Origin of the sequence: Chryseobacterium artocarpi, assembly GCF_001684975.1 — a bacterium.
Classification (GTDB): Bacteria; Bacteroidota; Bacteroidia; order Flavobacteriales; family Weeksellaceae; genus Chryseobacterium; species Chryseobacterium artocarpi.
The window spans coordinates 230,687-461,372 of record NZ_MAYH01000034.1 but is presented as its reverse complement, the minus strand read 5'-3'; the positions used below and the strand labels follow the sequence as shown (position 1 = coordinate 461,372).

The following is a 230,686-nucleotide window of genomic DNA, read 5'->3' as shown; positions in this document are numbered from 1 at the left end:
GATTTTTAGATTAATTTTTTCAAAACTCCGTCAAGGATCACATTGAATTCTTCAGGCTTCTCAAGCATTGGGTAATGTCCCACACCTTTGATTGTTACATAATCGTAGTCTTTTAAATACTTACGGTTATTTTCAAGGCTGGTGGGTGATGCGTCAGAATTAATAGCTATTACCGGGATCTGAACCTGTTCTGCAATTCTTTTAAAATCTGTTGCATATAAAGGTTTGAGTACATTGATCGCCTTTTCCGAATCATTTTGAAGAAACTCATGCTGCAATCTTTCCTTTACAGCGTTCGGTGTTTGCTCTGCAAAAAGATATTGAGGAAGAAAATTTTCTACAGCATATTTAAAATCCCTACGATAGTGAGTGAACATGATTTCTTCTGCCTGCTCTTCTGTAAAAGACTCATCAAGATCCTTTAATGTATCTACCAAAACAAGGGCTTTCATGTTTGGAATTTTCAATGATGCTTCAAGAACATAAGCTCCTGACATGGAATGTCCCACCAGAATATTTTTCGGAGCATCTACAGCTTCTGCAACTGCTTTAATATCATCTGCATACAAAGCACTTGTCCAGTCTTTTCGCGTGGAATCAGACTTTCCGTGTCCGGCAAGATCCATTTGTATCACACGATAATCATTTTTAAAATAATTTTGCTGGTCTGCCCACCATTCGGCATTGCCAAGCCAGCCATGTATCATTATGATTGCTGTATTTCCATTTCCGGATTCCTTATAATGAATCTTCTGTCCATCCGATGAGACTGCATATTTTTCCATAGAAATTTATTTTATGATGGGGTTGAATTGGGTTTAAAAGAAACTAAATTACAAAAAGCCTTTGGAAAACGGAGAATATCTTGCCGTAATCCTTGTTTTTATCAGAAAAAAAGAAGAATTAAATTATTCTAAAATGAAAATTATGTCTTTTTATATTCAGTAGAATGATATTAATTTTATTGAGTTTTGAATAATTCTATAGTATAATCAAGCAATCCTTTATTTCCATACTCTCCATGTCCCGGAACTACAATTTCTACATGCGGGTACTCTTTTCTTATTTTTTCCACAGTTGTAGACCACGCTGAAACGTTGGCATCACCAAGGTAACCTTTGGTAGCTTCAAGTTCTTTTAAAAGACATCCCCCGAAAAGAATATTCTCACTTGGGAAATAACCTATACTATTATCTTTTGTATGACCTTCCCCGAAAAATCTAGCGATAATTTTTTCATTGCCCACTTTTAAAACGATAGAATCATTAAAACTGTTCTCAGGAACCACGAAATTATTTTCTTTTGCTAAAGAAATAGTTTCAGAATAGGCGTAAGAAGGAATTTTTTTGTTGTGAAAAACCTGTAATCCTCCCAAGCTGTCATCATGAAAATGAGTGGGAATAACAGCATTTATTTTAGAATGAAGATTTTCAGTGATCCAATGAATTAGTTCTTCCGAGCTTTGATTATTGGTAGGAGTATCAAAAACAATGGTCTCGTGATTATTTTTAACAATAAGCCCGTTGCAGGGAACGTTCCCAAAATCATTGGTTTGTTTAAAAGAAGTATGAATATAAGAGTTCTCTGAAATCTGAGTAATAATTAAGGTTTCAGACTTGTAAATTTCTTTTGCCTTAAAATTTTCCTTACGCTGAGTACTGCAACTCATTATGCTAAGAGAAAATAAAATGATGAATATATTTTTAATGAATACGATCATTTGTAGATTGATAACTTTTTTTAATTGATTTTCAGTAGATTAAATTAATTAAATTCTACAAATAAAGATTGGTGTTTAATTATTTTTTTCAACCCAATTCATAAATTCTTTAAAAACATCCATCCATTTGTCCTGCGGTTCTTCATTAGGATCTTTGGGAACTGTTTCAAATCCGTGATCATAATCAGGGTATATTCTGAATGTAAGATTGTTTTTATGTTTTCGGATAAATTCAGACCGAATTACAAGTGATGATTCAATAGGTACTGCCTGATCTTTGGTTCCAATAACAACGAAAATAGGAACGTTTATTTTCAATAAATTCTCAACAGCTGGTTCCGAAAATTGGTGCCATCTTTTGTAAGTATTCCCCTGCCAGAATTTATGAATATCATTAGGATGAGCTTCTATATCACTCAATTTTTCATAAAGACTGTCTAATTTTTTGGCGGCAAGATTTTCATCAATCTTCCCTTCGCTTACTTCTTTCCTGATCATGAGTGCAAAATCATTGTATTGACTGTTCCCGCTTCCTGACCAAAACCCAATATGAGTAAGATTTTTGTTCACTGTTCCCAGTTTTGCAACGACATCACTTCCTTCTGAATGTCCAATTGCTACTGTATTTTTAGGAGTCTTTATTTTTTTATTGAGATCATTGATAACATTATCATATTGCCAAACTCTGTAATCAAGAGATTCGTTTTCATAAAAACATTTTGAGGGGTGATATTCTTGATTGATTGTTGCAAAGGGAACACATTTTTTGGATACAACAATGAAAACATAATCTTTTGGTAGCTTTTCGAGATCAAAAGGAATCGTGGAAACTACAGACACCGATTTATTTTCCTTGGTAATATTAAACATCGGGAAAGCTCCGGATCCATGTATGAATAAAAGTATTCCAGTTGTATTACTGATCTTTTCGGGCGAATAAACATAGTAATTAATGGTGTCGTTTTTTTTAAGAATTGAGTAATGCTTAAAATTTTCATAAGAAGGTAAGTTCTGTGAAAAACTCCATTGAAAAATAAATAATAAAACCCCGAATAATAATTTTTTCATCTCATTTTTATTAGCAGAAGAGTAGGAATGGTTAAACTTTTTTGTAGAACTAACTTACGAAAAAAACAAAATATACATTGTTAAAAGATTGTATTGGTGAGTAAGTATAAAAAAAATCGATTAAAAAAGTTATCCACAATCAATTATTCACATTGGTTTTTATTTGTTGAAAAACTACTGTGAATAAGTAAAAGTGTTTAATCTTTTGATTATTAGTTCTTTGATTGCTGTTTTTTGATATGCTTAAAAAGTTATCCACATTTTGTTGATAATAGTGAGAGCAGTGTGGAAAAGTTATCCACATACTTTTGAACAATTAGGAACGGATACCAATGAAAAACCCCTCCGGAAGAGGGGAATATAGGTTTTGATGACGATTTTATTTACTTTAGAAATTGTGGATAACTATAAACTGTCTATAAATTTTTCATAGTTGCTTTTTTCCAAAAGATCTCTCACGGATAATTGATAGACATCTTTCCAGGAATGGGGACCATTTTTTTCAACATACTTTTCGATGATTCTGAATCCTATCCAGTAATTAATGTTCTTCGGAGCATCAGGAAATAATTTTATCTTATCATTCTGAAGCAATGGATTTTTTCCTGAAGTATCAGAAAAGTAAGGTTTTAATTCAGTATAAAGTTTTTTTTCATTCTTGATGAACCAATCCCAATCGTGTTGAGAAATACTGACCGTTTCATATTTCGGAATTTTTCTGTCAAAGAATACATATGTAAAATAACATGCAAATCCTTCATCAATGGTTTGATTCAGAGCTGTATTTCTGTTGGGGTCAGCATTCCTGAAATGTTCATAAACCATATGATTCAGTTCATGAGGAAGTCCTTTTTCAATTGTATACAGGAGATCGGCACCTTTATAATTCAGTTCCAAAGCAAATTGTTCATTATTACATCCTCCGAAAATAATTCCTGTGATAGGGGTAAAGATCAGGCTTATTTTTGCTGTAGGCTTATAGGGAACCAGTTTGTTGAATTTAGTCAGGGTTTGTTTAAGCTGTTTTTTAAGATCAATACTTAAAATGGTATTCGCTTTATTTTCAAAATTCTGTTTATTTTTTTCATACAGACTTTTATTCCATGTGATCATACCTTTAGGATTGTTGAAAAGATGAGCATTTTCATCACCGAAAATTACCCCATAGCAGCTATCCCATAATTTTTTATGAGACAGATAAACATTTTTAACAATCCTTGTAGAGTCTTATTGCTTGTTTCTATTGGCAAGCAACTGATGCTTGAAAAGATTTTTAATAACAATATTTTCAACTTTCACACTGTCAGGAACCTTTTCTAGTCTGCTGTAATCAAAATTTTTATCAACAGAAGAATTGGTTTTTCTTGCTGAGCAGGAAAGAATGATCAGTGGTATTAAAAACGGAATAATTTTTTTTCATTAAAATATTATGCAAGTGTAAAATGACTATTGTATTGGTGTTAATGCCTTTGAATTCTTCAATAATACCATATATTGAAAATAATCCAGGGTGTTGGTTTTCTCTTGTGGTGTAAAACTTTCTCCAAACATTCTGGATTTAATAGAAATCAGTTTATCTGAATTTTGATACGGCGAATCTTTAGAATTTAACTTGAATAATGTCATGGAGTTCGGCTGTGCTAATTCTTTGAAATCATTAATTCCTTTTACCAGCATAAATGGTCCGTCAGCATTGATCCAGTCTATTTTCTGATCCTCAGGAGTAGGGAACTGTGGATTTTTCGGAAGATACATTTCACTGTCTAAAGTATAGCTTATAATACTTGAAGTTTTAAATCCTGAATTTTTAAGTCTTTCCGCAAAAGGTTTTCCATCTTTCTTTATAGTATGCTGAAGAACATGATAAAACCCGAAAAGTCCATAAAATTTTTCGTTTCCAATATTTAGTTTTTTTACTAAGTTTTTAAAATTAACAATCATTGCCGAATCTCTGGAGATCTTGCGGGAATTGTCATTGAAATCTGTGTCAACGCCAATCACTGATATTTTTAAAGAATCTTTTAATGTCTGATTGTAATCATAAATGTCATTCCATTTTTCCAATAATTCTTTACTGGACTGCTGAGGAATTCTTTTCTGAATAGCAACTACCACTTCTTTAAGCAGATTCTGATCCTTTGTGTTACCATGAAGAAAAAGATTAAGCTTACGGGAATTTATACTGTCCATTTCAGCAATATAATATCTGATTCCTGCCTTTTGATTTAAAAATTTCAGAAAATACTGATCCAGCTTTTGATTGTCGGCATATCCATGAACTTCACCTAAAAGTATAACCTGAGAATTGTAAAAATCACTATCAAATAATTTACCGTCAATTTTACCCTTGAGTTGTTCATTATTTTTACTTAGGTAATCTGCAAATGCGGCATCTTTACCTCCTATAAAAACTTTATTGCTGATGAATACGTAGAGGATTGAGAGTAAGATAGCAGTAACAACAAAAAGTACGAAGTACTTTAAGAACTTTAAGATTTTTTTCATGGTTGATTTTTGAACGAAAATATGCGAAAAAAAATAAATAGGGAAGGAAATAAATATTTTTTTCTAAGATATATTCAAAGTAATTTTAAGTAAAGCGATTGATAATATTTTTTGCAGCCTTAATGATCTATATTGAACGAAATTCTTTTTAGATCCTATTCTTTGTCCTTATAAATATTCCAATAGTTGAAATCTGTCATCGGTGCGTCGGTAATTCCTACATTTCTTCCCATCGTTACAATTTGTCCTCTGTGATAAGTTCCGTGAAGAATTACATGCTGGATGTATTCATATTTTGAGAAATCACATTGAAACCATTGTGATTCAATCTTGACGTTTTTTGAAAGTTCTTCTTCGGATAAACTTTCCACATAATCCACCAATTTTTGTGAATTGTTTTTGATGTTTCTGAAAACTTCTTCTTTACTTGTCTCTGCTGTTGTTTTTGCAAAATCAAAGTCATTATTTTCGGAAATATGACTCCACCAGTATTCTTGTGTCTGCCAGATATGATGCAGAGTGATTAAAATAGTCGGGAAACTGGAAATTGTTTCCTGATTGAGCTGTTCATCGGATTTTGTGGATAACCAGTCAATGTATTTGTTCACAACCCAGTTATTGTACTGAACAGTTTTAGTGATTAATGTTTTTAGGCTCATAATATTAATATGTATTGATTTCAATGGTGATTTTGGATTATATAAAAGTAAGAAAAATATTGACCCAATGTTTCAAATCAAAAAACCGTTCGAAAAGAACGGTTTTTAATTTTTTAGTATAAAATTTTATAGGACAGATTTTTTTATGCTGTATTGAGGGATCATTTTATTGGTCATGTCAAATATAATATCATACATACCATCTTCTTCTATCTGGAAATTGTAAGCTTCAATGGCAATGCTTTTACCATCATTATTTAAACCAAAATTGTAGCCCCAACGATTATCACATCTGAATTTGAACCCACCTTTTTTCATTTTATAATTTTTAAGAAAATAAATATTCGGTTTTTGGGAATCTGTCTGTAACGGAATATCGGTTTCTCCCCATCCGGCAGGAGTAGCATTCCCGATAATTCCCCACACAGGAGTCGCATTTGTTTTTTTACCTGTCTTTATACTGCCATCAAAGAAATGAATGGTAATATTTTCAATTTTTCCTGTTTTATCAGGCTGAAATGTAAAAGTGAACTTTTCACTAAACTGAAGTTTTGTATTCGTAATCGGAAGTAAAGGAAGTCTTGCATAATTTCCTCCATTTAAAATAATCTGTCCATCTATGATATTGATATAATATTTTGTGCCTTCAGCGATGTAAGCTCCTTCCAGCTTTTTCAGTTCTTTTAGATTAATATTTTTGGTGGTAGGAAGGCTATAAGGTCTGTTGTAGAGTATATCTTCGATTTGTGGAACAATCATCTCTGTGAATGATAAATTGTAGTTTGATTGTACAATGACACAAATATCATCCTCAGGAATTCTGTAATATCTGCTTCGGTAGCCAGGTCCGCCACCATCATGTCCAATTCTTTTTTTACCATTTATGATCGAAGTATCACAACCGAATCCATAATGATCATTAAGGTAAGGAGTAATCATTTTTTCAACAGTTTCTTTTTTCAGTATTTTATAGTTTTTAAAAGCTTCGTTAAATTTAAAAATATCGCCAACGGTAGAGTACATAGCTCCTGCCGCAAAAGGGTGATCTGTTTTGAAACGTAAAGCTTCGTTGGACATTTTATCGGATAAAAACTCATATCCCCAAGCTTTATTCTCATCAGTAACTTCATTGAAATGGAAACCGCTGTTATTCATCTGTAAAGGCTTGAGAATGTAATTTTCAATAGCCTTATCATAGTCTGTTCCCGTTACTTTTTTTATGATATGCCCAAGAATATAATATCCGGAATTGGAATAGCTCCATTGGGTTCCCGGTGAGAAATCTAATGGCTTTGAAGAAAGAAATTTCATCAGTATTTCTTCATTTACTGTATTTTCTGAGGAGGTTTCATCGGGAATTCCGGAGGTATGAGAAAGAAGATTGGCAATGGTAATGTTGTCTCCCTTAGGAAAATTAGGGTAATATTTGGACAGTTTATCATTTAAAGATAACTTTCCTTCTTCTTCCAGTTTCAGAATAACAGTTGCTGTAAACATTTTGGTGGTGGAGAAAACACGATAAAGACTGTTGTTTGTATTTTTCTCTTTTTTAGGACCGTTTCTGTAGCCGTAACTTTTCTCGAAGATAATTTTTCCTTTTTCTGCGACAAGAACAGATCCGCTGAAGCCGCCCATTTTGTCATAAGCATTGAATAATTGTTCCAGCTGTTTAGCTTTTTGTGAAAAGACAGGTTGCGCTGCCAGCAGTAAAATAAGGCATGCTAAAATAGATTTCATGTATTTTTTTATGATAAGACAGTTGTAAGAGAAGGTCTATTACATCTGTTTAATACAATTTAACCATTCAGCCGATCTTTTTTTATTCATTGGCTGTTGATTTAAGATAGATCATTATCTACTTTTTACATTTAAGCTGAAAAACATTTCCTTCCGGATCTATCCCGTCACATAACCAGAAATCATACCTCTCAAAAGTTTTGATTTCTCTCATCTGAACATTTTTTGAAAGTAATTCATTTCTTGCTGATTCAATATCTGTATCTATTTGAAAAACAAGCTTTGTATTGTTGTCAAACTGATGTCCTTCTGCCATTTTTTCAAGATATTGTTCTCCGATTTTATGAAGACCAATATTTATAGATCCTGTATTCATCAGAACCCATACATTATCTTCTTCAAGTACTTTTAAGTTAAAATTTTCAACATAAAAATGTTTCAATACATTGATATTTTGCACGTAGAGGATAATGGAATCAAATTTTATATTCATTTCTGGGGAATAATTGGTTGATAAATAAGTTGTACAACGCCGGATTTGAATACATTTGTTTCAACCAGTTTTAAATTTAACCTTTCTTTTAAATCTTCAAAAAGAGGTTTGCCACTTCCTAAGACAACCGGATGTACAGATATTCTGTAAACATCAATCAGATTATGATCTATAAAAGTTTTGATAAGACCTGCTCCGCCATACAACCAGATATCTTTTCCACCTTGCTTTTTGATTTCCGAAACTTTTTCCACAAGCTCGGAATGGATGAATGTTGCCTTCTCATCTTTCCGGTTTTGGCTTGAAAATACAAATTTCTTCTTTGCATGAATGGTTTTCCAGAATTCCACTTCTTCTGGAGCTGCATTTTCAGCAGGTTCATAATTTCCCCATGCATCATAGCTTACTCTTCCATAGAAAATAGTATCAATTTCGGATATAAAACCATCAAAATTCATATCATCATCCATAATACACCAATCAATTTCTCCGTTGGGTCCTTCAATAAATCCATCTAGGGTGGTTGCAAGATCTAATATGATTTTTTTCATGTTTAATAGTAAGTGATGAAGTTAATTTGTATCTAAAACTCTGAAGAAAGTTAAGAATATTTTATGGTGGAAAAAAGAATTTATTGAGGTGCTGCAATTCCTATGATCACAGCAAAGTTTCCATCTTTCTGAATCCATTTTTTTTCAGGAAGATAAGTTCTTGAAACAAATCCATCAAGATATAAAGCATTTTTACAGCCCATTTCTTTGAAGAGTTGAGCAAGACTGTAAAAATTAATTTCTTTTTTCGACATTGCGAAAATAACGTCTCCATTTTCTGAAATTCCGACACCGTTTCTGATATTCAGATTTTTAGACTCTTCTTTAAATATTGGATTTATTTTACCATTGATAAGCAGCATCGGACCGGATTGGGTAGCATATCTGATTATTGTATTTTGTCTGTATTTTGGGGTTTCTATAATTCCAGCCTGGTTGTCTTTGGTGATATAAAAAACTCCATTGGGAGGCAGATAGAAATTTCCAGAACCGTTGAGTGTATCTATTGATTTGAGGAGTTTAAAATTTTCAATATAAAGTCCTTTTGGGGAATTGTCCGGTTCAAACATTCCTCCGTTCATTGCAAATATTAATTTTTCATTGCCGGATTCTACTTCATTTTTTAAATGTTCGATACTTTTCAGAGTTTCATTTCTATTATTTTTCCAGTAGAATTTTATGTTTTGTGTTTTAGGATTTACCTGATAGACTACAAAATGATCATCATGTTTTATTTTTTCTTTACAGCCTGTGCAGAGAACGAGTAGGAGAGTGAGGAGAAAAGCATGTATTTTAAACATATGAAATAGAATATATATTTAGTAATCCACTATAATATCATCCAGGTTTTCAATTACGAAAAGAAAATTATCAATATATTCGTCATTGGGTGGCGTTTCATAACTTTTTTTCAGTTGAGCAATTTCTTTTTTCGACATTCCACGCGTGTTTTCTCTGGATAGATCCGATTTTTTACTGTCATTCCAGTCTTCAAGATATTTTTTAACATCGGCTTTATACTTTTCAGTCTTTTTATAGCCTTCAAACTGATCAACTTTAAATTTTATAAAACCATCCTGATCCAGCTCTTTATCCTTTACAATCTTATCGCGCTGAACGGTTATTACCTGATATTTATCATATAAAGATGAGTAACCGAAATCTGCAGATTGAATCAATTTTCCTTGTGGAATGATCAACACTCCAGAATAATTGAGTTCTATTTTTTTGTCACCGAATGTTTTTTTGAAAACAGAAATATATTCGTATTTATCTGAATTTACATCTAGAATCTTAATATCTACTACACTCAGGATATTATTTTCAATTTTAAATGTTGCGATATAGCCTCGGTGATTTGAGCTTGTACCTATCGTTGTTACTTCATTTATTCCTTCTTTTAAGTCTTTATTTCCATAAACGGGATGTTCATCCGGATGCTCATCAAAATATTTTTCGAGAGGATTATTTAATAATTTGTATTCCTTATTGTTGATAATGATTCTGTCCGGCACCTGCCCTGTAGCAAGGATTTTTATAATTGAAAAAGTAAAAGAAATAAAAAATAATCTGAGTTTCATCGTGGAAAATTGAATGATAAAAGTAAGTAAAATATGATCCAGAAATTATATATTTCCTTCGGAATTATAATTAAATATTTTTTTCTTTTATGTAGAATCAACATGATAATTAAAAATATCAGAATAATGATTGATGAATGAATTATAAATCATCCTCAGCTGCCCAGCTACTAAAAGCAACATCTGCTTCTCCGATTTCAATCACTTTATTTTTATGAGTCATTATTCCAAGCCCGTGTTCACCATCCCATGAGCATGAAAAGCTGATACCAATATACGGGTGATTATTTTTAATTACTGAAGTTATATAAAAACCGTTTGGAGATAAGAGATTAGCAAAACCTTGAATGTTATTTAAATCCGGCATAAAATCAACTTTGTCTTCTTCCGGATAATTATATATTTTTTGTAATTCAGTATATTTTTTTAACAGTTCAGATAAGATGTTTTCTAAGATCATCTTTTGATTTATTTGTAAATAATCAAATCCATTGTGTTGTTCCTGCGTTGGTTCATCTGTGTATTCATCATTTTCATCCCAAATTTCATAGTCAAATTCGTCGTCGTCTTCATTGAAAAAAGATTGCCAGTATTCTAATTTCAATGGAGTATAATCCGCGGATTCATATTCCTTAATTTCTTTATGGGATAAGTCTCTTGGATGTTCAATATGTCTGTTGAAAAACTCATAACAGAAGGAATCCTGAGAAAAAATATAATCTGCGTTTTCAGTATAACACAGATTGAAATATTCGAGCGCTTTTTCTTCATTACCACATTCCAGGCAACATTTTCCGGCATAGTAATGACGGAAATAGGAAGGATTATTTTTAGAAGCATTGTGAAGATTTAGAATTTCCATCCATCGCATCATATTTCCGAAATCTTTTTTCCACATATATTCGTGAATCATTCTGCTGCTGATTATATATGCCGAATAATTTTCATATTTTTCTTCATCAGCTTCAGCCCATTTTTTCTCAATAAAATCAATAATTTCCTCCTTGGTAATCTGAGAGGTTTTCAACATGGATTTTTCTAAAAATATATTGATCTCATTAATGATTTTTTCTGCGTCTGACATGATCGGTTTATTTTAATTATTGCTGAAATTTATCTGGATTTGTTTTCATACTTTTTAAATAAAGCATCATCATAAGGAATGTACATTGATAACTCTTTTGCTTCCCATTCTCCACCTTCAGAGGTCTGATAAAAATCATAAGAGTTATCAAGGAAATTCTCTCCGTCCGGAGCCTCCTGCCAATCATTTTTTTCTCTGTTATATAGAAGAATCATACAGCTTACACAACTATAGTTTTCTCCTTTATTAGGATTCTCGTAGCATTTTCCGATCTTGATGCTTAATTTTTGATTGATGATAACATCAGTCAGACGTCTTTGAGTCAATTTAATCAGAGCAATTTGAGCATCTTCATCATCCGGACTCTTTTTAGCAGAGACTAAATTTTCAAAATGAGCATTTTCAATTTTCTTTAATTCTTCTTTTTTCGTATTTCCTGTTAATAGATCAATATTATAAGGATGGAAATCTGGAACCGATTCTACTACAACTGTCTGGATTGTTCCGGAAGGATTTTCTGCCAGAATTTTTTGATTGGTCTCATAGTTTTTCCAGTCTTCTTCATTGTATGTAATGTACTGTTGTATTTTGTATAGAAGGTTTTCTCTGTCATTCAGCCAGATAAAGTTACTTGCGATAAGAAATATGATGATGATTCCAAGGGTAATACCTATGGTTTTTAGAATTTTTTTTGTGTTCATGGTCTTTAAATTTTAATGGTTTTGATGTGTCAATTTTAAGAATCTTGTGCAAAACCATACTGTATTGCAGTTTTGAGAACTTCAATATGAATATCTTTCAATGCCTTAAATTTAATACAATATCCTGTCACTTTTGCCTTACCTATTTTTTCTCCGAATGCTTGTGCTAAATAAGTTTTATCATCAATACCCATTATATACACAGAAATTCCCGTTGTATTGGCGCTTATTCCAATGCGATAAAATTCCTTAGTAGTGCCGTCAGTATATGAAATAGTATAAGCTCCGTATCCGATATTAGGGTTGGAAACAATCTTACCTTCACTGTCTTTCCCATCCAGAAACCAGAGTTTGCAGTTCGGCAGAAGTTCCAGAATATTATGATGAAGTACCATCATATCACTACGTTTTGGTTCTGGCTGGCTATTGATATATTCTTTGATTTGGTCTTGAATGGTCATAATTTTTAGAACAATATAACTGTTAAATGAATTACCCAATAAATTACTAATGAATATGTATTTGGTTTAATGAGATATTGAAAGTACTATTTTTTATTATTCAGAATGGTTTTAATGGCATCAGAAATTTCAAATAGTTTTCCATGATAATTATTTCCCAGCAGAATAATGGTGAGCTTTTCGTCCAGATCAGAAACCAAAAGAGCTTCATAGTTTCCGGCTCTTCCATCATGTATATGCTCAACCAGTTTTTTGTTTTTAAATTTTGCTTCTCCCATAGATGATTGAGTTTCCGGGAGATTAAATTGCTGCCCTAGTTCAAATAAAGAATTTTCATTCATTATTTTATTTGAATGAAGGCATTTTGTCCATTTTAATAAGTCTGTAGTGGTTAAATAAGTTCCTCCGGTAATAGGGAGATCAGCTTTGTCTGGCACTAAATCAATATTAAATCCTCTAGCTATATTTTTTTCATTTTCAAAAGGAGTCATAACAGAAGAAGTCATGTTGCAGGGTTTGAAAATAAATTTTTCAGCATATTGATTAAAGGGAATTCCTGTTAAGCGTTCAATGATAAAATGACGTAGAAATATATTATTGTTGTTATAACCGTAATCCGTTCCAGGTTTAAATTCCAGAGAATCTATAAGCAGTAAACCATCGAAAAGATCTTTATCATTTTTAATTTTTTTCCAGTTTACGTCGGGAATACCACTCGTGTATTGTAATAAATTTTTTATGGTAACATCATTTGCCCATTTGGGTAATTCCGGAATATATTTAGAAACAGGATCTTCTGTTTTCAACTTTCCCTGTTCCTGTAATTGTAATATAGCAGCGGCACTGAATTCTTTTGTGATAGAACCTATATTAAACCTGTCATCACCAGTTAGTCTCTTTGTTTTTGTAGCATCCCTAAAACCAAAAGAAGCATTATAAATGATCTTATTATCTTTTGAAACTAAAACATTTCCGTTGAAAGTGCCGCTTTGACTGAATTGTTTTATTAAAGAATCAATTTGTACAGCTTTTTTTGTTTGGGAAAATAGCAGATTAGAAAGAAGTAGGAAAGAGGTGAAAAGTAAAAACAGTTGTTTGCAATAATTCTGCATATTTATTTTGTGTCTGTGAGTTATAAGTTTATTGACTATCTGAATTCATTGATTTTTTATAAAAAACTTAATTGTTCATTATAAATTAACCCTGTTTTAGATGTTGTAAAAATAGAGTAAAATATCTTTGGATGTTAGGAAAAAATAAACCGCTCTGAAAGCAGAACGGTTTTGAGTAAAAGCTATTTTTCAGCCATTATTTTATCTTTCTCTTTTTGAAATTCCTCTTCAGATAAGACTCCTGAATCTTTGAGTTCCTTGATCTTTTTCAGTCGGTCATATTTTGTTTCTGAATTTATATGTTGAGATTTTTCTTTAGGCAAAAATTCATCGGGAACAATTACTTCACCTGATCTGATTGCATTTTCCAGATCAACTTCATAGTTCATGAGACCGCTTCCGATTTTAGCATAGTACACGAAACCATTTTTTTTGTTTCCTCTCGGCATTATTTTTTTTACTTTAAATGTCAGCCCGGAATTACTTCTTTTAAAAGAATTTGCCTGATTCGCAAGACCTTGATATCCCGTGTTTGAGGTATAATTGAATAAAGAAGAAGCATTGGTTCTGATAAATTTAAAATCTCCGTCATTCATAGAGCCTGTCCCGATTTTCAGATCCAAACCTTCATACACTTTAAAACCCGTTGAAGTAATCAGCGTATCATTTTCAAATATTGGTGCGGTTTGAGAATAAGAAATTCCAAAAATTAAAAGCGTAAAAATTAATAGTACTTGTTTCATTGTTTTATTTTTAATGATCAAAAATTGAAAACCAAAAGTAAAACGAATGATAGATGTTACCTTACGGGAACCCTTATCTGTAGGGAATTTATACTACTATCTTTAATAAATGAAAGCCGCTCTGTTTTCCAGAACGGCTTTTGTTTTTATAATTAATAGAATTTGTCTGGGATGAGAAAAATTAATCTAATAAATTGTTTTGATGTAAACTGTCAAAGATTATTTTATCAACTTCAGATACTTTGTCTTTGTCTGAATAGTTAAGCCATTTCATTTCTTCAATTTCAGAACTGGCTTTTAATTCTCCGGAATATTCTCCAGAATAGCAAGTCATTTTTACAATAATGCCTTCTGCATGTCCGTGAGCTTGAGCTTCAAAAGTTCCGATATAATGTAATGTTTTGCCGTCAATGGTTACATTTAATTCTTCCCATATTTCACGAACTAGAGCTTGTTCATCGGTTTCTCCAGCCTCTCTTTTACCTCCGGGAATATAATATTTTTCTTTTCCGTAGCTTTTTGTGGAGAGAATAGATTTATCTTTTAGTTCGATCCAGGCGAGTTTGTCAATGATTGTTTTGTTGTGCATTTTTAGCGATAATATTTGATATAGTTCTATAATAAATTTTAATATAAAGGTTCTCCATTGAGGTCAGTTGTCAGTACTTCACTCATATAATCGAAAAACGGACGCATAGCCAGGAGAGTTTGTAAAGCTTCCTTTTGAAAGCTGTCTGAGAAAACCTCTTTATCCGTAAATTTTCGCATGACTACGAATTGTTTTTTTCTGATTAAATCTATCGCAGGATGGTTTTTCTCAAAGCCTCGTGGAGCTGTTTTTACCGAATCACCCTGTAGCTCTCCGAAATATTTTACAAAAGTTTTATCAGAGATGATTTTTTCAATTTCCGTTGTACTGATTTCAAATTCTTTACGGATACGAAGTAAATCTTTTGCCTCAGGTCCCCAAAAACCACCGCCTACAAAGCTGTTGCCAGGTTCCAGCTGAATATAATATCCGCCTCTCAACATGGGTTTTGAACGGGAATATCCAACACCGAAGTTGGTTTTATAAGGTGTCTGATCTTTTGAGAAACGAACATCTCTGTAAATTCTGAAAATATGAATTCCTTTGAGTTGATCATATTCCTGAAGTTCATTATAGATCTGATTGAAAAGAGTTTTGTTTTCTTTTACAACCGAATCATATTCAGATTTGTGTTTAGAAAACCATTCCCGGTTGTTATTTTCTTTTAATTGGTTGAGGAATTCAAATGCTTTTTTCATGTGGGTAAGGAGTTTTGACGCTTTTATATGTGATCAGGTTGTTGTCCGAAGTCTGATCATTTTTTATTTGATAAGTAAAATGCTATTAAATCTGGATTTTCCTCATCAACAAAAGTTGTTTTCTCAAAATGGAATTTTTCAAGAAGCTGGGTTGAACTTAGATTGTCTTTATGGGTAAAAGCCTCAATTGTTTGAATTTCAAGAGTCTGAAAAGTAAAATCAAGAATTTTTTTTAATGCTTCATTCATGATTCCCTGTCGCTGATAATCGGGTAAAAGCTCGTATCCGATTTCACATGTTTTAAGGTCGTCTGAAAAATTAAAAATACAAATGGTTCCAACAAGTTTTTTATTATTAGAGTTTGTAATGCCCCAATAAAGCCCAGTATTATTTTTGAAACCCTCATTTACTTTTTGAATAAAGGCTAATGCTTCATCTGTAGTTCTGGTGAGTTGGCGACCAAGATATTTATTCACACTTATATCAGATCTGAGGGAGAGGATCTCTTGAACATCACTTTCTGACGGTTGACGAAGTGTCAATCTTTCGGTTGTCAATATGGGAAAAGTGGTTAAGATCTTATTGAACATTCTTATATTTTATTTTAATTGGTTGAGAAATTCAAATGCTTTTTTATGCGGGTAAGGGGGGACGATTTTATTTATAAACGAATTTGTTTTTTGAAGTGGGGTATATTAATAATATTTACTTCAAGATGATTGCAACAATTAACAGGGTTAATAAAATACCAATGTATAGAAGCTGAGTTCCTCCTTTTTTTGTTAAATATTTTTTTCTCTGTTCATACTCAGAGAATTTTTTTTCTGCTTTTTTAATTGTTCGTTTTGCTCTTTTAATGTATAAATAATTTCCGCTAAATCCTGCAACTATAAGTGATAGAATTGTAATGATAAAACTTACAAGTTTTGTTTGTTCTATACCAATTTTATCTGTTAAAAAAAAGTTTTCAAAAGCTGTTTCAGTATAAAGGATTAAAAAAATAACGATTGTTTCCAAATACATTTTTCTATAAAGAAACCAAAGTAATCCGAAGATAAAAGTAGCATAGTTAAAAGTAAATTTTTTCCCATTTTCATAGAGCTCTAGCTTTTCAAGGTAATATGAATTGCGTTTCTGGAAAAGATCTTCATATAGTTGATTCTGATTCACTGTTTGTAGGCTTTATTTTCTTGTTGTATAAAAAAATATGTATTACTATTTATTTGTAATCATTATATTTTTTAAGGGCTTTATCTTATAATCCTTACCTGTTGTAACACCCCTTTTTCATTTTTATAACTGAAAATGTAGGTTCCTTTTGGCACATTTGATAGATCTATGGTTTTATTATAATAGGCAACACCATTGATGATCTGTTTCCCGTCTGTTGGGTAAATTGTGTATTCAAATTGATTGCTGTTGTTTTTATTGCTGATAACAAAGCCGTTTCTATTGGCACTGGTGTAGACTCTTGTTTTACTTTCATGATCGTCATTGGTTGCTGTTGAAGAAAGTACACTTTCATTAATATCAGCTACTTGGGTGCTTTTAATGGATGATTTAAGTAGAGATGTTGTACTTCCGCCGATGATGTATAGTTTATCGTCATATACTTCTGCAGCAGCGTGTCTTCTGGGAATCATATTGGATGATAGCTGATGTACTTTATTGGTTGTTGTATCAAAATAGGCTAGAAAAGTTTGATTATTATACCCCCCTACAATAAAAATCTTATTACCGGATACAGCTAATGAGTGTCCGGATATCCCGGAAGGCATAATATACTTATCGGTCCAAAGATTCGTTTTGAGATCGAAAACATTGATCAGACGAGATGAAGTACCATTAAAACCACCAATTACATACAGCTTATCATTTACGATTTTACCCTTTGTTTCTCTGGCTGTAGGCATATCCGGTAAGGGATTCCATGTATTGGAAGCGATGTCGTAATACTGAAATTTATCAGAAAATACAGTGGTTGACGCACCGTTTAGTCCGCTGCCACCAAACACGTATATTTTGCCATTATAGATTGCAGAGCCAGCATTTCCTGTATAGGAACGATTAGTAGCGCCCTTCGTTATTTGATTGGTTGCAAGGTCCAGAATTTCAAGATGGCTATTTCCCCAACCGTTAAAAATATAGATTTTATTATCGTAAGTCTCAGAATTAGCAAATCTTTTGGGAAGGAGAGTAGAATTGAGAATACTCCAGCTGTTATCGGTAATATTATATTTTTCAATATATTTTGCATTACCGCTGTTTTCCAGATACCCGTTGTTCACATAGATATTATCATTCACAATTACACTGGTTGTGCCCCCTCTGCCTCCAGACATATTGGCGAGATTTTTAAACTGAAGGGTTTGTGCATGGGTGAATAATGAACCCAAAAATGAAAGGAATAATAATTTTGTTTTCACTGGTGTAGATTTTAGTTTAAATTGTGATGAGGAAATAGTGGTTTAAAGATAGGGAAAAAGTTAAAGAGAATTTTCTAAAATCGCTTTTAACCAGATGAGTATTTATACAAATAGACATATATGAGCAAATACATTTACTAGACTATTTTTTTATTCCAAAATGAATTTGTATCAATTTTTTTAATTGTCTTTTTTTTATCATTTTGTTTCGTATTGTAAAGCTATCAGCTTCCTGTTCTTCACTGTTTTTGTTTAATTTGCTTCTCCAGCATTTCCTCTATTTCTTTCAGCATTTTTTCTTTTACAATATACGTCTTAGCAAATTTGTTGTTGAGATACATATTAAAATTCATACTTATGCCCCAGACTCCAGCTCTGTCTTGCCCTTCTGTAAAAGTGGGAAAAAGATTAATTAAACAAAGAATATTTCGTTTTAAAGACGTTGATAATGATGGTGTGTTAGCAAAATCATCAATTACAATTAACTTAAATATTTTCTTACCTAAAGTTTTTCCAAATATTGCTTCGCTGATTGTACCATACATGATAACTAATGCAGTAGCGGAAAGTAAACTTTTAAGGATTGTAAGGTTGAAAAAATAAAGTAAGATTAAAATACACGGAAGTATATCTATAATTTTCGCAAATAATCTTTGTGTTTCACTATTTTTAAAATATGGATTGTATTTGAAGTCATACTCGTATTCTTCAAAAATTCTACGTCCATGTTTGTCAGTTATTCTTGATGGTCTATGGATGATTCTGTGAACTTTTAATTCTGATATTCTCAATGGTTATTATTTATAATGACGTTCAATAGTTATTATTTATTTTCGGCTAGTAATTTTAAGGAAAATAAATAGTCACTATCAAAATCAATGGTTCTTATTTTATCTTTTGTAAACTCTCTTTCTTCCCCCCAATTTGCGTTCAAATCAATCCAGGTTAGAATAATTTTTTCATCAGTAAGTTTTTTTAATTTCCCGGGATAAATAGCATCACCTCTTTTCTTAGCCAAACTGAAAATTCCAAAGTTTTTCTGTATACTCTCAACTATTGAATCAAAATTTTTAAGTGGTATTTTATGTATTTTCTTACCAACCGAAATGCCTTTTAATTCCATTGCTTTTTCTACAAATTCAGTATCATCATTTGTTGTAATATTTTTGATATTACAATTTTTTATAATAGAATATCCATCTAAAACAAAATCAACAGGATTGGATTTGATTAAAAACCAGTTTTTACTATAGTTAATTAAAATTCCTTTTTGTGGTTCTTTGTCTTCAAACTCAATGATAATAAGTTTATTTAATAATTTTTTCATGTTTTTTTATTTAATGCTAAGTACTGTATAGGTGCGTTCAGCTAGCTTCCTTTTACTGTTTCTTAATTCTTTATTGAGCTGAAAATTCAATGTGTAAGGATTGTTAACTTTCCACAAATAATTTAAATTTGATTATTTCGTCAGAAGTTTCAACAAGAATCCAGTAGAAATTATTTTCTTTATTGATAACTTGATAAATGTATCGATCTCCTTTTTTGCTGAAATTCTTTCTTCCATTGTTATTGCTTTCAATGAACTCCAGTTCAAATTTATTTTTACTGATCCATTTGTAGGATAATTTTGAATAGGTCCCGTCAGTAAAAGTTTCTACCCAGAAATTTTTGTCAGTTTTTACGATTGTTTTTTGATCACCATCATATTCTAAATAATAGAATTTACTACTATTCTTAAATTTTTTGATTTCACTTTCGGATACTGTAATGTCAGGAAGCGTATTCAATCTTGCCCAATTATCACTTTTTATAGGATCTATTCTTTGTAAATAATCTTTAAAACTTTGACATCTGTTCTGTAATCTGAAATATAAATGATTGAATTTCTCTTGACGTTCAGAATCTGAAAATTGAGCCAAATAAGGATGAATAAATTTTTGGGATATATTTTTGATTTTTAATGAATCGCTCATACTTTCATTTTGCTTGAGGTCCGAGCATATTTTATCAATCATTTGGTCGGTGGTATCTGAATGATTTTGTGCACGTAAAAATGCTGAGAGTAATAACGTAATTACTAAAATTGAGCTTCTCATGATAAATAGTTTTTAGTTTTTTGATGCCCAAATCTACGAATTATAAAGATCTTCTTAGCTATAAGAAATAAGGAGTATTTCTGTAAAATAGGAAGCTTTGGCGGAGTGGTATTTCCTTTTCTTCGGATGATGATCCTATGATGAATCTATCAATATTTATCTCACCTTGATCTGCTTTTTCAGGTAGGATTACCCCCTTACCTAAGGGGGTAGAGGGGGTTGCATAAGGGGGGATACCAGGTTGATGGACGGGGTATAGGCAGTTCCGAAGGGGGTACATCCCCTTAGGTAAGGGGCTCTAGGGGGTTATAGAAGGGGGTAGAGGGGGTTGTATAAGGGGGTATACCCAGTTATTCAACGGTCTGAAGGGAGTTTTGAAGGGTGTGTATCCCCTTAGGTAAGGGGTTCTAGGTGGTTATGAAAGTGTCTTTAGCCCCTTTGCGAAGGGGCTAAAGACGGGTATTAAAGTGGCTGGATGGGGTATAGAAGAGGATAAAAGCGGTTTTTTACCCTGATGTTTGAAATTTATGGCTGTGGATTTTATTTTTTTGCGGGTAAAATCTCCCGACTTTGCAGAGCGGGCTTTATATTTTTTCTTTCGATAATAAGATATGCGGCATCCAGCATTTTGGTGAGATGTATGTATGGGCTTATCATATTCCTTTCCGGTAGATTGTCATAGATGCCGAGTGAGAAATAAACCATTCCCGAAATGAAGTAATCAAATTCTTTGATGCTGTATTCCCTGAATGCTTTTTTAAATACCAGTAGAGGATTTTGGTATTCTTTCTCCGTAAGCAAGCCAAGAGCCAGAGGTGAAACATCTTCCAACTGAGTATTGACTTTACATTTCTTTTCTCTCAGTATTAGAAAGTAGCCTGCACGGACAAAGGAACGCATTGCCTGATGAAAATGATAAACGACGGAAGGATCTTCTTTTATCCAGCTATTTCTTTTTACAGCATAGTTCATAATGGTGTTTAGCAGCTCTTTGGTTGTTGCCAGATCATTGAACTCGAAAAAAGTTTCCATTAGCTGTACGCCGGAGTGCTTCTTGGGACTTTTTTCTAATGTAGATTGAAAGCCTGTTCTGTTTTTTTTCATGAGAGTGTATTTTTTTTTGCACGATTTTACTCGGCAGTAAAGAAGTAAGCCCTGCAATGCCTGAGCTTCCTGTCTATACAAGCCGAATGAATAAGATAGAATTTGTGTTTCTCTAAAAGCCCTAAAGCCGCAATGGATTGTACACCCCATTGTACCGTATCATGATACTTTATATGGTAAAGCTGGCTTAGAAAAAGATGATTGTAGAAAAGCAGAACAGCATGAAAATAAAAACGGCATGAGACTCTACAATATCTGTCATAGAGGTACTGGTATACCGTGCAACAGATAAGAGAGCCCACGCCTAGGTCGTGAGCTTCATACTTATCATCTTGTTGCTTTAAAAATTACCAGTTTTCTATGACAAGACTCTAAGCAATAGCTTCTATATTTCTTTGAAGTATCGCAAAATTACTCTAATGAGTAATCTTTTCCAAATATAATAATATTTTCAATATACAGGACTATAGTCCTTAGTTTTTTATTTTGTTTTTGGCTCACTTTGTCATTATGCATGATTCTTTAGACGAAATAGAACGATATATAATTTCAAAAGTGAAAGAAATAAGGGAACAGAGAGGTATTAGTCAAACTTCACTCTCTTTAGCTATTGGTAAGAGTACAAGTTATATTTCAGATATTGAAGCACATTCCAAAACGGCGAAGTATAATATTAAAAGCTTAAACTTAATATCAAAAGCTCTGGGATGCTCTCCAAAAGACTTCTGGCCAGAACAGCCAATTTTGGAAGAGAAATACGAATTTGTAAAAGAAATCGAAATAAAGAAAAAATCCTAGTGAAGATCAACATCCAAAGGCGGTATCTCATGAAAACGCTTGATCTTTCCTAATATACATTTCCGCTTGGCATATTTGTGTGCGCCATAGAAAGAAATAAAAGTAAAATTGGGAAATTTTAGTTAGGTTAAAAGATGATACGTATGAGATATGATAAAGATCCATAAAGCGGAAGTCTTTATTTTTCTAAAAAACTAAACTAGAAATTAACTATAGTAGTTTTTATTACCATGGTGAAAGATTTGAAAATATTGTATTCTATTCAAAAGTGTCATTAAGGATGAGAAATCATCATAACATATGTCTAGTTGAAAACTAAACATTCTAGCCAAATAAATTGTATTGTACATAGTTTTCATAAGACTTGGAAACATATATCCTAAATTTTTATTAAAGATAGATTTTAATTCATTTTTATCATTGATAGTTAATTCACTTGTGTTTAAAATATCGTTTAATGTTAAAAAACAATTATCAGTTGATATTATAAAAGATGATATTTTACTATTTGATTCTTTGATTAAATTTAGATTTTGTAAGATTGCTTCTTTGCTATTTAAAGCTATATTTAATCTTTGTTCTCTTGTTTCTGCAAATTCAATATAGATAGGTTTTAAATTTTCAAATAAATAAATTAGTGCTTCGTTATTACAGATTTTCACATCATTATTTACTATTTCTAATTTTTCTAAAATTTTTTCATATCTATCTAATTGAACATACATAAAACTTGTCATTCGATCATGAAGATATTGATATTTTGATTCATCGAAATCTTTTCTTTGGATTATTATTGAGATAACTACACCACAAAATGCTAACGCTGAAAAGAATGTATTTAATGCTCCAAAGCTGTCACCAAATACACCTCGTTCATTTGAACTATCTATAAAGAAGTTTAAACATATGGGATAGAGAATAATTATAACAAGGATAATTAAGATTATATATATCGGTTGTTTTAAAAATAACTGTTTCATTATATAAAGAAAATTGAAATTATGGCTAACTCTCAAATGTACAAAACTTTATTTTTGTGCAGGAATTTTTGATAAATCATCCTACAAAAGTAGAACAGTTTACATATTAAATTGTCTTAGTGATTTGCTATTACATCATTCCTGGCATTCCACCACCCATTGGCATAGCTGGTTCAGCACTCTTTACTTCAGTGATAACACAGACATTCTCTGAAGTCTCTGGACTTTGGAGAATATTTAAAAAGGGGAGTTTTTTAATTTTGAATAATAACTGCTTTTGTTGGTAAGTAATTATCTACTTTGCTTCTTTCAATAATTTCAATTTCAACTTTTTCGAAATCGTTTGTCTGCATTTGAATTTTAGCAGTTTCATCATGTTTGTATATTTTTGAATTTAGAATTTTTAGGATGTCCATAAATTCATTATTCATAAATGGCTCAATAAAGCAAAGACTATAAACTTTTCCGTTGGATTTATAAGAAATAAATCTTGGATTTCCTGCGAAATATTCATTCCTATTGAGTTGTTTTTGTTTGACAAAGGATTCAATATTTTTGCCTGATAATGAGTTTAATTGGTTAATTTCTTCTGAAGTTAATATGTATTGGAAATAATTTTTCCCATCCCAGCTATCTGAATAGACGGTTAAGTTTCCTTTCTTATCTAATGTAGCGTAAGATTTAATTTCAATTTTATTATTCGATATTAATTCATAATCAACAATTTTTAAATCTTGAATTATATTTTTTTGTGAAAACAGATTTATACATAAACATATAAAAATAAGTAATGCGAACTTTTTCATGATTGATTAATCGGTTTGAATGTACTTTTTGTTGTAATTACGGTTGATATTCAAATTTACACTTTAAACTCATATATGATATATAATTGCAAATAAAATTTTAAGTAAAAAGTTCTTTAGATTTTCTGTATAAAAAAAACCACCCTGCAAAAGCAGAGCGGTCTATATATTAAATTTGTCTTAGCGACTCGCTATTACATCATTCCTGGCATTCCACCACCCATTGGCATAGCTGGTTCAGCGCTCTTTACTTCAGTGATAACACATTCAGTAGTAAGAAGCATTCCTGATACAGAAGCTGCGTTTTCAAGGGCAACTCTTGTTACTTTAGTTGGGTCAATGATTCCTGCTTCAAGCATTTGAACATACTCGTCAGTTTTAGCATTGTATCCGAAGTCTCCAGAACCTTCTGCTACTTTAGCAACGATTACAGAACCTTCACCACCTGCGTTAGCAACGATTTGTCTTAATGGCTCCTCGATAGCTCTCTTCACGATTTTGATACCTGTAGTTTCGTCTGCGTTGTCTCCTTCAAGGTTGTGTAGTGAAGAGATTGCTCTTACTAAAGCAACACCACCACCTGCAACGATACCTTCTTCTACAGCAGCTCTAGTTGCGTGTAATGCATCATCTACTCTGTCTTTTTTCTCTTTCATTTCTACTTCAGAAGCAGCACCTACGTAAAGTACAGCAACACCACCAGCTAATTTAGCTAATCTTTCCTGAAGTTTCTCTCTGTCGTAGTCAGAAGTTGTAGTTTCCATCTGAGCTTTGATCTGAGCTACTCTTCCTTTGATTTTCGCTTCGTCACCACCACCGTTTACAACAGTTGTGTTGTCTTTGTCAATCGTTACTTTCTCAGCAGTTCCAAGCATATCTAAAGAGATGTTTTCCATAGTGAAACCTTGCTCTTCAGAGATCACCTGTCCACCTGTAAGGATCGCGATATCTTCTAACATTGCTTTTCTTCTGTCTCCGAATCCCGGAGCTTTTACAGCAGCAATTTTAAGAGAACCTCTTAGTTTGTTTACTACCAAAGTAGCTAAAGCTTCACCTTCCACTTCTTCGGAGATAATTAATAAAGACTTACCACCTTGTGCAATTGGCTCAAGAACCGGAAGTAATTCTTTCATTGAAGAGATTTTCTTCTCTACTAAAAGGATATATGGGTTTTCTAGTTCAGCTAACATTTTCTCAGGGTTAGTCACGAAGTAAGGTGACTGGTAACCTCTGTCGAACTGCATACCTTCTACAACATCTACCGTTGTATCAGTACCTTTAGCCTCTTCTACAGTGATTACTCCTTCTTTACCAACTTTTCCGAAAGCTTCAGCAATTAAAGTACCGATAGTATCGTCGTTGTTAGCAGAGATAGAAGCAACTTGCTTGATTTTTTCTGAAGAATCTCCAACCTCCTGAGATTGAGATTTAAGGTTCGCAACCACTGAAGTTACAGCTTTGTCGATCCCTCTTTTAAGATCCATTGGGTTAGCACCAGCAGCTACGTTCTTAAGACCTTCTCTTACGATAGCTTGTGCTAAAACAGTAGCGGTAGTAGTACCGTCTCCTGCGATATCATTAGTTTTGGAAGCAACTTCTTTTACCATTTGCGCTCCCATGTTTTCTACTTTATCTTCAAGTTCGATTTCTTTAGCTACAGAAACCCCGTCCTTAGTAACGTGTGGAGCACCGAAAGATTTTTCGATTACTACATTTCTCCCTTTAGGACCTAAAGTTACTTTCACTGCATTTGCTAATGCATCAACACCTCTTTTTAAAGCATCTCTTGCTTCGATATCGAATTTTATTTCTTTTGCCATTTTTGATTAGATATTAGATGTTAGATGTCAGATATAAGACAACTAACGATAGTTTTTAAATTTGATTTTTTAATCTGAAATCTGATGTCTGTGATCTGAAATCTTATCCGATGATTCCCAATAGATCAGCTTCTCTTACGATTAAGTAATCTTTCCCTTCCAACTTTAATTCAGCACCTGAATATTTTCCATAAAGTACTTTGTCACCTACCTGAACAGTTGTAGGCTCATCTTTTTTACCAGGACCTACTGCTACTACAGTACCTTCTTGCGGCTTTTCCTTTGCAGTATCCGGGATAATGATTCCTGAAGCTGTTTTAGTTTCTGCTGCGATTGGCTCTACCAAAACTCTGTCTGCCAATGGTTTAAAGTTTACTGACATAATATATTTATTTTTTAATTATTTCTGTGTTGTAATTCTCTAAATGTATGCCATGAAACCTAGATGGCTGAAATGGCAGATTTTTATTCCCGAATGTGAAAATTTGGCAGAAAAATATAAAACAGAAAGCCGGAAGATTCCGGCTTTAATTGTAAGTGTTTAGTTTTATAGATGCATTTTCTACGGGCAATATTGTCCCGGACCGATCCATAAAATACATTGTCCTTTGTAATTGTACTCACAGCAAAAACGTCCTGCCGCTCCGCCGTTGATTGTTTTCTGAGCATCTCTGCTTAGTAATTTGGCATTTTTCATAGTTAATAATATTGAGTTGGTTTACTTCCTGAACGTTTTACGTCAAGCAGGATTTTGACATTTGGTGTTTAAGTATTACTCAAAGTTAATTATTTTTTCCTTTCGTTGTGATATATTTGATTGCGATTTTTTGGTTATCAGTTTTTAAGCGGTGTTTTTGTTTGGGTAGTGTCCTTAAATAGAGGATTTCTGTAAAAAGAATAAAGTTTACCATATTGATAAACTTTATTGATTTTTTTATTTGATGACTTCCATACTCATTTTTGTTTCTCCCAGCTTTATATCCTGCCTGATGACTTTTCTTGTTTCAGCATCAATAAAATGAGTCACCCATGATTCAAGATCTGTAATATCATCGGTGGTTTTTACTACCCAGACTATCCTTCCTTCCAGTACTGTTTCCTGAACGTCTTTTATATAAGCTCTCTGTATTCCTTTCACAATATCTGAGGTATAATTAAAAATAACAAGCTCCGGAGTATATCCTTTTTTTAATTCAATAAATCTAATGAGGGCAGGGTAGATGCTGCTGTCGAAATAATTGGATGCTGCTATATTAATTTTTTTTTTTTTACCGCCCTGTGTGTCGGCATAGTATCCGGTAACATGAGTTTTTCCAAATTTAAGCTCAATAGATCTGTGCGGGTTAAAAGATGAATGATAGACCGGTTGGAAGTTGGCTATTTTTACCACACTGGAATCTACATATTTGGTATCACGCTCAGGTGTCATTTTTACATTAATTTTGATAAGAAGATCCGTAGAATTGAGCTTTCTGAGCTCAGTAATCACTCTGCCAAATTCTAATTTTTTCCCATCACGCTCCAGATACCATATAGATTCTGATACTTCGTTTTTTATCAGGTTCGGATCAATTTTGATATTTTTCGGAGTAAGAAGATTCTGTGAAAAAAGATTAGCAGTACATAATAGTAAAAGTAAAATAAATGTTCTCATGGTCTTTTTTTATGATAAGTAGTCTTATGGTTGTTAAAAGTTACATCTTTTTGATTTTTAATGCTTTTCTGTATCATTTGATGTTTGCTATAAAGAAAAAAGTTCACCGAATGGGTGAACTTTTATTTTAATTTTATTGACAGGTTTGTTTGTAATCGTCAATGAGCTTTCTGAACATTTTAGTGTATAGCTCGGTTTTGTAATGCATATTGATCTTTGCTGCTTCTGCTCCTTTTTTTCCTTTGATCACGGCTTTTCTTTCCGTGTCGGATTCTTTTTTATTTTCCTTAAAGGTTTTATTAGAGAAATATTCATTTTTTCTTGCTTCATCTACCTTTTTGAGAAACTCCGGGCAATCGGCACCTATAATTTCATAAGCTTTATAAAACTTTTTGTAAAGCGTTTTCATATTGAATAATGCCAGTGGGCTTAATGAACTGTAATCTACCGGAGCAATAGCAACCGTTTCATTAGGCTTACTAAGATAAGTCATGACATACATTAATTGACAGGTGTCTTCGTTTCCGTCAAATCCTGAAGAAAAACCATTCCCGAAATTGGCTCTGCACGTCATACTTCTGTATCCGTAAAGATTGATCGGTCCTTTTTCCATTAACGGAAGCATAAGTACTCTTCCTTCGGATTCCAATTCAAGATCATTATTGATTTCCTTTACAATTCGTTTATCCAGTTGAAATGTTTCCTGTGTATCTTCATTAGTATAAATAAGACTTTTAATGTCAGATACCTGAATAAGCTGAATGTTTTTGTCGTCTTTTGATGACTTAAACTTAACTTCTTTTCTATCTAAATGAGCGCTTTTCTCACTACTTTTTCCAATCATCTGAAATGTAGCTACGTCAGGAAGCATAAAGTCCTGAGCAAATCCTTTTTTTGTACTTCCGTCTTCCATAAGGATTTCAATGGGAAGGAAATCTCTTTTGCCCGTATAAAATTGCAGGGATTGGGCGCATAGAGTAGATGCTGTTGCAATGAACAGCAATAATGCATTGAGTTTTTTCATGGTTATAGTTAAAAAAATGTATTAGCTTTTTCCTGCCGCCTGCATTGGGTTTACCTTTCCGTTTGAGCTTCCTCTTGCGGAATTACCTTCCTGTTTTTGTTTGAAAAGTTGGAACTTTGAAGTTTCAGTTCCGGAACCGTTGTTGGTCCATAAGTTATTGTTTGTATCAATATCAGCAGTTTCTCTCATTGGATCCAGCTGAATAGATTTTAATTTTTTATCAAAATAATAGGTCTTGGAAACTTTCTGCTCGTTCAGTCTCCAGATCTGAGCAGATGACTTATCATATAATTTCGATCCGTCTTCAAATGTAAACTCAAGAATGATTGGCATAACCAATCCGCCTTTATTTGCAAAATCGATTTGGTACGCTGTAATATTTTTGAATTTTTCTTTATCCTTGGCATCTAAAGGAAGTCCAGCCTCTACTTTGGATGTATATTCCTTTGTGTTTACTTTTTCCTGTCCTCTGTCATATCTATAGTAGAAATCCTGAGCATCTTTATCCTGATCAACATAGAATGTAATATTCTTATCTTCTCTGTTTCTGATTTTTGAAAGATCTTCAAAACTGTTTACCAATGGTTTTTCAACCTGATATTTGATTTCCTGGGCAGCTTTTGGATCAGTATCTAAATTAGGAGTTGCAACTGTCACTTTATCGATGGCAATGTCTACCGGATCAGTTCCGTAGAACCATCCTCTCCAGAACCAGTCAAGGTCTTCACCGCTGGCATCTTCCATGGTACGGAAAAGATCCGCCGGTTCAGGGTGTTTGAATGCCCATCTTTTTGAATACGTTTTGAATGCTTTATCAAAAAGTTCTCTTCCCATGATGGTTTCACGAAGAATATTCAGCCCTGTTGCCGGTTTTGAATATGCATTGGGTCCGTATTGAATAATATTTTCAGAATTACTCATGATAGGCTCCAGCTGGTCTTTCGGAAGTTTCATATAATCTACGATCGTCCAAGCCGGTCCTCTTTTGGAAGGAAATTTATTATCCCATTTTTCTTCTGTAAGATATTCTGTGAAAGTGTTCAGACCTTCATCCATCCAAGCCCATTGTCTTTCATCGGAATTGATGATCATAGGGAAGAAGTTGTGTCCTACTTCATGGATGATTACTCCGATCATTCCGTTTTTGGTTCCTTCAGAATAAGTTCCGTCTTTTTCAGTTCTCCCGAAGTTGAAACAGATCATAGGATATTCCATACCATTGGCAGCTTCTACAGATTGAGCTACAGGATATGGATAAGGAATTGTGAATTCCGAATAAGTTTTGATTGTATGAGCAACTGCCTTTGTAGAAAACTTTCTGTATAGTCCGTAAGCTTCCTTAGGGTAAAAGCTCATTGCCATTACTTTATTGTTATTTTCAGGAATAGTAACGCGCATTCCGTCCCAGATGAATTTTCTGGAAGAAGTCCATGCGAAATCCCTTACATCATTCGCTTCGAAAACCCATGTTTTTCTTTGTTTTGAATGGTTTTTCTCTGCTTTTTTTGCTTCATCTAATGTTACGATTTCTATAGGTTCAGAAGCACTTTCAGCTTTTCTGTATCTAGAAAGCTGATCAGAAGTTAATACCTGATCGTAGTTTTTACATTCACCGGTTCCGCCTACAATATGATCAGCTGGAACATTCATAGAAACTTTAAAATTTCCAAAAACCAGTGCAAATTCACCTCTTCCGGTAAACTGATGATTCTGCCAGCCCTGGAAGTCACTGTAAACACACATTCTAGGATACCATTGTGCCATTGTGTAAAGATCGTTTCCATCTTCAGGGAAATTTTCATAACCGCCACGACCTCCCATCTTCATTCTGTTCCCGATATTGTAATTCCAGTCTACTTTGAAAACAAATTTTTCACCTTTTTTCAAAACTTTTGGAAGGTCAATACGCATCATAGTTTTGTTGACCGTATATTTTAAGGGATTTCCTGAAGCATCAGTAACTTTTTCAAGACTTACTCCATAGCCGTTGTCCTTTACCGGAAGTTCGGTTACTTTAAGCTGTTCCGTTGTTGAAGGACGAAGGATAGAAGATGTATCATATCCGGCATTCTTTACACTTGAATGTTCATTTTCATCAAGCTGAAGCCAGATGTAATCCAGTTCATCAGGTGAATTATTGTAATAAGTAACTGTTTCCGAGCCTTTCAGATTTCTTTTATCCTCATCAAGGTAAGCAGTGATATTGTAGTCCGCTCTGTTTTGCCAATACGCATGTCCGGGAGCTCCGGAAGCTGTTCTGTAAATATTGGGTGTTGGAAGAATGGTTCCCAGTTGCTCAAACTTGTTTCCATGGTTGCTGCCCGGGTTATTCTGTATATTTTGTGCGGTGAAACCTGTATATGCAAATACAGAAAGTGAAAGTATAACAACTTTTAGTTTCATAACCGAAATGATTTAATAATTGTCAAAGATAATAATAAGCTGTTGAAATAATAAAAATATTTCACGTTTAGAACGGAATTCTTTCCAATGTCATTTTTAAGGATAAAGCAAAGACTCCTGATGAAACAAAGAGGATCCAGTCTTTTTTGTTGACTTTAAAAATAGTAAGGAGAATAAACAATGCGATGAGAATACCAAAGACAATAACGATCTGTCCCAGTTCCAGCCCGATATTAAAACCAAGAAGAGGAAGAGCGATACTCTGGCTTTTGGCTATCATCACTCTTGCTGTATTGGCAAAACCCATTCCGTGAACAAGCCCGAAGATTAAAGCAAGGTAATAATTTGCACGCATCAGGGTTTGTTTTTGATTTTTCATGATAATATTGTCCAGAGAAGTCAGAACGATGGTCAATGGAATGAGAAATTCAACCCAGTCCGACGGAACTCTGAAGATATCAAGAATGCTTAACGCTAGTGTAATGGAATGTCCAATGGTGAATGCGGTAACCAGTATGAGTATTTTTTTCCAGTCACTATAAGAGTAAACAGCAATTAATGCCAATACAAACAGTTGATGATCCAAAGCATCAAGGGAAATAATATGTTCCCATCCAAGGTTTAAATAGAATAGAAAATCCTGCATTTTTAAGAGTAGATTATTGGTTTTGTGTGTTGTGTTAAAATGAGTTAATTAATTTGTTTTTATTTATTTTTTTAACATAAAAAATATAAATGATTTTGTTTATTATCTAATAGTATAAAAATTGTATAATTGTATTGCTAAAAAAATGAAAATGGATATTAAAAAATTATTTTTTACAAAAGTAAACATTTCACCTAGAGAAGCGAAGCTTCTTAGAAATGTTGCGGCTGCCTTTTTAGGGCTTTATTCTTACGGTTTTAATGCTCAGGTGCAGAAACTGGATTCTCGCTTCGATATGCTGTTGAAGAATAAGGAGAATATTTCAAGAGGTCAAAAGGTCAAAGAAATGGATCATGTGGATATGAAACTTGATCAGCATCTTGTAGTGACATCTAAAGGAGCTCAAACGATGTATTCTTGTATTGTTTATACAAAAGATCCGGAAAAACTAAAATCAGACGGATTTTTGGTTCAGACTCAATTACCGACTTTTTCCACAGCTTTAGTTACTATTGAAGATATTGAGAGATTGACAAAGCTTCCTTATGTGACATCTGTTATGGCTCCTACATTTGATGAGCTTCATAATGACGTAAGCAGGGCGCAGTCCGGCGCGAGTCTGTTACAAGACGGAGTTTTCAATAATACTGCTTATAACGGGACTGGTGTTTTAGTCGGGATTTATGATACAGGGATCGATTGGAAGCATCCGGATTTCAGAAAAGCAGATGATCAGACAAAAAGTAGAATTGTTTCTATCTGGGACCAGACATTAACCGCACAGACAGGAGAGACAACACCTGCCGGATTTTCTACAGGTGTGGAATATACAAGAGCTCAGATTGAAGATGAATTGGACGGAACTCCAGCAGGTTTTGTTCGTGAAAATGATACCAATGGACACGGAACGCACGTATCAGGAACTGCAGCAGGGAATGGTGCTGCTTTTGCGGACAAGAGGCATAAAGGATTTTCATCAGAGGCAGATATTGTTTTTGTAAAAGGTGGGAATGGGTCTTTTCCAACAACCAATACAATTAATGCATTAACATATTTTAAAAATGTAGCAACAGCGCTGAACAAGCCAATCGTTGTCAATATGAGTATTGGAGGGCAGTCTACTGCTCATGACGGAACATCTTCTCATGAAGTAGCGGTAAATAATTTTACGACTTCAGGTCCCGGAAGAGTTGTTGTGATCTCGGCTGGAAATGATTATGGTCCGAATATCCACAGAAAGGTCGATGTAGCTCCAAGTGCTTCTCAGACGTATAATTTTACTGTGTCAAGTAATACTACTGCAGCGTCGGTATTCTCGTTTGTCATGTATGCAAATGATGACAGCCCTGTTACAGCAAAGCTTACAACACCTGATGGTCAGCAGTATATTCAAAATATAAGTACAACTACTACTCATAATATATTAGGTGGAGCATTTACCGCTACAATGTACAATTATTGGAGTACAGATAATAACAAACGTTATGTACAGCTTGTTATAAGCAGAGTTTCTGGTTCTACGGCAAACTGCCAAGGAAATTATTCATTAGAAATTACGAATAACGGAGCTCAGCAAATAACAGCTCATAGCTGGCTTTATAGTCAGGGAGTATCTACTACAATGCAAAATGGGGATAACGAATATATTGTTGGAAGCCCTGGTAACGCATCCAATGCTATTACAGTTGCATCGTATATGGGAAGAGGAAGCTGGTATAGCAGCCTTGGTGGTTATTTAACAACAACTCCTCAGGAATCCATATCATCATTTAGTTCGCAGGGACCAAGAGTAGATGGTTTTGCAAAACCTGATATTACAGCTTCTGGTCAAAATGTGATTTCCTCAAGATCTAGTAATTCTTTACCGGCATCTACTGATATTATTGCAGGGACTAATTACTATGTGAAAAATCAAGGGACGAGTATGTCTTCTCCAGGTGTGGCAGGAGCTGTAGGGTTATTACTTCAGGCAAATCCTACTTTGACGGCAGCACAGGTAAAATCACGTCTGATGGCGAATGCAAGAATGGATGGTGCTACCGGTACAGTTCCTAATATGAGATGGGGAGCCGGAAAACTTGATATCTATAAAGCGGTTACGGATGAATTAGGTTGTGTAGAATCTAATTTTGAAGCATTAACTTATGATGAGCCTTATATCATTGTTAATACAGAAAGTAATAGTGCAAGTAGTAATTTTGATAATACCGCTTTAGCTGTTCGATATACTCCAACACTAACTGGGAAATTAGGCGGATTTTCATTTACGTCTGGATCAGGAGCTATTCCTACAGATCTTGCAGTTGATATTCAGATAAGAAAAATAAATGCTAACGGTGATCCTGGTGATATTATTGCTACAAAAACGGTTTCATCATGGATCAATGATGTTCAGAGATTTACATGGAATTATATAGATTTATCCAGCTTAAATATTCAGACAACTACCGGAAAAGATTTTTATATCGTAATCAATGGTCTGGCTGGAAGAATTGCTGTAAAATATGAAAATATCGCTGTAAGCGGAAGAAGTAAAACTTCAACAGACGGTACAAGCTGGATCGCCAGAAATTTTGACCTTAAAATGAGAGCTACGGTTTATGAAAATGTGGCTGAGGTAAAAAATCTAGCAACTGCTAATCAAACGAAAGCAAATGCAGTAGCTACAGGGTTAAATTACTTTACCAACTCGTGTCAGCTTATCGCAAGAGTGGAAAAAGAAATAGCCAGTACGGTTACAGGAAATATCACTTCTAAAGTTTGGGTTGATAATGTACAGCCAAATTATGTATCAAGAAGATATGAGATCAATCCGGATACTAATCCTACTACTGCAACAGGAAAAGTGACTTTATATTTTAAACAAGCTGATTTTGATGCTTATAATGCGATAAGCAGTGTTAAATTACCTACTTCGCCAACAGACATCGCCAACAAAGCAAACCTGGTTATTGAAAAATATAGCGGAACAAGTGCCGGAAATATAGGTACAGTAAGTTCTTTCGGAAGTGCAGCAACTTTCATTACTCCGGATATTAATGATATTGTATGGAATGATACCTATAAATATTGGGAAGTAAGTTTCCAGGCTACAGGTTTTGGAGGTTACTTTGTTAAAACAAACGGAACACTGGGAACAAAAGATATTAAGCTAAGTTCTGGTATTAATATTACTCCAAATCCAGCAAAAGATTTCGTAAATGTTTCATTAGGAAGATATTCTAAAGCTTCTGTGACAATTTATGATGCTTCCGGAAAATTGGTTAAAACAGCAAATATCAATTCAAATTCTGGAAGAATAGAGGTTTCAGAATTGGTGAAAGGAACCTATATGTTTACTATTGATGTAGATGATAACCAAAAGATCACTAAGAAAATAATTAAACAATAAAATATTAAAAATTAGGTAATGAAAAGCAGCAGTTTTTATAACTGCTGCTTTTTTTATATTTGCTGTAAAATAGAACGAATGTCCGGTAGATTTTTTTTTGGATTCCTTTTGTCCTTTATGATGATATTTCAAAGTTTTGTAAGCAATGAGGCATTGCATCCTTATCATGTAGGATCTGTGGAAATCAATTACAGTTCAAAGTCTAAAACATTTGAAGTTACAGGCAGGTTTTTTCTTGATGATCTGGAAAACGGTCTTGGAAAGAAATACGGTGGAACCTATCATTTCAATGATGGTAAATATAAAACTAAGCTTAATGATGCTTTACAGAAATATTGCCAGGAGTACTTTAAATTAAAAGCAGATAATAAATTTCTGAAGGTAAATTATGTGGGATACGAAGAAGATCAGGAATCTGTAAATGTCTACCTTGAATCAGAACCTGTCACTAATCCTAAAAAGGTGGAAGCTGCTGTAAGTTTTTTATACAACCTTTTTGATGATCAGATCAATATTATTCACATCATTGTAAACGGAGACAGAAAGAGCGAGAAAATGACTTATCCGAACCGCTATATGTTTAAAACATTTTAATATATTATATTCACAATAAATAAATGAAGCAGTAACCCGGGTTACTGCTTCATTTATTTTCAAAAAACCTTAAATGTTAATATCGTCTACATAAATCACTAATAATAGATTAATTATTTTTAAATACAAAATTGACAATATGTTAAATTTTAATTATTAACATATTTTTTAATTGTATTTTAAATATTTTTATTATTTTCATGTGAAATTTACGGTAATTATTAAATTTAGTATTTTATTTAACATTAATTATTTATTATTTTAATAATTATTTTTTGCCTAAAACGTTACTATTACTTCATACTTTTTTATCGGTTGAAGTCTTTAAAGTGTAGAATATCTTACCAAAGAAAATCGAAAATTATCCAAATTATTAAATAACTTATTATGAAAAGAAAGTACATTACACTGCCACTAGTTGTTATCAGTAGTTTTGCCTTTGCTCAGGTAGGGATTAATATAGCTAATCCAACAGCAACGTTGGATGTTACTGCAAAGAATCCAACAGGAACCTCTAATGCTGTAGATGGTCTTTTAGTAGCACGTGTAGATAGGTTGAGAGCCCAAAGTATGACAGGTATTCCAACTTCTACAATGATCTATGTAAATAGTGTGGCAAATGGCTCCTTAGGGGGGAATGCTGTTAATATTGATACCGTAGGTTATTATTATTATAATGGCTCAGTATGGGTTAAACTTCATAATCCGGGAAATACTGTTGAAACTAATATTTATAATGCTAATGGGACGTTAACGGGAAACCGTACGGTAACCCAAGGTAGTAATACTCTTGCTTTTACAGCGAATACTACTAATGCTTTTTCAGTAAATGGTAATAATTTTTCAGTAGATGCGCTTAACAGAAGAGTGGGAATAGGAACTACAGCCCCTTCCAGCTTTTTATCAATACTAACTCCAATAGCCGGAAATCTTACAGATATCCTGTCTGCCGGAATTGATAATTGTGGAGCCCCATGTGGTCAGGCAACGCCAAGAAACATTACATTATACAACAATAATGTAACTAATAGTTTATTCGGAGGAATTGAATTTATTCCCTCCACAAATCCTTCTGGAGTTACTGGGGCATCTATTATAGGAATAGACCGAGATGTTACAAACAATTACGCTGGATTACAGGTTTTTACAAGGAATGCTACTGATTATGCTGCAAGAATGACTATAAAGTCTTCAGGAAATGTAGGTATAGGAACAGTTCTTCCTGCTACAAAATTAGATGTTCAGTCAGCTGGAACACCCGCCGCTCCGGTAGCTGCTATCAAGATTGTGGATGGAAACCAAAATAACGGATATGTTCTTACCTCTGATGCTACAGGGCTAGGAACATGGAAAGCAATTCCTGCAACTAGTTCTGTTAATATTTATAATACCGATGGAGCTTTAACAGGCAACCGTGCTGTAACACAAGGAAGCAATACCCTTGCTTTTAGTGGAACAGCAGTAAATGCTTTTTCTGTAGATGGTACTACTTTATCTGTAGATGCTGCAAATGATAGAGTAGGAGTAGGAACTGCAGCTCCTACCAATAAACTTCATATTAATGGTACAGATCCTTTACGTTTGCAAGGAACTACGACCGGAAATACAACTACAGACCCGCTTATGGTATTGGATGGTAATGGTGTTGTGAAAACTATTGGTACACTTGGAGCATTATCTATTCCCAACCCTGCTCTTTTCAGATTGGAGACAGCTCAGGCAGATTTTCTTAATGGTGTTGCTGCTGGAAGTTTGTCAACTGTTCCAATGTCCGTAATAAAGAATTCAATCTCTGGGATGAGTTATAACGCAGGTACCAGTACAATTACATTTCCAGCAGGAACTTATCAGATAACTTTTGTATATGAAGCTCTTCATAACAATGATAACGGAACAACAGTAGAAGCTGATAAATGTAGAAACAGTTCATATATTGTTGATTTCCCTACTGGCGCTTCAAGTACTCAGAGAATTCACAGTACAGCATATCATAACTCCGGAATTTTATCTAATCATGGAGGTACTATTACCTATTCTACTACAGTTCCGGCTGGAAGAACCTGGCCTATTCGTTTGGGAAGAGGGCAATCAGGAAACTGTACAGGGACAGGAATGACTTTAGCTGCAGCTTCAACTCAGCTTTTAGTATTCAGAATTGGTGATTAATACTACTTTAGAGAATTCTTTAATAGAAAGATGTTCCCCAAAGATCCCCAAAGGAGAATTCAGGCATAAAAAATTCTAATAACACAAATTAAAAAACACTTATCTTCTATTAGGTAAGTGTTTTTTATGTTAAATTAATTTTCCAATTGCAAAAGAGCATTCATCCCCTTTGCATGAGCAAAAAGATCAGGAAAAAAATCATCATAACATTCCTGTAGAAATTTTTTATTATTTAAAAAAGCTTCAAAAACGGGAATATCTTTATCCAGATATTTCGCTTTGTTCAGCACATTTTGAATACTGAATTTAATTCCCCAATCTTCGCGGTAATTGTAAAGCCAGTCATCATGTTCCATTTTAACCAGCATTTTTTTGAAATTTTCAGGGAGCCATTCTTCATGAGTATTCAATACTTTATAAACACGTAGAGAATGTGCTTTCCAGTCCGAAAGAGAGTTTAAAGAAAGATCATTTGCTACAAAATAATCCATAGAAACATCTACGAAAGCACCGGCATAAAGTCTTACCAATGGCGCAAATACTTTTTTTGCTTCATGAATGGCAGGGTGAGAATCTGTAAATGTATCAATCGCTCTATGTAAGGTAATTCCGTCCTGAATATCTTTTGGGAAAGAAAAACGATCTCTGTTTTTAATAAAGTCTTCCAAAAACTGACCCACGATTTGTCCGTCAGTGAAAGTGAGATAAGAGTGAGCCAGATAATTCATAAATTAAAGGTATGAATTAAATGTGAAAAGTAAATGTAGTTATTAGCAGTGAATAGTGAATTTACTTTGCAGTGAATTTTTTAATCGATTTTCACATTGACAATTGATTTGCGAAACAAATTCACCATTCACAATAAAATTCTAAAAAAGTCTTTCATGAAAATCTTCAATCTTACTCACTTCCTCAATCTTGATACCAAATTTTTTCTTCGGAAGTTTATTAAGATTGGAAATGAAAATTTTCTCATAGCCCAACTTTTCGGCTTCGGTAATTCTTTGTTCCGCCTGTGCGACCGGACGAATTTCTCCACTTAAACCAATTTCTCCAGCAAAGCAATAATGTTCGGAGATAGCAATATCTTCGTTAGATGAAAGTACAGAAGCAATAACCGCCAGATCCAACGCCGGGTCGTCCGTTTTTATTCCCCCCGTAATGTTAAGGAAAACGTCTTTAGCTCCCAATTGAAATCCGGCTCTTTTTTCCAGGACAGCAAGAAGCATGTTTAGTCGTTTAGAATCAAATCCGGTAGAGCTTCTTTGAGGAGTACCATAAACAGCTGTACTTACCAAAGCCTGAATTTCCAGAAGCATTGGTCTGTTTCCTTCCAGAGTTACTGCTACAGAATTTCCGGAAAGTTCCTCAAATTTCTTGGTAATAAGAATTTCAGAAGGGTTTTTGATTTCTTTTAATCCCTGGGAGATCATTTCATAAATTCCGATCTCAGAAGTAGAACCGAAACGGTTTTTATTAGCTCTTAATAATCTGAAAAGGTGGTTTCTGTCTCCATCAAAGTTTAAAACGACATCCACCATGTGTTCCAATACCTTTGGTCCGGCAATCTGACCGTCTTTGGTAATATGACCCACAAGAAATACCGGAATACTGTTTTCCTTGGCATATTTAATAATTTCGTTGGAACATTCTCTGATTTGAGAAACAGTTCCCGGTGAACTTTCAATCAACTGAGACTGCAATGTCTGAATAGAGTCAATGATCATGAAATCCGGCTCTAGTTTTTTTGCCTCATGAAGAATTTTCTCCAGAGAGGTTTCAGTAAAAAGAAAACAGTTTGGGTTTTGAATATCTGTAAGCCTGTCGGCTCTCATTTTTATCTGAGAAGCACTTTCTTCCCCGGAAACATAGAAGATTTTTTTCTTCATTTTTAAGGCAAGCTGTAGCAAAAGAGTAGATTTTCCAATTCCTGGTTCACCTCCGATAAGAGTAACAGATCCTAAAACAATTCCGCCACCCAAAACACGGTTCAGTTCTTCGGAAGGAGTTTTTATTCTTGGTTCTTCACTTGTTTCAACCTCAATAATATTGATGACGTGTTGCTTCGTCTTTGAGAAAGGTACTGCTTTACTATTGGGTTTTTCCACCACTTCTTCCACTAATGTGTTCCATTGCCCACAATTCTTACATTGCCCCATCCATTGAGAATATTGAGTTCCGCAGTTTTGACAGAAATATGCTGTTTTCAGTTTTGCCATACTGCGAAGTTATAAAAAAAGCATTTTTATTCCGAACCTCAGAGATAATTTTTTAGTGATAAAAACTTAACATAGGATAATGGATTGAGTGAGCATAATGCTATAGCTTTGCTGAAAATATTTAAATAAATAAAACAATGAAAAAATTAATCTTATCCTTCGTGTTTACGATGTTAAGCATTTTTACTTTTGCTCAAAATAATTGGGAAATAGACCCGATGCACTCTTCTGTGAACTTTAATATCAAGCATATGGGGATCAGTTTTGTTCAGGGGAGATTTGATAAATTTGCCGGAACACTTACTACTAAAGGATCTAATTTAGATAATTCAACACTCAATGTAGCAGTTGCCACTGGAAGTATCAATACAGGAGTTGAAATGAGAGACAAACACCTTAAAAGTGATGATTTCTTCTCTGCAGATAAATACCCTGATATGAAATTTGAAGGAGCATCCGTTACAAAAGATAAAAACGGAGTGTATGTGTTTAAAGGAAAACTGACTATCAAAGGTGTTACAAAAGATGTTAGTGTACCAGTTACTTTAGGAGGTTTGACAAAGAATAAGGAAGGAAAAGAAATGATGGGATTACAGACTAAATTTTCTGTTAATCGTTTTGACTATGATTTAAAATATGATCCTACAGGAACAGCAATTGCAAAAGATGTTTCTATTGATGTATATCTTGAATTAATCAAAAAATAATCCTTTGGATAAATAAAAAAAGGTTTCTCAATATGCTTGAGAAACCTTTTTTATGAATTATAACACAATTGTTACGGGTTTAATTTTCCTGAAGAAACGGTGAAAATTCCAAAATCATCAATCAGCATTTTTTCCTTTTGAACGGTGTTGAAAGCCATGATTTTATCTAGTTCCTTCTGTGAACGTCTTCTCATAATCCAATCTTTATTCTGATGATTATTCAGAACGTAAGCAATCATTTTCAGCTGAGGATGCCAAGGTTGTCCTGTGTAAACAAGGTAAGAATCTTTTTCCGAGATAGATGTTATTCCCTGAATAGCTTTGCTGGCAATTTCATTATCACCAAAAAGTTCCAAAATACCGGAAACAATAGTAATATTAGGTTCAAAATTTAGCTTTTTATACGTTTCAGGATCAAAGCAATCGAAATTAGTGAAGCGGATATGTTGATAACTTTTTTCCCTGATCACCTTTTCCCCGATTTCAATATTTGATTTTACAAATTCATTGATGACAATTTCTGTTTCCGGATATTTTTCTTTAATATCAAATAAATAATTTCCTGTTCCACCTGCAATATCCAGAATCTTAACTGCTCTTCCTTGCTGCTTTAGTGTTTGAATATTTTGTTCCAAAAGTTGTAGCAAATGCTGTTTTCTGATACGGATTCCTTTCCAGCCAATAGCATTGAGGTAATTTTTATCCATCATTTTTCCAAAACCAAACTTTCCTTTTGGCTGATTTTGATACACATAATCCAGGGAAGCACCTGAGTCAAAGCCGTATTTTAATCCGATAGCCATTCCGTTACTTATCTTTCCGATTTTTCCGAGGGAAAATTTTTGAAGCTTGAAATTCAGATTATTTCCTACATTATTTTGAAGATCCTGATATTCCTTTACAGAAAACTGATCAGGAGAAAGATTGGTTTGTTTTGGAACTTTTTGAAAACATTGTTCACCAAAATCAACAATTTTATCATACACTTGCTCTCTTCCGGAATCAAATAAAATTCCATGGAAGAAATTAGGCAAAACTTCATAATTCTTCAGGGCTGTATCCAGTCTGTCATGAAATATTTTTTGATCTTTATTGAATACTACATGATCTTTCTCTGCTGCTAATATCAAAGTAGGAGTGTCTATTGCTTCGGCATCTTCTACCAACCGTTTTCCGGCATTTGCAAGATCAATCAGCAGCTCTGCATCAATAGATCGTGATATTAACGGATCTGTATCGTAAGCTTTCTGTTGTTCGGGATCGTGGGTGAGCATTGTGGATTTTACATAGCTTTTTATAATTAATCCTTTTTTCAGCCTGGTTCCCAATGTAATCATTTCATTAGCCAGAGGAACGATGAGGTTAATTCTGAAGGCGGGAGCAAGAAGTGCCATTCCAGCGATATTAGGAGCAAAATCATGTGCCCAGGCAGAAGCGATTACTCCACCAATACTATTTGCCACTACAAAAACATCCGAAATTTTCACTTCATATTTTGTAGAAATAAACTTGGAAAAAGAATCCAAATCCCGAACATAATCCATGAAGACAGATGAGGTCTTCGTTTTAGTAAGCCCGTGCCCGCGAAGATCAAATGCAAAGATGTTATACTTTGAAAATTGTGGAGACTGAGCAATATCATTGAGTCTTTCAGAGTGCTCATGCCCGCGGTGGATCATGATGATTGTTTTCTGATGTGGCAGGTAATTCCATTCATGGTAAAAAATCTCATTATTGTCAAAACTCGTAAAATGTCCGCTGTTCATAGGTTAAAATTTTTTCAGAAAATCCAGCAGATAAGGATGAATGATCATGTTTTTGTTGCTGGCTTTCATGATGGTTATTGCTTCGTCTAAAGGTAAAGATAAAATATTTTTGATTACTAAAATTCCAATAACAGAACTTCTGGTAAAACCCATAGTACAATGGATGAGAATTTTTCCGTTTTTAGGAAGGTGGCGGTACGTTCTGCTAATTTCCGTAATGAGAAAATGTGTTTTTTCAACATCAAATTTCCCTATGTCTAAAATAGGACGGAAATAATAGGCAGACTGTTCTTTTAGTATTGATATTTCCTCAATTTCAGGCGAAAGATCATAGACAAAAGTATCTTTGTCAATCTTAAAATTTTTTAAAGTTTCCTGATTGGGTTTTGATGAAATATAAATGCGGGAAACAGGTACAAAGGGTATTTTGTTTTTTCTTAAAAACCGCCAGAATATTTGGTACATCAGCAGATATGGGAAATAAAAGATTTTTTTGATCCAGTGAATATTTCCGTTTTTATCCTTTAAAAAGTAAATATCATTCTTTTGATAATGGTACCCAATGGCAAAACTCATCACAGAAATCCATATCAGAATAAGTCCTGCAAATTCTGATTTTAATAATAATGCTGCCAGAATAAGGATCCAGCCTGAAAAAAAATAAAAATTCGCAACATGAAAATTTCTGTATTGGAAATCTTTTTTTTGATACGGAAATAGGATGAAGGAAATATGAGCAAGCAAAGCTCCTGTGACAATATCAATAAAGTGATGCTGATAAGTTGTTAACGTTGAAACACCTAAAAGAATCAGCCAGATCATCAAGAATGTTCTTCCTTTTTTTAATGTTCGGATTACAGTCCAAAAAATAAATGCATAAGCAATATGTAATGAAGGAGCCTGATTAAATGGCGAATCAAATGTTTTTAAAAACTGAAATGAGTATTCGAAGACAAAATTTTCAGTTTCAGGTTTAGGAATTGAAAATTGTAAAGGAAATAAAAGAAAACAAATACCTGCAATAATGGTCACAAAAAGCATTCTTTGTGTTAACACTTTAAGTTGTTCCTTACTTTTACAAAGAAAAAATACCAGACAGAAAAATATTCCGCTTGTCATGTAAGGAATAATGGTCCATGGGATAAACGGTATGAATTTTTCGAAATTAAAAACAAATGAAGGGACAGTTTCCAGTTTTGAAATATACCACGCCGAATAGTTGTAAACCATCATGAAAACAACGGAACAAAGCAATAAGGCATAGAATTTTTGCTGTATTTTCAGTCGTTTTTCATCCATTTTGCTTTTCTGAACATAATTATATTTAATAATGAAGAAGGAAGAAGAGATAAAGATTTCATCATCCACCTCATTTTCGTTGGAAAAATAACTAATTTTCTTTTGTTTTCAATGGCTTCGGAAATAATGATTGTTGCGGTTTCCTCATTGACAAGAAAAGGTTTTTTACTTAAATCATTCTGATTGAGAGCTCTTAATTTTTCAGTATCCACATAACCGGGAGCAATGGTCGTAACAGAAATTCCAAATGGTTGAAGGGCTCTGTGATAAGCGTCAGCAATTTGTATAACAGATCTTTTGGTTTTGGTGTACAGGCTTGAATTTTCATATTCCAATATCCCGGAAACAGAAGCAATAACAGCAATTCTTCCATTTTTCTGACTTTTCATGATCTTTCTTGCTGCTTCAAAACAATTGACAGTTCCCAAAATATTTGTTTGCAACATTTCTTCTGCTTCTTCATAAGAAATATTTCCGGCAACATCTTCTGCATAGCTTCCTGCACAATTGATGAAAATATTTAAACCGTTTTTATCTGCAAGAAATTGTTGTAATGCTAATGAAATAGAGCTCAAATCACAGACATCAGTTTGAAATATTTGTAGCTTTTCAAAGTTGTTTTCAGGAACTTTTGCAGGATTTCTTCCACAGATTCCCACCCAATACCCTTTTGAAAGATAATGTTTAGCCAAAGAATAGCCGATACCTGTGGTTCCGCCTGCAATAAAAATATTCATGGATATTTTGTGATTTTCAATTGAATGTAAAAATAAGAGTATTTTGCTACAGATGAACGAATAAACTATTTTATATTCATATCATAAATCTATGTTCCTATTGTGGTAAAAAAGCATTAAACACATAGAATGATTTTTTTAGAAAAGAGTAAACTTATTATGGATAAAACTTGTTAATAATAAGAAGCTAAAGTGTTTAAAATTTTGTGATTGAAAAATTACCCTTTGATACATTTTATCGTCTGATCAAAGCCATATTGCCACTGCATTTCCATATCCTTTGCGAACTGTTGATATGTTTTTGGAAGTGAAATGTCAATCTCAAACTTTTTCCAATTGATGCTTTTTTCAGGATAATGTCCTTTAAGGTCTTCTTTTATAGAAGTTGTATCAATTTGAAAATCAGTGATGATTTTGTCTGTTTCATAAAGTCTTTCATTGGCACTAAAACCAAAAACAGAACGGATAAGCGACTCTTCGATTGTTGTGTAAGGCTGTTTTTTTTCTGTAATTACTTCTTGTGAAAGATGTTTTGCCAATTCAATTGGGACAAGATCAATGACTCCGCCCATAAAATGCCTGTTGTGAAGTGTTACCGGTTTTACATAAAACATATCCGAAACAGAAGCTCTGGTACTCTCAAGAAGAGAGAAATCAGCGATGATCTTTGAGTTTTTTTCAACAGCGCTGTCTTTAAAACTATCGAAATCTACCAGAATATGAGTTGAGTTTATTTTTTGTGCTGTTTCAGAATCTGTAAAAATTATTTTTCTGAATAGCTTTTTTTTATTCCTTTTTTGTTGAGACTCCTTTGGCGTAAAGAGAAGTTCAGAGCCAATAATGATCGTTGGTATTTCTTTTGAAAATTCAGCATTTTTTATGGATGGAAAAGATTCTTCAAGATTTTGAGGCATCTCAACAAGATATCGGTTGAAGACATCTTCAATGAATGGCGCTTTTCTTTTATCGAAAGATTTTTTTAATGAAAAAAGACCTATTTGTGAGAGTTTTTTATGTTTTGTCAATATTGTTTTTGATACAAACTGAAAATATTCTTCAGATTTCAGATATTCTTTTCTTGAAATATGATCTGGAAAAGCATTGATAACGGTTGCTGCAAAAGATCCTCCACAAGAAGCAATAAGGAGATCCGGTTTCATATTAAGTTCATCAAGAGCTGCAAAAATTCCGAGGTAGATCATTAATCTTGTTCCACCGCCTGAAAAAATAACTGCTCTTTTAAATTTTTCACTCATGATTTTTAGTGCTTTAGCAGGAATGGTATTAACCAGAAAAATATCGGTGCATTGAAAATAAGACTATCCATTCTATCAAGAAGACCTCCATGACCGGGAAGAAGATTTCCGGTGTCTTTTACATCCGTTTTTCTTTTGAGATAAGACATGAAAATATCTCCACAGAATCCTGAGATTCCCAAAATAATTCCTATAATGGAGTTGGTTGCCATATCAGTTTTAAGTAAAAAGAAGCCAAGAATATTACTTAAGATAACTGTAAGGAAAACACCACCAATAAATCCTTCCAATGTTTTATTCGGGCTGATCTGAGGAACGATTTTATGTTTTCCAAAGAATTTTCCCATTAAATATTGAAAGACATCATTCAGTTCCGTTACCACAACGATGAAGATGATTGAATTCAGCCCATTGACATTGTTTCTTATCCAGAATAAATGTGGGAAAGAAAAAAGACATACCAATAAAGCTATAAAAATTCCATACAATTGCTTGGAAGATGATTTTACAATTAAATGATAAAGTAAAATAACAATTCCTAAAATAATACTGTATAAAAAGTAATTTTCAATATTTAAAAAATAAAGTAAATAAAACTGTACAATCCCTATGAATACTGATGAAATGACAGGATTTGTATTGACCTTAAATATTTTTGAAAACTCAAAAAAAGATTGTAATCCCAGCCATGAAACAAAGACAGCCATAGCAAGAGGATGTGAAATTCCAAGGGCAAAAACAATAATGATATAGATCCATGTTTTTATTCTCAAAGGAACGTCTGCAAATTTATTTTCTTCAGGCTTCATTCAAAGATTTCTTAAGTCGGGTATAAGTACTGATAAGGAGAAGAAGAATGATGATTCCAAAAATATAGTTCGAGATTTCTGTAATAGTAACTCCGAAAACAAGAAGTAAACCATACAATCCTAAAATAAGAGCACGATCGCTTTTTCCCATAGGACCATCATAACGACGTTCTTTGCCAACAATTTTCCCCATCAGTCCTGCAAATTCATTAATAATACTCAAAACAATGAAAATAACAATCAGGTATAAACTTTCGGGCTGAAATTTCAGTAAAGGAAAAAATATAATAACATCAGAAACAATATCACCCACTTCATTCAATACTTCCCCTAACTTGCTCGTTTGATTAAATTTTCTCGCCATCATCCCGTCCAGTGCGTTCAATGCCATTCTCAAAAGTAATCCAATCGGAAGGCTCAGGAAAAACCATTTTGAAGTGTCTGCATACCAAAATAATATTCCGATAACGACAGATAAAAGGATGGAGCTGATCGTAATCTGGTTTGCCGTAATTTTATTCTTATTTAAAAATAATAAAACAGGAGTGAGCAGCTGCTGGAATTTTGGTTTTAGTTTATATACCGAAATCATGGTAGTTATAGCTTTTTGTCATTTGTCTATACCAAATATAGATAAAAAAATTAATCAGGTTTTATAATTGTTTGAAGCATGTTTTTGCATTTTCAAAATTTAAAAAATTGCTTTGTGTTTCTTTTTCCCATAACTTTGCACAAACCTAATCTAATGAGTAAAAAGAATACAAAATACATCTTTGTGACAGGAGGTGTTACTTCATCTTTGGGAAAAGGAATCGTTTCTGCTTCTCTGGGACTATTGCTAAAATCACGCGGTTTTAACGTAACGATCCAAAAACTTGATCCTTATATCAATATCGACCCGGGAACTTTGAATCCTTATGAACACGGAGAGTGTTATGTGACTGAAGATGGTGCGGAGACGGATCTGGATTTAGGTCACTACGAGCGTTACCTTGATGCTCCTACATCCCAAAACAACAACGTTACTACAGGAAAAATCTACCAGACTGTAATTGAAAAAGAAAGAAAAGGAGACTTCCTTGGAAAAACAGTTCAGGTAATTCCTCATATTACTAACGAAATTAAGCGTAGAATTAAAATCCTTTCAAAGCAAAACTACGATATCATCATTACTGAGATCGGTGGTACTGTAGGGGATATTGAATCTTTACCATACATTGAAACTGTACGTCAGTTGAAGTGGGAACTGGGAGAAAGCAATTCTATGGTGATCCATTTGACATTATTGCCTTACCTGGCTTCAAGTGGAGAATTAAAAACAAAACCATCACAGCACTCTGTACGCCAGTTAATGGAAAGCGGAATTATGGCTGATGTATTGGTTTGTAGAACAGAACACAAAATTCCGAAAGATCAGAGAGCGAAATTAGCTCAGTTCTGTAACGTTCCTTTAGATAATGTTATTGAATGTAAAGATCTTGAAACAATTTATGAAGTACCAATGTATCTTCAGAAGCAGAATTTTGATGATGTAGTATTGAAAGAACTTGATCTGAAAAGTGATAAAACAGCTGACCTTAAAGACTGGAAGAGTTTCCTTAAGAAATTCCAGAACCCTAAGAAAACAGTTGAGATTGCACTAGTTGGAAAATATGTATCTCTTCAGGATTCTTATATTTCAATTGCTGAAGCTTTCAAACACGCAGGTGCTGACCTTGAAACTGAAGTAAAAGTAAGATGGGTATACAGTGGAGATATTACAGAAGAAAATATTAAAGAAACTCTGAAAGGAGTGAATGGTATCCTTGTAGCTCCAGGTTTTGGAGACAGAGGTATTGAAGGAAAAGTTCTGACAGCAAAATATGCAAGAGAGAACAAAATTCCGATGTTGGGAATCTGTTTAGGAATGCAGATCATGACGATTGAATTTGCAAGAAATGTTTTAGGACATACAAAAGCGAATTCAATGGAATTTGATACAGCAACTCCGGATCCTGTAATTTCATTAATGGAAGAACAGAAAAATGTAATTGATAAAGGTGGAACAATGCGTCTTGGAGCATGGAAGTGTTCTTTGAAAAACGGTTCTAAATTATCTGACATCTACGGAAGCAAAAATATTTCCGAAAGACACCGTCACCGTTATGAATTCAACAGTGATTATCTTCAGGAATTTGAAAAGAACGGTTTCCTTGCTACAGGTACAAACCCTGAAACAGGATTGGTAGAAGCCCTTGAATTACCAGGACACCCATTCTATGTAGGAGTTCAGTACCACCCAGAATATAAGAGTACGGTAGCAACACCGCACCCGTTATTCAGAGCTTTCATTAAAGCTTGCGAAACATCGAAGTAAGATATTTCAGTATGGGAAAGAAGATGACAAAGACGTCGCTTTCTGTCCAATGAAAAATAAATAAGGTAATTTTTTACCATAAACGTCTATCAATAAACTCAGGCTGATTATTCTCAGCTTGAGTTTGTTATATAGTAACATGGTAAAGCATAGAGTTTTGATAAAAAAACAGTATTTTTGTCAGCTCAAAAAAGTAATACAATTATTACCTCTTAAAGTTTAAAATTTTAATATAAAAATAAAATGCAACAAAACAACGGAATCGATAAGAAGCAAATGATTAGTTTCGCGGTTTTATGCCTGATTCTCTTTGGTGTGATGTTCTATTTCCAGAACAAGCAGATGAAGGAGGAGGAGTTAAAAGCTCAGCAGCAGAAAACGGAACAGGTGAAAAATGCCGTAAAACAAACTCAGGCAAGTAATATCAATCCAGATGTAACTCCAAACGCAATTCAGACAGCTAATCTGTCAAATAAAGAATTGAATGTTGAATTCTCAAGCTTAGGAGGACAGGTTTCTAAAGTTCAGCTTTCAGAATACAAAGCATACAACCATAAAACAGACGAAGCAGATCTTCCGCTTTATCTGATCAACAAAAATAACTCAAACTACGGTTTCCAGTTTAAAGATAAAACAGGAAAAGTAATTAATACTAAAAACCTAGTTTTCTCACCTACAGTTAACGGAAACGCTGTAACAATGACGGCTAACTACAATGGTGCTGTTATTCAGTTTATCTATACATTACTTCCAAAATACACTCTTGATTTTAAAGTAAGAACTCAGGGATTAGCTAATATTACTTCTGATAATAAAGCTGATTTTATCTGGGATTATAATGTAAGAAACCTTGAAAAGGGTAGAGCTCAGGAGCAGTCTCACTCAGAATTCTCTTATGCTTTCAATAATTATAAAGATTATGATTATGATGGAAGAACAACAATGGAAGAGGAAAAAGAGACGCTTAACTGGATTGGAGTAAAGCAACAGTTTTTCTCTTCTGTAATTGAAGCTAAGAACGGATTTACTCAAAGCAAAGGAAATCAGGATAATGTAGAAGAAGGAGAATATCTTAAGAAATTCAACTATGAAGGTTTCGTTCAGATGACCGGAAGTGAATTGAATCAGGATTTTACTTGGTACTTCATGCCATTGGATCTTCCTTTATTGAAATCTTATGATAAAAACTTTGATGAAATTCTTCCATTAGGTTGGTCATTCATCGGAGCAATGAACCGTTATTTCTTCATGTGGTTATATGGTATTATTGCAGCGTGGGGACTATCAGCAGGTTGGGTGATTTTTGTAATGACTATCATTGTAAAGCTTATCTTATCACCAATTATGTATAAGCAGCACAAATTGAGTGCAATGATGAAAGTAATCCGTCCGGAAATTGATGAGGTAAATGCTAAATTTAAGGATGCAGATCCTATGAAGAAGCAGCAGGCTACAATGGAGGTTTACAGAAAAGCCGGAGTAAATCAGATGGCGGGATGTTTACCTGCATTGGTTCAGATTCCGATTTTCTATGCATTGTTCCGTTTCTTCCCGAACTTTATCGACTTGAGAGGACAAGGATTCTGGTTTGCAAAAGACTTAACGGCTTATGATGATTTGATTAAATTACCATTTAAAGTTCCGTTCCTTGGTGATCACTTAAGTGTTTTTGCAATTGCTTGTACTATTGTTATCTTAATTTATACAGTAATGACTTCAGGGAATATGCAACAACCACAGCAGGAAGGAATGCCAAATATGAAAGTATTAATGTATATCTTCCCGATTACATTCTTATTCTTCTTAAATACGTCAGCATCTGGTCTTTCATGGTATTATTTTGTATCCAATGCGATCAACATCTTAATTATACTTGTTATTAAGTATGTTATTTTGGATGAAAAGAAAATTCATGCTCAAATTCAGGCGAATAAAGAAAAACCTAAAACAGAAGGTAAATTCCAGAAGAGAATGAGAGAAATGATGGAACAGGCTCAACAGCAGCAGCAGTCGCAAGAGCAAAGAAATAAGAAGAAATAATAATCTTATATTTATCATACAAAAAGAGAAGCAATTTGCTTCTCTTTTTTATTTATATCTATCGCTTAACGGCTTTAGTTAGTCATATTTTAATCGGAAAGATTGCCTATGATGTTTTGTTGGTCCAAACTTGATTAATGCTTCCTGATGTTTTTTAGTAGCATATCCAAAATTGGTATTCCAGCCATATTCAGGATGTTTCTCATGAAGTTCAATCATTAGCTTATCTCTGTAGTTTTTAGCTAGAATAGATGCTGCTGCAATGGATAATACTTTTGAATCTCCTTTGATGATACATTGATGAGGAATATAATTATAAGGATGGAACTTATTACCGTCTATAAGAATTAATTCCGGTGTAATGGTAAGTTGATCTAATGCACGATGCATAGCATGAATACTAGCATTAAGAATATTATGTTCATCAATGAATGAAGGAGGTAACTCAGCAATAGCATACGTTTTTACATTATCTTTAATATAACTGTCCAGATCCATTCTCGTTTTAAATGTCAACTTCTTTGAATCATTAACAAGGTTCTGTTTAAAATTATCATCTAAAATAACGGCTGCAGCAACAACAGGTCCGCTTAAACAACCTCTTCCAACTTCATCGCATCCTGCTTCGATGTATGCATCTGTCCACTTTTGTAGTAACTCCATGATATTAATATGAAGGTGTAAAATTATAAAAAAAGAAATTGAATGAAGATTCCTTAGATTGTTTTTAAATCTGTCACTTGGTTAGTAAGATGATATTTTAATAAAAATTACAGTTTCTGAGAATGTGTAAATTTTATATATAAAATTGTTTTATTGACAAGGTTCTAAAGGTGTTTTTGGAAGGTTGATTTATTTTTATGATTTTGATTTTTTTATTATAAATTTTGCCTTTGATTAGACTGTTTTGTGCAAAGTATTCCCTTTTTTGTGAAAATAAAAAATTATGCCAAACATGGTATGTCTTTGTTTTTATATTGCTTTTTCTCTTTGTAGTGATATTTACTTGTTTGTATTACAGTTGTTTATGGTTGTTTTGAATGGGGTTAAGTATAAATTATGGTAACTTAATATTTTATTTAAATATTCAGAAAAAAAGTGATTAATTTTTTTTTAATATTTGTTAAAGAAAATTATTTTAACTTATTTTAATAAATTATTTGTGGTTAATTTTCTTGATTTTTGAATAATCGATATTTTTTTACATTTTTCTTTGTGTTTTTAATAAAGTTTTACAAATTTGTACGGATACAAAATTAATTTGATATGAAGAAACTAACAACAGGTCTTCTTGTTTTAGTATTGACCTCTTCTTTGGCTGTTGCAAACGCTCAGCAAAAGAAAGATACAATCAAAACAAAAGAAATTGAGGGGGTAGTAGTTACTGCACTCGGTATTAAAAGAGAGAAGAGATCTCTTGGTTATTCAACGACAGAGGTAAAGGGAGATCAGGTGGCGAATGCCCCTGTTGCTAACGTTACAGATGCTCTAGCAGGACAGGTGGCTGGATTAAATATTACACAGTCAGGAACAATGGGAGGGTCTGCAAATATGGTTATTAGAGGAACAAAATCTTTAGTAGGAAATAACCAGGCTTTAGTTGTTGTAGATGGTACACCGATCAATAACGATACGTTTAACCAAACAGATATAGCATCAGGAGTAGGAGCTTATGATTATTCTAATGGTATGGCAGATATCAATCCAAATGATATCGAGAGTGTAAACGTTCTTAAAGGCGCAGCAGCAAGTGCTCTGTATGGTTCTCGAGGGATGAACGGGGTTATCATGATTACTACAAAAAAAGGAAAGAAATCCAGAAAGGTTGGTGTTGAATTTAACAGCTCCACTACTCTAGGATTTGTTGATAAATCTACATTACCAAAATACCAAAAAGAATATGGTGGTGGATATTCAGGAGATTCATTTTATCCCGGAAGTATAGATATCAATGGAGATGGAGTTCCAGATCATGTTGTTTATACTTATGATGACGCTTCATTTGGAACAAGATTTGATCCAAAATTAATGGTATACAACTGGGATTCTCAATATCCTCAATTACCTGGTTATCTAAAACCTACACCATTTGTAGCAGGAAAAGATCCAAATTCAATTTGGGGAACTGCTACTACTTTTCAAAATTCAGTAGCGTTTTCTGCTGGAAATGAAAAAGGTAAATATAGACTTGGATATACGAACTTTTTGCAAGACGGATCTCTAGATAATAGTACTATAAAGAAAAATACTATTGATTTTTCTGCGGATTATAATTTTACAGAAAAATTAAATGTTTTCGGTAATATTTCTTACGTTAATACAAAAGGTAAAGGTAGAGTACTTACTGGATATGATTCTCGAAATCCAATGCAATCATTCAGACAATGGTGGAATATGTCTGTTGATATGGATAAGCAAAGACAAGCTTACAACCTTACAGGACAAAATATGACTTGGAATATCCAAGATTGGTCTGATCAATCTATGGGATATACTGATAATTACTTTTTCAATAGATATCAAAATTATCAAACAGATAACAGAAACCGTTACTATGGTAATTTTGGTCTAAATTATAAAATTACTGATTGGTTAAGTACAATGGTTCGTTATACATTTGATACATTTGACGAACTTAGAGAAGAAAGGGTAGCAAAAGGATCTTCAAGTGAGCAAGGTAGACTGCCACATGGAGGAAAAGGGGAATATTATTTCCTTAATCATAAAGTTTCGGAAAGTAACTATGATGTTATGCTTAACGTAAATAAGGACTTTGGTTCTGATTTTAATTTAACAGGAACTCTTGGTTGGAACTTAAGAACAATTTCTTCAGGTTCTGGTTTTACAGGGGCTTGGATGAACTCAGGAGATATCGAAAACAAAGGGGTTGAAGCAAGGTTAACTGTTGTTCCAATTAAAAATACAAACTTTAAGTGGGAAATGACAGCCAACTGGTCTAAAAATAAAAATACCGTAACAAGAATTAGCGGTGATAGTCAATTCTTACAATTGGCAAAAATGTGGAATGTAACTACTGGAGCTCAATTAGGCGAATCTACAGGTACAATTCGTGGTTATGATTTTGTTTACTTAAATGGAGAGAGGGTTGTAGGAGCAGATGGAAAATATTTACAAGGTGATAATCCTACCGCTATTATAGGAGATGCAGTACCTAAATGGAGAGGTGGATTACTAAATACAATTACCTATAAAAACTTTAGCTTAAGTTTCTTAATTGATGTGAAGAAAGGAGGAGATGTATACTCGAGAGATATGGCATATGGACTTTCTTCAGGATTGTATGAAGAAACAGCAGGATTGAATGATTTAGGTAATCCGATCAGAAATTCTTTAGCTGATGGAGGAGGTGTTATCTTACCTGGTGTAAAAGCAGATGGAACACCAAATGATATCAGAGCAGATTTTACGGACTCAGCTAACCCTTACGGGTACACAGGTGGAAGTGGTGGAACGGAAGCACCAGAAAAAATGCATGTTTATGATGGCTCTTTTGTGAAGCTTAGAAATGTTACAATTTCTTATAGATTACCTAAAGAAACATTTGGAAATTCATTTATTGAGAGCATGACTCTATCTTTAATTGGTAGAAACTTGTGGATTATTCATAAAAATACTCCGTATACAGATCCGGAAGCGGGAATGTCTGCAGGTAATGCGATGGGCTTCCAAAATGGAGCACACCCTGCCTTTAGAGAAATAGGAGCAAGCGTTAAAGTTGAATTTTAAAATTTAGATTAGAAATGAAAAAAATATTAATAGCATTTGCTGCTCTTTCATTAGCTTCTTGCTCGAATGAGGATTATGCAAATTTAAATACGGATCCTAAGAATCCAGAAAAAGTTCCCGGAAGTTTTCTTTTCACTGCCGGAACGAAGACATTATTCAATCAAATGGGATCTACAAGTGTAAATAATAATATTTTCAGGTTAGTAGCTCAACATTGGACAGAAACTCAATATATTACTGAGACTAACTATAATATAAGAAGTAGAGCTATTCCCGATACTTATTGGAATAATTTATATACAAATGTGCTTTACGATTTGAAAAAAGCAAGAGAATATGTAAATGCTGATGTAGAGATTCTTGATAATGATATAAAGAAGAATCAAAATGCTATGATTACGGTTATTGAGGTACTAACATGGCAGCAATTGGTGGATACTTTTGGAAATATTCCTTATTCACAGACTCTTCAGGGGATGGAAAATACAACTCCTAAATATGACGATGCTTTTACTATTTATAAGGACTTATTATTAAAAATAAACACAGCTTATAGTGACTTTAATGAGCTAAAACCGGGTTTTGAAAATGATTTTGTCTATAATAATAATATTGCAAGCTGGAAGACATTAGCAGCATCTATTAAATTTAGATTAGCAATGAGATTGGCAGATGTTGATCCTGCTTTATCTAAAACAGAAGCAGAAGATGCTTATAATAAAGGTATAATATCTTCAAATTCAGATAATTTTATTTTGAATTATGAAAATAACAATACGAATGCTAACCCTTTATATGCAGATTTAGTATTAAGTGGTAGAAAAGATTTTGTACCCTCAGATACATTTGTAAATTATTTAAATAATTTAGATGACCCGAGAAGAGCTGTTTATTTTGATAATAATAAGACACCTTATATAGGAGGGGTATACGGAGACTACAATAATTATTCTGCATATACACATATTGGTAAGATTTTCTATACGCCAACTTTAAAAGGAGACTTGCTAGATTTTTCTGAAATTTCTTTCTTATTAGCAGATGCAAAAGAAAGAGGTTATAATGTTCCTTTAACAGCTGATGCTTATTATACTCAGGCTATTAGAGCTAATATGGAATACTGGAATGTACCAGCAGCAGATATTACTACATATATAGCTAGACCTGATGTTAGTTATGCTACAGCACCTGGTACTTGGAAAGAAAAAATAGGGAAACAATTTTGGATTGCTATGTATAATAGAGGAATTGAAGCATGGACTGCATGGAGAATGTATGATGCTCCAGCATTGGGATTACCTGCAGCAACAAAAACTGCCGTTCCTAAAAGGTTTACCTATCCAGTTAGAGAAGTTACGCTTAATGGAGCGAATTATTCTCAGGCTGCCTCTGCTATTGGTGGAGACCAACAACAGACAAAACTGTTTTGGGATAAATTCTAAACACGCATTTAACAACATTCATATTATACCGCCTTCGGGCGGTTTTTTTATGCCATAATTTTACCATTTTTTGCTTTAAATAATTTGTATTTATTTGATCACTTATTTAATTCTATATCGGGAGTCTGGTATTTATTATGTTTTTTATTTGATAAACTTATGAATTTTGTTGAAAATGAATACCTTTTTTTATTCTGTAATACTTGCTTTTATTCTTGATTTATAAATTTTTAATTTATTTTTTTAATTATTTGATAATTAATATTGTGTTTTATTGGTTATTTGTTATTTTTCTTCGTTTTTCTCTTTGACTTGTTAAGATAGTTTGACAAATTTGTGCGGATATAAAAAATTATTTGATATGAAGAAACTAACAACTGGTCTTCTTGTTTTAGTATTGACTTCTTCTTTGGCTGTTGCGAATGCTCAACAAAAGAAAGATACAATTAAAACAAAAGAGATTGAAGGAGTGGTAGTAACTGCTCTCGGTATTAAAAGAGAAGAGAAGTCCCTGTCTTATGCTAATCAAACAGTAAAAGCTAAAGATCTGAATTTGACTCAAAATGTTGATGTTAAAAATTCTATAGTAGGTAAAGTGGCTGGTGTACAGTTAAATGGTCAGGCAGGATCTAAGCTTGGGGAAACAGGTAAGCTAAGATTGAGAGGAGCCGTAAGTTTGCTAAGTGATGCTGATCCTATCTATGTATTGGATGGAGTAATTGTTGATCCCAATACTATTGATATGGATATTGTGGAGTCAGTAAACGTATTGAAAGGTCCTAACGCAACGTCTTTGTATGGAGTAAGAGCTCAATATGGAGTTATAGTACTTACCTCCAAAAAAGGAAGTAAAAGTAAGGTTAATGTAGAATTGAACTCTACTGTAACTGTCGATATGGTTGCTAGAACCATGAAGTTTCAAAACTTATATGGGCAGGGAGCTGAAGGGGATGCATCCTTTAAAACTTTTCAATTTAATCCAGCAACTATGCCTGCAGAATGGGCGGTTTTTGACGGTAAAAGACATCTTGCTGATGATAATAATTATGCAGATGAATCTTGGGGACCGAGAATGGATGGTCAAGATTATATCCCTTGGTATGCATGGTGGAAAGATAGTCCATATTTTGGAAAAACAGCCAAGTATGAAGCACAGCCAAATAATGTAAAAGATTTCTATGATAAAGCACTTACATTAAAAAATTCAGTTTCTGTTTCAGGGGGTGGTGAATCATTTATGGCAAGATTGTCTTTTACTAATTTAGATCAAAACGGAATTACTCCATATACTTCACTAAAAAGAAATTATCTGAATTTTAGTGGTAATTATAAATTTAGTGATCGATTATCTGCTGATGCAATTGTAAATTTTTCTGATGGAAGAGTGACAGGAGATTTTGATGATGGTTACAGTAATCAGACCTCTGGGTCATTTAATCAGTGGTTTGGTAGGGATTTAGACATGAGTAAATTAAAATTACTGCAAGATTTAAAAACTCCGGAAGGATATTCTGCAAGTTGGAACTGGTGGGGACCTGATGCTTATTCACCAACTGGTTATGAGGCTAAACCTGCTTTTTGGATTAACCCATATACATGGATGAAAAATTTCAGAAATTATACAGATAGAAATACACTATTATTATCTGTAGCTCCGACATATAAGATTATAGATGGTTTGACAGCAAGGGTTGCTTTTTCAAGAACACAAAACAAATCTACAAACAGGTATTTTATGCCTAATTCCTTAGCTAAAAACGGTTCAGGAACAGGATCTTCAACACCTGGAGGTTATTTAACTCTACTTAATGGTTTTGGGATTAAAGATGATCAGTATACTGAAGATCAATATGATGGGCGTTTGACATATCAGAAGAAATTTGGTGAATTTGATCTTACAGCAATAGGAGGTGCTAATATTACCAATAGGCATTGGGAGGGAAATTCTCAGGTAATGGATGTTACAGGAACGAAACAGTGGCTTCTAACGCCTGATGTGTTTAATTTTAAAAATACAAATATTCCTATTATAGCAAAACCTTATGATTATAAGCAGCAGTATAAATCATTATATGCTTCCGCTTCAATCGGATTTAAAGATACCTATTTTGTTGATTCATCATTAAGAAATGATATCAATTCAGCATATCTAAATAGTGATAATTCATTTGTTAGTTACTCATTAGGAGCAAGTGTATTATTACATAATTTACTTCCGAAAAATAATATCGTAACTTACTTCAAACTTAGAGCAGGTATTGCTCAAATTCCAGCTGACTTGACAGCTAATCTTACTAACCCTCAATATAGAAATGGAGATCAGCCACTTTCCGCTGAAGGTAATTTATATCAGACAGCATGGTTTCCTACAAGAATTATCAGCAAAGATTTGAAGCCTGCTGTGAATAGTAATAAAGAAATAGGAGGAGATTTAAAGTTTTTTAAAAACAGATTGTCTTTTGGTGTTACTTATTATGATGAAACCAGAAAAGATGAGCCAATACCTGTAACACTAGCTTCCTCCAGTGGAAAAATAGACATTGTAATCAATTCAGCCAATGCTAAAAGAAAAGGTTTAGAATTAGCACTATCGGGAGATATATTGAGAAATGAAAATGGATTTAGCTGGACAACTTCAATGAACTGGGCAAAAAATAAATCAACCATTTCAAAAGTAAATGAAAATCTTGAATCTATTCAGTATGGTGATGCTAATACATTTAGTTATGTGTCAATCCTTCAAAAACAAGGAATGGAATGGGGGCAGCTTTATGGTACTGGGATCAAGAGAGATACAAATGGTAATGCTGTAATTAACGCAAATGGTCTTTATGAATATGAGCCTAATAAAGCTTTTGGAAGTATATTGCCTGAATTTACAGGTGGATTCTATAATACATTTAGTTATAAAGGATTGAGCTTAAGCTTTACGATTGATTTTCAAAAAGGAGGTAAATTTTTCTCTCTTTCTGAACAATGGGGTAATGCAGGAGGGTTGCTAGAAGAAACTGCCGCAATGAATGATAGAGGTCATAATGTTAGAGATGGAGTGGCAGATGGAGGAGGAGTTCGAGTGGTTGGAGTAAATAATAGCGGTGCACCAGTAGATATGTATGTAGAAGCAAGTACTTATTTTAAACAGTTTCATGCCAATAGAATAGCTGAACCATTTATTCATAGTGCCAGTTATATTAAACTTAGAGAGGTCGCATTAAATTATCAATTACCAAGAGCACTTTTTGCAAATACAGGAATTTCTAATATGTCTGTGGGGGTTACAGCAAGAAACCCATGGTTGATTTCTGTTTCAAAAGATAATAAACATCGATTTGACCCTTCAGAACTTTCTCAAAATTTTGGAGAAGATGGACAATTACCATCTACCAGAGGTTTTGGAGTTAATGTTAAAGTCAATTTTTAAAAAAACGAAAAAATGAAAAAACAATTTTTAAATAAAATAATCTGCTGTTCACTATTAATTGGAGTCGCTGTTTCTTGTAATAATGAAAATTATGGTGATGATTTTAATAAAGATCAATATGGAATATATTCAGCAAACTATAAATCATTATTAGCAGGTGCCATTATGAATTTTGGACAAAATTCAGGCGAGCGCAGTAATGCTTATCAAATGATGCCAATATTATTTTCTCAATATCAATCACAGGTTGTTTATACTACAGAGCAAACGTATGGCGATACTCCGGGAGCATGGGGAAGATTTTATGCCAACCAAATTACTAATTTAAATGAAATTATTTCTGCTTATTCTAACAACCCTTCTCCAGAAATATTACTTCAGGGAAGTGCAGAAAATATGGTGGGTGTATCTAAGATTTTTAGAGCAATCATTATGAAAAGACTTACAGATACTTATGGTGATGCTCCTTTTTCAGAAGCTACACAAGCAACATCAGGTATATTACTTCCAAAATATGATAATCAAAAAGCTATATATGAATCCATTATTTCGGATTTGAAAAGTGGGCGGGATATGCTAAGTTCTTCATCTACAAGTCCTACAGGTGATATTTTATATTATGGTGATATGAACAAATGGAAAAAACTAGCCAATTCTGTATTGCTTCAATCCGCGTTACAATTATCTAAAAAATATCCATCAGCAACAGGTTATGCAGCAACAGAGTTTAAATCAGCTTTATCTAATTCTGCAGGAGTAATTGAAATTGTATCTGATGAAGCATGGTTTACAATTTCTCCGGGAAATTCATACCCTAATCCTTTATCCGATTTTAGGTCAGCTGATTTTCGTATTTCCCGAGAATTAGTAGAATCTTTGAAAGGATCTGGGAATGCTTTTAATAAAACGTCTAATCATACCCCTGATACCCGTTTGACATTGTATGCTAATTCTGGAAGTATGTCTGCAGTAGGATTACCATATGGTTATAATTCTAATGATTTAACTGCTGCAAATTATTCAACAACAGGAACTTCTACTGTGAATGTGAAATTTAGAAGTAATAGCTCAGCTATTAATTTAATGACAGCAGGATATACCTTTTTAAATAGAGCAGAAGCTGCTGCAAAAGGCTGGACAAGTGAAGATGTTGCTGATTTGTTAACTAAAGGAATAGTTTTAAACTATAAAACTTTAGATGACCATTATGTCTTAAATACAAATACTTTTAATAGTGTTGAGAATCCTTTTGGTGGAACGAAAATTACTCCAAATGCGGCAGCCTATGCCAGTGCCAGAGTTGCTGATATTACAACATTTGGTGCTGAAAGAGTGATTGGAGAAGAAAAATGGATTGCTTTATTTATGAATGGATTTGATTCTTGGGCAGAGTTCAGAAGAACTGGCTATCCTGCATTATTACCAGCTCCAAGTGCGGTAAATGGTGGAGTAATTCCAAGAAGGTTAAGGTATCCTATAGAAGAGGTAAATTTCAACAACTCTAATTATTTAAAAGGAGTTCAGGGACTATTACCGGCTGAAGATAAAAATACATCAAAAGTTTGGTGGGATCAATAAATTACACTTTATAACATTCATATTATACCGCCTTCGGGCGGTTTTTTATTGGAATTAAATCATAAAAAAGAGGTCTTTAAGACCTCTTTTTTTATCCACCGCAATTAACGGACTTAGGAACACAAGCTCCCCATTCCTGACATTGTTTATAACCATCAGGACATCTTCCCCAGGGTTCGCAGCAAGGGGCATTTCCGGCAGTAATTTTTTTAAGATCTGTTTTCGTGATTTTTTTAAGATTTTTCATAATAAAGTTTTGTTTAATGAGTATAATAAATATATGGAAAATTTAGACAAATATTTGATTTTCAGAATAAATGTTTAAAAAACAATCAAATAATTGAATGTGTAGGATATCATTATAGACTTGTCTTTTTTATTTCACTAAATTTGTACTTTAAATTTTGACATGAATATTAAAGATATTATAGAAAAGAAACTTTCAGAAGTCATTTTAAATGTATATCAGTTAAAAGACATTAAGCTGGAAATTCAGGAAAATAAAACGGAATTTGAAGGTGATTTTACGATTGTTACTTTTCCGCTGGTGAAACAACTAAAGAAAAATCCTGAAAGTATTGGGGTTGAATTAGGTGAAGCATTAACTGAACAAACAGAATTATTTGAAAGCTTTAACGTAGTAAAAGGATTCCTTAATGTTAAAGTTAAAAATGAATTGTTTGTAGATAACTTCAGATCTGTACACGATGGTTTTTCAACAATAGATAAGAAAAATTCAACCGTAATGGTAGAGTATTCTTCACCGAATACTAATAAACCATTGCACCTAGGGCATATCAGAAATAACCTGTTAGGATTCTCTGTTGCTCAAATTTTAAAAGAGGCTGGATATGATGTGATCAAAACTCAGATTATTAATGATAGAGGGATTCATATCTGTAAATCAATGTTGGCATGGGAGAAATTCGGAAATGGACAGACTCCTGAAACTACTAATACAAAAGGAGATAAATTCGTTGGAAACTACTATGTAGAATTTGACAAAAATTATAAAAAAGAGATTTCAGAACTTGTAGCTCAAGGAGAAACGGAAGAGCAGGCTAAAAAAGATGCTCCGGTAATGAAGGAAGCACAAAAGATGCTTCTAGACTGGGAAAATGGTGATGAAACTGTAAGAAATCTTTGGGCAGAAATGAATTCATGGGTATACAAAGGATTCAATGAAACCTATAAAAGATTAGGCGTTGATTTTGACCAGGTTCAGTATGAAAGTAATACTTATATTTTAGGGAAAGACCTTATTCAGGCTGGATTAGATAAAGGTGTTTTATACCAGAAAGAGGATGGTTCCGTTTGGTGTGACCTTACTGATGAAGGACTTGATCAAAAATTATTATTACGTTCAGACGGTACATCAGTTTATATGACTCAGGATTTAGGAACAGCAGTGGAGCGTTTTAAGCAAAACGATATTCAGAAGCTGATCTATACGGTAGGAAATGAGCAGGATTATCACTTCCAGGTATTATTCAAAATCCTTAAAAAGTTAGGATACGAATGGGCTGATCAGTTATTCCACCTTTCTTACGGAATGGTTGAGTTACCGGAAGGAAAAATGAAATCCCGTGAAGGAACTGTAGTAGATGCTGATGACCTGATGCAGGAAATGTATGAAACGGCAAAATCTAAAGCTCAGGAGCTAGGTAAGCTTGAAACTCTTTCTGATGAAGAAAAAGAAGCTTCTTATGAAACGGTAGGGCTTGGTGCTTTAAAGTATTTCATGTTGAAAGTAGATCCAAAGAAAAAAATGCTTTTCAATCCGGCTGAAAGTATTGATTTTAATGGTAATACTGGACCATTTATTCAGTATACTTACGCTCGTATTCAATCATTGTTATCAAAGGCTGAATTCAATTATAAAGAAACGAATGATGTAACTTTGAATCAGTTTGAAAAGGAACTGATCATGCAATTGGCAAACTTTAAAACCGTGGTAGCAAGATCGGCGGAAACATTAAGCCCTGCTTTGGTGGCAAACTATGTTTATGATTTAGTGAAATCATATAACTCATTCTATCAGAACAATCCGATTCTGAATCAGGATGATGAAAATATTAAACAAATTCGTCTGAATTTATCAGACCTTACAGCGAAGACGATCAGAAAATCATTGAAATTGCTGGGAATAGGAACAGTAAACAGAATGTAAAAATAAGAAAGCCTCCTGAATTTTTCAGGAGGCTTTTTCTATATAAATTGTGAAAATTTCGTATCAGAAATAACCAAAATTTCAACCTTCGATTCACGTCTTATCACTATTTTCTCCATGCATTTGTTTCAGGCTATCCGCATAGAGTTTAGCGGCACTCCATCTGGCATGTTTGGAAAGAATAACCGGATATCCCTTTTTATAGGTGTATACCTTCGTAAACTTAGCTCCAAAAAATATCAACATACAGGAATAATTGATCCACATCATAATCAGAATCACAGTTCCGGCAGCTCCAAATGCTGAAGTAGGTTTTACCTGATTGAAATAAAGGCTCAGTAAAAATTTTCCCAGTGTAAATAAGGCAGTTGTCAAAAAAGCACCACGCCAAACGGATTTCCAGGTGATCTGTACATCAGGAAGAACTTTAAACATCAGAGCAAATAAGAGCATCACAAGCCCAAACCCGATTGAAAAATTGACAACCTCAACAAGAAGGTACGTTTCAAATCCAAAATATTGAGTGATAATTTTATTAAAAAGACTGATTAATGAGGATAAAATCATGGTAATCATGAGCAGGAATCCAAGAATCAGAATCATTCCGAGAGAATTGGCTCTATCCAGTAAAAATTTGAGTAAAGCTTTCTTAGGAGCTGACTCTACATCCCAAAGGGCATTTAACGAATGTTGAAGCTGAAAGAATAGAGTAGTAGAACCAAATACCAAGGCTCCTACTCCTACTGCTTTCATGAAAATATTCTTTTTATCAATTAAAGCTCCTGCAAGCATGCCTTCTATACTTTTGGCTACATCAGGTCCCATAATTCCACTGATTTGAGTACTGATCTGCCCCCTGATAGCTTCCTCACCAAAAAAATTACCAAGTACCCAGATGATAATGATCAATAATCCCGGGATGGAAAAGATCGCGTAATAGGCAAGACTTGCTGAATCTTTGGACGCAGAAGAGTTGTTCCATTCCGTAAATGTGTCCTTAAGGACTTCCCAGAAAAATTTTACATTATTGATCATATTAAAATGGATATCCGATGGCAATATTTAAAACAAGGTTATCTTTTCTCCAGCTAGGATCTCCGAAATTGATTTTATCGAAAGCCCATCTGTCTCCCTTTTCATAATAAGGTACTCTCAATGGCATTGCTAAGTCTAGCCTTAAAACTAGTATAGAAAAATCAAGTCTCAGACCAACTCCGGCTCCTACAGCAATTTCATTAAGAAAATCTTTTGTAAACTTTGCTCCCGGTCTTGCATCATCATTATGGAGTAGCCAGATGTTTCCGGCATCTACAAAAACGGCTGCATTTATGAATTTGTATAGGTTCGCACGGTATTCTGCATTTAATTCTAACTTAACATCCCCTGCTTGGTCGAAATAAGTTCCTGGTTCTATTGTTCTTGGATCAAAACTTCCCGGACCAAGTGTTCTTGCGCGGAATGCTCTGATACTATTACTTCCTCCTGAGAAAAACTGCTTGGAGAAAGGAACAAATTCTGAGTTTCCATAAGGATAAGCAATTCCTCCAATGAATCTTGTAGCCAATGAGGATTTTTCTGTAAACTTATGATAGAACCTGAAATCATTCTCAATTTTAGCATATTGACTGAAAGGAATACCGAAAATCTTTTTTTCTTTACCCTCTTTTACATTAGCCCCACTTACTAAGCCTGATATATTTCCTGCAAGATCCAGAGTCCCTTTATAATAAAAGGTATTTTTTTTCGGCAGCATAGTATTGGTGTAAGTATACGAGTAGGTAGGACCAAAAATTAATTGTCTGTCTACAATTCGCTGTAATGCTGGATTTGTTTCATATTTTTTTTTGTATTCATCAGTCACTTTCTGAGGAGAGACCAAAGTAATATCAATCACTTTCAGCTCATGTTCCTTTCTTGCATTTTCCTTCCATAAATACCCGAACGAAGCTGTGAAATTATTAAGTGTGTAATATTGCGTTCTGTTTTGGAATTCATAACCCAATGTAATATTAGTCCTCGGAACAAATTCACTGGAAGAGTGAAAACGGAATGGTGCTACAATTCTCGGAATCGAAAGCTGAACATTGGTTCCGGCACGGAAAATATTATTGGCATCCTGAGCACCTCCCATCTGGAAATCAAAAGCTCCGAAAATAGCAGCTTTAAACTGTTCCGCACCTCTGAAGAAATTCCTGTGTGTCCAGTTCAAGTTAAGCTCACTACCGGCATAATTTGCAGAGTTTGTTCTTCCCAAAGCTTCAAGCCTTAAAGACTGAATTTGTCTTGGTGTTAACAAATAATAAGCATCAAATTTATGATTTAAAGAATCTGAAGTCACAAATTCATTTTTTACGAATTTAAATACTCCCAGACTGATCAATCTGTTTAAGGAAAGATTATGATTGGAACGATTATAAAGATCTCCCTGTTTGAAATATAAAGCTCTGTCGAAAATTTTCGGTTTGAATTTATGCTGCGGATCAATAACGTAAATATCATCAAATGCATATTTACTCAGGGAATCTGCGTTCATCGGAATACTGTATTTTCCTTCTTTTACATCCTGAATATTATAATTCGGGAAGACAATAACCTTATCAATGCTGAACTGTTGAGTCGCTAAATCAGGTGTATTATCCTTAAGCTTTACATTCAGTTCTACCTTATGATTTTTATGGACCGTACTGTCTGCCTGTACAATGATATTATCAGGATGGAAATAATAAAACCCTCTTTCTTTTAAACCATTATCAATTCTTTCTCTTTCCGCTTTGATTACATCAAGATCAAATGGTTTTCCATTTTTAAGAAGAGTTTTTCCAGTTAAATTTTGAATTTCCTGATTAACAAGGGTAGAGTCTTTTTGAAATTTAACTCCATCTACCAGATATCTTGCTCCGGGTTTCACGGTATAAATTACCCTTGCTTTTTTATTTCTTGAAACAGTATCATAAGTAGCCTGTGCATTGAAATATCCTTTGTTTTCAGAATAATTTTGAATGATATCTTTATTGAATTCACGATCTACATCTCCTAATAATACAGGTTTTTCACCCATTTTATATTTAAGCCAGTAGTTAAATCCTTTATCCTTTTTAGGCTCTTTGGCAATATTGTAAAAATAAAGTTTGGGACGCATACCCAAAAATGTAGAATTCGGTTTTGGAGTAAGGTTAGCTTCAAGTGCAGCCTGAAGGTCCTTTTTTTCTTTCTTTGAAATAGTATCACTTTCAATCTTTACTTCAGCGCCGGTGTAAAGCATTTGGTTTTCCTTCAAAAACCTTGTATTGCTGCATGAAACCACTGCCGAAGTTAATCCGGAAACCAACAGATATTTACAGTATGTATGAAATGTATTACTCATTATTTAAATTCTACCACTTGATTGTTTTGATTCTTTTTAGGCTTCTTTTCTTTTTGTCTGGATTTCTGGAAAATCTCACGGAATTTGTCGTAATCCAATGTGATGATAAATCCAACACCAGTTTCAATGATCTGCCCCTGAAGAGCTACCTGATATTCATCTTTACGATAAGCACGAAGCATGTATCTTCCATCTTTGGAAAGACTGTAATCTACGGAAACATTTCCTGCAATATTGGTCATATTTTCATTCTGACGTGCTTGTCCTTCCAATCCGAAATTACTTCCCACCGTTACTTTCAGCCTGTCGTTTAATAATTTTTTACTGATATCCACATTCAGGTCAGTTCTTGTATTTTTCTGTCCTGTAGAATAATCTTCTGATGAATCAAGACCAAAATTAAGATCAACACCTTTGATTAATCCTGAAGCAAGGTTATTCAATTGCTGAGAAAGAATTTTACTCACACTCTGTCTTGCCATAGTTTCAGCGGACATTCCTGCGCCACTTTCAAATGGATTTTCCCCAATGAAACGGTTTAAAAGAAGTAAGGCGAATACCTGTTTATTCAATTCAGACTCTTGGGTTCTAAGCTGTGCCAGTTTCTGATCAATAACATCTTTTACATTGGTTGATATGGAGTTATTTTTCTCTTCCGTCGTAATATCAAAACTCAGTTGAGGCTTCAGTAGCTCACCTTTCATCTTTAATAACGTGTTGAAAGGTACCCTTTGTTTGTATTGATTCATCGTGGAAGCACTTTCATTGCTGATTTGTTGCTCTACAAGATCAATAGGAGCCGCTTCAGTTTTATAAACAGCAGTAATATCCATAATCGCTGTTGTCGGTTCACCCGTCCAGGTAATGGTGCTGCCTTCCTGAATATTAAATTTTCTTTTCAGGAAGCTTACCGAAAGATCATAGCTTCCTTTGTTCACTTCATAAACACCTACTAGCGTTGTTTTTCCTGAAGGATCAATTCCTCCTGTTAACTCAGCTTCTCCCTGTAGTTGAACAAAGTCACCATTGGCTTTATCAATAATGATCGATAGTTTTGCTTCCTTACTTACCTCAATATTTACGCTTACATCCATGCCTTTGATTCGACTTTGCGCATCAAGAGAATCTGTTTTGATGGTTTTATTTAAAACTACCTGATCCTGATCTACAAACTCTACAATACCATCTCTTTCCTGTAATGAAGGATTAGATTGTGGAAGGACAAAAGTGAAATCTGTATTGTCAGCAACACTTAATCTTCCGTCTACTTTTGGTAAATCAAGGTTTCCGCGAATATGAAGTCCAGCATCAATAGCAAGAATTCCGTACATCATGGCATCATTGGATTTTTGCGAGTTGACCACCTTGAAATCTTTGGCATTAACATTCAGGTTGAATGCAAAGTCTCTGTACGTTTGTGTAAGAACCTGCCCATCTACCACCAAAGCATTTCCGTCTTTGTCTTTGATTTTAAATTTATCAAATTCAATCCCACGATTTGTAAAGTCTATCTCATCATTCAGATTTCTGAAATCACTTCCGGTTTTTGCTATTTCCAGCCCTGCATCATTAAATTTTACTTTTCCCAGAATATTGGGTTTATCCGTAGTTCCAGTGATTTTAAGGTTTCCGGAAAGATAGCCTTCCGTATTGGTAATCGCATTCATAGAGAAGCCCTGGATGCTCTTCATCTGCAATTGATTGATTGCCATATTCAGATCAAAAGTGCTGGAAGAAGTATTGTAATCTCCAAGAATTCTTACATCATTGTTGTTACCGGAAAGAGCAATGTCAGCATTTAAAAGTTTCGGTGAAGAATTGTTCACTTTTACGGCAAGATTTCCAACAGGACTTCCGTATACAATAAGGTTGGATACATTCAGATCAGAAGTGAAGGTCATATCCTTCATCACATTTCTGAGCTGAGCCGTTCCGTTGATGGTTCCTCTCGCAAGTACCGTATCTTTTTTTATAAGTTCAGTAATCGTTTCGATTTTAAAATCCTTCAGGGCGATGTTCAGCGGACTACTTGGGCTATTGCTTTCCGATTGAATGGATATTTCACTTCCGCCATTGCTCAGAATAAAATTATCTGCTAAAATTCCTTTGTTGCTGATCTGTATTTTATTGTTTTCGGCAATATTCCAATCTGCATAGTTTAGTTTTAAACCATTCGGATTTAAAGAAATTTCAGTAATGTCATTCAAGGATTTTGCATTTCCGGCAATAAGGAAACGGGTGACATCTTTATCATCTTTTGTGGTTGCGTTATAATTGATTGTATTATCAGCAACATCACCATTAATATCAATTTTGTTGATTGAAAAACTTGAACTTTTTAAAGCAGCAACGTTCAGACTATACTGTAATGCCTGATTTTCATTGGTAACTTTTAATAGTCCTTTTTCGATGGTATTCTCACCATACAATAGTTGTGGAATTTGCCCGTCAATTTCAATTTTCTGAGAATCGGCATCATAATTTCCGTTTAAGTTAATCGTTTCAAAACTTTTCAGTTCCGGCACGAATTTTCTGATCAGGTCATCATTTTTAATCTTTGCATTAAAAGTAAAATGTTGTCCCGGATCAATTTTCTGGGTTTTATCAGGCTTTTGGAACTGATAATACTGATTAATAGTCTGCGTTAAAGCACCAAAGATCTGGGTAAGCTTATATTTACCTTTCAGTTCAACATCGGCAACCTGAGAATTGAAAATTATCTGCGTAGAATCTGTAGTGGAAGATGCTTTAAGATTCATTTCCTGTACAGGATATACTTCTTTGGTATCAGAAAAAGCAAAATCTTTAAGGTTTAAATAACCGTTCAGATTATTAGGGTCCAGGCTTGTAAAGTCTCCGTCTATTTTTCCCGCAAGGATCATAGGTTTCTCATAAAATCCAAGTTTGTTGACATCAAGCTTAATGACCTCACCATTCACTTTTACAGTAGGATTTTTCTCGTCATAAATACCGGAAGCCGTTAATAATAAATTAGCATTCGGATCTTTTGAATTCAAAATAACATGATAAGCTCCTTTATTGATTTTACCAGTTAAATTCATATTCTGATAACGATACCCTTTATAAACAGCGGAAGCAACATGACCTTTTAAGTCTGCATTGGCATTTTTAAAGTCAAAACTTTCTCCTTTTGCAGAAATCTGAGCAGTAATAGACCCTATATCTTTATTCTGAATGATTTTTCCAACCTGTACGCCTTGCAGATTGGCTTTTACATCATATAATTCATGATTTTTTCTGCGCATGTCCACATCAGCAACAATTGCTGCATTTCCAAGGGTAGAGTAGAGGTTGAGGTCGGTATTCACCATTTTAGTAGTCCCTTTTGCATTTCCTTTTACACTGAAGCTTGAAGGAAGGGTAATATTGGAAGGAATGGTGTTTTTCGGAACCAGATTGAAGATTGTTTTAGCGTTGGAAGAAAATTCACCAATCCTTACATCATAGTATAATTGATCAGGATTCATGGCATTCTTGATTTTTCCGGATGCAATGACTCTCAATTGATCCAAACCTGAAACTTTAAGATCCTGAATCAAAAGATCATTCACCGTACCTTTAACGTTTGCATTGACATTCAGAATGGCATTTGGATATTGATTGAAAGGAACTGTATTTCTTAAAGTAGGAACCAGATTTAAAATATCTGAAAACCCGATTTTTGAATCTTTGATATTGGCTGAAATCTTTACAGCTCCAAGATTATTAGTCAGTTGATCAATGGACGTATAGTTTAAAATAACCTCATCACGTAGCAATGTCTTGGGAGTTTGCAGATACAAATCTTTCAGATATGCTTCTTTTTCCGCATAAACAAAATCTGTATTGAATCTTTGAATATCCAAGCCTTTTGCTTCCTTAATCTCTGCTGAATTAACAGTTCCGGCAAAGGTATTATTCTCCATTTTGAAGCTTCTAATTTCCGTATTCAGTTTAGAAAAATTCAGATGATTGAAGTCTATTCCCTGTTTGGTAGGAGCAATGGCGGTATTGTTGTAAGTGGCTTTTACATCATTCAGGACAAGTTTTCCTAAAAGAAGTTTCATGGCTTTATCCTGATCGGATGCTTTTGAAATTTCAGGTTCTTTTTTATCTTTTGGATTGGCATTTTGAGCCGGAAGGTAAAGGTTTGCATTGATGTCTGCTCCGGAAAGAAAAACATTGGCAACATTGAAAGAATTATTTTCAAGATCAAGTTTGTTCACTTTTGTACTTAGTTCTTTGAACAAAACTTTTGCAAAAGTCTTGGTGTTTTCATCACCGTAATCAATATTGAAGTGAGTAAGCTTGATTCCTCTTAAACCAATATTCATCGGCTTTTTTTCGTTGAGTGAATCTACTTTTTTCTCAACCTTTTTTGAAACTTCTTCTACAATTCCCTGCTTTAACTTTAATGTTAATCCGTCAAGATTAATGTCGTTTACTGCGTAAGTATTTTTATTGAGATCGAATTTTTTTACTCTTGTATCAAAGGATTTGAAGTAAAGATTAATGTCATTTTTTGACTGTTGGTCATTGAAAGTGACTCCAATATCTTTTAAATTGATTTTATCCAGAGAAATAATGAATGGTTTGGAAGGGCTTTCTTCCTTATCATTTGTAGCAAAAGCATCGATGATATAATCGAAATTGAATTTACCATTTGGTTTTCTTACGACATTTGCACGAGCTCCTTCTAAATCTACAGAGGTAATATCTGCCGTAGAGTTGATCAGCTTTATCATGTCTAATCCTACATCCAGCTTTTTTACGGCTAAAAGAGTGTCAACGTCCTGTCCTTTGAGATAAAGGTTCTCCATGACAAGGCTGTTGGGAAATCCGATGTAAACTCTTTCCAGGCTTACTTTGGTGTTGATTTTTTTCTCAAGATAAACGACAAGTTTGTCTTTAATGAAATTTTGAACGGCGGGAAGTCTTAAGCTCAGTATCAATAGGGTAAGAAGAACCAATATTGAAATAAAGGTTATTGCAATACGCCTTAAGAGTTTTGAGGTGTTGATTTTTAGTTTCAAAAGCGATGTGGTTTCTAACAAAGATAATAATACTTATTTTATTCGGTCTTTGTTGTGGTACCATTTTCGAATGCAAAAATCCTGCCTTGGCTGCCTTATTATGGAATTTTTAGTTGTGTAGTTGTCAAGTGAATAGTTGAGTAAGACGAGCCAAGGTGCGGATTTTGTTTTTTAAAAAGCCCCCTTTAAATCATTTTTTAATGTTGAAAAGGTTAGTTAGCAAAAATGAAAATTCAAATGTTAATGTAGTTGTAAAGGGGGCTTGGCATGGTTTGTATTAATCAGATAATAATCTTCTAGTTGTTTCCGTTTTCCCATTTCACCTCTTCTCCCTGAGGAGCGGCACCACCCTGCGCAGGTGTAATAGGAGCGGTTTCCTGGTTGATATGGTAAATGTACGCTGCAATTTTTTCAGCATCTCTTCCTGTAATGGTTCCGTCTTTGATGAAAGGTCTCATGGTAGGGTTATTTGGAGAACCGTTTTCAAGCATCCAGAAAACATTTTTGAATAAGCTTTTTTCTTTGATGTTGATCCAGTGTGTATCGGTAAGATTAGGACCGATACCTCCTTTTCCGGCATCTCCGTGGCAGGTTACGCAGTTGGTTTTGAAAAGCTCCTGACCTTCTGCGATATTGTCTGCGCTATATTTTGCAGATTCGAGGTTGATCTGGGGTGCAGTTTTTTCATACTCTTCGATAGAGGCAAGCATTGTCTTTGTTTCTTTGGTGTATTCTGCATCCGGGTGAGCGTAGTCTGTAAAGGCATAAGCCGTCAAGTACACTGCGCAGAAGATACATCCGAACCAGAACAGACCGATCCACCATTTCGGAAGAGAGTTGTCAAGCTCCGTGATTCCGTCAAAACCATGATCAATAAGAATATCTTTTTCTTCCGTTGCCGACTGTTTTTTGAAGGCGGAGTTCCATAATTTCTGATAGTAAGGAACTTTCTTCTCCTCCAGATATTGTTTTTTCTCTTCTTCAGATAATCTGCTGAAGCTTTCACTCTCAATCATGTCTCCGATAGAATTCATGATCATCAGAAGGATAATGGCTATCAATATCAACGCCCAGAAAAATGGAGAAGAAAAGTATCCTGAATCACTGGCGAACATTTCAAACGCCATGATCGTTAAGCCTATCGTTGTTGCGATATATATTGAAATGGGTGTTCTCGTTTTCATTACATTAATTTTTTAATGATTACTCTGCACTTGCTGTTTGGATTTGTGTTGTCTTGATATCTGTACCTAATCTTTGCAGGTAAGCGATCATTGCCACAATTTCTCTTTGTTCAAGCGGAATATAAGCTGCTCCTTTTGCTATTTTTTCTTTAGCCATCTGATCTCTTACATCGGTAGCTTCGGAGTAAATTCTTTTTACAATAGCTTTGGACTGGTTGTCTGCCCATTGATCGGCTGAATCAATCTGTGCTTTTGTATACGGAACTGCAAATGAATTCTTCATTAATTTTATTTTGTCCACCATCTGTGAACGATCCAGTTTATTGGTAATTAACCATGGGAAACGTGGCATAATAGAACCAGCAGAAGTAATTCTTGGGTTGTACATGTGCTTAAAGTGCCATGAATCCGGGTTTCTGCCTCCTTCTCTGTGAAGATCCGGTCCTGTTCTCTTAGATCCCCATAAGAATGGTCTGTCATAGACGAATTCTCCTGCTTTAGAGTATTGTCCGTTCTTTCCTTCAAATCTTAATACTTCATCACGGAAAGGTCGGATCATCTGAGAGTGGCAAGAATTACATCCTTCTCTGACATACAGGTCTCTTCCCTCAAGCTCTAATGGTGTATAAGGCTTCACTGCGGTAATGGTAGGAACACTCTGTTTCAGTGATAATGTCGGTATGATTTCCACCAGTCCTCCGATTGCTATCGTAATAAAAGCTAATACAGCAAGCAGAGTAGGGGTTCTTTCTAACCAAAGGTGTACACCTTCGCCTTCTTTTCTTGTCCCTCCGATATTGGCTAATGCCGGAGCTTCTGCAGGTACTTCTTTCTGGAATGAACCCACCTTAATAGTCTTGATCACATTGACCACCATCAAAATAGCTCCTGAAAGATAAAGAACACCTCCTAAGAATCTCATTTTAAAGTATGGAATGATCGCTGTAACAGTATCTAACCAGTTTTTCCATAATAAGGTACCGTCCGGATTGAACTGCTTCCACATCAACCCCTGTGTGAATCCTGAAATATACATTGGTACTGCATAGAAAATGATTCCTAATGTTCCTAACCAGAAGTGCCAGTTGGCTAACTTTACAGACCAAAGCTTTGTTCTCCACATGATCGGAACCAGATAATATACTACTCCGAATGCCATGAAACCATTCCATCCAAGAGCTCCTAAGTGTACGTGTCCAATAACCCAGTCTGTATAGTGCCCGATTTTATTTAATGATTTTGTTGCTAATAAAGGTCCTTCAAAAGTTGCCATACCATAACAAGTAACAGCTACCACGAAGAATTTAAGAATAGGGTTTTCTCTTACTTTATCCCATGCTCCTCTTAAGGTAAGAAGACCATTCAACATACCACCCCATGATGGTGCAATCAGCATGATAGAGAAACCTGTTCCTACAGCCTGTGCCCAAGCCGGTAATGCTGTATATTGCAGGTGGTGAGGTCCTGCCCAAAGATAAACGAAGATTAATGACCAGAAGTGAATAATAGATAATTTGTATGAGAATACTGGTCGTTGGGCTGCTTTAGGCATAAAGTAATACATCAGACCTAATACAGGGGTGGTTAATACGAATGCAACCGCATTGTGACCATACCACCATTGTACTAATGCATCTTTTACACCTGCATATACAGAATAAGATTTCCAGCTTGTGAAAGATAAAGGAACTTCAAGGTTATTAAAAATGTGAAGCATTGCTACGGCAATCCATGTGGCAAGATAGAACCAGATAGCTACATATAAATGTCTTACCCTTCTTTTAGCAATAGTTCCGAACATGTTAATTCCGAATACTACCCATGAGAAAGTAATCAATATATCAATTGGCCATTCATGTTCAGCATATTCTTTAGAAGTATTGATTCCCATTAGAAATGTGATGACTACGGTAATAATCATAAACTGCCAAGACCAGAAGTGAATCCATGAAAGCGTATCACTATACATTCTTGTTTTCAGCAATCTCTGCATACTGTAATAAGCACCGCAGAAGAAGGAATTACAAACGAAAGCAAAAATTACAGCACTCGTATGAAGCATTCTGATCCTTCCGAATCCCATCGCTCCTTGTGTATTGATAAGTCCCTGAATATTTCCCGAAGCTAAACTTTTAATCGTTGTATCATCCGTACCGAATAAAAATTCAGGTAATTCAGGATAAAAAAGCATCAATGCGGCAGTAAGCCCCAGCAGAAATCCGACGAGTCCGAATACGATAGTTGCATAGAGGAATGCCCTGACAATATTATTGTCATAGTTAAATTTTTGCGTCTCCATAAATTCCAATAGTGTTTACCGAAGTGATATTTGCTCTGAAAATGGTTTATTTTTCGCCGTTTTCTATGTTAAAAGTAAATATCATGTAACGTGTATAATGTTTTGCCAAAGGTATTTATTAACTTTGTTGGAGGCTAATAGATAATCTTCTAAAATATACCGAAAACTACTAAAACAAAAACAATGAAAATATGTGGACAAAATATCAGGAAAATAAGAAGGAGTAGAGACCTTACTCAGGAATACATGGCTTTTGAAATGGGGATTTCCCAAAAAGCATATTCCGATATTGAAAACTCCAAAGTGAAAATTAACCTTGAGATCCTGACTAAGATTTCAGATATTTTAGACATCAAACCTTCCGATATCTGTAGTATTTCTCATAAATGTGGAACCGATGATGGGTATGAAGATAAATACCAGGAACTTTTGGAGTATATGAAAAAGAATAATATTCCCATTCCGGAGGGGCATTTGAAAAGATAGATTCATTCATATCTTATATAAAAATACAAAACCAGTCTTGACCGTTGCGTGAAGACTGGTTTATTATTTATTTTCTTATTACCCCTATTGAAAGATGGGGAACAATCTGTATTTTTTACTGTTTTTAATGATGATGATTTATCAATTTACCCCATGGAATATGAATTTCTGTGAAAAGTTTTTATATATTTAGCGACCGAATAATTGATTCAATGGACAACGAAAATAAAACAGGACAAAACGAGACTTTAGTTAGAGGATTAACAAATCGACATATACAATTAATTGCCCTTGGTGGTGCTATAGGAACAGGATTATTTCTGGGAATTGGACCCGCAGCCGTACTGGCAGGACCATCTGTGATCTTAGGGTATGCTTTAGCAGGTATTATCGCATTTTTTATCATGCGCCAGCTTGGTGAAATGGTTGTTCAGGAACCCGTATCGGGAAGTTTTAGCTACTTTGCATACAAATATTGGGGAAATTTTCCAGGATTTGCTTCCGGATGGAACTATTGGATCCTCTATATTCTCGTAAGTATGGCTGAGCTTACAGCAATAGGTCATTATATACATTTCTGGTGGCCCGAAATACCACTCTGGGTTTCCAGTTTATTCTTTTTCGTGGTCATTAATGCCCTGAATCTTGCTTCTGTAAAAGTGTATGGAGAAACAGAATTCTGGTTTTCCATTATCAAAGTTGTCGCGATTATTGCGATGATTATTTTTGGAGTTTATCTTTTAATAAGCGGTACCGGAGGAGAAAAAGCGACAATTACCAATTTATGGAATGACGGTGGACTTTTCCCGAAAGGATTATTCAATAGAACGACAGAAGGATATTCCGGATTATTTGCTGCTATGGCGATGATCATGTTCTCTTTTGGAGGTCTGGAATTGATCGGGATTACAGCTGCTGAAGCGAAAAACCCTGAAAAAACTATTCCACAGGCAACCAATCAGGTGATCTACAGAATTTTAATTTTCTATGTAGGAGCTTTGGTAATCTTATTCTCATTAAGCCCTTGGAGAGAAATTACAGAAGGTTCAAGCCCGTTTGTAATGGTTTTCCAAAATCTGAATGGTTTAGAATTCAGTCTTTTTGGTAAAGTAATCCAGTTCAATACCTTGATTGCAAATGTCCTTAATCTTATTGTACTTACAGCTGCTTTATCTGTATATAACAGTAGTGTTTACAGTAACAGCCGTATGCTTTTCGGACTGGCTCAGCAAGGAAATGCACCGAAATTCCTGAAAAAATTAAATAAAAACTCAGTTCCGACCAATGCGATCATTATATCTTCATGCTTCGCAGGAATCTGTATTATCATTAATAAACTGGTCCCGGAAAAAGCATTTCAGTATCTGATGGCTCTTGTGGTATCTACATTGATTATCAACTGGCTGATGATCTGCTATACTCACTTGAAATTTAAGCAATCGATAATAAAAGAAGGGATTCAATCCAAGTTTCCATCTATATTTTATCCTATTTCCAATTACATCTGTATTGCCTTTTTAGTTCTTATTTTAGGATTGATGACTATTACAGGAATGGAAATTCAGGTTATTCTGATCCCGATCTGGATAGGATTTTTGTTTGTCATGTATAAATTATACAAACCCAATTAATAGATTTTAAATACGATAAAAGATATGGTTTTTGGAAACTTTTTAGTAGTACAAAAACCATATTTTATTTTTAAAAGTGTCATCGATGAAGCATTTGTTTTTCTTTTTGTTTATATGTTTATTTCCCGTTTCTGGAGTTGCTCAGAAGCGTGATTTTAATATTTATATTGAAACTTCCGATATTAGAAATTTTTGGAAAGCCTATGATGAGGTTCAGAAGATAGAAAATACGGAATAAAAAATATCAACATTTCAAAAACTATATATTGATAAGTCTACAGCTGGTTTAAAAGATTTTATTTCTTCAAGAAATTTTACTTCAGAGCAATGGATAGAGTCATTGACATCTAAGCCTAAATTTTGGAATTCCATCAGAGGTAAAACTGAAAAAATTGGAAAGGATTTTAAAAATATTAATACTCTTTATCAGCGGTTCAGTCAATTATATATAGATTTTTCTCCTCCGAAGATCTACTTTACCATAGGAAACCTCAAAGGTGGAGGAACTGTTATTAATGGAAATCTAATTATAGGCTCTGAACTTGCAGCTTCTGATGCTACGGTGGATTATTCCGAATTGTCTAAAAACTATCAGGACCGAATGAAGATCAATTCAGGAATTATTTTTCTTACTGCTCATGAACTGGTTCACACTCAACAAAATTTAAAAGGGAATGAACAAACCAATTTATTGGGGCTTTGCCTGAAAGAAGGATCTGCTGATTTTATAGCTGAATTGTTGACAGGAAAAAAAGTGGAAGCACCTTATATTGATTACGGAATGGCTCATCAGGATATTATATGGCAAAACTTTACAAAAGAGAAAGATGGATTTGATTTTCGAAATTGGCTATCCAATACATCAACGATCAAAGACAGACCTGCAGACTTGGGATATTTTATAGGATATATTATTACAAAAAGATTCTATGAAAACGCGAAAGATAAGAAAGTAGCAATAGATCAAATAATGAAACTGGATTTCAATAATACTTCTCAAACAGAAAAATTTTTAAGGGATTCGGGATATCATACAGAGATGAAGTAAAATGATTAGTCAGCTTATTTTTCTTAATTTAGTATTGAATTTAAAATGAAGGCAAGGATGTCTATTTAAAATATTCCAGCTTGATATTTTCATGAAAATAAACTAGTGGTGATATAAGGAAAAAAAATTGAGCTATGCAGACTCATTTTAATGAGATACAGAAAATTGTTGACCATATTGAAGCAAATTTTGATAGGGAAGTGTCTGCTTATGAAATAGAGTCAATGTCTCATTATTCTTATCGTAACTTCCAGCGTATTTTTTTCAAAATTTTTAATGAAACAATTTCCGGGTTTCAAAAACGGTTGCGTCTTGAGAATGCCTATAAAAAACTTATCTATACAGAAGATAGTATTTCTGAGATTGCATGGCAGGTAGGGTATTTCAATATACAGTCATTTTCAAAAGCATTTAAACAACAATATTTTATTTCTCCTGCAGAAGCCAGAAAACAGAAGCAGGATATTTTTAAAAATTTCATAGAAAATCACAAAATTGATTTAAAGGTTGAGATCAAATACAAAGATGCAATATCAGTTTACTGTAAATTTATTAAAGCAAAAGACTACAATAATCCTGAAATAGATGCATTGTGGAAAGAAATAGAGCCGGAAGCTGAAATATTTGATACCGCTTATGGAATTATCCGTGATCAACCTTTGATAACCAACCATTCACACTGTAGATATGGTGCTGCTGTAACATCTGATGAAACAGTTGAAGGAATTATAAAAAGTGAAATTTTCGGTAAAAAATATGTTCGTTTTACGCATCACGGACCCTATGAACAAATTTTAGAAACGTACCGTTCATTTTATCACTTTTGGCTTGCCGAACCGCAGCTTTTGCTTGACAATTCTGACGTAATTGAAGAATACGTGGAATCAGAACTTACTCATATTTATTTTCCAATTTATTCTTAGAATGTCCTTTTAGGACAAAAATTCACTTTTTGAGCTTCTAATTTTGCATCAGTAAAACGTAAGAAGACAAACAATGAAAAAAAATATATTATTCCTGATCTTACTACTTCCTTTTTATGGTCAAGCACAGATTTCGGTGCAGGCATATACAGGAAATAAAGAGGCAGAGATACTGGGAATTTATAATAAAGATTTTAATTCCAGATGGAATTATTTTGCTTCAGGAACTATTGGCTACGATTATGATTCAAAAAAAGTAACCCCTGAAGTGTATCAGAATATTAATTATGGACTAGGGAAAAACTGGGGAATATCTGCAGGAGTTCATATCTCAAAAGAAGACATAATACCATCTGTAGGATTGGCTTACGGAAAAGAAAATGATGTTTTTGGAATTAGTGTTTTTCCTGTTTTTACTTATTCCACGGATGCAAAAGAATTTGGACTGGGATTATATACTCTATTGGAATATACACCAAGAATCAATGATCGTCTAAATTTATATAGTATGCTGATCGTTGAGTCTGATTTTGGTTTTAAAGAACATCAGCTGAGCAGTCAGGTAATCCGTTTGGGACTGGAAAATAAAAAGAAACTGCAATGGGGAATAGGAAGTAATATTTCTCAGACAGGAAGCAGTTTTGAAACAGATATTAATTTCGGAGTATTTATTGGGAAAAAATTTTAATTATATGAACAAATTATTCACACTCACTTTCGTATTGAGTTTTATAGGAGCTATGGCACAGACTTATCATTTTCCGGAAGAATCTTCACGTCATGAAGGAACATGGCTGCAATGGCCACATCATTATCAGCATGGTAAAACGTACCGTCAGCGGGTAGAACAAACCTGGATTGATATGACGAAAGCTTTACAGTCTGGTGAGAAAGTTCACATTATTGCATATAATGCAGATGAAAAAAGCAGAATTATCAAGCTTTTAGAGGAAAATAAAGTGTCCCTGAAGAATGTAGATTTTAAAATTTATCCTACAGATGATGTCTGGGTGAGAGATAACGGACCTATTTTCGTTAAAGACAACAAAGGAAATGTATTGATTGAAGATTGGGGATTCAATGGTTGGGGTGAAAAATTCGATTTTGAAAATTGTGATGAAATTCCTCAGCGTATAGGAGAAGATTTTGGAATAAAAGTCATTGATTTGAATGAAGAGATGGTGAACGAAGGCGGATCTGTAGAAACGGATGGAAATGGAGTCTTGATGGCATGTAAAAGCTCTGTGATCAGCCAGAAAAAAGGAGCTACGAGAAATAAAGGAATTACCCAGCAAGAGGCAGAAGAAATGTTCGAAACCTATTATGGGGTATCCAAAGTGATCTGGCTGGAGGGTGTCACCGGGTTGGATGTTACCGATATGCACATAGATGGTTTTATGAAATTTGTAAATCATAATACCATGATCACAATGAAAGAAGATGATCTTTTAGACTTGGGACTTTCTGATAAAGACATCAATACATTATATACAGCCTCTAATGTTAAAGGTAAAGAATATAAGAAAGTATATCTTCCGGCAACTAAAAATAAAGTGAAGACCGCTTATGGAAAACAGTTGGATGAAAAAGGTTCTTATGTGAATTATTATGTTGCTAATAATGTTGTTCTGGTCCCGAATTACGGAGATGCAAATGATGAAGTTGCCAATAAAATTATTCAGGAACAATATCCTGGTAGAAAAGTTATAGGAATCGATGTAAGAAACCTCTACGAAAACGGAGGAATGGTACATTGTGTAACACAGCAACAACCCGCAGGAAATTAGTAAGTAAAAACCTGACTTAAGAAAAGCATCATATTAAGAAAAGTAGAATTAACTTTTGTTTTAATATGATGCTTTTTCCTTTTACTTTTTGTAAATTAGTAGTAGAAAATTATTCAAAATCAGGTGAATTTATAATCTGTTTTTGATAAATTTCGACGGACGAGCCGAACACCGTAATACAAAGTAGGCACACGAAAAAACACTTCTATGGCTAATTTATTTCAAACTTTTACAAACACTGTTAAACATTGGTATATTCCATTGATATTTGGAATTTTATTTATTATTTGTGGTTTTTATGTATTTAGTGTACCGCTTGCAACGTATATTACTCTTTCCATTTTTTTCAGCGTTTCATTCCTGTTCTCCGGGATCACGGAAGTTTTCTTCTCTATTCAAAATAGTAAATCTTTACAAGGTTGGGGCTGGTTTCTGGTAAGTGGTTTATTGACTACCGCAATTGGGGTTTATTTAATAGCTTATCCACAAATTTCAATGTCTATTCTGCCTTTCGTAGTTGGGTTTACCTTGTTGTTCCGTTCTTTTCAGTTGCTAGGTTTCGCCTTTGATTTGAAAAGTATGAAAATAATGAGTTGGGGAAATGTAGCCCTTGCAAGTGCAGGTGGAATTATATTTTCTCTATTGTTAATATTTAACCCGATTTTTGCAGGAATTTCATTAGTCACCTTGACGGGTATTTCCTTTATTTTTATAGGAATAGCCTCTATTATGCTGGCTTTAGATTTGAGAAAAGTTAAAAAAATCCCTGGAAAAGTAAGTCAGGAACTGAGAGATAAAATAAAGTCAATACAGGAAGAAATTGACGATCTTAAAAAGTAATTTAATAATCAAATGATAGTAAAGACCTCTATTGGAGGTCTTTTTTTATTTTGTATTGATTTTTTATGGAAGTATATTGTATTTTTATCTCAATCATAAATAGGAAAATTGTAAATGCGTTTTCCACTAAAAAGCAATGAATTATGGAAGGTGAAGTGAACTTAAAGAATATTTTGAAAAATTTAAATCCGTTATTGAACGAAGGAAAGTACGTCTATTGTACGGTTGATAACATTAATGAGATTCCTTTTTTAAAAATTTTATTTCTGTTTAAAGAAACAGAAAGTATAACCGTTGTACTTAAAAAAGAAGATGCAGAAGCTATGAACTTAAGCTTTAGCTATGTAGCATCATGGATCACCCTTGAGGTTCATTCCTCTTTATCTGCCGTTGGTTTAACTGCAAAATTTTCACAAGCTTTAAGTGATGCGGGGATTAGTTGTAATGTTGTTGCTGCTTACTTTCATGACCATATTTTTGTGGATGAAAAGAATGCCGCAAAAGCTATTGAGATACTAAATGGACTTAAAGAGTTGAATTAAAGGATATCAATTCTTTAAAAAACAAAAACCATCCTTAAAAAGGATGGTTTGTACTCAAAAGCGAACAAATGGCGAACCAAATAGGTGAAGACTTTATAGTTCTATCAAAACTTGCATCATAAAAACATATTCGTAATTATAATATTATTCTAACTGATTCGCCACTATATTTGGTCGTATTTTGAGCATATTGTCAGGACTAGTTATAAATTTCCGTTCGGAAAATAAGTAATAAATTGATCATCTTTTAATCAATTTCTTCTGTTTGAACCTCAATATCAATTTCTTCAAAATCATCAGGTTTTTCCTGAATTGGAGTTTCGAGCTTAACGCCATTTAAATAATAGGTTAAACCAAGATATATCTCTTCACTAAATAGCATTCCATCTATTTTTCTTCTAAATACTTTACCTGCTTCAGCGGTAATTATGTTATCTTCTATATTCATTTTTATTCGATTGGGAAAATTCGTGCAGCATGATAGCTCCAGCTGGTTGCTGTCTTATAAGCATTTACACTACCTGCCGGCACATATATTTTTATTAAATCATTACTCGGATCACTACACAATGTTTTAGAAATAAGGGTTGGCGGAATTACGGCAAAAATTGTTAATTTCAAATACCTCCCATTTACATTTGAAACACCTGTAGCAAATGGTCTTGTTTCAATATATTCAACTGATGCAGGGAGTTTTACTTCAAAAAATGGTGTAACGATATTGGCAGGAACAGGAATAGAATCAGTTCTTATTATTGTAAGTGCAGTCCATTCTGAAAGATCATAAGAAGTCAATTGTACATTATTTTCATCCTTCATCGGAATATAAGCAGATTCAAACAACAAATTAGGTTTTATCTCTTTTAAATATTTAAAAGAGATCTTATTATTATCTTCAGATTTTACATAACATCTTGTAAGAACAAAAACACCTAATACTTTAACATTTTTGAACCAACTAAGATCCACTTTAATATTCTCCAAACCTTTATCTCCAATTTCTTCAAGATTTTCAAATGGATTGGTTGTATTGGCAATACTTGATGTGGTAGCATATAATTGAAATGCATTAGCTCCTATTTTTTTTATGTTAGGCGGGAAAATAATATTAGGTCCCCAGGTTAGGTTATAAAATGCTCTAAAGCCTATTTCTTCCAAGTTGGTAAAAAATCTAAACTCAGGAAAAGCACTAGCAAAATCAGTATTATAACTTGGATTGATTGAACCATTAAAAGCATTATCATCAATCTTAGTCACAAGTCGAGCTTCGGAAAAACTGAGTTCATTATCACCATTTTTATCATATTTCTCTAAAATTAAATTTTTTCTTGTTGCACTAGAAAATTGGATAAATTCAGTAACATTTTGGAATGTAAAATGAAAATCAGGCCAATTGTTCTCCATAAAAACTTTATCGTCAGCATAAATCGTTTTGAAATTCCATGTACCTTCTACCACTGAATGAGGGAGCGTATTTCCGCTATCATCTATTCCTTTTGCAACGATAAGCTTATAAAAAGAATCACTATTATCACTGCTTCCTACAAGATTATTGACACTGATTCTACTTATTTTTGTTAAATTATTGACAATAGTAGTTACATTTATTTTTGAACAGTTTTTAATATAAAGCGTTGTAATACTGGTTGGTGTGAAAAATAAATTTTGATTGGAAATAAAATTTTGATTGTCTAAAATAAGAGTGTTTGCCACTGTAGGAAGTACTAATAAATTTAGTAAACCACCTTTTGGCAGTAAAACAGCTGAAACACCTGTTCCTGCCGCGTACACGCTCTTTATCGCTGTACAGCCTGATAAATCAACAGCCTGCTTGAGATTAGGACAATTCGAAATATCCAACTCTTCCAACAACGTATTATTTCCCACAAAAAGGTTTCTCAAATTTTGATTAGAATACCCCACCACTTGACTTCCTATTCGAAGCCTCGATAAATTCATCGCTTTTGAAACATCTAAAGTACCTAGATACTTTCCTGACAAATCTCCAAGATCTTTAATTGCAGATGCACCATAGATAATAGTTTCTGTATCGTTAAAAGTAATAGCCGGAGCTTGAACTAAAGATGAAACATTTTTTCTAAGCCTGGCACGGTTGATATAGGAACCAAACTTAATTTTCGTATACCCGTCTTTCTGAGCCGTTAATAAAAAATTAGCATTTGGAGGAATTGCAGGTGTGCCCGAAGGTGTATAAAGTCTCATCGTGATATAATCAGATGAGAAAGTAGACGTGTCATACTTTCCGTCCATATATCTGAATCTATTTAATAGCCAATAATTCCTGTGCGATTTTCTTGAACCTTGTGCGGGGTATAGGTAACTTCCGTTCCCGGCAACAACCAAAGGATCTATGTATTTATATTTCGCATCTTCATTGAAAATACTTTCCGCCCATTTGTCAGATTCTAACGTGTTAAAGTAAGTGTTGCACTTATCATAAGTCAGAATTCCTGAAGTTCTCATTTGCTGATACAAAGCCGTAATTTCAGTATCAAAAGCAACTTCAACCAATTTCCACAGTTCTGAAAGGGCACCATTCCAGACAAATCCACTTCCTACTTGGTCGTGAGCTTCTACCCAATAATCATACACATTGTGACCTTCGTTATTAAGACCTAAAACCGTGTCATTATCATAAAATATAAGATACCAACGATTATTTCCTTGCGCATCCGGATACATCGCAAACATTTGATTTTTAGCGCGCTGATCTACCATTGCGAAAAACTCAGTAAATACATAATAAAACAGTAAAAACTGAATATTAAAATGATCTGGAGCCTCAGTTTTGAATTTTGCAGGATTGTTTTTGCAACTCACAATCCATGTATGCAAAGCTTCAAGATTCGAAGTATCTTCATTATCTTCCGGATATCTTGCCTCAAAATCATTTTTCCATAAATGCTTACCATTTCCGTCTACACTTTGAAAATCTGTAGCAATAAATAATGTATTATCTGACGTATTGTTTAAAAATTCCCAGCATTCCTGACCACCTGTAAAACCTGTCGTTGCTTCATTCGACTTATCATTATTAAAATTATATTTTCCTAAGAAAATACGCTCCGAATCCGGTGTAGCACGGTGGAAAATAAGCATCGGAAAACCATCCATTGTCGTCCGAACGTTAGGATCCACTAACTGAGGAGGCACTAAATAGCCTAACTGATTCAAAGAATCTTGTGCAAGCCTCGCCAAACCAATGTTGTGAGAACCTGAAGATTCCATGAAGTCAGCTTTAAAAGTAAATGTCTTTTCCGCCAATGAATTATCACGAAGCTTGTATTTTGAAGAATTTATTTCTCCATTTTTAAAACCTCCGTTAAATTTTATTTTAAAGTTTTTTCGGGGATAATATTGTGATGATGTACCCTGAACATCAATACTCGCATTTACATAAGAAAACGATTTTGTAGGATCTTGAGCATTTTCATACTCTCCAACAATTGTTTTTTTATCGCCTTTATAAGTTGGCAGATCTCCAACAATGGTTAAACATGGAATTGATTGTAAACATTTATCGTAGGACAAATTCCCGAATGCATCGTACAATTTATTTCTCTCGTATATGTTGACTTTTTCCACCAGGTTATCCATGTCAGCAATAAAATTCGACAACATCTGATCGGCGTTTAGATTATTATTATAAACCCTGATATTATATAGATTAATAGTACAATCACTGCTTCCAATGGTAATGTTTTGAGGAGCTTGTTGTAAAAAGCTGTCTAATGAATTATACTGATATAATGAAGATATAATTCCATTGATATACACAAATACCAATCTTTGATCTGCAACCTTTGTAACGACTACACTTACACGGATCCTTTCCTCTTCTTTAAAAAATATGGACGTACCTTCCTGCTCAGAACTGAACGAAAACGAATTTGAGGTAGCAACAAATCCAACATTTCCATTTTTACAAGAAAAAATAGTACTGTCACTGTTTTTTATATCTGAAGTTGAAAATTCAAATTCTAATGTTTTACCACCTGTTTTAAAATCATTTTCAAAAATCTTGAAAGGAATCTCAACCCTTGCATTTCCGCTCACTTTAAGTGCCACAGAACCCTTTGAATCTTGAATCCACCCATTGGTGCTGAAATCAAAATCAGTAAGAGTACATGACAGGTTTTTATATTTCCATTCGTTTTTATTAATCTCTGAATTGCTTCTGTTTCGACTGCTTAAAAATAATTCCAAGCCTAGCGTTTCGGCTTCTACCTGAATATCAAATGCTGATACAACTACTGAAGTATTTTTTGTGACACTGCCACATTTAAAAGTTACAGTGTGCGCACCTGAGTCCATAAATGTATAGGTGAACTTCTGCAAACTTCTATTTACTACCAGTTCTGAAACCTTCACTCCGTCGACCAAAATCTCAACATCACTATAATTTGATGATGGTGAATATACCAGATATTCAATCGAAGCTGGAGCATATTGATTAGCAACAACATTATTTGCCGAAGAAACCAGAGGCGTTAAATTTCCGGCAACCACACTGATAATGTCTGTAAATAAGTGATTGCTTTCAATGATCTCTCCTGACAAATCAGCGGTCATATATACCTCTAAAATATGAACTCCGTGCGGCTGTGCAGGAATTTCATAAAGAAGCTCTTTGTTATTAATTGAAGTAACTACCGGCGGAAGATCTGATCCATTTAATTTGAAATGAATCGTCTTCTCGACATTCCCGGTTGGAATATATCGGAAAATGATGGGTCCCGAATTAATAGTGGTCTTGTTGTATGTAGTACTTAAAGCAAGTGCTATTGTTTGAATATCATATTTTAATTTCCTATTATTTCCATAACTATCAGTGATACTAAGTGTTATTGTATTATCTCCTGCCAAAATATATGACGTGATATCTATCTCATTGGCTCCCTGATTAATGTTTTTATTAAATAGGATTGTGTTTCCTTTTAGAATACTCGCAGTTCCTCCGCCGGTCTCACTACCATCAACGCTGTCGATGGATGACCATGAAAAGACTAGTTTAACTTCGCTTCCAAATGATTTTACGAACGATGCAGGTATTTCAGATTTTGCGCGGAAAACAATTCCATTGCCTCCTCCGGTTCCTCCACCAGTTCCATATTCACTTTCTGACTTTTCTCCTAAAGCTGAATATGCAATCTGTTTAATGATTTTCCCTTCTTCATTTTTAATGAAGAACATCACGGGATAAATGAAGTTATCTGCAACTTCTTTATCTGATCTTTCATAATTTGTAAAATAAATTCTTCCTGTATATCTCATTTTAATCTTCTTGTGTTAAATCAATAAATCCATCTGCTCCACCTCCGGGCATATTCACCTCCAGAACAGACCACACCAAACCGTTAAAGGAAATTATTCCGAAATTTTCAATCGTAACTCCTGAAGCATTTTCGTAGACTCCACTCCCTGCCCAAAACCATTTTGCTGATCCAGGCTTAACAATAATATTATCAGTAGGTCTTAAAATTCCTCCAAAGGAAGAATTTGCTTCTGAACCTTTAAGTAGGTCTATCTGTTCCTGAAGTATATTTACAATTTCCTCGATTTGTTCCTTTGTATAGACATTTCCCGTCTCTTCACCATTGTCTATAGTGGCTGCTAGTTTTATCTTTAGTTTTTCTTTCCATTCTTCTACATTTCTAGCAGTAAGATTGGATGCATTAAGTCTTGCGAGCACTAAATTGTGTGCGCTTTCATCTTGCAGATGATTTGTAAAAGCTGTGCTGGATACCGTTTTTTGAAAAGTTTCATTTAAACCCGTTACCTCATCCATCTTGATATTTTCATCTAAATGACGGAATGAAGAAAAGGTCTGCTGAAACTGATTTTCCGTGGGCATGTCACCCTTTTCAAACCAGCTAAATATTGTTTTTAATGGTACTTTCATTATTATTGGAAATTAGTTTTTATAAAATTGATGATTTGAGGGAAAGTCTATTATTGATAGACTTATTGTAGTTAAATAGAATTCTATTTCTTTTGAGTAATTATTGATTTTTCCCCTCTTTTATCGTACTGTCAATTAGTGAATTATTAATATGATTACAACTTAGAAAACATATATTTTCGCAATGTTTTTTTGTAATTCATTTTAAATCAACTACATTCTTTAGAGTGCAAATTTCATTGTTTTTTGGTCCTTATAAAAGTTTTTTGACCTCGCTATTCTGTAATTGCAGTAACAAGTATTTTTAACAGAGATAAGACGGTGCGAATTAATAATCAATTATTTTATACTAGTACCATAAATGGACTCGTGAATATTGTAATCGCAGCGATATATTTTTATTGGGAAGTGATTTGAAATAAGGAACCAAATTTATAATGAAGATTATATTAAAGATTTCTTTAAAAAATATGAAGAAATTTTTTTAGTAACGAAAATGATGTTAGAAGAATGGTTTCAGGGAAATTATTTACAGGAATCTGATTTTTCAAAGAGACGATTGTCAAAATTGACGAGAGATATTGTAGAATCAAAACAAAAACTTTGCATTGAAAATCCATTTAAGCGACCCCTTACTTCGAATCTGTAAAGAACAGAACATTTTTTCTCTTTCCCTTTTTTATTTTTCAAAAGAGAACAAAAAACAAAAACCACCCTTAAAAAAGAGTGGTTTGTAGACTCACAGGGATTCGAACCCCAGATGACTGAACCAAAATCAGTAGTGTTACCGCTACACCATGAGTCTGTTTGTTTTAGTGGTGCAAATTTACAGCTTTTTTCTTTAGATGCAAGAACTTTTTGAATTTTTTTTTAAATTTACTGTAGATTTTATTTACTAAAAACATGCAGATAGATTTCAATAATCTCAATATTAATCAATTATCCTTCCATACGGAATTTGAAAAAAAAGTCGGAAATTTTTTAGTAGAATGGCTGTCTGACGACGAAACGGTAAAAGTTCAGACCTCAGGTTCTACAGGAATTCCCAAAATCTTTGGAATCAAAAAAAAGAAAATGATCAATTCAGCAGTGATGACCTGTAACTTTTTAGGATTAAAAGAAGGAAACAAAGCTTTATTGTGTCTGCCTGTAGAATATATTTCAGGAAAGATGATGGTCGTACGTTCTATGGAGAGGAAGTTAAAGTTAATCGTAGCAGAACCATCTTTACATCCTGTAGATCATTTAACGGAAGAAGTAGACTTTTGTGCAATGACTCCGCTTCAGGTAGAAAATTCATTGGATAAATTAAATCTTATCAAAAATCTCATTATTGGTGGAGCAGCTGTTTCAGAAAGTCTGAAAAATAAAATTCTTCAGATGAATCTTGACAGCTCAAACCGTATTTTTGAAACTTATGGTATGTCAGAAACGCTTTCCCATATTGCTTTGAAACAATTGATGCCGGAACCGGAAGATTATTTTACTGCTTTTGAAAATGTTTCCATTTCCCTCGATGAAAGAGGTTGTTTGGCAATATTTGCCCCTAATGTTAATGCTGAGGTATTGAAAACTAATGATTTGGTTGATATTAAAAATGATAAACAATTTAAATTTTTAGGAAGAATAGATAATGTTATCAATTCCGGAGGAGCCAAAATATTTCCTGAAACTTTAGAAACTTTGGTGAAAAAAGAAATACCAAACGAAGCTATATTTGTAGGTTTGCCGGACGAAAGTTTAGGACAAAAATTAATATTGATTGTTGAAGGAAACGAATCTGATGAGGTGATTCAACATATTGGACAATTACCTTTTGAGAAAAATTTTCACAAACCAAAGGAAATTATTTTTATTAATAAGATCCCGAGAACCCCCAACGGAAAAGTGAATAGAATAGAACTGCATAAAATGATTAGTAAAAATAGATAACCGGATTCCTGAACTCAGTATTCTAATCAAGAAATTAAAACAATGAAAGATTTTTCAAGAGAACTCAGTTTCAAAACCTCTCGTAGCAGTGGAGCAGGAGGGCAGAACGTTAATAAGGTGGAAACTGCTGTAACTGTACTCTGGAAAGTCGAAGCGTCCTATTTTTTAAATGATGATGAAAAAGCGTTAATTCAGGAGAAATTAAAAAACCGAATTAATGCAGAAGGGTATTTATTTCTGACAGTTTCAGAAAGCAGAACCCAGCTGATGAATAAAAATAAAGCGATCGAAAAAATAATAGATATTGTCAACAAATCTTTAATTGTACCCAAAAAAAGAACAGCTACAAAACCTTCGAAAGCCCAGAAACAAAAGCGCTTGGATACGAAAAAGAAACTTTCGGATAAAAAAGAAAACAGGCGGTTTAAATTTTAGAGGTATACTTTCACAGAAATTTTTATTTTTGCCGAAATTATTAACCAATGATAAAAAAACTCTTTCTATTAGGAGCTATTTCGATTTCACTCATTTCGTTTGCGCAACAGCAAAAAATTTCAATCGTTCCATCTGTAGGATATGCATGGAGAATTGCTGAAACAGCATCAGGACTTTCCAAAGCTGAAAAAGACTATGTAAAAGGACTTAAAAATGGACTTCACTTTGATATTTCTGCTTATTACAATTTAAGAAATATTGGGTTAGGGGTAAAATTCTCTCACTTCAATGCATCCAGTAATGGCTTTTTATTCGGCTATAATAACAATGGAATGCCTGTTTCTATTCCTGTGACTACTAAAGATAATATTACTTTTGTTGGTCCGTCATTGATGTATTCCAACTATAATGAACCTACAAAGCATAAATTATTCTTTGATGTAGCAATCGGGATTATTTCTTACACAACAAAAACAGCTGATATAAAAGGTACAGGTTCTAATCTTGGTTTAGATGCAGGAGTAGGATATCAGTATGAAGTTTCTAAAAACTTTTTAATAGGACCAAAACTTGGTGTTACAGCAGGAACATTAAACAAAATGACTTTCAATGGAAGAACTGTTGATTTTGGAAATGATCAAAAAGAAGGACTTACAAGAGTTTCCTTAAGTGCAGCCGCTACATTCCGTTTTTAAGTTCTATATTTGTAGAAATTATTAACAATTTATATAATGACAGCAACAATCTTTTTATCAGCAGAGCACAGACAAGCAGGATTGTTGCTGTCATTACTTTATCTACACACAGATTCTTTTCTGAAAAGTTCTAAGGACTTTATCAATTAAGCCCTGTCAGGATCCAAGACAGGGAGATTATTCCGGGTTTTATACACTATTATTTGTTTTGCGGTTTTCTATGGAAGAAGGCATATTTATGCTTTGATTCTACATTGGATCGTTCGGGAAATACTGCATCTTTAATCTTAAAAATTGAAAAAATGTCCAATCATATTACTGTAACCACTGGAATTTATGATGCCATAAAAGATACCCTTAGAAGAAAAAAGGTAAGCTTAGAAGAAGAAAAAAGACTTACTGAAGAATTGAGAAAAGCTAAGCAGGTCTTGAGAAGAGACTTGCCTACAGATACCGTCACTGTTAATAGAAAAGTAACGTTGAAAGATCATACGCTAGATTTTGAACACGAATATATTTTTGTACCCTCTACGAAGGTAAAACTTAAAAAGAATAAACATTCTATACTTTCTGATATTGCTCTTGCCGTAGTAGGATATAAAGTAGGTGATATTATCGACTGGCCTTTCAGAGACGGTGAAAGAAAAATTGAAATTGTAAAAGTGGAAGCCTGGGAAGGATAAAACTTTTGTTGAATATTATAGGATTGAATTTACGAAGAAAACGTAGTCCGCTTTGGGCTGCGTTTTCTATTTTCTAAAGAATAGGAGTAAAAGTTGCAAATTGCAAAAGTACAGGTCCTTTTAGATGCATAATATATTCACGTCAATAAAAGAAATTCATGCATTCGTGGCAAAAAAAAATGAATCTGTCTTTTGCTAAAGATCTTATATTGAGCGAAGTCGAAATTTGTGTTTATTCAACAAAAAAGCATATACACTCATCCAGCTCATTTAACAAATGATAAAAAAGCACTCCTGTATGAGACTTTCTTCAAGTGCTTGGGCTGCATTCCGTTTTTAAGTTTTATCTTTGCAAAAATTATAAAAATGAGCAAACCGATAACTGAATTCATAGAAAAGTACTACCTGCACTTCAACGCAGCTGCATTGGTGGATGCTTCTAAAGGATATGTTGCACATCTTAAAGATGGCGGAAAAATGATGATTACTTTGGCAGGAGCAATGTCTACTGCTGAGTTAGGAAAGATTCTTGCAGAAATGATCCGTCAGGGAAAAGTAGATTTTATTTCTTGTACAGGTGCCAACCTTGAAGAAGATTTGATGAACCTTGTAGCGCACTCTCACTATGAAAGAGTTCCTCATTATAGAGATTTGACTGCTCAGGACGAGTGGGATCTTTTAGAGAGAGGTCTGAACAGGGTTACTGATACTTGTATCCCTGAAGAAGAAGCTTTCAGAAGATTACAAAAACACATTGTGGAGATCTGGAAAAATGCTGAAGCTAAAGGAGAAAGATATTTCCCACACGAATTTATGTACAAAATGATCCTTTCAGGAGTATTGGAGCAGTATTATGAAATTCCTAGAGAAAACTCTTGGATGATCGCTGCTGCAGAAGCAAATTTACCAATCGTAGTTCCAGGATGGGAAGATTCTACAATGGGTAACATCTTCGCTTCTTACTGTATCAAAGGAGAGCTTAAGGCTACTACAATGAAATCAGGTATCGAATACATGACTTACCTTGCAGATTGGTATACTAAAAACTCAGCAGGAAAAGGAGTAGGATTCTTCCAAATCGGTGGAGGTATCGCAGGAGATTTCCCTATCTGTGTAGTACCAATGTTATATCAGGATATGGAAATGCATGACATTCCTTTCTGGTCTTATTTCTGCCAGATTTCTGATTCTACTACATCTTACGGTTCTTATTCTGGAGCAGTTCCAAATGAAAAAATCACTTGGGGTAAACTTGATATTACTACACCGAAATTTATCGTTGAAAGTGATGCTACCATCTGTGCACCATTGATGTTCTCATATATTCTTGAGAATGCTTAAGTAATAAACTCTTTATGAGATTATAATATAGCGCTTCCATTTTGGGAGCGCCTTTTTTATTTTATATTTTCGGATTTTTTGATATCTCGCAGATTTAGTTGATGACATAGATTCTGTGTAGAGAGTTGGAAATCGCAAAGGCGCAATTCTTTTTACATAGATGATGCTTTAAGGCGCAAAGATTTTATCTGCGATAAAATTGTATACTGCTGGATATTGCCACGAATTCACGAATGAGAAAGTGAATAGTCCTATGTACCTATGTGGTTTTAGAAAATATAAGCACATAGGTACATAGAATATGATATTTAATATATTAGTATCAATAAAATAAATTCGAGCATTTGTGGGCAAAAAATACGTGTAACACTTGCTTAAGATCTCTGATCTTCTTACGCCTTAAAAAATAGGTATAATGCTAATCCAAATGCTTTTGCGTCTTTGCGATTTCCAACAAATCTACGTTATCAACTAAATCTACGAGCTAATATTTAAGCATCATTGGAATCTGAGAAAATCTATACTATATGCGGGAAAATAAAATCAATCCAAAGAATTCACTAGTACAAAATAACGATACGCAAGAATTCCTTTTTCAATCTTTGTCAGCTTGGTTGGGTCCTTCTTACTCAGCTTTGGAAGAACCTTTTTATTGATCACATTCAGTAAACGGAAAAATGATTTTTTCATATCTTTATCTTTTAATGAAACATCATTGAGGCTTTGAGAGTTCAAAAATGATGCAAAAACTTAATATTCTTTTGCTAAGACTTTAGATATGGACGAAATTTTCAAACAACAGGTATACGAAGTAGCCAGGCTTATTCCAAAGGGAAGAGTTTCTACATATGGAGCCATAGCGAAAGCAGTGGGCTATCCCAATCATTCCCGCCATGTAGGAAAAGCAATGGGAGGCTGCCCTGAAGATGTTCCTGCACACCGCGTTATTTCCAGTTCAGGGACCTTATCTGTTCCGGAGTTCCAAAAGAAATTAGAAGCAGAAGGAATTACTGTGGAAAACTTAAGAATAAAGGGATTCAAAAAAATATTTTGGGATCCTATGGCGGAATTGTAGTTATCCCAATTTCATAAAATAATTATTGGATTTGTTTTAATAATATATCTGGTTAACTTTGTAAATAAATATATTATTTAAATATTTTATAACAAAACCATGAAAAAAACTCTACTATTACTCTTAATCACTGTAAAGTGTTGTCTTTTCTATGCCCAAACAGCTCCAACTATGGAATGGCAAAAAGTAACAGCAACAATAGGATTCCATACTCGAACCAATGATATTACCCAAACTTCTGATGGTGGATATATCTCAATAGGACAAACAAATACAGTACCCGGATCTAATTATGATTGTGTAATTAACAAGATTGATGCAAATGGGAACCCAGTCTGGAGTAAAATTATTGGCGGATCCAGTGTAGATTATGGTAGGAAAATTATCAAGCTAGCAGATGGTAATTTTATGATTATTGGTACTACAAAATCTACAGATGGCGATATGTCTGGTCATTATGATTCTGAAAAGATGTGGGTTTTTAAAATGGATGGGATGGGAAATTTTATTTGGAAAAAGTTTTATTTTGGAGAAGGTCTTTATGATATACTACCTGTTGCAGACGGATATATTTTGCTTGGAGGAATATTAAATGGTGGTTTTTCAGATATCAGAGTTAACAAAATTACTTTAAATGGAGATTTAGTTTGGTCTAAGACATATGGTGGTACTGCCGATGATTTGGGTGCCAGAATAGGTACAACTCCAGACAATAATTATATCATTTTTGCTGATACAAGATCTAATGATGGAACAGTTACTAATAATCATGGAGGACGAGATATATGGATGTTCAAGTTAGACCCTTCAGGAAATTTACTGTCTCAAAAAACGTATGGTGGCTCTGGATGGGAGTCTGCTACTGATTTTGTTAAAGATGTTGATGGTTATGTATTTTGGGGACAGGCAGGATCTATGGATGGAGATTTAGCTGGTATTGCTACTGATGCTGATAATGATTTTTGGCTTTTCAAAACTGACTTTGATGGCAATATTATATGGCAGAAAAAGATTGGAAGTGAATATGCAGAATATTATAATATGGGCAAAATTATAAAATCTACAGATAACAATTATATTACATTAGGAGTTGTATGGAATGGTAATAAAACGGTATATGAAAGTGGGTATCATGGTGCATCTGATATTTGGTTAGTGAAGTTTGACCGATTAGGAAATATTCTATGGAAGAGATGCTGGGGAGGATCCTTTTATGATGAGGCTATGAATTTTGTACAGAATACTGACGGAAGTATCGTTGTTGCAGGGAGTACACAATCTGTGAATGGAGATTTGGTAGGGTCAGGAAAAAATACAGAATGGGAGGATAGTTGGATTTTTAAATTATATCCCGAAGCTGTTTTATCAACCCATGAAATTGGAAGTAAGCAGGCAAATATTTATCCAAATCCAACTTCTAATTTTATAAACATTGAAACCAATACAAAAATAGAAAATATAGAAATCTTTACTTCAACTGGACAGTTTCTAAAAAGATCAAAAGAAAAGAAAATTGATATTTCATCTTTTACAAAAGGAGTTTATATCTTTAAATTACAGACTTCCGAAGGAATAAAAATCTATAAAATTATTAAGGAATAATATAAAAGAATCCAGCGACAAAGCCGCTGGATTCTTTTTACTTTTATGTGGATTTAAATCCAGGTTATTTCTTAGCCCTTGAAGGACTTGAAGAACTTTGAAACCCTTTTAATTCCTCTTTTAATCTTTCATTTTCCTCTTTTAATAAAGAAATATAGTTTTGTAGATGTTCAATGATGGTTCCTGGAATATTATCATAGTTATTCTGAGTAGTAATTACTCCCGCAGAAGAAGATCTATCATTAAATACAGGATGATCATTATTAACCACTACTGTAGCTTCCTCCTCTTCATAAATATCTTCAATAGGTACATTCAAAAAACGGGCAAGTTTGTCCCATTCATCTTTTACGATCCTTACATCACCGCTTTCTTTTCTGCTGTAATTGGATACATCTGTTGCAATAAAATCAGCTACCTGCTGTTGAGTATAGCCTTTTTGCTTTCTGATGACGCGTAATTTTTCTTTTTGCATGACCTACATTTTATACAAAAATGGCAAAAAAGGATAAGTTATACAATAGAAAATGAATAAAATATAGGATGATAGAATGAAGATTAATAGAAAAAGAAGGAACAGGTTTATAATATTCAGGTTATTTAAATGAGCTGTTGATGATTTTTAGATTATTAGAAAAGATAAGTGAGTGATGAGTTTTCCTGTGTAAGGATATTTTTAAGACTCAATAAGATCAAATATTTTCAGCATACACTCTCTTTTTTTGCCACGAATTCACGAATATTTTTATTAATACTAATATATATAACCATTATATTCTCTGTTCCTATATGGGTTACTTTTTACAACATAGGAGGGGGGTACATGTGGAAAAAATATTCGTGAATTCGTAGCAATATTTAGCATTATACAATTTTATCTGAGGTAAATTATTGTGTATTAAATTGTTATTTGTATACAAAAACTTGCGTCTTAGCATTTCCCAACTTCACTGTATAAAAAAAGACTGCTTCAAAATGAAACAGCCTTCGGTATATTATTTTTCAAGTTGCTTATAGCTTCTCTGTATAAAATCTGTAAGGTCTTTACCTTTCAGTAAGTTTTGAGATAACTTGGCAAGATCCAAAGCATATTTGATTAAGCTTTCTTTTTCCTCAGGATTCTCAGTTTTTAAAATCTGATTAGAAAGATCACTATTGGAATTCACAACCAGATTGTACATTTCCGGGAAACTTCCCATTCCGAACATCCCGCCACCGCCGGTAGCCTGCATTTCCTTCATTCTTCTCATAAACTCAGGTTGGGTAATGGTAAACGGAGCATCTTTGCTGTCAAGATCTTCAAGTTGTATAGTGAATTTAGTATCCTGAATAGCTTCTTCTACGTTTTTCTTTAAAGATTCCTTCTCAGTTTCAGTTAATTTTGAAATGACAGGTTCATCCTTCTTGATCAGATTATTAATGTGATCAGCATCTACCCTTGCAAATGAAATATTTTCTTTTGAAGTTTCCAGCTTCTGGATCACGTGTGGAATAATAGGAGAGTCTAGTAGTAGAACTTCATAACCTTTATCTTTTGCAGATTGAATATAACTGTGTTGTTCATCAGCATTGGTAGCATACAGAACTACGAGTTTACCATCTTTATCGGTTTGTGAAGGAGTGATTTTCTCAATCAATTCATTCCAAAGGAAATATTTTCCGTCTGTTGTTGGATATAATGTGAATTTATCTGCTTTTTCAGCAAATTTTTCTTCCGTAATGATTCCGTACTCAATTACTATTTTGATGTCGTTCCACTTTTGTTCATAATCTTCACGGTTTTCATTGATCAATGAAGACATTTTATCCGCAACTTTCTTCGTGATGTAAGAAGAAATTTTCTTTACGGCACCATCTGCCTGAAGGTAAGAACGGGAAACGTTCAACGGAATATCCGGAGAATCAATCACACCTCTTAAAAGCATTAGGAAATCTGGTACGATACCTTTTACCTCATCCGTTACGAATACCTGATTTTGGTACAACTGAATTTTATCCTTATCAATATTTAAATTATTACTCAGTTTAGGGAAGAATAAAACTCCGGTTAGGTTGAATGGATAATCTACATTCAGGTGAATGTGGAATAATGGTTCTTCAAACTGCATCGGATAAAGCTCGTGATAGAACTTCATATAATCCTCATTGGTAAGGTCGCTTGGTGCGATTGTCCATGCTGGTGTAGGATTATTGATAATATTGTCTACTTCTTCAGTTTCTGCAACAGCATCTTCTGGTGCATCTTCAGGTAAAGGAAGTGTATGGGTTTTGGTTCCAAATTTAATAGGAACAGGCATGAATTTATTATACTTTAATAACAATTCACGGATTTTTCCTTCCTCTAAAAACTCTACAGAATCTTCTGCAATGTGAAGGATAATTTCAGTTCCTCTATCTGTTTTATCAGTAGTTTCCTCAAGTGTGAATTCCGGGCTTCCGTCGCAGATCCATCTTACAGCTGGTTCATCTTTATAAGATTTTGTAAGAATTTCTACCTTTTCAGCTACCATAAATGCAGAGTAGAAACCAAGACCAAAATGTCCGATGATTCCTGAATCTTTCGCCGTATCCTTATATTTTTCAAGGAATTCTTCAGCTCCAGAAAAAGCAACCTGATTGATATATTTTTCTACCTCTTCACCTGTCATACCGATCCCCTGATCGATAATGCGTAAAGTTTTCTGTTCTTTATCAATTTTAACCTCAAGTTTTGGGTTTCCGTATTCAACTTTTGCTTCTCCGATGCCCGTTAAATGCTTTAATTTTAAAGTAGCATCAGTAGCGTTGGAGATCAGTTCTCTTAAGAATATTTCGTGGTCACTGTAAAGAAATTTTTTAATAAGTGGGAAAATGTTTTCCACTGATACATTAATATTTCCTTTAGTCATAATATTTTAGATTTTTTAATTTTCAAATATTTCTCAAAAAAAATACCACTTGAAGGAATGTGACAGAATGACATTTTTTTGATTAAGATTGAACCAAATTCGCGTAGGTTTATCAAAGAAATATCATACTTTTAATCCTTTAAAAAAAATAATAAAAATGAAGTTGAAGTGTACAGTTTTTATTCTGCTCATCATGACCTGTTGGATATATGGACAGAAAAAGCCTTTAGACCATTCTGTTTATGACAATTGGCAAAATATTGGCGCAAGAAAAATCTCTAATGACGGAAAATGGATAGCCTATTCTGTTGATGTTCAGGAAGGAAATCCTAATCTTATTTTATATTCCGTTAAAAATAAAACATCAAAGAATTTTGCAAGAGCCACAAAAATGGATTTCACTGAAGATTCCAGATTTGCTGTTTTTCAGATTCGCCCTGAGTATAAAGATATAAAAGCCGTAAAAGATAAGAAGCTTAAAAAAAATAAATTAACAAAAGACAGCCTTGCAATAGTTGATTTCTCAAATGATAAAACAGAGAAAATTCCTAATGTAAAATCATTTAAAACTCCTGAAAAAGCAGGTTCTTATATTGCTTATCTTCTCGAAAATATAAAAGACAAATCTTCTGATAGTGCTTCCGATAAAGAAGACGGTGACGAAAATAAAGAAGATGATAAGAATGCAAAACCATTACAATTAGTCGTTCGAAATCTTCTAGATGGGAAAAGTACTACGTATGATAATGTTGTTCGTTATGAGTTCAGTAAAAATGGGAAACAACTTGTTTTTGTGACTAAAAAGCCGGAAGAGAAAAAGGATAAAAAAGAAGGAAAGGATTCTAAAGATGACAAATCTGAAGATAAGAAAGATACCGATAAATCAAAGCCAAAGAAATATGCGCTTCAGTCCGTACAGGTAGTAGATCTTCAAAAAGGAACTGTCAATAAAATTTCTGAAATGGAAGGTGATTTTTCACAGTTGTCTTTTGATGAAATAGGAGATCAACTCGCTTTTGTGGGAACTTCTTCTGCACAGAATGATTTGGTAAAGCTGTATGAGCTGTATTACTTTAATTTTAAAACAAAGAAAAAGGAAATTGTAACCAATGAAAATGCTCAGATGAAAAAGAACTGGGTGATTTCTGAAAACCGTTTCCCAATATTTAGTAAAAACGGGAAACAGCTTTATTTTGGAGTTGCCCCGAGACCTGTTGCAAAAGATACAGCAATGATAGCGAATGATCATGCTGTGGTAGACATCTGGAATTATAAAGATGATTATTTGCAAACAGTACAGCTACAAAAGTTGAAAAATGATTTGAAAAAATCTTATGCTGCTGTAATGCAAACGGAAAAACCGGATTTCTTTAGAAATATTGATGGAGAAGATTTGGATACATTACGTTTGGCAAATGAAGGAAATGCTGAATTTGCGATTGGTATTACGAGCGTAAATAACCGTATCTCCTCACAATGGGAAGGTTCCACAAAGAAAACCTACTTCCTGATTGATAATAAGACAGGAGACAGAACCGAAATTACTAAAAATCTGGATGGAGCAGTTGCGGTATCTCCACTCGGAAAATTTGTTGTAATCTTTGACAGAGAAAAAGGACAATGGCTAAGTTATAATGTGAAAACAAAACAAACATCACCATTGAGTAATGGGTTGCCTGTTTCTTTTGTAGATGAAGAGTTTGATATGCCAGATTTGCCGGGTTCTTATGGAATTGCATCCTGGACGGATAATGATGAGTCTGTAATTATAAGAGATCGTTATGACCTTTGGGAGTTTTTCTTAAACGGTTCAAAAAAGCCAAGAAATATCACAAATGGATTCGGGCGTAAAAATAAAATAACGTTTGATACCTACATGCTTGATAAAGATATTAAAAGCTTAAACAGAAAATCTTCTATTTATTTATCAGCGTTTGACAATACAACCAAAGCAAATGGAATTTTCAAAACAGCTATTCAGTCGAATGGAGATCCTGTAAAAATTCAGATGGAAGATGTATGGGGCTATCGTACTCTTCAAAAGGCAAAAAATGCTGAGGAATATATTTTAGTAAAAGAATCTTACACAGCTTCTCCGAATATCTTTGCAACATCAGATTTCTTAAACCAACAAAAACTGAGTGATACAAATTCACAGCAAAAACTTTATAATTGGGGTACTGATGAATTAGTAAACTGGACAACACCAAAAGGAAATACATCCACAGGAATTTTATACAAACCGGAAGATTTCGACCCGAATAAAAAATACCCTATGATTGTTTATTTCTATGAAAAACTTTCGGATAATCTGAACCGTTATGTAGCACCTGCTCCAACACCCTCAAGATTAAATATTTCTTATTTTGTGAGTAATGGATATTTGGTTTTTACACCTGATATTTCTTATACAGATGGTTTCCCGGGAGAATCTGCAATGGAATATATTAATTCAGGAGTTGAAAAACTAAAGCAAAACTCATGGGTAGATGGTACTAAAATCGGAATTCAGGGACAAAGCTGGGGTGGTTATCAGGTGGCATATCTTATTGCTCATACAAATATGTATGCTGCTGCATGGAGTGGTGCACCTGTGGTAAACATGACCTCTGCCTACGGAGGAATTCGATGGACATCAGGAATGAACAGACAGTTTCAGTATGAAAAATCACAAAGTAGATTAGGGAAGAACTTATGGGAGGCACCTGAACTTTATATTAAGAACTCACCGCTCTTTACAATTAATCAGGTAAAAACTCCGGTAGTTATTATGAGTAATGATAAAGATGGAGCAGTGCCATGGTATCAGGGAATCGAAATGTTTACTGCATTACGCCGTCTTGGAAAACCTGCATGGCTTCTCAACTATAATGGGGATGATCATAACCTTGTAAAACGCCAGAACAGAAAAGATATCCAAATTCGCGAACAGCAGTTTTTTGATTATTATCTTAAAGGTGCTAAAGCTCCGCTATGGATGACTAAAGGTATTCCGGCAGTCCAGAAAGGAAAGGATTGGGGATTTGAATTAACAGATGATAAGCCTAATTAATAAAGAATCGGCGGAGCCAAAGGCTCCGCCGATTTTGCTTTATAATATTTCTTTAAAAATACAGCTGACACAATGGCATTTTTTTATGATGGGTCTATTGTGAGCTTTTATTATATTTACCGCCAATTTTAATAATACTATGGGAATCTTTGATTTTTTTAAGAAGAAAGACAACAGACAGGGAAATGTCAATACTCCGGTGCAGCAATATGAAATGCCTGAGGAGAAAGAAGTAGAAACAGTAGTGGAGGAAGTGGTAGAGACTATATCCGAAATCCCAGTACAATCTACCCAGGAAAATAAAGTGAGTGAGGCATATGAAAAGCTAAAGATTTATAACGAGTATATCGTACACTCCATTGCTCTTCAGCTAAGAGGTGAGTATACGCCTATTTCAGCTTTTGAGAAAGAAAACGGTGAAGTAGAAGGATTCGTGTATATGGTAACAGAAGATGCGTATGCACTACCGATCTACGAAGGAATCAGAAAAATGGAAGAGAAGTTTGAAAACGAACTTCAGGAAGGGAAAATAAAGTCTTATGTGATCTTATATCACTCTCAGTTTGATAATAACGGGAATCACAATCCTGCAACGAGAGAAGAAGAGTTTAAAGCGATTTCATTAGCTTATCACTTTAAAGGTGAGGATAAGGCACAGACAGGAATTCCTTATATTCTTGAAAACGGCAATATCAGCTATAAAGGATTTGCAGAATTTTCTCATGATGAAAATAATGAGATCATGAATACTCAATTAATTGACGGTAAAAATTATTTCCAGAATGTGGAAGGAATTAAAGCTCCTGAAATGACTAATGAAGCAGGAATTATCATCAGAAAATCGAATGTTCACAACCTTGTTAATACATGGAGTGGAATTTTCGGACATACAAACTTCCAGAGTAAAGATTATTCTAATTATTTACAAACTCTTTTATTGCAGTCTACGGTTAATGATCCGTCCATTGAAAATCCGACAAGTAAAACCGATTTCAAAGATGTGAAATTTAAAACTGTCTTAACCGAAGAACTTAGTACAATATATCCGGAAGTAAAAACAGAGTATACTTTGGATTTTGAAACCAGATCAATCAGAGAATGGGAGAATGCAGGTGATCTGGAAGCAATTGTTGCAGGACCAGCGAGAGAAACTTTTGGAGTTTGGTATTTTGCAACGGATTATGCAGAAAACAAAAATACGTATTTAACGCAGCCACATTTGAAGATTAATTTAAGTGGAATTGTTTTCATATTAGATGTTCAACAGAATTTTGATTTGGCTGATGGGACAAAAATGAGTGAAGATTTTACAACATATGCCCCAAGTAATGATCTTCCAAATTATGCATGTTTTGACTTCATTGGTACAGTAGTAGATTTCAAAGAAACAGAATTGCTTGAAGATGGAAGTCTTAAAGGATATATTCTGAAACTGAAACTGATCACTCACGAAATGGAGGATTTCTTTACCATTGATGCTTTTGTTAATAAAGAAAATATGAGATTTGAAACTTTAACCAAAGGAATGAAAGTTACCGGAGCGCTACAGCTACAAGGGAAAATTGCAGAATAAGGTTAAAAATATAATATTAAAACGAGATTGTTCATTAGAATAATCTCGTTTTTTGTTTTAAAGAAGTATAAATAGGTGTAAATAAAAAAAGACAATCCTAAGACTGCCTTTTCTATATTTTATTGGAAAAACTATTTATTTTTCAACTCTTCCTTGATCTTGTTTTCCAATTCCTCAGAAAGATCAGGATTATCTCTTAAAACATCTTTTACAGCATCACGTCCCTGACCAAGTTTAGTTTCTTCGTAGCTGAACCAAGAACCACTTTTCTTCACGATTCCCATGTCAACAGCTGCATCTAGAATTTCTCCTACTTTAGAAACCCCTTCACCATACATGATGTCGAATTCTGCCTGTTTGAACGGTGGAGCCACTTTGTTCTTCACAATTTTCACTTTCACACGGCTTCCGATAGCTTCGTCACCTTGTTTGATTGGTGCACTTGCCTTTCTGATATCAATTCTTACAGAAGCATAGAATTTAAGAGCGTTACCTCCGGTAGTCGTTTCTGGATTTCCGAACATTACCCCGATTTTTTCTCTCAACTGGTTAATGAAAATCACCGTACACTTCGTTCTTGAAATAGTAGCCGTAAGTTTTCTTAATGCCTGAGACATCAATCTTGCGTGAAGACCCATTTTAGAATCTCCCATTTCTCCTTCGATCTCAGCTTTCGGAGTAAGCGCTGCTACAGAGTCAATAACTACAATATCAATTGCTCCTGAACGGATAAGATTGTCAGCAATTTCTAGTGCCTGCTCACCGTTGTCTGGCTGAGAAATGATAAGGTTTTCCAAATCGATTCCTAATTTTGCAGCATATGTTCTGTCGAAAGCGTGCTCAGCATCAATGAATGCAGCAATACCTCCGGCTTTTTGAGCTTCAGCAATAGCGTGAAGAGTTAATGTTGTTTTACCAGAAGATTCAGGTCCATAGATTTCAATGATTCTTCCTTTTGGATATCCTCCTATACCTAATGCAATATCTAATCCTAAAGATCCGGAAGGAATTACTTCTATCGTATTGTCAATAGACTCATCGCCTAAAGTCATTACTGTTCCTTTTCCGTATGTTTTATCTAGCTTGTCAAGCACTAACGCGAGTGCTTTTTTCTTATCATCAATGTTACTCATCTTTATTAAAATAATTTCTCAAAAATACATAATTTAAAGATCAAAAACTAATATTATTTATCCCCGAAACTGCTTTTTAGAGTTAAAAAATGATAAAGTTTTAAGAGTCATATTATTCAAAACGAAGAAGATGCAGAATAGGATGTAGAAAGAGATTTAAAATATTTTTTTCTATTTCATGATTTGTAAACAAGTCAAATTTAAACTTATTGGTAATACAAAGGCATAAGATATTTTAAATAATATATGTGTTTAGTGCGCAATAATTTGAGCTTGAAAAAAATATTTTCAGCAGAATTTTTGCCACTAATTCACGAATTATATTATTTGCATATTAGAATATAGTATTAAAAAAATTAGTGTATTCGTGGCAAAAACAAGTGTATTAAACTTATTAAAAAGGTTTTCAATAAACGAACCTTAGTGGAAATTTGAATTTTTAGTAATGTTCAGATAATCTTTCAAAACCTTCATCTGATCTTTATTTCCTCTTTTTATTCTGGCATCACGACTTACCAGACGATCATAAATTTTATTGAAAAGAATCTTAGATTTTGGAAACAACATTCTGTTGGAAACTTGCGGAATCTGAAGTCTTTTACAAACTTCATCGTCAAGTAAAAACCAAGTACAGCAAATGTGCAGATATCTTAAGTTTGTTCTTTGAAATTTATATTTTAATATTGGATTTTCAAGTGACTCATCCAATAGAGAATGTGCCAAAAGAACGGAATCTTTATCTGAAGGCGGTTGAATAGATGTCCATAGATAAAAATATTCCGTTGCCTGTTTCTTGTCATCCGGAAGAAGCTGCTCTGGAATACCCAGTAAATATCCGACGTATTTCCAAAGATGAAAAATTCCCTGCTCTTCTTCGATAGAAAAAGAATTTCCCAGTTTTTTCAGACTGTGAAGAAAAACCAGACTAAAACCAATATAGGTTGCCATCATATCCCAGGAATTGATGGGTTCGCCCCAGTTTTCAGTATCCCAATCTTTATAATGTTTTTTGATAGAGAGTCTCGCGTAAGAATGAATTAATCTTGTTTTTATGGCAAACTCATAGCCTTTTGCGTGAATTTCAAGAGCGTTGTAGCGGGTAGCGTTTACCCAGAAATCCAATGTTTCCGAAAGACGTTTTACAGCTCCTTTTTTCAGAGCTTCAGTCACTATGAGCGGTTTATTGAGGTAAGCATAGTCGTATCCTCCGATCAGACAATAATCTCTTAAGGAAATTAAAGAATCCAGATTGCTCCTCATACAAAGTTCTGCACCGCTTTTTAGAAGGTTGTAATCAAGCCATTTGGGAATATTTTGTGTTTGTGAAAAAAGTTTTTTTACACTTTCAGGAACGTTATCTTTTTCGGAAACCCCATTTCGGATGTAATGTTCAATTTCTCTGGATGCTTCATGGAATTTTTTAGTAAAATAAACATCTTTCACCACTTCATCACCGGTTTCATCCACATGATAGAAGAAAGGAGCATATTTTTCAAAGTTTTTAAAGCTTACTTCAGCACCGGAAAATTCAATTAATTGTTTTCCGTTACCACTTTCCCAAAAATGTTTGAAATGTTGAGAATCCTTAAATCGGGGTTTTATCATTATTCATTCCTTAGATATATAAAAGTACAAGTTTTACACCGAAATAATATCGTGAGATTTATCAGGATTGAATGTAAACTTTTATAAATACCCCCATTCAAAAGCCATTTTTATAAGTTCTGAGCAGTTTTTACAATTAGCTTTTCTTAAAATATTTTTTCGGTGAGTTCGTACAGTTTCTTCAGAAATATTTAACCGCTCAGAAATTTTTCCGGCAGAATAGCCTTTTGCGATGTAAGTGATGATTTCAACTTCTCTTTTGGTAAATTTTACGGGAATAGGCTCGGCTATTTTATCATCCTTTTTCCATTGCATCTGATGGAAATCTTCTCTGCCGTTGATTCCGGAGATTAAAACTGTGTAAGAATTCTGATGGGTAATATGTTCAATATTGGTGTGAATATTAATTGCCTGTAAAACCCTGCCACTTTCATCCCTGAAGGTATGTAAAGATTGATGATGGAAAAGTTCATAATTTCCTTTGAAGGTTTTCATCCGAAAGCAATAGCTGAACTTTAGTTCTGAAAGACTGTCGGAAGCATCTATTTCGATCATTTTTGCCATGCACATCCTTTCTGCTTCCATTACAAATTCGATATCATCAGGATGAATAAGGTCTATGATTTCCTTGAGATGTACCGGATACTTACTCAATCCATGTATTTTCAGAATATCTTCATGATGGTTGTAAATGGTACTGTCAGCAAAATTGATAATGTAGTGATAAAACCTTCCCGGCGCAAAGACTTCTCCGATAATACGTTCAATAGAGGGAATAGACAACATTGTATTTTCATTCTTGAGAAGTTCTGGGTAATTGTTCCAGACTTTGATGAGGGGATGTTGTTTTTTGGGAGTTAGGAATTTTTTATCCATGGTTAATGTTTTCATAAAATTAATAAAATTATGTTAAAAAATCCCCCTTTTGAGGTATTTCATTTGGTCTCAAAGTATTGTAGTTTTATATGAAACTAACAACCATGGAAGCTCAACTTTTAAACTCCTTTGTTTTACGGTTGAAGCATTCCATTCTTCTTATTTCCAATCAAAAAAACTTTAACCTGAAAAACAAATAATCATGAAAACAAAAATTTTATTGCTGTTCTTGTTCTGTTGGATAGGGATAATACTTGGGCAAGAGAAAAATACATCAACCTCAAAAGAAGAAGGGAAATTGATGAAACAACCAGAGCATTTGAATAAAAAACAAGATCAAGGTAGGAATAAAAAAGGACAAGAAATAGTCTATAATTTTTCAACAGGTGAATTTGAAAAATTTGTAATAAAACCTCGTTATAAAGTTCCTACAATATTAAAAATTAAAAATATCAATACTTACTTTTATGATGTTCAGATTCAAGCTAAAGATATTAATATCAATTCAGAAGGTCTATATGAAACTTCATTAAATATAAATAAGACTGCTATTATTAAAATTGATACTACTGCAGTATTAGGTATTTTAGATACGAGATCTATTAATTCTGTACCAGGAATTCCAACTTCTTCCAATACTAAGACAAGTGGACTAGATGAGATAAAAAAGAAAGAGGAAGCTTTGATATTGGACAAAGCTGCTTTGGAAAAATCTAAAAAAGAGTTAACTGAATCTGAATTTGAGAAAAAAGAAATAGAGAGTATTGGGATTTTAAAGAAAGAAATTGATGTTATTCAAAGCCTTCCTGACTCTTTAAAAATTAAGAACCCTAATTTATTAAGCACTAAACAAAATGAACTTTCAATTTTAGAAAAAAAGTACAGAAATAAGAGTATTGATTTAATTAATAAAGAAATTGCTGAAAAGAGATCTGATATAGAAATCAAAAAATCTAATATTTCTATAGCTGAAAGCTTATTAGATAGAGATCTTTTAAATTTGAAAAATAAAAATGAGATTTTGGTAAAGGTAAATGAGGGAATTTCTAAATTAAATATTAAATATTTTGAACTTGATGAAGAATTTATAGATGTATTAAAAATAGCAGGAGCTTACAATAATTTTATTTATAAAATTTATCGTCCTGGAATAAATAAAGAAGAGTACGAAAAAATTAAAAATCCTAAAGAAAAATTTGAGACAGTTGCAATTCTTAACTCCGAAAGATTATCTGAATACTATGCCCAAATAAAAAAATTCAATAAAGTTTACTCAGAGTTTCAGAGTTTATATAATCAAATTATACATCATAATATCCTTTTGATTCAAAGCCAAAATGAAGAATTGATTATGGTGAAATTAACTTTGCAAAATGAGTTTGATAGAATCAAAAAAGCAACTGATCAAATGCTGAAGAAAGTAGAAGATATGAATCTATCTTCCAAGTTAAGTTCTGTCGAAGTATATAATAGAGAACTTCAAAATGATCAAACATTTGAATATGTTTCAGATCCCATTCAAGGCTTGGGAGACTATATCGAATTTGATGTTATAATAAAACCTAAGACTGAGTTTAAAGAGGTTTTTGCTAAAAATCAGAACCGTAGATTTAAATATTCAGAATATTTACGGGGTGGAATTCGGTATGATTTCAGTGTAGGGACAGTATTTGATTTTGTAAATAAAGACGAATCGTATGAAAATAGAAATAATACTATTGCAAAAACCTCCAATAACAAGTATTATCCTACACTTGCTGGAATATTTCATGTAAGTTTACGTACAAGTTCTCTCTGTTCACCAGGTTTTAGTTTAGGAGCTTCACTCAATATTACAGAGTTTGATATTAACTCACTTTTTATTGGTCCCAGTTTATTAGTTGGAAAAAAAGAAAAAATCATTTTGACTTCGGGTATGTCTTTTCGAAAAACAAAACAATTGAAAAATGGATATATTGATGGACAACAGATAGTTGGGGAAAGTAATATAGAAAACTATTTGACCAATAATTTTAGATTAGGCTTTTTTGTGGGAATCAGTTATAATCTAACGAAAAAACAAAAATCAAGTTTAAAAATTGCTGGTAATGAACAATAATTTTTAAACTAATTATTAAATTTTTCTTTGGGAATAAAATATATTAAATTCATGGAATAATGCTTTCGAATCCAATTGGATGTAAAAAAACCTTCCCATCGGGAAGGTTTTATATTACTTATAGCTTATTACTTATTATAAAGAAGCAGCGTGTACAAGCATATCAACTAACTTGTTTGAGTAACCCATTTCGTTGTCATACCAAGAAACAAGTTTTACAAAGTTAGGAGAAAGCATGATACCAGCGTCTTTATCGAAGATAGAAGTTCTCTTATCTCCTACGAAGTCCTGAGATACTTGAGCCTCTTCAGTATATCCTAAGATACCTTTCAATTCACCTTCAGAAGCAGCTTTGATTACTGCACAGATTTCCTCATAAGAAGCAGCTTTTTCAATTCTCACTGTTAAATCTACTACAGAAACGTCAACAGTTGGTACTCTGAAAGACATACCTGTTAATTTTCCGTTTAATGAAGGGATTACTTTTCCTACCGCTTTAGCAGCACCTGTAGAAGAAGGGATGATGTTGTTTAGAGCAGCTCTACCACCTCTCCAGTCTTTCATTGAAGGACCGTCAACAGTTTTCTGAGTAGCTGTTGTAGCGTGTACAGTTGTCATTAAACCTTCTACGATTCCGAAGTTATCGTGGATTACTTTAGCTAATGGAGCTAAACAGTTTGTAGTACAAGAAGCGTTTGATAAAATTTTGATATCATCAGTAAGTTCCTTGTGGTTTACACCCATTACGAACATTGGAGTATCATCTTTAGAAGGAGCAGAAAGGATTACTTTCTTAGCACCAGCAGTAATGTGTTTTGCAGCGCTTTCTTTATCTAAGAATAAACCAGTAGATTCTACTACGTAATCTGCACCAATTTCATCCCACTTTAGGTTGCTTGGATCTTTTTCAGCAGTTACTCTGATTTTTTTCCCGTTTACAACAAGATCATTTCCTTCTACAGAAACTTCACCTGGGAAAATACCGTGTACAGAGTCATATTTTAACATGTAAGCCATGTATTCTGCATTGATTAGGTCATTGATTCCTACAACTTCAATGTTGTCTCTTTCAGTCATTGCTCTGAAAACAAGACGTCCAATTCTACCAAAACCGTTGATACCTACTTTAATTGTTGACATAATAGTTTGTTTTTATTAGATTTATAAAAATAATTAGATTGCTAAAATTTCCGAAATCAACATTAAGTCTTTATTGATTTCATTATGTTTTTTAATGGCTTCTTCAATTGGCGTATACACCACATCGTTGGAACGCATTCCTGCCATTACATTGTTTTGTCCATCCATTAATCCTACTACTGCACCATATCCAAGTCTGCTGGCAAGTACTCTGTCTGCACAACTAGGAGATCCTCCTCTTTGCATGTGTCCCAAAACTGCTACACGAATGTCATAGTCAGGGAATATTTGTTTTGTTTTTTCAGCAAGGTCATAAACATTGGCTAGTTTTTCTCCTTCTGCAACTACAACAATGCTGGATGCTTTTCCTGTTTTTTCAGCTTTTCTGAATTTTTCAAAAAGATCATCCGTGCTGTCTTTTTTCTCAGGAATTAAAATATCCAAAGCACCAGTTGCCAATCCACTGTTCAAAGCAATAAATCCAGCATCACGTCCCATCACTTCCACAAAGAAAACTCTGTTGTGAGATGTTGCCGTATCACGGATTTTGTCAATGGCATCCATTGCCGTATTCAAGGCTGTATCATAACCAATGGTATTATCTGTACCGAAAATATCATTGTCGATTGTTCCCGGAATACCAATCACTCTGATTCCGAATTCCTCACTGAAGATCTTTGCTCCGGTAAAAGTTCCGTCTCCCCCGATACACACCAATCCGTCGATACCCAGCTTTACACAGTTATCATAGGCTCTCTGGCGTCCTTCTTTAGTTCTGAATTCAGTAGATCTGGCAGACTTTAGAATTGTTCCACCCTGGTTGATTATATTTTTTACGGAACGGGCTCCCATTTTAAGGAAATCATTGCTGATAAGACCATTGTAGCCTTCCCTTACACCGTAGCATTCGATATTATAGTAATTGGCGGTTCTTACCACCGCTCTTAATGCAGCATTCATACCTGGAGAATCTCCTCCTGAAGTAAGAACTGCAATCTTTTTTACAGCACTCTCTTTCATCTAGTAAAAAATTTCGAACACAAATTTACAAAAACAAGTTCAGATTATCGTAGTAACTTTTCAATAGTTTTGAATATAAATAATTAAAAGCTTCTGAAATTTGTAGGTTTGAAAATATACCGCGCAGTTTTGGTTTCCGAAGCATCAACATCCAGATCGTACCATGGCGAAATATTTTTATTGAAAGGATTGGAAAGCAGATGGATAGATTGCGCAGGAGTGAACCCTTCACCCAACAAAAATAATTTTTCACCTTTCTTATTTTGAGAAACTCCCGCAATAAATACAATATGACCTGGACTTCCCGGAGTAATTAAAATGTCTCCGGTTTTTAAATCAGAAGTTTTTAATACCTGTTTTGTTTCTTTATGAAGTGAAATAGTTCCCGCATAATTAAAGATAAGGTCAAGATAATTTCTGAAAGACTGATAAGAATCATCAAAAACTGCTGTTTTTCTAAAATTCACAGAATTTCCGTTCACAAATGCTCGTGTTCCGTTTTTATAATCATTCCAGCTTAGCAAATCTCCGCTGGTAAAATGAAACTTAATTTCGTCAAATCTTTTTTGCTTATATAAATATTCAGCTCTTAATCGGATTGCAGCATCAGCACATTGTTGAAGATCTTTATTTCCAGTATCAATATCAAAAATAGCTTCATGAAGATGCTGTGTGGAAATAGGAACCCCATCATATCTTAAAATCTCACTTCCGTAGGGGTTAAGCTTAAAATTTTCAATAAAATATCCAAAAGAATCAGGTTTTTCATTCAGCCATTCATAGCGTTTTGGAGGAGAAAACCTCTCTCTGATTGTATTTTTTTCTTTATTGATCTGTACTGAACTTACAGGCATCAAATCTTCTGTTTTCTGAGAAGGAAGTTTTGAAGGTTTCTTATCCTGTGTACATCCCAATAAAAGCATGGTAATTACAGCTCCTGAAATAACTTTTTTCATATTCATTTGATTCGGTTACAAATATGGGATTTTTTGTGAAATATTGAAACTGTGTTTCTTGGGCATATATTCTCTGTGGTTTTTTTTGGAAAAGGCAAAGGGTTTTTATTAGCGTTGTGTATATTTTAAATCATAAGGATTTCAATTTTGCTTGAAATTTTTTAAACCATATAGGCACATAGATTTACAGTATTTTTATTCGTGCATTCGTGGCATTTATGAGCAATATAAAATTTTATCATAGATAAAACCCTTACGCTTTAAATACTCCTTTTTATTGAGAATAATCTTGCGTCTGTGGGCTCTCCAGCAAGTCTTCTTCAGGAATCAATAATTTTCCCCAATCATTCAGCTGCCAAAGAATCTGAACAAGCTTTTCCCCAAGCTCAGTAAGTGTATATTCAACCCTTGGAGGCAATTCATTAAAAGACTCTTTCACTAAAATACCGTCTTCCACCATTTCAGAAAGCTGTTGATTGAGAACTCTACGGTCTACCTTAGCTATTCCACGTAAAAATTCACTGGGACGTTTTTTCCCTTCATTGATCTGCCAAACAATTGGAATTTTCCATTTTCCACTGATGGTATTCACTGCAACTTCCAACGGACAGATTTTATTTTCTTCAGCTCTTCCCTTTATTTCCATAAAATTGACTTTTTTATCCCTATGGGTGAAAAATATGCGTTATTGCCTATTTATAACGGCTTTTGGACCTTTGTAAAAATAAGAAAATTTAAAAAATGAATACACTGGCAAAAAATATAGAACAATTAAATCAGGATTTAGTCTCTCAACTTCCACAGGAAATATTGGAAGCGTTTGGAAAGTCTATTGAAGATTTAAAAACAAAAAATATGGAGAAGAATAGTATTCAGATCGGAGAAAGAATACCTGCGTTTTCATTACCGAATGCATTAGGGAAAATGATTAACTCCGATGAGGTTCTTAAAAACAATAAAATGATTTTAGCTTTTTACAGAGGAAATTGGTGTCCTTACTGTAATTTGGAATTAAAATTTTTGCAGGAAAACTTGTCAAGGATAAAAGCAAAAAATGCTGTATTAATAGCTGTTTCTCCACAGAGTCCAGATCATTCTCTGACTATGATTGAAAAAAATAATTTAGAGTTTGAAGTATTGACTGATATTAATAATGATTTTGCTAAAAAATTAGGAATTACTTTTCAACTGCAGGATTTTGTACTTCCATATTACCAGAGTTTAGGAATACATCTTGCCGATTTCAATGCAAATAAGGAAAATACCTTACCTGTGCCAGCTGTCTTTGTAATCGATGAAAATAGAACAGTTTTATATAAATTTTTAGATGTAAATTACATGAGCAGAGTAGATGTTGAAGATTTAATACAGGTATTATGACAGAAAAAAGAAAAGGAGCACGTTCTATTAAAGATATTCCCCCTGATATTTTAATACAATTGAATAATGGTGAAATTGAAACAGCTAATCTTACAGAGTGGCTGGCGGTTGATCAAAGGCTTTTACTGGAGAATTTATTACAACAAAATAATCGTTCGGAATATCTTAAGTCTATTTTAAAAAAGGTGGATGAATTGAAAAAGCCAACCGTTAATTCAATCAATGAAGCGATAGGGCTGGGAATTCTTGATCTCACGGCTAATAATAAGGATGAAGAATTTCTATTAAAATTATCGATGCATAAGGCGGATCTGGTGCGTTGTTGGTCTGCTTATACCATTGGGCGAAATAAAATTTATACGACTAAAGAAAAATTAAAAAAGATACAGCAGTTTGCCGCTGATACCCACTTTGGAGTAAGAGAAATCTGTTGGATGACAGTACGTTCGGATATCTCAAAAAATCTTACAGAAAGCTTATCAATTCTAATTGAATGGACAAAGAATGAAAATGAAAATATCCGACGTTTTGCAAGTGAATCTACCAGACCAAGAGGCGTTTGGTGCGAACATATTCAGGAATTGAAACAAAATCCAGGTCTTGGACTGGAAATTCTAGAGTCATTACGATCAGATCCTTCAAGGTATGTACAGGATAGTGTAGGAAACTGGTTAAATGATGCCAGTAAATCTCAACCGGAATTTGTTATAGAAATCTGTGACGAATGGCTTCGGGAAAGTGATACTAAAGAAACGAAATACATCGTTAAAAAGGCACTCCGTACAATCCATAAGTAAATGTTAGTTATCAACATTAGAATTTTCTCAAAATTTTTCTGAGCAAAATATTAATTTATCCTTGAGCTTATCCTTGTCAAGGTTATAAACCTTGACAAGGATAAAAATACAGTACTCTAGATTGAACGAGATTCTCTGATGTATTTGCATCAGAAAGAAAAAGGATTCAAAAAAGTTATTTACAATATACAATTGTAGATTCTATCTTTTATAAATGTAATAAGTTACGTGAACCTTCTGTCATAAAGCATTTCAGTTTTTTGGGTTTGCTTTTTCATCTAAAAAAGTTATCCACAATATGGAAATATGGAGTAATTTAATTTTTATCTGCCATGAAACTAGTTAGTTGTGAAAATCTTTTGATAGAAGTGATCTTCAAAGGTTATCTGAAATATAAAATCAAAAAAAGTTATCCACAATATCATATTTCAGATAGAATCCTATATCAATTATTGATCATCTATTAAAGTTACAAGCCAAATTAAAATCAAAAAAGATAAAGGATAAATATCCGCGTAAATCTGTACAATCTGCGAGAGAATAAAAATTATCTTAAAAGTTATCCACAATATTGAATTATGGATTATATCTATCATATAACGAATGTGTTACGAAAATTCCTTGAGAGAAAGCGTTTCGGCTCATCTAATTTGCTTTTTCATCCAAAAAAGTTATCCACAATATCGGATTATGGATTAATCATTATCATATCTACCATATAATTAATAACTTACTTAAAATGTCTGATAGAAAGGGTTTTGATTAATTGCTGATTAAATTAAGATCAAAAAGTTATCCACAATATGAGTTTTGGGCTAAAATTCCAGAGCAAGCCTGAATTTGATTTTAAATTTCAAAAAACAAAAGCATCATTGAAAAAGTAAACCCATTTATTTATTTCAAGTAGTTGTAAGCTGTGAAAATATAAATGGTTAAAAAAAAGTTATCCACAATGTCAGATCGTAGATTATATCTTTCATCTAGTGAATAGGTTACGTAAACTGTCTGATGAAAGGAGTTTAGGTTTACTTAACTGGTTTTTCATCTAAAAAAGTTATCCACAATATGGAAGCATGGATTAATTTAATTTATATCTGGCATGAAACTAGTAAGTTGTGGAAATCTTTTAATAGAAAGGATCTTCAAATATTATCAGAAAAATAAAATCAAAAAAGTTATCCACAATGTCATGTTTTGAGCTAATCCCTACCATTTTTCCGTCAAATACTTCCAATATCGCTTTGGTACATGCTGAATATGTAATTTCAGATTCTTTCTTTCAACAATATTTGTCTTTGTAAAATATCTTTGCCAAAGTGTTTGGTAGTTTTTTTCCTCATCATGGAACTTGTCCTGATAGTTTTTTACGTCCAATTTTTCATCAGGATAAAAGAATTCACAATTGTTCAGGTCATAAAGAATCCCATAGTTTCTTCGTAAGTCATAAATCATCCACTTTTGGTCCTGATAACGATCATTGAAATGTTTTCTGATTAAAGGAAGCACATTGAAATCTGGATCTATTTTTGAAAAGAAAATATCATCCTGCATTTTTTCAAATCGGACAAAAGCTGTCATTCGGTGGCTTTCCCGGTCTATCGATTTACAAATTTTGGATATTTTCATGATATCGGCATCCGCAAAATTCTCAAGAATATTTTCCTCAGAATGTTTAATAGATTGCTTTACGGCTGATAATATCAGTTTTTCCAATTCAGGATCTTCGGACAAAAAAACTTTTAATAATTTATGTATCCCTTGCTTCCCCAGATTTTGCTCTAGTTTTTTTAATACTCTGTCAGATTTTTCAGTTTGGGTAATGACCTCATGAATTTCTGCAAAGATATTTTCCTGTTGAAATTTCTCTCTGTTGATAATTTCCGCATCATGATAACGATATTCAAAAACTTCAAATATTGCTGTGAAAAGTCCGTCAAAACTGGCATCGTAGAGTAGGGTGGTCATCATTTAATTTAAAAACTGTATAATTGATCATTGTCATTATGAAGAGGAACTTCGAGGATGGCAGATATTTCTATTTTTTATAACAGATTAATCTCAGCTCATTTTCATCAGTTTCGAGATGAAATTGTCCGATAGTTTGTATAACTGCTGAAATTTTTTCCAGATTTTGTTCTGTATTTCGATCAATTAATTTAGGAAAAGAAAGGTATTCAATTTCTTTATATTGAAGCCATCCACCGAAAGAATTAATCCCTTCAAAAGCAGTATTCCAGTAATCAAATTCAAAGCTGCTATTTTCATCCAGATATAGCTCTCCAATGGTGTCGTCTTGAATTCTTTTGAATTGGATTTTCTTTATTTCATCCATATTATCAACAAGATGATCAATCAATTTGATCCATTTAGCATTAGACATAAAGTGTTGAGAGAATTTTGAAACTTCCTTCTCAATACTTTTCATCAGACGATCGTTAGAGTGCATAGATTTTTTATTTTCCATATTTAAAATAAACTCAGTTGTTGAGAAAACTGATTGTGAAATTTTGAAGAGCTACCTCCCACCAACAGTTTTCTAAAATTTTTATCTGTTAAATATTTAAGATAAGCATTACCTGCGTTGAAATCTATAAAATATTTTGCTCTGTTAACAGCTGCTCCCAATTGTTTTAAATGATCCATATTCAATACCTGAAAACGTCTTGCACTTACAATCTTTTGTGCAGATTTTACACCAATACCCGGAATTCTTAAGATCATCTGGTAATCTGCAGTTTGAATATTTACAGGAAACTGATCCAGATGCCGTAATGCCCAACTGAGTTTTGGGTCTACCTCAAGATCAAGGAAAGGAACACTTGGATCTAAAATTTCATCAGCCTTAAAACCATAAAATCTCATCAGCCAGTCAGACTGATATAATCTGTTTTCGCGAAGCATTGGAACTTCTGTTGTTAAAGATGGAAGTCTTTTATCCTCCAAAACCGGAACATACCCTGAATAATAAACCCTTTTTAAATTAAAATTTTTATAAAAATGATCGGCAACTTTGATGATCTGTAAATCGTTTTCATTTGTGGCACCTACAATCATTTGAGTAGACTGCCCTGCCGGAGCAAACTTGGGAACCTTCTTTAAAATCTTTTTTTCATCTTCATATTGCGTAATTCCTTTCTGAATATAGCGCATCGGACTGATCATGTCCTGTCTGTTTTTCTCAGGAGCCAATAATTTTAAGCCACTTTCTGTAGGGATTTCAAGATTTACAGATAATCTGTCTGCATACAGAGCCGCTTCCTCCATCAGTTCATCACTTGCTCCCGGAATTGATTTTAGATGAATATAACCATTGAAATTTTCTTCAAGACGCAGTTTTTTAGCAACACGAACTAATCGTTCCATAGTGGTATCTGCATTTTTGAAAATCCCGGAACTTAAAAATAAACCTTCAATATAATTTCTACGATAAAAATTAATAGTAAGATCCACCACTTCTTCTACTGTAAAAGCGGCTCTTTTAATATCATTTGAACTTCTGGATACACAGTAAGCGCAATCGTAAATACAGTGATTGGTCAATAAGATCTTTAATAAAGAAACACATCGCCCATCTTCTGTATAAGTATGACAAATTCCACTTACAGAACTATCTCCTAAAGCTCCTTTTTTATTCTTTCTGGTTCCACCACTTGATGAACAAGAAACATCATACTTTGCAGCATCAGCTAGTATCTCAAGTTTTTCTTTAAGGCGGTCAAAATTCATACTCTAAATGGTTTGATATTATTTGTATCTAAATTTAATTTAAATTTTGTTCAAATTTAGTTCCAAAATTGATAAATGTCAACCTTTTTTCATAGAAGTTATCAACAAAAAAGAGTCTCAAAATCATTATATTTACGGCTCATTAAAGTTTATATTATGAAATTGCTATGATTTGTGGCACAAATACAAATGAAAATGGCGCGATTGCATATAACCTTTAAAAAACAATAAAGCATCTATTATGAATCATAAACCAATCGAAGGTTTTTCCAAGCTTCCAAAGCAGGGGAAAATCGACTGGCTCGTAAACGAATATCTTGAAGGAAATCAGGAATACCAAAATATATTAAAACAATATTGGAACGAAAACGCAGATCTTCAGAAGCTTCACGAAGAATTTTCTGAAAATACGATTTCCAATTTTTATATGCCTTACGGAATCGCTCCGAACTTTTTAATTGACGGAAAACTATTGGCTCTTCCAATGGCTGTAGAAGAAAGTTCAGTAGTAGCAGCAGCTTCCAAGGCAGCCAAATTCTGGATTGATAAAGGTGGTTTTAAAACAACAATTATCAACACAGAAAAACTGGGGCATACACACTTTATGTTCAGCGTAGAACCTCACAAATTATTACATTTCTTTAATTTCAGTTTAAAGAAAAAATTGCTGGAATCTACAGAAGAGATCACTGCTAACATGAGAAAACGTGGCGGTGGAATCCTGAACATAAGCCTTGTGGATAAAACTGCAGAAATGCCAAATTATTACCAGTTGAAAGCAAGTTTTGATACGGTAGATTCAATGGGTGCTAATTTTATCAATTCATGTCTTGAGCAGTTTGGAAAAACATTGAGACAGGAAGTAGCAACCAGCGAAGATTTCACTCAAGAAGAGAAAAACTCATTGCAAATTGTAATGAATATTCTTTCCAATTTTACCCCGGATTGTATCGTAAGAGCTGAGGTTTCATGCAAAATGGAAGATTTAAAGGATGATAGCGGAATTTCTCCTGAAGAATTTGCCTCTAAATTTAAACAAGCCGTTACCATTGCTGAAATTGAACCTTACCGTGCGACCACTCACAATAAAGGAGTAATGAACGGAGTAGATGCTGTGGTGATTGCTACCGGAAATGACTTTAGAGCAACAGAAGCTTGTGCCCATGCTTATGCAGCAAGAGACGGACAATACAGATCATTGACACACTGTACAACAGATAACGGAGTTTTCAGATTCTGGATAGATCTTCCGATTTCTGTAGGAGTTGTAGGAGGCTTAACGAATCTTCACCCATTGGTAAAATTCTCTCTTGCATTACTTGGAAAACCTTCAGCACAGGAATTAATGAGTATTCTTGCGGTTTCCGGACTGGCTCAAAACTTTGCAGCATTACGATCATTGGTAACAACCGGAATTCAAAAAGGTCACATGAAAATGCACTTGTTGAATATCCTGAACCAATTGGGAGCAACAGAGGAAGAAAAGCAACATTTTGTTACTTATTTCAAAGATAAAACAGTGAGCCACCATGAGGTGATCAATGAGTTTAACAGAATGAGAGAAAAATAATGTTACAGATTATCCTGCCTATAGTATTTCTTATCTTTGGATTCTTTTTGAAGAAGACAACATCTCCTGGTTTTCAAAGCTCTAAGAAATTTGCCAATATGTTTATCATCCTTGGAATTTCTACATTGGTGGCAAAATTTATTTTAATGTATTTAAAATCAAAATAGTGAAAAAAAATATTTTGTTTTTTCTATTGGTATCAGGTTTAGGTTTTTCCCAGCAGAAAAATGTAAAGATTACGGATTTAAAACCGAAAACTGAAGATTCTAATTTTCCTTTGATCACTTATACTGAAAATCCTTTAGTAGAAAACAAAATAAATACTTTTTTACAGGTAAATGAATTGGAGTATGTTCCCAATTCGGAAGCTAATCCTTTTAAACGGGTGTCTACAGGAACAACTTCTTACTCCAACTATATTTATTTTTATAGCTGGGAAAAAATTGAAACTCCGAAAAACATTTTGTCTATCGGAATGGAAGGAGAGGCTTCAGGTGCTTATCCTGAAAACTTTGCCCAATGGAAGAATTTTGATCTGAGAACTGGAAATTTCATCAATGCTGAAGATCTTTTTCACCCGAATTACGTTAAAATAATTGAGGGCTTAATTCAAAAAGGAATCAAAAAAGAGGTCAATGATTTCCTTACTCAGTTAAAAGCTGAAAAAAATCCTTCAGAAGAAGTTCAGGAACAAATTGGCATGTATGAAGGATGCTTCATGGATTATACTTTGGATGGTTTACAGTACTATTTTGCTAAAGATAAAATCAGATTTATTGCAGGAAGATGTGCCAATCATGCTATGAGAGCTTTGGACGAGCTGGATAGCCATGTAATTGAATTCTCTTATAAAGAACTTGAAAAATACTGGAGTCCTTATACCAGAAGCTTGTTAAGTGGCTCCGATAAAGTAGAAAAAACAAGTTTCAGAAATAAGCTATACAAAGGAAAAATCGATGGGAAGTATCCCGTTACAGTTCTTGTAAGCCGTCTTTATTCTGATAATAATTCCTCAGATACGAAATCTTTTAATGCAGAATATTGGTATGATAAAAGTAAGAAGCTGATCAAATGGGATGGACAGTTGAAAGGAAATCATATTTCTATTGTTGAGAATGATTATTATAATGAAGAAACCCGTCAATGGATTCCGAGAGCGCATGTAGAAGCAGATATGAAAGCAAACAAAATTTCCGGAACCTGGCAGGATTATAAAACAAAAAAATATTTAACCCTAGAATTAGAAGAGTTATAAAATGAAAACAATTACTTTAGTTTTTGGAGCGGTGTATGGGATGCTTTCAGTAATCCTTGGAGCATTTGGAGCGCACGCCTTAAAGAAAATACTATCGGTAGAAAGACTTGAAAGCTTTGAAACCGGAGTAAGATATCAGATGTATGCAGCTTTTTTCCTGCTGATCATCGGATATATTTTAAAATTTGAAACTTCCACAGAAAAATGGACCTCAATTTTAATGATTGCCGGGACAATTTTATTCTCTGTAAGTATTTATTTGCTGAGTATGCAGGACTATTTGGGTGTTAATCTTAAATTTTTAGGACCAATCACTCCACTTGGAGGATTATTCATGATCCTGAGCTGGGGAATGCTGATTCTTTATTTTGCTAAAAACAAAATTTAAGGATGAAAATTAACAGAAGAAGACGGCTTATAAGAACGTTCAACCTTTTGGATCAACCGATTAAATTCAATCCATTTGTGTTTAGCCGTACTTTTTTCATGTGGGCAATTACCGGTCTTGTAGGTGGAATCATTGCCGGTGGATATTGGATCGTACTTGAGCACTTCACTGAGTTTCTAGCACACTTTCAAGGCTGGCAGGTCATTCCAACGATGGCGATTTGTGGATTGCTGGCTGGGCTGGTTATTCACTTTATTGGTGATCCCGGAGAAATTCACCTGATTGTAAATAATATCAGGTTTAATAAAGGAAAACTGGAACCGAAAAATAATCCTTCCATGATTCTTTCATCACTTTTTTGTGTAGCATCTGGAGGAAGTTTAGGACCGGAAGCTCCTTTGGTACAAGTTACCGGATCTACCGGAACCTGGTTGGGGAAAATTTTCAGACTAAAAGGTGAAGAATTACGCTCTTTAAGTATTGCCGGGATGGCATCCGGATTTACAGCGTTATTTGGCGCACCACTTGGAGGAAGTCTTTTTTCTTTAGAAATTTTGCATCATAAACATGCTGTAGAATATTATAAAGCCATTATTCCTGCGTTGGTGGCAAGCTGCTTTAGTTATCTGATGTTTGCTTTAATCATTCATTTAGGTATAGGAGCAACATGGGATTTGAGGGCTTATCATTACAACGGAGTATACGATTTTTTATACGCAACTTTATTTGGAATCGTAGGAACTTTCTTTGGATGGATCTTCATTTTCGTGGTAAAATTCTTCAAAAAAGTTTTTGAATACAGAAAGTTTCCAATCTATATCAAAACATTCGTAGGAGGAATCATTCTGGGGATTATAGCTTATAATTTCCCGATCACAAGGTACTTTGGACATAACGAGATCAATCAGTTAATCGGAGGGAACTTTGGATTGAATTTCCTGATCTTAGTTTTGGTTTTTAAAATGTTAGCCATTGCTATTACTGTAACTTCAGGATGGAGAGGAGGTTTTATCATCCCGCTTTTCTTTGTGGGAACAACATTGGGATTAATTATTCACAATTTATTTCCAAGTGTGGATACAACGTTAGCAATTGTAAGTTGTATGGCAGCAATAAACGCCTGCGTTACAAGAACTCCGATGAGTACAACGATCATTTTAGGAACCCTTACAGGTTTTACATACTTTGTTCCGATATTATTTGCCAGTCTTACCGGATATTTTCTGGCACCAAAAATTCCGTTTATAGGATCGCAGTCAGAAAAACTGTCTGAAGAATAAAATAAATAACATTATCATAAAGCTTTTCTTAATTGAAGAGCTTTTTTATTTGAATTAATAATTACTCAAGGTTTTGGAAAGAATAATAAATCTTCTCATATTTGAAAGTTATCCACAATTAAAAAAATGAAACTAAAAACCATTGTCTTATCAATACTTCTAACCTTATCTGTAGCATTGAATGCACAAACCATTCATTTTAAATGGGAAAAAGATTCTATTGGGAATAAATTAATTGAAAATATTGCCATGAGCGTTCCTTTTACCATCAAAAATAAAACCTACCCCTTTCATTTTGATCTCGGAGCCAATTATACATTGATCTATGATAAATGTTTTGAGAATGCGGAGTTTATGAAAGCTAAAAAGATAGACCCAACTTCTGAAGCAGCCGGTCATAAAATGTTTTTTATTGAAAACCAGAATTTTAAAATCAACGAATATGCTGTGAAAAATTATAAGTTACAGGGGATTTTAAATTTTGATCAGGGAGAAGTGTGTGGTGTCGTAGGAGCAGATATCTTTCAGAACAAATATCTGGTGATTGATTTTCCCAATAAAAAAATAACAGTAAGCGATAAATTAGATCAAATGTCGAAATCACGGGCTGACTTTGTAAATATTGAAATCAAAAATCATAAACCTATCCTTCCGTTGAAAATTGATGGCAAAGAATATAGGTTTCAATATGACAGTGGAGCAAGTATATTTCCGATTATCAGTTATAAACAGAACTTTGCAGATCTGATCAGTCAATCTAAATTCAAGGAAGAATTAAATATTCGAAATTTTAATAACCCTTTGGTTGTAAAAGCTGTTGAGACAGATAAGGAAATTCAGATTGGAAATAAGAATTTTAGAACAAATGAATTTTGGTACACAGATGAAGATTATTTTTCCTTGAAACAGGATGGTATCGATGGAATCATTGGGAATGTATTTTTCATGGATAAGATAATCATCATTGATTTTGTAAATAAAAGATTTGGAATTATAGGATAAAAAAAGAAAGATCGTTTAAGTTTAGTTTTTTCTTTTTAAAACATGATTTTTATCTCCTTTAAATTTCTCTGAACGGTATTGCTTTCTTTAAAATAAAAATTGATATTTCATCTGTTTTTAGTAAATTTGTCAACCTTTAAATATTAAAATAAAATAATAAAAATAATATGAATCTTCACGAGTATCAATCAAAAGAGATTTTATCAAAGTACGGAGTAGCTATCCAACGTGGTTTCGTTGCAAACAACGTAGACGAAGCTGTAGCTGCTGCTGAAAAACTAACTGCTGAAACTGGCGCTCAAGGGTGGGTAGTAAAAGCTCAGATCCACGCAGGTGGTCGTGGTAAAGGTGGTGGTGTAAAGTTCTCTCCAAACATGGATAAACTTAAAGAAAACGCTCAGAACATCATCGGAATGCAGTTGATCACTCCACAAACTTCTGCTGAGGGTAAAAAAGTAAATTCGGTTTTGGTTGCAGAGGATGTATATTATCCAGGTGAAACAGAAACTAAAGAATTTTATGTTTCTATTCTTTTAGACAGAGCTGAAGGTAAAAATACAATCGTATATTCTACTGAAGGTGGTATGGATATTGAGCACGTTGCTGAAGTAACTCCTCACTTAATCCACAAAGAAATCATTGATCCTGCTTTAGGTCTTCAAGGTTTCCAGGCTAGAAAAATTGCTTTCAACTTAGGTCTTGAAGGAAATGCTTTCAAAGAATTCGTGAAATTCATCGGTTCTCTTTACAATGCTTATACAGGTATTGATGCATCTCTTTTCGAAATCAACCCAGTGTTGAAAACTTCTGATAACAAAATTATCGCTGTAGATGCTAAAGTAACTTTAGATGACAACTCATTGTTCCGTCACAAAGACTTAGCTGAATTAAGAGATACAAGAGAAGAAGATCCAATGGATGTAGAAGCTGGTGAAGCTGGTCTTAACTTCGTAAAACTGGATGGTAACGTTGCTTGTATGGTAAACGGTGCTGGTCTTGCAATGGCAACTATGGATATCATCAAATTATCTGGTGGTAACCCAGCTAACTTCCTTGACGTAGGTGGTACTGCTGATGCTCAGAGAGTTCAGACTGCTTTCGGAATCATCTTAAGAGATCCAAACGTAAAAGCTATCTTAATTAACATCTTCGGAGGTATCGTAAGATGTGACAGAGTTGCTCAAGGAGTTGTAGATGCTTACAAAGCTATGGGTAGCCTTCCGGTTCCATTGATCGTAAGATTACAAGGAACTAACGCTGTAGAAGCTAAAAAATTAATTGATGAGTCTGGTCTTCCAGTTCACTCTGCAATTACTTTAGAAGAAGCTGCAAACAAAGTAAAAGAAGTTTTAGCTTAATCTAAAATTTTTAAATAAAATAAAAAACCGTTCCAACTTTGGAACGGTTTTTTAATATGTATGAGAAACAATATCCATGAAAAACTTATACATCCCAGAACCCTGTTCTGAAAACTGGGAATCTATGTCTCCACAGGAAAAAGGAAGATTTTGCTCTGTCTGCAGTAAATGTGTGGTTGATTTTACTCAAAAGAATCCTGAAGAAATTCTACAAATCCTCACTGAAAAAGAAAAAGTGAATGAAAAGGTTTGTGGAACATTTTATAATCATCAGTTAAATATTGAAGATAAAAAATCACAGAAAGTAAAAAATCAATTCTTCAGATTGATTCCCGATATTTTTCAAAACAGTAAAGTTACCCTTGCCGTACTTTCTTTAATTCTTTTCTTAGCCGGATGCTCAAAAAATAAACCTCTCACAACAGGAGAGGTTGCTGTAGAACTAAATGAAGACAGTGTGAATAATGATAATACTATAGGAACGGCTATTGTTGTAGACAATGACAGTATTGTTAAAGTTCCTAAAAATGACAGTACTATCATTTCTAAAAAGCATAATAAAAAATAGCTTGTCGCGGATATTCGAGAACGTAAAGTTTTTTAAAAGATACATTCTATGTGAAGCCTATGTGGTTCGAAATTTTTAACAACATAGGCTTTACTTATAATTAAAAATTATTCGTGCATTCGTGGCTATTATCAACAGTATAAAATTTTATCGCAGAATCTTGCGCCTTAAAAACATTCGTATAAATATAAAACTTAGCACCTTTGCGTTTACGAACAAAAAAGCCACTCCAATCATTTGAAGCAGCTTTTTATTAGGCGAATATATTCACAAACATCTGTGAAATCAGTGAGATCTGTGGGAAAATCTATTATTTATCTTGACTTTGATTTTCAGACAAATTATTTTCTCCGCTTGTAATACTGATGCTCGTAGGAGTAACCAGCTGGATTTTATCCGCATCAAAGCGTTCTTTAATATTTAAATAAGCTTTACTTCTTACCTGTGCCAGATTCGCTCCAACTTTGATCCAGAATTTAACCTGCAAATTAAATGAGCCCTGCTTCAAATCTGTAAAAATAACTTCTGCAGTATCCAACTTATCCACATTATCAAGATTTTTAATTACCTCCAAAATTCCTGTTTGAGCTTTACTGATGTCTTCATCTGCTGGAATTTCAAAATTTAAAATGATACGGCGTTGTGGTGATGCCGTGATATTATAAAACGGCGCATTAAAAACCACCTGATTCGGAATATAAGCTTTCTTACCATCATCTGTAAGGATTTTGGTCGTTAAAAATCCAATTTCCTGTACCGTTCCAGAGTGATTCCCGATGGTAATATAATCACCTACCTTAAAAGCTTTATCAATACCAATTAGCATTCCTGAAAATATACTTGATACCAAATCTTTCAGAGCAACCCCGGCAATTACCCCGGCAACTCCCAAACTTCCGATAAACTTCCAAAGAAACCCACTGAAGCCCATTATCTCAAGGGATATGAATGTGCCAAGCAACATGATCAGGAACCTAAAAATACTGATTAAAGTGACTAATGAACTTTCCTTCTGGCTTTTAGGAAAGAATTTATGAAATAATTTTACAGCAACCTGACTTAAATATTTACTGGTAATAAGAAAAAATGTAAAGACTAAAATTCCGACAATAAGCTTCGGGGTAAGCTTTGCAAATGTTACATACCAACTTTCCAATACCTTATAAACAAGATCTACATAGGTGAGACCGGTTTTCTCCATGAATAAAATTTTACATTAAAGATATAAATTTTTAAAGAAAAGTTTTGCTTATATCAAAAAGTCTACTAAATTTGTAGACTAACAAATGCAAAATATTATGTCAATCAAACTAGGAGATATAGCACCGAACTTTCAGGCAGAGTCATCTTTGGGTGACATCAATTTTTATAATTATTTAGGGAATTCTTGGGGGATTTTATTTTCTCATCCTGCAGATTATACACCGGTTTGCACTACGGAACTTGGATTTACGGCAAAATTGAAGACTAAATTTGAGAAGAGGAATACTAAAGCCATTGCATTAAGTGTAGATGGAGTAGAAGACCATCAGAACTGGATCAAGGACATTAATGAAACTCAGAATACAGAAGTTCTGTTTCCTATAATTGCTGATAAAGATCGAAAAATATCAGAATTATATGACTTTATTCATCCTAATGCTTCTGCTACTGCTACTGTTCGCTCTTTACTGATTATAGATCCTGAAAAAAAAGTAAGATTGATTATTACCTATCCGGCTTCTACAGGAAGAAATTTTAATGAGATCCTAAGAGTTCTGGATTCATTACAACTTGTAGATAATTACCAGGTAGCAACTCCTGTTAACTGGGAAAGTGGTGATGAGGTGATTATTCCGCCAACAATTTCTACTGAAGATGCCATAAAGAAATTTCCCAAGGGCATTATTGAGATAAAACCGTATCTGAGATATACGCCCCAACCCAATATATGATTTATTTGATTTTTTATAGTTTAGTTTTAATTTGTACGAAAATCGCCCCGAAAATAAAATTTCGGGGCGATTTCAATTTTTTATAAGTGTATTAGTAATTGATTACTTAACGTCGTTGATGATTTGTTTACCTTTAGAAGTTGGTAAATAAATATTGAATCCTACATTGAATGTTAAAGTAGAAGTTAATCCCTCACTACCAAATCCTGCAACACCATTATATTTAACTATACCTTCAACACCAATGTTTGGTGTAATGAAATATGAATAACCTGGACCTGCCCCAAAATCTAAACCTGTTGTAGAATTAGATCCTTCAGTAGAAGTTCCCCCAACACCTACATTACCTTCTAAGAACCATCTTCCGTGGTGTAATAAGTTATCAACTCCTTTTTCTCCTGGAGAAACATAGTATCTACCTAAAGCACCAACTTTATAAACAAAATTGGTTGGTGATCCATTTGTTACTTTATTAAATCCTAAATCCACATATCCTCCAACAGCTACATTATCTTGAATAAAGTAAGCCGCTTTTGGCTGTAATGAAATATTATATCCACCACCTGTATTTAAACCAAAATTACTGGCTACGATGCTACTTCCTACCATCCAATTACCTTTCTGAATCTGAGCGTTTGCAGTTGCTGTTAATCCTGCTACGGCTAATACTCCTGTTAAAATAAGTTTTTTCATAATTTATTATTTTAATAATTAAATGTTTATTATTCACGAATTATAGAAAAAACAATAAATGTGCCAGACTCTTAATTTTAGGTAATTTTTCTAAATTAATGTTAATAATATCAATGAGATACATTTGCTTATTTTAACATATTTATTGCGTATTTCACAATTATAATCGTTATGAAGTAAGAGGTGAAAGGTATAAATTATTGAATTTTAAAGAATTTTCATTCCTTTTTTCTGTGTTATTATATTTAAATGCACAGAAGGATAATAGAAATGATTAATCCGGCAATCGTAAACTTGATTCCACGTTTGAATGCTTTTGTTTTAGGATTAAACATCCAGAAACTGGAAATAACAAAGAAGAAAAGAGCAACTCCAAAGAATACGCTTAAAGGAGCTATTGCATCTTTAGACTGTGATTTGTGAAGAGAAACCATTTTATCCAGTACAAAAGGAAGTTCCATTTTTGAATATTTAGCGACACCTGTTGCTGAGTCATAAGTTCCTTTTTTAAAATGAAGAACAGTTCCTTCCGTTTTTTCTACTTCAAGACCTTTCATCTTCAGTTCTTTTTTCAGTTCCTTTTCTGAAAGATTGGCAGATAAAGTCTTCTCATACTTTTTTTCGCTCTTTAGAAAGTCTGTGTCTCTGTAGACCAAAATGATTCCACTTACTGCATACACCGCCATAATACCGGCAAGAAAATACCCCAGATATCGGTGTGTAATTCTCATGAAACTTCTTGTGTCTTTAATCTTATCCATATCGTTTTTGTTTTGTTTTTAAATTTCAAAAGTGGAAGCTGCAAAACTGCAATTTCCACTTTTAATAAAGAACTAATTATGTATTTAATTTTACAGTTTGTAGGTCAATGTAAAATAATAGTTTCTCGGCATGATTGGGTTTACTGAGTAATTCTCATGTACGTTGTAGTTGACAACATCAAATAGGTTACCCACTCTTCCTTGGATAGAGAATTTTTTCCATTCGTAGCCAACGGAAAGTGAAACAGTAGTGTAGTCTTTCAGATCAAACATTCTTGTCACATTGTTTCTACTTGTGTTGGTAGATTTTGTATCATTCCATCCAGCGATTCTGTCTCCAATGTAATAAACTCCAGCTCCGATTTTTAACCCTTTCACATAGTTTGTAAATTTATAAAAAACGGAAGCATTTGCTGTTGTAGCAGGTGTTCTTACCAATCTTTGGTTTTCAACATATCCTTTTTCAGGGGTATCAAGATAAACAGAATTGTTATAAGAGAAACCACCGATGATCGATAAGTTTTCTGTAGGATTTCCTGTAATATCTAATTCTACACCACGGCTTCTCATATTTCCTGCAAATTCTTTAAGATTGGTATCTGTTGAATTTACCGGTGCTCCATTTGTATTAGAAGGGAACCAATATGTTTGATAATAATTGTTGTACATAATCTGGTATGCTGTTAAATTAACCGCTAAAGCATTGTTCCAGAAATTCTTTTTAACACCAATTTCGTATTGATCAACTGTTGATGGTTTTATGCTTTGTTTTGATAAATTAGTTAGTTGATCTTGAACTTGAGTAGCAGGTTGATTAGTATTTACTGTACCAAATTGATCTGAAGTATATCCTGAGTTTGAAGCAAACGAATTAGTATACGTTGCAAATACAGAAAGGTTTTCATTAGGAGCATAAACCAAACCTACCTTTGGAGAAAATGCATTGTCAGACGTTGAAGAATTTGCTACTTCAAACTTCTCATTGGATGCAAAACGGGTAGTCAATGTTGGCATATTTTCTACATAAGACCATCTTAATCCAGCAATTACCTTTAATTGTTTTGTTAAGCTGATAAAATCTTGTGCATAAATTCCGATTCTTCTTGTATTGATTCTGTTTCTTGTAGTAAGAGTAGAATTGGGCATGCCAATATTTCCCCATGTTGAAGGGTCATCTAAATAAAGAAGGTTTTTTGGGTCTGTAACGGTATATGCGTAAGCATCTGCCTGGCTATAATCTGCATCAGAACCAATTAAAATTTTATGATTGATTTTTCCTGTATTGAACTCACCATTGATGTTTACTTGTGCAGAAGTATAATTCTGTTCGTTGTAAGTTTTACCAAAAGGTCTTTTCCAAGATAATCTGTTAGGATCTACAGTTTTATCTTTAGTATCATATATCCATTGTACTCTTTCAGAAGAAAAATAGTCTTTAGTATAGTTTTGATAAGATGCAGTAGCATTCAAAGACCATCTTTCGTTAAATTGATGATTGAATGTTACATTCGTTGAAGCTTGCTGTACATTCTGATATTGCCAGTCGGTTCCAAAGAAAACGTTTCTGGAAACACCATCATTAAGTCTATAGCTTTGATCTTTTTCCGTAATAGATCCAAGTCCGAAATCAGGAGTGAAGTTATTTTTAAGGTAATCTGCCTCCACAATTAATTGAGATTTTTCACTTAAATTAAATAAAAATGATGGATTGAAGTAATACTTTTCAGATTGTACAACATCTCTGAAACTTTCAGCGTATTCGTAAGTTCCGTTTACTCTGAAAGCAACATTTTTAGATAAAGGTCCATAAACATCTATTGTTGGTTTATAAGTATTCCAGCTTCCGCCATTCAATCCTATACTTCCGCCAAAATTAAACTTAGGCTTTTTGGTAATCATATTGATAACTCCTCCGGCAGCAGTATTTCCATAAAGCATTGCGTTTGCTCCTTTTAAAACTTCTACTCTTTCAAGACCACTTACTTCAGGGAAAACTCCACTATTTATTCTTGATCCGTTCTTGAAAATATTGTCATTTCCTAAGATAAAACCTCGTCCACCAAAACTGTCCTGTGAGTTTCCTCTTGAAGAAGTCACATACATTCCGTTTACGTTTTGTAGAACATCACTCAATTGTTTTGCCTGCTGCTGCTCAATGATTTCATGAGTAACAATAGCAATAGGCTGTGGAGTTTCCATTATCGTAAGTTTCGACTTTGTAGAAAGTGGTCTAGCCTGATTTGGATTTCCTGTTTTGTGAAGATTGATGTCCTCAATAGTTTGGGTTCTGATAGTATCTGCCTCAACATTTTTAAGCTGTGCGCTTAATGAAACAGCGGTAAATAGAAGACCTAAAGATAGTAGTTGTCTTTTCATTTTATTTTTATGTAGAACAGTTTTAAATAAGGCGCAAATGTAAGTATTTGTTTAGAATGAATAAAAATTAATACGTGATTTTTATCATGTTTTTTTACGGTAAAGTAGATGGATTATTTCTATCATTGTGGTAGCTGGGGATTTCAGCGTTTTTTTATGAATATATTTGTCTAAAATTTATTAATATGCAATTGGTAAAAGCTGGGCTTTGTGCCTTTGGAATGAGCGGAAAGGTGTTTCATGCACCGTTTTTAAAAGAACATCCGGGATTTTTTATTTCTGCCATAGTAGAAAGAAATAAAGAGGAGTCTAAAGAAAAATATCCCGAGGCAACCATCTATCGTTCGGTGGACGAAATGCTTGCAAACGCAGACATAGAACTTGTGATTGTCAATACTCCAGTCCAAACTCATTATGAGTACGCCAAAAAAGCACTGGAAGCCGGAAAAAATATTATTGTTGAAAAACCATTTACAGTAGATGTCGCAGAGGCAGAAGAACTGGTGAAGCTTGCTGAAGAGAAAGGATTATTTCTGAGCGTATACCAAAACCGAAGATTTGACAGAGATTTTTTACAGGTACAAAAAGTTTTAAATGAAGGAAAACTTGGAAATATCAAAGAAGCTGAAATTCGTTTTGACAGATTCCGAACTACTCCAAGTGGAAAACAGCATAAAGAAAGTCCGGATCAGATAGGCTCAGGTTCATTACATGATTTGGGAGCGCATCTTGTAGATCAGGCTGTGCAATATTTTGGTTATCCTGAGAAATTGTTTGCAGATGTATTTTCTATGAAAGGATCTGCTTTTGCAAATGATTATTTTGAGATTCTGTTATTCTATAAAAACGACTTGAGAGTAAGATTAAAATCATCAGTGTTTGCGAAAGAAGATCATTATGCCTATAAAATTTTTGGTGATAAAGGAAGCTTTTTACAAGAGAGAACCGATAATCAGGAAACTGAATTAGTTGCAGGAGCTATTCCTGTTTATGGCAATGAATGGATGCAGCCTTTGAAGGAAGCAGATGGAATTTTAAACTATTTGAATGAAGATTCAGAAACAGAAAGATTGTTCACTTCAAGCGAGGCTGGAAATTATATGAATTATTATCAGCAGATTTATGAACATATTGTCTTCGGATATCCTTTGCCATCTCCGGGAAAAGAAATTATTCAGAATATGAAGATCATAGATGCTTCTTTAGAAAGTACAAAAGAAGAAAAGGTAATTGTATTATAGATGAATAATGAGTTATGAATTAGGTCAAAGTTTAACGCTCTGACCTAATTCATAATTCATGTTTTTTATAGTAATTCCTGAAGTTCCAGCCATCTCATCTCGTGGTTCTCCAGTTTTTCAGAAACGCTTTCCAGCTCTGATGACAGTTTTGCTATTTTTTCATAATCAGTTTCATTGTTAAGCTGATCTAAAATTTTAGCACGCTGTTCTTCCAGTTCTGGCATTTCCTTGTCAATCGTTTCTAATTCTCTTTGTTCCTTAAAGGTTAATTTTCTTTTTTGAGAATTGGTAGCTGAAGTATTGGTAGGGACAGCAACGGTTTCTTTTACAGGTTCAGGTTTTGATGCAGAATTTTTTTCCAAAGCTTCCTCGCGGCTTCTTGCCTCACGATATTCTGAGAAATTTCCTACAAAATCTCTTATTTTTCCATCTCCTTCAAAAGCAAGAACATGGTCTACAATTCTATCCATGAAATATCTGTCGTGGGAAACGATAATCAAAGACCCCTGAAATTGTTGCAGGAAGTTTTCAAGAACCGTTAATGTAGGAAGGTCCAGATCATTTGTAGGTTCATCAAAAATCAGGAAGTTAGGATTTTGATAAAGAATATACATCAGGTGTAATCTTCTCTTTTCTCCTCCTGAAAGCTTCGAAATTGGTGAATATTGTGTTTGGTCGTCAAATAAGAATAATCTCAGGAACTGTGATGCAGAAAGACTTCTTCCGTTAGCCAAAGGATAAAATTCAGCAATTTCTTTAATGAAATCGATTACGCGCTCATCTTCTTTATAAGTAAGACCTTTCTGAGCAAAATATCCGAAAGAAATAGTTTCTCCCGTTTCAATTTCCCCTTTATCAATTGTTTCCAATCCCTGAATGATATTCAGTAATGTAGATTTTCCGGCACCATTTTTTCCGATGATTCCTACTTTCTCTCCACGCTGGAATTGATAGCTGAAGTCTTTTAATAAAACTTTGTTACCAAAACTTTTGTCAATATTTTTAAGCTCAAGAATTTTATTTCCCAGACGTTTCATTTCAAAATCCAATTCAAGACCTTGTTTTCTGGTGTCAGTTTTAGCTACTTTTTCTGTTTCGTAGAAAGCATCAATTCTGCTTTTTGATTTTGTAGTTCTCGCCTTAGGTTGTCTTCGCATCCATTCAAGTTCCTTTCTGTAAAGGTTGTTGGCTTTATCGATCGTTGCGTTCGTGTTTTCCTCACGAATCATTTTATTCTCAAGATACGTAGCATAAGAACCGTTATGAACATAAAGATTTCTGTCCTCCATTTCCCAGATAATATCACAAACACTGTCAAGGAAATATCTGTCGTGGGTAACGAGTAATAATGTGATTTTTGCTTTATTCAGGTAATTTTCAAGCCATTCTACCATGTCCACATCAAGGTGGTTGGTAGGTTCGTCCATGATCAGTAAAGTGTGTCTGTGCTCTGCTCTGGTTTCTGTTAATAGTTTTGCCAAAGCTACACGTTTGATCTGCCCTCCTGAAAGCGTTCCCATTTTAGCTTCAAGATCGGTAATCTTCAGCTGGGAAAGAATTTGCTTCATTTCATTTTCAAGATCCCAGGCTTTGTGAGCTTCCATATCGGCAAGTGCTTTTTCAATAAAAGCATGATCTGTAGAATGAAGAGACTTGTGGTAGTTCTTTAAGGCGAGAATAGGTTCAGAGTCTAAAGTCATCATAAACTCGTCAATAGTCAGTTTTGGATCAAAATCAATTTCCTGATCAAACAGAACCACCTGAATATCCTTATTAATAATCGCAGTACCACTATCTGCAATTTCTTTACCCATTAAAATTTTCAGAAGGGTAGATTTTCCACTTCCGTTTTTGGCAACAATAGCAATTTTGTCTCCTTCATTAATGTGAAAAGTAATGTTTTCAAACAAAACTTTGATGCCGTAGGACTTGGTGAGATTTTCTGCAGAAACGTAATTCATTGGAAATTAATAGTTTGATTTTAATTTTAAACTGAATCGCAAAAATACGAAAAATGTAGCCATAAAACTTTCCGGCGTATCCTCTATAAGAACGAATATTTATAATTTTTTAATAAACTGTGTTCATTGTCTGCAAAAACTATTCGGTAAATTTGATGGTATAAATAAGAAGCTGGAAACTGGAGATGAGAAGTTAAAAATTTAATAATCTTAAAAAAATCGGGTTGTATTTTAAACTCAAGAATGTCTAGCACCAGGCTCTCAGCTTTATAACATAATAAATATTAAATCTGATTTGAAACAAATGAAAAAAGTAATCGTTGACATGGATGGAGTAATGGCAGATGTTTATCATCAGCTGGCACAGTTTGAAAAAAGAGATACAGGAAAAGAGATTGAAATCAGTGAAACAGCAGGGAAACCTGAACTGGAAGTTTTCCCCAATGGAAAAAAACACGTGAATGAAATAGGTTTTTTCAGAACATTACCTGTAATGGAAGGCAGTCGCGAAGCAATGGAATACCTGAATAATAAATATGAATTGTATATTGTTTCTGCAGGGATGGAATTTCCAAACAGTCTAAGAGAGAAATATGACTGGCTTGCTGAGCATTTTCCATTCATTACATGGGAGCAGATTGTATTGTGTGGAAGTAAAAAAGTAGTGTCAGGAGATGTAATGATTGATGATTATCCAAAGAATTTAGATCATTTTTCCGGACAGAGACTGATTTTTACGCAACCTCATAATGAACTGATTGAAAATGAAACTTACGAGCGAGTAAATTCATGGGAAGAAATTATGAATATTCTATAAGCTTTTCAGATTTTTAAATAATTACCCTAAAATCTTGAAGATTTAAAATAACTTTAACTAAAACAAGATTTATTTTAATAAGGTGTTATGAGTGTTGGTGTTTTAAAATAAATAAGTTTGCATCAAACTTTTAACATGAGAAAACTTAAAGCTCTATTCTTTATTTGTACAGCTTCTATTGTGAATGCGCAAGTCATTTCAGGAACTATTATTTCTAAAAATGAGAACCAACCTATTCCTTATGTGAAAATAGGAATAGAAAAGAAAACTACCGGAACTATTTCTGACGGTAAAGGAAACTTTTCAATCGATCTTTCTCAATTTGATCCACAGCAAAAAATAAAAATTGAAGTTCCGGGATACGATTCGTATGTAGAAACAATAGAAAATTTTAAAAAGCACGACCAGCAGAAAATATTTTTAAATGAGAAAACTAAAAATATTAAAGAAGTTACTATTAAAGCAAAAAAGCTTGTTGATAAAAACTGGGGAGTAAATACAAAAACGAAAAGTGTTACCTACTTTGTAAATCCGGCAACGGGTAGAAAAGATTTTCTGGGAGAAACAGCTCTGGAATTTAATACAAAGAAAAGATCAAAGATTAAAAATATCAACCTGAATATTGCCCGTTACAATTCTACCGAGCCAGTTTTGATGCGATACAGTATTTACAGTGAGAAAAACGGGCTTCCCGACAAAAATATTCTGGATGAAGAAATTACCATTGCCCTTACTGAAGATATGATAAAAGACGGAACCTTTACTTTAGATGTTAATGAACGTAATATCTGGGTTCAGGGAAAATTCTTTGTGGGAATTCAGTTCTTAAAAGAATTTGATGGAAATATTAAAATCAGTGCTGCATTGTTCAGAACAGGATTTATTAGAGAGTTTTATGGAGATTGGATGAAAATGTCTATTGCTGCACCCGCTATCAATATTGATGTAAAGGTGGATAAAAACAGTAAAGATACAGACAAGGACGATAATGTTTATGAGGCTGATGATCCAGCTCAGGAATGGGGTATTGATAATTCACAAAATATACTGGAAGCAGGAAAGTCTATTTATGGTAAGAATGAATCTGCAGCACAATATCTAAAATTAAAAGATTTGGATTTATATTATGAAGTGTATGGAGAAGGGGAGCCTTTGGTATTGCTTCATGGAAATTCCGGAAGTATAAAAGACTATTATCAGCAGATTCCGGTTTTATCTAAACAGTATAAAGTGATTGCTATAGATACGAGAGGTCATGGAAAGAGTAAAGATACCTCCAGAAAAGATTTTACCTATAAAATGTTTGCAGACGATGTAAAAGCAGTGGCAGATCATATGAAACTTGATAAAATTAATATCGTCGGCTGGAGTGATGGAGGAAATACAGGGCTTGAATTTGCCTTGAAATATCCTGACCGCCTTAATAAACTTGTTGCCATCGGCGCAAATGCTTTTCCTGAAGGGGTAGAACAAAGGCTGATGGATCATTTTACGAATCAGATGACTCAATTGAACCAATTAAATCTTCCTGAAATGTTCAATGAACGCAGAGTTATGAAAATCATGTTAACAGAACCTCATATCAGTAAAAATGATTTAAATACAATAAAAAATCCTGTATTGATTATTGCTGGAGACAAAGATGTAATAAAGCCGGACCACACAGAGTTTCTTTCAAAACAAATACCTAATGCAGAATTGAAAATTTATAAAGATACCAGCCATATGGTTCCTTATGAAAAACCTGATGAATTAAATAAAGATATTCTGAGTTTTCTTGAAAAGAAATAAATAGTAAGAAACAATATAGTGTATATTGGAAGTTAAAAAGGTCCTTTTCATTTCAACATTGAATGAAAAGGACCTTTTTGGGGTTTATAAAATAAATTTAAAATTGATATTTAAGGCTCTGTAGACTTTCCTCATTCAATATCCATCTTCCTGCTTTATTAAATTAATCTAATGTCAGTCTCTTCAAAGACCAGGAATTACCATTGTAAATATCAAGGTCTACTTTAGTATTGATCCCATGTACAATTCCATTTTCTGTAAACTGCCAGAAATCCCACTGATCATCAGGTGATGGGGTAGGAACATCATTATAATTGGCAAGCCACAACGGATATCCTTCGAACTCCCCCTTCAGTAAATCTTTATAGTAGTGATAATAGGTATATATAATTGGTTTGGTACCATACGTTTCTTCCACGATTTTACACCATACTTTTAAATCTTCTACCAATTTCTTATTTGTCTTACGTTTTGGGATTTTTTCAATATCCAGAATAGGAGGGAGATCTCCACTTTCTAATTTTACATTAGCAAGAAAATTATTGGCTTGAATCACCGGATCTTCATCTGCCCTGTAAAAATGATAAGCCCCACGAATCAGATCATGCTTCTTTGCCATTTCCCAAAACTCATCAAAATGCTTATCAGCGCTCCGGTTTCCCATTGTAGCACGCATCACTACAAATTCCAATGGAATTGTTTTGTTACCAATGCTGAGGCTATCCCATTTAATATCTTCCTTATTCTGATAATGAGAAACATCAAAACCATAGGTCTTGTCAAGGTTATTTGCTAAAATTCTTTGGATCCTGGAACTTTCCTTTTCACTGTTGTGAAGTTTTTTGTGAGTGAATTTATTAAAGTACAAAGCATAGTAATAACTGACAGATTGTTTAAGGTAAAATCCGGTCCCGATTAAAGCTACAATTAAGATTGCCAATATTACCCACCGGCGGAAAAAATAATTCTTTCGTCGGTTTTTGTGGATTCGTTTGGCAGTTTTTTTGGTGTACTTTTTTTGTGTCATAAAGTTTTGCAAAACTAACTTTTTTCACTACTAAATGCTAAATAAAATCAGTAAATTTGTGTATTATGGAAACACGCGAAAAAATCATCATTATTGGAGGAGGATTTGCGGGGCTGCAGCTTGCAAAAACATTGAATAACAAGAACAAAAAGGTCATTGTTCTGGATCGGGTAAATCATCATATGTTTCAGCCGCTTTTTTATCAGGTAGCCTCAGGGAGGATAGAACCTTCCAATATTTCTTTTCCTTTCAGAAAGATTTTTCAGCAATCCAGAAACACACAGTTCCGGATGACGGAAGTAAAAGAAATTGATGCAGCAAATAATAAGGTAATTACCGATGAAGCAGAATTTACTTACGATAAATTAATCATCGCGACGGGCTGTAAAACTAATTTTTTCGGTAACAAAGAACTTGAAGGAAAAGCATTCGGGATGAAAAATACCCAGGAAGCGATTAGTATCAGAAATCACGTTCTGATGACCTTCGAAAAACTAATTATTGAAAAAAGCCGAAGCGACGATGGCAACTGGAATATTGTTATCGTAGGAAGCGGACCTACCGGTGTAGAGCTGGCTGGAGCCTTTGCCGAAATGAAAAAAGATATTCTTCCGAGAGATTATCCTTATATGAATTTTGATCAGTTGAAAATCATTCTTGTGAGCTCTACAGAAAAGCCACTTGCGGTAATGAGTAGCGAGGCACAGGAAAAATCTGAAAAATACCTCAAAGATCTTGGTGTTACATTCATGAGCGGAGAGGTTGTTACAGACTATGACGGTGATAAAGTTCATTTAAGAAGTGGTAAGGAAATTTCATCCAATAATGTCATCTGGGCAGCAGGAGTTACCGGAAATGTGATTGACGGTTTTCCTGAAGAAAAATTAATAAGAAACAGATATATTGTAGATCGTTATAATAAAATAAAAGGGTACGATAATATTTATGCAATCGGAGACATCGCCTATATGGAAACTCCTAAGTATCCGCAAGGGCATCCACAGGTTGCTAACGTAGCCATTAATCAGGCAAAAAATTTAGGTAAAAATCTTTTAAAGAAGAGTGCCGGCGAATGGAAGGAGTATGAATATGATGACAAAGGTTCATTAGCTACTATAGGGAAGCACAGAGCCGTTGTAGATCTGCCATTTATAAAATTTCAAGGATTTTTGGCATGGTATTTCTGGATGTTTCTCCATTTAATGCTAATTTTGAGCGTTCGAAATAAGCTTGCCATATTCTTCAACTGGATGTGGAGCTATATCAACAAGGATTCTTCCTTAAGATTAATTATTATACCGACTAAGAAAAACGGAACATTACAATGAGAATTGATATCATAAGCGTACTTCCAGAATTGATGGAAAGTCCGTTTAAAACTTCTATTTTAAAGAGGGCAATGGATAAAGGATTGGTGGAAGTACACTTTCATCATCTGAGAGACTGGGCAATCAATAAGCACAGACAAATAGATGATGAACCCTATGGTGGCGGAGCAGGAATGGTAATGATGGTGGAACCACTGGATAAATGCATTTCAGAACTTAAATCTCAAAGAGAGTACGATGAGGTGATTTACCTTACTCCGGATGGAGTAACATTGAATCAGAAAATTGCAAATTCTCTTTCTATTAAAAATAATCTGATCTTTCTCTGCGGACACTATAAAGGAATAGATCAAAGAGTAAGAGATCTTCACATTACTAAGGAAATCTCAATAGGTGATTATGTCTTAACAGGTGGAGAGCTTGCAGCATGCGTTCTTGCAGACTCTATTATACGTTTGCTTCCGGGAGTTTTGAATGATGAACAGAGTGCATTGACAGACAGTTTTCAGGACGATCTTCTGTCACCTCCTATTTATACAAGACCGGAAAGCTATAAAGGTTTAGATGTTCCTAAGATACTGTTAAGTGGTAATTTTGGAAAAATTGAAGAATGGCGTCATGAAGAAGCTGTGAGAATTACCAAAGAAAAACGCCCGGATCTTCTCTAAAATATATTTGAATTCATTACAAATTAATTTTTAAGATGTTCAATTTGTAATTTTGTCAAATGGAATAATATTTGTTATTATTTAAAAATATAAGAAAAATATTAGTGTCTTTGGTTTGAAGTTGAATTTTTATTTTGATTATTTGGTGTTTTGTATATTGTTTTGGTTTTGATATCTTGAATAGATTTATTAAATAATTGAAAATATAATTCACTAAAAGTGATTTTATTGGTATTTTTTACTATATTTGAAATATTTCTTATTAGAAATTGATTTAATGGTGTTGTGAAAGATTCAATGGAATTTTGAGGAAAAATAAATAAATTTAACATTTACAAAAAGAACATATTAAAATTAAAGTATAGAAATTCATGTTGATGGAACTGTTCTCTTTTTATAATGTTGAAAATTTATTTTTACCTGACCCTAAACCTGTACATAAATTAGATCCTACAAAATCAGGTTTAAGGAACTGGGATGATAGAAGGTATAAAAACAAACTTTTTAAAATCTCTCATGTATTTCAACTCATGAAGGAGGAAAATGGTACACTACCATTTATAATAGGATTATCCGAAGTTTCCGGAAGGAAAGTTTTGGAAGATCTTGTGGAACTTGAACCTTTTAATTCAGAATATGGAATTGTACATTACAATTCAATGGATGAAAGAAAAGTGGATGTTGCCATGTTATATGACAAAAATAAAGTAGAAGTTATAGATTCTGAAACTATTACTTTCTTTTTTGAAATTATAAATAAAAACACAGGAAATTACGACACAACCAGAGACGTACTTTTTTCAAAAATTAAATATAAAGACGAAATTATTAATGTCTTTATTGCGCACCTTCCCTCTAAGCGCGAAAAAGATATCAATAAACCCAAAAGAGCCTTTATACTTAATGAAGTCCGGCAACGGATCATGAAAATAGTAGATGAAGATAAGGAACATGTAATATTGTGTGGTGATTTTAACGAAAACCCGGATGATGAAAATTTAGTTCAAATTCTCTATGACAATGATCATGAAAAGATCTTAATAAACCCTTTTCAAGAGTTGTTTTCTACAAGAAATTATTCTACTTTTCATTATAAATCTGGATTGTTGTATGATCAGATTATTATGTCAAAATCCCTTGTTGACAATAAAGTGCTGGCTTTTCAGGAAGCTCGTATATTTAATTCTGAGAAGATCAGCAGCAGAACCAGAAATTTTGAAGGTCGACCTTTCCGAACCTATGCCGGTACACGGTATTTAGGTGGTTACAGCGATCACTTTCCGGTCTTTGTAAAGTTTAAAAGCTTACAGTAAAAAAACATAAATAATAAAAAAGTAGAAAATGAAAAATTCGAGCAACACAAGCTATCACTTAGATTCAATCGACAAGGAAATTATTTACATGCTGATGGATAATGCTAAAACATCTTTAGCACATATCTCTAAGAATGTTGGAATTTCAACAACAGCAGTACACCAGAGAATCAAAAAACTTGAGCATGCAGGAGTAATTGAGAATTCAATTTCATTCCTTAATCCTAAAAAAATCGGATATAAAGTAATTTCATATATCGGTGTATTTTTAGATCAGCCAAGTCACTATCCTGAAGTGGTAAAATCTTTGCATGATATCAATGAAGTGGTAGAAGCGCACTATACAACGGGGAATTATACAATATTCCTTAAGGTTCTTTGTAAAGATAATGATCATTTGATGCAAATCCTTAGCAAACTTCAAAAATTGAAGGGAGTAACAAGAACAGAAACTTTTATATCTTTGGAACAAGGTATTTACAGACAATTGAAAGTATAACGATATGAACATAGCCCAATATTTGGATTCAACCTACCTGAAAACACCAGAACAATCAGGTATTTCTAATGAAGAGACGCTTCAAGTAAATAAAAAACTTACTCAGGAAGCTATTGATAATGGTATTTTTGCCGTAATGATCCGACCGGATTATGTAGCGGAGATTAAGAAATATATTCAGGAGAGAAATTCGAATGTTGTAGTAGGAACTGTAATAGGCTTTCACGAAGGAACGTATTCAATTGATGAAAAGCTTACAGAAGCTTCAAAAGCAATAGAAGACGGAGCTGATGAATTGGACTTTGTAATTAATTACAATGCGTATATTCAGGGAGAAACAGATTTGGTAAAAGAAGAATTTGTAAAATGTACAAAGCTAGCTTTAGAAAACCATAAAATTGCTAAATGGATCATCGAAATTGCAGCTTTAACTGATGCACAAATTGCTGATCTTACTAAAAAGATTTCTACCTGGGCAGAAGAGAATTTTTCTGAAAATGATTGGTCTAAGATCTTTGTAAAATCTTCAACAGGGTTTTATCAAACGACGGATGGGAAACCTAATGGAGCAACATTCGAAGGAGTAAAGATTATGCTTGACAATGCAGGGAAACTTCCTGTAAAAGCTGCCGGAGGAGTAAGAACTCCAGAAGATGCTGAAAAAATGATCAGTATGGGCGTAAAGCGAATCGGAACCTCTTCAGCATTGGCATTAATTAAAAACGAATCTTCATCAGAAGGATATTAAAATAGATTCAAAAGAATAAAAAAACCATCAAATTTATTTGATGGTTTTTACTTTTATACCTGTTCTTGATATTGTTCGTAGAAATGTTGGGTTTCTTTAATTAAAGCATCCATCTCTTCTAATGTGAATACTTCAAGGAATCTCTTTCTGAATTCTTTAAAGTGAGGAACTCCTCTGAAATAATTACTGTAATGTTGTCTCATTTCAACCAATCCTAATCTCTCTCCTTTCCATTCAGCGCTCCATTCAGCATGTTGACGTACAGCAAGAAGGCGGTCTGAAATAGTTGGAGCAGGTAAATGTTCACCTGTTTTAAAGAAATGCTTGATCTCATTGAATATCCAAGGATACCCAATAGCAGCACGCCCAATCATGATTCCGTCACAGGCGTATTTTTGTTTGTATTCCAACGCTTTTTCCGGAGAATCAATATCACCGTTTCCAAAAATTGGAATTTCAATATTAGGGTTTTGTTTAATTCTTGAAATATGTTCCCAGTCTGCTTCTCCCTTGTACATTTGTGCACGGGTTCTGGCATGTATAGTAAGAGCTTTAATTCCTGTTTCCTGAAGACGTTCTGCTACTTCATCAATATTGATACTTGTGCTATCCCATCCTAAACGGGTTTTTACGGTTACAGGAAGGTGGGTAGAGCTTACTACAGCTTTAGTAAGGCGAACCATAAGATCAATATCCTTCAATACTCCGGCTCCGGCTCCTTTGCATACTACTTTTTTTACCGGGCAACCAAAGTTAATATCAACAAGGTCGGGATTTACTGTCTCAACAATTCTAGCAGACATTGCCATAGCTTCTTCATCACCACCAAAGATCTGAATACCTACAGGTCTTTCATAATCGAAGATATCCAGCTTTTTACGGCTTTTAATTGCATCACGAATCAACCCTTCGGAAGAAATAAATTCCGAATACATTAAGTCTGCACCGTGCATTTTACACAAACGTCTGAACGGAGGATCACTTACGTCTTCCATTGGAGCCAGCAAAAGTGGAAATTCCGGCAGTTCTATGTTGCCTATTTTTATCATGGTGCAAATTTACGAAATTCTTAAAAAATGATTTTATGCTATTTTAATGATCTTCCGTGTTTTACATTTTTTACATCTGTTTATGATGGTTGTGTGTTTTTTGTTTAAGTAAATTGAATTTTATTTGATTGATTTTCAGTTATTTTTGAATTTTAATGAAAATGTTTTTATATATTTAATAATAAAATTAATAAGTATGAACAAAATTTTACTTTGCTTAGTAACATGTCTTGCAGCATCTGAATTGAATGCACAGGTTAGTTTATCAGCTACGGCAGGTACAACTACGGGAACTTATACTACATTAATGAGTGCTTTTGAAGCTATTAATGCAGGGACACATCAAGGGGCTATTACAATTGATATTACTGCTGACGTAACGGAGACCACTACAGCCGTTCTGAATGCCAGCAGCGGGACTTCAAATTATTCTTCTGTTCTTGTAAAACCTGCAACAGGGGTAAATGCTACTATTTCAGGAGCAAGCCCTGTAGGTATTATTAAAGTGAATGGAGGAGATAATTTAACGATTGAAGGAAGCAATAACGGAACTTCTTCAAGAAATTTAACCATTAGCAATACTTTTACGGCTATTACAGGAACATCACCCGCTGTTGTTGTAATAACAAGTACCGCAACAGACGGTTCTGATAATATTACTGTAAGAAATACAAATATTGCAGGATCTAGTTCTACAGGAACAATAGCTGGGATTATTGTAGCCGGATCTACATTAGGAGCAGCAGAGGTCTCCAATAATAACTTTACTGCTATTAATAATACTTTTGTAAGAGCCCAGAACGGCATATTTGCTATAGGTAATGCAACTGTTACAGCGGGTGGTTATATTATTAAAAATAATGTTATCGGATCTACAGTAGTAGCTGATAAAATGTTGTTCAGAGGAATTGCTTTGCAACATGCCCAGAACTTTGAGATTAGTGGAAATACGATTACTGGTGTTGTATTAGTACCTACTTCTATCGCTATTGCTTCTGGAATTTTGGTTGGTGCCAACGTTTTGAATGGAAATGTTTTCAATAATAAGATTTCCGAGGTAAGAAGTACAAATACAGCAGGATATGGAGCAGCCGGAATCTATTTGAATTCAAGCAATATAGCTTCAAATATTTCAGTATATAATAATATAGTAAGTGGAGTGGCGGGATATGGCTACAATGGTGGTGGTACCGTTGCTGATAATGGAAATGGGATAGCAATTAATAATGGTGGCGGCTATAAACTTTATTACAATACTGTAGTGATGAATGTTAACCAATCCGTGGCGGGAAGACCTGCGGCATTAAATATAAGTACGCCTATTACAGCTGCTGAAGCTTTAGATATAAAGAATAATATCTTTGTAAATTCCCAGACTCAAGCTGGAGAGAAATACGTACTTTATTCTGCTGCACCTAGTACTATATTTAGTATTAACAATAATAATTACTTCTCTTCAGGAACTAATTTAGGGTATATTGGAGGTGCGGCAAAAGCTACCCTCGCTGATATACAGACGGCATTCGGAGGAAATACTAATTCTTTGAACGTTTTACCTGTATTTGTATCTACAACAGATTTTCATATATCTAATTCAGGAAATGTAGCTTTAGACAATAAAGGAACTCCGATTGCCGGAATAACTTTAGATGCTGATGGAAATACAAGAAATGCAACAACACCAGATCTTGGAGCCTTTGAGTTTACAGTAGAATCTATGGCAGTGAATGATGTTTCTAAAAAGAAAATAAATCTTTATCCAAATCCTGTAGTTGATTATCTTTATATTAACAATGATGGAAAAATCAGAAATGTTGAAGTATATAATATTTCAGGGCAGAAAGTATTAAATGAAACTGTAAATGCTGAAAAAGCATCTGTAGATATGAGAAAAGTACCAGTAGGTGTCTATATTCTAAAAGTAAATACTGAACGAGGATCAGAGTCTACTAAGATCATTAAAAAATAAAAACTTATTTCATAAAGTAATCCCCGATATTCCAATATCGGGGATTTTTATATAATTAAAATAGATTGATGTCAGTTCTTTAGAAACTCGCTTTTACCTGCATACTTCCAATATGAATGGTTCTTTCTCCAGAATTTCTTCCCTCATAATTTAAATTCAACTGAATAAATGAATTAAGAGCTTGCTGAATAAACACACTCCAAACCTGGTTTTTTCCGGGCTTTAGTCCGTCAAGCATCTGGTTTCCTACGATACTGAAATTATTTCCGGTGAAATTATTATTGATAAACGAGAAGTTTCCACGGATAGACGTTTTTCTGTATTCCCATTGGATTGTTCCAGTAATATCAAATGCTTTTAATAATTCTTCACCATCCAGTCTTTGCTTCTGGCGATAAGCGGACGATAGTTCAGCCTGAAGTGCATCCGTAAATTTATAGGTAGCTTTAGGTTTGGTTTCAAAATTATTTAAATGAAAATCTCTTGTTGCAAAAAGCTGTGAAGAGTTTTTGATATCATGAACTGAGTTTTCCCAATCGACCCTGAATTCTTTATTGAACCAATATCCTATATTCAGGAAATGAGAAGTTTGTTCTCTTTCTTCATTACTGAAATTGGCATTAATAAGGTTATCATTGGTAATGAATCTATAATTTCCGTTCCAGCCGGATTTTTCCGTTGGGTTAAACTGTACAGACGCTAGAATATTTTGGTTTTTAAGAATCTGATCACTATTTTTTTCAAACGGATTAAGGACTAAAACCTTATCTTTTTTATAGAATGAATTTTGAGAATTCAAGGAAATATTAAAATTCCAACGTTTTAAAAATGCATTCTCAGAGTTAAGAATAATTGCCGGATTTACAAATAATGCAAGCTGTAATTTATTCTTATTAGAAGGAATATATCGTACAGAATTAGTATAAATCCTGATATATTGTGCTAGATCGGAATATTCTGCAATCTCAAACTCATCAAGCTGCTGAATACCATCACCGTTATAATCTGTCCATTTATAAACACCTTGTCCGTCAGTTACTTTAATATATTGGAATTCCCTCTGAGCTTCCTGTCCATTTCCAAGTTCGTAGAAAGCCTGAAGTCTCATCCCATTTTTGAAAAGCTGTTGGTTGTAAAGTAAATTTCCAACAACGAAATCATTATTTCTTGATACATCACCTTCCGCACTTTGATAGAAGAATTTTCTATAATGAATTAGAGCATTTAAACTGGTTCTTTCTGTTTTGATAATCTGACTTTCTGCCATGATTCCCAAAATATTATTCATACTTTGAAGTCTGTTATCTCGTACAGAGTCATTATCTCTCATGTAAACCTTTGCAAGTAATTTTGTACGGGTACTGTCTCCGATTTTCTTTTGCACAAAAAGTTCTCTCCAGCTGAAACTTGTAACATCCATCAGTTGAGTATCATTATACTTCTTTTCATTGTGTTCCATGCTTCCACCGATAGTCCAGCTGCCTTTTTTTCCAGTAAACTCTGTAGACACACCACCACGAATGAACTTGGTATCCTGCAGTATCGCATTTGAGCTCAGATAAGAAAGGTTTCCTTTTGTAAAGAAACGTCCTGTTATCCAGCCAAAGTCCAGATCATTTTTTAACCCCTTGTAAGAATCTTGTTCATCTAAATAATTGATACGATAATTTAAAGTAGATTTATTATTCCATTTATTTAAAAAGCTAAAAATAAATCTGTTTTGAGTTTTTTTATTAAATTCCTGTGCAAGGTTGAAATCTCTGGAAAACTCTACATCGTTGATACGATCCAGAATGTGAAACTGTTTATCTATATATTGATATTCAAAACTAGGAGTTCCTTTCCAGGAATTTTTGGTAAAGCTTTTATTCCCGAAGATACGCCATGCATATCCCGTGTTTTGATTAGAATCTTTCGATGAAAACAGATTGATATCATAATTACTCAAAGAAATATCTGCACCTATTTTACCCTCATTTAAAAGATATTCGGAATTAAGAGAGAATACCTGTGATTTTTGAGGAGAAGGCAGCTTTCTTACCGCTCTGTAATCTCCTGCATTAGGACCTACATATTCAAAGACACGTCCGTTATTAGTAGTCTGTGCAGTTTTATAATCCCCCAGATTTGCTCCAAAATAAGTAAAAGATACCTGATACAGTGTCTCATTAGAGTCTGTGGAAAATTCATAGAAATTTCCCGCTGGATTTAAACGGTATAAAATTTTATTAACATCATATTCCGTGACAACTCCCGAAGGGGCATACATCAGATTTGGATCATTTCCGGCATTAGCAAGAATTTGTTCATCTTCTTTAGATAAGCTTAAAGCAAGAGGTGCATTTTTGTTGTCGTTTTCCATGAACAAGTTCAAGCCGATTTTAAACTTTTCTCTCTGATGCTCAATCTTTCCGGTAAATAAATATCTGGAATAATTCCTGTTGGCGTAGTTATAGGAAATTGTGATGAAGTTCTGTTGGAAAATAGGACGGAAACTGGTAAAAGTTACTTCACCTGTGTTATAATTGATGATATAGTCCTGGTTTTCTCCTCGCTTCATTAAAATCCCGTCAATGAAAACCTGTTCTGAACCTGAAATCAATGTGATAAACTGCTCTCCGTTTTTTCCTGTCAGACGGTAAGGTCCCTGATTCCCTTCAATCCCCTGAAAACGAATTCTGTGAAATTCACTTCGTGCTACACCCGCAGAAATATCTAAAAAAGTTTTATTATCCTTGCCTATTTCTGTCTGAAACTGAATACCCATACTTCTTCTCTGGTATTTGGCAAAGTAATTTTTAGCCTCTACGAGATCAAGATGTCCAGCTCTAAGAATTGATTTATCCTTAATATTAAGCTGCATATAAATTTTATCAAACTCTTCAAGGGTTTGAGTATAGCCATCAGCCTGAATAGGTAAATTATGATCTGAAATACTGGCTAAAATAGTAACATCTTTAGAAAGTCGTCCGGAAATCTGAAGATCCATAGAACTTTGAACAGATTGCCCTTGGTTATTCCCAAAAGTGATTCCACGAATAATGGAACCTTTAGAGTTTAGCTCTCCTAAAAATCTTTTTTTATCATTTTTGGCAAGTACTGCTTCATCAATAATGACTCTGTTATTCGTACGGATAAAGTCTAGGGTGTCTTTAGCAAAAATATCCTGTTCCAGTTTTGCTGCGAGTATGCTGTCTTTTTTAATACTGTCTTCAGGAACGTTAGGGTTTTTCCACGAGAAGACCTGAGCATTTCCTGAAAATATGCCTAAAAAGAAGAATACGAATAGGATAATAAAATTCCGCAAGTCCTGAAAAATAATTCGTAAAAATAATTAAAAAATGTTAACAGTGACGGTCCAACTATTATTAACAGAAATTTAATTTAATTATTGTGATGCCAAAAAAAATAAATGTAATTTAGCCCTCGAAATTATTAATTATTAGAATTTTATAATCATGAAAAAACTTTATTCGTTATTGGCAACTACTATGCTTACAGGTGTAGTGTTTGCTCAAACTACTATTTATTCTGAAAACATGGGTACTACTACCAGTACAAAGACTATTGCAGCTAATACTTTTCAAAATGCAAGCCCAATAAGTTATCAAGGAAGTGGTGATGTCAGAGCTACTAATATTTCATCCGGTTATGCACAGTCTTCAGGTGGTGCTAACGTGATGATAAATACAACTGATGAAACTTTCATTATTTCAGGAATAAATACTTCAAATTATGAAGATATTCAACTTTTTTTAGGGCAAAGAAAAGGATCAACTTCTGCTAATAATGAGCTAAAAATAGAAGTGAGTGCAGATGGAACTAATTGGACATTACTTTCCTACACAAGACCTACAGGAAATGGTACTTCAAATTGGCTTTACATTAATCCTACAGGAACTATCCCTGCAACATCTAATCTAAGAGTTAAATTCACAGGGACAAACGATGTAGAATGGAGATTAGATGATGTTAGAATAACAGGAACTGCTGCATCATTAGCAACTTCTGATGTAACTAAATCTAAAAAAGTTTTTGTTAAAAATACTTCTGTAGACAATGAAATCTATTTTGGAATTAAATCTGATGTAAAGATTTTCAATGTAAACGGGCAGGTAGTAAAAACAGGATCAATTTCTGAAAATGGATCATTAAATGTTGCTGAATTACAAAAGGGAATTTATTTCGTTACTGGAACTGTAAACGGGAAAATTGTTTCAGAAAAAATTATTAAAAAGTAATAAATTAACTAATTGTTAAATATATACCGTTATTTTTTTAAGTAACGGTTTTTTTGTATTTTTATTCTATAAATTTTAAAAAAAAATTATTTTATGAAAAAGATCTTTACTATTTTAGGATTAATTTCCGTAGCAGCATCTATGAATGCTCAGATTGTGATTAATGAAGTGTATGGCGGTGGCGGAAATGCTGGGGCTACGTTAAAGAATGATTTTGTTGAGTTAATTAACAATGGATCTTCTGTGGTAACTCTTACAGGGGCTTACCTACAATATGCCTCCACAAATGGAGCATTTGGACCAAGTGGCAGTAATAATAATCCCCTTAACAATAAGTTAGCATTGCCATTAATTACGCTAAACCCAGGACAAAAATATTTGATACAATTAGCTGCAGGAAATGGAGGAACTCAAAATTTACCTACTCCTGATTTTGCACCTAGTGGTACAGCTTTTCCTAATCAACCTTTAGGACTGTCTGGATCAGGCGGGAAAATTGCTTTGACTTCTGATAGTGAAAATCCTACTGCTGCCAATGGTTCAAATGTTATTGACTTTGTCGGTTGGGGAGCGAGTGGAGTAAGTTTATTTGAAGGTGCCGGAGCAGCTCCTGCTACTAGTAATACTACATCTATTTCACGTACTAATGGTATTGATACTAATAATAATAATGCTGACTTTACTGCTGGAACTCCAACTCCTGAAAATTCAAATACAGGAAGTCTTGCTGTTACAGAAATCAGCAGAGGAAAGTCTTCAAACTTTGTAAAAAACACTTTCGTAAAAAACAACGAAATCACTTTCGGAGCTGATGTGAAAGATGTAAAAGTTTTCAACATGTTCGGACAGGTAGTAAAAGAAGCTTCTGTAAAACAAAACGGAACTGTAAACGTTGCTGAATTAGCTAAAGGAACTTATATCGTAACAGGTACTGTAAACAAAGAAGCAGTATCTCAAAAAATCTTAAAAGACTAATTCGTTTTTAGATAAAAATAGAATCCAGCCATTTCGAAGAAATGGCTGGATTTTTTTATTATAATTACTTCATTATTCCATGAATATATCCGGTATTTATTGTATATTTCCCAATCTTGTGGTATCGTTTTTGTTTTTTTACCACAATCACCTGTAAAAATATTGAGATGAAAAAAATCTTTACTATTGCCGGATTAGTACTGATAACAACGCTTACAAATGCACAGATTGTTATCAATGAAATTTACGGAGGTAATGAAAGCTCCGGATCGGTTTTTAAAAATAATTATATCGTTCTTAAAAATATAGGGACCACATTGATTTCCTTAACGGGAGCAAGCATACAATATGCACCGGCAATTGGTGCGTTTACCCAATATCATACATTACCGAATTTTACTTTAGGACCTAATGAAACTTATCTTATTCAGGAAGCTGCTATTGATGGTGGGGTAGAAAGTTTACCTACTCCCAATTTTATAGCAACAACTGTTACAAATTTTGACGGAACTCCTAATAAATCTGTTGGGATAAAAATTTCCAGTACATCAGGGAAAGTGGCTTTAGCTGGAAATATTATTCAGGTTGCAAATCCTGGTTCATCTAATGTTTTGGATTTTGTAGGTTATGGAGCTAATGCAGATCAGTTTAAGGGTGATGGTCCAGCTCCTTCTCCAACAGCATCAACGGCTATCAGAAGAACTTTTGATAATAATGGTGATAATAGAGCAGACTTTTCAGCGGAGGGAATGGCAAAATCTGGTTTTGTACAAAATCCTTTTGTAAAAGATGGAAAGGTTGTATTCGACATGGAAATAAAGGATGTAAAAGTATATGACTCATACAGGCAGGTGGTGAAAAAATCTCCTACGAAATTTGCTTTAAATATTGATATCACAGAGCTTCCGAAAGGTGCATATATTGTCACCGGAACTATTAATAATGCCCCTATTTCACAAAAAATTATTAAAGATTAGTTTTACACATATTGAAAAAGAAAGAACTGCTTATCGTAAGCAGTTCTTTTTTATATTAATACCATCCTCGTCTTGCCGCATTGATGATGGAACCGAGGTTAAGAACCAAAGTATACCTGATACGTTTCGCATAATCCTTAAATGACGGCTCAAATCCCAATGAAGACTGTATAGGGAAATACACTTCAAGAAAATCAGGAATGATTCTTACCTTGATGCCACTATCCCAAATGAATTTTGTTGGAAAATCTTTATTTTTATATACTCCTGCATCCGCATACACATGGAATATTTTCCAGATACTGGAATCTACATTCACAGACGTGATCCAGTGATTAACACTTCCAGGAAGAAAAGACTTAAATCCTCCGTCTGCAAGGATAAACTGTTGTGAAAGAAGTCCGCTGCTGGCACTTTCTCCTAAAAGATTATAGGAAAATGTATAGTTGGAAACCCTTGAAATTCCATAGTTAAATAAGTTATTTCGGGTATCGTTTCTTAAAAAGTATCCGGCAAATAAACGAACACTCAATTTCTGTTTTGGAGCAAATTCCCATCTGTAAAATCCTTCAGCAGTAATTTTATTGAAATCCTCCATACCCTGTGTACTCAAGCTTAAGCTTTTTTCATGAATCATCTGGCTGTCGCTGTAGCTATAACCAAGCCCCCAAAGATTGTATTTTTTGTAATCATCATTGGCTATCATTTTCGGACTCAGATCTCTTTCAAAATAATTGTAAGAAAACCCGATGCTTCTGCTTACGGTACTTCTTGGGTTCTTTCTAAAGCTTAATGTTGAAAATGCAGAAGCTTTTCTGTAAGCAAGATCATAATCATAATGAAAATAAGAGCCTGAAACCCCAAATGTAAGACTTCTTATAACACTTTCAGCCGGAAGGAAAGAGTAGGAGACTGCTCCGGAACCAGTAAGCTTTCCTGTTCCGGTACTATAGGTTGGAGTAAATGAATACAGAAATTTCTGGTCAAAGAATGACTGATTTTTTAAATTAACTCCAAGTAAAAATTTATCATACGTATTGTTAAAACGTACTCTTGGGCTGATGTAAATTTCGTTGTATTCAGGGTTAGGGATATCCTTGATTAGTTTAAGCTTAAGCTTTTTTGTATTCGAAAATATACCTTTCGCATAAAGGAAATTATCCCTGTAGCTGGATTCAGGGAAAATATAACCGCTGTTTAATGTGACTTTATAAATATTATCTGATGCGGGTAATGAAAAGTCTTTACTTCTTTCATTTTCCTCTGTTTCTATCCAATATGCTTTTTTTTCTCCGTTTCTGGTTTCAGTTTCAAGTTTTACAGGAATAGGAGCATCTGTATTTTTAGCAATTTTGATCTGCAGAGAATCATTTTCCTTTGTAATACGTTTCAACTTAAAATTGACTCTGTTTTTCTGTTTGAAAAACTGAGACAGATAATGGGTTGTTTTCTCCTTTTGAGCCAGGTCCTTCAGAAAATCATCGGGATCAATTCTCTTTCCTGTATTTTGTGAAACGTAGTTTTTTATAAGATCGTTGAATGTCTGATCTCCCATTTTATCCGCAGAGTAATTAAATAGACTTCCTGTTTCAAAGCTGCTTATCGCCATATCATTGAAATTACTCAGTACTCCAAAATCTTCATCTATTTTCTGATCCAGGTTTTGAAGCATAATGTATTGATAGGCAAGTCCATATCGATCCAGAAGTTTTACTTTTGAAGCATGAAAGAATTTTAAAGGCTTGATTCCGAATATCTTTGATTCTGGTAGCGTTCCCAAAAGTTTGGTGTCCTTATAGAATTTTTTCAGATATTGAATTTCAAGGTATGATTTCAAACCATTTTTAAACCAGTGATCTTTTTGTTTATCAGCAATAATGTTTTCATCAAGAATTTTTTTCGTGATGATTCCAAAATAATCGAGATCTGTTTTTTCAGCATCTGTAAACAATTGGAATCTGAATTTCCAAAAAGTAATATCATTATTCCCGAAAAAATCTTCCTTTGCTCTGAATTTATCTGAAATAAAGAGACTCTTAGGAAGAGAACCTATTTTCTCTTTTAAAAATTTTAAATGAAGAGGTAAGTAAAATTCAAGGTTCTGTTTTTCATCAGGTTTAAGATTATAACCGAATTTGATTTCTGTATCTGTACCGTCAACATTGACTTTTATAATAGGAGAAGTATATGAGGAAATTGTAAACTCCGGATCTGAATCAAGGTAGCCTTTAAAAGAATTCATCTGGATTTGTGGTAAGTTACCCTCAATGAAAGTATTCACAGGAATATCAAAATTTATAGTCCAGAATGTATTAAAGCTTACGGGTTCTTCAATATCATGGTAGTTTCTCTGGGAAATATTGTCCGGATCAAAACGATCCGGAACAATAAAGAAATATTTTAATGCAATATTCTGTGCAGATGTACCATATCCCGTAAATTTTTTATCAGGAAGCTGCATTCTGTACTGCAATTGCAAAGTAATGCTTTCGCCTGGTTTTAATGCGTTTTTCAGAGGAATAAATAGATTTTCATCTGTAATCATATTGACAGGAATTTCCTGATTTTCTGAATTCTTAATGTTCAGCTCAAGAAGTTTTCCCAGTTCATCATTTTTTGCAAAATGCAGATCATTATTCCTGTCTTCCAGTTTTCTGTAGACTAAAGAAGTTCCACGTCTGTTATATGTGGAAACCCAATTCAAAAGTTTTACAGTATTCAGGTCTTTGTCTGAATGATTGTAGTAAACTATTTCCTGATTGACCTCAAAGGTTTTCCTGTCAGGAGATAGTTTCGCTCCAATATAAATACTGTCATTCTGTGCGGAAATCTTAATAATTCCACAAAACAAAATAAGGCAAAGGCTGATCTTTTTCAAATATCCGTGATAAAGCTCAAATATAACTTATTTTGTATATACTTTCTAGAATTTTAATTCTGAATTGCTTTTTTTTCCAAAGAATTAATATAAGCATTCCAACCTTCAGTTTTATAAGTAACTGCAGCTGCGGCAGGATCTTCAGACTTGTAGATTCCTCTTCCTACGATGATGAAATCTGTATGTAAAGTTTTGAAAACATGCTCTGGAGTATTGTATTGCTGTCCTTTTCCGTCTCCTGAATCTGCAAGATTTACTCCTGGTGTGAATAATAAAAGATCTTCAGGGATTTTATTCTGAGATACTCCACCTATTACATTCGGGTGAGATGCTGCTACTTTTAAAGCTTCCTCACGATAGCTAGCTGTTGTTAATGCTCCTTTTGATGACATTCCAACAATTGCTACCACTCCTACATTTTTGAAACAGTCAAGTGATTCAAATCCTCCAATTACCTGAGAGGTTACGAAATCTGCCCAATCTGTGATTTTAAAAACTCCACTTGTGAATTGTAATTCCTGAGTGTTTCCAATATCTGCAAATTTTCTGTCCTCCATTAATAAGAACTGATGTTTTGCCGCAATGTCCTTTAGAGTAGTGATTGTCTTTTCATATTCAAAATCAGAAATAATATCGATATGCGTCTTTAATGCAATGATATGAGGACCTACTTTTTCAGCAAAATCAAGTAATTCCTGAGTGGTTGTAACATCAGCAGACGCAATAAGGTTCGATTTCTTTGCCAAAGCAGTCTCCAATAATTTCTTAGAAACAGAATGTTGAGCATTACTCAATTTTTGCTCATAAGATGCTCTGGTTTCCTCCTCAAACTGAATGTGATTCCCCAATAAGAAATCTTGAATTCTCTTCACTTCCTCATCAGACAGTTCACCAGTCTCCTGAAGAATTCCACATACCTCAGAAATATTGAAAAGAGTGTGTACTCTGTACCCTTTGCTTTCCAGTAATTGTTTTCCACCTTGCTCTCTGTCTAATACCACTACGATATCAGAAACTTTAAGGTCTTCCTGCTCTATTTCAGGAATAGTTTCCAGTAAAGATTTTCCGGAAGTAATCACGTCTTCTACCAATAGGCAGTTTTGCCCTTTCTGATAAATACCTTCAATCAATTTTTTGGTACCGTAGCTTTTCGCTTCTTTTCTTTTAATAATTAATGGAATATAGCTTTCCAGTGACATGGCAGTCGCCATAGGAAGAGCAGCGTAAGGAACTCCACAGATTAAATCAAAATTATCCAATGGAAGCATCTCCAATAAATAATTAGCAAGATTTTTTAAGATTTTAGGATCGGAAGCCAATGGTCTTAAGTCTACATAAAAAGGGCTTTCAATACCACTTTTTAAAGTAAACCTTCCAAATTTAATGATACCTAGCTTGTAGCACTCTAAGAAGAATTCTTTTTTACTTTCCATTATTTTTTATTAGATGTTGCAAATTTAAGGATTTGAAATAAGGCTTAAAAATTTATCGCCCATTTGCTTAATAAAAAACCATCCTGAAATACTCAGAATGGTCTTAAAAATATAATAAACTATTATTTTACGATTTCGGCATCAATGACTTGAGTGCCTTTATATTTTTGTTCAGCTTCCCAAAGTAAAAACTTGTCTACCTCTTTGATAAGTTTTGGAATCGTAAGGGATAAAACAGCAAGGTCATCCATTACTCCAAGTACAGGGATAGCAAATTCAGGAAGTAGGTCAATAGGGGAGATGACATATAAAATTCCTAAAAGCGGAAGAATAATGTCAATGGATTTCATTGGGTAAATACCTTTTCTCCACAATTTTACCATTCTGAAAATATCAGGGATCTTTTTGACAAAGCCCTTGTGATTGATGGCTTCTTTTGCAAGATTTAATTTTGAATATTTCATTTTGTGTTTGGATTTAAACAAATTTTTTAACGGTATAAATTTCACAAATCCTGTACCAACAAATTATAAAATTTAGTTAAAATTTATTTGATGATATTGTCAATAAACTGATGCACAGTTTCTGAGTCCCAATCTTTTGAAGCATCTTCCTTGATAAGGATTCTTCCTGTTTTATCTAAAAGAAAAGTGGTAGGAAATACTTTTGGAAGAATCTTTTCAGAAATAGGGCTTTGGGCGATATACACCGGAGCCGTATAATTATTTTCCTTTAAAAATTTTCTTACATCCTCTTCTTTATCATTCATAGCAATGAGTACAAAGTTTACATTTTCCTTTCTTGTCTCATATAATTTCTGAATGCTAGGCCATTCTTTTCTGCATGGCGGGCACCAGGTTCCCCAAAAATTCAGAAAAACAGCTTTATCCTTAAGGGTTTTAAGGTTGGTGCTTGGAACATTAATACCTTTAAGGTCTATGTCATAATCTTCTTCATTGATGTGTACTGCATTTTCAATAGTAGCAATAGGGAAAAACTGATTTTTCAGAAAATCCCTTACTCCTGGTATGAAAGCCACGATACCAATAACGGCAATTATTATTATATAAATGATACCTTTTTTCATATTCTGTTTTTTATAACAGATCTAAGATTTCCTGAACGGCATCTTTACCTCTGTTTTTAGCATAATAAATTTGCAGGTCATTATAGAAAGTATCTTTTGGATATCCTTCAGGATCTGCTTTGTATTTCATTAATAACTCATAACCATATTTAGGACGTGGTCCCCATGAATTTTTTACATTAAAATCCTTATCTAAAATAAGAACCTTAGGAATAGATTCCGTACCGTTGGTTAAAAATTGGTTGATCAGGCTTTTATCACTGTCTCTCAGAAAAACTCTGATGTCATTATGACCTTCAAAGAATTTAAAAAGCGCAGGAACCGTTGCACTGGCATCCCCACACCAAGCTTCAGAGATTACGAGAATTTTCCCATCAAAGTTTTTAGCTTCCAGTTCTTTTCTTTGGTCTTCATCCGGAACGTACTTTTTAACAGTTCTGTCCATTCTCTGAAGTCCAAGTTCGTAATATTGTTTAAAATCAGCTTCCTGTTCGTTAGCTGGATTTTCTAATCTTTCTTTTGCAATCTGAAGGTATTCTTCAAATGAAATTCCTTTATCCCAGTAATTTTTCATTACCAAAAATATTTATGTTAAAAATTATTGATATTTCTTGTTTTGTTGATCAAAAATAAATCAGCCAGTACAAATGCTGCAAGGCTTTCCACAACGGGAACAGCTCTTGGTACTACACATGGATCGTGACGTCCTTTTCCTTCTACAATTACAGGATTACCATCTTTATCAATGCTGTCCTGAGGTCTTAAAATAGTAGCCACCGGTTTGAATGCCACACGGAAATAGATATCCATTCCATTGGAAATACCACCTTGAATTCCTCCGGATAAATTTGACTTTGTAGTAAAGTCTGTGTTGAAAGCATCATTATGCTCCTTTCCTGTCATTTTTGCTCCACAGAAACCGCTTCCATATTCAAATCCCTTGCATGCATTGATATTCAGCATTGCTTTTGCCAATTCTGCCTGAAGTTTTGAAAATATTGGTTCACCAATTCCTACAGGAACATTTTTGATTACGCAGGTAATAGTTCCGCCAATCGTATTTCCTTCTTTTTTGATTTCCTTGATTCTGGCAATCATTTTTTCTGCTGTTTCAGCATCCGGACAACGAACATCATTACTTTCCGTTTGAGAAAAATCAAGAGCCTGATATGGTTTTTCACAGAAGATATCACCTACAGACGAAACATATGCATTGATCTCAATTTCAGGTAAAAGCTGTTTGGCAAGAGCTCCTGCCACTACCCAGTTCATGGTTTCCCTTGCAGAAGACTTCCCTCCGCCACGGTGATCTCTGAACCCAAATTTCTGATCATATGTAAAATCTGCATGACTAGGACGATATGCGCCAGCAATATGGTCATAATCCTTTGATTTCTGATTTTCATTTTCAATGATAAAACCGATGGGCGTACCTGTAGTTTTTCCATCAAAGATTCCTGAAAGAAACTTTACTGTGTCACTTTCTTTTCTTTGTGTAACAATAGCTGACTGTCCGGGTTTTCTTCGGTTCAGTTCATATTGAACTTTTTCAAGATCTACCGCTAAACCAGCCGGAAAATTATTAATGATACCGCCGTAAGCCACTCCGTGACTTTCTCCAAATGTTGTAAGACTAAGAAGATTACCTAATGTGTTGAACATAATACAAAATTACCTTTTTTTCTTCAGATAATAAAGTTTCTGGATTTGTTCTATTTATCAACGTTTTCGATAGTATTAATCACGGTTTCTGCTTCTCTTTTTTCCTCTGAAGTCATTCTTTTCCAGATAAATCCTTTGTTAATGTCATTTTTATCAATAAGCTGAGGAAAAATTCCGGCATTGATATCATCATAAATAAAGCTTTGAGAAATAGCGGGAAGGGGAGTATCAAAATTGTAAGGATAGTTTTTTGAAACATTGAATGGAAGATTCCCAACCTTCAAGTGATCAAATTTGCTGTATTGATAAACAGAAGGTTGATAAAGTTGTTTCTGTTTAAACCCGGTCATAAAGTTTCCAAGTTTAAAACTTGGGATAGCTTGTTGAATAAGGCTAGGAAAAGAAAGTAATGAAATAAATAATATACTGAGTGTTGAAAAAACTATGATTGATTTTTTTTTGTCAAAATACTCATAAAACAAAATAAAGAATATTACAAAGAATACATCAATGAAAAATCTGTATTGTGCAGAAAACATTAAAACGAGTATACTTTTTATCAGCAATGAAATACAGATCAATGTGATCAATTTTCTTTTTCGGATCCATGCAAAAAGAGAAAAAGAAATTAAACTAAGAATAAAAAGAATATTGATTATTGACTTTATACCCTTTAAAAAGAACCAGTTTTTAATATAATCAATTGCGGAAAACTTCTGGATTTCTTCATAAGAATATTGCATGTCATAGGTTTTCATAATGGCATATTGAGAAGATATTTTTAATACCTCAGGATTAGGTTTCCATGAAAAACCAAGATCAACTAATGCTACGGGGAATATAGGAAACCCAAATGTCCAGATATTTTTAAAGAAGTATAGCCCTAAAATTAAACCACCAAAAAGTAAATTTTTACTATTCGCTCTCAATATAAATATGTTATAAAGAAATATTACTATTGGTAGCCAGATCATCGTAGGTTTTATTGCAAAAACAAACATTGAGAAAGCAAAGAGTAGGGCAGCTTTTTTATTTCCTACAAGAATCTCATTTAAAATAATTAAAGAAAAAATCAGCACAGGCAGATCCGGACTTGGTGATTGAGAAAACAAGAGGAATATAGGTAAAGCACATAGCTGAATCCAGCTTTTTCTTTCAATAATATACAAGGTGTAAATGATCAGCAGGACAGAATTTATTCTTAGAAATGGATCTGAAAAATTTGAAAGTCCGGCTTGAAATATATGCCAGATCGACATTTGTCCTAAAATAAGATCGAGATTGGAAATTCCTTTAATTAGTCCATATTCCGTAATCCATTTGATCGTTGGAACGTAATACCCAAAATGATCTAAAATATAAGGATAAAACGAACCGGCAAATAAAATAATGAGAGAAGCAATTACCCCTAAAAAAAAATCTTTTCGTGTAAACTTATAAAATTCCAAATAAAGCTTTTCTTTGAAAAAATAGAATAATCCTAGAGAAATTGTAATGATCTCTACATAAATATTTAATGGAATAAAAAAAGAAATCAGAGTCCAAAGAATGCTTATTCCCATAATCCCGGATACTATTTTTCCAGAAATATCAGGAAATAAAGTTCCGAAAATATTTTCCATGACTTTTCCCAGTCCTGCTAGAGCTGGAATAATTAAAAGAGTGGAAAAAAGTAAAAGTATCATAAAAAAAGATTGCTTAAAAATAAGCAATCTTTATATGTTATTGTAAAAAATATTATCTGCGGGGTTGTACTCTTCCGTCCTTTCTATCCTGCGATCTACCGATTGTATATCCTGTAGCACCACCTACAACGCCACCGATCACGGCTCCGAGACCTCTGTTTTTCTTAGCAATGATAGCACCGGCAGCGGCGCCTCCTACAGTACCAATGATGGTTCCTTTAGCAGCTTTACTCATCCCTTTTTTCTGAGTTGTACCTTGTGAAGAACCATTTCCGTTATCTGCATATCCACCGTTACTGCCACCTCCGGAATTAGAATTAGAGCTTCTGTCTCTGTATACGGTTCTTGTTTCTCTGATTACTTTTGGTTTTGAATTATTTTCAGCAATAGCTTTAGCTTTTTTGCTTTCAGAGATACTGTCTGCTTTCTTCTGAGCTTCATACACTAGTTTTTCCTTTTCAATGGCTAGTTTTTGTCTTTCAATATCAAGCTGTCTTGCCTGGAATTCAAGTTTTTGTTGTTCCAGTGATTTCTCAGCAGTTCTGTCATCCTTCTTGCAGGCCGTTATCAAAAAAACAGATAAAAAACCTGCTGCTACTATCTTTTTCATAATTCAAATTTTAATAAGCTTAAGCCAAAACGGCTTTAGTTTTATTTTTATTTTCAATTATGGAGCCAAATTTTAGTTAAAGAAAGTTAAAGTTTATAATAAAAAAGAACCTATTCATTTAAAACCTTTATAAATTTCCTGTAAAGAAGGCATATTTTGAGGATTTGGTTATGAAGTTTGTGAGGGATATAAAAAATAATCTTTTTAGGATAGATTCATCATCGTTTTCTTTTTGGCTACGAAATTTTATTCATTGTATTTGTAATTTTTAGTTAATCAATAGTTTTTATTGAGTTCATTTAGATTGATTACTTTTGAACAACAAAATTACTTTTAATATGAGAAAATCAATTTTTACAGTTTCAGCTGTTCTTGGATTATTGGCTGTTACTACTTCGTTTTCTTCTACAGATGTAGTGGAAGGTCCAAAAGTTCGTTCAGAAGTATCAGATAAGAAAGTGGTAAAAACTTACCCTGTTCGTTATGGACTTCTTTCAAAGAGTGGAACAAAAATTCTTTCAGGTTCAGGATTTGATCTTGGAGGTTTTGTTGCAAAAAATACTGTTACAGGTGAAGAATATTTCAGTGACAGATATCATGACCGTGCACTTCCGCAGTTTTCTGAAGAGGATCTTCCTGAAGGAACTTATGAGTTTTCAGGAATTCAGGGACAAGGTGGCTGGGTAGGTTATGGAACGATAGTTGCTACAGTTTCTGATGAAAATTTAGATGCAGACGGATATATCACGATATATGTTCCGATTACATGGGAAGAATAACTTTGTGAAAACAAAAATATTTGTCTAAATTTACAATCCTCGAAAAGAGGATTTTTTTATCAAATCATGACTATAATAAATTATTCCGTTTATTGTATTTTGATATTTTATTAAAAAAAAATAACAAAATTTTTGAATTTGAATAATATTACAATATTCTGTTTGGATTTTTCTAAATAGATTTTTTTCATCATTTGTGTTTTTTGGGCCTCCTGAATGGGGGCCTTTTCTTTTGAAATTTTGCCCAATTAATGATCATATTTTTATTCCTCTTCACTTATCCTTGAGGATATATATTGGTTACAAATGAATTATAACCTAAAAAAATATTCTGTTATCCTTATAGTAAAAAACTCCTTAACGAGAGGAGTTTTTTTATTTAATGTTTTAAGGTAACTTTTATTTTATTAAACAGACGATGGATTTTATTAGTTTGATAATCTAGAAGCTGAAAGATTTCCTGAGGATTATCGTAGGTATCGGGAACTTTTTGATTATTTATCCTTGCAACTCCTCTTCTTTTCATGGTTTCGTGGATAACTTTTGCAAAGGAATCTTTCGCGCTTTGTTTTGCGCTTTGTTGGGAAATTCCTTTTGCGTGGAGTCTGTAGAAATATAAAGGTTCTTTAATGTATCTTACATCACCATGTTCGAGAATTTTTAAATATAAATCCTGATCTACAGCACTTTTTAATTCTGGATTGATCCCGGACGTTTTGAAATAAGTTTCTTTTTTAAAAGCAAAGAAATGGGCGAATTGAATAGGACAGTTGAAGAAGTAACGATCATTATATATCTGCTTGGTACTGGCGAAAATTTTATCGGGAATCAGTGTGTCATTGCATAGCATCATTTGAGAGTAAGAAGCAACAATATGATTCTTTAAAGTAAACTCATGAACTATTTTTTCCAGAGCTTCAGGATAGAGAGCATCGTCAGGATCTAGATAAGCACAAATTTCTCCATTTGCATATTTCATGCATTCCCTTTTGGTAAAGCCACATCCCTGATTTGTAGAGTTGTAGTAGGTCTTAAAGCGAGGATCGTTTTTTGTTAAGGATTCTATAATTTCCACAGAATTATCTGTAGAAGCGTCATCTACAATGATGGCTTCCCAATTTTGGAAGGTTTGACTAATTAAAGAGTTATAACAATCCTTAAAATACTTTCCATTATTATAGTGGGCTATAAGTATAGAAAATTTTATCACAGTTTTTTGAGTTAATTTTTGTAAATATATTAAATTTTGAGCATTAAATCCTTGTTTTTGGTCATAGGATATGTGCTTTTTTCTCTTATATTACAAGTATTACAAGGTGCTAAGGAATAATGTTAATACTTTATGAGTGTAGTCATAAATATGATAAAACGATTATATCTAATTTCGGGAAGGAATTAAAAAATTGATTTTATTTCTGATATAAAATTTTTTTTTCATCATTTGTGTTTTTTGAGGCCTCTTTCGGGAGGCTTTTTGGTTGTGATGCTCTCATATTTTATTCATCAAATAGAATTCTGCCATCAAAAGGATGGTCCCATGTTATAAATATGCTGTCATTGAGCCTATGTACCGGAGCTTGTATCATTTCGTATTCTCCTTTTTCATTTAATTTCTGTACAATAAGATTGATGCCTTCACCTATTTCATTTATTTTGAACTCAATCTGATATTGTTTTTCACTATTTTCTGTAAAATCTGTTGTGGTGAAATTTTTGTGTGACATGATTTTCGATTTAGAGGGTTTACTAAATAGAAGAATAAATTATGCCAATTAGTGAATTTTATAGGATGATTATATAAAGTGAAAGTTTTTGTTGAATTTATTTCATTTTACTAATTAATTAAATTTTTATTTTTTTTAAATTATATAATTTTCATGTATTTTTTTCTTAATGTATTTATTTGTTATTTAGATTCATTAAATATTGGTTATTTTTTTTTAATATATGTTAATTTATGTATTTGTCTGTAATAATAAAAAAGTGAATTTTTTAAAAAAAATGCATGTTTTTTCAAAATTTGTAAATCTTGGCACGATTTTTCAATATACAAACGCAACTCATGTTTAATTTGAGTTTTCATGGTTATTAGTTTTTATCCTCGGAATTTCCGAGGATTTTTTTTTGATTATATGACGGTACTCATAAAAAGTTAAGTATTCTTGTTATTACCTTTGAACAGATAATTTTCTATCCATCATTACTTTTTGTATTATTTATAGAGCTTCTCCAAGGAATAGAGAAGCTTTTTATATTGAAAAGATGTTGCTAATTGTTGAGAATGTTTTTTTATTTCGATTTTCTCATGGAAGGTAATGTTTTCTTTTTCCAGCTGAGAAATGTAAGCTTGCGTATTTTCTTTTCTGCTGTAAAGGAATACTTCGGTGGGAATAATGTCGCTACTTGCTGTTGGGATAGTCTCTTTATTTTCTTATGGTGTGTGGTTTTACTTTTTTCATGGGTAGGCTTTTTGCCAATTTGTAGAAAAAAGAATAATATGCTTTATGGATTTCCGTAAAACCCGAAACTTAAAGTATATACATAAAAAAACCTCTAAATAAAATTTAGAGGTTTTGTGAGGTACCTAGCGGATTCGAACCGCTGTAGATGGTGTTGCAGACCACTGCCTAGCCGCTCGGCCAAAGTACCATGTCTTACCATTTTTGAGGTGTGCAAATATAGTTAAATTTCTTTATGAACAAAAGTTTTTGTGAAATTTATTTGTTTTTTTTCCTCCTGTTTTTTGTTTGTATCTGTTTTTCAGTATTATAAATTTTATGACAGATTTTCCTTTATTATTCGCCTTATTTCAAATAGAGAGAAATATAGATGTGACAGAGAATTTTATAAAAAACAGAGCCTGGTTCTACAATAAAAAAAATGAGCAGCTGTTTCCTGGCTGCTCATATTATTAGCATTTAAAACCCGTTAACAAGAAGTTTTAATGTTGCATTAGTATCAATAACAGCAGTAATTCCTGTGCTGTTAAGAAGGATTTTGCTTGGTTTTAGGTTAAATACCTTTCCACTTATCTTTAAGCCTTTATAATATTCTTTATTGAAAGCTTCTTCAATACTTTTTCTAGAGGTTTCTTCGAGTTCCTGTGTAGGAATTCCATATTCTTCTTCAATCATTTTAATAATTTTCCCCTGAAACAGAACAGATGCCGTTTTTTGAAGAATATTCATTGTTTTCAGTTTGAATTTGGTGTCAGAAAGAACAATTTTCCTTTTGGCTTCATCATAAACAGGAATCCCTGAGATGACAGAGGTTCCTTTGATATAACCGTCAGTCTGGGCTTCAATGATAATTCTGTCATCTACTCCATATACTCTGATGTCTGTTACTTTTACCTTTGAGTCGCGAATGTCAAACTCTTTGTTTAGAAAAGTTTTTCGTGCCATATTACTGGCTTCGGTAAAAGGAATATTTGCAGTAGTTTGTAAAAGGAATTTATCTGCAACAGTAGGTGAGAAGTTAAAGTTTGCTGCTGAAGCCACAGGTAGAGATGCAGCTGGTTTATTTCCGGTAAAAGTTTCGGAATAAATATCAATACCAAGTGTTGCATTGATTTGATTTCCATAGAACTTTAAAGGGGTAATATTAACACCAACCGGGCTTATTTTTAACCATGTATTGTATTCTTCAGAAATATTGAATGGCTGTAAAAAAGTATTCCACGCCATTACGGCATATTGTTGGAAATTCAATTGAGTAGCCATTTGCTGATCTATAGTTTTACAGAATTTTTCCTGTTGTTCCTTAAGACTTTTCTCAACAATAGGTGTGATAGGGATCTGTATTCTTCCATAATCCAATACAGGTTTTGTTACCCATCGGAATCCATTCGGTCGGGTGCTGGTGGTAATTGTCCAGTTGTTTTTGAAAGTAACAGTTGTATTGAATGACATTACGGTTTCAAACGTTGTATTCTGGTAGGTATAAACACCAAGTGTCCCCAGCCCTTTTTCTGCCCATATTTTTAAGGGAACTTCAATCAAAAGATTCTGGCTTGTTCCTCCCACCAAACGAATTGGTCTTGTTTTCCAGACTTTTACTTTGAACTGATCATTATTGTTGTCTGTGTAAGAATCATCCTGATAGACAAGGTCTTTTACAGAAGCATTAATCATATTGCTGAGTTCCGACAATGGAATTGTCACAGGCATGGTAATGCTGGATTTTATCTTTGGAAAATTATAATTTGCCAATTGATTATCAACACCGGATTGACCAAAAATGTTGATAAATGTTACTAGAAATAATATTTTAAAGAGTCTCAATTTTGTATTTTTTTATAAAGCGAAAATAGTAATTTTAATTTTCCGGTTTGAATCCTTTTTCCAGTTCAATACTTGCGCCTTTCATTTCTCCCTGCATTGGCGGAGCTGTTTTGGTGATCTTAAGCTTGATATAATCGATTTGTGGAAAACGGGTATGAATTTTAGAAATAATTCTTCCTGCCACATGTTCCAGAAGTTTTGATTTGATCTTCATTTCCCCATGAAGAATACCATTGATGTCGGCATAACTTATAGTATCGTTCAGATCATCAGATTCTGAAGCCTTCCAAAGATCGGTATGAAGTTCTACATTTAAAATATAATAGGTACCAATAATGTTTTCTTCAGGTAAAACTCCGTGGTAGGCATATATTTTTACATCTTCAAGGTATATCTTGCTCATTGTTTCTAATTTTTATCAAGCAAAAATCGTCTTAATTCTTCAAAATCTGAATTTATTTCAATAGTTTTTTTCTCCTTTTTCATCAAATCATTAAGAGATGCAGGGATCTCAATTTTTGTTTTAACGGCTTTTTCTACTGCCTCAGGGAATTTCACTGGGTGAGCCGTTCCTAAAATGAATCCTTTTTTACCTGGATTTTCTTTGAGATATTGCTCTAATGAAGCAAATGCCACAGCGCTGTGCGGATCCAGAATATATTGGTGTTTTTCATAAACATCCGTAATTGTGTGTATGGTTTTTTGATCATCAATAGTGTATGCTGATACTTTATTTTTGAGAGTATCAAATTCATTATTAAAAAGTTCCAGAATTCTTACAAAATTACTGGGATCTCCTACATCCATAGCATTAGATAATGTGGCTAAGGCTTTTTTAGGAATAAAATTCCCTGTTTTGAAATATTGAGGGATAATATCATTAGAATTGCAGGCTGCAATAAAATGCTCTGTCGGAAGACCTCGTAAATGGGCAAGAAGTCCGGCACAGATGTTTCCGAAATTTCCACTTGGAACACATATTACAGGAGGTTCTTCTTCTGATTGTAGCCATTGTTTTAAAGCCAGTAGATAATAGATTTGCTGAGGAAGCCATCTCGCAATATTAATAGAATTGGCAGATGTTAAAAATAATTGACTATTGATTTCTTCGTTGGAAAAAGCCTGTTTTACTAAACTCTGACAATCATCAAAACTTCCGTTAACTTCTAATGCATAAATATTTTTTCCTAATGTAGTAAGTTGTTTTTCCTGTACGGGGCTTACTCTGTTTTTAGGATAGAGGATGACAACTTCAATTCCGGGAAGATCATAGAAACCATCAGCAACCGCACCACCTGTATCTCCTGAAGTAGCAACAAGAACAGTAACTTTTTTATCCTGATCTTTTAAAAAGTAAGATAAGCATCTACTCATAAATCGTGCCCCAACATCTTTAAAGGCTAGGGTAGGACCATGAAAAAGCTCCAGAATTGATATTTTATCATTTATTTTTTTCAACGGAATCTCAAAACTGACGGTTTCAGCAATAATATTTCTTAATACTTCAGAAGGAATTTCATCATTAATAAAAGCTTTCATACATTCATAAGTAATCTCCTCATCAGCATACTGTGAAAGATTTTGGATGAATTTTTCATCAAATTGCGGAATATTTTCGGGGAAGAATAATCCTTTTCTTTTCCCTTGTCCTTGTATGGTTGCAGTCTTGAAATTAACCTGTTCCTGACTGTCCTTTAAATTATAATATTTCATTTGTTTTTAATGTGATTGGGTTATTCAATGATTTCAATTCCGACTGGATTTATTTTTGAAACATATACAAAGCTTTCGATCTTCATTTCATCATATATTGATTTCATAAGTGCTGCAATTTTTTCAGCAGTTTCCTTTTGTTCTGCTAACATGAAGATAGAAGGTCCTGATCCTGAAATTCCACCACCAAGAGCTCCCATTTCAAGGCTTTTCTTTTTAACATCATCAAATCCGGGAATTAAAATACTTCGTACAGGTTCTATAATGATATCATTGAGACTTCTTCCGATCAGTGCAAAATCATTTTTCTGAATTCCGGCTACCAGCCCGGCAATATTTCCCCATTGTTCAACGGCATTTTTTAAAGTGATATTTTTTTTGAGTATCTGTCTTGAATCGGATGTTTTTACTTCCACCTGAGGATGTACTGCTGTTACAAACAAATCGGGGGAGTTCAAAGGAATAATATCTATAGGATCTGTTGACTTCACTAGCGTAATTCCTCCATAAATACAAGGTGCAATATTGTCGGCATGCCGTACTCCCGAGGCAAGTTCTTCTCCAAACATGGCGAAATGTATCATTTCATCTTTTGACATGATATTTCCTAATACAATATTGGCTCCCAGTGCGGCTCCGGCGGCGCTAGCCGCACTGGAGCCGAGCCCGCTTCCTGGTTTTATGTGTTTATGAATGATAACCTCAAAACCATTTTGTAAGTTAAAATGCTCCTGGATTTTTAAAAGTACAATTCCAGCAACGTTTTTAGATGGTTCTTCAGGAAGTCCGAACTGATCTTTATGTTTTATAATAACCTCAGGAGTTTCCAGTAATCGGATCTCCATTTCATCATAAGGTTCATGAATTGCCATCCCCAGAATATCAAACCCACAAACAAGATTAGCTACAGTAGCCGGGATTTTTAGTTTTACTTTTTTCATATTTATGTTTTTAAATTGAACGAATAATATCTGCAAAAATGCCGCTTGCGGTTACTTCCGCTCCGGCACCGGCTCCTTTTATAACCAATGGTTGTTCGGAATATCTTAATGTTTTAAAAATAACAATATTGTCTTTTCCGTAAAGATGGAATAGATCGCTTCCCGGAGCAACATGTTGTAAGCCTACTTTTGCTTTACCATCTTTAAATTCAGCGGTATATTTCAATATTTTTCCATCTTTCTTGGCATTTAAAAACAGTGTTTTAAAGTGATCTTCATAATCCGTAAGTTTTTCATAAAAATGTTCTACACTTCCTTGCATACAAGCTTCAGGTAAGAATCCAATGTTTTCAATTTCTTCAAACTGAAGGGGATAACCAGCTTCTCTGGCAAGAATCAGAATTTTACGAGCAACATCGGTTCCGGATAAATCCAGTCTTGGATCCGGTTCTGTATATCCTTCTTTTTGAGCTTGTGCTACCACTTCAGAAAAAGTTCTGTTTCCGTCATAATTATTGAAAACAAAATTTAATGTTCCACTTAGTACGGCTTCAATGGAAGTTACTTTGTCTCCACTTTTAATGAGGTCATTTATTGTTCCTATTACAGGAAGCCCTGCGCCTACATTGGTTTCAAAATGAAAGCTGCAGTTGTGATTCCTGGCAGTGTTCTTTAAAATTTTATACTGCTCAAAATCAGATGAGGCTGCAATTTTATTACAGGCAACAATATCGATGCTTCTTTTTAATAAACTTTCATACACTTCCGGGACTGCCGCGCTTGCTGTGATATCTACAAAAACAGAATTTCTCAGATTTCGGGATATGATCTCTTCTGCAAAACCTTTGGGTGAGGCTTCTTTTCCAATTTCAATCCAATTGGAATATTCATTTTTAGAAATTCCTGTATCTGCAAAAATCATTTTTCGGCTGTTGGAAAGCCCGGCAATTCTCAAATTGATGAGATGATTTTCCCTTAAATATTTATTTTGCTCATAAATCTGTTCAATAAGTTTGTTCCCTACATTTCCTGTTCCACAGATATAGAGATGGATTTGTTTGATTTCAGATTCAAAAAATTCTTCATGAAGCACATTTACGGCTTTTTTAGCATCTTTTTCAGATATAACAACACTGATGTTTCTTTCGGAAGAACCTTGTGCAATCGTTCTTATGTTGATTCCATTATTCCCTAAGCAGCTGAACATTTTAGCGCTCACGCCGCTTCGGCTTTTCATATTTTCTCCAACCAATGCAACAATGGAAAGACCTGTCTCAATAGTAACAGGAGCAACTCTTTTTAATTCAATATCGTCTGAAAAGGAAAAATTGATTGCATTTTCAGCAGCCAATACATCTTTTTCATGAATAGCAATCGTAATTGAATGTTCAGAAGATCCCTGTGTAATGAGAATAACGTTGATTCTTTCATTGCTTAAACATTGGAAAAGCTTAGCTGAAATCCCAGGAATTCCTATCATTCCACTGCCTTCAAGAGTAAGCAAAGCAATATTACCCATATTGGAAATCCCTACAACAAGCTGTTGCTTTTCTTTTTCGGAAATGTTCAAATTATGAGAAACTAATGTTCCCAATGCTTCAGGTTCGAAAGTATTTTTTATTGTAAGATCAATATTTTTGATCATCACCGGTTGAATGGATGGCGGATAAATAACTTTTGCTCCGAAATGGGAAAGCTCCATTGCTTCATGGTAGGAAATTTCTGCAATCGGTTTAGCATTAGAGGTTAGACGAGGATCTGCAGTCATCATTCCACTTACATCTGTCCAGATCTGGAGTTCTTCAGCGTTTACAGCCGCTGCAATAATTGCCGCAGTATAGTCTGAACCGCCTCGTCCCAGTGTTGTTATATGATTTTGATCATCCGACGCGATGAATCCCGGACCAATGATGATTTGGTTTTGATGTTGATCAAGATAGTTTTTGATGTTGTTTTCAGTAAGGTCAAAATTTACTTTTGCATTGGTAAAATTACTGTTGGTTTTGATGAGCTCGGAAGAATTCATCCATAAACAATCTGATTTCTGTTGCTGAAGCCTTGCTGCAATAATGCTGGAGGATAAGAATTCTCCATAAGAAGCAATTTTATCCTTTATTCTGTCTGTAAGTTCGCCAAGAACATAGATCCCGTTGTATAGATCTTCAATATCATTACAGTGCTTTTTAACAAAACTTAGTAAGGAGCTTTGTTCAGAAATAGGGATAAGCTCTTTAACAAGTTGTAAATGCTTTTCTTCAATGCTTTTAAGTTTTTGAAGATAGCTGTCATTTTTTTCGGAAGCATTTTCAGCACCTTGAATGAGGAGGTCTGTTACTCCATGAAGTGCTGATACAATGACTACAACTCTGTCTTTTGAAGACTCTTTTTTTATAATGTTCTCTACTAAAAGGATATTCTGAGAATTGGCGACTGATGTACCGCCGAATTTTAAAATTTTCATCAATTATTGATTTGAGGTTAGGAAAAATGAAATTGTTACTCTTTAAAAAAAGAGTACAGGATACCGGAAATAATATGTGAAAATTTACCCCTTTATGGGGTAGTCGTTGTAGTTGTGAATGTAGAAACAGAAGATATGCCTGAAATAGGTAATCTCAGGGCAGAAATATCAGATATGTTTCTTAAAGAATTCATTGTAACGAAACAAATGTACAAATTATTTCGGAATAGGCAACTTTTAACATAATAAAATAATAAGTCCTTTTTTGGGGAAATAGTTTGTGTAATTAATTAAAAATCTTACATTTATAAAGTTAAACTATATAATAATAATCATGAAAAATTCGAAAAAAATTAAAAGAGAGAACTTAAAAGCCATTAATGGAGGAGGAATTTGGGATTGTAATGAAAATTGTCCGGAAGGACCTTATGGACCAGGTCAGCCGAAATCATGTGCGGAATTTCACGGTTTACCAGAATGCTGTAAGCGTAGAGTATTGGCAAGCATGGAATGTTTCGAACCCTTTTAATCATATAAGAGCATTGTAAAACAGTGCTCTTTCTTATTTATAATAATCAAAATTAAAACATCATGAAAACAATTAAAAAATTATCAAGAGAACAACAAAAGAGTATCAGTGGTGGTTTTACACAGTTTCAGATTGATACTTGTGGTGGAGAGCAATACGTGTGTTTTATGAGAGGAGGCGGATCAACAGCATGGGGATGCTCATTAAAACCGGGAGGAAAATGTTATGATCCAATGCTGTAAGTAGAGATGAGATAGCTGTATCAAACTTAATTTTAAAAATAAGCATTATGAAAAAAATATCAAGAACAAAACTTAAAATGATCAAAGGTGCTCAAATGAATGGGTGCGGTAGATGTTCAACTTCAGGAAATTATGGTGATGGTCCTGAATATACCTACAGCTGTATGAGTTTTTGGGGATTATCACCAGAGTGCAGAAACTGTGTAGATGTAAGCGCAGATTGCTATGGTCCTGATTATTCTGACTTTTATAGCAGATAAAATACTAACATCAATAAATTTAAATTACTATGAAAAATTTAAAGAAATTAAACAGAAAAGAACTTGGAGAAGTAAACGGAGCAATAGGATCAAACTGTAATAGATGTCCAAGAAATACTACTTATGGAACCGGACCTAATGATGCTCCTTGCAGTGCATATCAGGCACTTCCTTTATACTGCAAAGCATGTGTAATTGTAAGTATTGAGTGTATGGATGGCGGAGTATCTTAAAAAATCCCTGTTTATCAGAAATAAAAAAGCACTGTAAAAACAGTGCTTTTTTATTTAACAGTCAGTAGGAAAGTATGGTCCTTTTGGAAGACATATTGGTTGTCCATAGCATCCTATGGCACAAATTTCACGTATTCCACAGTAGTTGCAACTTTCCGATCCACCGTTTACATTTTTAAGACTTTCTCTGTTTAATTTCTTTAAATTTCTCATATTTTTATTATTAGTTTGGATCCTAAATATAAAAAATATTTGAAAGCAAAAAGAAATTATTTTATGCTTTTAGAAAGATCAAGCATAGCCTCAATAGGTTTTAATGCTTTCAATCTTAATTCTTCCTCGATAAGAATTTCAGGAAGTTCATATTTCATACATAAGTACAATTTTTCCATTGTATTACGTTTCATATAGAAACATTCTGAGCAGTTGCAGCTTTCATCAAAAACTAAAGCAGGAATCAACTCCTTGTGTGGAGCACGTTTTCTCATTTCATGAAGGATCCCTTCTTCTGTAGCAATGATGAATTTCTGACAGTCATCTTTTTCTACAAAATTCAATAGAGCAGAAGTAGAACCAATAAAGTGAGCCAGCTTTAAAACGGCTTCTTCACTTTCTGGGTGTGCAATCAGTTTTGCATCCGGATTATCTGCTAACTGCTGAGCAATTCTTTCCATTGAAAAAGCTTCGTGTACTACGCAGCTTCCGTCCCAAAGAATCATATCGCGACCTGTCTTTTTAGATAAATATCTTCCAAGATTTTTATCCGGTGCGAAAATGATAGGTCTGTCTGTTGGTAGAGCTTCAATTACAGTTTCAGCGTTTGAACTTGTTACGATGATATCACTTTCTGCTTTTGTTTCAGCATTACAATTGATGTATGTTGCAATTAAAGCATTAGGGTGTTGTTCACGCATTTTTCTTAATCCTTCTCCTGAGCAACCGTCTGCCAGAGAGCATCCAGCCATGGTATCAGGTAAAACTACTTTTTTAGTTGGGTTCAGGATCTTTGCTGCTTCTGCCATGAAATGTACTCCGCAGAATACAATCATATCAGCGTTGGTTTCCTTTGCCTGTCTCGCCAATTGCAGAGAATCTCCAAGGAAATCTGCGATATCCTGAATTTCTCCCGGTTGGTAATAATGGGCAAGGATTACGGCGTTTTTCTCTTCCTTAAGTTTAAGAATTGCTTTTACCAATTCTTCTCCCTGAGGAATGGCTATATCTTTTATATCCAGAAATCCTTTTACAGGAATTGCAGATTTAGCTTTTTCTAATGTTTCGGTACTCATATCAACCTCAATGTTTTTTTATTATCAGAATAGAGGTTAGAAATTAGAAGTTAGATATTGATGAAAGTACATTACTTGCATCCTCTGACCTCCATCTTCCAGCCATTAATTATTGATAAAACTTTTTATTAAACTTTCTATTTCTTTTTTAGCTACATCCAGATCGGTGTTTATAACGATCTTGTCAAACTCGCTTGCATAGGTTAGTTCTTCTTCTGCTTTTGCTACGCGGGTTTTAATGGTTTCTGCATCATCTGTATTCCTTGAAATCAATCTTCGTTCCAATTCTTCAATGGAAGGCGGTTCTATAAAAATAGATAAAGCCTTTTCTCCGAAGTATTTTTTCAAGGAAATTCCTCCTTTTACATCCACATCAAAAATAACAACTTTTCCCTGATTCCAGATTTTTTCTACCTCAGATTTTAAAGTACCGTAATATTTGTCAGTATATACTTCTTCATATTCTACAAATGCATCTTCTGAAATTTTTTGTCTGAATTCATCAGGTGATAAAAAATGATAATCCACGGCATGAATTTCACTTCCTCTTGGCTGTCTTGTCGTACAGGAGATTGAAAATGAAAGTTCAGGAAATGTTTCCAGAGAATGTTTTACCAATGTAGTTTTTCCGCTTCCAGATGGTGCTGAAAATATAATTACTTTATCCATATTTTTGAGTTTCGAGCTTAGGGTTCGAGCTGGGAATTATCTTTACATGATAATGGTACCCAAGAATTTTGTTCCCTGAAACTATAACACGTTTAACGTTTGTTCTTTAATTTTTTCCAAATCATCCTTCATCTTCACTACCAGTTTCTGAATTTCGGCATGATTGGCTTTGGAACCTAATGTATTGATCTCTCTTCCGATTTCCTGAGAAATAAAACCTAGTTTTTTTCCGTTGAAAGATTCATTATCCATTACTTCCTTATAATATTTCAAATGCTGAGTAAGTCTCACTTTTTCTTCTGAAATATCCAGTTTTTCAGTAAAATAAGCCATTTCCTGATAGAAACGGGTTTCATCTACATTTTCGAATTCTTTCAGAGACTTCTGATAACGTTCTTTAACGCTTACGATTCTTTCTTCTTCAAAAGGAATCACTTCGCCAAGATATTTGTCTATATTCTGAATATTTCTGTTTAATTCTTCATGCAGAATACTTCCTTCTGTCTTTCTGAATTCTTCGAATCGGTCTACAGCTGCATTGACTATCTGTGCTAAAGATTCCCACTCACCTTCTGTCAGTTCATCAGGTCTTGAGGTAATAGCATCAGGCATTCTTACTGCCATTTTAAGATATTCAAAATCAGGTCCGTCCGATGCAATATTTTTAAGCTCATTGATGTAAGAATCAATTAAACTCTTATTAATTTTCACATCATTAGATTCTTCAAGGTTTTCCAGGTTTACGTAGCAGTCTACTTTTCCACGGATAATTCTATCATTAAGAATTTTTCTGATCTCAAATTCTTTTTCTTTGTAACGTAAAGGAATTTTAATATTTAAATCAAAGCTCTTGCTGTTCAGTGATTTAATATCTATTGTTATTTTTTTTCCTTCAAAAACACCTTCGGCTCTACCAAAGCCGGTCATTGATAAAATCATAGTTTTTTATTGTTCTACAAAGATAAACATTTAAGTGTATAATGTAATACAATGAAGTTTCAACATAAACGTTCTGGTTATTTAATTTTAAATTTATTTTGAATCATGAAGAATATTTAAGCCGTTAATTTTAATTAAGAAAAAAATCAGGTAGATTTTTATAAGCATTATGCTAAAAGGGAAGCTTATCTTAATATTCTCAACTTCTTCATTGAAATTTGAATGGCTCAAAACAATTCATAGTTTTTTTACATTTAAAAATAAAAATAGAAATGATCCCATTTTCGTAAATTAGCGGTGTGAAAAAGAAAAATTTAATTTCTGTAGTAGGACCCACCGGAATAGGAAAAACAAAACTGGCAATTGATCTGGCAAAACATTTCAATACCGAGATTGTTTCCTGTGATTCCAGACAGTTTTTTAAGGAAATGAAAATTGGAACAGCAGCACCTTCCGACGAGGAATTGGCTGAAGCACCTCATCATTTTATCGGAAATCTTTCTGTAGAAGAATACTATTCCATCGGGCAATATGAAGAAGATGCCCTAAGAAAACTTAATGAACTTTTCGAAAATCATGATACCGTCATTCTTGTTGGCGGAAGTATGATGTATGAAAAAGCAATGATTGAAGGGCTGAATGACCTGCCTGAAGCAGATATGGAAAATCAGGAGAAACTTCAGAAAATGATGGAAGAAAAAGGGATAGAAAAACTTCAGGAAATTTTAAAAGAATTGGATCCTGAGTATTTTGCTGTTGTAGATATTCACAACCATCGAAGGCTTTTACGTGCTATTGATGTCATCTGGCAAACGGATAAAAAATATTCTGAACAGATTGCTGTTTCCCAAGATTCCAGAGATTTTAATGTGATAAGAATAGGAATTGAAGCACCAAGAGAAGAATTGTATGACAGAATCAACCGAAGAGTTGATATTATGATGGAGAAAGGGCTTTTGGATGAGGTGAAAGGGTTGGAGAAATTCAAAGGTTTGACTGCTTTGAATACGGTTGGTTATGCAGAATTATTCAAATACTTTGATGGAGAATGGGATCTTGATTTTGCCGTTTCCGAGATTAAAAAGAACAGCCGCCGATATGCTAAACGTCAGCTGACCTGGTATAGAAAAGCGGATGATATTCATTATTTACCTTTGGGTTATTCTCAGGAGGATTACGATGCTTTGGTTCTTTGGATTGCGGAAAAGTTTTGATATTGGATCATCGCAAGGGCGCAAAATTTTAAAACAAACTATTATTAAGACGCAAGGATTTTATCTTTGATAAAATTGATATTTGTAAGTAATAGCCACTAATCCACGAATAATTTTTTTCTGGATAAAAATCCTATGTGGTTAAAGAAATTAAAAAGAAACTCGTGCATTCGTGGCATAAAAAATATTGAAAATCCTTTATCTTCTTTCTTGTATATTTACAATTGGGATATTCTCAGGAGGATTATGATGCTGTGATTCTTTGGATTGCGGAACAGTTTTAATATTGGATCATCGCAAGGGCGCAAACTTTTAAAACAAACTATTATTAAAACGCAAAGATTTTATATTTGATAAAATTGATATTTGCAAGTAATAGCCACTAATTCACGAATAATTTTTTTCTGGATAAAAATCCTATGTGGTTAAAGAAATTAAAAAGAAACTCGTGCATTCGTGGCATAAAAAATATTGAAAATCTTTTACCTTCTTTCTTGTATATTAATCCGTATTTTTGACAAGGTTCCCTATAAAAAATGCGGCTCTGAAAAGAACCGCATCTTAAAACAAATATAATTTAATTTACTACTTCCAACCGCCACCCAGCGCTCTGTATAGATCTACAATGCTGCTTAATCTCTGTCTTTTAATGGAAGCAAGGTTCAACTCTGCCTGAAGAGAATTTCCCTGTGCGGTAATCACTTCAAGATAATTGGCTGAACCTCCTCTGTAAAGAAGTTGTGCGCTTTTAATTCCATCTTTTAATGTAGTGGATTGCTCATTTGCTTTTTGCTCCTGAACTTTTAAGTTTTCATTAGAAACCAAGGCATCAGAAACTTCTCCCACAGCATTTAAAACTGATTGACGAAATGCCAATACATTTTTCTCCCTTTGAATTTTTGCTACTTCAAAATCCGTTTTCAATTGTCTTTTTTGAAAAATAGGTTGAGTAATTCCTCCTAATACAGACCCGAATAATGATGCCGGAATCTGAAACCAGTTATCAATTTTAAAAGAATTCACTCCGCCATTTGCTGTAATCTTTAATGCAGGATACATATTAGCCTGTGCAATTCCTACCATGGCATTTGATTCCAATAAAACCAATTCCTGCTGACGTACATCCGGTCTGCGGCTTACCATCGCTGCGGGAAGCCCAGCTATGATATTCTGAGGTAAGGAAGTGTCAGACATTTCGATTGTTCTGTTGATTTTATTAGGGGTTTCTCCAACAAGAATACTTAAAGCATTTTCCTGTATGGCAATATTTTGTTCCAATTGTGAGATCAGAAGTTCTGTTGCCTGCTTTTGAGCGTTAGCCTGTTGCACTCCCAAAGATGTTGTGTCTCCACTTTCCCACATTTTTTGTGTGATCATCAAGGTATTATTGCTCAATTCTAAATTAGATTTTGCAATACTTAATTGTTTGTCAAGCATCAAAAGGTTGTAATATCCTTGAGCAATTGCCGCTACTACTTGTGTCTGAATAGCTTTTGAACCTTCATAGGTCTGCAAATACTGTATTCTTGAAACTTCCTGCTGGTTTTTGATTTTCCCCCAGATGTCTGCTTCCCATGATAAGTTGAAAGCTGCGTTATAATCTTCAACATGACTTTGACCTAAAAATAAATTTAAGCTTTGTCCATTCATGCTATTTTTAGAAGGCTTTGAAATCTGAGCTGCTACTCCAAAACCAACATCGGGATATTGCATATATTTTGCCTGTTTCAGTTTTTCCTGTGATGATGCAACCTGTTTTAAAGCAATCTGAAGATCATAATTGTTTTTAATACCTTTTTCAATCAGTTCCTGTAAAATAGGATCGTTGAAAAACTGTTTCCATTCCAGATTGGCAATACTTGCTGTATCGGCAGTTGCTGTGTACTGAAATTTTTCCGGTAGCGGGAGATCCGGTTCCGCGTATGCCAGTTTTGACACACACGAAACAGATCCTAAAGCTATGGCGAATGTTAATATAATATTTTTTAGTCTTTTCATAATTTTGGTTTAATGACTTAAATAATGTTGAGGTTTATTGTTTTCCACAGATTTTTGTAGATAGGAAGATCAAATGTTTTTAAAAACTTACGTGTACTTCTTATACAGAATGCTTTTAACTTTAAAATTGCTTAAGTGTTATTCTAAAAATCTTTTTGACCTATAAACCTTTCTTCTTTTGCATTTAATTAATTGTTGAAGCTAAAAGTTCTTCCTCCATCTGCTTTTTCAGAAGTCTCTTTTTCTTTCTGCTCGGCATTTTTTCATGCAGATATTGGAAAACAACATACATTACCGGAATAATGAAAATCCCGAATACTACTCCTGTAAGCATTCCTCCTACAGTACTGTATCCGATGGAATGATTTCCTTTTGCAGAAGCACCTTGTGTCCAAACCAGAGGAAGCATTCCCACAATGAAGGCAAAAGAGGTCATTAAGATTGGTCTTAAACGTAATCTTGAAGCCTGAAGAGCAGATTCAATTAATGATCTTCCTGCTTTTCTTCGCTGTACAGCAAATTCTACAATAAGAATTGCATTTTTTGCTAATAGCCCAACGAGCATTATTAATCCGACCTGTACATAAATGTTATTATCAATTCCTGCAAGCCCTGTGAAGGCAAATACTCCAAAAATCCCTGTCGGAATCGTTAGAATAATAGCGAACGGAAGAATGTAACTTTCATATTGTGCTGCCAATAAGAAATAAACAAAAAGAATACTTAAAAGGAAGATAAAAGTGGTTTGCCCACCAGTTTTGATCTCTTCACGGGTAATTCCTGTCCACTCATATCCGTAACCTCTTGGTAAAGATTGTTGAGCTACTTCTTCAACAGCTTTGATGGCATCTCCGGTACTATATCCGGGTTTTGGGGTACCATTGATCGTTACAGCATTGAATAGGTTGTTTCTTGTTACTGTTTCAGGACCGAACGTTCTTTTTAAGGTCACTAAAGTCTTGGCAGGAACCATTTCTCCGGATTTATTTTTAACATAAATTCCTTCCAAAGAATTAATATCCGTACGATAGGGAATATCCGCCTGAGCCATTACTCTGTAGTATTTTCCGAATCTGTTGAAATCTGAAACGAAGCTACTTCCGTAATAAATCTGCATGGTCTGCATTAATTCTGTTACAGAAACCCCCAGCTGATTTGCTTTGTCCGTATCTACATCAATCGTATATTGTGGATTTCCGGCTGCATAGGTTGTAAAGGCAAATGCAATTTCCGGGCGTTTCATCAATTCACCAATGAACTGTTGGGTTGTTGTTCCCAATTGCTCAAAAGATCCGTTGGTTTTATCCTGAAGCATAAATTCAAAACCGGAAACGTTACCAAATCCCTGAATAGTTGGGAAGTTGAAGAAGAAAGCGTTGGCATCTTTTACCTGGCTTACTCTTCCTGTCAAAGTAGCAGCAATCTGATCAGGATCTTTCATTTCTCCACGCTTATCATAATCTTTAAGTTTGATAAAACCTGCAGAGTAAGGAGAAGCATTGGCATTACTGATGAAGTTCATTCCATCAGCTACCCAAAGGTGATTGGTTGCTTTTTCTCCGTTAATAATTTTATCAATCTGCGCCGTAGCATTGTGGGTTCTTTCCAGTGAACTTCCCGGAGGAGTATTTACTGCATACAGTACAAATCCTTGATCTTCCGTTGGAATAAATCCTGAAGGAGCTTTTTTAATCATGAAAATACTTGCCGCTGTTATCACTACAAGACCTCCGATGGCAACCCATTTATTTTTGATTAAAAACTTAAGGCTGTAAATATATTTTTTGGTCATGTTATTGAAGCTTGCATTAAATGCATTGAAAAATCTTGCTCCAAAACCTTTTTTATGACCATGTTCACCGTGTTCTCCCTGAGGATCGTTTAGGAAAAGAGCACATAACGCTGGGCTTAATGTTAATGCATTTACTGCGGAGATCATAATCGCAATAGCTAATGTAAAGGCAAACTGTCTGTAGAAAACTCCCGCAGGTCCTTGCATGAATCCAACAGGAATAAATACCGCACACATTACCAATGTAATGGAAATAATCGCTCCTGAGATTTCACTCATAGAGTTCATAGTTGCATGTTCTACAGGCATTCCCGTCTGTTCCATTTTGGAATGGACGGCTTCCACTACCACAATCGCGTCATCTACTACAATACCGATGGCAAGTACCAAAGCAAATAAAGTAAGCATATTGATACTGAAACCAAATAACTGAAGGAAGAAGAAAGTACCAATAATCGCTACAGGGACTGCAATGGCTGGAATTAAAGTAGATCTGAAATCCTGAAGGAAAATATAAACTACAATAAATACCAGAATGAATGCAATAACCAATGTTTCTACTACCTGATGGATAGAAGCATCAAGGAAATCCTTGGAATTATACATGATAATAGGCTTCACTCCTTTTGGAAGGGAGGTTTCCATTACTTTTACCTGCTTTTCAATCTCAGTAAGGATCTCATTTGCGTTTGAACCTGCCGTTTGGAGAATGGCAAATCCGGCAACCGGTTTTCCGTCTACTCTGTTGGTTGCGGTATAAGTATAAGAACCGAATTCTACCCTCGCAACATCTTTTAATCTTAAGAATGATCCATCACTATTTGCTTTAATGGCTATGCTTTCATAGTCTTCACCTTTATTCAGCTTACCTTTATATTTAAGGATATATTCATAAGTTTCCTTGCTTCCCTGTCCAAGGCGTCCTGGAGCAGCTTCAAGGTTGTGGTCTTTAATGGCATTCAAAACTTCCTGTGGGGAAAGATTGTTGGCAGCCAGTCTATCCGGTTTTAACCAGATTCTCATGGAATAATCTCTGGTTCCGAAAACCTGCGCCTGTGCAACTCCTGGAATACGTTGGATCTGTGGAATTACGTTGATCTTAAGATAATTCTGTAAGAAAAGCTCATCATATTGTTTAGGATCATCACTCGATAATCCCATGAACATAATCATACTATTCTGAACCTTCTGTGTAGAAATTCCTGCTTGTACCACTTCCTGAGGAAGCTGGCTCATTGCTTTGGATACACGGTTTTGTACGTTTACAGCAGCATTATCAGGATCAGATCCCTGCTTAAAGAAAACGCTTAAGGTCATAGTACCGTCATTACTTGAGTTGGAAGTCATGTACGTCATGTTTTCCACTCCGTTTACTGCTTCTTCAATAGGTGTTGCAACGGAACGTGCCACTACTTCAGCATTTGCTCCCGGATAAAAAGCCGTTACCTGAACACTTGGCGGAGCAATGTCCGGGAAGAGCGCGATAGGCAAATTAAAGAGAGACAGAGCTCCCAATAATAAGAGTATGATGGAGATGACCGTTGAAAGGACCGGTCTTTCTATAAATTGTTTTAACATAAGAAGTTTATTTTTTAATGTTGTCTAAACACGCCTTATTGCACTTAAGTTGATTGAGTTGAAAATAAAATCGATGTATTGATAATGATTTTCAAAACTTAAAGGCTAAAAAGATGAGGTTTAAACTGCTCTTAAATAGTTATTACAAAGGTTTTGCTCTCAATAAACTGTCTGAAGAGATGGCTTTCGGTTTGATGGAAGCGCCGTCTTTCAGGTTTCCGATTCCGGTGTAAACAATCTTTTCTCCAGGTGTAAGTCCTTCAGAAATAAAATAATAACTGTCTGTTTTTCCGGATATTTTGATTGGTTTTCCGGTTACTTTCTGGTCTTTACCCATTACATAGACATACGTTTTATCCTGAATTTCAAATGTTGACTCCTGAGGAATTACCACTGCATTTGAAATCAGTTGAGGCATACGAACTCTTCCTGTATTTCCTGTTCTTAACGCTCCGTTTACATTAGGAAAAACTGCACGTACACTGATTGCTCCGGTAGTTTTATCAAATTGCCCGTCTACAATACTTAATCTTCCTTTTTCAGGATAAGTACTGTTATCAGCGATTACCAGCTCTACCATCGGCATATTTTTAAGTTTTTCTTCTAAAGTAGCTCCCGCATATTTATTCTGGAAAGCAATAAAATCAAGTTCACTTAAAGAGAAATACGCATAAATTTCACTGATATCTGATAATAAAGTCAAAGGATTAGGATCTGTTCTTGAAATCAGACTTCCTTTTTTGAATGGGATTCTTCCAATATATCCACTTACAGGAGCAGTAATGGTGGTAAATCCTACATTGATTCTTGCGCTTCCTACAGATGCTCTAGCCTGTGAAGCTGCAGCTACAGCCGCTTCATAATTAGCTTTCGCCGTTTTAAGCTGTACATCGGAAACTACTTTTGCAGCAACCAAAGGCTGAAGTCTGTCAACTTCTACTTTAGCTTTTTGTATATTGGCATTTGCTGCCTGAAGATTTGCCTGAGCCATATTCATCTGCTCGCCATAACTTCTTGAATCTATTTTAAATAAAGGCTGTCCGGCTCTTACGTAAGCTCCTTCCTCTACATAAATTCTGTCAAGATATCCATCCACCTGAGATCTGATTTCCACATTGTTTTTTCCTTCCAAAGCAGTCGGAAATTCCTGATAAGTGGTAGCAGGAGAGGTGATAACGGTATAAACCGGAAGTTCTGGAGCTGGTGGTGCGGAATTAGATCCTTCTGCAGCCTTCGTGCAGCTCTGTAAAAGAATTATACTTGAAATAAGTACAATAAACCTTGTTTTTCCAGGTATTTTCATTTTGGTTTAATTTTTTTAATGAAGTGTTAGATTTAAGTAATGTTTCTTTCTAATAAATGCTGTTTTTTTTCCTAACAGTGTTAATGATTTGTTCAAAAAAAATTACAGAATTTTTAATGCTCGATCATGTCGATTGTTCCCATAATTGAAAATTGTTTTAATGTATTTAAGTATATGAAGATGTGAGGTGTAATGTGTGTTAATTTTACTAACAGTGTTAATTTGTGATGAAAAAAAAATTCTTTAACAATTAAATGGAGTAGAGTTTTGCATAGTTTATTTTTGTTTTTAAATTAAGATTTTAACAATTGAGCTTATTAATTCAATGTTAATTTTCCTAACGGTGTTAAATTTTGATTTAAAAAAATATTACAAGGACTTTATAAAAGATGAAACTGTTTCATCTAAAGTCGATTTATTCATAGTAGACGGAATATCTCCTGTACGCATCATCATGATGGAAATCATTCCATGTACTGCTGAAAATAAAGCATGAGACATATGACATGCATTATCTGTGTTTGATCCGTTCTTTTCAATGATGTTATAAGTACATTCGTAGATCAGCTCCTGGAAAGAAGAAAACTCTTTCTTCATCTGTCCTTTTCCACAACATTGCATTCCCAATCCAAACATCAGTTGGTAATATTCCTTATTATTAAAAGCAAAGTTCCAATAAGCATCAACAATAGCAAGAAGTTGCTCTTCTGGTGTACTGTGCTTCTGCTGTGCCTTTAATAATTCTATATGTAATTTGTGAAAGCCATCCAATGAAATTTCAAATAAAATAGCTTCCTTATTTTCGAAATAATCATACACCACCGGTGCGCTGTATTCAATAGCGTCTGCTATTTTACGCATGGAAAGTGATGCCCAGCCTTCAGATTTAGCCAAAGTGAATGCAGCCTGCAAGATACTTGCACGGATAGATTCTTTTTCTCTTTGACGACGTTCATGTAGACCCATGATATTCTTTTCTAACAGTGTTAGCAAAACTACAAACTTTTGAGGATATCTTCCAAACCATATTTTACATTTAATGAAAAAAGAAGATTTTAGAAATGAATTAAAAGATGGAAAAAGCGAGAACTGGAAGTAGATGAGATGCATTGATTTTAAATTATTGTAAAAATTAATAAAATATATAGCTTTACTCAATAAATATATTGGGAAGAATAAGTTCTGTTTTTCCAGCTCCTATCTTCCTTACCATATAACCAAAGAAATTTCTATCTTTGTGAAACTAAAGAAAAAGGATATGAATACTCCATCAAATATGTTGGCATTAGGTACAAAAGCTCCGTTTTTTGAGCTTCCAAACCCGTCAAAAACGAATGAACTTCAGTCTTTGGAAGAACTGAAAGGAGAAAATGGAACATTGGTAATCTTTATGTGTAACCATTGTCCGTTTGTTCTTCATGTGATTGATAAGATCAACGAATTATATGAAGATTACAATGATAAAGGAATTGAATTCATCGCGATCAATGCTAATGATATTGAAAAATATCCGGATGATTCTCCAGAAAAAATGATTGAATTCCAAATCGACAGAAGATTTGATTTTCCTTATTTATTCGACGAAAGTCAGGCAGTAGCAAAAGCTTATGATGCAGCTTGTACTCCCGATTTTTATTTCTTTGATGATAAATTAGATCTTGTCTACAGAGGTCAGATGGATGATTCAAGACCAGGAAATAATAAAGATGTTACCGGAGAAGATTTGATTATTGCTTTTGAAAACCTTTTAGCTGGAGAAGCTCAGGAAGAAATTCAAAGACCAAGCATGGGATGTAATATTAAATGGAAATAGTTTCGGTTACCGATTCTTATTTATTATAATATATAGCTGTTCTTTTTTAGGACAGCTTTTTTATTTCCTACAGATTGCGCAGCTTTTTATACCGTTTTTATTTGCCACTAATGCATGAATTCTTTTTTATTTGTGAATTAGTGGCTATTATAATATTCTTGTAGATTTAGGAGATTACGCAGATTTTTTGATGTTGTATAATTTCATTAGGATTTATAACGCAAACATTTGTGAAATCTGGGAAATCCGTGGGAAAATTACACGTTTACCTTATTATGAGAGTAATTCTTAATAAACTCAGAAGGCGTCTTCCCAGTATATTTTTTAAACATTCTGTTAAAGTAGGTTACATTATTGAAACCACAAGCATAGCTGCATTCTGAAATCGGTTTATCCTGTGCCATCAGTAAACAGGCTTTGTTGATTCGATAACGGTTCACAAATTCTGTGAAGGTGATCTGAGTTGCTTTTTTAAAGAAATTACAAAACGCAGGTAAAGTCAGATTAGCAAGTTTGGCAACCTCTTCAATATTAATTTCCTTATCATAATGATGTTCTACATAAGTGAAAATATTCTCAAGACGGGTTTTATTCTTTGAGATAATAGTGTAAGGCATGATTTCCTTATTCAAAAGTTCATAGTCTTCACATTGAGATAATTCGAAAAGAATTTCAAGAAGCAATAAGTATCTTTTATATCCTTCTGATTCAAGCATTAGCTTTAATTTCGGGAGCATTGCTTTTTTTACCTTATGATGAAAATGAATACCATATTTTGAAAGCTCCAATAAATTTTTAATTGATCTTGCTTCCACTTCCTGTTGGGGAAACTGAAGAATTTCTTCTTTGAACTGAAGAACAATTTCTTCATGCGGATCAATAGAATTTAATCCAAATCCAGAATGCGGAATATTGGAGCCAATCAGAACGAGATCTCCATTAGTATAGTTACTTTTATGATAACCTACATGTCGGGTTCCGCTCCCGGAAATCACACAAACCAATTCAATTTCGGGATGATAGTGATATTCCCATTTGAATTCTGAAATAGGGGAGTTGTTGTGAATCGTACGGAACGAACTTTTCTCATTGGGAATTACTCTTTCAAAAGTAACTTTCATTTAATTAATCATATTTAATCACTAAAAATACTAAATATATTAATATTGTTCAAATATTGATTTATTGTGTTAAATTATCGTTAACACAAATGCTTCTATCTTAGCCGTCAAGAAATGATCCGAATGAAAAATTTCAACATAAAGGCGGTTTTATTTTTAAACTATTTTGTTTTCGCAATTCTTTTGAATTCTGTGGGAACTGTTATTTTGCAGGTACAGCAAAACTTTGGAATTTCAAAATCATCTGCCAGTGTATTGGAAGGATTTAAGGATCTTCCTATTGCTATTTGTTCATTTATTCTGGCTTCATTTCTTCCTAAGATCGGGATCAAAAATTCAATGCTGATTGCTTTGTTTCTGGTAAGTGGGATGTGTTTTGTGATGCCGTTTACCAATGAATTTTGGTTCTTCAAGTTACTATTTGGAATTGTAGGGGTTTCCTTTGCGTTGATCAAAATATCGGTGTTTACTTCTATTGGCTTGGTAACGGATACAGATAAGGAACATTCCAGTTTCATGGGATTTCTAGAAGGATTTTTCATGATTGGAGTGTTGGCAGGAAATCTTTTATTCAGCTTATATATAGATGATCATAATCCGAAATCTACTCACTGGCTGAATGTTTATTGGGTATTGGGAGTTCTTTCAACATTGTCATTTTTATTCTTATTCTTTTCAAAACTGAATGAAAAAGATGCAAAGAGTGAGAAAACTGATCTATTGGGAGACTTACGAAACAGCGCAAGTTTGTTTAGTTATAAAAAAGTGTTATGCTTTTTGTTGTGTGCTTTCCTTTTTGTGTTGGTAGAACAAAGCTTTCAAACATGGACGCCTACATTTTATAAAGAAATTTTGAAGGTTCCTACTTCGATGAGTATTCAGGCAGGAGCTGTTTTGGCAGGAGCTTTTGCTTTAGGAAGGTTTTTGTCAGGATTCTTTTCTAAAAAATTCAGTTGGATTTATGTAGTTTCATTTTGTGTAATTGGGTTTGCTGTAAGCCTACTTTTAGTGCTTCCACTGACGCATAATATTCATATTGACACCACAACCAACTGGCTAAACGCTCCATTAGTAGTGTATTTGTTTCCATTAATGGGAGGTTTGCTGGCTCCGATTTATCCAAGTATAAATTCTGTTATCCTAGCTTCTATCCCTAAATATTTACATAGTGCAATGTCTGGATTGATCGTAGTTTTTTCTGCGATTGGGGGAACAATAGGTTCTATTATTACGGGCTTTGTCTTTCAGGAATTCAGTGGGCAGCAGGCTTTTTATCTGTCTTTGATTCCGCTTTCATTGTTGATTATTTCAGCAATTTTCATGAATAAATTAAAAATTAATCCTAAAAAATAATAATGAATAATCAGCTTTACATCCACGATATCCAAACTCTTTTTGATGATGTTCAGAGATCAGCCATTTTTGAAGATCAGAAAATGATGACTGATGCAGTTCCGTTATTTCCGGTTGCTGAAATCAATTCAAAATATGAACAGGGTAAAGGTTCAGAAGGTTTTAATCTGAAAGATTTTGTGATGACTCATTTTGATTTTTTGGGAGCAAAAGTTTCCATCCAAAGAGAAAATCATCTTCCAATTGAAGAACATATTGAAAAACTTTGGGATGAATTGACCCGTACTGCTTATGAAGAAAAAGGGACGCTTTTAAAATTACCAAAACCATATATCGTTCCGGGAGGTCGCTTCAATGAGTTTTTCTATTGGGACAGCTATTTTATTATGTTAGGGCTACAGGTTTCCGGAAGAGTGGAAATGATGGAGAATATTGTGGAAAACTGTTCTTACCTCATCCAGAATGTAGGTTTTGTTCCTAATGCAAGCAGGACTCACTTTTTAAGCCGATCTCAACCTCCTTATTTTTCATTAATGCTTGAGCTTCTTGCTGAAACTAAAAATGATGAAGCCGTTTATACTCAATATCATGATACTTTAGAAAAAGAGTATGAGTTTTGGATGAGAGGAAAAAAAGATGTAGAAAATGGTTCAGGAGTGAAAAGAATAGTGAAAACTGTTGAAGGAGATATTTTGAACAGATATTATGATGCAGAAAATGAGCCTCGTCCTGAAAGCTATTTAATTGATATTGAAGATCAGGAGAATGCTTCCGGTGATGGATTTTACAGAAATATAAGAAGCGCCTGTGAATCCGGCTGGGATTTTTCCAGCAGATGGTTTGCAGACGGACAACATATCCAGACGATTGAAACACTGAACCTCGCTGAAGTAGATCTGAACTGTCTTTTATGGCATTTGGAAACTACATTGGCAAAATCTTCAGCACTTCAGGGGTTGGAAGAAAAAGAAAGTTTTTTTACTGAAAGAGCAGCAAGCCGAAGACAGATGATCAACAAATACTTCTGGGATGAAAAAGCAAAGATGTACAAAGATTATCATATCAAAAAAAACACAAACACACCGTCTGAACATATTGCTGCTCTTTACCCTTTATTTCTGGGTATTGCAGATGAAGAACAGGCAAAGGCTTTGTCAAAATCTATTTCAGATAAATTTTTATATCAGGGCGGGCTTGTAACCACAACGAAAAATTCAGGGCAACAATGGGATTTGCCTAATGCCTGGGCACCTTACCAATGGCTTGGCTTTAAGGCAATGAAAAATTATGGTTACCATGATTTAGCAGAAAAAATAAAAAATAACTGGTGTTCTAATGTGGAGAGAGTCTACAAAAACACTGGGAAATTAATGGAAAAATACAATGCATTAGATACAGAAACGATAGCAGGAGGCGGGGAATATCCCAATCAGGATGGGTTCGGTTGGACGAATGGAGTGTATTTAAAACTACAACAAAACTGAAACTAACAATAAAAAATAGGGCTATGAAAAAAAAATCAATCTTTTTAATCGCCGCTACAGCTACATTGTACTTCAATAATGCTTATGCACAGGAGACTCCGCAAGATTCTGTAAAAGTTTCCTCCATTGATCAGATCGTTATTACAGGAAATTCAAATCCGAAGAAAAAAATAGAATCCAGTACTGCAATTTCAACATTCAGTTCAAAGGAAATACAAAAGCAAAATCCAATCAGTGCGGCAGCTTTATTGCAACGAGTTCCTGGTTTTGCTGTAGAAACTTCAGGTGGTGAAGTTGGAAATAACCTTTTCGCAAGAGGAATTCCTTCTGCCGGAGCTTATGAATTTGTACAGGTTCAGGAAGACGGGCTGCCGGTTTTTGAGGACGGGGCACTTCAATTCGCGAATGCAGATAACTTTTTTCGTGTAGATAATTCCGTGAGCAGATTGGAAGCTTTGAGAGGAGGCTCAGGTTCTATTTATGCCAATAATTCTCCTGGAGGTCTTATTAATTTTATAACTAAAGAAGGAACCAATGATTTCAAAGGTACAGCAAAACTTGAAACCAGTACTTATGGTTTAATGCGTACTGACCTTAATGTGGGTGGAGCTTTGGTAAAAGATAAATTATTTTTCAATGTCGGTGGTTTTTACAGAAGTGATGACGGGATCAGAAAGACAGGTTTCAAAGCCAATAATGGCGGGCAAATCAGAATGAATCTGAAATACGTTTTTGATAAAGGATATGCTAAGGTTTATTATAAAAAATTAGACGATAGAAATACATTCTTCCTTCCGATTCCTTTAACGCAGGATGGCGAAAAATTAAAAGGATTCCAAGGTTTTGATCCAAATTATGGAACCTACAGCTACAGAGCCATCAGCCAGTTGAATATTCCACAGGCAGGAGGTGGATTTTTCAGCAGAAATCTTGAAGACGGAATCCATCCGAAAGTAGATGTATTGGGAGCTGAGTTTAAATATGATCTGGGTGGTAATTTCAGTGTTTTAAATAAAACGAGATACACCAATATTAATATGAACTACACTGGAATCTTTCCTGCTGGAGCACCAAAAACGGCTTCTGATTTTGCAACTAAACCAATAGATGAAGGAGGAATGGGAATGACCAGCTATCAATATTCATTGGTAAGCAGTGGAGCGGTGGTTGATCCTCAATTTGTACAAAAACTTGGTTTTTGGGCTATCGATAAACAGATGAATAACTTTGTGAATGACTTACAGTTCAATTATAAATTCGATAAAGGAAATGTGACGGCTGGTTTTTATAAATCAAACTGGAAATCTCATCAATACTGGAACTGGAGTAATATTCTGACAACAGCTACGGATAGACCTGAACTCTTGAATTTAGTGGATCCTTCTCTCAGCCCAAGCAGTGTAGGCTATTCTAAAACGTATAACGGAGTTACTGATATGTCTACTTTACTTAGAGATTCGCAGATTCAGGGAAGTTTGAATGACCTTTATTTAAATCTGGATTATAATGTAACCGATGCTTTAAGTTTTAATGGAGGAATTCGTTACAGCCGCGATTTTTACAAAGGATATAAAGTGAATACCACAACAGCTAATCTTAATAATTCAGGATTAACAGTAGACGGAACTCATGGTTTTGATACCACAACAGCAGACGATCATATGAATGTGTTGGGAAATCAGTTTACGTATTGGTATTATGACATAAATAAAGTTTCCTATACTCTTGCTTCCAATTATAAGATCAATCGTGAAAACGCAGTATACGCCCGTTTCTCTCATGGCTTCAGATCTCCGAATGAAGAAGCGTACTATAATAATATAGGAAATCTGGATGCAGTAAAACCTGTACAGACTAATCAATTGGAAGTAGGATATAAATACTATTCCCGTACTTTTGATATTGCCGTGATCCCTTTTTATTCAGCACTTAAGAACCTTTCATTTACCGATGTTTATTCAGACGGAACTTCTGAGAATAAATTTGCTAATACAACCAATCTTGGGGTAGAAATTGAAGGTTTTGCAAGATTGTTCAATAATGTTTTCGAGATAACATTCAACGGAACTATTCAAAATCCGAAATATAAAGACTTTACAGGAAGAAATGCTGACGGTTCTACTTTTGATTATGATGGGAATGTTGTAAGAAGAATTCCTAAGTTCTATTTTAATATTTCTCCAGCTGTGAATATCACAAAAGACTGGAGAGCTTATGTAAGCATGAATTATTATGGCAAGCGTTTCCAGAATGAAGGAAATACAGAAGATAATATTCTGCCATCATTCACGGAATTTGGAGCAGGAATGTCTTATCAGCTTGGTAAAATACGTTTTGCTGTAGATGGAACCAATATTTTCAATACGATTGGAATTACAGAAGGTGATCCAAGATCTCAGACTGTATCAGGAACCAATATCAGAATGGCAAGACCTATCATGGGAGCAGCAGCCAGAGCTTCAATTACTTTGGACTTTTAAACTCTATTTTTTTATAAATGCAAAACCGCCAGAACTTAGTTCTGACGGTTTTTGTTTTTTATTGTTCTCGCTGATTAAGCTGGTAACGCCGATTTTTTTAAAAAACACAAATAACACTAATTTTCACACAAATAGCCACAAACATCCGTGCAAATCCGTGAGATCTGTGGGAGACAAAGCTCTCGCTGATTAAGCCGATCATGCAGATTTTCTTAAACACAAATTATACTAATATTTGTACAAGTAACCACAAACATCTGTGTAAATCCGTGAGATCTGTGGGAAATAAAACTCTTACAAATTTAGTTGATAACGTAGTTTTTGCCATTCCGTCAGGAATCTAACCTTAAATATTAATATACTGTGTTTAGATTCTTTCAGAATGATAAAAATGTGTAAAATGCTTACTATCAAACTCTACAATCTGCAAACCCGAACCTCGCATCCCGAATCTCTTATTTAAAAAAAGGATTATATTGCTTCTCAAACCCAATTGACGTCGGATTTCCATGACCGGAAAATACCTGTGTATCAGGATCAAGCACAAAAAGTTTTGTTTTAATACCATCAATCAATTGTTCATAATTTCCTTTATAAAGATCCGTTCTTCCGATACTCCCTTCAAAAAGAACATCACCGGAGATCATGAATTTCTGATTTTCATTGTGATATACAACGCTTCCCGGAGAATGTCCCGGAACATGATAAATATTGAACTTTTCACCATCCAGCGCAAGTTCTTCACCTTCATTGATATATATGGTATCTACTTTTACAGGCTCCACAGGAAAACCGAATCTCATTCCGCTAGCCTGAAGCATATCTAAAACTTCCTGATCTTCCTTATGCAGATAAACAGGTACTTTAAAAGTATCAAAAGCCCACTGAAGTCCTAAAACATGATCAATGTGTGCATGGGTTAAAAGAATTTTCTCAATTTTAAGCCCTTTTTCTTTGATGAATTGATCAATGGCATTCGTTTCCTGTTCACTCATATTTCCCGGATCAATTAACCAGGCATTTTTATTTTCATTGTAAAGAACATAGGTGTTTTCGCTTGCAAAGTTGAATACGAAACCTTGAATCTGAAGCATAAGCTGATTATTTTTTATTCAAAAATACGATATTATTAAGAAAATGGCTATTTTTCGTTATCTTCGTCATAATGAAAACTTTGCGAATACTCTTACTTTCCCTGGGTGGACTGGTTTATGGACAAAATATCCAAAGTATCCAGCTGTTCAACCCACAGACGAATGACGAAACTCCGGTAATTAAATTCGGTGAACAATTGGTTTTAAGTTTTGATGATCTTACCAATGGCAGCGAAATTTATAGATATACCATTAAACATTACGACAGAAACTGGAATGACGATAATCTCTTCTTCACAGAATTTGCCACCGGAAATCTGAATGGTCTTCTGGATAAGTTTCAGTATTCATTCAATACACTGCAGGCTTATACACATTATAAACTGACTTTCCCTAATGATAATATGAAACCTAAAATCTCAGGAAATTATGAACTGATTGTTTATAAAGATTCTGCAGACAGACCTCTTTTCAAAAGACGTTTTTACTTAGTAGAAGATATGGCATCTTTAGGGCTAAATATTTCAAGAATTGCAGATGCAAAGAGACCTAATATCAACCAAAGAGTAGAAGTAAAAGCTACCCCAAAAGCAGGTGATCTCTCTTCGAATGTAAATTCGATGAGTATGAATGTGATGCAGAATAATAATCCTAATATGGTTATTTCCAATCTTAAGCCGAGTACGGTTCTGGGAAACCAGTTGCTTTTCCAGCAGATGAATCTTGCTTTTCCGGGAGACAATGAATTTTATTATTTTGATAATAAAAATATGACGATTGCAGCAGATATGGTTCGCGCTGTAGAGGTAAAAGATGATATTAATCATACTTATCTGCATCCGGTTTGGGCATTTCCATTGAATTACCAATATCAACCTGACGTAAATGGTGCATGGTATTACAGAAGAAATGACCTGGGAAGAGAAAGAGATGCAGAAAGAGAAGCTGATTACTCATGGGTATATTTCTATCTGGAATCTGATCCTGTAGATAAGGATATTTATATCTTGGGAGGTTTCAACGGATTTCAGCCAAGCAAAGAAAATCAGATGCAATATGATGCAGCAGGCAAACAGTATGTTGCAAAAATATTTATGAAGCAAGGTTTTTATAACTATATATTAGCTACAAAGCAGGGAGATGGACCTCTTGACTTTGGTGAGGTGAATGGTAACTTCTGGCAGACGGAAAACCTTTATCAGGCATTTTTATATTATGCTCCTTTTGGCAGGAACTATGATGGGCTAATGGGATATGGAGAGTTCAGAACTCCTGTGAGAAGATAATAAAGTTAAAAGCTTAATGATACAATTTAAGGCTGTCTTTACTGAAGATAGCCTTTATTTTTTTACAAAAGATATAGAATTTCATTAATTATATTCACTGTAATGTGAAACATAACGAAAATAATAATTCACAAAAATTTGATTTTTATTAAATTTTTCAATTAAAAATATTCATAATAATAAAAATATTTTTAAATATTTCGCTTCTTTTTAAAATCATTATTGTGATTTGTTTATTGATTTATAATATCAATTAAATTTTAATCATTAGTATGGTATTTTTGTAGAGAAAAGTTTATACATTCGTCATCACACTTAACAAATATTTTTATGAAAACAAAATTTATCTTGGCAGTAAGCGTTGCTGCATGCTCATTTGTTTTTGGGCAAAACACACCATCAAAACTAATTCCAGGGAAAAGCGGATTACACGCAGAATTTATGAGATTTGATAAAAACGGACCTGAATTTAAAGGAAGCCCGGTTTTATTTGATGAAACATCACAAAGACTTTCACCAGGACAATCGCGTAAATTAGGTAATGAAGTTGATCAGCTAGGGTTTGAAACTCATAGGTTTCAACAAACCGTTAATGATATTCCGGTAGAGTATGGAATGATGGCTGTACAGACCAAAAACGGTAAAATTGTAGGGCAAACAGGAAAATGGATGCTGAATGTTCCCAAAGCTGTTGAGAGAAAAGCAAATCTTTCAGAAGAGATCGCTTTACAAAGTGCTCTATCATTTGTAGGAGCAGAATCTTATAAATGGCAAAACAAAGATGAAGAAGAGTTCATTAAAAAAGAAACCAATGATGCCAGCGCAAGTTTCGCTCCAAAAGGGGAATTGGTTTATTATTCAGATCCTACGGATGAAAAACTGAATGACCTGAGATTAGCTTATAAATTTGATATTTATTCAGAAAAGCCATTGAGCAGACAATATGTTTTTGTAGATGCAAAAAATGGAAAAGTGCTGGGGATAGATGCTATCATTCATGATGTGAATGCTCCGGGAACAGCTACAACGGCTTACAGTGGAAACAGAAATATCGTTGCTGATTCTTATAATGGAAGTTATAGATTACGAGAAACAGGAAGAAACGGAGGGACGTCCGTAGAAACTTATAATTTAAAGAAAGGGACTAGCTATTCGGCAGCTGTAGACTTTACAGATACAGATAATGTTTGGAATAATGTAAATACCAACAAAGATCAGTACGCTACTGATGCACATTGGGGAGCAGAAATGACCGTGGATTATCTTTACACAAAATTCGGAAGAAAGAGTATTGATAACAACCATTTTGCCATCAAGTCATATGTTCACTATTCTACCAATTACTTTAATGCATTCTGGGATGGCTCAAGAATGACCTATGGAGATGGAAGTTCTACAACGAACGGAGGAAAACCGTTGACAGCTATTGATGTTTGCGGACACGAAATTGCCCACGGAATGACTTCAAAAACCGCTAATCTTGTCTACCAAAGAGAACCAGGAGCATTGAATGAAGGTTTCTCCGATATCTTCGGAAACTCAATAGAACGTTGGGCAAGACCTACGCAGGCAAGCTGGACGTTAGGAGAAGATTTCAGTTATGTGATCAGAGATATGGCGAATCCTAATGCTTACGGACAACCGGATACTTATTTGGGAACCTATTGGAAAGCGACTACTACTTCTGGATGTGCAAGTCCTAGCCAGGCTAATGACTATTGTGGCGTTCATACCAATTCTGGAGTTTTAAACTTCTGGTATTACTTATTGGTAACAGGAGGATCCGGTACCAATGATAAAGGTTTCGCTTATAATGTTTCAGGAATCGGATTGGATAAGGCAGCAGCAGTTGCTTACAGAACATTAACAACTTATCTGATTTCAACATCTACTTACGCCAATGCAAGAACATACTCTTTACAAGCGGCTGCAGATCTTTACGGAGCAGGAAGTAATGAAGTAACACAGGTAACCAATGCCTGGAATGCCGTAGGTGTTGGCGGAGGTACTTCTCCATCAGGAATTGTTGCATCGGCAACGAATGCACCTTCATTCACCATCAGTCCAAATCCGGCAACAGATATGTTTACTATAGCATTTGAAAGTAAGGAAGGAAAAGGAACTGTAGAATTAACTAGTCTTACAGGAAAAAGAGAGGTTTCTGAAAAAGTAACGCTTACAGACGGTCTGAATAAACTGAATATAAAACTTCCATCTAATATGCTTCCGGGAGTTTACATTGTAACAGTAAACGGGCAGAAAGCAGGAAACTTAATCAAAAAATAACAATCTTAATATATTTCAAGAGAAAGCCCACAGAAAATTTTCTGTGGGCTTTTTATATTTTGTAAGTAAATGATTATACTAAATAGAAATCATTCAGTTTCTCTTCGCAAAGGGTTTTTACCACCTCTATCCATCGGTCTTCATCGTTCAGACAAGGAATATAATGGAAGTTTTCTCCCCCTCCATGCATGAATTGTTCTTTACCTTCCACAGAAATTTCTTCCAATGTTTCAAGACAGTCTGAAACGAATGCCGGACACACAATGGCTAAGTTTTTCACTCCTTTTTTTCCAATTGTTTCCAACGTTTCATCCGTATAAGGCTCAATCCATTTATCTTTTCCTAATCTTGACTGGAAAGAAATAATGGTTTTTTCCTTTGGAAGTCCCATTTTAGCAATGACAGCTTCAGTTGTTTTGTAACATTGGTGTCTGTAACAATATGCATTGTGAGTATCTACCTGGCTGTTGATACAGTTGGCATCATCAATTTTACAGGTTTTGGAAGGGTCTGTTTTATAGATATGTCTTTCCGGAACTCCATGATAAGAGAACTGTAAAGCATCAAAGTTCTCAGGAAGTTTTTCCTTAATACTTTCAGCCAGACAATTGATGTAAATATCCCTGTTATAAAACGGTTGAATATAATTGATCTTTATATTTGGAAACTTTTTCTTTCTTACTTCTTCTGCTTTTTCGATAACGGTTTCTGTAGTACTCATTGCATATTGAGGGTACAATGGAAAAAGAACGATTTCAGAAATTCCCTGATCTACCAATTTTTGAATTCCGTTTTCAATACTAGGTTCAGCGTATCTCATCCCGATTTCTACAGGCACATCCACTACTTTCTGAAGCTTTTTCTGAATTCTTTCCGTAATAAAAATCAAAGGAGAACCTTCATCCGTCCATACCGTTTTATAAGCTTCGGCAGATTTGGCAGGTCTTGTTTTTAAAATAACACCCTGAACAAGAAGAGCTCTGAAGATCCAACGGTAATCAATTACCCTTTCATCCATCAAAAATTCATCAAGATAATCTTTTACATCATTTACAGCCGTAGATTTTGGCGATCCAAGATTGACTAATAAAATTCCTTTTTTACTCAACATTTTTTATTTTAATGATGAAACAGACTTTTCAAAATCTGTTACCAATTGTAATACTTTAGCAAAGGTATTGTTTTCAACCGAGCCATCAGGCTCAATTTTACCCTTTATTCCTTTTATTAACAGCTGATGTTTATCATCTGTTTTGGCTCCGAGAGTCCTTAAAAGCAATAATAATTCTTCATGACCTTTTTCTCCGCTGGCAGAACCCGTGATACATGCAACTGGTTTATCTGAAAATACATTGGTGGAAACACACCACTCCAGTAAGTTTTTTAATCTGCTGGGAATACTGAAAATATATTCCGGGGTAGAAAATATAACTCCTGATGAATTCTCAATATATTCTCTGACCCTCACTATTTCGTCCGGTGTATCAACATCTGTTAGTGATGTATCAAAATGGGGAAGAACAGAAAGATCATCATATATCTGAAAAAGAATATCAGGATTTTTATCCAATACCTGTTCCATCAGTTTTTGATTGCTGGAATTCTTTGTTGCACTTCCGATAATGACCAGAATTTTTTTGCGAGCGGTCATGAAGTAAATGTTATCCGTTTACTGCTTCCACTCTTTCTACAAGATCCGGAACGAATTGTTTCAGGATATTTTCAATACCGTTTTTCAAAGTAGCAGTAGAGCTCGGACATCCTGAACATGCTCCCTGTAAAAGCATTTTAGCCGTTTTGCTGGATTGATCGTATTCCATTAAAGAAATTTTTCCACCATCATTTTCTACAGCAGGAGCTACATATTCATTTAAAATATCAGAAATCTTCTGCTCATCTTCAGTGTAATCTCTGTTAAGAATTTTTTCTACAGGATTTTCGTGTTTGTGAGGCTCGATTTTTGAAATTTCCCCACCGTTTTGAAGATAATCAGCAATAAGAGCACGAACTGTGATCATTACCTCATGCCATTCCACAGAATGATTTTTGGTAACAGCCACAAAATTATCCGAAATGAATACTTCAGTTGCAAAATCAAATTCATTAAAAATAGCCTCTGCCAAAGGAACATCAGCAGCTTCTTCTTTTGATTTTACTTCCACAAAACCATCCATAAGCAGTTTGCTGGAAACAAACTTCATTACATTTGGGTTAGGAGTCATTTCAGAATAAATCTGATACATTTCTTTTTTCTTCTGAAGATAAATTCTAGGATTTGCCAATAATTCATCCTCAATTACATTTTTCAGACTTTCAGCCACGTGTTCCCATTCGATGGTATCCTGTTTTGCAACAGCTACAAAATTAGCCGTAATGAAAATTCTTTCCACAAACGGATAATTGAAAAGCTCCTGTGCTAAAGGAATTTCTGAAATATCTGAACTTCTGTCCAGCTCCAAAGACCCCGGAATCAAGTTGTAGTCTGCTACAAATTTCATCACTTTTGGGTTTTCAGTTGGTTCTATAAGTACGGTACGCATTTTTTCGTTAAATTTGAGATACAAAAATACGCATTAGAAGTTAGAAGCTGGAAATTGAGAGTTAGATTTTTGCTATCGCTTTAATTTAGAAGTTATATACCGAAATTAAAATGGTAGTCAATCTTATTTTCAAATAGCTCATTTTCAAATTTTCAAATTAAAACTATGGCACTTATTAAAGAACTTTTAGGGAAAATACCACAGATCGGAGAGAATACGTTTTTAGCTGAAACAGCTACCATTATCGGAGATGTTACCATGGGAAAAGATTGTAGCGTTTGGTATAATGCAGTGATCAGAGGAGATGTTCACTATATTAAAATGGGAGACAAAGTGAATGTTCAGGATAATGCAATGCTGCACTGTACTTATCAGAAGCACCCGTTGAACATTGGAAATAATGTTTCTATCGGACACAACGCAATTGTGCATGGATGTACAATTAAAGATAATGTACTGATCGGAATGGGAGCAATTGTGATGGACGACTGCCTGGTTGAAGAAAATTCAATTGTAGGGGCAGGATCTGTTGTTACTCAGGGAACACACATTAAGTCCGGAGAAGTATGGGGTGGAGTTCCTGCCAAAAAAATTAAAGATATCAACGCTCAGTTATTGGAAGGCGAGGTGAACAGAATTGCAGATAACTATGTAAAATATTCTTCGTGGTATAAAGAAAATGTAAAAGATTACGAATTGTAATATTTCTATTAAACTATTATAAAACAACAAAAGCTCTGTCTTCCGACGGAGCTTTGTATATCAAGTCTTAGTGTTGATTTGATATAGAACCTTTGCTTTATTTTTTAATTATTATCCGGAGTGATCAGCCTTGCTTCTTCTTTGATACATTTAATAGAAGTAGGAGGCATTATCATCACACAGTCTGAGACAATATTATATTTTTCATTAAAAATTCTTACTTTATCAGTATATTCATTGATTCTGGGAAGAATAGAAGACTCTATTTTTTTAGGATAAGCAATATATTGCTGAGGTCCGCCACAGGATTTTACTCCCATTGCGGCAAAAGTCCATTCGCTGGCATTTGAACATTTTTCACCTGTAGCTTCGGACTCAATGGATGCTTTTAATCTATCTAGCTGAGCCTGATCATATTTCTGACTGTCTTCATCGGCTGGTCGGTTGGCAATATCAATAGGAAGATTAGTATTAAGATGCTTCGATGTATTACAGGAAACCAACGTTAAAGTAGTACATAATATTACTAGAGGAATAGGTAGGAAAAATTTTTTCACGATAGACTTTTTTCTTTTTAAGAATTTTCAAAACTTATGCCAAGGTAAGAAATTCAAATTCATTTCCGTATTTTTGACAACGATGAACAATCATTTTTTTGACTTAATAGAGTACACGAACAGAAGTGTTTTCTTAACCGGGAAAGCGGGAACAGGAAAAACTACATTTCTTAACGATTTTGTAAGACGAACAAAGAAAAAGCATATTGTAATTGCTCCTACAGGAATTGCAGCGATTAATGCAGGAGGAGTGACTATTCATTCCATGTTTGGATTACCACTGAGAACCTTTTTGCCAACAACAGAAAGGATAGATACCAGTTTGGCAAATAATATTGCCGATCTGATGCCTCATTTCAAATATAGAAAAGATAAACTCAAGCTTTTAAGAGAGGTTGAGATCATTATTATTGATGAGGTTTCCATGTTGAGAGCTGATGTTCTGGATATGATGGACTTTTCTTTGAGATTTATCAGAAGGAATAATCAAAGATTTGGAGGAGTACAGATGCTTTTCATTGGAGACTTGTTTCAGCTTCCGCCGGTGGTAAGAGATGAACATATCCTGAAAATGTATTATGACTCACCATTCTTCTTTGATAGTCATGCAATTAAAGATATTCCGATTGTTACCATCGAGCTGACGAAAGTTTACAGACAATCTGATCAGGAATTTTTGGAAATATTAAATGCAATTCGTGACGGTGATGTAGCCAATATTGATTTTGATCATCTGAATAAAAGATATGACCCCGATTTTGATATGGGGAAAGAATCTTACGTTTATCTGTGCTCCCACAATAAAATGGCGGATGAAATCAACCAGGAGAAATTGACAGAGATAAAAGTAGATGCTCAAACTTACGAAGCAAAACTGGTAGGAGATTTTAAAGAAAATCAATTTCCGAATGAGCAGTTTTTAGAATTGAAAATAGGCGCTCAGATCATGTTTATCCGAAATGATATTTCCGGGGAAAAGAAATATTTCAACGGAAAGCTGGGAGAGATCATTGGGCTGGATGAAAATGAAATTCGTGTTGTTCTGGACGAAAGTGAAAGAGAAATTACTGTAAAAAGAGAAACCTGGGAACAGAAAAAATATTTCCTTGATACCGATAAAACGATTAAAGAAGAAGTTTTAGGAAGTTTTGAACAGTTTCCAATTAAATTAGCCTGGGCAGTTACCATTCATAAAAGTCAGGGACTTACTTTTGATAAAGTGATCATTGATGCAGGGAAAAGTTTTACTGCGGGACAGGTTTATGTAGCATTATCACGTTGTAGAACACTGGAAGGTATTGTCTTAAAATCTAAAATTACACCTGAAGTTATTTTTAAAGATAACAGAATTCTGCATTTCCATAGTGATACGGTTGCTAATGATAATGTAGAAGCTATTCTGAATCAGGAAAAGTATGATTACAGTATCAGGAAAGTACTTCGTACTGTTGATTGTACCTGGTTTTTAAAAGAAGTAGAAGAGTGGAACAAGCTTTCCATTACTACCAAAAATATAGATCATGTTAAAGCTAATCAGCTTTATCTTCAATTGAAGCATGAAGCCACCAATCTTGGAAAAATCTTTGAGAAATTGGAACGGGTCATTTTCCAGAAGGTTAATAACTTTATCGCACAAAAAGAAGAATGGACAGAGATTGAAAGTAAATCTAAAGGAGCTGTAAATTTCTTTTTTACCGAAACAAGAAATAAAATTTTCGATCCTTTAAAAGAATTTTATGCCGAAATAAAAGGGGCAAAAGGGCTGAAACAATATAATGAAGAAGTTAAAAGCTGGCTGGAAGACATTGAAGAATATCTGAATAACTTAAAAGACATTCATCTTTTGGAAACCAGACTTCTGGATGAGAAGAATGATAAAGAAGTCAGTATGAAGATTGTTAAAGTACCATCACAAGTATTGACATTCCAGCTATTCGAGCAAGGAAAAACTATTGGTGAGATTGCATTGGAAAGAGGTTTGGTAAAAGAAACAGTAATCGGACATCTTGCCAAGTTTGCAGAGCAGGGATTGCTGGATATTTCAAGAGTCATTACTTCAGACAAGATCAAAGCTTTTGAGACGGAATTTTATAAAAATCCACATGAAACATTAACAGAGTGGAAGAATGCATTACCTAATGATTTTGAATTTAATGAGATCAGAATATTGATCAACCATTATAACTATAAAAAGGAAAAGAACTCATAAAGTTCTTTTCCTTTTGTTTTATATTGAACTTAAAAGCCTAAGGATACATTGCATTGATAGTGTTAATATCTCCCGTTGTAAAGCCAGTTCTGTTATAAGTGAAATTTGTATTGTCCGCTCTTTTAATAGTAGGTAATCCATTTTTAGAATAAGACGTTGGCCAGTACATCATCACAGAATTGATATTAAAAGGACCTATATCTGTTCCAGAACTGTACTTGTTGAAATTATATCCCTGTCCGTCCTGAATATTATTCCATTGGATACTTACATACTGATCTCTGTCTTGTCTGGAATGCTCATGATAAAGACCCACGGTGTGCCCCATTTCATGAATTACTGATCCCACAGAAATATATTGATCCAGAGAAATTGTTTGTTTTCCTCCCTGATATCCGATGTGAGCCCAGCCATCTGACCCGTTTGAACTTCCGAAAATAAATTCTACATAATTGGATTGATTAGTACGCTGAACCCAACGCGCATTCGTTTTAGAATTGTATTCACTAACTGCAGTATTGATCTTATTAACATTAATAGATCCCATATTACTTGCAATAGTGTAGTAAATTGTACGATTAGGCCATCTTGAATAGGTAGCACCTCCTCTGTTAGAAGCACCTCCTTCAGTCAATTGTTGGTCTGAAAGAACCATATCACCCTCGAAAAAATTCAGTCCGTTTTTTCTTTCGTAAGTGATTTCCTGACCTCCAAGCTGACCTTTTCTCAGGTTTTCAACATTTGCTGCTGTAGTTTGGGCTTCTGTTGCCAGCTCCTCACTGTTTTTATTACAGGATGTAAATGTTGCAGCAACAATAATACTCATAAGAATGGTTCTTTTTGTCAATAATTTTTGAAAAGACAAGTCGTAAGATTTTCTGTTCATAATAAAGATTTTTTCAAATTGTTATTACGAATATAAACAATATTTCTCTTAATATTGAATTATTTTTGTTAAAATGTTAATATTATTCATTGATAGATTGTAAAAGTACAAGCCTTGATGTTGATGTAAAATTTTAATTAAAAAATTATATAATCAAAATCAAATTAATAAAAATTCAATTCCAATAGTTTTTCCCTGAAGTCATCCATAGATCCTATTAATTACAAAAAGTAACTAATGCAGTTCAGATGTCTTACATTTGTATGGTTTTAAATCCAATTTTAAAAAAAGGAGATTCAATATCACCTTTAGAAAATTTACTCAATATGAAAAATTTTGAAATTTCTGTTTTAGACCTTGCCCCGGTAAAGCAGGGAAAAAGCATTCATGATACTTTTCAGGATAGCTTATCTTTAGCCAATCACACTGAAAATTTAGACTATAAAAGATTCTGGCTGGCTGAACATCATAATATGGAAAGCATTGCCAGTTCTGCAACATCAGTTTTGATAGGATTCATTGCTAACGGAACAAAAAAAATCAGAGTAGGGTCGGGAGGAATTATGCTTCCGAATCATAGCTCTCTGATTATTGCAGAACAATTCGGTACGCTGGAGTCACTTTTCCCAGGAAGAATTGATCTTGGGGTAGGGAGAGCTCCTGGAACTGATGGGCTGACGGCTCAGGCATTAGGAAGAAATCCGGCTATGATCAATGAACAGTTTCCAAGACAGATTCTTGAACTTCAAAGGTATTTTTCTAAAGAAAACTCCGATGCTATGGTTCGTGCTATTCCCGGAGAAGGATTAGATGTCCCGATTTATATCTTAGGATCAAGTACAGACAGTGCATGGCTTGCCGCTGAACTTGGTTTACCATACGCTTTTGCAGGACATTTTGCCCCTGAACAGATGGAGATGGCTTTTAAAATTTACAGAGAACATTTTGAACCTTCAAAATATCTGGACAAGCCTTATATTATTGCTTGTGTCAATGGAATTGCAGCAGATACATCTGAAGAAGCACATAAAATTTCAACCACATTATTTCAGGCATTCATCAATATTGTAAGAAACGACAGAAAACCTTTTGCACCACCTGTAGATGATATGGATGAAATCTGGTCGCCTATGGAGAAGTCAATGGTTTTACAGAAGCTGAGATATACTTTTATCGGAGATCAAACTGAGATTCAGGAGAAACTTAAAGATTTCCAAAACAGATTCAATGTGGATGAGCTGATGATTAATTCTCATATTTATGATCATCAGAAAAGATTAAGATCTTACGAGATTATCAGAGAAGCAGTGAACTCTTTATCCAAAGCGTAATAAACCATTCATATAAATTGGCAGATGCTTATTTTTATGAGTATCTTTGCACACAAATAAAAAGTAAAAATGTCTGATATTAAATTAAATACTATTCCAGAGGCAATTGAAGACCTTAGAAATGGGAAAATAATCATAGTAGTAGATGATGAGGACAGAGAGAATGAAGGAGATTTTCTTTGCGCAGCAGAACTTACAACACCAGAAATTATCAACTTTATGGCGCTTCACGGAAGAGGGCTTATTTGTATGCCGCTTCCAGAAAAAAGATGTGATGAGCTAGGACTTGAAGTGATGGTAAGCAGAAGCAGCGATCCTAAAGAAACTGCTTTTACAGTATCGGTTGACCTTTTAGGAAATGGAACTTCTACAGGTATTTCTGCCGGAGACAGAGCAAAAACAATTTTAGCTTTAATGGATGAAAAATCCAAGCCTACTGACTTCATGAGACCTGGACATATTTTCCCTCTTCGTGCAAGAAAAGGAGGAGTATTGAAAAGAGCAGGACATACGGAAGCAGCAATTGATCTTACTCATTTAGCAGGATTGAAAGAAGGTGGTGTTATTTGTGAAATTATGAACGAAGACGGAACAATGTCCCGTTTACCTGAGCTTCATGCTTTTGCTCAAAAACATGATATGAAGATCGTTTCTATTGAAGACCTGATCCACTATCAGCTTAAAAAAGGAAACCTTGTAGAAAGGCTTGAAGAGAAAAAAGTGAAAACGCATTACGGTGAGTTTGATTTTTATGCTTTCAGAGAGACTTCTAACGATCAGATCCACTTTGCATTGACAAAAGGAGCATGGACGGTAGATGAGCCTGTTTTAGTAAGAGTACAGTCTTCAGATTCATACTTCGATGTATTGACAAGATTGAATAACGGTGAAAAACCTTTATTGGAAAAAGTAACAGGAATGGTGAACGAAGCAGGAAAAGGAGCTATCATTTTCATCAATAACGTTTCAAATTCTGAAAATACATTAAGAAAACTTCAGCAGTTTCTGAATTATCAGGACGGGCAGGAGCAACATCCTACTTTAGCGTATAATTATAGAGATTATGGTATCGGAACGCAGATTTTAAAGAATTTAGGAATCAATAAGTTTAAAGTAATTACTCAAAATCCTAATATCAAACCTCAGGTTGGAGGATATGATGTAGAGGTTACTGAGCTGGTACAACTATAATAAAATGAAAGGTTAATAGTGAAATTGCTTAGCAATAAAGCATTATTATTGTTCATTATGATAAAAATGACTTGAAATATTTCAAGTCATTTTTTTTGTTTAATTAATATTTCTATAAATATCGAATATTTTATATTTAAAATATTGTGTGTTTTATTTTAATTAATTGATTTATAGTTGTTTTTGATTAAATTCTGTTTTTTATTTTAAATTAGGTAATAGTAATATTTAATAATAAATTAATATGAAAAAAGAAATTTTTCAGTGGGTAATGAGCTTTCTAGACAAATTATTTTTAATGTCTACCAATAAAAAAGAGAAAGAAACTGATTACAATAATAAGCTGTTTACGATGATTAAAGAACATGATCTTCCTGAACCATTTAAGAATCTAGTCGTCGAAGGTCAGCTAATGCTTGTAACAGGAAAGAATGTGACAGTAAACTTTGCGATGAAGATTCAGGAATTTAAAAATAGATTAGGTGGTAATGTAACAGATAAACAATTATATAGAATCATCAATTTTTTAAAAGAAGATGAAGAGGGGAAACTGTATGTTGCCGTTAGTAAAAGCCAAGAAATTTTTATTAAAAGCTATCTTATTTTCATGCTTGGAGTGATGTTTTTTGGACTTATATTATTTTCTTATTTTGCTGATTATATTAAAAATTTAAATGGATTTCTTTTGTACTTTTTACTCGTATGTATCTATTACGGAGGTTGTTTTCTATTTTTAAATATCATTGGAAATGAATTGATAGCCCTAGTCATAAAAAGAAAACAGAATAGATAGAATGAAATTAAAGAACAACATAGGGTTTGGATTTTTCTAAACCTTTTTTATTTTTAAACCAATGACTGAGTCTTTAAAAAAACACATAAGAGAATATATTGATATTTCGGATGAAAAGCTTGAGAAATATTGTAATACCTTTCAGTATCGGAAATTAAAGAAAAAAGAATTTCTTTTAAAGGAGGGAAATATCTGTGAATTTGAAGGGTTTGTAGTGAGTGGATGTTTTAAAATTTTCCATACTGATCGAAATGCTGGTGAGCAAATAGTTTATTTCGGTATCGAAAATTGGTGGATTTCTGATATTGACAGTTTTATTAATAAGATACCTTCAAAACTTAATATTCAAGCACTGGAAGACAGTGAAATTCTTTTGATTGCAAGAGAAGATAAGGAAAAAATCTATGATGAAATGCCGGAAATTGAAAGACTGATGAGAGTGAAGTTTCAATTGTGGATTATAGCATTACAGCGTAGACTTATTGATAATTTAAGCAAACTTTCGGAAGAACGTTATACAGAATTTTTAAAGGATTATCCGCAGATAGCACACCGTCTCAATAATATTCAGATTGCTGCTTATTTAGGAGTTACACCTGAGTTTATCAGCAGAATTCGTAGAAAAATCGTTAATAAAAACTAAGGATATTTGGGAATAAAAAATCCCAAAAGTATTTGAAAGCTTTTGGGATTAAAATATGTTGAGATATTAATCGTCTTTTAATGAAATATCCTCGAAGTTGCGAAAACCATTTAGGAAATCTTTGATCATCATTCTTTTTTTACCTTCTAATTGAAGTTCCAGAGGATAATAAATTCCGTCTTCTGTATAAATTTTGAATTCATGTTTTGAAATTTCAAGCGTTGATGAATATTGTCCGTGATCCACAAGTTCAAATCTACCATTGAATATTTTTAATCCTTTTTCTTCATCCTCGATCTTTAAAGTTGTGAAAGCAGCCGGATAAGGTGACATTCCCAAAATAAACTGATGAACTGTTTTTGAAGGGGCATCCCAATTGATTTTGGTATCTTCTTTAAAGATTTTATAAGCATTTTTAGGATGTTCAACCTGTGGCTGAGGTTTTTCTTCAATCGTATTTTCAGCTAAACCATTTAATGTTTTTACAACTAATTTTGAGCCCATTTCCATCAATCTGTCGTGAAGGCTTCCAGCATTTTCATCCTGTAAGATTGGCAGTTCTTCCTGAAGAAGAATATTTCCTTCATCTATTTTTTCATTAATAAAGAATGTTGTAGCTCCAGTTATTTCCTCTCCATTGATTACAGCGTAGTTAATAGGAGCAGCTCCTCGATAATCCGGAAGTAGAGAAGCATGAAGATTGAATGTTCCCATTTTTGGCATTTCAAAAAGAACTCTAGGCATCATTCTGAAAGCAACTACAACAAAGACATCAGCATCTAATTTTCTAAGTTCTTCTAAAAATTCAGGATTTCTAAGCTTTTCTGGTTGGAAAACCGGAAGATTATTTTCCGAAGCATATATTTTTACCGGAGACTGATTGATTTTTTGTCCACGTCCACTTGCTTTATCAGCAACAGTTACTACACCTACTACCTGGTGATGAGATTGATGAATAGCCTCCAAAGAAGTTTTTGCAAACTCAGGAGTACCTAAAAAAACGACTTTCAATGATTTCATACTGCAAAGATAAGGTTTTGTAGTTGATATGCGAGGTTTGAGATTTGTGATTCAAAGGGATAGATGTAAAGTTTATTACCCATTGTTCAACGCATAAGTTCTGAAATTCAGCATTCTTACTTTCCCGGAATCTAAAAGGAAAATAAGATTTTCCAGAATACTTTCTTTTGAATGGTAACTTAATTGTACTGAAAGTTCTTCGATAGTTGATGATTTTTTAGCCAGCAGATTGATGATCTGCTGAGAAATATTCTTCCCGAAAATGGACTGTTTATTTTTTTCACAAACAGAGCATTGTCCACAGTTTTTAGAATTTTTTTCACCAAAATAAGCAAGAATAAGTTTCATTTTACAATAGTCTTTGTCTTCTGTGTAAAATTTCATTTCTTCCCATTTCTGAATCTTATTTCGCTGAATATGCTCAAAGAGTTTCCAGTAAGCATTATTTATTGCTCTTTCATCGCGAGGTTTCAGAAACTTTATACTGGATAAAGCTCCATCAATATATTCAAGATAATTTTTTTGCTGTAGTTCTTTTAAGCGTTCTTTGATCAGAGGAATACTTACTCCAATTTTATTACTTACCTGCTGCTCGCTGAACATTACTTTATGAGTCGTAATTCCTGACATTGTACGAAGCAGGAGTTCTATAAAATAAGCGTCTTTCTGTGGTAGCTGCTCTATTTCATCAGCTTTGATAAATAACTCAAGAGAAGAAAGGCTTTTATTATCATTGTAGTAAATAATTTCCTGATTGTGTAGAAAATTAAGAACATTATTGATTTTTGCTTTTGATAGTCTTGTAAAGTTTTGTATTCCAACAGAATTCAATTGAAAGACTCTTTCGGGTAATTCAAATTCTGCAACCTGAAAAATAGAGTAGAGGTAGCTGATAATCTTTAAAAATTCAGCTTTATTTGGAGTCTGATTTTTTAAAACCTGATCAAAATTTAATAACTCCTGTTTATTCCAAAGCATGAAGGCAAAACTGTCTTTTCCATCTCTTCCTGCTCTACCGATTTCCTGATAATAGTTTTCAAGAGAAGCTGCGGGAGAGTAGTGAAGGACAAATCGTACATTATCTTTGTCGATTCCCATTCCAAAAGCATTGGTTGATATTAGGACATGATTGTCACTTGTATTCCATGTATTTTGTCGGGTATTTTTTTCCTTTGTAGTTAATCCTGCATGAAAGTAATCTACGTTTTTCAGCTGGTTTTTCTTCAGAAATTCAGCAAGTAATTCAGCTTCCTTTCGGGTTCTGACATATACAATTCCAGAATCTGTATTGTATCTTAGAATATCAAGAACACGTTGAAATTTATCTGAAACTTCTTCCGTAAAGATTTTAATATTATCTCTTTTGAAACTTTTCTGAAAAACAGATGGTTTTTTAAGTTCAAGTTTATTTTTGATTTCATCAAGAACTTTTGGAGTTGCCGTAGCAGTTAAGGCAAGACAGGGGATTTCAGGATTGTTGCTTCTGAAGCTTTTAATATTCTGATAGCTGGGACGGAAGTCCTGTCCCCATTCAGAAATACAGTGTGCTTCATCTACAGCGATGAATGATAATTCAATTTCCTCAATATTCTGAAGAAACTGTGTATTTGTTAACCTCTCGGGAGACACATAAAGTAATTTTGTCAATCCTTCCTTACAACGGTTATAAATAGCTTCAGCATCATATTCGTCTAATTCGGAAGATAAATATTCTGCTTCTATTCCACGGAATTTAAGCTGATTCACCTGATCTTTCATTAATGCAAGAAGAGGAGAGATGACAAGGCAAGTTCCTTCTTTCAATAAAGCAGGAAGCTGATAACACAGTGATTTTCCGGCACCCGTAGGTAAGAGTACCAATGTATCTTTTTCATTGACTACTGCATTGATAATTTCTTCCTGAGAATCCCTGAAGTCGGTATAACCCCAGAAATACTTAAGAGTATCATATTTTAGCTTTTGAAAATCCTGTGGAGAAATCATGCTGTAAAAATAAGAAAGTATTATGACAAAAAAAGCCACGCAATGCGTGACTTTTATATAATAAATAAATTTGCTTATTATTTAGCTTCGAAGTAAACTCTTCTGTTTGCTCTGTTTTTCCATTCAGGGCATTTAGTTGCTGGTTCACATTCTGGGTATTTAAGGTCTTTTTCACCTTTACCTACTGCATTTAATTTACCAGATTGAACACCGTTTTTAATCAGATAATTTTTAACGTTGTTCGCTCTTCTTTGAGATAGCTTTTGGTTATAAGCATCAGTACCTCTTGTATCAGTAGCACCAATTACGTTATAAGCTCCGTTTGAAGAGTTGATATAATTTACAGCATTGTTTAGGATTGGAGTGTTTGATGGTAAAATTCTGTCTGAATTAAGATCAAATTCAATTCCTTCTAATTTAGTTTCTGTTTCCACTACTGGTCCTGTAGTTGTAGTAGGGCATCCGTTGTTTTCAACAGGTCCCGGAACAGTTACACATTTGTCGTAAAGATCAATTACACCATCTAAGTCTGTATCAAGAGCAACTCCGGCACCATCCACTCGTGCCCCTGCAGGAGTATCAAGCTGTCTGTCCCAATCGTCACATACCCCGTCATTATCAGCATCACCTTTCTTACATACTTCAATATCCTGATTTTTGTTAGCCAGAACATCAAGTTTGTAATAGATCTCCTGAAGTGGATCATGCCACATTACATGAGACTCATGTTTTCCTAGTTTTAAGGAAAGACCTAAAGTTGCGTTGAAGAAGTTGTCAGAAACCTGCTCAGAACGTTTGTTGATAGCGCTGTATGCATCACCACCACCATCGAATTCATCATCACCTGTTACCACATACATTAATCTACCTTCAATATCGATTCTTCTGTTTACTTTAAATTTCAAACCGGCACCAGCCTGCATAAACATAGATCCTAATTGGAAAGGCTTAATTTCAGTCATTAGCCTCTGTCCTTTGATATCTTTCTGGTATGCTCTGTATGCAATTGTACCAACACCTGCATAACCGTGAAGAGCCCATCTGTAAGTAGAATGGTTATCCACTCTTCTTAAAAGGTTAGAGAAGTTAACATCTCCCAAAAGTGAGATTGCATCATACTGAGTTCTTGCTCCTACAGCGGTAGCATCAGGTGCAGCATCTTTAGTATTGAACCATCCTTGTCTGGTTTCACCTCTGTCATATTGTAAATTGATCCCAAATGCATGAGTGATCGCTTTATCAATACTTACATACGCTGAATATCCAAAAAGGTTTTTACCGTTACCATTCTTGATCGAGGTTAAATCTGATGATTGTAACAGTGGAACACCAACCCCAGCAGAAATCGACCAGTCATTAAATCTTTTAGACTGATTGGTAAACGGGGATACATTGGCAGACCCGGACGAGAACGTATTAGGATAAGTTCCATTTGAAACTGCCGTTGAGTCTTGTGCAAAGCTGGCAGTAGGGATAGCCAGAGCGAATGCAACAATTGCTAAACTTAATTTCATAGTGTTATTTTTTTTAGTTAAGTTATTTTAAATGATTTTTTACGTTAAAAAGTGATTTTGTATTAATTTTTTTCTGAAAAATAGTGTCTGTATGTTGCTCATTCAGTACATATTGTCCCGAAAATGATATAAAGGTAGGTAAAAAATATTGTAGTAGAAAAAAAATAAACCGAAAAGAAGAAATCTTTTCGGTTTAGATCTGTTATAATAAGAAATTACTTTTTCTTTTTCTTAGCTGGAGCTTTTTTTACGGGCTTTTTTACAGGAGCATCCTCATAGTCTTTCTTTTTAATAGAATCCCATTCTGAACTTTCTATAAATCTTACCGTTACTTTTCTGTCTGCTAATCTCTCAGCATCTGAAGCTGAAGCAGGAATTGTAGCTTCTGCAGAACCTACCCCTCTTGATTTCAGTACATTTTCACTGATACCTCTGGTTTCTAATGCTCCTACTACGGCAGCTGCTCTTTCTTTTGATAATTTAAGATTATATGCTGCATTTCCTTTGATGTCAGTATGCCCTGTCAGTAAATAATTACCTCCGTTTTCTTTAATAATTGAAGCTGCAAGATCAAGTTTGCTATTAGACTCAGGTCTGATTGTAGCTTTATTGAAGTTGAAGTAAATATCTTTAAGAGTTTTTTCTACTTCTACTGCAGTTTGATTATTGTCTTTTTTCACAGGACATCCGTTGTTTTCAACAGGTCCCGGAACAGTTACACATTTGTCGTAAAGATCAATTACACCATCTAAGTCTGTATCAAGAGCAACTCCGGCACCATCCACTCTTGCCCCTGCAGGAGTATCAAGCTGTCTGTCCCAATCGTCACATACCCCGTCATTATCAGCATCTCCTTTCTTACATACCTCGATATCCTGGTTTTTGTTAGCCAGAACATCAAGTTTGTAATAGATTTCCTGAAGTGGATCATGCCACATTACGTGAGAGTCATGTTTTCCTAATTTGAAAGACAAACCTAAAGTTGCATTGAAGAAGTTGTCAGAATTCTGTTCAGAACGTTTGTTGATAGCACTGTTTGCATCACCGCCACCATCAAATTCATCATCACCGGTTACCACATACATTAATCTACCTTCAAGATCAATTCTTTTGTTTACTTTAAATTTCAAACCGGCACCAGCCTGCATAAACATAGATCCTAACTGGAAAGGTTTAATTTCAGTCATTAATCTTTGTCCTTTGATATCTTTCTGGTATGCTCTGTAAGCGATAGTACCAACACCTGCATATCCGTGAATAGCCCATCTGTAAGTAGAGTGGTTGTCAACTCTTCTTAAAAGGTTAGAGAAGTTAACATCTCCCAAAAGTGAGATTGCATCATACTGAGTTCTTGCTCCTACAGCAGTAGCATCAGGTGCAGCATCTTTAGTATTGAACCATCCTTGTCTGGTTTCACCTCTGTCATATTGTAAATTGATCCCAAATGCATGAGTGATCGCTTTATCAATACTTACATATGCTGAATATCCAAAAAGGTTTTTACCATTACCATTCTTTATAGATGTTAAATCAGATGACTGCATTAGCGGAACACCGGCACCTACGGAAATAGACCAATCATTAAATCTTTTAGACTGGTTGGTAAATGGGGAAACATTGGCAGAACCTGAAGAAAATGTGTTAGGGTATTCTCCATTGGTAGCTGCAGTTGAGTCTTGTGCATAGCTGGCAGCAGGGATTGCTAGAGCAAATGCAACAATTGCTAAACTTAATTTCATCGTGTATTATTTATTTTGATTTTGTTTTTGAAAACAGTTTTCAAATTTTGATTATTTCACAGGACATCCGTTGTTTTCTACAGGTCCAGGAACGGTTACGCACTTATCATAAAGGTCAATAACTCCGTCAAGGTCCATATCTAAAGCAACACCAGCTCCGTCTACTCTTGCCCCTGCAGGAGTGTCAAGCTGTCTGTCCCAATCATCACATACTCCGTCATTATCAGCATCTCCTTTTTCGCAAACAACAAGGTCAGTCGTAGCATTTTCTAAAACATTTGTTCTGTAGTATGCTTCCTGAAGCGGATCATGCCAAGCAAGGTGAGAAAGTTGTTTACCTAATTTGAAAGAAACCCCTAAACTTACTGTCCATGCATTATCAGATCTTCTAGCGTTCAGCATATTGTATTTTGATCCTGGTGTAGAAGGTTCATAATCATTAGGATCAGCCCATCCACCGCCATCGAATTCATCATCACCACTGATGATGTACATTGTTCTGGCTTCAACATCAATAAGTTTTGAAACGTTATATTTCAAACCGATACCTCCCTGATAGAAAATCGAGTTAATGTCAATGTCTTGCTTAATGAATAAAGGAACTCTTTTTGGATTATTACTCCATCTGTTTTCATCATTGTCATGTAATGATGTTCTGTAACCTTGAACTCCAATTCCCATATATCCATGGAAAGCCCATCTGTAAGGGGAATGATTGTCTGTTCTTCTGAATAGGTTAGAGAAATTAATATCTCCTAACAAAGCAAATTGGTCAAACTGAGTTGTTGCGGTAGCTACTCCGGCTTTTACACCAGCAGCACCAGGCAGTTGACCTGTTTGTTTAGTTTCTCCTCTTGTATACATTAAGCTTACACCGAAAGCGTGAGAAATTTGCTTATCCACACTTACGTAGGCATTGTATCCCCAGTTAGCCTTATCACCGCGAAGAGATTTAAGATCCGAGTGAACCATAAATGCAGGACCTCCTCCAACTGAAATAGACCAGTCTCTGAAACGTCTGGCTTTATTGTCGAAAGGCTGTACATTTGCGGAACCTGAAGAGAATGTATTAGGATACTCAGTAGAAGAGTTTACTGTAGTACTGCTGTTCTGAGCGAAAGCTGCAATTGGCAAAGTTGTAGCCAATAATAATAAACCTAATTTCATATGTTTTATGTTTTAAATAAAATCCTTTAATAATATTCTCGAAAAATCCCTTTCAAAAAGATGTTTTTTATGAGGGATTTCTAATCTTTCTGATTTAAAAATTAATTCATTGTACTTAATGATATCAATATCTATAACTCTGTCTGTATAGCCACCTGTTACTTTTGAATCATTAATTCTTCCCATTTCAACTTCAATATCTTTAATGCAATCAAGCAGTTGAATTGGTGAAAGATGCGTTAATATTATTACTGCAATATTACAAAAAATATTAGAACTGGCAAACTCTACAGGATCGGACATTAAAAATTCGCTGATCTGTGAAATTTCGTTTCCGGTATCACTTAATTTCTGTAAAGCAAGCTCAATATTTTTTTTTTGCTCTCCAAGGTTACTTCCTAGTAACAAAACTACCTTATGCTGCGACATATTAGAAAATTGATTGATTTATGAGAAGTTTCTTTAAAAATGTTTTGGCAAATATAGTGGCAATAATTATACTTTTTGCCGTCTTTTTCGTCTTTTTCATTATGATGCTTGTGTTCAGTTCTATGGGAAGTGATAAGTCTGCTACGGTGAAAAAGAATTCGATTCTAACCATTAATTTAAAGACCAGCATAATTGATAGTCCTACAGAAGAGGAGATGGGATTATTTGGAATAAGCGGACAACAGAATAAAAATATTCTTTTATATGATGCATTGGAGGCGATCAATAAAGCTAAGACTGATGATAATATTAAAGGAATCAGTATTGAGGCAGATGAGCTTAATGCGGGTCTTACTCAGATTGATGATCTTAGGAATGCTATTGAAGATTTCAAGAAAAGCGGAAAGTTTGTGTACGCTTACGGAAATGCAGTTTCACAATCTGCTTATTATTTAGGATCTGTTGCTGATCAGTATTATCTTCACCCGGCGGGTGGGATAGAGCTAAAAGGACTTGCTACTGAGGTGACTTTCTTCAAAGATTTTGCAGATAAATATGGTATCGGTATTGAAGTGATTCGTCATGGTAAATTCAAATCTGCAGTAGAACCTTTTTTAAGAAACGATATTTCTCCGGAAAATAAAGAGCAGTTAAGTACTCTTCTGAATGACCTTTGGAAAAATACGTCTAATAAAATGGCTGCATCAAGAAAGATTGATACTGTTCAATTCAAAACAATTGTAGATAGTTTATACGGAATGATTCCTGAACAAGGGCTAAAATATAAACTGGCAGATAAACTGATTCAGAAATCAGAGTATGAAGATATGCTTAAAACAAAGCTGAGCATAAAAGATAATAAAGAAAAGCTGAATAAAATTTCTTTGGCTAATTACATCAGTTCTTATGCTGAAGAAGATACAACAGGAGAAAAAGTGGCTGTTTTATATGCGTCTGGATCTATCAATAATGGGGATCAGTATAATGATATTCATTCTGAAAAATATGTGAAGTACATTAAAAAACTTCAGGAAGATGATAAAGTAAAAGCGGTTGTTTTGAGAATTAATTCCCCTGGAGGAAGTGCCAATGCTTCAGATGAGATTTTATTTGAACTTCAACAATTGAAAAAGAAAAAACCTTTGGTAGTATCTTTTGGTGACTATGCTGCATCAGGAGGATATTATGTAGCTATGGCAGCGGATAAAATTTATTCTGAACCGAATACACTTACTGGTTCTATCGGGGTATTTGGTGTAATGCCTTATTATAAAGATATCGCGAACAAAAACGGAATCCGTGCAGATGTTGTGGCTACCAATGCAAATTCAATGTACTACTCAGGATTAAATGGTGTGACACCTTACGGAGTAAATATGATGACGAAAAGTGTGGAAGGTACCTATAAAAGATTTGTACACTTTGTTACGCAAAACAGAAAGAAAACATTTGAACAGATTGATAATGTAGGCGGAGGTAGAGTATGGAGTGGAGCTCGTGCTAAGCAAATAGGTCTTGTAGACGAGCTTGGAACATTAAATGATGCTGTGAAATTCGCTGCACAGAAAGCGGGAGTGAAATCTTACCACGTAGAATCTTTCCCTAAGAAAATGTCACCTTTTGAGCAGTTATTTAAAGACCTGAACGAAGAGGATATTTCAGCAAGAGTTATCAAAAATAAGATTGGTAAATCAAACTATGAAATCTTACAACAGATTACAGATAAGAAATTACAGTCTGAGGTAAAAATGGAAATGCCTTACCAGATTAGAATCAACAACTAACTAAATTATATTGTACAAAAATCCCGGATCTGAATTTCAGATCCGGGATTTTATTTTTTATGAATGTTACATCAACTTTTCTTTGTTGCCATTCCGTAAATCCAGAGAACAATTAAAGCTCCTCCGATAGCGAGAATCCAACTTCTCGGATTCCAGAATGATGTGACGTCTCCCCAATGTAAAATGTAAACTCCTATAGCTCCTCCTACAAATGCTCCTACAATCCCAAGGATAATGGTGATTAGCCAACCTCCTCCCTGAGTTCCAGGCATGATCAATTTAGCGATTGCACCTGCAATAAGACCGAATAAAATCCATGTTATAATTCCCATAGTTGCAAATTTTTTTAACTGTTAATATTTAAAATTGATTTGTTATACTAAGATAAGGGAAAACATGATATAAATCATCTTTTCTTGAAGAATGAGTCTACAAATTCCGTACCATTAAAAAGCTGTAGATCCTGCATTTTTTCACCTACGCCTATATATTTCACCGGAATCTGGAACTGATCTGAGATGCCAATTACAACACCTCCTTTTGCTGTTCCGTCAAGTTTTGTTACTGCTAAAGCATTTACTTCAGTAGCTGCTGTAAATTGTTTTGCCTGCTCAAATGCGTTCTGCCCTGTAGAACCGTCAAGAACCAATAAAATTTCATGAGGTGCATCAGGAATTACCTTTTGCATTACTCTTTTGATTTTTGAAAGCTCATTCATCAGGTTAATCTTATTATGAAGTCTTCCTGCAGTATCAATGATAACTACGTCTGCATTTTGAGCTACGGCACTTTGTACGGTATCAAAAGCTACAGAAGCAGGATCAGAGCCCATTCCTTGTTTTACGATAGGAACATCCACTCTTTCACTCCATATGGTAAGCTGATCAACAGCTGCTGCTCTAAAGGTATCAGCTGCTCCTAATACTACTTTTTTATCTTCAGATTTGAACTGGTGAGCAAGTTTTCCGATTGTTGTAGTTTTTCCAACTCCATTTACACCTACTACCATAATTACATATGGTTTTTTTGTCGTATCAATATTTCCTGTTCCGGCATGAGGGTTTTCCAGTAATAATCCTGAAATTTCCTCACGAAGAATTTTATCCAATTCCCCTACGCCAACATATTTGTCGCGGGCAACACGCTCTTCAATTCTTTCTATGATTTTGATAGTAGTAGAGGCCCCTACGTCAGATGCTATAAGTACTTCTTCCAGATCATCCAGAACTTCATCATCTACTTTGCTTTTACCGACTACGGCCTTCGTCATTTTTTCAAAGAATCCCTGGCTGGATTTTTCCAATCCTTTATCTAGGGTTTCTTTTTCTTCTTTTTTGAAAATATTTTTAAACCAACTCATAGTTTTAGTTTATTCTTATCTTTTATTTTTAATCACTGCTGTGGCTTCTACTTCTATCAATACATCATCTCTGAAAAGCCTGCTTACTTCTACAAGGCTGCTTACAGGTGGATTTTGAAGGTTGACATACATATCCCTCATTTTTCTGAAATCCGAGGTTTTTGATATGTCTGTGATGAAGATTCCGAGCTTGACGATGTCTTTGCCTGTCCCTCCATACTCCTTCAGAATATTTTCAATGTTTTTGAAAATCTGATGTGTTTGTTCCTCTACATTGTTTCCCACCAGATTTCCTTTTGAATCTAAGGGAACCTGACCAGATAATAAAATCATTCTGGAAGTACCGCAATCAATGCTTACTGATTGTGATAATCCGGGAATGTTGAAAACGTTTGGTGAATTTTTGTATTCTATAGGATCCATTGTTTTCTGACTGAATGAAAATTGGAAAATAACTGTACATATTAGAACAAGAATCTTCTTCATATTTCACTGATTAATAATCTGGTGAACAAAGATAACAAAAAAACTACCCAAAATATGAGTAGTTTTTTATATTGTAAATAAAGTATTGATTATTTTTTCAAAAAACCATCTACTTCATCAGCATTCATTACTTTTTCTTCGAAAACGTAAGCTCCTGATTTAGAAGACTTCACCATTTTCACCACTTTAGTCATTTTTTTTGACCCGGTTTGTAGGGTTGCTACTACTTTCTTTGCCATTGTAAATTATATTTATAAATTACTTGATTTCTTTGTGAAGGGTAGATCTCTTAAGAACTGGATTATACTTTTTAAGCTCTAATCTCTCTGTAGTGTTCTTCTTATTTTTCGTAGAAATGTATCTAGACATTCCTGGCATACCGCTTTCTTTGTGCTCTGTACATTCAAGGATTACTTGAACTCTATTTCCTTTTTTTGCCATGATCTATTAATTCTTTTTAATCAATCCGTTTCTAGTAGCTCTTTCAATAGCTTCCTCGATTCCAATCTTGTTAATCACTCTCAATCCATGAGCTGATACTTTCAGTGTAACGTGCTTATCTTGCTCCGGAAGGTAAAACTTCTTCTCTAATAAGTTAATTTCAAAACGACGCTTCGTTTTGTTATTAGCGTGAGAAACGTTGTTACCAACCATTGCACGCTTTCCTGTTATTTGGCAAATTCTTGACATATCTCGATGTTCTTATTTGTATAATATTTGAGAGTGCAAAATAACGAAGAATTTTTTAGATAGACAAATCTTTTGGAAAATATTTGTAAATAAGTGGCTGATTAATAATATTGATTTTTTAAAATACCCGAATTTCCGGGATATAGCAGAAAATCAGTGCTGATATATTTCATGCAGGCTTTTTTTCAAGCAGAGAATTTAATATTCTATCTTTGTTTTTAATTAATCTAAATAAAAACAATATGAAGAGAATTTATATTCTATTGTCTATGCTTCCAGTTGGTCTGTGTGCTCAGAGTTTTACTGAGGTACAAACCGGAATGAATAACTTTTATTTTTCTGCTGCTGATATTGCTGATGTTGATAATAACGGTACGCTGGATATTGTAGTCAATGGAGCCATAGATTCTGATGGAGACGGACAGCCGGATGCTACCTATAATGAGGTGTATCAGAATAATGGTACAACTTTACTGCCTTATACTGATTTTGGAGGGGATGTGACCCATTTGGGAGATGTAAAATTCATCGATTATAATAATGACGGATTGATGGATATTATTTCAGCAGGGCAGAGTTATATGGATATCGTGAATTATAAACAGTATCGATTTAAAAATACGGGAGTAGGTTTTATCAAAGAAGCGGAACTTCCCGGGAAAATTTATGGTTCTATAGAGGTTTTTGATTTTAATCATGATGGAAAATCTGATTATGCATTGAATGGAACTCAGTCTGCCCATGGAGGAGGATTTAGAAATACCATCGATTTTTATAAAAATACAGGACTTGGGTTTGATATGACTGAAAACTGGGTAGATGGTACTCAGAATGGGAATTTTAAGGTAGTAGATCTTAATAATGACCAGCTTCTGGATGTTGTTGTGATAGGTTCAGATATCAATGGAGATCCGGTGTCTAAAGTATATATGAACCAGGGCGGAACATTGGTTCATACTCAGAGTCTTGATTCTCTTATTTCCGGTAAACTGGAGGTAGCAGATTTTAATGCGGATGGTTTTCAGGATCTTGTTGTTGTAGGAAAAGACACTAATGATGATCCTTATATGGCTGTTTTAATGAATGATGGAACTGGAAATCTGATTACTCAGCAGATGAATTCATTTGATATTTCTGAAGCATCTGTAAGCGTAGGTGATTTAAACAATGATGGATATTATGATTTTATAATTTCAGGAGATGTTAATTTTAATGCGGTTGTAAAAACTTACTTATATAATGTTGCCAGCCAGACTTTTACTGAAGGAACAACATCAGGGTTGCATAGCCTTGGAGGTCCGGGAGTGGTACAACTATTTGATTTTAATAATGATCATCATCTGGATGTCTTACTGTCAGGGTTTGATTGGGCTCATCAGGATATGCCTTCCCTGACTAAGCTTTTTAAAAATGATGTTCAGACTACGAATGCAAAACCAACGGCTCCAACGCTGCTTAATGTGTCTAAAAACGGAAACCGATTTAATTTTACATGGAGTGGCGCAACGGATGATAAAACTCCAACAAATGCATTACGCTATGAAATAAAAGTAGGATCAACGCAAGGGGCGCAGGATATTGCTAAGTATGTAGTGACAACACCTTCATGGTTTCTGGATTTAGATCCGTCAGTTGAAAATGTATATTGGAGCGTAAGGTCTATTGATGCCTCAAAAGTATATTCTGATGTTTCTACATTAGGTACATTATCAACAAAAGAATCTACCGCAAATTTTGCAAAACAGCACCTTGTTATCTATCCGAATCCAACTTCTGATAAGGTTTACATCAAAGGTGATAAAATTTCGGAGGCTGAAATTTATTCAATAGATGGAAGGAAACTAAATGTGACATTAAACGGAGATCAGTCTATGAATGTCTCTCATTTACCAAAAGGAGTATATCTATTAAAACTGAAAATAAAAAATGAAATAATTACCAAAAAACTCACTATTAAATAACTGAATCATTTATTCTATCTTGAGAGAAGCCAGACGTCCAGCTGGCTTCTCTTTTTTTTTGTTTTAAAAATCTGTTATTATTATTATTATTATTATTATTATTATTATGAAATATTTTCTCGCAGATTTTACAGATTATGCAGATGTTTGTGCAATTAGTGTTTAAGAAAAAATCTGCGTTATCAGCTCAATCCGCGAGAAATTAATAGCTCTCAGATCTTGCAGATAACGCAGACATATTTATTAGTATAATCTACTTAAAGATTAAGCTTTCTTTGTTTTTGCCTGAAACCATTTAATCAGATAATAGAACAATAAGAACCCCAAAGCAAACATTGAAAATCTAGAAAGAAGATCTCCGGCTCTTGAGTAGAACGTCAAATTTTCATAGAGATTCACTTTTGCAAATAATGCCGTTTGATCACCATAGAAAGTATCAGCTACTACCTCACCTTTTGCATTGATGTGTGCTGAAATACCACTGTTTGCAGCACGGGCAATTTCTCTTCTGGTTTCAATAGCCCTTAATTTTGCATAGGATAAAAGCTGTTTATGCCCTTCTGTAACGCCCCACCATGAGTCGTTGGTCATAATTCCAAGGAAATTGGCACCTTTTTTTACATAATCAGTTACAAACTCTCCATAAATACTTTCGTAGCAGATAATAGGAGCTATTTTTCCTTTGTTGTAAGGGTTTGAAAATGCCACTCTTTCTTTGTCAGTTCCCAAAGAGGCTACTGTTCCTCCCAGATTAAGCATTGCATCTCCCAGAATAGGTTTTAATACGCTCATATAAGGGAAAATTTCAACTCCCGGAACCAGTTTGCCTTTATGATATACCTGAACTTTTTGCTGTGGTGCAATTTGGATTGCTGTATTATAACTTTCTGCCCACATGCCGGAATTGATCTGGTAAGCTTCCTTAGGCAATGCTGTAGGGTTAAAATACAAACGGTGTGAAGATATTCCTGTCGCGAAAACGGACCCCGGATGTTGGGATAAAAATTCTTTTACATTGTTGATCAGTAAACTTTTTTCAAAGCCTGTTTCAGAAATTGAACCTCTGCCCGGAAGTGCAGTTTCAGGAGCGATATAATAATCAATCTTTGTAGTAGAGTTCTTTCCTGCAAGGGTAAGAAGATCCTGCTCAATCGTTAAACTATCTTTGGAATACTTTTCAGCATAAGGATCGAGATCGGGCTGTAGCATCAGTATATTGACCTGTCCTATTGGTTGGTCATTAAAGCTATTGTATTTAATCACTGAAATGATCATCGGAATTGCAATTAAAGCAGCAATGATAGAAGAGTTTTTGATCAGATCTTTTTTCTTCCTTCCGGCTTCCCATGTTCTTACGGTGTAGAAAATTAAAACATTGATTAATAGAATCCAGAAGCTTCCACCAGTTGCTCCTAAAGTATCATACCATTGGATCAATTTAGGATAATCTGAAAATACGTTTCCTAAGTTCAGCCATGGCCATGTAAGTTCCCAATTCAGATGGAATTTTTCAAAACTCATCCAGATTGCTATAAAAAATCCAAGTCCCCAATAGGTTCCCTGTGCATTTTTATACCAATGATAACACTGGAAAACCAACGAGTACAAAAGGGAGTTTACAAGCACCGGAAAGACAACTGCCATCATAGAATGGCTTCCATCCGGGTTTTTGGAACCGTACAGCCATCCGGTAGTGACAATATTCCAGATGATAAAACAAAGGTAAGAGAGTCCGAAAACGACCCAGCCTTTTCTTTTATAACTTGAAAATTTTGAAATTCCATGTTCCATCATCAGAAGAGGAACAAGAGCGAAAAATATAAAAAACGGAACTCCATAAGTAGGCCAAGAGACCGACAGCAGCATTGCTGAAATAAGTGTAAGTAGAACGTATTTCATTAAATTATTTTAACATACAAATTTAATGTTTTTGAAATGAATATATTAGCATCTGATGTTAAAGAAAATATATAAAACTGTTATCCTTCCTTATACGTTGTTTTTGCTGTACCTGATGTTTCTCGGGATGGGCAGATTTCAGTATGATGATAACCTGATTACGGTAGAACCTATATTTTCCACCATCAATTTTATACAGGGAGTAAGAGACTGGAAGGAGATTGTAATGATTGTTCTTGGAAATATAGTGATGTTTATTCCCTTTGGTTTTCTTGGATGGATTTTTCCCAAACTGAGAGATTTAAAGACTCTTGTTCTTAATTTTATCCCAGCCATTACCATTGTAGAAGCACTTCAGTATTTTACAAGAATGGGAATATTTGAGATAGACGATATCATCCTGAATACTTTTGGGGTGTATTTAGGTTGGTTACTTTGCAGATTTATTGAAAAAAAGTTTAGGAATTTAGTTCTTTAGCTCGCTTTTCAGCATTTAGAATTCCTTGTTTTAAAATTTCTTTAAAATGATTTTCCTCGAAAGTTTTTAATGCCGCTTCTGTAGTTCCGCCTTTGGATGCCACATCTTTAATAAGCTCTTCAAGATTTTTCTCTGAATTATTGATCAGATGATAAGCGCCAAGCATCGTCTGCTTTACAAAAAGTTTAGAAAGGTTTTCTTCAATTCCCATCTCAATTCCTGCTTTGATCATTGCATCAATGATGTAGTAGAAATAGGCAGGACCACTTCCTGAAAGAGCGGTAACACCATCCAATAAATTTTCGTCCTCCAGATACACTGATCTTCCGGTACTGTTCAGTAACCGTTCAATATTAATAAGCTGGCTGAAAGAAATTCCTTCTGCTGCTGTATAACCCGTGATTCCCATTCCTAAAAGAGTAGGAGAGTTAGGCATAGCTCTTACGACTAAAGGATGGTTTAATGATTTTTGAATTTTTTCAATATTTATTCCAGCCATGATGGATAATACCATCTGATTTTCCTTTAATCTAAATTGAATATTTTGAACAACATTTTGAAAATCCTGAGGTTTTACAGCAATGATGATTAAATCGGCATCTAATTCTGTTACCTCATCAAAAGTGGATGTTTTTGATTTGGGGAATTCTTCCGCTATTTTGGAGATCTTAGATTGGCTTCTGGTAATAAGATGAAGATTTTCCGGTTTGATGAGCTCGTATTTCAAAAATGATTTTGAAAAGGACAGTCCCATATTTCCGGCTCCCAAAATAGCTATTGTCATGCTGTGTTGATTTGGTTTCAAAAGATATTTTTATGCTAAAATAAATAATTAATCTCGTTCTGTCGGAAAAGCAGACTGATTTTTCACTTTAGTTTTTGAGGGGCAATGAATTGAATTTTTATCATACAGGTAATTTTGTAGGTATTTATATAATTTACTGTAGTTAATGACGTGTATAATGGTAAGTATGTAATTTATTTTTATTTGTTTTAAATTAATTTAGCGGGATAAAATATAATAGTATGAAAAAATTAACAATCCGCCTGTTGGCTTGTCTATCATTAGCATTTTTTGTTGAATGTAGTGATTCAGACCAATTATCAAATCAAATAGAAATCTCTGTAAAAAATCAGACTGAAGATTTGGTTACAGTAAAAACTTTTAATTTTAATAAGAGCTCACGGAAAGAGCGTGCTGTATTTCTTAAGAAATGTTTAAAAGATCCTATTGGTATGGGAATGATAAAATTTGAAAGTAGTAAAATAAGAGAATATAATATAAAAAATAAATCTCTTGAAAGGCTACTTATGAAGGAAAGTGAAAGAAAAGATGTCTATTTTTTTGAGGAATTTTTTACTGTTCTGCCAAAAGAAAACACGTCAAATAAGAATATTGTTTCCAAATTAGATGGCTATTGTTATTATGGAGACAGTCAAATTAGTGTTTGCTCAGGAGTAATATATGCCAATACAAGTCATGGTATTGTGAATGATAATTGTCAAAACTACAAAATGGGATTTAATTTGAACATAATGCATGCTTATACCGGTTATGAATATGGTGGAGGTGGAGATTCATCATATTTTTTACAAGCATGTGCATGGGATATGGATCCATATGGTGATTCAGGAAGAGCTGTAGCAGCAGCTCCCGTAGAAGAAGTTTTTACACTCTGAAATTGAAAATACTAAAAACAGTGCATTAATTTTAAATGCACTGTTTCTCTTTAAAGTAAGTCTTCACTTCAGGGTGGCAATATGCCTAAATGATATTCACTTCTCTTTCGAGTTCTATCCCGAATTTTTCTTTTACAGAATTGATGATTTCAGTAGAAAAATCAAAAATTTCTTTTCCGGTAGCGGTACCGGTAGCATTAATGATTACTAAGGACTGAAGTTTATGTGAAGCTACATTTCCTATTTGTTTTCCTTTCCATCCGCATTGCTCAATCAGCCATCCGGCAGGAACTTTTACCATTGCTCCGTTAGGATATCCTTGAATATTTTCAAACTTTTGCTGTAATGCTTCAAATTGCGCCAGAGGAATCGTAGGATTTTTAAAGAAACTTCCCGCATTTCCGATTTGCTTAGGATCAGGTAATTTGCTTTGTCGGATATTGATTACCGCTTGGGATACATCCTGAATCGTAGGTTTCTCAATGCCCAGATTCTGTAGTTCAGAAGTAATAGCGCCATATTCAGTTTTAATATGATGATTTTTTTTGGTAAGCTTAAAGGTAACTTCCATGATGATGTATTTTCCTTTTCCTTCCTGCTTAAAAATAGAATCTCTGTATCCGAATCTGCACTTTTCAAGATCAAAAGTTTCTACAGTCTGATTTTCTAAATTTAATACCTGACAGTTTACAAATACATCTTTAATTTCAGTTCCGTAAGCTCCGATATTCTGCATTGGAGAAGTTCCTACATTCCCTGGAATTAAAGAAAGATTTTCCAGTCCGCCATAGTTTTTACTCAGGCAAAACATTACGAATTCATGCCAGTTTTCTCCTGCTTTTGCAGTAACCAGAACTTCATTGTTGTTAAGATTTTCCTCGGAAATACCTTTTAAATTAAGCTTAATAGCAAGACCATCAAAATCCTTTGTCAGAAGAATATTACTTCCGCCTCCTAAAAATAAAAGTGACAGAGATTTCTCTTTTGAAAAGTTGAGAGCGTCTTTTAATTCTTCAATGTTATGGATTTCAATGAAGTATTTTGCTTTGGCATCTACGCCGAATGTATTGTAAGGTTTTAAGGAAAAATTTTCTTGCATGTTTTTATTTGTATTCTTTTGGAAGAATTTGGTCTAATTGCTCTTTAATCTGCTGAAGTTGCTTGTAACGTACCGTATCCACATAGGAATTTACGTACAGGTGCGATTTTTTTGGAGTACGAATCTGAAAGGTTTCATCAATTCCGTCTACAGGCTGTAAGCTTGGAGAACTTTTGATATAATCCAGATCTTTGATAGTGACGGATGAGGTCAGTTTTTTCCATGTTGCAGGGCTTATTGCGGATCTCCATTTTTTATGGGTCTGATTTGCCGTTAATCCCTTTTCCACACTGATGGAGTCTTTGGTGACTTTTATAATCCTGTAATTGCCAAGTTGCCCTCCTACATTGGATAAACTGATAAAGTTGATCTCGTTTGGATTTTTACTGACCGCTTTTTGAGGCTTGGGCTGATCACAAGAAAAAAATGCCGACAGCAAAAGAATCGAAAACAATATTTTCAGATAAGTATTTTTTGTTGTCGGCATTTAAATATAATTTTTATAGGCTGAATTCTTCTCTATACTTTTTTAAAGCTTCTTTCAGAATTTCGGCACTTTTCTTTAAATCTTCTTCTTTTAAAACGTAAGCAATTCTTACCTGCTTTTTACCCAGTTCAGGGTTGCTGTAGAATCCACCTGCCGGAGCTACCATGATGGTTTCATTGTTCAGAGAGTATTTCTCTAACAACCATTGTGCGAATTTCTCAGTATCATCTACCGGAAGTTCAGCAACACAATAGAAAGCACCTCTTGGCTTAGGGCAGATTACCCCAGGAATAGCATTTAAAAGGTCTACTAAAACATTTCTTCTGTGAGTGTATTCTTCTCTTACTGCTCTGATGTAAGGACCATCATTCTGATGTGCTGCAGTCGCTGCAATCTGTCCTAAAAGAACAGGGCTTAATCTTGCCTGAGCAAAAAGCATTGCTGCATTACGGATTTTTTGAGAACGGGTAACCATACATCCGATTCTTACTCCACACATAGAATAACGCTTGGATTCTGAGTCGATAATGATGCAGTTTTCGCTTAATTCAGGGAAATCCAGCATTGAGATCTGCTGTTTTCCGTCATATACATATTCTCTGTATACTTCGTCAGAGATGATTACGATATCGTATTTTAAAGCAATTTCAGAAAGCTTTTGAAGCTCTTCACGAGTATAAAGGTATCCTGTAGGGTTTCCCGGGTTACAGATTACAATTGCTCTTGTTTTTTCAGTGATTTTTTTCTCGAATTCTTCAATTGGAGGTAATGCAAAACCTGTATCAATAGTAGAAGGTACCGCTACTACATTTACGTCAAATGTACTTGTGAAACCATTATAGTTTGCATAATAAGGTTCTGGAATGATCACCTCATCACCTTCGTCACATAATGTAGAAATAGCAAAGTTCAGTGCTTCAGAACCACCATTCGTAACAATGAAATTATCCGGTGTTAAATCTGAAAAACCTAAAGAATGATAATATTCTGTAAGGGCTTTTCTGTATTCGATATTCCCTTCAGAAAGCGCATATTCCAATACTTTAAGATCAATATTCTTTAAAGCATTTAAAGCTGTTTCCGGAGTTTCAATATCAGGCTGCCCGATATTTAGGTGATATACTTTTATTCCTTTTTGTTTTGCTTGTAACGCAAAGGGAACCAGTTTTCTTACCGGCGATGGCGGCATATGAAGTGCTCTGTTTGAAATATTCGGCATTGTTCAAAAATTTGTATGACAAAAATAGGATTTAATTTCTCAATAATAAAATTAAGGGAAAGAAGATCGTTCTTAATTATGCTATAAAACCCTTTTTCCAAAGTGAATAATTTTAATTTATTAATGTATATGTTGAGTTAATTTTTGATAATTTTTTGAATATTTATTAAAAATTATATTTTTATATTGATATTTTTCTTAATTTTCACCACAAATATGAATAAAATGACAATAAATTTATTTTCTAGAGTAATTCCCGCAATTGCTCTTCTTTCAGCTTCATCTTTGATAGCACAAAATTTCCAAACCATGCCGATTAGTTCGGGATATACCCAAGATGTAATTGCTAATGGAGTAGGTTCAGCCATGAACTCTACAACAACTGATGTAGATGGAGTTTCTTATGCTTTTGTATCAAGAGATTTTCAGTTGACATCAAGCAGTACACCGCTTACTTATGGTCTTCCTTCGAATGGAATCGTTAATTCGGTGGTGGCATCTACCGCCGGACTAAGTTTTCAGTTAGGGGATTATTTTGGAAATAATTCTTTGAAAATCAGCAGTTCTGCGGCAGGAAGTAATTCTGGAACAATTACATTTACGACTCCTATAGCAGCTTTTAAGCTTTATATGCTTTCTACCAGCGGTAGCGGAGCGTCTACTGTAAATATTACTGTGAATTTTACGGATAATACAACGCAGACTTTTACAGGACAGAGTATTTCAGACTGGTATGATGGGATTGGTTTTGCCATTCAGGGAATTGGAAGGATCCTAAGAACTACAAATGTTTTGGAATCCAGCAGTACAAATCCAAGATTATATCAGACCGCTTTAACGATTGATGCTGCTAATCAGACAAAACCTATTCAAAGTGTAACAGTAACAAAAACAAATACTGCGGGGGTAATGAATGTGTTTGCTTTTTCAGCAGATGCCTATACGAGTTGCCTTGCGCCTGTTTTGTCAAATACCGGAACGGTAACTTCAAATTCAGCTGACATTTCATGGACCATGCCTGCAGGAAATCCGGGTGTAAGTCATGATATTTACTATAGCACAAGTTCCACTCCTCCTACGGCTGCAACAACTCCGAATCATTTTGATGTTCAGGGAACTTCTTATACCCTTGCCAATTTATCTCCAAGTACTACTTATTATTATTGGGTAAGAACAAATTGTACAGGTGCTACAAGTAAGAGTGCGTGGTCATTCTCTAAATCTTTCACTACATTATGTGGATCCATTGTTCCTTCATATACCAATGATTTTAGTACTTTCCCTGGAAATTGCTGGGTAAACAATTTAACAGGAGGAAGCCCGGATACAGGACCTACAGGTACTACTATTTCGCCACTTTGGACATCGCGTAATTTTTTAAATGTAGCGGCTAACGGACCTTCCGCACACATGAATATTTATTCCAACAATAGAATCGGATGGCTTAAAACGGTACCTTTTAACCTTTCAGCAGGAGGATATAGAGTGAAGTTTAAATACGCTGTTTCCACTTATTCAGGAACTGCTGCTTCAGCGATGGGTGATGATGATCTTGTTCATTTTATGGCTTCAGAAGATGGAGGAACTACCTGGACAATATTGGAATCATGGGGACCTAATAATGCTCCGTCTAATACTGCGAATGAATTTGTTTATAATCTGACAGCTAATACAGGTGCAAATACAATATTTGCATTCTACGGAACTTCAGGAACGGTAAATAATAGCTTGGATTATAATTTCTATGTGGATGATTTTACTGTAGAAGCAGCTCAGTTAAGTACTTCAGAGGTAAATCGCCAAGTAAAGAAGGCAGAAGTTCATCCTAATCCTTTTAAGGATATTCTTTATATCACAGATACAAAAAATGTGAAATCTGTAATGGTAGCTGATACTTCAGGAAGAGTAGTGTCAACTGTTGAAGGCGCTGTGAAAGAACTAGATTTAAGTAAATTGAATTCAGGATTGTATTTTGTTACCCTTTATTTTAAGGATGGCTCTCAATCTACTGTAAAAACAATAAAGAAATAATTTTTTTAGTGTAAGTAAAGTTGGGCGGCAGTACATCTTTGTATTGCCGCTTTTTTATGATATAAGGTGTAAAAGTTGAAAATCAACTTTATCCTTAAAAAATAATCAATCAATTAATAATTTTTGTTAATTTGAAAATCTAAAAACTCACTGAAAATGCAAATTCTATCGAACTCATTAGAAGATTATCTTTCTAAGATACCTGAAGAAAGACAGGAGCCGTTTAAGAAACTTTTTGATGCAATTAATGACAATTTACCAAAAGGTTTTGAAGAAACTTCCAATTACGGAATGATAGGGT

197 protein-coding genes and 2 tRNA genes (1 of these 199 only partly in view) are annotated in these 230,686 nt (G+C 34.1%); 77 read left to right on the top strand and 122 right to left on the bottom strand.

Going from position 1 to position 230,686, the window contains the following annotated elements; genetic code table 11:
- Window positions 1-5 precede the first annotated feature (5 nt).
- The 25 genes from BBI01_RS13630 to BBI01_RS13510 form a co-directional block, all read right to left on the bottom strand.
- On the bottom strand, window positions 6-785 hold the full coding sequence (locus BBI01_RS13630) for an alpha/beta fold hydrolase (protein ID WP_065395213.1): 780 nt from the start codon (window positions 783-785) through the stop codon (window positions 6-8).
- Window positions 786-961: 176 nt separating this feature from the next.
- Window positions 962-1,720, bottom strand: a complete 759-nt coding sequence (gene blaCHM, locus BBI01_RS13625; RefSeq protein WP_065395212.1) for a CHM family subclass B1 metallo-beta-lactamase — start codon at window positions 1,718-1,720, stop codon at window positions 962-964.
- A 75-nt stretch (window positions 1,721-1,795) separates the two neighbouring features.
- Window positions 1,796-2,788, bottom strand: a complete 993-nt coding sequence (locus tag BBI01_RS13620; protein WP_065395211.1) for a dienelactone hydrolase family protein — start codon at window positions 2,786-2,788, stop codon at window positions 1,796-1,798.
- Between the two features lie 405 nt (window positions 2,789-3,193).
- On the bottom strand, window positions 3,194-3,901 hold the full coding sequence (locus tag BBI01_RS13615; protein WP_228394008.1) for a gliding motility protein GldB-related protein: 708 nt from the start codon (window positions 3,899-3,901) through the stop codon (window positions 3,194-3,196).
- A gap of 333 nt (window positions 3,902-4,234) precedes the next feature.
- Complete coding sequence (locus BBI01_RS13610; RefSeq protein WP_065395210.1) at window positions 4,235-5,293, bottom strand: hypothetical protein; 1,059 nt, start codon at window positions 5,291-5,293, stop codon at window positions 4,235-4,237.
- A gap of 155 nt (window positions 5,294-5,448) precedes the next feature.
- Window positions 5,449-5,952: a DinB family protein gene (locus BBI01_RS13605; RefSeq protein WP_065395209.1), complete on the bottom strand. Its 504-nt coding sequence runs from the start codon at window positions 5,950-5,952 to the stop codon at window positions 5,449-5,451.
- Between the two features lie 126 nt (window positions 5,953-6,078).
- Window positions 6,079-7,689, bottom strand: coding sequence for a serine hydrolase (locus BBI01_RS13600; RefSeq protein ID WP_065395208.1), 1,611 nt, complete (start codon window positions 7,687-7,689; stop codon window positions 6,079-6,081).
- A 118-nt stretch (window positions 7,690-7,807) separates the two neighbouring features.
- A complete protein-coding gene (locus BBI01_RS13595) occupies window positions 7,808-8,182 on the bottom strand; it encodes a VOC family protein (RefSeq protein ID WP_065395207.1) in 375 nt (124 codons plus the stop codon).
- Window positions 8,179-8,733 carry a dihydrofolate reductase family protein gene (locus BBI01_RS13590; RefSeq protein ID WP_065395206.1) on the bottom strand — a complete coding sequence of 185 codons (555 nt, stop codon included), beginning with the start codon at window positions 8,731-8,733 and terminating at the stop codon, window positions 8,179-8,181. The genes BBI01_RS13595 and BBI01_RS13590 overlap by 4 nt, the downstream gene beginning before the upstream one ends.
- A gap of 80 nt (window positions 8,734-8,813) precedes the next feature.
- Window positions 8,814-9,533, bottom strand: coding sequence for a phosphodiester glycosidase family protein (locus BBI01_RS13585; RefSeq protein WP_065395205.1), 720 nt, complete (start codon window positions 9,531-9,533; stop codon window positions 8,814-8,816).
- Between the two features lie 18 nt (window positions 9,534-9,551).
- Window positions 9,552-10,313, bottom strand: a complete 762-nt coding sequence (locus tag BBI01_RS13580) for a hypothetical protein (protein WP_065395204.1) — start codon at window positions 10,311-10,313, stop codon at window positions 9,552-9,554.
- A 142-nt stretch (window positions 10,314-10,455) separates the two neighbouring features.
- A complete protein-coding gene (locus BBI01_RS13575) occupies window positions 10,456-11,397 on the bottom strand; it encodes a DUF6985 domain-containing protein (RefSeq protein ID WP_065395203.1) in 942 nt (313 codons plus the stop codon).
- A gap of 29 nt (window positions 11,398-11,426) precedes the next feature.
- On the bottom strand, window positions 11,427-12,098 hold the full coding sequence (locus BBI01_RS13570; protein ID WP_065395202.1) for a hypothetical protein: 672 nt from the start codon (window positions 12,096-12,098) through the stop codon (window positions 11,427-11,429).
- Between the two features lie 35 nt (window positions 12,099-12,133).
- Window positions 12,134-12,559 carry a DUF1801 domain-containing protein gene (locus BBI01_RS13565; RefSeq protein WP_065395201.1) on the bottom strand — a complete coding sequence of 142 codons (426 nt, stop codon included), beginning with the start codon at window positions 12,557-12,559 and terminating at the stop codon, window positions 12,134-12,136.
- An 86-nt stretch (window positions 12,560-12,645) separates the two neighbouring features.
- Window positions 12,646-13,671, bottom strand: coding sequence for a serine hydrolase domain-containing protein (locus BBI01_RS13560; RefSeq protein ID WP_065395200.1), 1,026 nt, complete (start codon window positions 13,669-13,671; stop codon window positions 12,646-12,648).
- A 182-nt stretch (window positions 13,672-13,853) separates the two neighbouring features.
- Window positions 13,854-14,414, bottom strand: coding sequence for an SHOCT domain-containing protein (locus BBI01_RS13555; RefSeq protein WP_065395199.1), 561 nt, complete (start codon window positions 14,412-14,414; stop codon window positions 13,854-13,856).
- 181 nt (window positions 14,415-14,595) lie between these two features.
- Complete coding sequence (locus BBI01_RS13550) at window positions 14,596-15,003, bottom strand: NUDIX hydrolase (protein ID WP_065395198.1); 408 nt, start codon at window positions 15,001-15,003, stop codon at window positions 14,596-14,598.
- A 38-nt stretch (window positions 15,004-15,041) separates the two neighbouring features.
- Window positions 15,042-15,701: a DUF2461 domain-containing protein gene (locus BBI01_RS13545; RefSeq protein WP_065395197.1), complete on the bottom strand. Its 660-nt coding sequence runs from the start codon at window positions 15,699-15,701 to the stop codon at window positions 15,042-15,044.
- Between the two features lie 56 nt (window positions 15,702-15,757).
- On the bottom strand, window positions 15,758-16,258 hold the full coding sequence (locus BBI01_RS13540) for a GNAT family N-acetyltransferase (RefSeq protein ID WP_228394007.1): 501 nt from the start codon (window positions 16,256-16,258) through the stop codon (window positions 15,758-15,760).
- A 148-nt stretch (window positions 16,259-16,406) separates the two neighbouring features.
- The gene (locus BBI01_RS13535) at window positions 16,407-16,871 is read right to left on the bottom strand and encodes a DUF2628 domain-containing protein (protein ID WP_065395195.1); all 465 of its coding nucleotides are present in this window, start codon (window positions 16,869-16,871) and stop codon (window positions 16,407-16,409) included.
- Window positions 16,872-16,951: 80 nt separating this feature from the next.
- The gene (locus tag BBI01_RS13530; RefSeq protein WP_123862149.1) at window positions 16,952-18,127 is read right to left on the bottom strand and encodes a T9SS C-terminal target domain-containing protein; all 1,176 of its coding nucleotides are present in this window, start codon (window positions 18,125-18,127) and stop codon (window positions 16,952-16,954) included.
- 239 nt (window positions 18,128-18,366) lie between these two features.
- Entirely contained in the window at window positions 18,367-18,918 is a 552-nt protein-coding gene (locus BBI01_RS13525) for an RDD family protein (RefSeq protein WP_065395193.1), read from the bottom strand.
- A 32-nt stretch (window positions 18,919-18,950) separates the two neighbouring features.
- The gene (locus BBI01_RS13520; protein ID WP_065395192.1) at window positions 18,951-19,454 is read right to left on the bottom strand and encodes a hypothetical protein; all 504 of its coding nucleotides are present in this window, start codon (window positions 19,452-19,454) and stop codon (window positions 18,951-18,953) included.
- A gap of 103 nt (window positions 19,455-19,557) precedes the next feature.
- Window positions 19,558-20,223 (bottom strand): hypothetical protein, encoded by a 666-nt coding sequence (locus BBI01_RS13515; RefSeq protein ID WP_065395191.1) that lies wholly within the window; start codon window positions 20,221-20,223, stop codon window positions 19,558-19,560.
- Between the two features lie 540 nt (window positions 20,224-20,763).
- Window positions 20,764-21,327: a hypothetical protein gene (locus BBI01_RS13510; RefSeq protein ID WP_065395190.1), complete on the bottom strand. Its 564-nt coding sequence runs from the start codon at window positions 21,325-21,327 to the stop codon at window positions 20,764-20,766.
- Between the two features lie 510 nt (window positions 21,328-21,837).
- Between BBI01_RS13510 and BBI01_RS13505 the strand changes: the two genes are divergently transcribed.
- The gene (locus BBI01_RS13505) at window positions 21,838-22,125 is read left to right on the top strand and encodes a helix-turn-helix domain-containing protein (protein ID WP_065395189.1); all 288 of its coding nucleotides are present in this window, start codon (window positions 21,838-21,840) and stop codon (window positions 22,123-22,125) included.
- Between the two features lie 206 nt (window positions 22,126-22,331).
- Here the strand turns inward: BBI01_RS13505 and BBI01_RS13500 are convergent, their stop codons facing one another.
- From BBI01_RS13500 to BBI01_RS13465, 9 genes are all read right to left on the bottom strand, one after another.
- Window positions 22,332-23,105: a hypothetical protein gene (locus tag BBI01_RS13500; protein WP_065395188.1), complete on the bottom strand. Its 774-nt coding sequence runs from the start codon at window positions 23,103-23,105 to the stop codon at window positions 22,332-22,334.
- 254 nt (window positions 23,106-23,359) lie between these two features.
- A complete protein-coding gene (locus tag BBI01_RS13495) occupies window positions 23,360-23,911 on the bottom strand; it encodes a hypothetical protein (RefSeq protein ID WP_065395187.1) in 552 nt (183 codons plus the stop codon).
- A gap of 194 nt (window positions 23,912-24,105) precedes the next feature.
- Window positions 24,106-25,731, bottom strand: coding sequence for a chaperonin GroEL (gene groL, locus BBI01_RS13490; protein ID WP_065395186.1), 1,626 nt, complete (start codon window positions 25,729-25,731; stop codon window positions 24,106-24,108).
- Window positions 25,732-25,834: 103 nt separating this feature from the next.
- A complete protein-coding gene (locus BBI01_RS13485) occupies window positions 25,835-26,113 on the bottom strand; it encodes a co-chaperone GroES (protein ID WP_034696138.1) in 279 nt (92 codons plus the stop codon).
- A 180-nt stretch (window positions 26,114-26,293) separates the two neighbouring features.
- On the bottom strand, window positions 26,294-26,428 hold the full coding sequence (locus tag BBI01_RS23150; RefSeq protein ID WP_262484587.1) for a hypothetical protein: 135 nt from the start codon (window positions 26,426-26,428) through the stop codon (window positions 26,294-26,296).
- A 237-nt stretch (window positions 26,429-26,665) separates the two neighbouring features.
- Window positions 26,666-27,385 carry a DUF3108 domain-containing protein gene (locus BBI01_RS13480; RefSeq protein WP_065395185.1) on the bottom strand — a complete coding sequence of 240 codons (720 nt, stop codon included), beginning with the start codon at window positions 27,383-27,385 and terminating at the stop codon, window positions 26,666-26,668.
- A gap of 133 nt (window positions 27,386-27,518) precedes the next feature.
- Window positions 27,519-28,409, bottom strand: a complete 891-nt coding sequence (locus BBI01_RS13475; RefSeq protein ID WP_065395184.1) for a hypothetical protein — start codon at window positions 28,407-28,409, stop codon at window positions 27,519-27,521.
- Window positions 28,410-28,430: 21 nt separating this feature from the next.
- Complete coding sequence (locus BBI01_RS13470) at window positions 28,431-30,812, bottom strand: M1 family metallopeptidase (RefSeq protein ID WP_065395183.1); 2,382 nt, start codon at window positions 30,810-30,812, stop codon at window positions 28,431-28,433.
- A 67-nt stretch (window positions 30,813-30,879) separates the two neighbouring features.
- Window positions 30,880-31,458 carry a HupE/UreJ family protein gene (locus BBI01_RS13465; protein WP_065395182.1) on the bottom strand — a complete coding sequence of 193 codons (579 nt, stop codon included), beginning with the start codon at window positions 31,456-31,458 and terminating at the stop codon, window positions 30,880-30,882.
- A gap of 151 nt (window positions 31,459-31,609) precedes the next feature.
- Here BBI01_RS13465 and BBI01_RS13460 point away from each other — a divergent pair, with 151 nt between their 5' ends.
- The 3 genes from BBI01_RS13460 (at window position 31,610) to BBI01_RS13450 (ending at window position 37,609) form a co-directional block, all read left to right on the top strand.
- Window positions 31,610-34,849: a S8/S53 family peptidase gene (locus tag BBI01_RS13460; protein WP_165602250.1), complete on the top strand. Its 3,240-nt coding sequence runs from the start codon at window positions 31,610-31,612 to the stop codon at window positions 34,847-34,849.
- Window positions 34,850-34,927: 78 nt separating this feature from the next.
- Window positions 34,928-35,443 carry a DUF6702 family protein gene (locus tag BBI01_RS13455; RefSeq protein ID WP_065395180.1) on the top strand — a complete coding sequence of 172 codons (516 nt, stop codon included), beginning with the start codon at window positions 34,928-34,930 and terminating at the stop codon, window positions 35,441-35,443.
- A 387-nt stretch (window positions 35,444-35,830) separates the two neighbouring features.
- Entirely contained in the window at window positions 35,831-37,609 is a 1,779-nt protein-coding gene (locus BBI01_RS13450) for a phage tail-like protein (protein WP_065395179.1), read from the top strand.
- 134 nt (window positions 37,610-37,743) lie between these two features.
- Here BBI01_RS13450 and BBI01_RS13445 read toward each other — a convergent pair whose 3' ends face one another.
- Entirely contained in the window at window positions 37,744-38,337 is a 594-nt protein-coding gene (locus BBI01_RS13445) for an acyl carrier protein phosphodiesterase (RefSeq protein WP_065395178.1), read from the bottom strand.
- Between the two features lie 141 nt (window positions 38,338-38,478).
- Window positions 38,479-39,828 carry a DNA repair protein RadA gene (radA, locus tag BBI01_RS13440; protein WP_065395177.1) on the bottom strand — a complete coding sequence of 450 codons (1,350 nt, stop codon included), beginning with the start codon at window positions 39,826-39,828 and terminating at the stop codon, window positions 38,479-38,481.
- 137 nt (window positions 39,829-39,965) lie between these two features.
- Here radA and BBI01_RS13435 point away from each other — a divergent pair, with 137 nt between their 5' ends.
- Complete coding sequence (locus tag BBI01_RS13435) at window positions 39,966-40,535, top strand: YceI family protein (RefSeq protein WP_065395176.1); 570 nt, start codon at window positions 39,966-39,968, stop codon at window positions 40,533-40,535.
- Window positions 40,536-40,606: 71 nt separating this feature from the next.
- On the opposite strand, the gene BBI01_RS13430 is transcribed toward BBI01_RS13435, so the two are convergent.
- The 6 genes from BBI01_RS13430 to BBI01_RS13405 form a co-directional block, all read right to left on the bottom strand.
- Complete coding sequence (locus tag BBI01_RS13430; RefSeq protein ID WP_065395175.1) at window positions 40,607-42,301, bottom strand: bifunctional alpha/beta hydrolase/class I SAM-dependent methyltransferase; 1,695 nt, start codon at window positions 42,299-42,301, stop codon at window positions 40,607-40,609.
- A 3-nt stretch (window positions 42,302-42,304) separates the two neighbouring features.
- Entirely contained in the window at window positions 42,305-43,600 is a 1,296-nt protein-coding gene (locus BBI01_RS13425; protein WP_123862148.1) for a phosphatase PAP2/dual specificity phosphatase family protein, read from the bottom strand.
- Window positions 43,582-44,337 carry an SDR family NAD(P)-dependent oxidoreductase gene (locus BBI01_RS13420; RefSeq protein ID WP_065395173.1) on the bottom strand — a complete coding sequence of 252 codons (756 nt, stop codon included), beginning with the start codon at window positions 44,335-44,337 and terminating at the stop codon, window positions 43,582-43,584. The genes BBI01_RS13425 and BBI01_RS13420 overlap by 19 nt, the downstream gene beginning before the upstream one ends.
- A 218-nt stretch (window positions 44,338-44,555) precedes the next feature.
- The gene (locus tag BBI01_RS13415) at window positions 44,556-45,593 is read right to left on the bottom strand and encodes a patatin-like phospholipase family protein (protein WP_065395172.1); all 1,038 of its coding nucleotides are present in this window, start codon (window positions 45,591-45,593) and stop codon (window positions 44,556-44,558) included.
- A gap of 5 nt (window positions 45,594-45,598) precedes the next feature.
- Window positions 45,599-46,402 (bottom strand): phosphatidate cytidylyltransferase, encoded by an 804-nt coding sequence (locus BBI01_RS13410; RefSeq protein ID WP_065395171.1) that lies wholly within the window; start codon window positions 46,400-46,402, stop codon window positions 45,599-45,601.
- Complete coding sequence (locus tag BBI01_RS13405) at window positions 46,392-46,994, bottom strand: CDP-alcohol phosphatidyltransferase family protein (RefSeq protein WP_065395170.1); 603 nt, start codon at window positions 46,992-46,994, stop codon at window positions 46,392-46,394. The genes BBI01_RS13410 and BBI01_RS13405 overlap by 11 nt, the downstream gene beginning before the upstream one ends.
- 153 nt (window positions 46,995-47,147) lie before the next feature.
- Here BBI01_RS13405 and pyrG point away from each other — a divergent pair, with 153 nt between their 5' ends.
- Window positions 47,148-48,758 carry a CTP synthase gene (gene pyrG / locus BBI01_RS13400; protein ID WP_065395169.1) on the top strand — a complete coding sequence of 537 codons (1,611 nt, stop codon included), beginning with the start codon at window positions 47,148-47,150 and terminating at the stop codon, window positions 48,756-48,758.
- Window positions 48,759-49,001: 243 nt separating this feature from the next.
- A complete protein-coding gene (gene yidC, locus BBI01_RS13395; protein WP_065395168.1) occupies window positions 49,002-50,798 on the top strand; it encodes a membrane protein insertase YidC in 1,797 nt (598 codons plus the stop codon).
- 78 nt (window positions 50,799-50,876) lie between these two features.
- Here yidC and rnhB read toward each other — a convergent pair whose 3' ends face one another.
- A complete protein-coding gene (rnhB, locus tag BBI01_RS13390; RefSeq protein WP_065395167.1) occupies window positions 50,877-51,461 on the bottom strand; it encodes a ribonuclease HII in 585 nt (194 codons plus the stop codon).
- A 603-nt stretch (window positions 51,462-52,064) separates the two neighbouring features.
- Here rnhB and BBI01_RS13385 point away from each other — a divergent pair.
- From BBI01_RS13385 to BBI01_RS13370, 4 genes are all read left to right on the top strand, one after another.
- Window positions 52,065-54,545 (top strand): TonB-dependent receptor plug domain-containing protein, encoded by a 2,481-nt coding sequence (locus BBI01_RS13385; RefSeq protein WP_065395166.1) that lies wholly within the window; start codon window positions 52,065-52,067, stop codon window positions 54,543-54,545.
- 14 nt (window positions 54,546-54,559) lie between these two features.
- The gene (locus BBI01_RS13380) at window positions 54,560-55,987 is read left to right on the top strand and encodes a SusD/RagB family nutrient-binding outer membrane lipoprotein (protein ID WP_065395165.1); all 1,428 of its coding nucleotides are present in this window, start codon (window positions 54,560-54,562) and stop codon (window positions 55,985-55,987) included.
- 361 nt (window positions 55,988-56,348) lie between these two features.
- Window positions 56,349-59,408, top strand: a complete 3,060-nt coding sequence (locus BBI01_RS13375; protein ID WP_065395164.1) for a SusC/RagA family TonB-linked outer membrane protein — start codon at window positions 56,349-56,351, stop codon at window positions 59,406-59,408.
- Between the two features lie 12 nt (window positions 59,409-59,420).
- The gene (locus BBI01_RS13370) at window positions 59,421-60,986 is read left to right on the top strand and encodes a SusD/RagB family nutrient-binding outer membrane lipoprotein (RefSeq protein WP_065395163.1); all 1,566 of its coding nucleotides are present in this window, start codon (window positions 59,421-59,423) and stop codon (window positions 60,984-60,986) included.
- A 91-nt stretch (window positions 60,987-61,077) separates the two neighbouring features.
- On the opposite strand, the gene BBI01_RS22830 is transcribed toward BBI01_RS13370, so the two are convergent.
- Window positions 61,078-61,233 carry a bacteriocin-like protein gene (locus BBI01_RS22830; protein WP_165602249.1) on the bottom strand — a complete coding sequence of 52 codons (156 nt, stop codon included), beginning with the start codon at window positions 61,231-61,233 and terminating at the stop codon, window positions 61,078-61,080.
- Between the two features lie 162 nt (window positions 61,234-61,395).
- Here BBI01_RS22830 and argS point away from each other — a divergent pair, with 162 nt between their 5' ends.
- Window positions 61,396-63,156, top strand: a complete 1,761-nt coding sequence (gene argS, locus BBI01_RS13365; protein ID WP_065395162.1) for an arginine--tRNA ligase — start codon at window positions 61,396-61,398, stop codon at window positions 63,154-63,156.
- A 93-nt stretch (window positions 63,157-63,249) separates the two neighbouring features.
- Here the strand turns inward: argS and BBI01_RS13360 are convergent, their stop codons facing one another.
- The 5 genes from BBI01_RS13360 to ccoN all read right to left on the bottom strand — a co-directional run bounded on the left by BBI01_RS13360 (window position 63,250) and on the right by ccoN (window position 75,036).
- Window positions 63,250-64,191 (bottom strand): YihY/virulence factor BrkB family protein, encoded by a 942-nt coding sequence (locus BBI01_RS13360; protein WP_065395161.1) that lies wholly within the window; start codon window positions 64,189-64,191, stop codon window positions 63,250-63,252.
- Window position 64,192: 1 nt separating this feature from the next.
- Complete coding sequence (gene tamL / locus BBI01_RS13355; protein WP_065395160.1) at window positions 64,193-66,520, bottom strand: translocation and assembly module lipoprotein TamL; 2,328 nt, start codon at window positions 66,518-66,520, stop codon at window positions 64,193-64,195.
- The gene (locus BBI01_RS13350; protein WP_065395159.1) at window positions 66,520-71,553 is read right to left on the bottom strand and encodes a translocation/assembly module TamB domain-containing protein; all 5,034 of its coding nucleotides are present in this window, start codon (window positions 71,551-71,553) and stop codon (window positions 66,520-66,522) included. The genes tamL and BBI01_RS13350 overlap by 1 nt, the downstream gene beginning before the upstream one ends.
- Window positions 71,554-71,849: 296 nt before the next feature.
- Window positions 71,850-72,737 carry a c-type cytochrome gene (locus BBI01_RS13345; protein ID WP_065395158.1) on the bottom strand — a complete coding sequence of 296 codons (888 nt, stop codon included), beginning with the start codon at window positions 72,735-72,737 and terminating at the stop codon, window positions 71,850-71,852.
- A gap of 19 nt (window positions 72,738-72,756) precedes the next feature.
- Window positions 72,757-75,036, bottom strand: a complete 2,280-nt coding sequence (gene ccoN, locus BBI01_RS13340; RefSeq protein ID WP_065395420.1) for a cytochrome-c oxidase, cbb3-type subunit I — start codon at window positions 75,034-75,036, stop codon at window positions 72,757-72,759.
- A 183-nt stretch (window positions 75,037-75,219) separates the two neighbouring features.
- Between ccoN and BBI01_RS13335 the strand changes: the two genes are divergently transcribed.
- From BBI01_RS13335 to BBI01_RS13300, 8 genes are all read left to right on the top strand, one after another.
- Window positions 75,220-75,522, top strand: coding sequence for a helix-turn-helix domain-containing protein (locus BBI01_RS13335; protein WP_065395157.1), 303 nt, complete (start codon window positions 75,220-75,222; stop codon window positions 75,520-75,522).
- Between the two features lie 212 nt (window positions 75,523-75,734).
- Complete coding sequence (locus tag BBI01_RS13330) at window positions 75,735-77,153, top strand: amino acid permease (protein ID WP_065395156.1); 1,419 nt, start codon at window positions 75,735-75,737, stop codon at window positions 77,151-77,153.
- 241 nt (window positions 77,154-77,394) lie between these two features.
- On the top strand, window positions 77,395-78,201 hold the full coding sequence (locus BBI01_RS13325; protein ID WP_498365970.1) for a gliding motility protein GldB-related protein: 807 nt from the start codon (window positions 77,395-77,397) through the stop codon (window positions 78,199-78,201).
- 134 nt (window positions 78,202-78,335) lie between these two features.
- Window positions 78,336-79,124: an AraC family transcriptional regulator gene (locus BBI01_RS13320; protein WP_065395154.1), complete on the top strand. Its 789-nt coding sequence runs from the start codon at window positions 78,336-78,338 to the stop codon at window positions 79,122-79,124.
- A 73-nt stretch (window positions 79,125-79,197) separates the two neighbouring features.
- Complete coding sequence (locus tag BBI01_RS13315) at window positions 79,198-79,812, top strand: hypothetical protein (RefSeq protein WP_065395153.1); 615 nt, start codon at window positions 79,198-79,200, stop codon at window positions 79,810-79,812.
- Window positions 79,813-79,816: 4 nt separating this feature from the next.
- Window positions 79,817-80,911, top strand: a complete 1,095-nt coding sequence (locus BBI01_RS13310; RefSeq protein WP_065395419.1) for an agmatine deiminase family protein — start codon at window positions 79,817-79,819, stop codon at window positions 80,909-80,911.
- A 207-nt stretch (window positions 80,912-81,118) separates the two neighbouring features.
- Complete coding sequence (locus BBI01_RS13305) at window positions 81,119-81,751, top strand: HdeD family acid-resistance protein (protein ID WP_065395152.1); 633 nt, start codon at window positions 81,119-81,121, stop codon at window positions 81,749-81,751.
- A 143-nt stretch (window positions 81,752-81,894) separates the two neighbouring features.
- Window positions 81,895-82,293 (top strand): ACT domain-containing protein, encoded by a 399-nt coding sequence (locus BBI01_RS13300; protein WP_065395151.1) that lies wholly within the window; start codon window positions 81,895-81,897, stop codon window positions 82,291-82,293.
- Window positions 82,294-82,540: 247 nt separating this feature from the next.
- Here BBI01_RS13300 and BBI01_RS13295 read toward each other — a convergent pair whose 3' ends face one another.
- The 4 genes from BBI01_RS13295 to BBI01_RS13280 all read right to left on the bottom strand — a co-directional run bounded on the left by BBI01_RS13295 (window position 82,541) and on the right by BBI01_RS13280 (window position 89,021).
- Entirely contained in the window at window positions 82,541-82,741 is a 201-nt protein-coding gene (locus BBI01_RS13295; protein WP_065395150.1) for a hypothetical protein, read from the bottom strand.
- A gap of 2 nt (window positions 82,742-82,743) precedes the next feature.
- On the bottom strand, window positions 82,744-87,588 hold the full coding sequence (locus tag BBI01_RS13290) for a CotH kinase family protein (protein ID WP_065395149.1): 4,845 nt from the start codon (window positions 87,586-87,588) through the stop codon (window positions 82,744-82,746).
- A gap of 1 nt (window position 87,589) precedes the next feature.
- On the bottom strand, window positions 87,590-88,216 hold the full coding sequence (locus BBI01_RS13285; protein ID WP_065395148.1) for a hypothetical protein: 627 nt from the start codon (window positions 88,214-88,216) through the stop codon (window positions 87,590-87,592).
- 734 nt (window positions 88,217-88,950) lie between these two features.
- Window positions 88,951-89,021 (bottom strand) — tRNA-Gln (locus tag BBI01_RS13280).
- 98 nt (window positions 89,022-89,119) lie between these two features.
- On the opposite strand from BBI01_RS13280, the gene BBI01_RS13275 reads away from it, so the two are divergent.
- The 5 genes from BBI01_RS13275 to BBI01_RS13255 all read left to right on the top strand — a co-directional run bounded on the left by BBI01_RS13275 (window position 89,120) and on the right by BBI01_RS13255 (window position 93,302).
- Window positions 89,120-90,148 (top strand): AMP-binding protein, encoded by a 1,029-nt coding sequence (locus tag BBI01_RS13275; protein WP_065395147.1) that lies wholly within the window; start codon window positions 89,120-89,122, stop codon window positions 90,146-90,148.
- 42 nt (window positions 90,149-90,190) lie between these two features.
- Entirely contained in the window at window positions 90,191-90,583 is a 393-nt protein-coding gene (gene arfB / locus BBI01_RS13270) for an alternative ribosome rescue aminoacyl-tRNA hydrolase ArfB (RefSeq protein WP_065395146.1), read from the top strand.
- 47 nt (window positions 90,584-90,630) lie between these two features.
- Window positions 90,631-91,278, top strand: a complete 648-nt coding sequence (locus BBI01_RS13265; protein WP_065395145.1) for a DUF2715 domain-containing protein — start codon at window positions 90,631-90,633, stop codon at window positions 91,276-91,278.
- Window positions 91,279-91,580: 302 nt separating this feature from the next.
- Window positions 91,581-91,961, top strand: a complete 381-nt coding sequence (locus BBI01_RS13260; protein WP_065395418.1) for a GreA/GreB family elongation factor — start codon at window positions 91,581-91,583, stop codon at window positions 91,959-91,961.
- 366 nt (window positions 91,962-92,327) lie between these two features.
- Entirely contained in the window at window positions 92,328-93,302 is a 975-nt protein-coding gene (locus tag BBI01_RS13255) for a deoxyhypusine synthase family protein (RefSeq protein WP_065395144.1), read from the top strand.
- A gap of 543 nt (window positions 93,303-93,845) precedes the next feature.
- On the opposite strand, the gene BBI01_RS22825 is transcribed toward BBI01_RS13255, so the two are convergent.
- The gene (locus BBI01_RS22825; protein WP_165602248.1) at window positions 93,846-93,992 is read right to left on the bottom strand and encodes a hypothetical protein; all 147 of its coding nucleotides are present in this window, start codon (window positions 93,990-93,992) and stop codon (window positions 93,846-93,848) included.
- An 88-nt stretch (window positions 93,993-94,080) separates the two neighbouring features.
- On the opposite strand from BBI01_RS22825, the gene BBI01_RS13245 reads away from it, so the two are divergent.
- Entirely contained in the window at window positions 94,081-94,377 is a 297-nt protein-coding gene (locus BBI01_RS13245) for an MGMT family protein (protein WP_065395142.1), read from the top strand.
- Between the two features lie 99 nt (window positions 94,378-94,476).
- Window positions 94,477-95,979 carry a T9SS type A sorting domain-containing protein gene (locus tag BBI01_RS13240; protein WP_083190105.1) on the top strand — a complete coding sequence of 501 codons (1,503 nt, stop codon included), beginning with the start codon at window positions 94,477-94,479 and terminating at the stop codon, window positions 95,977-95,979.
- A gap of 64 nt (window positions 95,980-96,043) precedes the next feature.
- Here BBI01_RS13240 and BBI01_RS13235 read toward each other — a convergent pair whose 3' ends face one another.
- Both BBI01_RS13235 and htpG read right to left on the bottom strand, forming a co-directional pair.
- Window positions 96,044-96,454, bottom strand: coding sequence for a helix-turn-helix transcriptional regulator (locus BBI01_RS13235; RefSeq protein ID WP_065395140.1), 411 nt, complete (start codon window positions 96,452-96,454; stop codon window positions 96,044-96,046).
- Window positions 96,455-96,974: 520 nt separating this feature from the next.
- Window positions 96,975-98,867 carry a molecular chaperone HtpG gene (htpG, locus tag BBI01_RS13230; protein ID WP_065395139.1) on the bottom strand — a complete coding sequence of 631 codons (1,893 nt, stop codon included), beginning with the start codon at window positions 98,865-98,867 and terminating at the stop codon, window positions 96,975-96,977.
- Between the two features lie 157 nt (window positions 98,868-99,024).
- On the opposite strand from htpG, the gene BBI01_RS13225 reads away from it, so the two are divergent.
- On the top strand, window positions 99,025-101,919 hold the full coding sequence (locus BBI01_RS13225) for an alpha/beta hydrolase family protein (RefSeq protein WP_065395138.1): 2,895 nt from the start codon (window positions 99,025-99,027) through the stop codon (window positions 101,917-101,919).
- 139 nt (window positions 101,920-102,058) lie between these two features.
- Window positions 102,059-103,492 carry a hypothetical protein gene (locus BBI01_RS13220; RefSeq protein ID WP_065395137.1) on the top strand — a complete coding sequence of 478 codons (1,434 nt, stop codon included), beginning with the start codon at window positions 102,059-102,061 and terminating at the stop codon, window positions 103,490-103,492.
- Window positions 103,493-103,623: 131 nt separating this feature from the next.
- On the opposite strand, the gene recA is transcribed toward BBI01_RS13220, so the two are convergent.
- From recA to BBI01_RS13205, 3 genes are all read right to left on the bottom strand, one after another.
- Window positions 103,624-104,625: a recombinase RecA gene (gene recA / locus BBI01_RS13215; RefSeq protein ID WP_065395136.1), complete on the bottom strand. Its 1,002-nt coding sequence runs from the start codon at window positions 104,623-104,625 to the stop codon at window positions 103,624-103,626.
- Between the two features lie 420 nt (window positions 104,626-105,045).
- Window positions 105,046-106,230: an oxygenase MpaB family protein gene (locus tag BBI01_RS13210; RefSeq protein ID WP_228394006.1), complete on the bottom strand. Its 1,185-nt coding sequence runs from the start codon at window positions 106,228-106,230 to the stop codon at window positions 105,046-105,048.
- An 81-nt stretch (window positions 106,231-106,311) separates the two neighbouring features.
- On the bottom strand, window positions 106,312-107,106 hold the full coding sequence (locus BBI01_RS13205) for a response regulator transcription factor (RefSeq protein ID WP_065395417.1): 795 nt from the start codon (window positions 107,104-107,106) through the stop codon (window positions 106,312-106,314).
- A gap of 202 nt (window positions 107,107-107,308) precedes the next feature.
- Here BBI01_RS13205 and BBI01_RS13200 point away from each other — a divergent pair, with 202 nt between their 5' ends.
- Window positions 107,309-109,204 carry a coiled-coil domain-containing protein gene (locus tag BBI01_RS13200; protein ID WP_065395134.1) on the top strand — a complete coding sequence of 632 codons (1,896 nt, stop codon included), beginning with the start codon at window positions 107,309-107,311 and terminating at the stop codon, window positions 109,202-109,204.
- A 135-nt stretch (window positions 109,205-109,339) separates the two neighbouring features.
- Here BBI01_RS13200 and gap read toward each other — a convergent pair whose 3' ends face one another.
- From gap to BBI01_RS13180, 4 genes are all read right to left on the bottom strand, one after another.
- The gene (gene gap / locus BBI01_RS13195) at window positions 109,340-110,344 is read right to left on the bottom strand and encodes a type I glyceraldehyde-3-phosphate dehydrogenase (protein ID WP_065395133.1); all 1,005 of its coding nucleotides are present in this window, start codon (window positions 110,342-110,344) and stop codon (window positions 109,340-109,342) included.
- 33 nt (window positions 110,345-110,377) lie between these two features.
- Window positions 110,378-111,364 (bottom strand): 6-phosphofructokinase, encoded by a 987-nt coding sequence (gene pfkA / locus BBI01_RS13190; protein WP_065395132.1) that lies wholly within the window; start codon window positions 111,362-111,364, stop codon window positions 110,378-110,380.
- 83 nt (window positions 111,365-111,447) lie between these two features.
- Window positions 111,448-112,320, bottom strand: a complete 873-nt coding sequence (locus BBI01_RS13185; protein WP_065395131.1) for a DUF4846 domain-containing protein — start codon at window positions 112,318-112,320, stop codon at window positions 111,448-111,450.
- A gap of 274 nt (window positions 112,321-112,594) precedes the next feature.
- Window positions 112,595-112,966: a winged helix-turn-helix transcriptional regulator gene (locus tag BBI01_RS13180; RefSeq protein WP_065395130.1), complete on the bottom strand. Its 372-nt coding sequence runs from the start codon at window positions 112,964-112,966 to the stop codon at window positions 112,595-112,597.
- A gap of 95 nt (window positions 112,967-113,061) precedes the next feature.
- On the opposite strand from BBI01_RS13180, the gene BBI01_RS13175 reads away from it, so the two are divergent.
- A complete protein-coding gene (locus tag BBI01_RS13175) occupies window positions 113,062-113,700 on the top strand; it encodes a peroxiredoxin-like family protein (RefSeq protein ID WP_065395129.1) in 639 nt (212 codons plus the stop codon).
- Window positions 113,697-114,497 (top strand): DNA alkylation repair protein, encoded by an 801-nt coding sequence (locus BBI01_RS13170; protein ID WP_065395128.1) that lies wholly within the window; start codon window positions 113,697-113,699, stop codon window positions 114,495-114,497. Before BBI01_RS13175 ends, BBI01_RS13170 begins: the two co-directional genes overlap by 4 nt.
- A gap of 1,206 nt (window positions 114,498-115,703) precedes the next feature.
- Here BBI01_RS13170 and BBI01_RS13165 read toward each other — a convergent pair.
- The 3 genes from BBI01_RS13165 to BBI01_RS13155 all read right to left on the bottom strand — a co-directional run bounded on the left by BBI01_RS13165 (window position 115,704) and on the right by BBI01_RS13155 (window position 118,223).
- Window positions 115,704-116,465 (bottom strand): TIGR03915 family putative DNA repair protein, encoded by a 762-nt coding sequence (locus BBI01_RS13165; protein ID WP_317040728.1) that lies wholly within the window; start codon window positions 116,463-116,465, stop codon window positions 115,704-115,706.
- Window positions 116,466-116,532: 67 nt separating this feature from the next.
- Window positions 116,533-116,961 carry a hypothetical protein gene (locus BBI01_RS13160; protein ID WP_065395126.1) on the bottom strand — a complete coding sequence of 143 codons (429 nt, stop codon included), beginning with the start codon at window positions 116,959-116,961 and terminating at the stop codon, window positions 116,533-116,535.
- 2 nt (window positions 116,962-116,963) lie between these two features.
- Window positions 116,964-118,223: a putative DNA modification/repair radical SAM protein gene (locus BBI01_RS13155; protein ID WP_065395125.1), complete on the bottom strand. Its 1,260-nt coding sequence runs from the start codon at window positions 118,221-118,223 to the stop codon at window positions 116,964-116,966.
- Window positions 118,224-118,461: 238 nt separating this feature from the next.
- On the opposite strand from BBI01_RS13155, the gene BBI01_RS13150 reads away from it, so the two are divergent.
- From BBI01_RS13150 to BBI01_RS13120, 8 genes are all read left to right on the top strand, one after another.
- Window positions 118,462-119,793 carry a hydroxymethylglutaryl-CoA reductase, degradative gene (locus tag BBI01_RS13150; RefSeq protein WP_262487295.1) on the top strand — a complete coding sequence of 444 codons (1,332 nt, stop codon included), beginning with the start codon at window positions 118,462-118,464 and terminating at the stop codon, window positions 119,791-119,793.
- Entirely contained in the window at window positions 119,793-119,960 is a 168-nt protein-coding gene (locus BBI01_RS22820; RefSeq protein WP_165602247.1) for a hypothetical protein, read from the top strand. The genes BBI01_RS13150 and BBI01_RS22820 overlap by 1 nt, the downstream gene beginning before the upstream one ends.
- Window positions 119,960-121,048 carry a hypothetical protein gene (locus BBI01_RS13145; protein WP_065395123.1) on the top strand — a complete coding sequence of 363 codons (1,089 nt, stop codon included), beginning with the start codon at window positions 119,960-119,962 and terminating at the stop codon, window positions 121,046-121,048. Before BBI01_RS22820 ends, BBI01_RS13145 begins: the two co-directional genes overlap by 1 nt.
- A gap of 1 nt (window position 121,049) precedes the next feature.
- Window positions 121,050-121,436 carry a DUF423 domain-containing protein gene (locus tag BBI01_RS13140; protein ID WP_065395122.1) on the top strand — a complete coding sequence of 129 codons (387 nt, stop codon included), beginning with the start codon at window positions 121,050-121,052 and terminating at the stop codon, window positions 121,434-121,436.
- 2 nt (window positions 121,437-121,438) lie between these two features.
- Window positions 121,439-122,716: a chloride channel protein gene (locus tag BBI01_RS13135; protein WP_065395121.1), complete on the top strand. Its 1,278-nt coding sequence runs from the start codon at window positions 121,439-121,441 to the stop codon at window positions 122,714-122,716.
- 126 nt (window positions 122,717-122,842) lie between these two features.
- Complete coding sequence (locus BBI01_RS13130) at window positions 122,843-123,718, top strand: aspartyl protease family protein (RefSeq protein WP_065395120.1); 876 nt, start codon at window positions 122,843-122,845, stop codon at window positions 123,716-123,718.
- A gap of 167 nt (window positions 123,719-123,885) precedes the next feature.
- Entirely contained in the window at window positions 123,886-125,076 is a 1,191-nt protein-coding gene (gene sucC, locus BBI01_RS13125) for an ADP-forming succinate--CoA ligase subunit beta (RefSeq protein ID WP_065395119.1), read from the top strand.
- A gap of 76 nt (window positions 125,077-125,152) precedes the next feature.
- Window positions 125,153-125,644 carry a hypothetical protein gene (locus tag BBI01_RS13120; protein ID WP_065395118.1) on the top strand — a complete coding sequence of 164 codons (492 nt, stop codon included), beginning with the start codon at window positions 125,153-125,155 and terminating at the stop codon, window positions 125,642-125,644.
- 310 nt (window positions 125,645-125,954) lie between these two features.
- On the opposite strand, the gene BBI01_RS13115 is transcribed toward BBI01_RS13120, so the two are convergent.
- Window positions 125,955-126,845 carry a mechanosensitive ion channel family protein gene (locus tag BBI01_RS13115; protein WP_065395117.1) on the bottom strand — a complete coding sequence of 297 codons (891 nt, stop codon included), beginning with the start codon at window positions 126,843-126,845 and terminating at the stop codon, window positions 125,955-125,957.
- A gap of 97 nt (window positions 126,846-126,942) precedes the next feature.
- Here BBI01_RS13115 and BBI01_RS13110 point away from each other — a divergent pair, with 97 nt between their 5' ends.
- Entirely contained in the window at window positions 126,943-127,578 is a 636-nt protein-coding gene (locus BBI01_RS13110) for a peroxiredoxin (protein ID WP_065395116.1), read from the top strand.
- Window positions 127,579-127,680: 102 nt separating this feature from the next.
- On the opposite strand, the gene BBI01_RS13105 is transcribed toward BBI01_RS13110, so the two are convergent.
- The 3 genes from BBI01_RS13105 to BBI01_RS13095 form a co-directional block, all read right to left on the bottom strand.
- On the bottom strand, window positions 127,681-128,271 hold the full coding sequence (locus tag BBI01_RS13105; protein ID WP_065395115.1) for a putative outer membrane beta-barrel protein: 591 nt from the start codon (window positions 128,269-128,271) through the stop codon (window positions 127,681-127,683).
- A gap of 245 nt (window positions 128,272-128,516) precedes the next feature.
- Window positions 128,517-129,032 carry a hypothetical protein gene (locus BBI01_RS13100; RefSeq protein ID WP_065395114.1) on the bottom strand — a complete coding sequence of 172 codons (516 nt, stop codon included), beginning with the start codon at window positions 129,030-129,032 and terminating at the stop codon, window positions 128,517-128,519.
- A 90-nt stretch (window positions 129,033-129,122) separates the two neighbouring features.
- A complete protein-coding gene (locus tag BBI01_RS13095; RefSeq protein ID WP_065395113.1) occupies window positions 129,123-131,408 on the bottom strand; it encodes a TonB-dependent siderophore receptor in 2,286 nt (761 codons plus the stop codon).
- Window positions 131,409-131,593: 185 nt separating this feature from the next.
- Between BBI01_RS13095 and BBI01_RS13090 the strand changes: the two genes are divergently transcribed.
- Window positions 131,594-132,649 (top strand): Gfo/Idh/MocA family oxidoreductase, encoded by a 1,056-nt coding sequence (locus tag BBI01_RS13090; RefSeq protein ID WP_065395112.1) that lies wholly within the window; start codon window positions 131,594-131,596, stop codon window positions 132,647-132,649.
- Window positions 132,650-132,714: 65 nt separating this feature from the next.
- Here BBI01_RS13090 and BBI01_RS13085 read toward each other — a convergent pair whose 3' ends face one another.
- Window positions 132,715-134,610 carry an ABC-F family ATP-binding cassette domain-containing protein gene (locus tag BBI01_RS13085; RefSeq protein WP_065395111.1) on the bottom strand — a complete coding sequence of 632 codons (1,896 nt, stop codon included), beginning with the start codon at window positions 134,608-134,610 and terminating at the stop codon, window positions 132,715-132,717.
- A 304-nt stretch (window positions 134,611-134,914) separates the two neighbouring features.
- Here BBI01_RS13085 and BBI01_RS13080 point away from each other — a divergent pair, with 304 nt between their 5' ends.
- The gene (locus tag BBI01_RS13080; protein WP_065395110.1) at window positions 134,915-135,427 is read left to right on the top strand and encodes a 5' nucleotidase, NT5C type; all 513 of its coding nucleotides are present in this window, start codon (window positions 134,915-134,917) and stop codon (window positions 135,425-135,427) included.
- 135 nt (window positions 135,428-135,562) lie between these two features.
- Window positions 135,563-137,218, top strand: a complete 1,656-nt coding sequence (locus BBI01_RS22385; protein WP_083190104.1) for an alpha/beta fold hydrolase — start codon at window positions 135,563-135,565, stop codon at window positions 137,216-137,218.
- 163 nt (window positions 137,219-137,381) lie between these two features.
- Here BBI01_RS22385 and BBI01_RS13070 read toward each other — a convergent pair whose 3' ends face one another.
- Window positions 137,382-138,245 carry a glycoside hydrolase family 25 protein gene (locus BBI01_RS13070; protein WP_065395109.1) on the bottom strand — a complete coding sequence of 288 codons (864 nt, stop codon included), beginning with the start codon at window positions 138,243-138,245 and terminating at the stop codon, window positions 137,382-137,384.
- A 65-nt stretch (window positions 138,246-138,310) separates the two neighbouring features.
- Here BBI01_RS13070 and BBI01_RS13065 point away from each other — a divergent pair, with 65 nt between their 5' ends.
- From BBI01_RS13065 to deoC, 5 genes are all read left to right on the top strand, one after another.
- On the top strand, window positions 138,311-139,573 hold the full coding sequence (locus tag BBI01_RS13065) for an NAD(P)/FAD-dependent oxidoreductase (protein WP_065395108.1): 1,263 nt from the start codon (window positions 138,311-138,313) through the stop codon (window positions 139,571-139,573).
- Window positions 139,570-140,241 carry a tRNA (guanosine(37)-N1)-methyltransferase TrmD gene (gene trmD / locus BBI01_RS13060; protein ID WP_065395107.1) on the top strand — a complete coding sequence of 224 codons (672 nt, stop codon included), beginning with the start codon at window positions 139,570-139,572 and terminating at the stop codon, window positions 140,239-140,241. The genes BBI01_RS13065 and trmD overlap by 4 nt, the downstream gene beginning before the upstream one ends.
- A 377-nt stretch (window positions 140,242-140,618) precedes the next feature.
- Window positions 140,619-141,554: an endonuclease/exonuclease/phosphatase family protein gene (locus BBI01_RS13050; protein ID WP_083190119.1), complete on the top strand. Its 936-nt coding sequence runs from the start codon at window positions 140,619-140,621 to the stop codon at window positions 141,552-141,554.
- 28 nt (window positions 141,555-141,582) lie between these two features.
- Window positions 141,583-142,053, top strand: a complete 471-nt coding sequence (locus BBI01_RS13045; RefSeq protein ID WP_002976659.1) for an Lrp/AsnC ligand binding domain-containing protein — start codon at window positions 141,583-141,585, stop codon at window positions 142,051-142,053.
- Window positions 142,054-142,057: 4 nt separating this feature from the next.
- Window positions 142,058-142,801 carry a deoxyribose-phosphate aldolase gene (gene deoC, locus BBI01_RS13040; protein ID WP_065395104.1) on the top strand — a complete coding sequence of 248 codons (744 nt, stop codon included), beginning with the start codon at window positions 142,058-142,060 and terminating at the stop codon, window positions 142,799-142,801.
- A gap of 53 nt (window positions 142,802-142,854) precedes the next feature.
- On the opposite strand, the gene dusB is transcribed toward deoC, so the two are convergent.
- Window positions 142,855-143,850 carry a tRNA dihydrouridine synthase DusB gene (gene dusB, locus BBI01_RS13035; protein ID WP_065395103.1) on the bottom strand — a complete coding sequence of 332 codons (996 nt, stop codon included), beginning with the start codon at window positions 143,848-143,850 and terminating at the stop codon, window positions 142,855-142,857.
- Between the two features lie 196 nt (window positions 143,851-144,046).
- Between dusB and BBI01_RS13030 the strand changes: the two genes are divergently transcribed.
- A complete protein-coding gene (locus BBI01_RS13030) occupies window positions 144,047-145,819 on the top strand; it encodes a T9SS type A sorting domain-containing protein (RefSeq protein ID WP_065395102.1) in 1,773 nt (590 codons plus the stop codon).
- 79 nt (window positions 145,820-145,898) lie between these two features.
- On the opposite strand, the gene BBI01_RS13025 is transcribed toward BBI01_RS13030, so the two are convergent.
- Window positions 145,899-149,126 (bottom strand): DUF8818 domain-containing protein, encoded by a 3,228-nt coding sequence (locus BBI01_RS13025; protein WP_083190103.1) that lies wholly within the window; start codon window positions 149,124-149,126, stop codon window positions 145,899-145,901.
- Between the two features lie 151 nt (window positions 149,127-149,277).
- Between BBI01_RS13025 and BBI01_RS13020 the strand changes: the two genes are divergently transcribed.
- The 3 genes from BBI01_RS13020 (at window position 149,278) to BBI01_RS13010 (ending at window position 152,012) form a co-directional block, all read left to right on the top strand.
- Entirely contained in the window at window positions 149,278-150,060 is a 783-nt protein-coding gene (locus BBI01_RS13020) for a T9SS type A sorting domain-containing protein (protein ID WP_065395101.1), read from the top strand.
- Window positions 150,061-150,153: 93 nt separating this feature from the next.
- The gene (locus BBI01_RS13015) at window positions 150,154-151,035 is read left to right on the top strand and encodes a T9SS type A sorting domain-containing protein (protein WP_065395100.1); all 882 of its coding nucleotides are present in this window, start codon (window positions 150,154-150,156) and stop codon (window positions 151,033-151,035) included.
- Window positions 151,036-151,202: 167 nt separating this feature from the next.
- Window positions 151,203-152,012, top strand: coding sequence for a T9SS type A sorting domain-containing protein (locus BBI01_RS13010; protein ID WP_065395099.1), 810 nt, complete (start codon window positions 151,203-151,205; stop codon window positions 152,010-152,012).
- A gap of 55 nt (window positions 152,013-152,067) precedes the next feature.
- Here BBI01_RS13010 and BBI01_RS13005 read toward each other — a convergent pair whose 3' ends face one another.
- The 8 genes from BBI01_RS13005 to BBI01_RS12970 all read right to left on the bottom strand — a co-directional run bounded on the left by BBI01_RS13005 (window position 152,068) and on the right by BBI01_RS12970 (window position 161,367).
- On the bottom strand, window positions 152,068-154,890 hold the full coding sequence (locus tag BBI01_RS13005; RefSeq protein WP_065395098.1) for a gluzincin family metallopeptidase: 2,823 nt from the start codon (window positions 154,888-154,890) through the stop codon (window positions 152,068-152,070).
- A 53-nt stretch (window positions 154,891-154,943) separates the two neighbouring features.
- A complete protein-coding gene (gene pyrF / locus BBI01_RS13000) occupies window positions 154,944-156,323 on the bottom strand; it encodes an orotidine-5'-phosphate decarboxylase (protein ID WP_065395097.1) in 1,380 nt (459 codons plus the stop codon).
- A 122-nt stretch (window positions 156,324-156,445) separates the two neighbouring features.
- Window positions 156,446-156,787, bottom strand: a complete 342-nt coding sequence (locus BBI01_RS12995) for a YkvA family protein (RefSeq protein ID WP_065395096.1) — start codon at window positions 156,785-156,787, stop codon at window positions 156,446-156,448.
- A gap of 83 nt (window positions 156,788-156,870) precedes the next feature.
- Window positions 156,871-157,410, bottom strand: a complete 540-nt coding sequence (locus BBI01_RS12990; RefSeq protein WP_065395095.1) for a TlpA family protein disulfide reductase — start codon at window positions 157,408-157,410, stop codon at window positions 156,871-156,873.
- A 10-nt stretch (window positions 157,411-157,420) separates the two neighbouring features.
- Window positions 157,421-157,984, bottom strand: a complete 564-nt coding sequence (locus BBI01_RS12985) for a thioredoxin family protein (RefSeq protein WP_065395094.1) — start codon at window positions 157,982-157,984, stop codon at window positions 157,421-157,423.
- Between the two features lie 17 nt (window positions 157,985-158,001).
- Entirely contained in the window at window positions 158,002-159,072 is a 1,071-nt protein-coding gene (gene aroC / locus BBI01_RS12980) for a chorismate synthase (protein ID WP_065395093.1), read from the bottom strand.
- Window positions 159,073-159,122: 50 nt separating this feature from the next.
- Entirely contained in the window at window positions 159,123-160,757 is a 1,635-nt protein-coding gene (locus BBI01_RS12975) for an LIC_10190 family membrane protein (RefSeq protein WP_065395092.1), read from the bottom strand.
- A gap of 52 nt (window positions 160,758-160,809) precedes the next feature.
- Window positions 160,810-161,367, bottom strand: coding sequence for a YMGG-like glycine zipper-containing protein (locus BBI01_RS12970; protein WP_065395091.1), 558 nt, complete (start codon window positions 161,365-161,367; stop codon window positions 160,810-160,812).
- Window positions 161,368-161,705: 338 nt separating this feature from the next.
- Here BBI01_RS12970 and BBI01_RS12965 point away from each other — a divergent pair, with 338 nt between their 5' ends.
- Window positions 161,706-162,146: a hypothetical protein gene (locus tag BBI01_RS12965; RefSeq protein WP_065395090.1), complete on the top strand. Its 441-nt coding sequence runs from the start codon at window positions 161,706-161,708 to the stop codon at window positions 162,144-162,146.
- A gap of 379 nt (window positions 162,147-162,525) precedes the next feature.
- Here the strand turns inward: BBI01_RS12965 and BBI01_RS12960 are convergent, their stop codons facing one another.
- The 8 genes from BBI01_RS12960 to thrA form a co-directional block, all read right to left on the bottom strand.
- Window positions 162,526-163,356, bottom strand: coding sequence for a glycosyltransferase family 2 protein (locus BBI01_RS12960; protein ID WP_228394005.1), 831 nt, complete (start codon window positions 163,354-163,356; stop codon window positions 162,526-162,528).
- Between the two features lie 286 nt (window positions 163,357-163,642).
- Window positions 163,643-163,870: a glutathione synthase gene (locus BBI01_RS12955; protein ID WP_065395089.1), complete on the bottom strand. Its 228-nt coding sequence runs from the start codon at window positions 163,868-163,870 to the stop codon at window positions 163,643-163,645.
- 854 nt (window positions 163,871-164,724) lie between these two features.
- A tRNA-Cys gene (locus tag BBI01_RS12950) sits at window positions 164,725-164,795 on the bottom strand.
- A 269-nt stretch (window positions 164,796-165,064) separates the two neighbouring features.
- On the bottom strand, window positions 165,065-166,429 hold the full coding sequence (locus BBI01_RS12945; protein WP_065395088.1) for a DUF4403 family protein: 1,365 nt from the start codon (window positions 166,427-166,429) through the stop codon (window positions 165,065-165,067).
- A gap of 34 nt (window positions 166,430-166,463) precedes the next feature.
- On the bottom strand, window positions 166,464-166,832 hold the full coding sequence (gene folB / locus BBI01_RS12940) for a dihydroneopterin aldolase (RefSeq protein ID WP_065395087.1): 369 nt from the start codon (window positions 166,830-166,832) through the stop codon (window positions 166,464-166,466).
- Window positions 166,833-166,837: 5 nt separating this feature from the next.
- On the bottom strand, window positions 166,838-168,142 hold the full coding sequence (gene thrC / locus BBI01_RS12935) for a threonine synthase (RefSeq protein ID WP_065395086.1): 1,305 nt from the start codon (window positions 168,140-168,142) through the stop codon (window positions 166,838-166,840).
- Between the two features lie 20 nt (window positions 168,143-168,162).
- Window positions 168,163-169,083, bottom strand: a complete 921-nt coding sequence (locus BBI01_RS12930) for a homoserine kinase (protein ID WP_065395085.1) — start codon at window positions 169,081-169,083, stop codon at window positions 168,163-168,165.
- A gap of 10 nt (window positions 169,084-169,093) precedes the next feature.
- Window positions 169,094-171,544: a bifunctional aspartate kinase/homoserine dehydrogenase I gene (gene thrA / locus BBI01_RS12925; protein ID WP_065395084.1), complete on the bottom strand. Its 2,451-nt coding sequence runs from the start codon at window positions 171,542-171,544 to the stop codon at window positions 169,094-169,096.
- Between the two features lie 334 nt (window positions 171,545-171,878).
- Between thrA and BBI01_RS12920 the strand changes: the two genes are divergently transcribed.
- The 4 genes from BBI01_RS12920 (at window position 171,879) to BBI01_RS12905 (ending at window position 172,808) form a co-directional block, all read left to right on the top strand.
- Window positions 171,879-172,073: a bacteriocin-like protein gene (locus tag BBI01_RS12920; protein ID WP_065395083.1), complete on the top strand. Its 195-nt coding sequence runs from the start codon at window positions 171,879-171,881 to the stop codon at window positions 172,071-172,073.
- A 62-nt stretch (window positions 172,074-172,135) separates the two neighbouring features.
- Window positions 172,136-172,315: a bacteriocin-like protein gene (locus BBI01_RS12915; protein ID WP_065395082.1), complete on the top strand. Its 180-nt coding sequence runs from the start codon at window positions 172,136-172,138 to the stop codon at window positions 172,313-172,315.
- Window positions 172,316-172,362: 47 nt separating this feature from the next.
- On the top strand, window positions 172,363-172,575 hold the full coding sequence (locus tag BBI01_RS12910; RefSeq protein WP_065395081.1) for a hypothetical protein: 213 nt from the start codon (window positions 172,363-172,365) through the stop codon (window positions 172,573-172,575).
- A 29-nt stretch (window positions 172,576-172,604) separates the two neighbouring features.
- Window positions 172,605-172,808 carry a bacteriocin-like protein gene (locus tag BBI01_RS12905; RefSeq protein WP_065395080.1) on the top strand — a complete coding sequence of 68 codons (204 nt, stop codon included), beginning with the start codon at window positions 172,605-172,607 and terminating at the stop codon, window positions 172,806-172,808.
- A 54-nt stretch (window positions 172,809-172,862) separates the two neighbouring features.
- Here BBI01_RS12905 and BBI01_RS23010 read toward each other — a convergent pair whose 3' ends face one another.
- From BBI01_RS23010 to BBI01_RS12890, 4 genes are all read right to left on the bottom strand, one after another.
- Window positions 172,863-173,021, bottom strand: a complete 159-nt coding sequence (locus BBI01_RS23010) for a bacteriocin-like protein (RefSeq protein ID WP_185114354.1) — start codon at window positions 173,019-173,021, stop codon at window positions 172,863-172,865.
- Window positions 173,022-173,077: 56 nt separating this feature from the next.
- Entirely contained in the window at window positions 173,078-174,097 is a 1,020-nt protein-coding gene (nadA, locus tag BBI01_RS12900; RefSeq protein ID WP_065395079.1) for a quinolinate synthase NadA, read from the bottom strand.
- Between the two features lie 105 nt (window positions 174,098-174,202).
- A complete protein-coding gene (gene gmk, locus BBI01_RS12895) occupies window positions 174,203-174,766 on the bottom strand; it encodes a guanylate kinase (protein ID WP_065395078.1) in 564 nt (187 codons plus the stop codon).
- Window positions 174,767-174,847: 81 nt separating this feature from the next.
- A complete protein-coding gene (locus BBI01_RS12890; RefSeq protein WP_083190101.1) occupies window positions 174,848-175,705 on the bottom strand; it encodes a YicC family protein in 858 nt (285 codons plus the stop codon).
- 299 nt (window positions 175,706-176,004) lie between these two features.
- On the opposite strand from BBI01_RS12890, the gene miaA reads away from it, so the two are divergent.
- Window positions 176,005-176,919: a tRNA (adenosine(37)-N6)-dimethylallyltransferase MiaA gene (miaA, locus tag BBI01_RS12885; RefSeq protein WP_065395076.1), complete on the top strand. Its 915-nt coding sequence runs from the start codon at window positions 176,005-176,007 to the stop codon at window positions 176,917-176,919.
- A gap of 585 nt (window positions 176,920-177,504) precedes the next feature.
- Here miaA and BBI01_RS12880 read toward each other — a convergent pair.
- The 4 genes from BBI01_RS12880 to BBI01_RS12865 all read right to left on the bottom strand — a co-directional run bounded on the left by BBI01_RS12880 (window position 177,505) and on the right by BBI01_RS12865 (window position 184,556).
- A complete protein-coding gene (locus BBI01_RS12880) occupies window positions 177,505-178,917 on the bottom strand; it encodes an efflux transporter outer membrane subunit (RefSeq protein ID WP_065395075.1) in 1,413 nt (470 codons plus the stop codon).
- 184 nt (window positions 178,918-179,101) lie between these two features.
- Window positions 179,102-182,287, bottom strand: a complete 3,186-nt coding sequence (locus BBI01_RS12875; RefSeq protein WP_065395074.1) for an efflux RND transporter permease subunit — start codon at window positions 182,285-182,287, stop codon at window positions 179,102-179,104.
- A 142-nt stretch (window positions 182,288-182,429) separates the two neighbouring features.
- Window positions 182,430-183,590 (bottom strand): efflux RND transporter periplasmic adaptor subunit, encoded by a 1,161-nt coding sequence (locus BBI01_RS12870; RefSeq protein ID WP_065395073.1) that lies wholly within the window; start codon window positions 183,588-183,590, stop codon window positions 182,430-182,432.
- Between the two features lie 369 nt (window positions 183,591-183,959).
- Window positions 183,960-184,556, bottom strand: coding sequence for a TetR/AcrR family transcriptional regulator (locus BBI01_RS12865; protein WP_065395413.1), 597 nt, complete (start codon window positions 184,554-184,556; stop codon window positions 183,960-183,962).
- 292 nt (window positions 184,557-184,848) lie between these two features.
- On the opposite strand from BBI01_RS12865, the gene BBI01_RS12860 reads away from it, so the two are divergent.
- Entirely contained in the window at window positions 184,849-185,403 is a 555-nt protein-coding gene (locus tag BBI01_RS12860; protein ID WP_065395072.1) for a thioredoxin family protein, read from the top strand.
- A 257-nt stretch (window positions 185,404-185,660) separates the two neighbouring features.
- On the opposite strand, the gene BBI01_RS12855 is transcribed toward BBI01_RS12860, so the two are convergent.
- Complete coding sequence (locus tag BBI01_RS12855) at window positions 185,661-186,524, bottom strand: AraC family transcriptional regulator (RefSeq protein ID WP_065395071.1); 864 nt, start codon at window positions 186,522-186,524, stop codon at window positions 185,661-185,663.
- A gap of 123 nt (window positions 186,525-186,647) precedes the next feature.
- Here BBI01_RS12855 and BBI01_RS12850 point away from each other — a divergent pair, with 123 nt between their 5' ends.
- The 3 genes from BBI01_RS12850 to BBI01_RS12840 are packed head-to-tail and all read left to right on the top strand — an operon-like array spanning window position 186,648 to window position 191,841.
- The gene (locus BBI01_RS12850) at window positions 186,648-187,877 is read left to right on the top strand and encodes an MFS transporter (protein ID WP_065395070.1); all 1,230 of its coding nucleotides are present in this window, start codon (window positions 186,648-186,650) and stop codon (window positions 187,875-187,877) included.
- Window positions 187,878-187,879: 2 nt separating this feature from the next.
- Window positions 187,880-189,361 (top strand): trehalase family glycosidase, encoded by a 1,482-nt coding sequence (locus BBI01_RS12845; protein ID WP_065395069.1) that lies wholly within the window; start codon window positions 187,880-187,882, stop codon window positions 189,359-189,361.
- A gap of 23 nt (window positions 189,362-189,384) precedes the next feature.
- Complete coding sequence (locus BBI01_RS12840) at window positions 189,385-191,841, top strand: TonB-dependent receptor (RefSeq protein ID WP_065395068.1); 2,457 nt, start codon at window positions 189,385-189,387, stop codon at window positions 191,839-191,841.
- A gap of 455 nt (window positions 191,842-192,296) precedes the next feature.
- Here the strand turns inward: BBI01_RS12840 and BBI01_RS12835 are convergent, their stop codons facing one another.
- A complete protein-coding gene (locus BBI01_RS12835) occupies window positions 192,297-192,935 on the bottom strand; it encodes an MBL fold metallo-hydrolase (RefSeq protein ID WP_065395067.1) in 639 nt (212 codons plus the stop codon).
- Between the two features lie 71 nt (window positions 192,936-193,006).
- Here BBI01_RS12835 and BBI01_RS12830 point away from each other — a divergent pair, with 71 nt between their 5' ends.
- A complete protein-coding gene (locus tag BBI01_RS12830) occupies window positions 193,007-194,221 on the top strand; it encodes a type IX secretion system plug protein (protein ID WP_065395066.1) in 1,215 nt (404 codons plus the stop codon).
- Between the two features lie 330 nt (window positions 194,222-194,551).
- Window positions 194,552-196,507 carry a M4 family metallopeptidase gene (locus BBI01_RS12825; protein WP_065395065.1) on the top strand — a complete coding sequence of 652 codons (1,956 nt, stop codon included), beginning with the start codon at window positions 194,552-194,554 and terminating at the stop codon, window positions 196,505-196,507.
- Window positions 196,508-196,580: 73 nt separating this feature from the next.
- Here the strand turns inward: BBI01_RS12825 and hemH are convergent, their stop codons facing one another.
- From hemH to BBI01_RS12810, 3 genes are read right to left on the bottom strand one after another with little or no spacing between them, the layout of a single operon-like run.
- Window positions 196,581-197,615, bottom strand: coding sequence for a ferrochelatase (gene hemH / locus BBI01_RS12820; RefSeq protein WP_065395412.1), 1,035 nt, complete (start codon window positions 197,613-197,615; stop codon window positions 196,581-196,583).
- Between the two features lie 6 nt (window positions 197,616-197,621).
- Window positions 197,622-198,158, bottom strand: coding sequence for an NADPH-dependent FMN reductase (locus BBI01_RS12815; protein WP_065395064.1), 537 nt, complete (start codon window positions 198,156-198,158; stop codon window positions 197,622-197,624).
- A 10-nt stretch (window positions 198,159-198,168) separates the two neighbouring features.
- Window positions 198,169-199,047, bottom strand: a complete 879-nt coding sequence (locus BBI01_RS12810; protein ID WP_065395063.1) for a NifU family protein — start codon at window positions 199,045-199,047, stop codon at window positions 198,169-198,171.
- A gap of 165 nt (window positions 199,048-199,212) precedes the next feature.
- Between BBI01_RS12810 and BBI01_RS12805 the strand changes: the two genes are divergently transcribed.
- On the top strand, window positions 199,213-199,749 hold the full coding sequence (locus tag BBI01_RS12805) for a gamma carbonic anhydrase family protein (protein WP_065395062.1): 537 nt from the start codon (window positions 199,213-199,215) through the stop codon (window positions 199,747-199,749).
- Between the two features lie 104 nt (window positions 199,750-199,853).
- On the opposite strand, the gene BBI01_RS12800 is transcribed toward BBI01_RS12805, so the two are convergent.
- Window positions 199,854-200,306, bottom strand: a complete 453-nt coding sequence (locus BBI01_RS12800) for a hypothetical protein (protein ID WP_065395061.1) — start codon at window positions 200,304-200,306, stop codon at window positions 199,854-199,856.
- 82 nt (window positions 200,307-200,388) lie between these two features.
- Here BBI01_RS12800 and BBI01_RS12795 point away from each other — a divergent pair, with 82 nt between their 5' ends.
- The gene (locus BBI01_RS12795; protein ID WP_065395060.1) at window positions 200,389-202,515 is read left to right on the top strand and encodes a helix-turn-helix domain-containing protein; all 2,127 of its coding nucleotides are present in this window, start codon (window positions 200,389-200,391) and stop codon (window positions 202,513-202,515) included.
- Window positions 202,516-202,552: 37 nt separating this feature from the next.
- Here BBI01_RS12795 and BBI01_RS12790 read toward each other — a convergent pair whose 3' ends face one another.
- The gene (locus BBI01_RS12790) at window positions 202,553-203,401 is read right to left on the bottom strand and encodes a M12 family metallopeptidase (RefSeq protein ID WP_065395059.1); all 849 of its coding nucleotides are present in this window, start codon (window positions 203,399-203,401) and stop codon (window positions 202,553-202,555) included.
- Window positions 203,402-203,727: 326 nt separating this feature from the next.
- Between BBI01_RS12790 and BBI01_RS12785 the strand changes: the two genes are divergently transcribed.
- From BBI01_RS12785 to BBI01_RS12770, 4 genes are all read left to right on the top strand, one after another.
- Entirely contained in the window at window positions 203,728-204,732 is a 1,005-nt protein-coding gene (locus tag BBI01_RS12785; RefSeq protein WP_065395411.1) for an LLM class flavin-dependent oxidoreductase, read from the top strand.
- 69 nt (window positions 204,733-204,801) lie between these two features.
- Window positions 204,802-205,923, top strand: a complete 1,122-nt coding sequence (gene ribB, locus BBI01_RS12780; protein ID WP_065395058.1) for a 3,4-dihydroxy-2-butanone-4-phosphate synthase — start codon at window positions 204,802-204,804, stop codon at window positions 205,921-205,923.
- A gap of 244 nt (window positions 205,924-206,167) precedes the next feature.
- Window positions 206,168-206,716, top strand: coding sequence for a hypothetical protein (locus BBI01_RS12775; protein WP_065395057.1), 549 nt, complete (start codon window positions 206,168-206,170; stop codon window positions 206,714-206,716).
- 61 nt (window positions 206,717-206,777) lie between these two features.
- The gene (locus tag BBI01_RS12770; RefSeq protein WP_065395056.1) at window positions 206,778-207,359 is read left to right on the top strand and encodes a Crp/Fnr family transcriptional regulator; all 582 of its coding nucleotides are present in this window, start codon (window positions 206,778-206,780) and stop codon (window positions 207,357-207,359) included.
- A gap of 66 nt (window positions 207,360-207,425) precedes the next feature.
- Here BBI01_RS12770 and fmt read toward each other — a convergent pair whose 3' ends face one another.
- The 6 genes from fmt to folK all read right to left on the bottom strand — a co-directional run bounded on the left by fmt (window position 207,426) and on the right by folK (window position 215,211).
- The gene (gene fmt, locus BBI01_RS12765; protein WP_065395055.1) at window positions 207,426-208,379 is read right to left on the bottom strand and encodes a methionyl-tRNA formyltransferase; all 954 of its coding nucleotides are present in this window, start codon (window positions 208,377-208,379) and stop codon (window positions 207,426-207,428) included.
- Between the two features lie 75 nt (window positions 208,380-208,454).
- Window positions 208,455-210,362: a RecQ family ATP-dependent DNA helicase gene (locus BBI01_RS12760; protein WP_065395054.1), complete on the bottom strand. Its 1,908-nt coding sequence runs from the start codon at window positions 210,360-210,362 to the stop codon at window positions 208,455-208,457.
- Between the two features lie 77 nt (window positions 210,363-210,439).
- The gene (locus BBI01_RS12755) at window positions 210,440-211,876 is read right to left on the bottom strand and encodes an OmpA family protein (RefSeq protein ID WP_065395053.1); all 1,437 of its coding nucleotides are present in this window, start codon (window positions 211,874-211,876) and stop codon (window positions 210,440-210,442) included.
- Window positions 211,877-212,091: 215 nt separating this feature from the next.
- Window positions 212,092-213,615 carry an OmpA family protein gene (locus BBI01_RS12750; RefSeq protein ID WP_065395052.1) on the bottom strand — a complete coding sequence of 508 codons (1,524 nt, stop codon included), beginning with the start codon at window positions 213,613-213,615 and terminating at the stop codon, window positions 212,092-212,094.
- A gap of 51 nt (window positions 213,616-213,666) precedes the next feature.
- Window positions 213,667-214,782, bottom strand: coding sequence for a flagellar motor protein MotB (locus BBI01_RS12745; RefSeq protein ID WP_065395051.1), 1,116 nt, complete (start codon window positions 214,780-214,782; stop codon window positions 213,667-213,669).
- 12 nt (window positions 214,783-214,794) lie between these two features.
- Window positions 214,795-215,211 (bottom strand): 2-amino-4-hydroxy-6-hydroxymethyldihydropteridine diphosphokinase, encoded by a 417-nt coding sequence (gene folK / locus BBI01_RS12740; protein ID WP_065395050.1) that lies wholly within the window; start codon window positions 215,209-215,211, stop codon window positions 214,795-214,797.
- 20 nt (window positions 215,212-215,231) lie between these two features.
- On the opposite strand from folK, the gene sppA reads away from it, so the two are divergent.
- A complete protein-coding gene (gene sppA / locus BBI01_RS12735) occupies window positions 215,232-216,995 on the top strand; it encodes a signal peptide peptidase SppA (protein ID WP_065395049.1) in 1,764 nt (587 codons plus the stop codon).
- A 71-nt stretch (window positions 216,996-217,066) separates the two neighbouring features.
- Here sppA and BBI01_RS12730 read toward each other — a convergent pair whose 3' ends face one another.
- From BBI01_RS12730 to rpmB, 6 genes are all read right to left on the bottom strand, one after another.
- Window positions 217,067-217,327 (bottom strand): GlsB/YeaQ/YmgE family stress response membrane protein, encoded by a 261-nt coding sequence (locus BBI01_RS12730; RefSeq protein ID WP_065395048.1) that lies wholly within the window; start codon window positions 217,325-217,327, stop codon window positions 217,067-217,069.
- Window positions 217,328-217,401: 74 nt separating this feature from the next.
- Window positions 217,402-218,355 (bottom strand): signal recognition particle-docking protein FtsY, encoded by a 954-nt coding sequence (ftsY, locus tag BBI01_RS12725; RefSeq protein WP_065395047.1) that lies wholly within the window; start codon window positions 218,353-218,355, stop codon window positions 217,402-217,404.
- A gap of 15 nt (window positions 218,356-218,370) precedes the next feature.
- Complete coding sequence (locus tag BBI01_RS12720) at window positions 218,371-218,841, bottom strand: RidA family protein (protein WP_065395046.1); 471 nt, start codon at window positions 218,839-218,841, stop codon at window positions 218,371-218,373.
- An 89-nt stretch (window positions 218,842-218,930) separates the two neighbouring features.
- On the bottom strand, window positions 218,931-219,080 hold the full coding sequence (locus tag BBI01_RS12715; RefSeq protein WP_065395045.1) for a DUF4295 family protein: 150 nt from the start codon (window positions 219,078-219,080) through the stop codon (window positions 218,931-218,933).
- A gap of 19 nt (window positions 219,081-219,099) precedes the next feature.
- A complete protein-coding gene (rpmG, locus tag BBI01_RS12710; RefSeq protein ID WP_027373683.1) occupies window positions 219,100-219,282 on the bottom strand; it encodes a 50S ribosomal protein L33 in 183 nt (60 codons plus the stop codon).
- Between the two features lie 6 nt (window positions 219,283-219,288).
- Entirely contained in the window at window positions 219,289-219,531 is a 243-nt protein-coding gene (rpmB, locus tag BBI01_RS12705) for a 50S ribosomal protein L28 (protein ID WP_002976757.1), read from the bottom strand.
- A 242-nt stretch (window positions 219,532-219,773) separates the two neighbouring features.
- Here rpmB and BBI01_RS12700 point away from each other — a divergent pair, with 242 nt between their 5' ends.
- Complete coding sequence (locus tag BBI01_RS12700) at window positions 219,774-221,492, top strand: T9SS type A sorting domain-containing protein (RefSeq protein ID WP_065395044.1); 1,719 nt, start codon at window positions 219,774-219,776, stop codon at window positions 221,490-221,492.
- A gap of 264 nt (window positions 221,493-221,756) precedes the next feature.
- On the opposite strand, the gene lnt is transcribed toward BBI01_RS12700, so the two are convergent.
- Entirely contained in the window at window positions 221,757-223,391 is a 1,635-nt protein-coding gene (lnt, locus tag BBI01_RS12695; RefSeq protein ID WP_065395043.1) for an apolipoprotein N-acyltransferase, read from the bottom strand.
- Between the two features lie 55 nt (window positions 223,392-223,446).
- Here lnt and BBI01_RS12690 point away from each other — a divergent pair, with 55 nt between their 5' ends.
- Window positions 223,447-223,869, top strand: a complete 423-nt coding sequence (locus BBI01_RS12690) for a VanZ family protein (protein ID WP_065395042.1) — start codon at window positions 223,447-223,449, stop codon at window positions 223,867-223,869.
- Here BBI01_RS12690 and proC read toward each other — a convergent pair.
- Window positions 223,850-224,653 carry a pyrroline-5-carboxylate reductase gene (gene proC / locus BBI01_RS12685; RefSeq protein WP_065395041.1) on the bottom strand — a complete coding sequence of 268 codons (804 nt, stop codon included), beginning with the start codon at window positions 224,651-224,653 and terminating at the stop codon, window positions 223,850-223,852. The genes BBI01_RS12690 and proC overlap by 20 nt on opposite strands.
- Window positions 224,654-224,895: 242 nt before the next feature.
- Here proC and BBI01_RS12680 point away from each other — a divergent pair, with 242 nt between their 5' ends.
- Window positions 224,896-225,549 carry a hypothetical protein gene (locus BBI01_RS12680; RefSeq protein ID WP_065395040.1) on the top strand — a complete coding sequence of 218 codons (654 nt, stop codon included), beginning with the start codon at window positions 224,896-224,898 and terminating at the stop codon, window positions 225,547-225,549.
- 85 nt (window positions 225,550-225,634) lie between these two features.
- Here the strand turns inward: BBI01_RS12680 and murB are convergent, their stop codons facing one another.
- The 3 genes from murB to BBI01_RS12665 are packed head-to-tail and all read right to left on the bottom strand — an operon-like array spanning window position 225,635 to window position 228,354.
- Entirely contained in the window at window positions 225,635-226,648 is a 1,014-nt protein-coding gene (murB, locus tag BBI01_RS12675; RefSeq protein WP_065395039.1) for a UDP-N-acetylmuramate dehydrogenase, read from the bottom strand.
- Between the two features lie 4 nt (window positions 226,649-226,652).
- Complete coding sequence (locus tag BBI01_RS12670; RefSeq protein WP_065395038.1) at window positions 226,653-227,135, bottom strand: hypothetical protein; 483 nt, start codon at window positions 227,133-227,135, stop codon at window positions 226,653-226,655.
- Between the two features lie 13 nt (window positions 227,136-227,148).
- Window positions 227,149-228,354: a pyridoxal phosphate-dependent aminotransferase gene (locus BBI01_RS12665; protein ID WP_065395037.1), complete on the bottom strand. Its 1,206-nt coding sequence runs from the start codon at window positions 228,352-228,354 to the stop codon at window positions 227,149-227,151.
- 225 nt (window positions 228,355-228,579) lie between these two features.
- Here BBI01_RS12665 and BBI01_RS12660 point away from each other — a divergent pair, with 225 nt between their 5' ends.
- Together BBI01_RS12660 and BBI01_RS12655 are read left to right on the top strand one after the other, a co-directional pair.
- Window positions 228,580-230,385 (top strand): T9SS type A sorting domain-containing protein, encoded by a 1,806-nt coding sequence (locus BBI01_RS12660; protein WP_165602246.1) that lies wholly within the window; start codon window positions 228,580-228,582, stop codon window positions 230,383-230,385.
- 156 nt (window positions 230,386-230,541) lie between these two features.
- Window positions 230,542-230,686, top strand: the beginning of a protein-coding gene (locus tag BBI01_RS12655; RefSeq protein ID WP_065395035.1) for a DUF1801 domain-containing protein. It continues 311 nt past the right edge of the window; only the first 145 of its 456 coding nucleotides appear in the window; the start codon lies at window positions 230,542-230,544; the stop codon falls past the right edge of the window.

What these genes read in the sequence shown, in the direction of transcription:
- BBI01_RS12825 (WP_065395065.1), top strand. Translation starts at nt 194,552, where the DNA reads ATGAAAACAAAATTTATCTTGGCAGTAAGCGTTGCTGCATGCTCATTT.
- BBI01_RS13175 (WP_065395129.1), top strand. Translation starts at nt 113,062, where the DNA reads ATGAATACACTGGCAAAAAATATAGAACAATTAAATCAGGATTTAGTC.
- BBI01_RS12920 (WP_065395083.1), top strand. Translation starts at nt 171,879, where the DNA reads ATGAAAAATTCGAAAAAAATTAAAAGAGAGAACTTAAAAGCCATTAAT.
- BBI01_RS13420 (WP_065395173.1), bottom strand. Translation starts at nt 44,337, where the DNA reads ATGAATATTTTTATTGCAGGCGGAACCACAGGTATCGGCTATTCTTTG.
- BBI01_RS12755 (WP_065395053.1), bottom strand. Translation starts at nt 211,876, where the DNA reads ATGAAATTAAGTTTAGCAATTGTTGCATTCGCTCTGGCTATCCCTACT.
- BBI01_RS13615 (WP_228394008.1), bottom strand. Translation starts at nt 3,901, where the DNA reads ATGATCACATGGAATAAAAGTCTGTATGAAAAAAATAAACAGAATTTT.
- BBI01_RS23010 (WP_185114354.1), bottom strand. Translation starts at nt 173,021, where the DNA reads ATGAGAAATTTAAAGAAATTAAACAGAGAAAGTCTTAAAAATGTAAAC.
- BBI01_RS13020 (WP_065395101.1), top strand. Translation starts at nt 149,278, where the DNA reads ATGAAAAAACTTTATTCGTTATTGGCAACTACTATGCTTACAGGTGTA.
- BBI01_RS12680 (WP_065395040.1), top strand. Translation starts at nt 224,896, where the DNA reads ATGAAAAAATTAACAATCCGCCTGTTGGCTTGTCTATCATTAGCATTT.
- BBI01_RS12785 (WP_065395411.1), top strand. Translation starts at nt 203,728, where the DNA reads ATGAAAAATTTTGAAATTTCTGTTTTAGACCTTGCCCCGGTAAAGCAG.
- BBI01_RS12970 (WP_065395091.1), bottom strand. Translation starts at nt 161,367, where the DNA reads ATGAAAAAGATAGTAGCAGCAGGTTTTTTATCTGTTTTTTTGATAACG.
- BBI01_RS13030 (WP_065395102.1), top strand. Translation starts at nt 144,047, where the DNA reads ATGAACAAAATTTTACTTTGCTTAGTAACATGTCTTGCAGCATCTGAA.
- BBI01_RS13285 (WP_065395148.1), bottom strand. Translation starts at nt 88,216, where the DNA reads ATGAAAGTACCATTAAAAACAATATTTAGCTGGTTTGAAAAGGGTGAC.
- BBI01_RS12835 (WP_065395067.1), bottom strand. Translation starts at nt 192,935, where the DNA reads ATGCTTCAGATTCAAGGTTTCGTATTCAACTTTGCAAGCGAAAACACC.
- BBI01_RS13095 (WP_065395113.1), bottom strand. Translation starts at nt 131,408, where the DNA reads ATGAAAAGACAACTACTATCTTTAGGTCTTCTATTTACCGCTGTTTCA.
- fmt (WP_065395055.1), bottom strand. Translation starts at nt 208,379, where the DNA reads ATGAAATCATTGAAAGTCGTTTTTTTAGGTACTCCTGAGTTTGCAAAA.
- BBI01_RS13370 (WP_065395163.1), top strand. Translation starts at nt 59,421, where the DNA reads ATGAAAAAACAATTTTTAAATAAAATAATCTGCTGTTCACTATTAATT.
- BBI01_RS13545 (WP_065395197.1), bottom strand. Translation starts at nt 15,701, where the DNA reads ATGAAAAAAGCATTTGAATTCCTCAACCAATTAAAAGAAAATAACAAC.
- BBI01_RS12990 (WP_065395095.1), bottom strand. Translation starts at nt 157,410, where the DNA reads ATGAAAAAAGGTATCATTTATATAATAATAATTGCCGTTATTGGTATC.
- BBI01_RS12860 (WP_065395072.1), top strand. Translation starts at nt 184,849, where the DNA reads ATGAATACTCCATCAAATATGTTGGCATTAGGTACAAAAGCTCCGTTT.
- BBI01_RS13415 (WP_065395172.1), bottom strand. Translation starts at nt 45,593, where the DNA reads ATGAGTGAAAAATTTAAAAGAGCAGTTATTTTTTCAGGCGGTGGAACA.
- BBI01_RS12995 (WP_065395096.1), bottom strand. Translation starts at nt 156,787, where the DNA reads ATGAAATATTCAAAATTAAATCTTGCAAAAGAAGCCATCAATCACAAG.
- BBI01_RS13450 (WP_065395179.1), top strand. Translation starts at nt 35,831, where the DNA reads ATGAAAAGAAAGTACATTACACTGCCACTAGTTGTTATCAGTAGTTTT.
- dusB (WP_065395103.1), bottom strand. Translation starts at nt 143,850, where the DNA reads ATGATAAAAATAGGCAACATAGAACTGCCGGAATTTCCACTTTTGCTG.
- BBI01_RS12690 (WP_065395042.1), top strand. Translation starts at nt 223,447, where the DNA reads ATGTTAAAGAAAATATATAAAACTGTTATCCTTCCTTATACGTTGTTT.
- BBI01_RS13590 (WP_065395206.1), bottom strand. Translation starts at nt 8,733, where the DNA reads ATGAAAAAAATCATATTAGATCTTGCAACCACCCTAGATGGATTTATT.
- BBI01_RS12745 (WP_065395051.1), bottom strand. Translation starts at nt 214,782, where the DNA reads ATGAAATTAGGTTTATTATTATTGGCTACAACTTTGCCAATTGCAGCT.
- BBI01_RS13430 (WP_065395175.1), bottom strand. Translation starts at nt 42,301, where the DNA reads ATGAACAGCGGACATTTTACGAGTTTTGACAATAATGAGATTTTTTAC.
- BBI01_RS13605 (WP_065395209.1), bottom strand. Translation starts at nt 5,952, where the DNA reads ATGAGCCTAAAAACATTAATCACTAAAACTGTTCAGTACAATAACTGG.
- BBI01_RS13065 (WP_065395108.1), top strand. Translation starts at nt 138,311, where the DNA reads ATGGAAACACGCGAAAAAATCATCATTATTGGAGGAGGATTTGCGGGG.
- BBI01_RS13120 (WP_065395118.1), top strand. Translation starts at nt 125,153, where the DNA reads ATGAAAAACTTATACATCCCAGAACCCTGTTCTGAAAACTGGGAATCT.
- BBI01_RS12805 (WP_065395062.1), top strand. Translation starts at nt 199,213, where the DNA reads ATGGCACTTATTAAAGAACTTTTAGGGAAAATACCACAGATCGGAGAG.
- BBI01_RS12715 (WP_065395045.1), bottom strand. Translation starts at nt 219,080, where the DNA reads ATGGCAAAGAAAGTAGTAGCAACCCTACAAACCGGGTCAAAAAAAATG.
- BBI01_RS13455 (WP_065395180.1), top strand. Translation starts at nt 34,928, where the DNA reads ATGTCCGGTAGATTTTTTTTTGGATTCCTTTTGTCCTTTATGATGATA.
- gap (WP_065395133.1), bottom strand. Translation starts at nt 110,344, where the DNA reads ATGTCAACAATTAAAGTAGGTATCAACGGTTTTGGTAGAATTGGACGT.
- BBI01_RS13105 (WP_065395115.1), bottom strand. Translation starts at nt 128,271, where the DNA reads ATGAAAAAACTTATTTTAACAGGAGTATTAGCCGTAGCAGGATTAACA.
- BBI01_RS13245 (WP_065395142.1), top strand. Translation starts at nt 94,081, where the DNA reads ATGGACGAAATTTTCAAACAACAGGTATACGAAGTAGCCAGGCTTATT.
- BBI01_RS13160 (WP_065395126.1), bottom strand. Translation starts at nt 116,961, where the DNA reads ATGGAAAATAAAAAATCTATGCACTCTAACGATCGTCTGATGAAAAGT.
- ftsY (WP_065395047.1), bottom strand. Translation starts at nt 218,355, where the DNA reads ATGAGTTGGTTTAAAAATATTTTCAAAAAAGAAGAAAAAGAAACCCTA.
- BBI01_RS13510 (WP_065395190.1), bottom strand. Translation starts at nt 21,327, where the DNA reads ATGAAAAAAAACAGAACAGGCTTTCAATCTACATTAGAAAAAAGTCCC.
- BBI01_RS12815 (WP_065395064.1), bottom strand. Translation starts at nt 198,158, where the DNA reads ATGACCGCTCGCAAAAAAATTCTGGTCATTATCGGAAGTGCAACAAAG.
- BBI01_RS12840 (WP_065395068.1), top strand. Translation starts at nt 189,385, where the DNA reads ATGAAAAAAAAATCAATCTTTTTAATCGCCGCTACAGCTACATTGTAC.
- BBI01_RS13555 (WP_065395199.1), bottom strand. Translation starts at nt 14,414, where the DNA reads ATGAAACAAGTACTATTAATTTTTACGCTTTTAATTTTTGGAATTTCT.
- pyrG (WP_065395169.1), top strand. Translation starts at nt 47,148, where the DNA reads ATGAGTAAAAAGAATACAAAATACATCTTTGTGACAGGAGGTGTTACT.
- BBI01_RS13100 (WP_065395114.1), bottom strand. Translation starts at nt 129,032, where the DNA reads ATGGATAAGATTAAAGACACAAGAAGTTTCATGAGAATTACACACCGA.
- BBI01_RS13320 (WP_065395154.1), top strand. Translation starts at nt 78,336, where the DNA reads ATGCAGACTCATTTTAATGAGATACAGAAAATTGTTGACCATATTGAA.
- BBI01_RS12770 (WP_065395056.1), top strand. Translation starts at nt 206,778, where the DNA reads ATGACTGAGTCTTTAAAAAAACACATAAGAGAATATATTGATATTTCG.
- BBI01_RS13620 (WP_065395211.1), bottom strand. Translation starts at nt 2,788, where the DNA reads ATGAAAAAATTATTATTCGGGGTTTTATTATTTATTTTTCAATGGAGT.
- BBI01_RS12870 (WP_065395073.1), bottom strand. Translation starts at nt 183,590, where the DNA reads ATGAAAATACCTGGAAAAACAAGGTTTATTGTACTTATTTCAAGTATA.
- trmD (WP_065395107.1), top strand. Translation starts at nt 139,570, where the DNA reads ATGAGAATTGATATCATAAGCGTACTTCCAGAATTGATGGAAAGTCCG.
- BBI01_RS12665 (WP_065395037.1), bottom strand. Translation starts at nt 228,354, where the DNA reads ATGCCGAATATTTCAAACAGAGCACTTCATATGCCGCCATCGCCGGTA.
- BBI01_RS12730 (WP_065395048.1), bottom strand. Translation starts at nt 217,327, where the DNA reads ATGGGAATTATAACATGGATTTTATTCGGTCTTATTGCAGGTGCAATC.
- BBI01_RS13295 (WP_065395150.1), bottom strand. Translation starts at nt 82,741, where the DNA reads ATGAATATAGAAGATAACATAATTACCGCTGAAGCAGGTAAAGTATTT.
- BBI01_RS13410 (WP_065395171.1), bottom strand. Translation starts at nt 46,402, where the DNA reads ATGAAGCCTGAAGAAAATAAATTTGCAGACGTTCCTTTGAGAATAAAA.
- BBI01_RS12865 (WP_065395413.1), bottom strand. Translation starts at nt 184,556, where the DNA reads ATGGGTCTACATGAACGTCGTCAAAGAGAAAAAGAATCTATCCGTGCA.
- BBI01_RS13210 (WP_228394006.1), bottom strand. Translation starts at nt 106,230, where the DNA reads ATGATAAAACCCCGATTTAAGGATTCTCAACATTTCAAACATTTTTGG.
- BBI01_RS12795 (WP_065395060.1), top strand. Translation starts at nt 200,389, where the DNA reads ATGAACAATCATTTTTTTGACTTAATAGAGTACACGAACAGAAGTGTT.
- pyrF (WP_065395097.1), bottom strand. Translation starts at nt 156,323, where the DNA reads ATGGAAAGTAAAAAAGAATTCTTCTTAGAGTGCTACAAGCTAGGTATC.
- proC (WP_065395041.1), bottom strand. Translation starts at nt 224,653, where the DNA reads ATGACAATAGCTATTTTGGGAGCCGGAAATATGGGACTGTCCTTTTCA.
- BBI01_RS13445 (WP_065395178.1), bottom strand. Translation starts at nt 38,337, where the DNA reads ATGAATTATCTGGCTCACTCTTATCTCACTTTCACTGACGGACAAATC.
- BBI01_RS12760 (WP_065395054.1), bottom strand. Translation starts at nt 210,362, where the DNA reads ATGATTTCTCCACAGGATTTTCAAAAGCTAAAATATGATACTCTTAAG.
- BBI01_RS13405 (WP_065395170.1), bottom strand. Translation starts at nt 46,994, where the DNA reads ATGATTTCGGTATATAAACTAAAACCAAAATTCCAGCAGCTGCTCACT.
- BBI01_RS13570 (WP_065395202.1), bottom strand. Translation starts at nt 12,098, where the DNA reads ATGAACACAAAAAAAATTCTAAAAACCATAGGTATTACCCTTGGAATC.
- BBI01_RS12985 (WP_065395094.1), bottom strand. Translation starts at nt 157,984, where the DNA reads ATGAAAAATTACTGGGATAAAGGAATTTCATTTGAAGAATACCTTCAG.
- BBI01_RS13585 (WP_065395205.1), bottom strand. Translation starts at nt 9,533, where the DNA reads ATGTTTAAAATACATGCTTTTCTCCTCACTCTCCTACTCGTTCTCTGC.
- BBI01_RS13425 (WP_123862148.1), bottom strand. Translation starts at nt 43,600, where the DNA reads ATGGATGAAAAACGACTGAAAATACAGCAAAAATTCTATGCCTTATTG.
- BBI01_RS12845 (WP_065395069.1), top strand. Translation starts at nt 187,880, where the DNA reads ATGAATAATCAGCTTTACATCCACGATATCCAAACTCTTTTTGATGAT.
- BBI01_RS12855 (WP_065395071.1), bottom strand. Translation starts at nt 186,524, where the DNA reads ATGAAAGTTACTTTTGAAAGAGTAATTCCCAATGAGAAAAGTTCGTTC.
- BBI01_RS13235 (WP_065395140.1), bottom strand. Translation starts at nt 96,454, where the DNA reads ATGCAAAAAGAAAAATTACGCGTCATCAGAAAGCAAAAAGGCTATACT.
- BBI01_RS22385 (WP_083190104.1), top strand. Translation starts at nt 135,563, where the DNA reads ATGAGAAAACTTAAAGCTCTATTCTTTATTTGTACAGCTTCTATTGTG.
- BBI01_RS12790 (WP_065395059.1), bottom strand. Translation starts at nt 203,401, where the DNA reads ATGAACAGAAAATCTTACGACTTGTCTTTTCAAAAATTATTGACAAAA.
- BBI01_RS12670 (WP_065395038.1), bottom strand. Translation starts at nt 227,135, where the DNA reads ATGCCGACAACAAAAAATACTTATCTGAAAATATTGTTTTCGATTCTT.
- thrC (WP_065395086.1), bottom strand. Translation starts at nt 168,142, where the DNA reads ATGAAATATTATAATTTAAAGGACAGTCAGGAACAGGTTAATTTCAAG.
- BBI01_RS12915 (WP_065395082.1), top strand. Translation starts at nt 172,136, where the DNA reads ATGAAAACAATTAAAAAATTATCAAGAGAACAACAAAAGAGTATCAGT.
- BBI01_RS13435 (WP_065395176.1), top strand. Translation starts at nt 39,966, where the DNA reads ATGAAAAAATTAATCTTATCCTTCGTGTTTACGATGTTAAGCATTTTT.
- BBI01_RS13130 (WP_065395120.1), top strand. Translation starts at nt 122,843, where the DNA reads ATGAAACTAAAAACCATTGTCTTATCAATACTTCTAACCTTATCTGTA.
- groL (WP_065395186.1), bottom strand. Translation starts at nt 25,731, where the DNA reads ATGGCAAAAGAAATAAAATTCGATATCGAAGCAAGAGATGCTTTAAAA.
- BBI01_RS13200 (WP_065395134.1), top strand. Translation starts at nt 107,309, where the DNA reads ATGAAAACAAAAATTTTATTGCTGTTCTTGTTCTGTTGGATAGGGATA.
- sucC (WP_065395119.1), top strand. Translation starts at nt 123,886, where the DNA reads ATGAATCTTCACGAGTATCAATCAAAAGAGATTTTATCAAAGTACGGA.
- murB (WP_065395039.1), bottom strand. Translation starts at nt 226,648, where the DNA reads ATGCAAGAAAATTTTTCCTTAAAACCTTACAATACATTCGGCGTAGAT.
- BBI01_RS22830 (WP_165602249.1), bottom strand. Translation starts at nt 61,233, where the DNA reads ATGAAAAATCTTAAAAAAATCACGAAAACAGATCTTAAAAAAATTACT.
- nadA (WP_065395079.1), bottom strand. Translation starts at nt 174,097, where the DNA reads ATGAGTACCGAAACATTAGAAAAAGCTAAATCTGCAATTCCTGTAAAA.
- BBI01_RS13515 (WP_065395191.1), bottom strand. Translation starts at nt 20,223, where the DNA reads ATGAGAAGCTCAATTTTAGTAATTACGTTATTACTCTCAGCATTTTTA.
- BBI01_RS13255 (WP_065395144.1), top strand. Translation starts at nt 92,328, where the DNA reads ATGAGCAAACCGATAACTGAATTCATAGAAAAGTACTACCTGCACTTC.
- BBI01_RS13155 (WP_065395125.1), bottom strand. Translation starts at nt 118,223, where the DNA reads ATGAATTTTGACCGCCTTAAAGAAAAACTTGAGATACTAGCTGATGCT.
- BBI01_RS13485 (WP_034696138.1), bottom strand. Translation starts at nt 26,113, where the DNA reads ATGTCAGTAAACTTTAAACCATTGGCAGACAGAGTTTTGGTAGAGCCA.
- BBI01_RS12955 (WP_065395089.1), bottom strand. Translation starts at nt 163,870, where the DNA reads ATGTCACACAAAAATTTCACCACAACAGATTTTACAGAAAATAGTGAA.
- arfB (WP_065395146.1), top strand. Translation starts at nt 90,191, where the DNA reads ATGAAAGATTTTTCAAGAGAACTCAGTTTCAAAACCTCTCGTAGCAGT.
- BBI01_RS13300 (WP_065395151.1), top strand. Translation starts at nt 81,895, where the DNA reads ATGGAAGGTGAAGTGAACTTAAAGAATATTTTGAAAAATTTAAATCCG.
- BBI01_RS13360 (WP_065395161.1), bottom strand. Translation starts at nt 64,191, where the DNA reads ATGATCAATAATGTAAAATTTTTCTGGGAAGTCCTTAAGGACACATTT.
- folK (WP_065395050.1), bottom strand. Translation starts at nt 215,211, where the DNA reads ATGTCGCAGCATAAGGTAGTTTTGTTACTAGGAAGTAACCTTGGAGAG.
- BBI01_RS13290 (WP_065395149.1), bottom strand. Translation starts at nt 87,588, where the DNA reads ATGAGATATACAGGAAGAATTTATTTTACAAATTATGAAAGATCAGAT.
- lnt (WP_065395043.1), bottom strand. Translation starts at nt 223,391, where the DNA reads ATGAAATACGTTCTACTTACACTTATTTCAGCAATGCTGCTGTCGGTC.
- gmk (WP_065395078.1), bottom strand. Translation starts at nt 174,766, where the DNA reads ATGGATAAAGTAATTATATTTTCAGCACCATCTGGAAGCGGAAAAACT.
- BBI01_RS12965 (WP_065395090.1), top strand. Translation starts at nt 161,706, where the DNA reads ATGAGAAAATCAATTTTTACAGTTTCAGCTGTTCTTGGATTATTGGCT.
- BBI01_RS13010 (WP_065395099.1), top strand. Translation starts at nt 151,203, where the DNA reads ATGAAAAAAATCTTTACTATTGCCGGATTAGTACTGATAACAACGCTT.
- BBI01_RS13205 (WP_065395417.1), bottom strand. Translation starts at nt 107,106, where the DNA reads ATGGATAAAAAATTCCTAACTCCCAAAAAACAACATCCCCTCATCAAA.
- sppA (WP_065395049.1), top strand. Translation starts at nt 215,232, where the DNA reads ATGAGAAGTTTCTTTAAAAATGTTTTGGCAAATATAGTGGCAATAATT.
- BBI01_RS13185 (WP_065395131.1), bottom strand. Translation starts at nt 112,320, where the DNA reads ATGAAAAAAGTTATTTCAGGAGCTGTAATTACCATGCTTTTATTGGGA.
- BBI01_RS13500 (WP_065395188.1), bottom strand. Translation starts at nt 23,105, where the DNA reads ATGAAACAGTTATTTTTAAAACAACCGATATATATAATCTTAATTATC.
- BBI01_RS12875 (WP_065395074.1), bottom strand. Translation starts at nt 182,287, where the DNA reads ATGTTAAAACAATTTATAGAAAGACCGGTCCTTTCAACGGTCATCTCC.
- BBI01_RS13560 (WP_065395200.1), bottom strand. Translation starts at nt 13,671, where the DNA reads ATGCAGAATTATTGCAAACAACTGTTTTTACTTTTCACCTCTTTCCTA.
- BBI01_RS13220 (WP_065395137.1), top strand. Translation starts at nt 102,059, where the DNA reads ATGGGAATCTTTGATTTTTTTAAGAAGAAAGACAACAGACAGGGAAAT.
- BBI01_RS13465 (WP_065395182.1), bottom strand. Translation starts at nt 31,458, where the DNA reads ATGCAGGATTTTCTATTCTATTTAAACCTTGGATGGGAACATATTATT.
- BBI01_RS12850 (WP_065395070.1), top strand. Translation starts at nt 186,648, where the DNA reads ATGAAAAATTTCAACATAAAGGCGGTTTTATTTTTAAACTATTTTGTT.
- tamL (WP_065395160.1), bottom strand. Translation starts at nt 66,520, where the DNA reads ATGAGTAATACATTTCATACATACTGTAAATATCTGTTGGTTTCCGGA.
- BBI01_RS12930 (WP_065395085.1), bottom strand. Translation starts at nt 169,083, where the DNA reads ATGAAAAAAGTAAAACTAAAAATCCCGGCTACTGTAGCTAATCTTGTT.
- BBI01_RS12775 (WP_065395057.1), top strand. Translation starts at nt 206,168, where the DNA reads ATGAAAAAAGAAATTTTTCAGTGGGTAATGAGCTTTCTAGACAAATTA.
- deoC (WP_065395104.1), top strand. Translation starts at nt 142,058, where the DNA reads ATGAACATAGCCCAATATTTGGATTCAACCTACCTGAAAACACCAGAA.
- BBI01_RS13565 (WP_065395201.1), bottom strand. Translation starts at nt 12,559, where the DNA reads ATGACCATTCAAGACCAAATCAAAGAATATATCAATAGCCAGCCAGAA.
- BBI01_RS13165 (WP_317040728.1), bottom strand. Translation starts at nt 116,465, where the DNA reads ATGATGACCACCCTACTCTACGATGCCAGTTTTGACGGACTTTTCACA.
- BBI01_RS13580 (WP_065395204.1), bottom strand. Translation starts at nt 10,313, where the DNA reads ATGAAACTCAGATTATTTTTTATTTCTTTTACTTTTTCAATTATAAAA.
- BBI01_RS13135 (WP_065395121.1), top strand. Translation starts at nt 121,439, where the DNA reads ATGAAAATTAACAGAAGAAGACGGCTTATAAGAACGTTCAACCTTTTG.
- BBI01_RS13385 (WP_065395166.1), top strand. Translation starts at nt 52,065, where the DNA reads ATGAAGAAACTAACAACAGGTCTTCTTGTTTTAGTATTGACCTCTTCT.
- BBI01_RS12880 (WP_065395075.1), bottom strand. Translation starts at nt 178,917, where the DNA reads ATGAAAAGACTAAAAAATATTATATTAACATTCGCCATAGCTTTAGGA.
- pfkA (WP_065395132.1), bottom strand. Translation starts at nt 111,364, where the DNA reads ATGAAAGAGAGTGCTGTAAAAAAGATTGCAGTTCTTACTTCAGGAGGA.
- BBI01_RS12810 (WP_065395063.1), bottom strand. Translation starts at nt 199,047, where the DNA reads ATGCGTACCGTACTTATAGAACCAACTGAAAACCCAAAAGTGATGAAA.
- htpG (WP_065395139.1), bottom strand. Translation starts at nt 98,867, where the DNA reads ATGACTAAAGGAAATATTAATGTATCAGTGGAAAACATTTTCCCACTT.
- BBI01_RS12700 (WP_065395044.1), top strand. Translation starts at nt 219,774, where the DNA reads ATGAAGAGAATTTATATTCTATTGTCTATGCTTCCAGTTGGTCTGTGT.
- argS (WP_065395162.1), top strand. Translation starts at nt 61,396, where the DNA reads ATGAATATTAAAGATATTATAGAAAAGAAACTTTCAGAAGTCATTTTA.
- BBI01_RS13505 (WP_065395189.1), top strand. Translation starts at nt 21,838, where the DNA reads ATGCATGATTCTTTAGACGAAATAGAACGATATATAATTTCAAAAGTG.
- ribB (WP_065395058.1), top strand. Translation starts at nt 204,802, where the DNA reads ATGTCTGATATTAAATTAAATACTATTCCAGAGGCAATTGAAGACCTT.
- BBI01_RS13470 (WP_065395183.1), bottom strand. Translation starts at nt 30,812, where the DNA reads ATGAAACTAAAAGTTGTTATACTTTCACTTTCTGTATTTGCATATACA.
- BBI01_RS12890 (WP_083190101.1), bottom strand. Translation starts at nt 175,705, where the DNA reads ATGATTTTATCAATGACCGGCTTTGGTAGAGCCGAAGGTGTTTTTGAA.
- BBI01_RS13345 (WP_065395158.1), bottom strand. Translation starts at nt 72,737, where the DNA reads ATGAAAACGAGAACACCCATTTCAATATATATCGCAACAACGATAGGC.
- BBI01_RS13310 (WP_065395419.1), top strand. Translation starts at nt 79,817, where the DNA reads ATGAACAAATTATTCACACTCACTTTCGTATTGAGTTTTATAGGAGCT.
- BBI01_RS13050 (WP_083190119.1), top strand. Translation starts at nt 140,619, where the DNA reads ATGGAACTGTTCTCTTTTTATAATGTTGAAAATTTATTTTTACCTGAC.
- folB (WP_065395087.1), bottom strand. Translation starts at nt 166,832, where the DNA reads ATGAGCAAGATATACCTTGAAGATGTAAAAATATATGCCTACCACGGA.
- rpmB (WP_002976757.1), bottom strand. Translation starts at nt 219,531, where the DNA reads ATGTCAAGAATTTGCCAAATAACAGGAAAGCGTGCAATGGTTGGTAAC.
- blaCHM (WP_065395212.1), bottom strand. Translation starts at nt 1,720, where the DNA reads ATGATCGTATTCATTAAAAATATATTCATCATTTTATTTTCTCTTAGC.
- BBI01_RS22825 (WP_165602248.1), bottom strand. Translation starts at nt 93,992, where the DNA reads ATGAAAAAATCATTTTTCCGTTTACTGAATGTGATCAATAAAAAGGTT.
- BBI01_RS13265 (WP_065395145.1), top strand. Translation starts at nt 90,631, where the DNA reads ATGATAAAAAAACTCTTTCTATTAGGAGCTATTTCGATTTCACTCATT.
- BBI01_RS13260 (WP_065395418.1), top strand. Translation starts at nt 91,581, where the DNA reads ATGTCCAATCATATTACTGTAACCACTGGAATTTATGATGCCATAAAA.
- BBI01_RS23150 (WP_262484587.1), bottom strand. Translation starts at nt 26,428, where the DNA reads ATGAAAAATGCCAAATTACTAAGCAGAGATGCTCAGAAAACAATCAAC.
- rpmG (WP_027373683.1), bottom strand. Translation starts at nt 219,282, where the DNA reads ATGGCAAAAAAAGGAAATAGAGTTCAAGTAATCCTTGAATGTACAGAG.
- BBI01_RS13595 (WP_065395207.1), bottom strand. Translation starts at nt 8,182, where the DNA reads ATGAATATAAAATTTGATTCCATTATCCTCTACGTGCAAAATATCAAT.
- BBI01_RS13460 (WP_165602250.1), top strand. Translation starts at nt 31,610, where the DNA reads ATGGATATTAAAAAATTATTTTTTACAAAAGTAAACATTTCACCTAGA.
- BBI01_RS13475 (WP_065395184.1), bottom strand. Translation starts at nt 28,409, where the DNA reads ATGAAAAAACTCAATGCATTATTGCTGTTCATTGCAACAGCATCTACT.
- BBI01_RS13575 (WP_065395203.1), bottom strand. Translation starts at nt 11,397, where the DNA reads ATGTCAGACGCAGAAAAAATCATTAATGAGATCAATATATTTTTAGAA.
- BBI01_RS13170 (WP_065395128.1), top strand. Translation starts at nt 113,697, where the DNA reads ATGACAGAAAAAAGAAAAGGAGCACGTTCTATTAAAGATATTCCCCCT.
- BBI01_RS13080 (WP_065395110.1), top strand. Translation starts at nt 134,915, where the DNA reads ATGAAAAAAGTAATCGTTGACATGGATGGAGTAATGGCAGATGTTTAT.
- yidC (WP_065395168.1), top strand. Translation starts at nt 49,002, where the DNA reads ATGCAACAAAACAACGGAATCGATAAGAAGCAAATGATTAGTTTCGCG.
- BBI01_RS13275 (WP_065395147.1), top strand. Translation starts at nt 89,120, where the DNA reads ATGCAGATAGATTTCAATAATCTCAATATTAATCAATTATCCTTCCAT.
- BBI01_RS13110 (WP_065395116.1), top strand. Translation starts at nt 126,943, where the DNA reads ATGTCAATCAAACTAGGAGATATAGCACCGAACTTTCAGGCAGAGTCA.
- BBI01_RS13375 (WP_065395164.1), top strand. Translation starts at nt 56,349, where the DNA reads ATGAAGAAACTAACAACTGGTCTTCTTGTTTTAGTATTGACTTCTTCT.
- BBI01_RS12905 (WP_065395080.1), top strand. Translation starts at nt 172,605, where the DNA reads ATGAAAAATTTAAAGAAATTAAACAGAAAAGAACTTGGAGAAGTAAAC.
- BBI01_RS13115 (WP_065395117.1), bottom strand. Translation starts at nt 126,845, where the DNA reads ATGGAGAAAACCGGTCTCACCTATGTAGATCTTGTTTATAAGGTATTG.
- BBI01_RS13240 (WP_083190105.1), top strand. Translation starts at nt 94,477, where the DNA reads ATGAAAAAAACTCTACTATTACTCTTAATCACTGTAAAGTGTTGTCTT.
- BBI01_RS13600 (WP_065395208.1), bottom strand. Translation starts at nt 7,689, where the DNA reads ATGAAATCTATTTTAGCATGCCTTATTTTACTGCTGGCAGCGCAACCT.
- aroC (WP_065395093.1), bottom strand. Translation starts at nt 159,072, where the DNA reads ATGTTCAACACATTAGGTAATCTTCTTAGTCTTACAACATTTGGAGAA.
- BBI01_RS13335 (WP_065395157.1), top strand. Translation starts at nt 75,220, where the DNA reads ATGAAAATATGTGGACAAAATATCAGGAAAATAAGAAGGAGTAGAGAC.
- BBI01_RS12910 (WP_065395081.1), top strand. Translation starts at nt 172,363, where the DNA reads ATGAAAAAAATATCAAGAACAAAACTTAAAATGATCAAAGGTGCTCAA.
- BBI01_RS13070 (WP_065395109.1), bottom strand. Translation starts at nt 138,245, where the DNA reads ATGACACAAAAAAAGTACACCAAAAAAACTGCCAAACGAATCCACAAA.
- BBI01_RS13480 (WP_065395185.1), bottom strand. Translation starts at nt 27,385, where the DNA reads ATGAGAACATTTATTTTACTTTTACTATTATGTACTGCTAATCTTTTT.
- BBI01_RS12660 (WP_165602246.1), top strand. Translation starts at nt 228,580, where the DNA reads ATGACAATAAATTTATTTTCTAGAGTAATTCCCGCAATTGCTCTTCTT.
- BBI01_RS13610 (WP_065395210.1), bottom strand. Translation starts at nt 5,293, where the DNA reads ATGAAAAAAATCTTAAAGTTCTTAAAGTACTTCGTACTTTTTGTTGTT.
- BBI01_RS13630 (WP_065395213.1), bottom strand. Translation starts at nt 785, where the DNA reads ATGGAAAAATATGCAGTCTCATCGGATGGACAGAAGATTCATTATAAG.
- BBI01_RS12830 (WP_065395066.1), top strand. Translation starts at nt 193,007, where the DNA reads ATGAAAACTTTGCGAATACTCTTACTTTCCCTGGGTGGACTGGTTTAT.
- rnhB (WP_065395167.1), bottom strand. Translation starts at nt 51,461, where the DNA reads ATGGAGTTACTACAAAAGTGGACAGATGCATACATCGAAGCAGGATGC.
- BBI01_RS13045 (WP_002976659.1), top strand. Translation starts at nt 141,583, where the DNA reads ATGAAAAATTCGAGCAACACAAGCTATCACTTAGATTCAATCGACAAG.
- BBI01_RS13015 (WP_065395100.1), top strand. Translation starts at nt 150,154, where the DNA reads ATGAAAAAGATCTTTACTATTTTAGGATTAATTTCCGTAGCAGCATCT.
- BBI01_RS13550 (WP_065395198.1), bottom strand. Translation starts at nt 15,003, where the DNA reads ATGCACAACAAAACAATCATTGACAAACTCGCCTGGATCGAACTAAAA.
- BBI01_RS13305 (WP_065395152.1), top strand. Translation starts at nt 81,119, where the DNA reads ATGGCTAATTTATTTCAAACTTTTACAAACACTGTTAAACATTGGTAT.
- BBI01_RS13140 (WP_065395122.1), top strand. Translation starts at nt 121,050, where the DNA reads ATGAAAACAATTACTTTAGTTTTTGGAGCGGTGTATGGGATGCTTTCA.
- radA (WP_065395177.1), bottom strand. Translation starts at nt 39,828, where the DNA reads ATGGCAAAACTGAAAACAGCATATTTCTGTCAAAACTGCGGAACTCAA.
- BBI01_RS12750 (WP_065395052.1), bottom strand. Translation starts at nt 213,615, where the DNA reads ATGAAATTAAGTTTAGCAATTGTTGCATTTGCTCTAGCAATCCCTGCT.
- ccoN (WP_065395420.1), bottom strand. Translation starts at nt 75,036, where the DNA reads ATGGAGACGCAAAAATTTAACTATGACAATAATATTGTCAGGGCATTC.
- BBI01_RS13225 (WP_065395138.1), top strand. Translation starts at nt 99,025, where the DNA reads ATGAAGTTGAAGTGTACAGTTTTTATTCTGCTCATCATGACCTGTTGG.
- BBI01_RS13380 (WP_065395165.1), top strand. Translation starts at nt 54,560, where the DNA reads ATGAAAAAAATATTAATAGCATTTGCTGCTCTTTCATTAGCTTCTTGC.
- BBI01_RS22820 (WP_165602247.1), top strand. Translation starts at nt 119,793, where the DNA reads ATGTTACAGATTATCCTGCCTATAGTATTTCTTATCTTTGGATTCTTT.
- BBI01_RS13520 (WP_065395192.1), bottom strand. Translation starts at nt 19,454, where the DNA reads ATGAAAAAATTATTAAATAAACTTATTATCATTGAGTTTGAAGACAAA.
- recA (WP_065395136.1), bottom strand. Translation starts at nt 104,625, where the DNA reads ATGAGTAACATTGATGATAAGAAAAAAGCACTCGCGTTAGTGCTTGAC.
- BBI01_RS13495 (WP_065395187.1), bottom strand. Translation starts at nt 23,911, where the DNA reads ATGAAAAAGTTCGCATTACTTATTTTTATATGTTTATGTATAAATCTG.
- BBI01_RS12975 (WP_065395092.1), bottom strand. Translation starts at nt 160,757, where the DNA reads ATGATACTTTTACTTTTTTCCACTCTTTTAATTATTCCAGCTCTAGCA.
- BBI01_RS12720 (WP_065395046.1), bottom strand. Translation starts at nt 218,841, where the DNA reads ATGAAGAAGATTCTTGTTCTAATATGTACAGTTATTTTCCAATTTTCA.
- thrA (WP_065395084.1), bottom strand. Translation starts at nt 171,544, where the DNA reads ATGAAAATTTTAAAATTCGGCGGTACATCAGTCGCCAATTCTCAGAAT.
- BBI01_RS13330 (WP_065395156.1), top strand. Translation starts at nt 75,735, where the DNA reads ATGGACAACGAAAATAAAACAGGACAAAACGAGACTTTAGTTAGAGGA.
- BBI01_RS13090 (WP_065395112.1), top strand. Translation starts at nt 131,594, where the DNA reads ATGCAATTGGTAAAAGCTGGGCTTTGTGCCTTTGGAATGAGCGGAAAG.
- BBI01_RS13180 (WP_065395130.1), bottom strand. Translation starts at nt 112,966, where the DNA reads ATGGAAATAAAGGGAAGAGCTGAAGAAAATAAAATCTGTCCGTTGGAA.
- BBI01_RS13085 (WP_065395111.1), bottom strand. Translation starts at nt 134,610, where the DNA reads ATGAATTACGTTTCTGCAGAAAATCTCACCAAGTCCTACGGCATCAAA.
- BBI01_RS13315 (WP_065395153.1), top strand. Translation starts at nt 79,198, where the DNA reads ATGAAAAAAAATATATTATTCCTGATCTTACTACTTCCTTTTTATGGT.